This window comes from Rhodanobacter sp. LX-99, from assembly GCF_018599185.1.
Lineage (GTDB): Bacteria > Pseudomonadota > Gammaproteobacteria > Xanthomonadales > Rhodanobacteraceae > Rhodanobacter.
Genome location: NZ_JAHFVL010000001.1, coordinates 1,285,177 through 1,515,862, shown reverse-complemented (window position 1 = coordinate 1,515,862; position 230,686 = coordinate 1,285,177). Strand labels below are relative to the sequence as shown.

Sequence of the window (230,686 nt, the reverse complement as noted above, 5' to 3'; positions counted from 1 at the left end):
CCGCGACCATGTGCAGAGCCAGCCTGCGGGACCAGACCGTACCGCGGCGTCTTTCAGCCATGCCGGCCGGTTCTCTCGGTGGCGGAAGCCGCGCAGGACGGTGACGCCGCGATCGCCAGCGGGGACTGGTTCGCGGTCGAGGCAGGCTTCGGCAACATCTACAGGGGTACATCCGCCGACGGGCAAAGCCATGCGAGCGGCCTGGCCTGCGGCGATCTTGTTGCAGCAAAACACTTGGGGGGAATTTCATGAACAAGCGTCCCGGTCGGATCACTTCGACCTCGCTGGCTGCTGCGATACTGCTTGCACTCGCCCACACGGCGGCGGCGCAGAATGCGAGCCCGCCCGCGGCATCGGCCGATGCACCGGCCAAGACATCGGCCGAGGCACAGACCCGGGTGAAGAACCTGGGCCCGGTGGTGGTGACCGGTACGCGTGCCGGCAACCGCACGGAAAGTTCGTCGCTGACGCCGATCGACGTGATTTCCGCCGACGTGCTGAAACAGACCGGCACGATCGACCTGACCCAGGCGCTCGAACGCGCCATTCCCTCGCTGAACTTCCCGTTTGCGCCCGCGTCGGACACCTTCGCGTTCCAGCGCCCGTTCGAACTGCGCGGGCTGTCGCCGGACCAGGTGCTGGTGCTGGTGGACGGCAAGCGCTGGCATCCGGGCGCGCTGGTGCTGAGCCTGGGCCAGATCGGCCAGGGCTCGCAGGGCATCGACCTCAACACGATCCCGTTGTCGGCGATCGACCACATCGAAGTGCTGCGTGACGGCGCCTCCGCGCAGTACGGTTCCGATGCGCTTTCGGGCGTGGTCAACATCATCCTGAAAAAGGGCGCCAAGGGCGGCGACGTGCAGCTCAGCGGCGGCCAGTTCTCCGCCGGCGATGGCCGGCAATGGCAGGGTGCGGCGAACTTCGGCGTTCCGCTGGGCGGGGAAAGCGGCTGGCTGCGCATCACCGCGGAAAACAGCAACCAGAGCCCGAGCAACCGCGCCGGAGTCGACCGCCGTCCGGGCCTGGCCCAGCTCGGCGTGAAGTTCCACTTCGGCACCGTGTCGTTCAAGAACAAGAACCTGTTCCTCAACACGCAGTACGACATCAGCCCCGGCGTGCAGTTCTACGCGTTCGGCCACTACGGGCGACGCATCGGCGAGCCGCGCGGCTTCTACCGGTACGGCAGCAACACGCCTTATCCGAACAACCCGCTGATCGGCCTGGTCTACCCGGACGGCTTCCTGCCGCGCGAGCACGGCGATTCGACCGACACTTCGCTGGTCGCCGGACTGCGCGGCACATGGAACGGCTGGCGCTGGGACGTCAGCGGCAACTACGGCGGCAACCGTGTTTCCTACAGCACGCGCAACAGCACCAACTACGCGATGCTCAATGACTTCGGCAGCAGTCCGACCAGCTTCCACGACGGCATCCTGACCGCCAAGCAGCAGACCTTCGACATCGACGTCTCCAAGGAGGTTTCGTTCGGCTGGCTGCCCAATCCGCTGACGCTGTCCTTCGGCACGCAGTGGCTGCGGCAGAGCTACGACGTGACGGCGGGCGACCTCGGTTCGTACTACGTGGGTACGTCCGGCGTGCGCGGCGGTGCCCAGGGCTTTGCCGGCTGGGGTCCGCAGGACGCCATCTCGGTGGACCGGCACGACGTCGCCGAGTACCTGCAGCTGGAAGGCAACCTGACCGAGCGCTTCGGCTTCTCCGCCGCCCTGCGACACGAAGACTATTCGGACTTCGGCACCACCACGTCCGCCGCCTTGTCCGGCCGCTTCGACTTTACCGACTCGTTCGCCCTGCGCGGCAGTGCGTCGACCGGCTTCCGCGCGCCGGGACTGGGCCAGCAGCACTACTCGGAAACCACCTCGGCCGCCTACGGCACCGGCAATTCGCTGGGCCTGCCGCCGGGCATCTACCTGCGCGGCCTGGTGCCGGTGGACAACCCGCTGGCGCGGCTGCTCGGCAGCGAGCCGCTGAAGGCGGAGAAGTCGCGCAACTTCACCGCGGGCGTGGTGTGGAACCCGACCAACGACCTCAACATGTCGTTCGACGCCTACCAGATCACCGTCACCAACCGCATCGCGCTGTCCAGTTCCCTCTCGCTGTCGACGCCGGCGGTCAAGGACTACCTGGCGGCCAACGGCGTCACCAACCTGCAGTACAGCGGCCTGTCCTACTTCACCAACGCCGGCACCGTGCGCACGCAGGGTGCCGATGTGGTGGCCAGCTACCGCAGCGATTTCGGCGACAACGGCAACCTGCTTTCCACGCTCAGCTACGGCTACCACAAGAACAAGGTCACCGACGTCAAGCCGAACCCGGCCGTGCTGGATTCGCTGGGCGTGATCTTCCAGCGCCTCAACCGCAGCGCGATCAAGGGCCTGCTTGCCGACACCGCGCCGCGCAGCAAGCTGATCCTCAACGAGACCTACAGCATCGGCCCCTGGGCCTTCAACGGCACCTTGACCCGCTACGGCCGCATCACCTCGTACGGCTCGACCAGCTACCTCGACGACACCGTCTACCCGCACAAGTGGCTGCTCGATCTGGCGGTGAGCTATAGCCGCGACCGCTGGACGTTCACCGTGGGCGGCGACAACGTGCTCGACACCTATCCGAAGAAGGTGCCGGAGGGTGACGACCAGAACGGCGCCTTCCCGTACTCGTCCAGTTCGCCGTTCGGCTTCATGGGGGCGTTCGTGTACGGCAAGGTGCAGTACCACTGGTGAGCACGGGTACCGACACGACGAAAGTCCCGTTCCGTAGCGGGGCTTTCGTCGGCCGTGGCCTGCACCAGTCCCGCGTGCGCCGCAGGAAGCCGCGTGCCACAACCGCCAGCTATGCCATGCCATCGTCTTTTCATTGGTGGCGCGCGGCTGCCTGTAACTATGCTCGAACCCCATCGTGGAGGGTGATCCAATGACCGAACGAAACACGCCGCACGGCGATGCCGTGACCACCTGCCGCCCGCCGGCGCACGGCAGGCCGCGCTGGCATGGCGCGCTGCTGGCGCTGGTGGTCGGCAGCTTCGGCGTGCTGGCCCACGCGCAGGACACGGCGGCGACGAAGACCGCGGCGATCGCCAGCGCCAATGCGCTGGCTACCGAAGCCGGTTTCGAAGTCCTTGCGCGCGGCGGCAACGCAGTGGACGCGGCGATCGCGGTGGGCACGTCGCTGTCGGTAGTGCAACCGGAGGCTTCGGGCATGGGCGGCGGCTTCCTCGCCGTGATCCACGACGCGGCCACCGGCAAGGACACCTTCATCGACGCGCGCGAGATGGCGCCGCAGGCGGTCAGCGGGAAGGATTATCTGAAAGCGGACGGCACGCCCAACCGCGACACCTCGCTGAATGGCCCGCTGGCCGCCGGCATCCCCGGCTTTCCCGCGGGCGTGGCGTACATGGCGGGCAAGTACGGCAAGCTGCCGCTGGCCGAGTCACTGAGCCCGGCGATCCGGCTGGCCGAGCAGGGCTTCCATCCCAGCGGTGCGCTGGTGCGCTCGATCGGCTACAAGGCCGACGTGCTGCGCCGCTACCCGGCCTCGTCGGCCAAGTTCATGCCGGGCGGCAAGGCGCCGGTGGAAGGCGACATCTTCCGCGATCCGAACCAGGCGCGCACGCTGAAGGCGCTGGCGGAAAAGGGCGCGGACGGTTTCTACAAGGGCGCGGTGGCGAAGGAACTGGTGAAGTCGGTGCGTGCCGCCGGCGGTACCTGGACGCTGACCGACCTGGCCAGCTATCGGGCGAAAGAGCGCCAGCCGATCGAGCTGACCTACGGCGGCTACAAGATCGTCACCGCGCCACCGCCGTCTTCCGGCGGCGTGGCGCTCGCCGAAATGTTGAACATCCTTGCGCCGATCGATCTCAAGAGCATGGATGAGGCCCATCGCATCCATTACCTCGTCGAGGCGATGCGCCGCGCCTTCCGCGACCACAACGAATACCTGGGCGACCCCGACTTCGTGAAGATGCCGCTGGACATGCTGCTCTCGCCTTACTACGCCGACGGTCTGCGCCAGAGCATCCTGCCGGACCGGGCGACCAAGTCGGCGTGGCTGCCGTCGGTGCATGCGAAGAATCCGGGCATGCATACCACGCATTACTCGATCGTCGACAAGGACGGCAACATGGTCTCGATGACCGCCACGGTCAACACCACCCTGGGCTCCAGCTTCGTCGCCGGCAAGACCGGCGTGCTGTTGAACAACGAGATGGACGACTTCGCCCTGGTCTCCGGCCAGCCCAACGCGTTCGGCTTGATCGGCGGCTCGGCCAACGCGCCGGTGGGCGGCAAGCGGATGCTGTCGTCGATGACGCCCAGCATCGTGGTCGGCAAGGATCGCCTGGCGGTGATCGGCTCGCCCGGCGGCTCGACCATCATCACGCAGGTGTTCGAAGGCATCCTCGCCTTCATCGACGGCAGGAACGCCGGCGAGATCACCGCGCAAAAGCGCATCCACCATCAGTTCCTGCCCGACCGCATCGACATCGAAAAAGGCAGCGACATCGCGCCGGACGTGCTGGCGAAACTGAAGGCGATGGGCTACGAAATCAACGACAGCGAATCGTGGGGCAACATGAACGTCGTGGTCTGGGACAAGACGACCAACACCAAGACGGCAGCCAGCGACCCGCGCAATCCCAATGGCCTGGGCAAGGTCGAAACCATCCACTGAGCCTGCGCCGGCATTGCCGGGAATGAGAGCGGCGTGGCCGGGGCGAACCGAGGGATCGCCGGCCCGCCTCTCGCGCCTGCCCATCCGCGCAACCTGTCGCCACCGGCGGGAACGGTCGGCGCGGACGTCCTCATCCGGTCGACGGCGCGGCCGTCACGTGGAGCAAGTTTTTCATGCCAAACCATGGCGATGCGACCCCGCCTGCCGGCTGGGGTCCGCCTTACCTGCTGTACCTGGGCAACCCGGCCGACGATCTGGCCATCAAGACGGCCAGGGGCGTGGCTTACTGGCGCCCGGAATGGTGCGTGGGCCAGTACTGTCACCCCGACTGCAAGCTGACGCTGGGTCTGCCCGACATCGGCATGGCCGAAGCCCGGGCCAGCGGCGCGAACACCATGATGATCGGCACCGCGAACGCCGGTGGCGTGATGGGGCCGGAGATCGTTGCCGACGCCATCGCGGCGCTCGACGCCGGCCTCAACGTGGTCGCCGGCCTGCACCAGAAGCTGCGCGCGAACGCGGACATCGTGGCGGCCGCGCGGCGCAACGGCCGCGTGCTGTTCGACGCGCGCGACCCCGCGCCGGGCATTCCGGTCGGCACCGGTCGCCCGCGCGCCGGTCGACGGCTGCTGACGGTGGGCACGGACTGTTCGGTGGGCAAGATGTACACCACGCTCGCGCTGGAGCGCGCCATGCGCCAGCGCGGCTGCGCGGCGGATTTTCGCGCCACCGGCCAGACCGGCATCTTCGTCGCCGGCGCGGGCGTACCGGTCGATGCGGTGGTCGCCGATTTCATCTCGGGCGCCGTCGAATGGATTTCGCCGGCCCGCAGCGACGACGGCTGGGACCTGATCGAGGGCCAGGGCTCGCTGTTCCATCCTTCCTACGCCGGCGTGTCGCTCGGCCTGCTGCATGGCGCCCAGCCCGACGCGCTGGTGTTGTGCCACGAGCCGACCCGGCGTCACATGCGCGGCCTGCCCGGTTACCCGCTGCCCGAACTGCAACACTGTCTGGAAGCCAACCTCGCCGCCGCGCGCCTGACCAACCCGGCCGTCAAGGCGGTCGGCGTCGCGCTGAACACCTCCGGCATGCCGGCACCGGAAGCGCTGGCGGCCTGCCGGCGGATCAGTGACCTGCTCCAGCTGCCCTGCCAGGACCCGGTGAGCATGGGTGTCGAAGCCATCGTGGACAACCTGCTCGCATGCTTCGCGAACTGAGTATCACGCAGCACAGCTTCCCTCTGGTGGCGCCTTTCCGCATCGCGCGCGGGGTCAAGGTCGCCGCCGACGTGGTGACGGTCGAGTTGCGCCAGGCGGGCCGCATCGGGCGTGGCGAATCCGTTCCCTACGCGCGCTACGGCGAATCGGTGGCGTCGGTGGTCGACGCGATGGAGGCGTTGCGCGCCGAACTCGTCGCCGGCATGGGGCGGGACGAACTGCAGGCGCGGCTGCCGCCGGGCGCCGCGCGCAATGCCCTGGACGCGGCGATGTGGGATCTCGAATCGCAACTCAGCTCGGTGCCCGTGTGGGTGCAGCTGGCGCGCCCGCCACGGTCCACGCTGGTCAGCGCGATCACCGTCGGCATCGACACGCCGCAGCGGATGGGGGAGGCGGCATCCCGCATCGCCAATGCCGGGCTGATCAAGATCAAGGTCGACGCCGACGACCCGGCGGCGCGGATCGAGGCCGTGCGGCGGGCGGCGCCTTTCGCCCATCTCATCGTGGACCCCAACGAAAGCTGGGACATCGAGCTGCTGCGCGACATGCAGCCGGTGCTGGAGCGCGCGGGCGTCGACCTGCTGGAGCAGCCGCTGCCGGCGGACGCGGACGACGCCTTGCTGGGTTTCTCCAGCCGCATCCCGATCTGCGCCGACGAGGCCTGCAACGTGACGGCGGACCTGCCGCGCCTGCGCGACCGCTACCAGGCGGTCAACATCAAGCTGGACAAGACCGGCGGCTTGACCGAGGCTTGGCGCCTGCTGCGGGCCGCGCGCGTCGATGGTTTCAGGATCATGGTCGGTTGCATGGTGTGTTCCTCGCTCGGTATCACGCCGGCGCTGGAGATCGCGCGCGAAGCGGAGTTCATCGACCTGGACGGCCCGCTCTGGCTGCAGGACGACTACCCCGACGGCGTGAGTCTGCAGGGAGGCTTCCTGCTGCCGCCCATGCCGGCCTTCTGGGGCGGATGAAGGCGATTGCCGCTCGCGCACGTGCGGTCCCGCGGGCTGGCGCGGACCGGCGCACCGCCGCGGCTGAGCGCGCGCCCGCATGCTGACCCTCGACCCGGTCCAGACGGTGGCCTGTGGCGGCCTGTTCCTGATCGCCGGGTATGCGATCCGCGGGCGGGTGCCGCTGCTGTCGCGCTTCAGCATTCCGGCGCCGGTGATCGGCGGCCTGCTGGTGGCGCTGGCGCTGCTCGCCTGCCGCGAGTGGAACGTCACTCCGGTGCATTTCGATACGGCGTTTCAACAGCCGCTGATGATCGCGTTCTTCACCGCCATCGGCTTCAACGCGAGCACGTCCCTGCTCAAGGTCGGCGGTCGCCAGATCGTGCTGTTCCTCGGCCTCGCCAGCGGACTCGCCGTGGTGCAGAACCTGGTGGGCATCGGGCTGGCCGCGGCGTTCGGGTTGCCGCCGCTGTTCGGCGTGATCACCGGATCGGTCACCCTCGCCGGCGGCCCCGCCACCGGCCTGGCGTTCGCGCCGCTGTTCACCCAGGCCGGCGTGCAAGGCGCGCCGAGCGTGGCGCTGGCCAACGCGATGGCCGGCATCATTTGCGGCTCGGTGATCGGCGCGCCGCTGGCGACGATGCTGATCGAGCGCCTCAGGCTGCGCACGCCACAGTCATCGGGTGTGGCCGAGAGCGCGCCGGCGATGCCGCCACCGGCGCCCGTCGCTGCCGCGGCAAACGCCGTCAGCGCCGAAGAGCAGACCTATGCGGGGCTCAGGAGCTTCGTGCTGATCCTGCTGGCCATGGGTATCGGCGCCTGGATCAGCGGCGGGCTAGGCGCGCTCGGCCTGACCCTGCCCAGCTACATCGGCGCCATGCTCGTGGGCGCGCTGATCCGCAACCTCGACGACCACCTCGGCTGGTTCGGCCTGTCGCTGCGCAGCATCGACATCATCGGCAACGCCTCGCTCTCGCTGTTTCTCGTCGTCGCGCTGATGAACCTGCACCTGTGGGACCTGGCCGGGCTGGCCATGCCCCTGCTGGTCAACCTGGGCGTGCAGTCGATCGTGGTGGTGGCCTTCTGCTGCTGGCCGCTGTTGCGCTTGATGGGGCGCGACTACGAAGCCGCCGTGATGGCCGGCGGCTTCGTCGGCTTCATGCTGGGGACGACGGCCAACGCGATGGCGGTGATGAGTTCGCTGACCGAGCGCTTCGGCCCGGCGCCGCGCGCTTTCCTGGTGGCGCCCATCGTCGGCGCGTTCCTGATCGACTTCACCAACGCCATCGTCATCACGTTCTTCATCAACGGCTGGAAATGACGCGGGGACGTCGAAGGGCGAGCGTGTCGCTGGAAGCGGTGGCGGCGGGCGAAAAGCTCAACCGCCCGCCAGCATCGCCTTGATCCGCGCCATGTGCGACTCCGCGGTTTCGCGGGTCACTTCCTTGTCCGCTTCCGGGTCCTTGCCCTGCCAGTGCAGGTCGGCCTGCGGCAGCTCGTGCAGGAAGCGGCTGGGCTGGTTGCGGTGGACGTCGCCGTAGCGCTTGGTCTGCGCCGACCAGGACAGCGTCAGCAGTTCCTTGGCGCGGGTGATGCCGACGTACATCAGCCGGCGTTCCTCGTCGACGCGGCCTTCGTCAAGCGCGCCCTCGTGCGGCAGCGTGCCGTCCTCGCAGCCGACGATGAAGACGAAGCGGAACTCCAGGCCCTTGGCCGCGTGCAGGGTCATCATGCGCACGGCATTCCCCGGCTCGTCGCGGTCGGCGTGGCTGAGCAGGGCCAGCTGCGAGGTGAGGTCGCCGGCCGTGTTGCCGCCCTTCTGCATCGCGCGGAACCAGTCGGCCAGTTCCTTCAGGTTGCCCAGCTTGCGCTCGCGCGTACTGGCGTCGGGCGTGCCGGCGGCGATCTGCGCGGCGTAGCCGGTGCGCTTCAGGATCAGTTCGACCAGGTCGGCGGCGCTTTCATGCAGCGAGGCGCTGCGCAATTCGTCCAGCAGGTTCGCGAACGAAGCCAGCGCAGCGGCCGGGCGCGGGGTGAGCTGGCGCAGCACGCCGTCGCTGCGGGTGGCGTCGAGCAGGGACGAGTGGCGCGACTGCGCGATCTGGCCCAGCTTCTCCAGCGTGGTCGCGCCGATCTCGCGCTTCGGCACGTTGACCACGCGCAGGAACGCGGCGTCGTCGCTGGGGTTGGTCAGCAGGCGCAGATAGCACAGCACGTCCTTCACCTCGGCGCGGTCGAGGAAGCTCAAGGCGCCGGTGAGGTGGTAGGGAATGCGCGCCAGGCGCAGCGCCTTCTCCAGCGGCCGCGCCTGGAAATTGCCGCGGTACAGGATCGCCATGTCGTCCCAGCGCGCCTTGTGCTTCTCGGCCAGCGTGGTGGCGATCGCGGCGATGCGCTCGGCCTCGTGCTCGGCTTCCTTGCATTCGAGCACGCGGATCGGCGCGCCTTCCGGGTGCTCGCTCCACAGCTTCTTTTCGTGCAGGTGCGGGTTGTGCGCGATCAGCGCATTCGCCGCGCGCAGGATGCGCTTGCCGCAACGGTAGTTCTGCTCCAGCTTGATCACGCGCAGGCTCGGCCAGTCGCGGCCGAGCTGGTCGATGTTCTCCGGATTGGCGCCGCGCCAGGCGTAGATCGACTGGTCGTCGTCGCCCACGCAAGTGATCCCGCCGCGTTCGCCGGTCAGCACCTTGAGCAGGCGGTACTGCGCGTCGTTGGTGTCCTGGTACTCGTCCACCAACAGGTAGCGCAGGCGCTCGCGCCAGGCGTCGCGGCATTCGGCGTCGCTTTCCAGGATGCGCAGCGGCAGCCGGATCAGGTCGTCGAAATCCACCGCGTTGAACGCGGCGAGACGCTGCTGGTACAGGTCGTAGATGGTCGCCGCTTCGAGTTCGCGCGGGCTGCGCGCGGCGGCCAGCGCCTCCTGCGGCGACAGCCCGCCGTTCTTGGCGCGGCTCAGGAGGTTGCGGATGCCGAACAGCACGTCGTTCTTCGCGCCCTTGGGCGCCAGCTCCTTGACGATGCCGCCGCTGTCGTCCGCGTCCAGCACCGAGAAGCCGCGGCGCAGGCCGGCGCGGGCATGTTCGATCTGCAGGAATTTCAGCCCCAGCGCGTGGAACGTGCTTACCGTGAGCGCGGCCGCGTCCTCGCTGCTGACCAGCTTCGCCACGCGCTCGCGCATCTCGCGCGCGGCCTTGTTGGTGAACGTGATCGCGGCGATCTTCGACGGCGCCAGCTTGCGGCGCTGGATCAGGTACGCGATCTTCTGGGTGATCACGCTGGTCTTGCCGGAACCGGCACCGGCGAGCACCAGCAGCGGGTTGTCGCAGTGTTCGACGGCGGCCAGTTGTTGCGGATTGAGCATGGATCGGGAGACAGGACGAGGCGGTGGTCGATGGTAGCAGAGCACCACTGGCGCCCCGGCCCGCTTCGGCCATAATCGGCCGCACGACAGTCAGCGGGGAGCGGCATGGCGGAGCAGGAAGTCGAGCAGTGCGACGTGGCGGTGATCGGCGGCGGGCCCGGCGGCAGCACCGCGGCGGCGCTGCTGGCGCGCCGCGGCTACAAGGTCATCGCGCTGGAGAAGGCGCACCACCCGCGCTTCCATATCGGCGAATCGCTGCTGCCGATGAACCTGCCGGTGTTCGAGCGGCTCGGCGTGCTGGACAAGGTGCGCGAGCTCGGCGTGTTCAAGCCCGGCGCCGACTTCGAGGCCGACAACGCGCGCGGCTACAACACCTACGCGTTTGCCCGCGCGATCGGGCAGAGCCCGCCGCATGCCTACCAGGTATGGCGGCAGGATTTCGACCGGATGCTGTACGGGCATGCGCGCGAATCCGGCGCCGACGCGCGCGAAGGGCACGAGGTGGTACGCGTCGAGCAGCGCGGCCCGCGCGAGAGCTGGCTGGACGTGCGCACCGACGACGGCCGCGGCTACGCGATCCAGGCGCGCTATGTGGTCGACGCCAGCGGCCGCGACGCGCTGCTGGCGACGAAGCGCAAGCTGCGCCGGCGCAACGACCAACACCAGAGCGCGGCGATCTTCGGCCACTTCCGCGGCGCCGCGCGGCGCGAGGACGAGGACGCCGGCAACATCAGCATCTACAGCTTCGCGCACGGCTGGATGTGGATGATCCCGCTACCGGACGGGGTGATGAGCGTGGGCGCGGTGTGCCGACCGGATTACCTCAAGCAGCGCAAGGGCCGCACGGTCGAGTTCCTGTTCGACACGCTGAAGCTGAGCCCGGCGCTGTGGGCGCGCGTGCAGCACGCCGAACTGATCGACGACGAGGTGCGCGTCACCGGCAACTACTCCTACGACGCAAGCCGCATGGGCGGGGCGGGTTGGGTGCTGGTGGGCGATGCGTTCGCCTTCCTCGATCCGGTGTTTTCCTCCGGCGTGTACCTGGCGATGAGCGGCGCGGAGCAGGCCGCCGCGGTGGTCGACCAGGCCTTGCGCGAGCCGCAACGCGAGCCGGCCTTGCTGCGCCGGCTGGAGAAGCGCCAGCGCGCCGGCATGGCCCGTTTCTCGTTCTTCATCTACCGCTTCAACGGCCCGGTGATGCAGCAGATGTTCCGCCAGCCGCGCAACACCTGGCAGCTGGAGCAGGGCGTGATCTCGATGCTCGCCGGCGACCTGTTCGACACCCCGAAAGTGCTGTGGCGACTCAAGCTGTTCAAGCTGGTCTACGCCATCTGCTTCCTGCGCGACTGGCGCCGCAGCCGCGCCGAACACCGCTACCGCCTGGCCCAGGCGCGCGCGCAGTTCACCGGCGGCAACACGCCGCTGGACGAGGTTTGATCGAGGTCCCCCTGCGAATGCAGGGGAAGAGTCAGTCGGCTGTCGCGCTACCATGTGTGGTCGTCACCCGAACGCACGCTCATGGCCAAACTCTATTTCTATTACTCGGCGATGAACGCCGGCAAGACCACCACGCTGCTGCAGAGCGCGTACAACTACCACGAGCGCGGCATGCGCACGCTGATCCTCACGCCGGCGCTGGACAACCGCTTCGGCGATGGCGTGGTGGCCTCGCGGATCGGCTTGAAGGCGCGTGCGCGGCGCTTCCGCGGCGAGGAGAACCTGCTGGCGCTGGTGGAGGCCGACATCGCATCGCACGGCCCGCTGCACTGCGTGTTCGTCGACGAGGCGCAGTTCCTCAGCAAGGCGCAGGTGTGGCAGCTCAGCGACGTGGTCGACCAGCTCGGCATCCCGGTGCTGGCGTTCGGCCTGCGCACCGATTTCCGCGGCGAGCTGTTCGAGGGCAGCCGCTACCTGCTGGCCTGGGCCGACGAACTGCAGGAGATCAAGACGATCTGCCACACCGGACGCAAGGCCACCATGGTGGTGCGCGTGGACGAGCACGGCCGTGCCGTCACCGACGGCCCGCAGGTTGAGATCGGCGGCAACGAACGCTATGTCTCGGTGAGCCGCGCGGAGTTCAAGAAGATCAGCGCGGGCAACGGCCGCATCGAGCTGCAGCAGACCGTGCTGCCGCTGGGTGAGCGCGAATGAACCGACCCATCAAGGAACCTGCATGAGCGAAGCCACCACCCCCGTCAGCTGGCCGCGGCCGTACTGGCAGCCTGGCGAAGAAGAGGCCGTGCTGCAGTTCTACGTGTTCGGCAAGTTCGAGCCGGAATTGTTGATTCCGTCGCCGCGCTACGGCAGCCCGGGCCTGCCCGCGGGTGTGGAGATCCAGCGCTTCCAGAACGCGGTGCTGCGCCAGTGGGAGGGTTACCCGTTGAATGGCGCGCTGGGCGGCCTCATCAGGGAAGACACGCCGGATGCGTACGAGCAGGCGCGCATCGCGCCGGAGGTGCTGGTGGTGCGCGGCGTGCTCAAGGACGGCGCCAGCCTCGACTACCTGCGCGACACGCTCGGCGTGCTGGCCGGCATGCTCGACGTGGGCGGTACCTCGATTCTCGATCCGCAGATCCTCACCCTGTTCGATGCCGCACACTGGCGTCGCCACTACCTGGTCAAGGACGGCGCGCCGCCACGTCACCACGTGCTGATCCTGCGCAGCGGCGAAGATGCCGCCGATCGCTCGTGGATCCACACCCGCGGCATGCGCAAGTTCGGCCGCCCCGACCTCAGCCTGCACAACGTGCCCGACCGCGATGTCGACCGCGCCGGCGTGTTGTGCGAGCGGCTGGTCGAACTGCTGTCGCTGGGCGCGCACTTCAGCGCCGGCCAGCAGTTGGAGGTCGACGGCCTGCCGGGCGGCCTGGTGGCGCAGCCGGGCGGCAGCCTCGACGACCCCGAGTTCAACAACACCCACGTCGCGTTCCGCTGGCCGGAGTGACGCGCCGGTTCAGCGCTGGCAGCGCGGGCACCAGAACGTCGAGCGCTGCCCCAGCGTGACCTGCCGGATCGGCGTGCCGCAGACGTGGCATGGTTCGCCCGCGCGCCCGTAGACCATCAGTTCGCGGAAGAAGTAGCCGGGCGCGCCGTCGGGGTTGAGGAAGTCGCGCAAGGTGGTGCCTCCGCGTTCGATCGCCCAGGCCAGCAGGCGCTTCACTTCGGCGGCCAGTCGCGCGTAGCGCGCCCGCGAAACGCTGCCGGCGGCGCGGCGCGGGTCGATGCCGGCGCGGAACAGCGCCTCGCTGGCGTAGATGTTGCCCACGCCGACGACGACCGCGCTGTCCATCAGGAACAGCTTCACCGCCGCCGTGCGGCCGCGCGAGAGATGCCACAGCAGGTCGCCGTCGAACGCGTCGGTCAGCGGCTCCGGACCCAGCTTCGCCAGCAGCTCGTGTGTCTCACCCAGGGGTTGCCACAGCAGGCAGCCGAAGCGGCGCGGGTCGGTGAAGCGCAGGATGCGCGGCGCCTGCGCCGGCGTGCGTTCCAGCGCGATGTCGACATGGTCGTGCCTGCCCACCGGCGCGTCCGGCGGCAGCACGCGCAGCACGCCGGACATGCCCAGGTGCAGCAGTGCGCTGCCGATCCCGGTGCGCAGCAGCAGGTATTTCGCGCGGCGCTCCACTGCCTCGATGCGCTGGCCGGGCAGCAGCTCGCTGATCTCCGGCGGAATCGGCCAGCGCAGGTCGGGCCGGCGCAGGATCACGCCGGTGACGCGGCGGCCGACCACGTGGGGCGCGATGCCGCGGCGGGTGGTTTCGACTTCGGGCAGTTCAGGCAAGTGGTTGTCCCGCGGCTCAGTGCAGCTCGGTGGTCGCCGTCGCCGGCGAACGCGGCACGTAACGCGACGATACCAGCGCGATGCGCTGGCCCACACGCACGTAATGCTGCGGCCCGGTGACCGAGCTTTCGCCGAATTCCAGCACCTGCCCATCCAGCACCAACACCGCCCGCGGCGGCGCCAATCCGATCTTTGCCGGCTCGAAATCGCTGGCCGGGCGCCAGCTGAGCACGTGCGCCGCGGCGGTATCGGCCAGGTCGCTGAGCCGCGCGTCGATGGCGCGCACCGGCGTGCCGTCGGTACGCCACCAGTGGCCGTCGCGTTTTTCGTAGTGCAGGGTCGGCGCGCCGGGCAAGGTCAGCGCGATGCGGCTGATGCCGGCCGGGTCGAGCGCAGTGAGGTTGCCGGGCTCGTTGCGCGCGTCACGCTGCCATTGCCAACCGGCCAGTAGAGACAGGGCCACTACGGCGAGCAGCAGGAACACGCGCTGTCGGGTATTGCGTTTCATCGTTCAGCGGCGTCGCCGGCGCCACACGATCAGGCCGCCGATCAGCAGCAGCAGCAGCGGCAGTGCGACCAGGAAGCCGAAGCTCAGCGCGTTCAGTTCGGTTTGCGAAATCTGCAGCAGCCGGTCCGGCGCGCCGCGCGGCGGCAGCTCGACCAGCTTGTCGTCGCCGAGCAGCCAGTCGAACACGCGCTCGCCCAGCGCGCGGTTGCCGCCGTTGCCGAGGAAGGTATTGGACAGGAAATCGCCGTCGCCGATCACCACCGCGCGCTGCTCGCTCTTGTCCGGGCTGGGCGACAGCCGGCTCAGCGCGAAGCCGAAATCCAGCGGCCCCTTCAGTTCGCCGGCGTCGGCGTCGAAGCGGATGTCCGAGGGCTTGCTGTTGTCGATCGGCTGGAACTCGGTCCAGCTCTGTGCGCCGGAGCGCAGGAACGGCGCGACTGCCCAGTCGCCTTGCGTCACCTTGGCCAGCGCGGAGGCTTGCGGGAACAGCGTGGTCAGGGTGAAGCCGTGGGTGATCGCCTGCGGCGGGTAGTCGCCCAGCGCGATCAGGCGCGGGTCGTGCAGGCCCAGCGCGGTGCCGGAGCCGTCGACCAGCACGCCGGGCAACACGCGCACGCCGAGCGCGTCGGCCAGCGGCTTGAGGCCGAGGTCGTCGTTCGCCGGTTCGCTCAGCCACAGCAGGTTGCCGCCGTTGCTCACGTAGCCGACCAGCGCCTGCACCGCGCCGGGCGGCAACGCCAAGGTCGGGCTGGCCAGCACCACCAGGTCGGTGTGCTCGGGCACCGCGGTCACTTGCGCGAAGTTCAGCGGTACCGCGCGCATGCCGCGCGCTTCCAGCTGCGCCATGAAGGTGCCGAGATCGGCGTTGGCCTGTCCGTCCGCGCGGCGTTCGCCGTCGCCGGTGACGAAGGCCACGATGCGGTCGCTGCCGCGCAGCAGGCGTTCCAGCGCATTGGTGAGGCTGCGTTCGGACAACTCGTCCAGGCGTTGCTCGCGATCCTTGTAATGCAGGATCAGCGCGCCGTCGACGGTGATGCCCAACTCGCGCATCTTCGCCGGGTCCAGTTGCGGGTCGACGAAGCGCAGGCTGAGGTCGCTCTTCACCGCCTGGTAGCGCTGCAGGAAACCGGCCACGGTCTGGCGCAGGCCGCCCTGCGGGTTCGCGTAGCTGACGATTTCCACCGGGCCGTCGAACCGGGCCAGCACCGCGCGGCTTTCCGCCGACAGGCTGGTGCGGCCGTTCGCGGTCCAATCGGCCTGGTGCGCGTAGCGCGTGCTGAGGTAGCCGATCGCCGCAGCCGCCAGCACCAGCAGCAGCGCGAACAACCAGCCGTCCAGACGTCTGAACAGCGCGCCCATCAGTTGCGCTCCTTGTCGGCCGCCAGCCGGCGCGTGGCCAGGGCCAGCGCCAGCGCGATCAGCAGCGCGAACCACACGATGTCGGCGCTGGAGACCAGTCCGCGCAGCAGCGGCTGCAGGTGCGTGCTCATTGCCAGCCAGTTGATCGCGCCGCCGTTGATGCCGGCCATCTGCGCGCCCAGGTTCACGCTCCACAGCGCCAGCGCGATCACCAGCGCGGCGGCGGCGGCGAGCGCCGGGTGCGAGGCGAAGCTGGAGCAGGCCACGCCGATCGCGGCCAGCGCGGCCAGCATCAGCGCCAGGCCCAGCGTGGCGGCGGCCAGCTTGCCCCAGTCGAAGTGCGTGGCGTGCATCAGCGCCAGCGGCATCGCCAGGGTCAGCACCAGCCACAGCAGCAACCAGCCCAGCACGGCCAGGTACTTGCCCAGCACGATGCGCGAGGCCGGCACGCCGGCGGCGAACAACAGGGGCAGGGTGCCGTTGCGGCGTTCGCCGGCGATCGCCGACATGCACAGCAGCGGCACCACCAGGAACGCCAGCTGGGCCAGCTGGCCCAGCAGCGGCACGCCGACCAGGTCGGTGAAGCCGGGCCCGTCCGGCAACGCGGCGCGCTGGATCTGCCCGGCCAGGAAACCGCCCAGCAGCAGGGTGAAGTTCCATGCCAGCCAGGCCAGGGTCAGCGCCGCCAGCACCCAGGCCAGTGGGCGTACCAGCAGCCGGCGCCATTCCAGTCGCGTCACGGCGACGGTGCCCATGAAAGCGCGGTTCATGCGGCGCGCGCCGATTCGGTGCTGCCGTTCATCGCGATCCCGAAAAAGGTTTTCTCCAGCGCGGCATGGTCGTCGGCGCGCACCGCACCGTCGTGACGCAGCGTGCCTTCGTGCAGGATCGCCACGCGATCGCAGACCGCGGTCACCTCGGCGAGCAGGTGGGTGGACAGGATCACCGCGGTGCCGCCGGCGGCCTGTTCGCGGATCAACGCGCGCAGCGCGGCGACTTGCACCGGGTCGAGCGCGTTGGCCGGCTCGTCCAGCACCAGCAGGGCGGGGCGATGCAGCAGCGCGCAGGCCAGGCCCAGCCGCTGGCGCTGGCCTTGCGACAGCACGCCGGCCAGGCGCCGGGCCAGCGGCTGCAGTTCCAGCCGCTCGATGATGGCGGTGCGCGCCTGGCGCAGCGCGGCGCCGGCCAGTCCGCGCAGGCGGCCGTATGCATCGAGATGCTCCTCGACGCTGAGCTCGGCCCACACCGGCGCGCGTTCCGGCAGCCAGCCGATCTGCGTGCGGGCCAGTTCCGGGTGTTCCAGGAAATCCTCGCCGTTCAGCTCGATGCCGCCGCTGTCGGGGCGCAGCGCACCGGCGATCATCGACAAGGTGGTCGACTTGCCGGCGCCGTTCACGCCCAGCAAGCCCATCACCTGGCCGCTTTGCAGGCTCAGGCTCAGGTCCTGTACCGCAGCGCGGCCGGCGCGGCGGCGACTGAGCCGGTCCAGTTGCAGGATGGTCCTGGGTGAATCGGGGGCGTTCGGAGTCATTGCGTGATTGTCACGGCGCCCCCATGGTTAAACAACAGGCACGGGCGGCGGACGCGAATAACGTCACCTTAGCTCCCCACCCTTGACCGACTGCTATGATTCGTGGTCAACACCATGCTGGCGGGTACGGAAACCCCCGATTTACACTGACTTGTCCCTCACCCGGTGCTATCCATGCTGAACGCGGTACTCAATTTCCTCAACGATGGTCTCACCGGCGCAAGCTGGGGCCAGATGCTGGTGTATCTGCTGATCATGACCCAGCTCACCATCTTCACGGTGACGCTGTACCTGCATCGCAGCCAGACCCATCGCGGCGTGGATTTCCACCCGGCGCTGGCGCACTTCTTCCGTTTCTGGGGCTGGCTCACCACCGGCATGGTCACCCGCGAGTGGGTGGCGGTGCATCGCAAGCACCACGCCAAGGTCGAGACCGAGGAAGATCCGCACAGCCCGATGATCTACGGCATCAAGAAGGTGTTCTGGGACGGCGTCTCGCTGTACCGCGACGCCTGCGAGTCGAAGCAGGACATGGAACAGTACGGTCGCGGCACCCCGGACGACTGGGTCGAGCACAACGTCTATGGCGCGCATCCGTACTGGGGCCCGACCCTGATGCTGCTGATCAGCATCGCGCTGTTCGGCGTGATCGGCGCGGCGCTGTGGGCGGTGCAGATGATCTGGATCCCGTTCTGGGCCGCCGGTTTCGTCAACGGCATCGGCCACTGGGCCGGCTACCGCAATTTCGAGAGCGCCGACACCGCGCGCAACCTGATCCCGTGGGGTTTCTGGATCGGCGGCGAAGAGCTGCACAACAATCATCACGCGTTCCCCAGCTCGGCCAAGTTCGCGCTGCGCAAGTGGGAATTCGACATCGGCTGGGCGGCGATCTGCGGCCTGCGCGCGGTGGGCCTGGCCAAGGTGCTGCGCGTGGCGCCGTCGCTGGATGTGCGTCCGAACGTGCGTCTGCCCGATGCCGAGACGCTGAAAGCCGTGCTCACCCACCGCTTCCAGGCGATGACCGACTACTACCGCGGCGTGATCCTGCCGACCATCAGCGACGAGGCACAGCACGCCGGCGAGAGCATCAAGTCGATGCCCCGCCGCATGCGCCTGGCGCTGGCCGACGGCGGCCGCTGGCTCGACAACGAAGGCCGCGACCGCATGCAGGCGGTGCTGGCCAGGCGCCCGACACTGAAGACCGTGTGCGATTTCCGCAGCCGCCTCGCAGCCCTGATGGAGCAGCGCGGCGCCGAGCAGGCGCTGAAGGGCCTGCAGCAGTGGATCCATGAGGCCGAAGAGAGCGGTATCCGCTCGTTGCAGGAATTCGCGCAGCGGCTCAAAGGCTACAGCGTCGCGACTGCCTGACGTCGCCGCGAAAGCACATGCACCAGCAAAACCCGCCCGATGGCGGGTTTTGCTTTTGAGAGACTTCGACGGCTGGGGAAGCGGATGGGCCTGCGCGTATTGCTGATCGGTGCCGGCGGCGTATTCGGTTCGCGCATTGCCCGCCAACTGGCCGGCGATCCGCGCTTTCGCCTGACGCTTGCCGGCCGGCAGCTGGCCAGCCTGGCGGCGTTGCGCGAAAACCTGGGTGATCCGTCAGTGCAGTTGGCCGCACTCGACGTGGACACGGTCGGGCTGGCCGAGGCGTTGACGGCGCTGCGGCCGCAACTGGTGATCCACGCCGCCGGTCCGTTTCAGGCGCAGGACTATCGGGTGGCCGAGGCCTGCCTGGCCTGCGGCAGCGACTATGTCGATCTCGCCGACGGCCGTGATTTCGTCAGCGGAATCGGACGTCTGGACGGCCAGGCGAAAGCGGCCGGCTGCCTGCTGGTCAGCGGCGCATCCACGGTCCCGGCGTTCAGCAGTGCGGTGGTGGATGCGTTGCTGCCGCGGTTCCGTTCGCTGGAAACCATCGAGCACGCGATCAGCCCGGGCAACCGCACCCCGCGCGGCGACGCCACGGTGGCGGCGATCCTCGGCTATGGCGGTCGGCCGCTGCGCGTGTGGCGTGACGGCCGCTGGCAGCGTGGCCATGGCTGGATGTCGACGCGTCGGCAGACGTTTCCGTTCGGCCGGCGCTGGGTCGGCCTGTGCGACGTGCCGGATCTGGAATTGTTCCCGGCGCGCTACCCCGGCGTGCGCGGGGTGGCGTTCCGCGCCGGGCTGGAACTGCGCCGCTTGCACTTCGGTACGCTGGCCGCGGCGTGGCTGGTGCGGCTGAGCCTTATCCGCGACCTGGCGCGGCATGCGCCGAGGCTGCGCCGGATCAGCGAGTGGTTCCTCGACGCCGGCAGCGACGTGGGCGGCATGGTGGTGGAGCTGGTCGGCCGCGATAGCCTGGGCAAACCGCTGCGCTTGCGCTGGTCGCTGAGTGCGGCAGCGGGCGATGGCCCGCAGATTCCCGCGATGCCGGCGGTGGTGCTGGCGCGCAAGCTTGCCGAGGGCGCGTTGTCCACGCGAGGCGCGATGCCGTGCATGGGCCTGTTCACGCTGGACGAGGCCCTGGCTGCGCTCGAGGGCTTCGCGATCGACACGCAGCTGGACGTGCTTACGGCATGAAGCGTGCGCGCTGCTCCGGCGCGGGCAGGAAACAGGTGCGGCTTTGCCCGAAGATGCGGTAGCGATGGCGGGCGACGAAGCGGTACATCGGGTCGCGCAACCAGCGCGGCACCAGCCGCATCGCGCGGCCCAGCCAGCGCCAGCGGCGCGCGCCCAGGCCGCGCAGCACTTGGGCGATCGCGTCGCTGTCGGTGTAGCCGCGGCCGCCTTCCACCAGCAGGAAGGACAGCGGCGATTCCGGGTCCAGCCCGTGCGCGAGCAGCAGGGCGCGGCCGCTGTGAGATTGCATCGAGGCGAAGCGGTAGCGTGCCGCGCGATCGTGCTTCAGCAGGAAACGCACCCAGCGGCTGCACAGCAGGCAGACGCCGTCGAACACGATCACCGGCGCGGTGGACTCAGCGGCCATCCGGCACCGGCTCCAGCCAGCCCCGGTAGCCGATCAGCTGGCCCAGCATCGGCAGCCGCACGTCCACGCTGAAGTGGTAGCGGCCGTCGCGGAAGCCGCTGCGCGAAAGCACCTGACCGTGCAACGCGCGCGGCAATGGCAGGCCAAGCACATGCAGGCTGCGCAGCTGCCAGTCGATCGCGTCGCCATCGCGGCGCAGGGCGAAGCCCAGCGTGGCCGGCCCCAGACGCTCGTAGAGCAAGGGCGAACCGGGGCGGCGCCGCAGAGTCGAGCGCATGCATCGGTTGGCGAAGCGGCGGGTCCATACCTCGCGTGTGCCGTGGCGTTCGATCGTCAGCGCCAGTGGCTGCTGCGGTCCCGGCGGCGGCAGGCCGAGCAGACGGCGCAGGCAGCGTGCGGGAAAATGGCTGGCGCCAGCGACGTCGGCTTGGCCGTTCGCATGCAGGGTCGGGGCGGGTCCGTGCATCGCCTGCACGGCGATGGGCAACGAGCGCCAGTCGGCGTCGCCGAGCAGGTCGAGGAACAGGGCGGTGGAGGTCATCCGGGCATGATGCGGGATGGCCGGGCTTCGGGCAAAAGAAAACCCGCCGGGTGGCGGGTTTTCCTGGAGGAATCAAGATCGCTGTTGCGGGTGCTGATGTGGTGGCAGGAGCAAGAGCGATCCCTGCCTTCGCAGGGATGACGTTCTGACAGAGCCACTCGCGCAAAGCGCGAGTGGGTCAGAACGTCACTTGATCTTGCCTTCCTTGTAGATCACGTGCTTGCGCACGACCGGGTCGTACTTCTTGAACTCGAACTTTTCCGGCGTGTTCTTCTTGTTCTTCTGCGTGGTGTAGAAGTGGCCGGTGCCGGCCGAGGAGATCATGCGGATCTTGTCTTGCGATTTGTTAGCCATGGCTCAATCCTCAGACCTTGTCGCCGCGGGCGCGCATCTCGGCAATCACGGCCTCGATGCCATTCTTGTCGATCGTGCGCAGGGCGTTGTTGGAAACGCGCAGCTTGATCCAGCGGTTCTCGCTGGGAACCCAGAAACGACGCTCATGCAGGTTCGGCAACCAGCGGCGACGGGTGCGGTTGTTGGCGTGCGAGACGTTGTTGCCGCTCTGCACACCTTTACCGGTGACTTGACATACACGGGCCATGACTTGCCTCCGTAATTCTTGATTGACACCCGTTGGCCAGGGTGAGATCGGCCCAGCGGCGCCATGCGCCACGCGATGCTGGAGTTGTCGCAACGCATGATCGTGAGGTCCGTACCGCGTGGCGGACCGCCCGGAAGCACCGGGTCGACAGAGGCGAGCCGCGTATTCTCGCAGAAAAACAAGGCCATGCGCAATCTTCCCGGGTTCCGCAGGCGTCCCGCGGCGTGCGCGCCGCGGGGATGTATGGAACAATCGGTCTCTTTTATACACACGACCCAGACCCGAGGAACTCCCGATGGCACAAGAGATCACCAACGACCAGGCCAACGGCCAGGCCAGTCAGCCGCAGCTGGTGATGCAGAAGATCTACGTGAAGGACGTGTCCTTCGAGGCGCCGAATGCGCCGCAGATCTTCCAGGAGATCGACGAGAAGGACCAGCCGCAGGTGCAGTTGAACCTGGGCCAGAAGGCTACCGACCTCGGCAACAACCTGTACGAAGTGGTGCTCAGCCTCACCCTGACCTGCACGATCGGCCAGCGCACCGCCTACCTGGCGGAAGTGGAGCAGGCCGGCCTGTTCGGCATCGCCGGTTTCAACGAGATGGACCACGCCGGCATCATCGGCAGCTACTGCCCGAACCTGCTGTTCCCGTATGCCCGCCAGGTGATCTCCTCGCTGGTGCTGGAAGGCGGCTTCCCGCCGTTCCTGCTGCAGCCGATCAATTTCGACGCGCTGTTCGCCGAGCAGCAGCGCCGCATGATGGGTGGCGACGACGCCCCGGCCACGCTCAACAGCTGAGCCGTGTCCATGCCTGAAAACCCGAAGCTGACCGTCCTCGGGGCCGGCTCCTGGGGTACGGCGCTGGCGGCGTTGACCGCGCGCAACGGCGTGCCGACCACGTTGTGGGGGCGCGACCGCGAGGTGCTGGCGGCGCTGGCGGCGAGCCGCTGCAACCAGCGCTACCTGCCCGACATCGAGCTGCCGGCAACGCTGGTCTACGAGAGCGACCTGGCCCGCGCCGTGCGCGGCGCCGGCATCGTGCTGATCGTGGTGCCCAGCCATGCGTTTGCCGCGATGCTGGCCGAACTGGCGCCGCTGCTCGACGCGGGTACCGCGATCGCCTGGGCGACCAAGGGCTTCGAACCGGGCACCGGCCGCTTCCTGCACGAGCTGGTGGCCGAACGGCTGCCCGGCCGTGCCGCGGCGGTGGTCACCGGCCCGTCGTTCGCCAAGGAAGTCGCCGCCGGCCTGCCCAGCGCGGTCACCGTGCACTCGGACGACGCGGCGTTCGCGCAGCAGCTGGCCGGCTTGCTGCACGCGCCGAACCTGCGCGCGTACTCCGGCGGCGACGTGCTCGGCGCCGAACTCGGTGGCGCGATGAAGAACGTGCTGGCGGTGGCCACCGGCATCGCCGACGGCATGCAGCTGGGCTTGAACGCCCGCGCCGGCCTGATCACCCGCGGCATGAACGAGATGCTGCGCCTGGGCATGGCACTGGGCGCACGGCCGGAAACGCTGATCGGCCTGTCCGGCCTCGGCGACCTGGTGCTCACCTGCACCGGCGACCTTTCGCGCAACCGCCGGCTCGGCTTGGCGCTGGGCCAGGGTGTGGCGATCGACGAGGCGGTGCGCCGGATCGGCCAGGTGGTGGAAAGCATCCTCACCGCCGACGAGGTGGCGCGGCTGGCCGACAAGCATGGCCTGGACCTGCCGATCAGTGCCGGCGTGCGCGCCGTGCTGCACGGCGAGGTCACGCCCGTGGAAGGGCTCAAGGCGCTGATGGCGCGCGAACAGAAGCCGGAATATCCGCAGGGTCTGTTCGGTACCGCCTGAGCCATTCGTCGCGCACCCGGGTCGCTGCGATCCGGCTGCGATTTCGACGGTCGCATCCTGCCCCTGCGCTGCTAAGCTCAATGTTTTGGTCGTCGCAACGGACCGCATGCGCATGCAGCAACCGGACGAGAAACAGCAAGCCGCCACCGCGCCCCCCGGCGAGGACGAAGCCCTGCCGCAGGCATGGCGGCGGCTGCTGGCCGCGCCGAAGCCGGCCGTGGCCGACGATCACGGCGTGCTCGGTTTCTTTCTGGAAGTGATGCCGGAAGAAGGCGCCGCGTTCGCCCGGCTGGACGTGGCGCCCGTGCTGCTGGCCGTGGTCGAGCATGGCCGCTACGCGCGGCCGGCGCCGCTGGACAGCCGGCATCTGGCGCAGTCGTCGCTGCAGCCGCACGAGCAGCGCCTGGCCGCGACCATGCTGGGATTGCCGCAGAGCGTGCGCAAAGGCCGCAGCTACGCGCGCCTCGGCGGCCACGTCGGCGATACCCTGCTGGCCGAGATCCTGGACACCGCGCCGTGCTTCCTCGGCGGCCTGGCCGGCCTGCGGCTGTCGCGCGGCAAGTCGCACCAGCTCAACTGGCATTGGCAGATGGAAGCGGACGGCAGCCAGCGCCTGTTGCCGGTACTGCCGCACAGCCAGCGCCTGCTGCGCATCGACGGGCTGTGGTACCTCGATGCCGAGCGCGCCACCGTGGGCCGTTTCGACGCCGCGACCGAGGAAACCCGCTGGCTGGAGCTGCCGCCGCTGAAGCACGAGCACGGCCGCCGCCTGCGCAACCGCCTGGCGGGCAGCCGGCTGGCCACGCGGGTGCCGTTGCCGCTGGTGTTCGGCGAGGTGCGCCGTTCGGAACTGGCGCCGAAGCCGGTGCTGACCCTGCATGCGCTGACCCGGCACGCCCGGCTGGCTGCCGGCACGCCCCCGCTCGGCTACGCGCGGCTGGCCTTCGACTACGCCGGCGAACGCCTGCCCGGCCGCGGCGGCGAGCCGCTGGTGCGGCGCGTGCGCAACGGCCAGCTGGTCGAGATCATCCGCCGCCGCGCCGAGGAACTCAGCGCGATGGAGCAGCTCGAACGTGCCGGACTCACCCCGGGCGTGGATACCGAAGGCCTGCCGTGGGACGTGGCCGAAACCCTGCCCGACGACGCCTGGCTGTTTCCCGGCACCGGTTACGCAGGCGCGCTGGAGGTCAACACGCCGGCGCGCTGGCTGGCGTTGCGGCCCAAGCTCGAGGCGGAAAACTTCCAGGTCGAGTACGCGCCGAGCTTTCCGTTCGAAGTGCTGGAAGGCCCGGTGCACTGGTACGGCCAGGCCGTGGAAGACGCCGACGACCACGCGTTCGACCTGGAAATCGGCATCGAACTGGACGGCCAGCGGCACAACCTGCTGCCCGCGGTTGCGCAGGCGCTGGCCGAGCACCAGTTGAACCTCAGCCCGGCGCCGAACGAGCCGGAAGACGCGGTGTGGTACGCGCCGGTCGATGCGCGCCGGCGCGTGCCGGTGCGCCTGAAGGAACTGCGCGGGCTGCTGGCGCCGCTGGCCGAATACCTGGAGAAGCCGCGCAAGAAACTGCATCTGCCGCGGGTCCAGGCCGGCCGGCTGGAAGAACTCGTCGCGGCGATGCCCGGCGGCAGCACGCTGGAGGCGGCCGAACCGCTGCTCGGCTTCGCCGCGCGCCTGCGCGACGCCGCCGAGCGCGCCAGCGACGCGGTGCCCGACGGGCTCACCGTCGAACTGCGGCCGTACCAGCGCGAAGGCCTGCGCTGGCTGAACGCGCTGGCCGAAGCCGGCGTCGGCGGCGTGCTGGCCGACGACATGGGCCTGGGCAAGACGCTGCAGTTGATCACCCATCTGCTGTCGCTGAAACAGGGCGGCGCGCTGACCCAGCCCGCACTGGTCGTGGTGCCGACCAGCCTGATCCCGAACTGGCAATCGGAGATCGAGCGCTTCGCGCCGATGCTGCAGGTGCTGACCCTGCACGGCCCGCAACGCGCCGAGGAATTCGCCCAGCTCGGCGCGCAGGACATCGTGCTGACCAGCTACGCGCTGCTGCCGCGCGACGTGGTCACCTTGAGAAAGCAACCGTTCGCGCTGATCGTGCTGGACGAGGCGCAGCAGGTGAAGAACCCGCGCACGCAGGCACGCCGTGCGCTGCTCAGCCTGCGTACGCCGCGCTACGTCTGCCTCACCGGCACGCCGCTGGAAAACCACCTGGGCGAGCTGTGGTCGCAGATCGATTTGGCGGTGCCCGGCCTGCTCGGCGACGAGGGCGCGTTCCGCCGCTACTACCGCGTGCCGATCGAGAAACAGCGCGACGAGGAATGCCAGCAGCGGCTGAACCTGCGCCTGGCGCCGTTCATCCTGCGCCGGACCAAGGCGCAGGTGGCGAAGGAATTGCCGCCGAAGACCGAGATCACCCGTCGCGTGGTGCTGGAGGGGCGCCAGCGCGAACTCTACGAAGGCCTGCGCCTGTCGCTGGCCGAGGAACTGCGCGAGGTGATCGCGCAGCGCGGCATCGCGCATTCCGGCATCGTGGTGCTGGACGCGCTGCTGAAATTGCGCCAGGTCTGCTGCGACCCGCGGCTGGTAAAATTGGAAGCCGCGCGCGGCGTGCACGAGTCGGCCAAGTTCGAACTGCTGATGGACATGCTGCCGGCGCTGCTCGACGAAGGGCGCAAGGTGCTGCTGTTCTCGCAGTTCACCGGCATGCTGAAATTGATCGCGGCCGAGCTGGACCGCCGGCGCATCCGCTATGTCACCTTGACCGGCGACACGCGCGACCGCGCCGAGCCGGTGCAGCGTTTCCAGAACGGCGAGGTGCCGCTGTTCCTGCTCTCGCTGAAGGCCGGTGGCGTCGGCCTGAACCTCACCGCAGCCGACACCGTGATCCACTACGACCCGTGGTGGAACCCCGCCGCCGAGGCGCAGGCCAGCGATCGCGCGCACCGCATCGGCCAGGACAAGCCGGTGTTCGTGTTCCGCCTGATCACCTCGGGCACGGTGGAAGAGCGCATCGAGGAGCTGAAGGAGCGCAAGGCCGAACTGGCCGCGGCGGTGCTCGAAGGCGGCGGCAGCCGCGAGAAGCTCAGCTTCGACGAAGGCGACCTGGACGCGCTGCTGGCGCCGGGCTGACTTCCGCCGACGTGACCGCGACGCGCGGATGCGCGTCGGCGCTTCGGCGATCAGCGCGTATCGTCCTCGCGCCGCGACTGTCGCAGCAGGCTCCAGGCCATGCCGGCCACGGCCAGCGCGCCGCCGACCAGCACCAGCCACAGCAGCAGGCGGGTCCAGTCGAACGGCGCCTTGGGCGCGAGCAGGGCGGCCGCGCCACCGGCGTCGCTGACCGCGCCCAGCGTGGCCAGCGGCGGTTGCCAGTCGGCGCCGGCGTCGCGCGGACGCAGTCGCTCCAGCGCCGCCTCCAGCGGATAGTCGCCGCGGCGTGCGGCATGGCTGCCGACGAGCAGGCTGTACGGGCCGCTGCCTTCGGCCAGGAACACGAACACATCCGGCCGCCATGCCACCTGCAGCGACGGCGGCTGGGACAGCGGCGTGTCGGTGTGCAGGCGCAGATGCTGCACGCGCGTCGTCGCGAATGCGGTAGCCGGGTCTTCACCCGCGCCTGTGCCGATGCGCACCGCGGTAATCGTGGCCAGCATCCGCCCGTTGTTTTCGTCGTGGTCGAGCAGGCTGAACCGCGCCGCCGTATTGTCGCCGCCGAGCACGACCCGCACCGCCTCCACCGGCAAGGCAGCGGGCAGGGCGTAGTCGTAATCGGCGCCACCGCTGGCGACGGGCGCCACCGGCGCGGCCGGCAAGGTCAGCCAGTGGCGTGCCGCCATGCGTTCGGCGAGCGGGTCGGCATAGCTGCCGCGAAGTTCCACCTGCGGCGTCTGCGCGCTGTCCCATGGCGCGACATCGTTCTGGCGAAGGCTCAGTCGGTAGTAGCGCGCCGGGGTGTCGCCGCGCAGCGCGATCGCGTGCTGTTCCACCGCGTCCCCGCCGCGTTTCACGCTGACGATTTCGGTGTCCTGGCTGCGCTCGCTCCATGCCTGCAGGTCGTTGCTGGCCTGCACCGAGAGATGGAAGCGCGAGTCGACCGGCAGGGCGGCCGGGTCGATCTCGATGCGGTCCAGGCTCACCTGGCGCCGGGCGTCGACCAGCCATTGGCCTGGCCGGGTCGATGCCGATGGCATGTCCGGCTGCTCGATCACGATGTCGCCGTTGCTGTTGCGTTGCACGCGCACGCCGGTGCCGTTACCCGTACTGCCTGGCGGCAGCGGCAGCAGGGCCGCGCGCAGCGCAAACGGATGCGACCGCGGCGGCGCCGCGGGCAGGGGCGCAAACGGCACCTCCTGCCCCTGCGCATTGACCACCACCAGATCGCGCAGGTTGGCTGCGGGCGTGGATGAGGCGTACACCGCCGGCGTCAGCTCGATTCGCCACGCCGCGCTGCTGCCCACGGTATCCAGCGTGTAGCGATAGGCGTAGTCGGCTGGCGTGCCGGCGCCGGCCGTGAGCGGCAGCAGCAGGCACAGCAGCCACGCGCGCCGCTTCGGCAACAAGGCATCAAGGCGCATCGGCGGCCTCCCCGGTGGACGTCGATGGCAGGCGCGGCGGCGCCGGTGCCAGATAGCCGATGACCGTGCACAGCAGGCCGTAGGCAATGAACGAGGCAATTCCGAACAGGTTGCCCAGATGACTGCGATCGATCAGCAGCAACTTGGCCAGCACCACGCCCATGGTCACCGCGCCGGCCAGCCAGAGCAGCCGCTGGCCGCGCCGCGAACCCCATACCCAGGCCAGCAGGCCGAACACGCTCCAGACCACGGTGAGCGACATCTGCGCCAGGCTCGAATCGAACAGGGCGGCGTTCCACGGTACGTGACCGAGCTGGTGCACGGCGCGCAGCGTGGCACTGGTGACCACGGCCATGCCGAGAACGCCCAGCACCATCGGCCGGCCCTGGCGCAGTGCTGCCACCGTCGCGCTATCGCCCAGCCAGCGTGCGATCAGCAAGGCGATGAGGATCAGCAGCAACTCCAGCGGATTGAGCAGCGGCAGGTACGTCATCGGCGCGGTGTCACCGGCCATGAACAACCCGGCCAGCCAGTACAGGCCCAGCACGAAAAGAACCGAGCCGAGCAAGGGCGGGCGCAGCTTCGGCAGCAGTTCGACCAGCGGCGGCGCGATCCAGTGCGGCCGGGCCAGCGCCAGCGCCGCCAGCGCGCACAGCGGCAGCAGGACCAGCAGCAGCATCCAGGCGCCGGATATCCCCGGCGTGCCCTGCAACAACAGCGCCTTGATCGTGGCGCTGGCCACCAGCGCCCAGCGCCACAGCCAGCCGAGCTGGGTCAGCATGGCCGGTCGCGGCCAGCTGCGCAGGCATTGCAGCGTGCGCCAGCCCAGCGCTGCCGCGGCCAGGGTCGTCAGCAGGTTCCAGCCCCACAACGGCGGCTGTCCATCCAGCAGCTGCCGCAGCACCAGCGGCAGGATCGCGGCGAGCAGGATCGGCGCCGTCCACGCCACCACGGTACCCAGCTCGAAGCGCGGTCGTCGCCGCGCCGCTTCGGCGGCAGCCCAACCGGTAAGCGCGAGCAGGCCCATCGCTGCCGCGGCTTCGCCCGATGTGCCGACGTGGCGGTCGATTTCATTCCAACTGGCGCCGAGCCACCAGCACAGCCCCCACCCGTACAGCAGCACCGCGGTCCAGCGCTGCAGCACCGCGTCCGTGCCCAGCCGCGCGTAGAACGACGCGCTGGCGAACGCCGCGGCCACCAGGATCAGGGCGCCGATGAAGTCACGATCGAGCCACGCCGTGGCGAGCATCGGCGCGCTGTCGCTGCGCCCGATCACCAGCGCGAACGCCGCCGCCAGCTGCAAGGCCACGCCGCTCCAGCGCGCCAGCCGGCGCTGCTGGCGCAAGCCGAGCCAGATCAGGCCGGCGCCTTCCAGCGCGAAGACGCTGCCGGTCAGGCTGGCGCTGAGTGCCAGCGGCACCGCCAGGGTGGCGAACGCGATCGCCAGCACGGCCCAGGCGTCGCGCAGGATGCCGAAGTGGTCGCGTCCGCGGATGCTCCATGCCACCGCCACGTAGATGACCGCCGCCGCCAGCGCGGAAAACGCCAGCGGCTGTCCGCGCCATTGCAGCAGGGCCGCCTGCAGCAGCAGGCTGATCAGCGGATTGCCGAACAGCAGGCAGCCGTCGATCAGCTTGCGTTGATCCGGCGCGGCGCGGTGCAGGTACAGCAGCGGGATCGCCAGGTAGAACAGGAAATTCAGGATCAGGAAGGGTTCGGTGCTGGCGAACAGTTCCGGCCGGTACTGCAGCACGCCCCAGGCGCTGCCGATGCCGAACGTGGCCACGAAACCGAGCAGGTTGAGCACCCGCCACGAACGCTTCCACGCGATGCCGAGAATGGCCAGGTTGAGCACGGCGTAGTAACTGAACAGCGCGACGTGACTGCCGTGGCCGGTCGAGGTGAGGATCGGCGCGAGGAAGCCGGCGAGCAGGCCGAGCACCGCCAGCGCGAGCGCTTCCTGCAACACCGCCAGCAAGCCGACGCCGGCCACCAGCACCATCAGCAGCACGAACGCCGCCGGCGGCGGCAGCAACGCGTACAGGCGGAATGCGGCGAACACGGTGATCAGCAACACGCCGATCGCGCCACCCTGCAGCGACAGCGCGAACACCCGCCGCTCGTCGCGCTGACGCCAGCCCACCAGCAGCGCGATGATCGCCGCCAGCGCCACCAGGCTCAGGCGCAGGCCGATCGGCACGCGCAGCATCCCGGCGTCCGAGGCGTATTTCAACAAGGCCGCCACGCCGGCGAACAACACCAGCATGCCGATCTTCACCGGCACGTTGCCCTCGGTGAACCAGCTCTTGATGCGCGCTATCGCCGCGGTCGCCAGGTCCGGCTGCGTGTTGTCCGGATGCGCCGGGGTGGCGGCGCGCGGTTGCGGCGTGGCGCTTGGAATGGGCTGCGTCAGCGGTGGCGGCACGGCGGGCGCCGGCGCGTCGGAATACGCGGCGTCGTAGCGGGTTTCCTGCAGCGTCGCTGCCGGCGTGGCAGCCGGCGGTTGTTCGGAAGGCCGCGCCGGCGTCGGCGTCGCGACGCGCTGCGCCAGCGCCCGGTCGAGCAACGCGCGGGTCTTGTCCAGTTCGCCGCGCAGATTTTTCTGGCGCGCCCAGATCAGGCCTAGCAGCACGCCGGTCAGCATGCCGTACAGATGGCTGCCGGAACCCGAGCCGTCGATCGTGCCGACGACCATGAACACCACCAGTCCCGCCAGTGCCCAACCGATATACATGAGCTCCCCCCGAGCCACGCCGCCTCACGTCAGGGCCGGCTCGAACAGTCTGGCATGGAACGTCAATCGGTCGGTAGGCAGGACGGTCGCCGCAGGTGGGCGACTTTTTTCACGGGCGCTCAGGTCGACGGCGGCAGGCGCGTGCGCAGCAGCGCGTCCACCGACTGCTGCCATTCCGGCGAACCGGGTTTCGACTGCGGCGCTTCCTGGCCCAGCTTGTTCTGCACCGCGCGGTTCCATTCGTCCGAACCGCGATCCGGGCCGTGGCCGTCGTCGCTGATGTTCAGCGATCGATCGACCCACGCATACCATTCCGGGGAACCGAGTGCGGCATTCGCCGGTGCAGGCTGGCTGGTGCCGGATTGCGGTGGCGCAGGCGAGGGCGAGCACGCGGCGAGCAGCAGGGCGAGCGGCAGGCTGGCGACGAGGCGGCGCATGGAAGGCTCCGTGGGCGGTTGGTCATGAGCCTACTGCGGGCACGCGCACGGGTGATTAATTTTTCATGATGCGCGGCGGCGCGGTTCAGCGAGAGTGGCCAGCGGCTCAGTCGCGCGCGGTCACCTCGTCAAGGTGCCACAGCAGGTCGGCCGGGTCATCGTACACGCGGAACGCGCCGGACTGCTGCAGCTCGGCGTGGCCGTAGCCGCCCGAGAGCAGGCCCACGCCAAGCGCGCGGGCGCGCTGCGCGGCGAGCATGTCCCATACGCTGTCGCCGATCACCAGCGACTGCTGGATGTCCACGCCCAGCCGCGCGGCGGCGGCGAGGAACAGGTCGGGGTCGGGCTTGGCGTGGCGTACCTGGTCGCGCGTCACCACCGGCACCTTCGATGGGTCGACGCCGAGCGCCTCCAGGTTGGGCGCGGCGGTTTCCATCCGCCCGCTGGTGGCGATCGCCCATGGAATCCGCCGCTCGGTGAGGTAGTCCAGCAGTTCGCGCGCGCCGGGCAGCGGCCGCACCGAGCCCTGCGCGTGCTGCCGGTTGAACGCCTCGGCATGCCATCGGCGCAGGCGGTCGAGGCGGTCCGCGGTGATCGCCAGCCCGGTCTCGCGCAGCAGGATGTTGGCGAACAGCCCGCCGCTCATGCCGATCTTGCGGTGGATGCGCCACACCGACAGTTCCACGCCTTCCCGGTCCAACGCCTCCTTCCACGCCAGTACGTGCTGGTAGACGCTGTCGATCAGGGTGCCGTCGAGGTCGAACAGGAAGGCGGTGTCGTGGCGGGGCATGGGGGCTCTCCTTCGTCGGCCCGGCGACGGAGAACCGTCATCAGGTGGTGATGATGCCGCATCGGACGGAGGATGTTGCTGGACACAACCCGCCGATCTCGTGCAGGTATCGATGCGCCGCGACGGATTTTACCGTTCGCCCTGAGCTCGGCGAAGAGCCCAGCCCGAGCGGCATGGGAAGAGGGAAACCCAGCGAGACGTCCGGGACTGCCTCAACGTCGTGGCAGCAACGACCGCCCCGACTCCAGCACCGCCAGTGCCGCCGCGCCGAGCAGGCCCGGCTCGGGATTCATGATCGCCTGGGTCGGCACTTTTTCCATGATGTCGCGGAAGCGGCCCTTGGCTTCGAAGCGTTCGCGGAAGCGGCCGCGCTCCAGCCACGGCAGCAGGATCGGGATCAGGCCGCCGGTGAGATAGACGCCGTTCCAGGCGCCGAGCGTGAGCACGAGGTCGCCGGCGACGCTGCCGAAGATGCCGGCGAAGGTTTCCACCGTGCGCGTGCACAGCGGGCAACTGTCGTCCTTGGCGCGGGCGGTGATGTCCTCGGGCTTGAGGTCCTCGGGCCGGGCGCCGACCATGTGGCAGATCGCGTCGTAGAGGTTTACCAGGCCCTGGCCGCAAATCAGCCGCTCGTTGGAGACGCGGCCGTACTTGTGGTTGAGGTAGTCGAGGATGGCGATGTCCTCCGGCGAATGGGCGGCGAAGCCGGCGTGGCCGCCCTCGGTCTGCAGCACGCTGCAGTGGCCGCCGCGCACCAGCAGGCCGCCGACGCCCAGGCCGGTGCCCGGCCCGACGATGGCGAAAGTCTGCTCGGCCTCGGCGCCGATGACCGGCCGCGCCAGCTTGCCGACGTCGACCAGGTCATCGCCTTGCAGCAGGGTCACCGCCATGCTCTGCGCCGCGAAATCGTTCACCAGATGCACGTATTCCAGGTCGAGTGCCGCGGCGGTCTGGTGCGCCGAGATCGCCCAGGGATTGTTGGTGACCTTGACCGTCTCGCCGTCGACGATGCGCCCGGCGGCGGCCACGATGGCGCGGCGGACTTCCAGGCCGGTGTCGGCGAGATACTGCCTCGCGGTGGCGACCAGCGAGTCGTGCTCGGCCACGCGGTAGCGCCGGATGCTGTCGGCGAGCAGCGGTTTGTCGCGCGCCGGATCGGCCACCCCGAAGCGGACGTTGGTGCCGCCGAGATCGACGAGCAAGGTGGGGGCGCTGCTGGGCTGGCTCATGTAACTTCCTGACGGCGTGAAGCGCCAAGCCTGCCGACGTAACGGCGGTTAGTCCAGTGTTTTGCCGACCGTACGGCGCGGAATGTGCCGCGGCATCTGCCAGGTGGCCGGCCGCCAAACCGTGGCAAAGTGTCCGGCAGCGACGGGTGCGGCACGCCGCGGCGTAAAATGTCCCGATATCGCCCCACGAGATTCCGCCATGAGCTTCCCCGCCACCCGCATGCGCCGCATGCGCCGCGACGCCTTCTCCCGCGCTCTGATGCGCGAGCACACCTTGCTGCCGAGCGACCTGATCATGGTCGCGTTCGTGATCGAGGGCGAAGGCCGGCGCGAGCCGGTGCCGTCGATGCCGGGCGTGGACCGGCTGTCGGTCGACGAACTGCTGAAGCTGGCCGGCGAATGCGTGCGCCTGGGCATTCCGGCGCTGGCGCTGTTCCCGTCGCCCGGTGCCGAGGTGAAGTCGCTCGATGCCGTCGAGGCGTGGAATCCCGACAACCTGATGCACCGGGCCACCCGCGCGCTGAAGGCGAAGCATCCCGGGCTGGGCCTGATCGGCGACGTGGCGCTGGACCCGTACACCACCCACGGCCAGGACGGCCTGATCGACGAACACGGCTACGTGATGAACGAGCCCACCGTCGAAGCGCTGATCAGGATGTCGCTGGCCCAGGCCGAAGCCGGCATGGATTTCGTGGCGCCGTCGGACATGATGGACGGCCGCATCGGTGCCATCCGCGACGCGCTGGAGGAAGCCGGCCACATCCACACGCGCATCCTCGCCTATTCCGCAAAGTACGCCTCCGCGTTCTACGGCCCGTTCCGCGACGCGGTGGGTTCGTCGGCGAACCTCGGCAAGGGCAACAAGCACACCTACCAGATGGACGTGGGCAACAGCGACGAGGCGCTGCGCGAAGTCGAGCTCGACATCCACGAGGGCGCCGACGCGGTGATGGTGAAACCTGGCATGCCCTACCTCGACGTGCTGCGCCGGGTGAAGGACAGCTTCGGCGTGCCGACCTTCGTCTACCAGGTCTCGGGCGAGTACGCGATGCTGAAAGCCGCCTCGCAAAACGGTTGGCTGGACGAGAAGGCGGTGGTGCTGGAATCGCTTACCGCGTTCAAGCGCGCCGGTGCCGATGCCATCCTCACCTACTACGCGATCGATGCGGCGCGCTGGCTGCGCGGGGAATAGCCGCTCAGTCGGTCACGCTCGCCGCCACCGGCGCCTGGCTCGTCGCGACTTTCGCGGCGTTGGCGGGCGCGACCAGCATGGAGCCCAGGGCCAGCACGCAGATCAGCAGGCAGGCGGTGAAGAGGCTCTGCAGCATCAGGGTTTCGAATTTCATGGCGGTTCTCCTTGAGTGGGAATGAAGCTTTCAAGAGAGGTATGGCAAGCTGCGTGCCAACGCCTGTCGCGCCTGGAAAGCGGCATTCCTGCGCCATTCCCGCGCCTGCCGCCGGCGCCGGCCGAGTGTCCGCGGACGCTGCCGGCGGCGTCCGGACACGGGGCGGACAGCAGACAGGGCATGCCGGCCGAAACCGGGCACCCGCTCACACGTATTGCGCGATCCCGTTGCCGAAGGACCAGTTCTCCTTCGACGTCTCCAGCAGATTGATGAATACGTCCCCGGGCCGCACGCCGGGATCGGCGGCCAGCGTCTCCGCCACGCGCCGGTAGAAGGCCTGCTTCTGCGCGACGCTGCGCGTGTTGTTGCAGGCGATCTGCACGATCACCAGGTCGTCGCTGCGGGGGATGCCGAGATAGTTCGGGTCGTAGTCGAACTCGTCGGCATCGTGCTGGCTGACCAGGATGAAGCGGTCGTTCTCGGGCACGTCGAAGGTGTCGCGCATGGCCCGGTAGATGCCCTGGCGCAGGGCGGCGAGATAGGCGGACGACTTGCCGCGGCGAAGGGCGATCCGGACGAGGGGCATGGGGGGCTCTCCGAAGGTGGTGGATGCTGGGAGCGCCTTCAGTCGCGACGCTCCTGGCGATGTCGGTCAAGCGGGCCAGGTGGATAGGCGGGCCGGCCGATGCGGGCTTGCTTGCCGAAGCATCAATGCGCGGCACCGGGTTGCGAGACATGGCCGATCCGGTAGAGCTGTCGGCTCGTGCCGGCGAGCCCGTCGGGCGCGATGGGCCACAAGCGGAAGCGCAGCAGCGTCCAGCCGGTCGGATCGAAGGCGCTGACCGCGGCGAGCGCGCCGGCGGCGCGGTCGGCGCTTCCGGCGTCGAGTTCGGCATCGTGCAGGGCGGCGAGTGCCGTGTGCCCGGGTATGGTCGCGATCTCGCGGGTGGCCCAGGCCGCAGTGCGGAGATCGGCGGCCAGGTCGGCCTGCCACACCGACCAGGTGCGCACCGATGGCCAGCCGAACGAACGGGTGAGGGCGGCAAAGCCGGCGCCGCCCAGGAACGCGTTCATCCCTTCGTTGTCGTGCCATAGGTAGAACGGCGCATAGAGATTCTCGCTGCCGGGCAGCTGCGCATCGTCGCGTTCGGCGTACAGATAGGCCTTGAAGCGCAGCCGCGGGAAATCGTCCAGCAGATGGCCTTTCTCGGCGATGCGGCGGCGGATGATCGCCATGTCGTAGTCGGCCGGCAGGGTGAAGCCGTACTGCATCGCGATCATGGCGTGGCGGCCTCGGCCAGTTCGTCGCGGCTGATGCCGTTGTCCCGGGCGCGGCGCAGGTGGAACGGCGACTGCTTGCCGCGGTTCAGCGCCACCAGCGCCGCCACGGTGGCGAGGCTGCGTTCGCGCGGCGACAACTGCGGCCGCTGCCAGATGTCGGCGAACAGCGCCTGGTCGGTGAGTTCGGCCAGTTTCGGGGCGATGTCGCCCATGCTTTGGTGGCCGATGCCGGGGGTGGTGTTCATGCGTTGCTCCGTGCTGGAAGGCATTGACGGGAGCTACGGTAGCGCGCCAGTCTCGTACTGAAAATCGGGAAATATCGAACTCATATTCCCGAAAAACAGGATGATTTGCATGCGCCGCATCAGCTTCGATCTCGACGTCCTGCGCAGCTTCGTGACCGGTGTCGAGCTGGGCAGCTTCGCCCGCGCGGCCGGCCGGCTCGACCGTTCGACGTCGGCGGTCAGCGCACAGCTGAAGAAGCTGGAAGAACAGGCCGGCACGCCGCTGCTGCGCAGGGCCGGCCGCGGCATGGCCCTGACCGATGCCGGCGAGGTGATGCTGGGCTATGCGAGGCGCCTGCTGGAACTCAACGACGAGGCCGCCACGGCGCTGCGCGGTGGCGAACTGGAGGGCGGCATCCGGCTCGGCCTGCAGGAGGATTTCGGCGAGACCTTGCTGCCCGAAGTGCTCGGGCGTTTCGTTCGCGCCCACCCGAAGGTGCGCATCGAGGCGCACATCGCACGCAATGCGGAGCTGCTGGAGCGAATCGGTGCGGGCCGGCTCGACCTGGCGCTGGCCTGGGAGGCCGGCGTGCATTCGGCGCACGCCGAACACGTCGGCACCGTGCCGATGTGCTGGATCGGCGCGGCGCAGGATCGCCTGCGCTGGCCGCATGCCGGCGGCGAACCGTTGCCGCTGGTGATGCTGGAGCCGCCCTGCCTGCTGCGCAGCGCGGCCATCGCTGCGCTGGATCGCGCCGGCATCTCCTGGCGGATGGCGTTCACCAGCGCGAGCCTGGCCGGTGTCTGGGCGGCCGTGGCCGCCGGCCTCGGCGTCACCTTGCGCACACCACTCGGCCTGCCGGCGAGCGTACGGCGGCTGGATGCCGCAACGGCGACCTTGCCGGTGCCGGGTTCGCTGGGCCTGGCGCTGCACCGCGCCGAGTCGGAGCCGGCGCCGGCGGTGATGCGGCTGGCTTCCATCGTGCGAAACGACCTGCGGGAACGGCTGGCCGCGGCGGCGATCCGCCCCGCGCCGGACGCCAGGCGTCGCGGCCGCGGAAAATAGCCGGCGGAAACGAGCGCGGGGACTTCGGGCGCGATGCCCCGTGCGGTCACGCGATACCATGTGCAATCAGCGCCGCTGTCGCCACGAACCGTGCATTTGCCGCGGGCACGTCCGTCGCCCGGCCACCGTCATCCCTATCTGCCCGACCGAGTCTGCCAGCCATGACACCCACGCGCCTTGAAATCACCCGCCCCGATGACTGGCACCTGCATCTTCGGGATGGCGACGCGCTGGCCTCGGTGATTGCCCATACCGCGCAGCGGTTCGCGCGCGCCATCGTGATGCCGAACCTCAAGCCGCCGGTGACCACGGTGGCGCAGGCGGAGGACTATCGCCGGCGCATCCTCGCGAGCCTGCCGGCGGGCTCGCGCTTCCAGCCGCTGATGACGCTGTACCTCACCGAGGATACGCCCGCCGAAGAAATCGCCCGCGCGAAAAGCAGCGACAGCGTGTTTGCCGTGAAGTACTACCCCGCTGGCGCCACCACCAATTCGCAGTCCGGCGTGCGCGAGCTGTCGCGGGTGTATCGAGTGATCGAGGCGATGGAGCGGCACGAACTGCCGCTGCTGCTGCACGGCGAGGTCACCGATCCGGACATCGACATCTTCGATCGCGAACGCGTTTTCATCGAACGCCACCTGCTGCCGCTGCAGGCCCGGTTTCCGGCCTTGCGCATGGTGCTGGAACACATCACCACGCGCGATGCGGTCGAGTTCGTCCGCGGCGCGCCGGCCAACGTGGCGGCCACCATTACCGCGCACCACCTGCTGCTCAACCGCAACGCGTTGTTCGAGGGCGGCATCCGCCCGCACAACTACTGCGCCCCGATCCTCAAGCGGGAGACGCACCGCACCGCCCTGCTGCAGGCGGCCACCAGCGGCGATGCGCACTTTTTCCTCGGCACGGACAGTGCGCCGCATCCGCGCGAAGCGAAGGAATCGGCCTGCGGGTGTGCGGGGCTGTACACGGCCCACGCGGCGCTGGAGCTGTATGCCGAGGCGTTCGAGCAGGCGGGCCGACTGGATCGGCTGGAAGCGTTTGCCAGCTTCCATGGCGCCGATTTCTACCGGCTGCCGCGCAACCAGGATCGCACCGTGCTCGAACGCACGCCGTGGATTGTGCCGGGCGAATATCCGCTGGCCGGGTCCACCTGCAAACCGATGCGCGCCGGCGAGTCGGTAGCGTGGTCGTTGCTGGAAACGACCACGCCCTGACCGCCCTCAGTACGCGAACTCGCGGAACACCGGGTCGACGCTGCCGTTCCACGCGCCGTGGAACAGCTCCAGCTTGCGTTCGGCCGGGGTCTGGTTGGCCTGCACGATCTCGACCATCGGTTCCAGGAAGATGCTCTCGTCGGCGCCGTTCCGGTTGAGGCGGGCGCGACGCTTGAGGCCGTGGCCGGCGATCTTCAGTGCTTCCTCGGCGAGGTCGCGCACGGTGCCGCTGCGGAACGGCAACTTCAGCGCGTGCTTCGGCACGCCGTCGCGCAGCGCGTGGCGTTCCTCGCGGGTGAAGTCCTTGACCAGGTCCCACGCGGCGTCCAGTGCCTGCTGGTCATACAGCAGGCCGACCCAGAACGCGGGCAGCGCGCACAGCCGGTTCCACGGGCCGCCGTCGGCGCCGCGCATCTCCAGGTACTGCTTCAGGCGCACCTCGGGGAAGGCGGTGGTGAGGTGGTCGGCGAAGTCCTTCATCGTCGCGTGGACGCCCGGCAACGTGGGCAGTTCGCCGGCGAGGAAGCGCTTGAAGTCCTGCCCGGCCAGGTCGATGTAGCGGCCGTCCTGGAAGCTGAAGTACATCGGCACGTCGAGGATGTAGTCGACGTAACGCTCGTAGCCGAAGCCGTCGGCGAACACGAAGTCGAGCATGCCGGTGCGGTCCGGGTCGGTGTCGGTCCAGATGTGCGAACGGTACGACAGATAGCCGTTTGGACGTCCTTCGGTGAATGGCGAATCGGCGAACAGCGCGGTGGCGATCGGCTGCAGCGCGAGGCCGACGCGGAACTTCTTGATCATGTCCGCTTCGGACGAGAAATCCAGGTTCACCTGTACCGTGCAGGTGCGCGTCATCATGTCCAGGCCGAGCGAACCGACCTTGGGCATGTACTCGCGCATGATCTTGTAGCGGCCCTTCGGCATCCACGGCATCTCGTCGCGGCGCCACTTCGGCTGAAAGCCCATGCCGAGGAAGCCCAGCCCCATGCCGTCGGCGACCGAACGCACTTCTTCCAGGTGCGAGTTCACCTCGCAGCAGGTCTGGTGGATGGTTTCCAGCGGTGCGCCGGACAACTCCAGCTGGCCGGCCGGTTCCAGCGTGATCGAGGCCTTGTCGCGCGACAGCGCCACCGGGTTCTCGCCTTCGCGGGCCACGTCCCAGCCGTAACGGGTGGCGATGGTTTCCAGCAGCAGCTTGATGCCGCGCTCGCCCTCGAAGGTCGGCGGGCGCAGGTTGTCGGCAAGGAAGCCGAACTTCTCGTGCTCGGTGCCGATACGCCAGGCCTCGCGCGGCTTCTCGCCGGCGGCGAGGTAGTCGGCAAGCTGCTGGCGGCCCTGGATCGGGGTGCTCTTGACGGCACTGGGTATGGACACGGGCGAAGCCTCGCTGGGTGAGGCTCTGACTATGGAGGCGCCACGGAGCCACGAAAAGGGGTTGACGAGAAATAATTGTACGTGGCGGTGCAGATTCGCCCGACTGACAAGAAAACGGGGCCCGTAGGCCCCGTTTTGACGCAAATCGGCGGGCCGATCTCAGCGCTTCATCGAATTGAAGAACTCGTCGTTGGACTTGGTGTTCTTCATCTTGTCGAGCATGAACTCCATCGCGGCCAGCTCGTCCATCGGGTGCAGCAGTTTGCGCAGGATCCAGATCTTGGCCAGCATGTCCGGGTCGATCAAGAGATCCTCGCGGCGGGTGCCGGAGCGGTTGATGTCGATGGCCGGGTAGACGCGCTTCTCGGAGATGCGACGGGACAGGTGCACTTCCATGTTGCCGGTGCCCTTGAACTCCTCGTAGATCACCTCGTCCATCTTGCTGCCGGTGTCGGTCAGCGCGGTGGCGATGATGGTGAGGCTGCCGCCTTCCTCCACATTGCGTGCGGCGCCGAAGAAACGCTTCGGGCGCTGCAGCGCGTTGGCGTCCACGCCGCCGGTGAGCACCTTGCCGGATGAGGGCACCACGGTGTTGTAGGCGCGGGCGAGGCGGGTGATCGAGTCGAGCAGGATCACCACGTCCTTCTTGTGCTCGACCAGGCGCTTGGCGCGCTCGATCACCATCTCGGCGACCTGCACGTGGCGCACGGCCGGCTCGTCGAAGGTCGAGGAAATCACCTCGGCGCGCACGGTGCGGGCGATCTCGGTCACTTCTTCCGGGCGCTCGTCGATCAGCAGCATGATCAGGTGCGATTCGGGATGGTTGTACTGGATCGCCTGGGCGATGTTCTGCAGCATCATCGTCTTGCCGGATTTCGGCTGGGAGACGATCAGGCCGCGCTGGCCCTTGCCGATCGGCGCGATGAGATCGAGGATGCGGCCGGTGATGTCCTCGCTCGACCCGTTGCCGCGCTCCAGCTTGTACGCCTTGCGCGGGAACAGCGGGGTGAGGTTCTCGAACAGCATCTTGTTCTTCGACGCCTCCGGCGGATCGCCGTTGATGTCGTCGACGCGCAGCATCGCGAAGTAGCGCTCGCCTTCCTTCGGGTGGCGCACGCGGCCGGTGATGTAGTCGCCGGTGCGCAGGTTGAAGCGGCGGATCTGGCTGGGCGACACGTAGATGTCGTCGGGACCGGCCAGGTACGACTCGTCGGCCGAACGCAGGAAGCCGAAGCCGTCCTGCAGGATTTCCAGCACGCCTTCGGCCCAGATGCCGCCGCCGGAGCGGGCATGCGCCTTGAGCACGTTGAAGATCACGTCCTGCTTGCGCGCACGGGCGACGCCTTCGTGCACGCCCAGCGACTCGGCGAATTCCAGCAGCTGGATCGCGTTCTTGCGCTTGAGCTCGGTGAGGTTGATCACCCGGTCGTTGCTGCCCGGGTCGGCGTTGTCGTCATCCACCGGCAGGCCGTTCGGGTTGGGCCGCGGATGGCCGCCGCCCTGCGGGCGCCCCTGCTGTTGCTGGTTCGGGTTGCCGCCGCGCTCGTTGCGACGCCGGCGGCCACGGCCTTCGCGACCTTCGCGGCCGGCGTTGTTGTTCGGGTTCTGGCCCTGGTTCGGGTTCTGCGCCTGCGGCTGACCCTGACCTTGGCCCTGATCCTGGTTCTGGTTCTGGCCTGGCTGGGAGGCGGATTCGCGCGGCTCCTGCGCGGCACGCGGTGCGGGCGAATCGCTGGCCGGTGCGGGAGTTACCGGCAGGCTGGCCTGTACCGGTGCGGGCGCCGGCGGCATGGCACGTTCGGTTGCCGCCGGGGCAGCCGCCGGTGCCGCGGAAGCGGGGATGGCCGGTTTCTCGGCGCTTGCCGCCGCGATCGCTGCGGCCGTGCGGCGCGGCGCGCGGGGGCGCGGCTCGGGCTTGCCTTCGGCAACAGGCTTGGTATCGGCGCTCTTGGCGTCGTTCGAAATGGTGTTATCGGTATCGGACACGGGCAATCCTCGCAGGGCGCCGTTGAATTACAGGAGGGAGGGTGTGCGTCGCGCGGAAGGCGCAAGGGGACAGGACTGTCCCGACGGACGCGCTGAATCTAGCACCCGCTGCGCATCGGCGTAAAGCCTCGTGAGCCGGCCGTACTCAGCCGAGCCGGCTCCGTGCTGCGGGTTTGCAGCGGGTGGATCAGATGGCCTTGTCGATCATCTGGGTCAGCTGGCCCTTGCTGACGGCGCCGATCTGGGTCGCCTCGACCTTGCCGTTCTTGAACACCATCAGGGTCGGGATGCCGCGCACGCCATAGGCTCGCGGGGTCTGCTGGTTCTGGTCGATGTTGACCTTGACGATGCGCAGCTTGCCTTCGTACTGCTGGGCGATCTCGTCCAGCATCGGCGCGATGGCCTTGCACGGGCCGCACCATTCCGCCCAGAAATCCAGCAGCACCGGGGTTTCGGATTTGAGCACCTGCTCGTCGAAGGCGTCGTCGTTCACATGGGTAATCAGGTCGCTCACCGGGGATCTCCGTGGCTGGGGGCGCAAAACTGGCAGGTGCAGAACAATGGGGTGACCGGGGTGGAAAAACAAGGAGTGAGGACGGGCGGGGCCGTCATCGGCTACACTCAGGCGCCCACGAAGCGCGGGTTGGGCAGGAGGAGGGCGGCAAGCCTTCATTCCAGCGCAACTCCGGGCACGATTCAAGGGCGGCTTGCACAGCCGCCCGTCAGACCGCCGGCAACTACGGCGTCGCCAGCCGCGGCGCGACCTTGTTGACCCTGACATTGAGCCGCTTCGCCGCGCATCGCGCACCCGTCCTGCACCGCTTTCGCGCCGACATCCGGCGCCTGGAGCCAAGTGCAGCGCATCACGCCGCCGTCAGGCAAGGTCAACCATCCGCATATGTCACAAACCGTACTCACCGATACCTTCTTCACCAACTTCGATCTTCATCCGCTGCTGCAGCAGGGCCTGGACGACAGCGGCTTCACCCGCTGCACGCCGATCCAGGAAATGACCCTGCCGCTGGCGCTGGCCGGGCGCGACGTCGCCGGCCAGGCGCAGACCGGCACCGGCAAGACCTGTGCGTTCCTGGTCGCGCTGATGAATCGCCTGCTGACCACGCCGGCGGTGGCCGAGCGCAAGGACAGCGACCCGCGCGCGCTGGTGATCGCGCCCACCCGCGAGCTGGCGATCCAGATCGAGAAGGACGCCAAGGCGATCGGCCGCCACACCGGCCTGCGCAGCGCACTGATCTACGGCGGCGTCGACTACGACAAGCAGCGCCAGCAATTGAAAGACGGCTGCGACATCATCATCGCCACCCCCGGCCGCCTGCTCGACTACCACAAGCAGGGCGTGTTCAGCCTCAACAGCGTCGAAGTGATGGTGATCGACGAGGCCGACCGGATGTTCGACCTCGGCTTCATCAAGGACGTGCGCTTCATCTTCCGCAAGCTGCCGCCGCGCGAACAGCGCCAGGTGCTGCTGTTCTCCGCCACCCTGAGCCATCGCGTGCTGGAGCTGGCCTACGAGCACATGCACGAGGCCGAGAAGCTGGTGGTGGAGAGCGACAACGTCACCGCCGACAAGGTGCGCCAGCTGGTCTACTTCCCGGCCAAGGAAGAGAAGATGCCGCTGCTGCTGAACCTGATCGACCGGCACCAGCCCAGCCGCAGCATCATCTTCGTCAACACCAAGGCCGCCGCCGAGCGCATCACCGAGCGCGTGAAGCGCCACGGCTGCCGCGTCGGCGCGATCTCCGGCGACGTGCCGCAGCTGAAGCGGCAGAAACTGCTGCAGCGTTTCCAGGACGGCCAACTGGACATCCTGGTGGCCACCGACGTGGCCGCACGCGGCCTGCACATCCCGGCGGTCAGCCACGTCTTCAACTACGACCTGCCGCACGAGGCCGAGGATTACGTGCACCGCATCGGCCGCACCGCGCGGCTCGGCGCCGAGGGCGACGCGATCAGCTTCGCCTGCGACCTGTACGCGATGTCGCTGCCGGACATCGAGACCTATATCGGCCAGAGCATCCCGGTCGCATCGATGGATCCGGAGCTGCTGGTGATGCCGAAGCCGCGCGCGGTCGACCCCGAGTTCGCCGCGAACGCCGCCGCCGACAGCGCCGCGTTCGGCGACGTGGTACCGCCGCGTCCGGGCGAGAAGCCGCGGCGTGGTGGTCCCGGCCGCAGTGGCGAGCACGGCGGCGGCAGCCGCGGCGCTTCGCGTCCGCCGCGCGAGCGCCGGCCGGCCGTGGCCGACGGCAGTGCCGCCGCCGCAGCGGGACAGCCGGTCGCCGTGGCCGTGCACAAGACCGACGCACCGGCGGCCGGCGGCAGCGTAGCCGCCGAAGGCACGCGCAAGCCGCGTCGTCGCCGCGGCGGTCGCAATCGCCGCCGCGAAGGTGCGCCCACCGATGGCGTCGAGGCGACCGGCCACCAGGCAGCGGTGGCCGAGGGCAATCGCGCGCCGCGGGGCGAGCGTCGCCCGCCGCGCGAGCGCAATGCGGCCGAGTCCGGCGGCGCGGTGCACAGCCGGCCGTCGCGGCAGGTCGCGGTGACCTCGGGCAAGGCCGTCGAACACGCTCATCCGAAAAAGCCGGGCCTGTTCCGCCGCTTGACCCGCCTGTTCACCGGCCGCTGAACGCCATGATCGCCGCGGGCTGAACCGCGGCGATCAGAGAAGTCCGCATCTTGCGGCCGGCTTCCCTTATCCTTGCCGTCGATATGACGACACGCAGGCTCGGGGACGCTCGGTGATCCATTTCGATCAAGTCAGCAAGCGCTACGAGGGCGGCCATGAGGCGCTCTCGCAGCTTTCGTTCGAGGTGCCGACGGGCGAGATGGCCTTCGTCACCGGGCATTCCGGCGCCGGCAAGAGCACCCTGCTCAAGCTGCTGGGACTGATCGAGCGGCCCTCGCACGGCGTGATCAGCGTGGACGGCAGGAGCCTGGCGAAGATTCGCCACAGCGGCATCCCGAAGTGGCGCAGGCATGTCGGCATGGTGTTCCAGGATCATCGCCTGCTGCTGGATCGCAGCGTGTTCGCCAACGTCGAGCTGCCGCTGGCGATCGGCGGCATCGCCCGCGCCGAACGCGCCCGGCGGGTGCGCGCGGCGCTGGAGAAGGTCGGCCTGCTCGCCTACGAGCGGCAGCTGCCGGCGACGTTGTCCACCGGCGAGCAACAGCGCGTGGGCATCGCCCGCGCGATCGTGGCGCGTCCCGCGCTGCTGATCGCCGACGAGCCCACCGGCAACCTCGACCCGCAACTGGCGGTGGAGATCATGGGCCTGTTCGGCGAGTTCCAGCAGGTCGGCACCACCGTGCTGATCGCCAGCCACGACCTGCCGCTGATCAAGCGCATGAAGAAGCGCGTGATCGTGCTGGACCATGGCCGCCTGGTGGCCGACCTGGCCGCGCAGGAGGTGCTGTGAACACGGTGCCGGAAACCCTGCACGTGTCCGCGGATGCGCCGCAGCGCAATGTCCACAGCCGCGGCAACCGTTTCGCCAGCTGGCAGGAACATCATCGCTGGAGCGCGGCGTCGAGCCTGCGCCGGCTCGCCTCGCGTCCATTCGGCAGTCTGCTCACCATCGCGGTGATGGGCCTGGCGCTGGCCTTGCCGCTGGCGTTCTACCTGCTGCTGGGCAATGTGCAGCAGCTCGGCCGTGCGCTGGGCCAGAGCCAGGCGATCAGCGTGTTCCTGCAGCCCGGCCAGACCGCGTCGCAGGCGCAACTGCTCGCCCAGCAGCTGGGCGACCGCCCCGAGGTGGCCGCGGTGGTGGTGAAGACGCCGCAGCAGGGCATGGATGAGCTGGCGCAGATGCAGGGCTTCTCCGGTGCCCTGCAGACGCTGGACGACAACCCGCTGCCGTACGTGCTGCAGTTGCAGCCGCGTGCGGGAGTGAGCGCGCATGCGCTGGAGCAGATGGTGGCGGACGTGCGTACGCTGCGCAGCGTCGACCTGGTGCAGGACAGCGGCAGCTGGCGGCAGCGGCTGGATGCCTTGCTCGGCGTGGGCAATCGCGTGGTGCTGGTGCTGGCTTCGCTGCTGGCGCTGGCGGCGCTGCTGGTGGTCGGCAATACGATCCGGGTGGACATCGCCAGCCGCAACGAGGAGATCGGCGTGCTGCTGCTGGTCGGCGCCAGCGGCGCGTTCGTGCGCCGGCCTTATCTGTATGCCGGGATCTGGTATGGCCTGTTCAGCGGCATCCTGGCGGCGTTGCTGGCGGTGCTGATCGAGCTGGCGCTGGCCACGCCGGTGGCGCAGTTGAGCCAGGCTTATGATGGCAAGCTGCAGGTCGGCGGCTTGCCGCCATGGCTGCTGCTGGCGGTGCCGCTGGTCGCCGCGGCGCTGGGTTGGCTCGGCGCGCGGCTGGTCAGCGCGTGGCAGTTGCGCAAGGCGGTATGACGGTCTTGCGCCGGGGTGACGTGAATCGCACCGCCGGTGCCGCATCCGGTGCACTATCCCCAGTTGCGGCGGGTGCAGGGGGTGCGCCCGCAGGTTCATCGGCGAAGGACGGCCACGAGTCGGGTGGGTGAGTTAAGGCATGAGTACGAATATCAGCAGCCGTCTGCTGACTGACGCACCGCGGGTGCTGGTGGTCGACGGTTCGCGCGTGGTGCGCCAGTTGATCACCCGCGTGCTGCAGGCCGAACTGCCCGGCGTCGAGGTGGTCGGCTGCGGCAGCGGCGCCGAGGCGCAGCAGGTGCTCGGCGATGGCGTGTTCGACTTCATCACCATAGCGCTGCGCCTGCCCGACATGGACGGGCTGGAGCTGGCGCGCTTCGTGCGCGAGTCGGCGCCGCAGGCTTACGTGCCGATCGTGGTGGTCTCCGGCGACGTGGATGACCGGCTGCACCGCCGCTCGCTGGGCGAACACGTCACCGACTACTTCGACAAGGCGCTGGGCTTCCAGGCGCTGGCCGAGTTCATCCGCGGCTACGTGCGGCCGGACGCCGCCGCCGATGGCGTGGTGCTGTACGTCGAGGACAGCCGCGTGGTGGCGCTGGCGACCCGCCGCATGCTGGAGAAGATCGGCCTCACCGTGCGCCATGTGGTCAGCGTGGAGGACGCCCTGGCCCTGCTGGAAACCTCGAAGGCGCAGGGCGAGGTGGGCGCCGACGTGGTGCTCACCGACGTCAGCCTGAAGGGCGAGCTCACCGGCGGCGACCTGCTCGAACATATCCGCGGCGCGTTCGGCTACGGCAAGGGCCGGCTGCCCGTGCTGGTGATGACCGGCGACGAGAACCCGGCCAACCAGGCCGCGCTGATCAGGGCCGGCGCCAACGACCTGGTCGAGAAGCCGGTCGAGGAAAAACTGCTGGTCACCAAGCTGCTGTTCCAGCTGCGCGTGGCGAAGCACGTGCGCGGGCACACGGCCGAGGCATGAGCGACGCGGCGCAGATCAAGCTGGAACCGTCGTGGAAGGCGCGCATCGGCGACTACCTGCTGCGTCCCGAGATGCAGGCGCTGGCGGCGTTCCTGCGTGCGGAGAAGCGGGCCGGCAAACGGATCTACCCGCCCGGTCCGGAGATCTTCGCGGCATTCGAACACACCCCGTTCGATGCGGTGCGGGTAGTGATCCTGGGCCAGGACCCGTACCACGGCCCCGGCCAGGCGCACGGCCTGTGCTTCTCGGTGCGTCCCGGCGTGCGGGTGCCGCCGTCGCTGGAGAACATCTTCAAGGAGATCCAGCGCGACCTCGGCATCCCGCGGCCCGACCACGGCTGCCTCACGCCCTGGGCCGATCGCGGCGTGCTGCTGCTCAACAGCGTGCTGACGGTGGAAGAAGGTCGCGCCGGCTCGCACCAGGGCAAGGGTTGGGAGGGCTTCACCGATGCGGCGATCGACGCACTGAACCGCGAGCGCGAAGGGCTGGTGTTCCTGCTGTGGGGCTCGTACGCCCAGCGCAAGGGCCAGCTCATCGACACCCGCCGGCACTGCGTTTTGAGCTCGGTGCACCCGTCGCCGCTGTCGGCCCACCGCGGCTTCCTCGGCTGCGGCCACTTCTCCGCCGCCAACCGCTACCTGGAGGCCCACGGACAGCCGCCGATCGACTGGTCGTTGCCGCCGAAAGTCGCATTGCAGAGCGGTTTCGTGCCTGCTTGAATGCGGTTTTGCCAGCCTCATATCGGACTGAATGAGACGCTGGACAAGGGCGATCAATATCTATACCATTTAGTTCATTAAAGCGCGGAACCATTCCCGCGCCTTAGCACTCCAACTACCCGAGTGCTAAACTTTGACGTCGTTTCAGGAGGTTCCACCCATGTCTCAAGCCTTGGTGACCGCCAACTTCCCGCTGCCGAGCGTCGTCGGCAGTCTGGATGCGTACATTTCCGCGGTCCATCGGATCCCGGTGCTGAGTTCGGAAGAAGAGCAGGCGCTGTCGCGCGACTACCTCGAAGAGGCCAACCTGGCCGCGGCGAAGAAGCTGGTGCTGTCGCACCTGCGTTTCGTGGTGCACGTGGCGCGTGGCTATTCGGGCTACGGCCTGCAGCTGGCCGACCTGATCCAGGAAGGCAACATCGGCCTGATGAAGGCGGTCAAGCGTTTCGACCCGGACCAGGGCGTGCGCCTGGTCAGTTTCGCGGTGCACTGGATCCGTGCCGAGATGCACGAGTTCATCCTGAAGAACTGGCGCATCGTGAAGGTCGCCACCACCAAGGCGCAGCGCAAGCTGTTCTTCAACCTGCGCAAGAGCAAGAAGCGCCTGGGCTGGATGAACGCGGCCGAGGTGAGCACCGTGGCGAAGGACCTGGGCGTGCCCGAGGCGACCGTGCGCGAGATGGAATCGCGCCTGTCCGGCCGCGACATCGGCTTCGAGGCTCCGGCCGACGCCGACGACGACGCCAAGCCGGCGCCGGCGGCGTTCCTGATCGACGACGGCGCGGACCCGTACGAGAACGTGTCCGACGAGGATTACGCCGACAACCAGATGCAGACGCTGACCGATGCGCTGGACCATCTGGATCCGCGTTCGCGCGACATCATCCAGCGTCGCTGGCTGGACGACAGCAACAAGGCCACGCTGCAGGACCTGGCCGACGAGTACGGCGTTTCCGCCGAACGCATCCGCCAGATCGAGGCGAATGCGATGAAGAAGATGCGTGGCCTGTTCGCCACGGCAGCCTGAGCCGCCGCGCCGCAACCAAGTGAGTTGCTCATGCAAACGGCCCCGCGAGGGGCCGTTTGTGTTTGTGCCGTCGTGGCGTCAGCGCCGGACGGCGGCGGGCTGGCGCAGCGCCATGCCCTTGAGCACGTTCAGTGCCTGCGACAGCGCGTAGTCGCTGGTGGCCAGCTTGGCATCGGCGGCGCTGCCGTCGTCGTTGATGTCGATGCCGGCTTGAGCCTTCTCGTTGGCCAGGTGGTTCGGCAGGTCGGCTTCCGAACTGATCAGCACCGGTCCGCGGTCGGATGGGTTCACGGTGAGGTCGGCCAGCGCGATGTCGGGCTTGATGCCCTCGGCCTGGATCGAGGTGCCGTTCGGCGTGTAGTAGCGCGCCGTGGTGATCTTCACCGCATGCTCGGCATCCAGCGGCAGCACGGTCTGCACCACGCCCTTGCCGAACGTGCGCTGGCCCATGATCAGCGCGCGGCGGTTGTCCTTCAGCGCGCCGGAGACGATCTCGGCGGCCGAGGCGGTGCCGTTGTTGGTCAGCACGATCATCGGTGCGCCGCCGAGCTGGTCGCCCGGGTGCGCGTTGAAACTCATGTTCGCGTCCTGCAGACGGCCGCGGGTGGTGACGATGGTACCGGCGTCGAGAAAGTCGTCGCTGACGCCCACGGCCGCGGTAAGCAGGCCGCCCGGGTTGTTGCGCAGGTCGAGCACGGCGCCTTTCGGCGCGCCGTTCTTTGCGATCAGCTGCCCCAGCTTCTGCTCCAGGTCGCCGGCGGTGTCGTCCTGGAACTGGCTGATCCGCATGTAGACGTAGCCCGGCTCCAGCTCGCGCACCTTGACGCTGCTGATCGAGATGTTCTGGCGCACGAGGTGCAGGTCGATCAGCTTGTCGCTGTTCTGGTGCACGATGGTCAGGTCGATCTTGCTGCCCGGCTTGCCGCGCAGTTGCTTGAACATCTCGTCCACGTTCTGTGCGTCGATCAGGGCGCCGTTGATCTTGACGATGCTGTCGCCCGGCTTGATGCCGGCGCGCGCGGCGGGGGTGTCGTCGATCGGCGAGACGATGCGCAGGCCGCCGTCGACCTGCAGCACCTCGATGCCGAGGCCGCTGTACTCGCCGGTGGTGTCCTCGCTGAGCTGGGTCAGGCCGTCCTTGTCCAGGTATTCGCTGTGCGGGTCGAGGCCGCTGAGCATGCCGGTGATGGCGGCCTTCATCAGGGTCTTGTTGTCGACCTTCTCCACGTACGCCTGGCGCACCACTTCGTAGACGCGGCTGAAGTTGCGGATATCGTCCAGGTCCACCTGGCCGGCGGAGCTGGTGCCGGCCGGTGCGTCGGCGCTGCTGCTGGTGGCCGGCAGGTCGACCGGCGGCGCCGCCACGCTGGCGGCAGCGGCCGGCGCGTTCTGCGCGCGGGCATCCGGCGCGGCCAGCAGGAACGGAACGGCCAGCAGCAGGACCGCCATGCCGATCGTCGGACTAGAAGGGGAAAGGCGCATGCGTGTGACTCCGTACAGCAGACAGCGCCGCGCCGGAGCGCGACGGAAAATGTGGGCAGGCATGAGACAACCAGATGCCGGGGTAATTCAGCGTTAACTCGTTCCTAGCCTGCGATGCGGCGGCGGGCGCGTCAACGGCGCTGGCTCAGCCAGCTGCGCGGATCGACCGGCTGGTTGTTCCGGCGCAGCTCGAAATAGACGCCGGTGTTGGCGCCGGTGGGCGGGCTGGCGGTGCCGATCGCCTGGCCTGCCTCGACCTGGTCGCCGACGTCGTGCAGCAGGGTTTCGTTGTTGCCGTACATGCTCATCCAGCCGTTGCCGTGGTTGAGGATCAGCAGCATGCCGTAGCCGCGCAGGAAGCCGGCGTAGATCACCCGGCCGCGCGCCACCGCGTGGATCTCGCTGCCGCCGCTGGCCTTGATCAGCACGCCGTTGCCGTAGCTGTTGACCACGCCGCTGGCCGGCCACGGCAGGTTGCCGCGGATGTTGGCGCTGGCGCCGCCGACCTCGATCGGCGGTGGCGGCTTGCGCCCGGGGTGCTTCCTGATGGCCGCGGCACGTTCGGCGGCGGCGCGGGTGGCGGCTTCGTCGATCGCCTTCTGCAGCTTGGCGAGCAGGTTGTTGAGCGATTGCGCGTTCTGCTTCAGCGCGGCCAGCCGCTGCGCCTGGTCCTTGTACCGGGCGTCGGTCTCGGCGGCCAGCTTCTGCTGCGCGGCGCGCTGTTTGGCCAGCGCGGCCGCCTGCTGCTCGCGCTGGGTCCGGGTCGCCTGCAGAGCCTGCTGTTCGGCGGTGATCGCATCTTCCAGTTCCTGCAGTTTGGCCAGGTCGGCCATCAATCGCTGCACGCGCTGCACGCGGTCCTGCTGGAAGTACTTCGAGTAGACCAGCGCGCGCGCGATGCGCGCCACGTCCTCGTCGCCCAGCAGCAGGCGCAGGTCCGAGCCGTGGCCGAGCGCATAGGTGGCGCGCAGCAGGTCGGCGATCGCGGCGCGCTGGCTGTCCAGCGTCTGCTTCAGCGCGGTGCGCTGTTGCTGCAGTTGATCCAGCTGCTGCTGCTTGGCAGCCAGCTCGGCATCGGTCTGGCGTACCGCACGCGCCGCACCGGCCAGCGCATTGGCCTGCTTGGCCAGTTCGGCGTTGACGCTGTCGCGCCGGGCCGCGGTGTCGGCCTGCTCCTTTGCGAGCGCCTCCATCTTGTGGCGCAGTTCGGCCAGCTTCTGCTTCGCCTCGGCCTGTTCGCTCTTGCTGTCCTGGCGTGCCTGCAGCGGCGTGATGGCCAGACAGCCCAGCAGTGCGGCGAATATCAGGCAGCGGACGGGGCGGGCGGCGAAGCGGGCGGGTTTGGGCATGCGGCCGATTATCCCCGAGCGGAGCGGGCACGGCGAGACAGCTGCTGCTCCCGTCTTGCCGGATAGCCGGGAAAACACGACGCGGCATCTGGGCGAGTGTGAGCCTTGGTCCGGAATATGCATGAAATACAGCGTGAAATTAGGCACTTGAGCGTGAATTAGCGAAGTGTTAAACCGCGTTTGCGAAGGCCTTCCCCCGCTCGTGGCCTTTCGCCGGTTGCAGAAGCTGGCTTCCCCCCACCCCAACTGCCTGCTTCTCCATTGCCCGATCGATCCGAGCGACTCGCGATTGCTCCGCAAGTGGAGCAAGTGGAGGTTATGTCCATGAAACGCACGCTTGTCATTTCGCTGGCGGGCCTGGCCCTGTCCCCGATAGCTGCCGCCCTCGCGCAAAGCGCACCACCCGCCGACGCCCCGCAGACCCGGACCGCTGCGCAGAACTCGCAGGCTACGCAAAACCCGCCTGCGCCCACCGGCCAGAACGTGCAGGAATTGCAGTCCGTCACGGTGACCGGCTCGGCGATCCCGCGAGTCGACCTGGAGACGCCCTCGCCGGTCACCGTGATCACCGCCGCCCAGATCGAGCGCAGCGGCCTGAAGACCGTCAACGACGTGGTGCGCGCGATTTCCGCGGACAACAGCGGTTCGATTCCCACCGCCTTCACCGCCGGATTCGCCGCGGGTTCCGCCGGTGTCGCGCTGCGCGGCCTGACGGTGAACTCGACCCTGGTGCTGATCGATGGCCGCCGCTCGGCCAATTACCCGCTGGCGGACGACGGCCAGCGCACCTTCGTCGACCTCAACACGATCCCGGTGAACGCGATCGAGCGCATCGACGTGCTGAAAGACGGCGCCTCCTCGCTGTACGGCGCCGACGCGATCGCCGGCGTCGTCAACATCATCCTCAAGCACGACTTCAAGGGGCTGCAGGCCACCGCCGACGTCGGCACGTCGCAGAAGGGCGGCGGCACCACGCGCCGCGCCACCCTGCTGTTCGGCGGCGGCGATCTCGCGAAGGACGGCTGGAATGCCTATGGCAGCATCGAGGCGCAGAACGACGACCGCATCTGGGCGCGCGACCGCGGCTTTCCGTACAACTCCACCGATCTCAGCCGGATCGGCGGCAGCGACGCCACCAACGGCCAGCCCGGTTTCAACGCCGGCTCGATCTACGGCATGGTGCGGCCGGCCGTGCCCGGTCCGAACGGACCGGGCGGCATGCTGACCGGCACCGCGGTCGACGGCTCGCTGTGGCAGCCGCTGCGGCCCTGCGGTCCGGACACGACACCGGTGACCAATGACCTCGGCAGCGGTTGCGAGCAGAACTTCGTCAGCCAGTACACCGACCTGCAGCCGAAAGAGAAACGCCTCGGCGCCTACGGCCGCCTGACCATCAAGGTGGGCGACACCAGCGAGGCCTACGTGGGCGCCAGCGTGTACAGCAACAAGACCGACGTCGCCGGCGGTCCGCCGCAGATCCGCGCGGGCACGCCGGTCAATACGCGCTCGCTCGTGCTGCCGGCGACCTTGCCGGACGGCTCGGACAATCCGAACAATCCCTTCGACCAGCCGGCGCTGATCACCTATGCGTTCGGCGGCATCAAGGGCGGCGCGAAGCAGGACAACGACAATACGCGTCTGGTCGGCGGCATCCACGGCACCATGGGCGAGTGGAACTACGACAGCGCGCTGGTGTTCAACCACAACTCGCTTACCGTCGACAACTACGGCTTCCTCAACTACAACAAGCTGATCCAGGTCGTGAACGACGGCAGCTACAACTTCCTCGACCCGTCGCAGAACTCGCCGCAGCTGCTCGCCGAGCTGGCGCCGGTGCTGCACAAGAAATCGACCACCGACCTGCAGTCGATCGACTTCCACGTCTCGCGTCCCCTGATGGACCTGCCCGGCGGCTCGCTGGGCTTTGCCACCGGCGTCGACGTGCGCCACGAGGAGCAGCACGATCCTGATCTGAACCCGGGGCTGCAGGCCCAGGGCCTCGGCGTGGCGCATACCTTCGGCAAGCGCACCGTGTCCGGTGCCTACGCCGAGCTGGACGCGCCGTTCCTGGAATCGCTGGAAGTCGACGCCTCCGGCCGCTTCGACCACTACTCCGACTTCGGCAACAACTTCTCGCCGAAGATCGGCTTCAAGTGGAAGCCGATCGAATCGCTGGCGGTTCGCGGCACCTGGTCCAAGGGCTTCCGCGCGCCGAGCTTCGCCGAGAACGGCTCCAGCGAATCGGAGGGCTTCGCCACCTACACCGTGCCGGACGATTACGCCGCGGCGCACGGCAACAACGCCTATGTGCGGCCCTACGGGCTCGCCTACGACACCATCGGCAACCCGAACATCAAGCCGGAACGTTCGAAGAGCTGGACCTTCGGCGTGGTCTACCAGCCGATCGAGCAGCTCAGCGCCTCGCTGGACTACTACGACATCAAGAAGACCGGCGTGATCGGCCAGCAGGATACGCAGGCCGTTCTCGACGCCTACTTCGCCGGCCAGCCGCTGCCGCCGAACTCGGCCGTCATCGCCGACGTCCCCGATCCGGAGCATCCGGACCTGCTGCCGAAGCCGGTCGTGGTGATGGCGCCGTACGTCAACCAGAACTCGCTGCAGACCAAGGGCGTCGACCTTGACCTGATCGGCAATTTCGATCTCGGCGCAGGCACGAAGCTGCGCAGCGAGTTCAGCGCCACGCGCATCTTCGAGTGGAACCTGACCCTGCAGGACGGCACGGTGCAACGCTTCGTCGGCACGCACGGGCCGTACGCGCTGTCCTCGGGCGCGGGCACGCCGCGCGACCGCGCTTCCTGGTCGAACAGCCTCAGCTTCGGCCATGCCACGGTCACCGGCACGCTCTACTACACCAGCGGCATCTCGATGACCGCGCCGGACAATGGCGAGGGCTGCATCTCGGTGGACGACAACGGCGACCCGTTCCCGCCGAGCTGCCATGTGGCGTCGTTCACCACGTTCGACCTGACCGGAAGCTACGACTTCAACGACCACTTCGCGCTGACCGCATCGATCCTGAATGCCTTCAATCGCGAGGCGCCGTTCGACCCGAGCAACTACGCAGGCAACAACTACAACCCGACCTGGGCGCAGGCCGGCATGGTCGGCCGGTTCTACACGGTGGGCGTGAAGTACAAGATGTAAACCCGACCGGCCGAGCGGAAGCTTCGGCCGGCGAGGCACGCGCGCCGGCACCGGCGCGCGTGCCTCGCGCAATGGCCGCGTGGCGCGGTCTGCCGGCTGCCACGAACGTTAAGAAGTTTAGACGTCCATACCCGCTCTTTGACGCGGCGCAACAATTGTGTTTTAGTCGGAGCCGTTCCTGCGCAAAACGATTGGTGCCCTCGGCATCGCGGCGACCTGCGCAGCCCGGAGGGGTAGATGGCGGCACGCGGCTCGGCGACGTTGTACGACCCGGCTTTCGAACACGACAGCTGCGGCTTCGGCCTGGTTGCGCAGATCGACGGGCGCGCCAGTGCCACGCTGGTCGACACCGCGTTTGCCGCGCTGGCGAAACTCTCCCATCGCGGCGGCGTGAATGCCGACGGCATCAGCGGCGACGGTTGCGGCGTGCTGATCCATCGCCCGGCGGACTGGCTGCGCGCGCTGGCGGCAGCGGACGGCATCGTGCCGGGCGAGCGTTTCGCGGCGGGGCTGGTGTTCCTCGACCCGGCCGGTGGCGAGGCGGCCGTGATCGAGTTCGAGCGGCATCTGGCCGAGGCTGGTCTGGCCTTGGCCGGCTGGCGCGACGTGGCGATCGATACCGGGGCTTGCGGCCCGCTCGCCAGCGCCACCTGTCCGCGCGTGCGCCAGGTATTCGTGAATGCCGCGGCCGGGATGGACGATGGCGCGTTCGAGCGCGCGCTGTTCCGTGCGCGCCGGCGCGCCGAAACCGCGCTGGCCGCCGATCGGCAATTCTACGTGGTGAGCCTGTCCGCCCAGGTGATCGGCTACAAGGCGATGGCCGCGCCGGGCCGGCTGCGCGAGGTGTTCGCCGATCTGCGGCATCCGGCGCTGGCCAGCGACGCGGTGGTTTTCCACCAGCGCTTCTCCACCAACACCACGCCGCAGTGGCGGCTGGCGCAGCCGTTCAGGCTGCTGGCGCACAACGGCGAGATCAACACCATCCGCGGCAACCGGCGCTGGATGCAGGCGCGCGAGGCGGTACTGCGTTCGCCGCGGGTCGACCTTACCGACATCGGCGCGCTGGTGCGCCAGGACGGTTCGGATTCGGAAAGCCTCGACAACGCGCTGGAAGTGCTGCTGGCCGGCGGCCTCGACATGCTCACCGCGATGCGCGTGCTGGTGCCGCCGGCGTACGCGGCGCGCGAGGATCTGGACGAGGACCTCACCGGCTTCTACGAGTACTACGCGCTGCATAGCGAGCCGTGGGACGGGCCGGCCGGTCTGGTGATGTGCGACGGTCACTACGCGGCGTGCACGCTCGACCGCAACGGCCTGCGCCCGGCGCGCTGGGCGCTGTCGGACGACAACCACCTGATCGTCGCCTCCGAGGCCGGCCTGTGGGACGTGCCGCCATCGCGCGTGGTGGCGAAGGGCCGGCTCGGGCCCGGCCAGATGCTGGCGGTGGATTTCGCCAATCATCGCCTGCTGCACGACGCCGACATCGACGCGATCAACAAGAGCCGCGCACCGTTCCGCGACTGGCTGCGCGCCGGCGTCAGCTACCTCGAGTCGGACCTGATCGATCCCAGCCTCGCCGCCGAGCCGCTGCCGGCCACGGTGCTGCGCCGCTACCAGAAGCTGTATGGCTTGAGCCGCGAGGAACGCGAGAGCGTGCTGAAAGTGCTCGCCGAAACCGAGGCCGAAGCCACAGGCGCGATGGGCGACGACACCCCGATGGCGGCGATGTCGCGCCAGGTGCGGCCGCTGTTCGACCGCTTCCGCGAAGGCTTCGCCCAGGTCACCAACCCGCCGATCGACCCGCTGCGCGAGCGGCTGGTGATGTCGCTGGTCACCCAGTTCGGCCGCGAAGGCAACCTGTTCGAGCTGTCGGCGGACAACGCGAAGCAGATTCTGCTGAACTCGCCGATCTGCTCGCAACGCAAGCTGCGCCAGCTGCTGGCGTTGCCGCAGTTCGTCAATGCCACCGTGCAGATCGACCTGTGCTACCCGCCCGAGGAAGGGCTGGAAGCGGCGCTGCGCCGGTTCTGCCGCGAGGCGGAGCAGGGCGTGCGCCACGGCGCCGGCATGGTCTTCATCACCGACCGTTATCCGAACCGGGACACGCTGCCGGCGCACGCGCTGCTGGCGGTGGGCGCGATTCACGCGCACCTGATCGAGACCGGCCTGCGCTGCCAGTGCAACCTGCTGGTGGAAACCGCCACCGCGCGCGACGCGCACCAGTTCGCCTGCCTGATCGGCTTCGGCGCCACCGCCATCTATCCGTGGCTGGCGTACCAGAGCCTGTTCGAGCTGGGCCGCGACGGTCACATCAAGCGTGGCGACGGCACCCCGCGCGAGATCGGCCGCAGCTACCGCCGCGGCATCCGCAAGGGCCTGCTGAAGATCCTGTCGAAGATGGGCATCTCCACCATCGCCGGCTATCGCGGTGCGCAGCTGTTCGAGATCGTGGGCCTGGCGCCCGAAGTGGTGGCGCTGTGCTTCGCCGGCACGCCGTCGCGGATCGGCGGCGCCGGCTTTGCCGAACTCGAGCACGACGCGCGCCTGCTCGCCGCCGAGGCCTGGAACGAGGCGCAGCCGCTGCGCGCCGGCGGCATCTACAAGTTCGTCCACGGCGGCGAGTACCACATGTACAACCCCGACGTGATCGACACGCTGCAGGCCGCCGTGCGCAGCGGCGCGATGGACGACTACCGGCGTTACGCGCAGCACGTCGATACGCGGCCACCATCCGCGCTGCGCGATCTGTTGCTGCCGCAGGCGGTCGGTGCCGCCATTCCGCTCGGCGAGGTCGAACCGGTCGAGGCCATCCTGAAGCGCTTCGATTCGGCCGGCATGTCGCTGGGCGCACTGTCGCCTGAAGCGCACGAAGCGCTGGCGATCGCGATGAACCGGCTCGGCGGCCGCAGCAACTCCGGCGAAGGAGGCGAAGACCCGGCGCGCTACGGCACCGAGAGGACCTCGAAGATCAAGCAGGTCTCGTCCGGCCGCTTCGGCGTCACCGCCGAATACCTGATCAACGCCGAGGTGCTGCAGATCAAGATCGCGCAGGGTGCGAAACCCGGCGAAGGCGGCCAGCTGCCCGGCCACAAGGTCGACGCCACCATCGCGCGGCTGCGCTACGCCAAGCCCGGCATCGGCCTGATCTCGCCGCCGCCGCACCACGACATCTACTCGATCGAGGACCTGGCGCAGCTGATCCACGACCTGAAGGAAGTGAACCCCACCGCGCTGATCTCGGTGAAGCTGGTCTCGCACGCCGGCGTGGGCACGGTCGCCGCCGGCGTGGTCAAGGCCGGTGCCGACCTGATCACCATCTCCGGCCACGACGGCGGCACCGGCGCCAGCCCGCTCACCTCGATCAAGTACGCCGGCACGCCGTGGGAACTGGGCGTGGCCGAGGCGCAGCAGACCCTGCGCCGCAACGGCCTGCGCGGCCGCGTGCGGCTGCAGGCCGACGGCGGCCTGAAGACCGGCCTCGACGTGATCAAGGCGGCGCTGCTCGGCGCCGAGAGTTTCGGTTTCGGCACCGGCCCGATGGTGGCGCTGGGCTGCAAGTACCTGCGCATCTGCCACCTCAACAACTGCGCCACCGGCATCGCCACGCAGAACGAGACGCTGCGCCAGGACCACTTCATCGGCCTGCCCGAGATGGTGATGAACTACTTCCGCTTCGTCGCCGAGGACGTGCGCGAACACCTGGCCAGGCTCGGCGTGCGCAGCCTCGGCGAACTGGTCGGCCGCAGCGACCTGTTGACCCAGGCCGAAGGCAGCACGCCGGTGCAGCGGCAGCTCGACCTGTCGCGGCTGATCGCCAGCGACGGTCTGAGTGTCGAGGTGGACAGCGCCTGCACGCTGCCGCGCAACCCGATGCGCGACGAGGCGGCGCTGGCCACGCGCATCGCCCACGATGCCGCGCCGCTGGTCGAGTTGGGCAGCGGCGGCACGTTCCGCTATGCGATCGCGAATACCGACCGCGCGATCGGCGCGCGCCTGTCCGGCGACGTGGCGCGACGCTGGGGCGACCACGGCATGCCCGAACCGATCACCCTGCAGCTGGAAGGCAGCGCCGGGCAGAGCCTCGGCGCGTGGAACGCCGGCGGCGTGCAGATCGAACTCACCGGCGAGGCGAACGACGGCGTCGGCAAGGGCATGGCCGGCGGGCGCATCGTCGTGCGGCCGTCGCCGGAATCGCCGTTCGCCAGCCAGGACGCCTCCATCCTCGGCAACACCTGCCTGTACGGCGCCACCGGCGGCGAGCTGTTCGCCGCGGGCCGGGCGGGCGAGCGCTTCGGCGTGCGCAACTCCGGCGCGCTGGCGGTGATCGAGGGCGCCGGCGACCACTGCTGCGAGTACATGACCGGCGGCGTGGTTGCCGTGCTCGGCGCGTGCGGCCTCAATTTCGGCGCGGGCATGACCGGCGGCTTCGCCTACGTGCTCGACCTCGAACGCAACTTCGTCGATTGCTACAACCACGAACTGGTCGACATCGTGCGCGTCACGCCCGAAGGCATGGAACACCACATGCAGCACCTGCGCGGACTGATCGCGCGCCACGCCGAACTCACCGGCAGCACCTGGGCGCGCCATCTGCTCGGCGATTTTCGCGGGTTGCTGCAGCGCTTCTGGCTGGTCAAGCCGAAGGCCGCGAGCCTCGCCGCGCTGGCCGACGAATTGCGGAGGGCGGCATGAGCGACAAGCTGTTCCAGTTCCTCAACCTTCCCCGCCAGCCGCCGAAAGCAGTGCCGGTAGCGATCCGCGTGCTCGGCTACGGCGAGATCAGCGGCGACTTCACGCCGCCTGCGGCCGTGGGCCAGGCCGAGCGCTGCCTCGACTGCGGCAACCCGTATTGCGAGCACGCCTGCCCGGTGCACAACTACATTCCGGACTGGCTGAAGCTGGTGCAGGACGGACGCCTGTTCGAAGCCGCCACGCTGATGCACGAGACCAACCCGCTGCCGGAAATCTGCGGCCGCGTGTGCCCGCAGGATCGCCTGTGCGAAGGCGCCTGCACGCTGGAGCAGGGCGGCTTCGGCGCGGTGACGATCGGCAGCATCGAGCGCTCGATCACCGACGAGGCGTTCCGCCAGGGCTGGCGGCCGGACTTGTCCGGCGTGGTGGAAACCGGCCGCCGCGTGGCGGTGGTCGGCGCCGGCCCGGCCGGCCTGTCGTGTGCGGACCGGCTGCGCCGTGCCGGCATCGCGGTGGACGTGTTCGACCGCCAGCGCGAGATCGGCGGCCTGCTCACCTTCGGCATCCCGCCGTTCAAGCTGGACAAGACGGTGATCCACACCCGCCGCGAGGTACTCGAAGGCATGGGCGTGCGCTTCCGTCTCAACGTGGAGATCGGCCGCGACATCGCGTTCGAGCAACTGCTGGCCGACTACGACGCGGTGTTCATGGGCACCGGCGCCTACACCTTCGTCGACGGCGAACTGCCCGGGCGCGAACTCGACGGCGTGCACGACGCGCTGCCGTTCCTGGTCGCGAACGCGAACCGCCTGCTCGACGACCAGCCGGTGCCGCCCGCGCTCGACCTCAACGGCAAGCATGTCGTCGTACTCGGCGGCGGCGACACCGGCATGGATTGCAACCGCACCTCGGTGCGCCTCGGCGCCGCCTCGGTCACCTGCGTGTACCGGCGCGACGAGGCCAGCATGCCGGGCTCGCGGCGCGAGGTCGGCTACAGCCGCGAGGAAGGCGTGAACTTCCTGTTCCATCGCCAGCCGTTGGCCCTGCTCGGCGAGCAGAGCAGGGTGCGCGGCGTGCGCCTTATCAACACCGAGGTGGGTATCGACACGCATGGCCGCGCGCGGCTGCAGCACGTCGAGGGCAGCGAAACCGAGCTGCGTGCCGACGTGGTGATCCAGGCGTTCGGCTTCCGCCCCAGTCCGCCGGCATGGTGCGCCGACCACGGCATCGAACGGGATGCCAGTGGCCGCATCCGTGCGGGGGGCGCGAACCGGCTGCCGTTCCAGACCGGCCATCCGAAGATCTTCGCCGGCGGCGACAACATGCGCGGAGCCGACCTGGTGGTGCGCGCGGTACACGACGGGCGCGAAGCGGCGGCCTCGATCGTGCGGATGCTCAGCGAACTTCCTCTGGCAGCGATGGCCTGTGTGGCGTAAGTTTCGCGCATGTGCCTGATCGCGTTTGCCTGGAACACACATCCGCGCTGGCGCCTGCTGCTGGCCGGCAATCGTGATGAATTCCATGCGCGGCCCAGTGCGGCGCTGGCGCGCTGGGACGACGCGCCGATCGTCGGCGGGCGCGACCTCGAGGCCGGCGGCACCTGGCTGGGCGTTGCCGACGGCGGGCGCTGCTGCGTGGTGACCAACGTGCGCGACCCGCGCGATCCGCAGCTCGGCACCTCGCGCGGCCTGCTCGCCACCGACTATCTTCGTGGCGATGTCGATGCCGCCACGCACGCGCGGCAACTGCTGCGCACGGCCGCCGACTATCGCCCGTTCAACCTGCTTACCTTCGATGTGCGCGAGGCGTTCTATTTGGGCAACCGACCCGAACCCCGCGCGCAGGCGGTGATCCCCGGCGTACACGGCCTGTCGAACGCCGACTTCAACACGCCGTGGCCGAAGACCCGCGCGCTGATGCAGCGGCTGCAGCAGTGGATCGATGCTGGCGGCGACGCGGATTTCGCGCCGCTGTTCGAGGCGCTCGCCGACGAGCGGCAGGCGCCGGAGGCACAGCTGCCGGATACCGGTGTGGGGCTGGAGCGCGAGCGCTGGCTGTCGTCGGCATTCATCCGCGGCGAGCAGTACGGCACCCGCGCCAGCACCGTGGTGGCGATCGGCCACGATGGCCATGGCGTGATCGCAGAGCGGCGCTTCGGGCCGAACGGCCGCTTCCACGGCGAGACGATGCTGCGCTTCGGCGAGCTGGCGCTGCAGCGCTAGCCCGGCGCCTACGCATGCGATCGGCATCGGCGGCTGCCTGCGCCGATGACCGCTGGCTAGCCTGTCGCCAGGTCCACGGAACGGAGCGGGCACATGCACAGGGGATGGTTTTCGCTGGTCGTCGGGATGCTGCTGTCTGGCGCCAATGCGGCGCATGCGGCCGCTTGTCCGGACTGGTCGCCGGCGCGGGCGCGGCAGGAGCTTGCCGCGCTGCATGACCGGCTGGATGGCTGGAATCATGCGTACCGCGTCGAGGGCCAATCGCCGGTGAGTGACGCGGTCTACGACCAGGCCATGCAGCGCCTCGCCGCATGGCAGCGCTGTTTCCCCGCACAAGCGCCGGCGCCGCTGGCGCATCTCGCCGACGCCGGCGGCCGGGTACGTTCGCCGGTGGCGCAGACCGGCCTGGCCAAGTTGCCGGATGCCGCCGCGATCGGCGCATGGATGCACGCGCACGGCGACCGCGATCTGTGGGTACAGCCGAAGGCGGACGGCGTGGCGGTGACCTTGCTGTATGTGGACGGCCAATTACATCAGGCGAGCAGCCGCGGTGATGGCCTGCACGGCTCGGACTGGACGCGGCTGGCGCAGGCGATCGCGGCGATTCCCAAGCACCTGCCGAATGCACCCGCGCGCGTAGTGCTGCAGGGCGAGCTGTACTGGCGCCTGCCCGGCCACGCGCAGGCCGACGACGGCGGCGCCAATGCGCGTTCGACGGTGGCCGGCGCGCTGGCGCGCGATGCGCTGGATGCCGACAGCGCCGCGCAGATCGGCCTGTTCGTGTGGGACTGGCCCAGCGGTCCGGCCGACATGCCGTCGCGGCTGGCTGGCCTGGCGGCGATGGGGCTGGCCGACAGCGTGACGTATACGCGCCCGGTCGCCACGCTGGATGAAGTGAGGCAGTGGCGCGAACGGTGGTATCGCCACGCGATGCCGTTCGCCGCCGACGGCACGGTGCTGCGCCAGGGCCATCGGCCGCCGGCCGCGAGCTGGCAGGCGGCGCCACCGGACTGGGCGGTGGCGTGGAAGTACCCGGCCGCGTCGGCGCTGGCCGAGGTGCGCGCGGTGGACTTCACGGTCGGCCGCAGCGGCCGCATCACGCCGGTGCTGGAACTGGAGCCGGTGCAGTTGGACGACCACCGCGTGCAGCGGGTCAGCGTGGGTTCGCTCAAGCGCTGGCAACAACTCGACATCCGCCCCGGCGACCAGGTCGAGGTGATGCTCGCCGGACTGACCATCCCGCGCCTGCAATCGGTGGCGTGGCGCACGCAGCAGCGCGTGCCGGTGGCGCCGCCCGATCCGCGGGCGCACGGCCCGCTGAACTGCTGGCAGGCCACGCCCGGCTGCGAGCGGCAGTTTCGCGCGCGGCTGGTGTGGCTGGGCGGCCGGCAGGGGCTGCAGCTGGAGGGTCTTGGTGCGGATACCTGGCAGGCCTTGATCGATGCCGGACTGGTCCATCACCTGCTCGACTGGATGAGCCTCACGCCTGAACAACTGGCGACCGTGCCCGGCCTGGGCGCCGGCCGTGCTGCGGCGCTGGCGCGCAGCTTTGCCGGTGCCCGCGATCGCCCGTTCGCGCGCTGGCTGCAGGCGCTCGGCGCGCCGGCCAGCGTTGCTGCCGGACTGTCCCACTGGGCCGCACTGAGCGCGCGCGAAGCGAACGACTGGCAGGCGCTCGCCGGCATCGGCGCCGGTCACGCGAACCAGCTGGTGGCGTTTTTCGGCTGTCCCGAAGTTCGCACGCTGGCCGCACGCCTGCATGCGGCCGGCGTGCAGGGTTTCTGAGCGTCAGCTTTTCAACTCGCCGTCGTGGTAGTACCAGCGGCCGTCTGCGCGCACGAAGCGGCTGGTCTCGTGCTGGCGCTGTGCGCGGCCGCCGCCGAGGCGGTAGCGGGCGACGAACTCCACGATGGCGTGGTCGTCGTCGACGCGTTGCTGGCGGCGCACTTCCAGCCCCAGCCAGGTCGGCGGCGGCTGCTGCGCGGACAACCGCAGCGAGGCCGGCCGCGTGTCGGGATGCCAGCTGGCGAGCAGGTAATCCTCGCGCTTGAGCACGTAGGCGCTGTAGCGCGAACGCATCAGTTGTTCGGCCGTGGCGGCGATGGCGCCGTCGTGCAACGGCCCGCAGCATTGGCTGTAACCGGCCGGGTTGCCGCAGGGGCAGGGAGTCAGCGTGTCGATCGACTTCATGCCGCCTTTGTACCCGGTTCGGCGCGATCGTGCAGGCGCGGGTATTCAGCCGCGCATGCGCCGCCACACGCGGCAGCGGTTGTTGGCCGGCATCGCGATGTCGGCGAGCAGGCGGAAGCCGGCGGCGTCGGCCAAGGCGTCGACGGCTCCGGCATCGCGGATTGCCATATGTGCACCGCGCGCCTTGAGCCACTGGTCGAACGCGGCATTGCTTTCGCTGCTGTAGCGATCCTGCTCGTTGAACGGGCCGTAGACGATCAGGACCGCGTCGTCGGTGGCGACCGCGGGCAATTGCGCGAACAGCCGCTGCACCTCGGGCCAGGCCATGATGTGCAAGGTGTTGGCGCTGAACACGGCGTCGAACGGCCCCGCCGGCCAGCTGCCGTTGACGTCGAACTCCAGCGGTGCCGGCGTGTTCGGCAGTGCCGCTTCATCCAGCCAGGCGCGGATGCCGGGCAGGTTCTCCGCGCGATCGGAGCTTTGCCAGGTCAGCCAGGGCAGTGCCGCCGCGAAGTGCACCGCGTGCTGGCCGGTGCCGCTGCCGATCTCCAGCGCCTTCCGGCGATCGGAAAAATACTCGCGCAGCACGCCGAGGATCGGTTCGCGATTGCGCTCGCAGGCGGGCGAGTACGGTTTGATGGCCATGGTCAGAGCAGCGGGAGTTGATCGCCTTCTGCATCGCGTGCGACTTCAGCTCGACGAATCATCTGCCGAACCGCGGGAACCGCATGCATCGGAACCAGGGTCACATCGGGGTGGTCGTGCGCAAAGACGCGGAACACTTCATCCGCAAAGGCCTGGCCGATGCTGGCGACCGCTTCGAAGTCGAGTACCACGGTGCGGAACCGCTCTACCCGTTGCATCAGGCGCTTGGCTTGCGAGCGCGAGATCAGGTTCTCGTCACCAGCCTTGGCCAGCCTGACCGGAACGACTGTCTTGGCGAAGGTGTAATCGTCCGGTCCGCTGGAGAATTGGTCGAAAATTTCCTTGGCCGTCCTGGTGGTGTCGGCCCTGATTTCCATGAGCACCGCCGTGCCATGGCCGACATGGCGCATGTCAATGTCGAAAAGCAGGTCGTCGCCCGCTCCATCGTCGTGGTCGAAGACCAGATCGCCGGAAGCGATCTGGAAACGGTCGAACATGCGCGAAGTGAAAAACACGCCTTCGCCGGAATGGCGCCTTGGATCGGTGGTCAACTTTCCCTTTGAAAGCTCAAGCAGTGCCAGCCGCTCGTCGGGAAGATCCAGCGCGCGAGTGATCTTGCGGAAAATGCCGACTCCATCGTCCGCCACCATCATGGCGATCTGGCGGTCGTTGCGATCCAGGAGAACCCTGAGGTGTTTCCCTTCGGAGTGATCGATGGCGTTGTTGACCATTTCGGTCAGGCCGTGGTGGCTAATGTCGACGATGTTCGCCGGCAGGCCTTTCAGCAGTGGCGCGATATCACTTGCCCATACGCGATCCTCGGCGAGACCGTGCAGCAGATGACGAAAAGTGGCGCGACGGGAGGTGCCGGGACGGTAGGTTGGTCGCGTTGTTCCGACCTTGGCCAGATAGCCTTCACCGATCAGCGCGCGCGCGCGCGTGGCTACGGCGGCGCGGCTGAGCCCCAATGCGTCGGCGACGACGCGCACCAGGTCGTTGGGATGGCTCTGGACCTGGGCCAACAACATGGCATCAATTTCCGCGGAACGGCTGGGTCGGGCCATGGGAGCACCATAAAGTATGCGGTGCTTATTGGATAGTTATCTGGCTCCATTGTAAAGTTATGAAGGGCTTTGGTTCCTTCAAACCAGCGAGATGCCGGCGTAAAGGACGGAGCCGGTGTCAGACCGGGTGGCCGCGCAATACGCGCGCCGGCAGCATCAGCAAGGCGCCGAGGAAGGCGAACACGGCGCTCACGGTGATGCCGACCAGGCGCAGCGGCAGCAACAGCAGCCACACGATCGGGTACAGCACCAGCGCCAGCAGCGCGAGCGGCCAGCAGAACACCAGCAGCAACAGCCAGAGCAGGAAACCGGTCATGCGTCGTTCCTCGCGGGTGGGGACAGCGCAGACTCTAGCGCAGGTCGAGGCCCGCGCGCAGGTGACTCCCGGCACCCCTCACGGCATCGGGTTCACTCCGATCAGCCGCAGGTGCAGCCACAGCGCGAAGGCCGCCCAGGCCGCGACGCCGATCACCACGGCCAGCACGTCGCCTTGCAGCCTGCCCGCCGGGTAGACGGTGCCGGCCAGCCGATCGCGCCGGCGCGACGCGATGAACAGCACCACCGCCCACAGCAGGAAGGCGCCGAACAACAGCGCGTCGTGCAGCATGCCGGTGGCCAGCAGGTGGCCGAACGCCCACACCTTCACGCCGAGCAGCATCGGGTGGCCGAATTTCGCCTTGAGATGGTTGCGCGGGACATAGGCGGCAGCCACCAGCACGAACGCGACCAGGGTGAACAGCGCGTTGGCGTGGCGCAGGGCCAGCGGCGGCACGTACAGCAGCACCGCATGCTGGCGCGCCAGGCCGAAGCCCCAGCAGATCAGCGCAAAGCCGATCAGCGATACCAGCGTGTACAGGCCTTTCCAGCGCAGCTCGCCCAGCCGCGCCACCTGCCGGTTGCGCCAGCCGTCGGCAAACAGGCGCAGCGAATGCACGCCGAGAAAGATCAGCAGGCCGAGGATCAGGATGGACATGAAGTTCGCCTTAGCTCAGGTGGGTGGGGCCCGAGTATAGGCGAGCGCGGCGGCCGATCAGGGGGCGCAGGACTCGATCCGGACGACCAGCGCCAGCGCGCCGTCGCGCAGCGTGACCGGATCGACCGAGTGCGGCAGTGGGCGCCATGCGTCGCCGGCATGCAGCCGGCCGCCGGCGGTGTCGATCACGCCACGGGCGCAGAACACCAGCACCGTCGCCGGGTCGGTCTTGCGCGTCGTCGGTCGGCTCCACACCTGCACTTCGCCGCGCGCCTGCGCGCGCCGCACCATCAGGTTGAAGTCGCGGCTGGGGCCGCCGGCGAGCACCACGTCCACTTTCGCCTCGCCGGCAAACGCGAACGGTGCGAACGGCGTGGTCAGCGCGTGCACGCGGCCGTCGTCCAGCGTCATCGTGAAGCCGGCGCCATCGAGCAGCGCGATCTGCCGGTCGATGCCGGGAAACGCGGAGAACGGCGCGGCGCTGTCGACCTCGGCCACGCTCACCCGCCACAGGAAACCGTCGCCGCCGTCCACGGACGGCTGGACGGCTATTTCTCGGGTACGGCCCAGGCCGTTCTTCCACGGCTGCGAAGGGCGGTCGGCCAGGCGGATGATCATGCGGTCCTCTCGATGACGCGCTGGAACGGCGGCAGCGCCTTCAGCATGCCGCTGCCGTAGCGCTTGGTGACCACGCGGCGGTCCAGCAGCACGATGCGGCCGCGGTCGGTCTCGTTGCGGATCAGGCGGCCGCAGTACTGGGTGAGCAGGCGCGTGGCCTCGGGGATGCTGACCTCGATGAACGGGTTGCGCCCGCGCGATTCCAGCCACTCGGCATAGGTGGCGCCGACCGGGTCGGTAGGCACGGCGAACGGCAGCTGGGTGATCACCACTGTCTCGCACAGCTTGCCGGGCAGGTCCAGGCCTTCGCCGAACGAGGCCAGCCCGAACAGCGTGCTGCCCTTGCCGGCTTCGATGTCGGCGCAGTGTTCGGCGACCAGCTGCGACTTGCCCAGCGAGCCCTGCGCGCGCACCTTGCGCACCTGCGCGATCGGCAGCTTCTGCAATACGCGGTCGAGCTTCACGCGCGAGGTGAACAGCACCAGGTTGCCGGCGTCCCAGTCGAGGTTCTCGGCCAGCCATTCGCTGATCTCCTCGGCGTGCGCCTCGCGCGCATCGGGCAGGGTGCGCATCGCCGGCACTTCGAGTCGTGCTTGTGAAGCGAGGTCGAACGGCGAGGGCAGGCTCAGGGTCACCGCGTCGTCGGGCAGGCCCACGGCGTCGGCGAAGCCGCGGAAGTTGCCGCCCGCGCTCAGCGTGGCCGAGGTCATCAGCACGCCGCTGGCGTTGCCCCACAGCACGCTGCGCAGCAGGCCGGCGGCGGATACCGCCGAGGCGTGGCAGACCAGTTGCTGATCGGCACCCAGGGTGACCCAGCGCGCCAGCGGCGGCGCGTCGTCGGGATCGTCGCTGGACCACGCGCGCCAACAGGCCGCCTGCTTGCCGATGCGCTCCAGCGCGATGCCCAGTTCGCGCGACAGCGCTTCCTGGGTCGGGCCGCCGTCGGTCATCTCGACCACCGCGCGGCGCACCGCGCCGAGCCAGCGCTGCACTTCGCCGGTACTCAGGCTGAGCCCACGCGCATGTTCCATCCACGATTCGGGAAGTTGGCCCAGCGAGCCGCGGTACATCGGTTCGGTCTCGGCCGGATCGGGCAGCCAGCCGAGGCGGATTTCCTTTTCCAGTTCCTCCAGCGCGTCGCCGAGTTCCTGCAGCTTCGCGTCGCCGGCATCCAGCGTGAGCTTCCCCAGCGTTTCCTTGTCGGTGAGCGAGTAGGCCGCGTGCACCTGCCGGCCGAGCCGGCTCAGCTGGCGCACGGTGGCGGTCATGTAGACCTCGGCCGCGCCGCGGTCGATCGCCTTGCCCGGCACGTGGTGGCCTTCGTCGAAGATGTACAGCGTCTCGTCCGGCCGCGGCAGGATCACCCCGCCCCATGCCTGAACACCGCCGCCCTCGTCCTCGCCCGGCATGGTGAGGTCGGCCAGCACCAGGTCCTGGTTCGCCACGATGATCTCGGCGTCGTCCACCGCGCGGCGCGCGGCGAAGAACGGGCAGATCATGAACTGGCCGCACTTGCGGTTGGTGCAGCCGCCGGCGCTGGTGGTGATCATCGGCCGCAGCAAGTCGCTGACCGGCTCCGGCGCGCTGTCCATGTCGCCGTCCCACTCGTTGCGGTCGAACGCAACGCGCAGTTTCGCCAGCGCCTGCTTGTCGCGCGCCTGCGGCGGTTTGGTCCACAGCACCAGATCCGCGTCGAAGCCGGCCAGGCCCATCTGTGCGGTGTCGTTGATGCTGTTCGCCGCCGTCATCAGGTTGCGCGGGCACAGGTAGCGGCCGCGGCCTTTCGCCAGCGCCACCTTCGCCTCGATGCCGTTGAGCTGCAGATACAGCGGGATGTCGCGTCGCACCAGCTGCTCCTGCAACGCCACGGTGGCGGTGGCGATCAGCAGCTTCTTCTTCTGGAAGCGCGCCACCGCGACGCCGGCAATCAGGTAGGCCATCGACTTGCCGGTGCCGGTGGGCGCTTCGATCACCGCCACCCCGCCGCTGCGGCCGAAAGCCTTGGCCACCTCGGCGATCATCCGCCCCTGCGAGGCGCGCGCGCGGAAGCCCGGCAAGCCGTCCTTCAGGCGTGCATAGGCGGCGCGGATGGCGTCTTTGGTGGTGTCGGCGAGCATGGACGGATCGGGAACCTGTGCTGCGGGTGGCGCATGAAGCCGCGTAAAGCATGGCGGCGGCCGACGGCGCCGGGCCGGTCGGTGCAGTCGGGCAGTTTATCGGTATTGCGCGTTCGCCCGCATGGGGGCAGGCTCAGCGAAGCCCGACGCCAGCGTGGCGCGCCCTTTTGAGGGGTGCTGGCCCATCGGCGTTGGCGGGCCCGCGCCTGGGGGGAGCTCCATCGATGAAGCATGCCGATGCTGTTGAGCCGATGCCGCACGACGGATCGTTGCAGCTGAGCTGGCTGGCCCGGCTGATCGTTGCGCATACGCCGGAGGAGGTGGCCGAGGCGATCGCTGCGCTGGCCCAGGCCAGGCCGGGCTGCGTCGCGGCCAGCGTGCGGTGGGGACTGGATGGTATGGCGGCCGCGCCCGGCCTGGCGACGGCGCCGTTCGCGGCGGCGGACGGACCCTGGCTGGCCACCGCCAGCCAGGGGGGCGGCCCGCATTGGCATCCGGACCGCCAGCGCGTGGCGATCCGCTTGTGCGCGAAGCCCGAGCCGGCCGTGCTGCTGTTGCAACTGCAATCCGCGCATGCCGATGCGGATTTCTTCGCGGAGCTGGAGGTGCCGCTGCAACTGGCCGGCCAGCACCTGCGGCGGGCGCTGGAGTGGGCCGAACTGCAGGATTCGCACGAGCAGCTTGAGCGTTCGGAGAACCTGCAACGCGCGCTGTTCGCGATCTCCGACCTTGCCGGCTCCGAGCGTGACATGCCGGACATGTTGCGCGGCATCCACGCGATCGTCAGTACGCTGATGTACGCCGAAAATTTCTTCATCGTGCTGCACGACGCGGCGCGCAGCACGATCCGCTTCCTGTATTTCGTCGATGTCGAATCGCCACCCCCGTTCGAGGTTGGCAGCGACCTGCCGTTGAGCGTGATCGAGCACTCGCTGACCTGGTACGTGATCAGCGACGGCAAGGCACGCATGGGCGATGCCGAGGAGCTGCGCAAGCAGGTGACCGGGCCGGTGACGCTGATCGGCCCGGACAGCTACGACTGGCTGGGCGTGCCGATGCTGCGCGACGCTCAGCCGTGTGGCGCGCTGGTGGTGCAGAGCTACCGGCCGGACGTCGGTTTCAGCGAAGAGGACCTGACTCTTCTGGAGTTCGTCGGCAGCCACATTCTCACCGCGCTGGAGCGCAAGCAGGGCAAGGAGGACCTGGAACACCGCGTGCAGTTGCGCACCCAGCAACTGGCCGAAGCGAACCGCGGCCTGCAACTGGAGATCCTGGAACGGCAACGCGCCGAGCACCTGCAGGCCGCGCTGTTCCAGATCGCCGAGCTGGCCACGGCGGACATCGACCAGGACGCGTTCTATCGGCGCGTGCACGCGGTGGTCGGCGAGTTGCTGAATGCGGAAAACTTCTTCATCGCCTTGCTTTCCGACGATCGCCTCCGGCTGACGTTTCCCTACTCGGTGGACGCGGTGCTGGCGCCGCCGGCCGAGCGTCCATTGGGCCGCGGCCTGAGCGAGTACGTGCTGCGCCTGGGGCGGGCGCTGCGCGTCGACAATGCCGATATCGAGGAACTCGACCGGCGCGGCGAGATCGCGCCGGGGCGGATGGGCTCGCCGGCGATGTGCTGGCTGGGCGTGCCGCTGATCGTGGCCGACGAGGTGATCGGCCTGGTCACCGTGCAGAGCTACCGGCCCGACGTGGTGTACGGTCCGGCCGACCAGGAACTGCTCAGCTTCGTCGCCTCGCAGGTCGCCAACAGCCTGACCCGGCGCCGTTCCGCCGAATCGCTGAAGCGCGCCTACGAGCAGCTCGAACACCGTGTGGAGGAACGCACGCTGGCCTTGCGCAAGGAAATCATCGAACGCGAGCGCATGCAGGACCAGCTGCGCCACCAGGTCATGCACGACTCGCTGACCGGCCTGCCGAACCGCAGCTACCTGCGCGACCGCATCGATCGCGTGCTGGCCACCATGCGGCGCGAGCCGCAGCAGCGTTGCGCGCTGCTGTACCTGGACGTCGACCGCTTCAAGATCATCAATGACAGCCTCGGCCACCTGGCCGGCGACGACGTGCTGAAAGAGGTGGCGACCCGCATGGCCAGTTGCGTGCGCCATCCCGATCTGGTGGCGCGCTTGTCCGGCGACGAGTTTGCTATCCTGCTGGAACAGGACGACCTGCCGCAGGCGGCCACGACCGTGGCGCAGCGCGTGCTGGACGCACTGGGTGCGCCGATGCTGGTCGCCGGCAAGGAACTGCAGGTGACCGCCAGCGTGGGCATCGCGATCGGCGACGACCACTACGCGGCGGCCGACGAGGTGCTGCGCGACGCCGACATCGCGCTGTACCGGGCCAAGGAACTGGGGCGCAAGCGCTTCGAGCTGTTCGACGAGACGCTGGCCAAGAACGTGGTCGACGTGCTGGCGCTCGAGGGCGAACTGCGCCAGGCGCTGCTGCACGACCAGTTCGAGCCGTATTTCCAGCCGATCTGCGGACTCGATGGCGGCAACCGGGTGCTCGGCTACGAGGCGCTGATCCGCTGGAACCATCCGCAGCGCGGCGTGCTGCGGCCCGGCGATTTCCTGAAGATCGCCGAGGACAGCGGGCTGATCGAGTCGATCGACTGGCGCATGTTCGAACTCAGTTGCCGGCTGCTGTTGCAACACGCTCGCACCGATACCTTCCTGACGGTGAACGTCTCGGCGCTGCACCTGCGCCATGCGGATTTCGACCGGCGCCTGATCCATCTGCTGGAACGCACCGGCCTGCCGCCGTCGCGGCTGGTGGTCGAGGTCACCGAAGGCGCGCTGCTGGACAATCCGGAGCGCGTGCGCGCCACGCTGGAACGCCTGCGCGCGATCGGCGTCGGCGCGGCGCTGGACGATTTCGGCACCGGCTACTCCTCGCTCAGCTACCTGCACTCGCTGCCGCTGCGCATCCTGAAGATCGACCGCGCATTCGTGCAGGAGCTGGACAAGGACGCCAACACATCCAGCACCACGGTGGTGGCGGCGATCCTGGCGCTGGCGCGCGCGCTGAACATCCAGGTGATCGCCGAGGGCATCGAAACCGCGATCCAGCACGGCGCGCTGATGGCGATGAGCTGCGAGATGGGCCAGGGTTACCTGCTCGGCCATCCGGCGCCGATCGCACACTGGCTGGAGCCGCGTGCCGTCGACGCGTGAGCGCGGGGCTACGCGCTGGCGACGATCTGCCGCAACGCCTGCTCGAACGCTTCCGGCGGCTGCCCGCCGGAAATCAGGTGCTGGCCGTTGACGATGGTCGCCGGCACCGAGTGGATGCCGCGGCTCTGGAAGAACTGCTCCTGCGCGCGCACCTCGTCGGCAAACTCGTCGCCGGCGAGAATCTGCCGTGCGCGATCGGCATCCAGGCCCGCTTCGGCAGCCAGCCGCAGCAGCGTGTCGTGCGCGCCCACGTCCTCGCCGTCGGTGAAATAGGCGCGAAACAGAATCTGCTTCAGCGCGAGCTGGCGACCCTCCAGCTCGGCCCAGTGCAGCAGCCGGTGCGCGTCGAAGGTGTTGTAGACGCGGCTGCGCCGGTCCATGTTGAACGTGAAACCCAGCGCCGCACCGCGGGCGCGGATCGCCTCCCGGTTCGCCATGACCTGCTCGACCGAACTGCCGTACTTGCGTGCCACGTGCTCGGTGGAATCCTCGCCTTCGGGCGCCATCCGCGGGTTCAGCTCGAACGGCTGGAAATGGATCTCCGCGGCGACCTCGCCCTGCAGCTTCGCCAGCGCCTGCTGCAGCGAAGCCAGGCCAATCGCGCACCACGGGCAGGAAACGTCCGAGACGAAGTCGATGCGTAACGGCGTGGCAGTATTCATGGCGGAACCTTGGGGCAGGGGATGGTGATCGGGTTCGCCCGAGATGGAGGCGATCGCCGTTCTACACAAGCGCCGTGGGGTCAGTTGCCCTTCGGATAGCCGCGCTTGAACTTCAGCTCTATCTCGGCATCCAGATCATCGCGGTCGTCCTTCGCTTCCCAGTGGCCGTACGGCATGCGCAGCGCGTGCGGCAGCGCGCCGTCGACGTAGCGACGCTCCTTCGCGGGCGATTCGATTTCGTACTCGGGAACGAGCACCAACTCGTGCTGGCGCGCCCAGCCCCTTGAGCAGATCCTTAGAACGCCTCGCGCACCACGCTTTCGCGATGGGTGCCGCCGACCTGGCGCAAGGTGGCCAGGTCGTTGAGGTAGTGCTGGATGAGGGTGCGTGACATGGGGTATGCCTGGTACGCGAGGGCGCGGCCTACGGGTTGGCCGGTGGCTGGACAAGCCGGCTCAATTTTTCGCGCGCGCTGTCTGCCAGCAACGAGGGCAACTGATCGAGGATCGGGTGGGTGAGGCCTTCGCGCTGCATGCTGCGGGCGAGTTCGTCGGCATGGTCAGGCAGGGCTGCAGCCATGCCGGCGATGCGCGCCAGCGCGGCGTCAGCATTCACCCGAAGATCGCGCAGCAGGGTTTCCCAGTGGTGCCGGCGGATGTCGCGCAGGCGGTAGGTGTTGCCGATCTTCATCGCCATCGCCAGCTTGTCCTGACGTAGCGCCGGGTACGGCAAGGCACTGCCGAGGTCGTACAGCGGCGCCAGACGGATGCGGCCGCCGCTGCCGAACAGCAGGGCGTAGTTCTTCGCGTGCGCATTGGTGCCGGCGATCAGCCAGTTGAAGGCCAGTGCGTCGATGAAGGTGTCCACGTCGCGGCTCGGCGCGCTGGAATGGGTGCGCAGCACCTCGGCAATCGCGACCGGGCCGGGACCGCCATCGCTCTGGTACTTGCGCGTGGGCGGCACGGCGAGTGCCTGGCACAGGTCTTCCTGATGCACGCGCAGCAGCTGGCCCTGCTGTTCGATGCGGTCGAAACGGGCGACCACGATGGCGGGTTCGCCATCGAATTGCCGCACTTCGGAATGCGCCACCGGCAGGCCGAGCCGGCGCGCCAGGGCGAGGCAGAAGTGTTCGTTTTCGGCGTGGCCGTCAAACGCGCCGGTGGGTGGCTTCAGGATATGCGTGGTCGGTGTGCGGCCGGCCGGCACGCCCCAGCGGCCATCGCGCAGCAGCAGCGCCGTCTTTGGTTGCGCGCCAGCGAGGCTGAACTGGCCATGGTCGGTGGCGCGCCGGGTGGCCGAGGGGTCCTGGCGCAAGGCACGAAGTCGCTCTCCGATCTCGGCTTCGTCCAGCCAGCCGATGTCATCGACAACCGGATTCTGCAGTGCACCCAGGCGATCCGCCGGCACGAATTGCACCGCACCGGCGCAATCTTCTCCGATGTGCGCCAGCAGGCCGTACGCATTGCGCGCGGAGACGCGGAGACGGCTGGCCCAGCGCGCCAAGGTCTGCTCGTTGTCCGGCAGCAGACCCCACAGGAAGGCGTCGACGACGGCGTGCGGGTGTCCGGCACGCACCAGCGGCATCGACAACGACAATGGAATCGCATCCGGACGCTGGCGCCAGTCGTCGGCGTAATCAAAACGCAGACGACCGGTGCGCTCGCGGGTGATCGTGCCGATGACCGCGCCGTTCATCACGGCGATCAGCGGGTGGGTCGTCATCACGGCAGCCGGGCCGAGTCGACGATGGCGTCGATGTCGATGTCCGGCGCGTCGGCAATGCCGCCGAAGGATGGGGTCAAACCGACCTGCAGTGGCGTATCGAGTGCATTGAGTGCGCGCAATACCAGGCCGATTTCCGCGCGCGGCTTGCCGCGCTCGACTTCCACCACCCATTGCCGGCTGACACCGATGCGTCGGGCCAGTTCGGCCTGATCAAGCCCGGCCTTCTGGCGATGCTCGCGCAGCAATGCACCAATATCCTGCGGGGTCCGGATGAACATGATGGCCTCGAAGTCGCCGTACGACGACATATGGCAATGTCAGCGAACGTCGACATACTAGCATTGTCGCCGTTCGCTGACAACGGCTGGCTTATCCAGCCCGAAACACTCTTTGGGCCTCAGCCTTCCATCATGCTCAGCGCCACCGCCTCGGCGATCTCGATGCCGTCCACTGCGGCCGAAAGGATGCCGCCGGCGTAGCCGGCGCCTTCGCCGGCGGGGTACAGGCCGCGGGTGTTGAGGCTTTGCAGGCTGTCGTCGCGCTTGATGCGCACCGGCGATGAGGTGCGCGTCTCCACACCGGTAAGGATCGCGTCGTGCATCGCGTAGCCCCTGATCTGCCGCTCGAACGCGGGCAGCGCCTCGCGGATGGCGGCGATCGCGTAGTCGGGCAGGGCGCTGTCGAGGCTGCCCAGCGTGACGCCGGGCTTGTAGGAAGGCTGCACGTCGCCGAATTCGCGCGAGGCGCGGCCAGCCAGGAAATCGCCGACCAGTTGCGCGGGGGCGCTGTAGTTTTCGCCGCCGAGCACGTAGGCGTGGCTTTCCAGCGCGCGCTGCAGCGCGATGCCGGCGAGCGGGCTGCCGCTGGCGTCGTACGGCGCGAAATCAGGCGGGTCGATGCCGACCACCACCGCGGCGTTCGCATTGCGCTCGTTGCGCGAGTACTGGCTCATGCCGTTGGTGACCACGCGGCCGGGCTCGCTGGCGGCGGCGACCACGGTGCCGCCGGGGCACATGCAGAAGCTGTACACCGAGCGCCCGCGTCCGCCCTGATTTCCTTTGCCGTGATGCACCAGCTTGTAGTCGGCCGCACCGAGGATCGGGTGGCCGGCCTGCGGACCGAAGCGGGCGCGGTCGATCACCGATTGCGGGTGTTCGATGCGGAAGCCGATCGAGAATGGCTTGGCTTCCAGGTACACGCCGCGCGCGTGCAGCATCTCGAAGGTGTCGCGCGCGCTGTGGCCGAGCGCGAGCACCACATGATCGGCACGGATCTGCTCGCCGCTGGCCAGGGTCACGCCGCGGATCTGCCGCTGGCCATCCGCGCACGGTTCCAGCAACAGATCATCGACGCGCTGGCTGAAGCGGATCTCGCCGCCCAGCGACTCGATCGTGGCGCGCATGTTCTCCACCATCGTCACCAGCCGGAACGTGCCGATGTGCGGCTTGCTGACGTAGAGGATTTCCTCCGGCGCGCCGGCCTTGACGAACTCGGTCAGCACCTTGCGGCCATGATGCAGCGGGTCGCGGATCTGGCTGTGCAGCTTGCCGTCGGAAAACGTGCCGGCGCCGCCCTCGCCGAACTGCACGTTCGACTCGGGATGCAGCTGGCGCTTGCGCCACAGGTCCCAGGTGTCCTTCGTGCGCTCGCGCACTTGCTTGCCGCGGTCGAGGATGATCGGGCGGAAGCCCATCTGCGCCAGGATCAACCCGGCGAACAGCCCGCACGGGCCGAAGCCGATCACCAGCGGCCGGTGTTCCATGCGTGGCGGGGCCTTGGCCACGAAGTGGTAGCCGGTGTCCGGCGTGGGTTGCACGTGCGGATCGTCGGCGAAGCGTCGCAGCAGTTCCGCTTCGCGCGGGGTGTCGATGTCCAGTGCGTAGATCAGCACGATCGCGCCGCGCTTGCGCGCGTCGTAGCCGCGCCGGGCGATGCTGTAGCCGGTGAGCGCGGCGGCTTCGATGTCCAGCCGCTTGAGGATCGCGGCGGTGAGCGCGGCCTCGCCGTGATCGAGCGGCAGCTTGAGGTCGGTCAGTCGCAGCATGGGGGTCCGGGGCGGTCGATCGGCGTGGAGGGGCGTTGGCCCGGCCAGCTATTGTCGACGCGATGCTGCTTGCCGGACAAGGCGCGGGTCAGCCCGCCGGATCGTCTGTCGCGCTTCCGATGCGCGCCAGTGGCCGCACACCCGCATTCGCGGGGTGACCCGGTGGGTCAGTTCAGGCCGCCAGCATGGTCAGGATCTGTTCGCCCGTGGCACGTGGATGCAGCAGCAGATAGCGCGTGCCCATGCCTTCGTCATGCCGGCGGGCGGCCGCAATGCACGGTTCGCCGTCGACGGCGGTTATGCACAACGGCGCCGGGCGGCGCCGGTCCCACAGGCGCCGGAGGACCAGGCCGTGTTGCGGGCCGCCGACGATGATGCATTTGATCTGTTCCATGATGCTTGCTCGGAAGATGGGGGAAGTCATCTCCCTGCAAGCAGGAGGCAGGCCACGGCCCAATGGTGAAGTGTGGTGTGCATCACACTTTGGCCATTTGACGGCAACGGCCCTTCCGGGCCGTTGCCGTGCCGGGGGTTTTTCAGGCCTGGCCGATGAAGTCGGACTTGCCGATGTCGGTGCCGGCCTCGCGCAGGATGTCGTAGGCGGTGGTGCAGTGGAAGAACAGGTTCGGCAGGGTGAAGTGCAGCAGGTAGGCCTGGCCTTCGAAGTTCATTTCGCCGTTGCGCATCTTCAGGTGGATCGCGCGGGTTTCGCTGCCGTCGATCTGCTCCGGCTTGAAGCTCTTGATGTACTCGATCGAGCGCTCGATGCGGCTGTAGGCCTGCTCCAGCGTGGTCTCGTTGTCCTCGAAGCTCTGCGGCTCCACGCCGGCCAGGCGGGCGGTGCCGCGGGTGGCCATGTCGCAGGCGATCTGGATCTGCTTGATCAGCGGCAGCATGTCGGGGATCAGCCGGGTCTGCAGCAGCACTTCGTCGCTGACGTTCTTCGACTTTGCATGTTCCTCGCCCTTTTTCAGCACGTGGGCGAGGTTGCCCAGCGCGCGGACGAAAACGGGAACGGCGACCTGGTACATCGAGATGGTCATGGGTGATCTTCCTGTGGTGGATGAAGGGGTTCGGATCGATGGGCGGTGGCGAGCGGGGGCAGGTCGCCGGGGAACACGGCGGGGCCGGCCTCGATGGGCTGGGGCCGGGCGGTGGCCGGCAGGTTGCGGGTGACCCGGGCCGCGATCAGCATGCCGACCAGCATCAACGCCGCGGAAAGCACGAAGGCTACACCGGGCAGGTGGATGGGCGAAGACGGCGCGATCGACAGGGCGAAGACCTGGGCGAACAGGTACGGGCCGAAGATGCCGGCGAAACTGCCGAGGCTGCCGATCGCACCCTGCAGCCGGCCTTGCTCGGACGGGTCGACCTGCTGCGTCATGATCGACTGGATCGGCGGCATCGCCAGCCCCCACAGCGCCAGCAGCGGGATGCCGAACAGGAACGCCCAGCCGACGTCGGCGACGCCCATCACCAGGAACGCGCCGACGCCGAACAGCATGCCGGCCAGCAGCACGCGACGCTCGCCGAAGCGCGGCGCCAGCTTGCCGGTGAGCACCGCCTGCACGAAACCGTCGCAGGCGCCGACCAGCATCAGCACGTAGCCGACCGCCTGCGGGCCCCAGTGGTAGCGGTAATCCGCGTACAGCACGAATACCGTCTGCAGTACGTAGTGCGCCAGGTAGACCAGGAACAGCACCACCGCCAGGCCGAGCACCTGCGGGTAGCGGCGCAGCAGCTTCAGCGAGCCGAACGGATGTGCGCTGTGCAGTTCGAGCCGGCTGGTGCGGCGTTCCTTCGGCAGCGACTCGGGCAGGATGAAACAGCCGTACAGGAAGTTGCACAGCGCCAGGCCGGCGGCCACCCAGAACGGCAGCCGCAGCGCGATGCCGCCGAGGAAACCGCCGAGGCCGGGCCCGATGATGAAGCCGAGGCCGAACGCACTGCCGAGGATGCCGAACGCGGCGGCGCGCTTCTCCTTCGGGGTGATGTCGGCGATATAGGCATTGGCGGTGCTGAAGCTGGCCGCGGTCATGCCGAGCAGGATGCGCGCCACGAACAGCAGCCACAGCGTGGGCGCCAGCGCCAGCACCACGAAGTCCACCGCCAGGCCCAGGTTGGAGATCAGGATCACCGGGCGCCGGCCATAGCGGTCCGACAGCGCGCCCTGCACCGGCGAGAACACGAACTGCACGATCGCGAACACCGTACTGAAGATGCCTACCCACCACGCCGCCTTCGCGATGCCGCCGCCGGCCAGCTGCTCGATCAGGTGCGGCAGCACCGGGATGATGATGCCGAACGCCAGCATGTCCAGCAGCACGGTGACATAGATGAAGGCCAGCGCGGCACGGTGGCGTGGTGCGGCGGGAGTCGACGACGGGTCCATGGGCATGGCGAAGCGATGGGTGAGGCACGATAGCCGAACGACGACGGTGCGGCATGTGCATCTGGTCAGGCATGGCGCGGCCGCCGGCGCCGCGGCATGGCGACGTGCCGCACACGACCCGCTGCGCGGGGCGCCGGCGTGTTGCATGGCGCGATACCATGGGCAATCCCCTCGTCAAGGAATTGCCATGGTCCGACGTCTGCTTCCCGTATGCCTGCTGCTGGCGCTGGCCGCCTGCTCCTCCAGCCACGACGCTCCCGCCACGGCACCGGTGTCGAAGGAGGAACTTGCCCCGGCGCCCACCGGCAGCGCGGCCGTGGCGCCGGCGGCGTCGACCGACGCCAGCGCCAGCGCGGCGGTGCGGAAGCACCTGGCCGACTACGCCACGGTGAAGCTCAGCGCCGACCTGTCGAAGTTCGACGCGAGGCAGAAGAAGATGATCGCGCTGCTGGTCGAGGCGGCCGACAGCATGAACGCGCTGTACTGGCAGCAGGCGTGGGGCGACCGGGATGCCCTGCTGCAGAAGATCAGCGACCCGGCCGTGCGCGAATTCGCCGAGATCAACTACGGCCCGTGGAACCGGCTGGACAACGACCGCCCGTTCGTCGACGGCATCGGTCCGCGCCCGGCCGGCGCGCAGTTCTACCCGGCCGACATGGGCAAGGCCGAGTTCGAGAAATCCACGCTGAAGGACAAGACCGCGCTGTACACCCTGCTGCGCCGCGACGCACAGGGCCAGTTGATCAGCGTGCCGTACCACGAAGCGTACAAGGCCGAGCTGGAGAGGGCCGCCGGCCTGCTGCACCAGGCGGCGAAACTGGCGAAGGATCCAGGCTTCAGGAAGTACCTCACGCTGCGCGCGGACGCGCTGCTGAGCGACGACTACCAGGCCAGCGATTTCGCCTGGATGGACATGAAGAAGAACCCGGTCGACATCGTGATCGGCCCGATCGAGACCTACGAAGACCAGCTGTACGGCTACAAGGCCAGCTACGAATCGTACGTGCTGATCAAGGACCAGGCCTGGAGCGCGAAGCTTGCGCGCTTCGCCAAATACCTGCCCGAGCTGCAGCGCGGCCTGCCGGTGGCCGACAAGTACAAGGCGGAAAAGCCCGGCTCCGATGCCGACCTCAACGCCTACTTCGCGATCTACTACGGCGGCGACGCCAATGTCGGCGCCAAGACCATCGCGATCAACCTGCCCAACGACGAGCAGGTGCAGCTGAAGAAGGGCACGCGCCGGCTGCAGCTGGAAAACGTGATGCAGGCGAAGTTCGACCGGATCATGCTGCCGATCGCGAAGGAGCTGATCGCCGAGGACCAGCAGGGCAACCTCAGCTTCGACGCGTTCTTCCAGAACACCATGTTCCACGAAGTGGCGCACGGGCTGGGCATCAAGAACACGCTGGACGGCAAGGGCACCGTGCGCAAGGCGCTGAAGGACCAGGCCTCCAGCTTCGAGGAAGGCAAGGCCGACATCCTCGGCCTGTACATGGTCGGCAAGCTGGCCGAGAAAGGCGAGCTGGACAAGTCGAAGCTGATGGACAACTACGTCACCTTCCTCGCCGGCATCCTGCGCTCGGTGCGCTTCGGCGCCAGCGACGCGCACGCCAAGGCGAACATGGTGCGCTTCAACTTCTTCAAGCAGCAGGGCGCGTTCAGCCGCGACGAAAACACCGGCCGCTACCGCGTCGACTTCGACAAGATGACCGCGGCGATGAACGCGCTGTCGGCCAAGCTGCTGACCATCCAGGGCGACGGCGACTACGAAGCCGCCAAGCAGCTCACCGACCAGATGGGCGCGGTCGACGCCGAACTGGCCGGCGACCTGAAGCGGCTCGACCAGGCGCATATCCCGGTCGACATCCGCTTCGAGCAGGGGCTCGACGTGCTGGGGTTGAAGAAGCCCTGAGGCGCTTGCGTCACGTCGCCGCGTCGATCCACGCGGCGACGTCGGCCGGGTGTTCCAGGTGCAGGTGATGGCCGCCGCCGAGATGGCTGACGGCGATGTTCGCCACGCACCCGGCGCGCGCCTGCATCGGTGCGCCGGGCAGGTAAGAGGTGGCCGGTTGCGCCAGCAGCAGGGCGGTGGGCGCGGCGATGCCGCGCAGCAGCGCGTGCACCTGCGTTTCGGCCAGGCGCACGGCGCTGGGGCGGGTCAGCCGCGGGTCGCTGCGCCAGCGCCAGCCGCCATCGGTTTCGACCAGGCCGCGCTCGACGATCGGCCGCGCCAGTTCGGCGGGCAGGCCGCTGGCCATGCTGCGTGCGGCGACCGCCTGGGCGACGTCGCGGAATATCCGCAACGGCTTGCCGTTGTCGCCACGCGGCGCCAGCGCATCGCGGAAGCGCTGCAGCGTGTGCGAGCCGTCGTCGCCGAGCGGGCCAAGGCCTTCGATCAGCAGCAGCCGTTCGATCCGCTCGGGCGCGGCGGCGGCGACCAGTGCGGCGATGCCTGCGCCCAGCGAGTGGCCGAGCAGGCTGTAGCGATCCAGCCGCAGCGCGTCGGCCGCGGCCAGCACGGCCTGCACGTAGTCGAGATAGTGATAGCTGGCGCCGACGGCCAGATGACCGGAGTGGCCGTGACCGGGCAGGTCCAGTGCGATCACCCGGTAGCGTGCAGCCAGCCGCGGCGCCAGCCGGGCGAAGCTGCCGGCATTGTCGAGCCAGCCGTGCAAAGCCACCAGCGGCGGCAGTGTTTCGTCGCCCCAGACCTGCGCGGCCAGTTCCAGGTGCGGCAGCGCGATGCGGCACTCGACGGGTGTCGTCACGCCGCGGCTTCCGGCCAGCCGCCCAGGTGCCGGCGCACCAGCGCGGCGAGGCTGTCCACCTGTTCGGCGCTGTCGTTCAGCGCGGGGATGTAGCGCAGCGACTCGCCGCCGGCGGCGGTGAAGAAGTCGCGGTTCTGCATCGCGATTTCCTCCAGCGTCTCCAGGCAGTCCACCGCGAAGCCGGGGCAGGCGACGTCGAGTTTGCGCACGCCATCGGCGGCCAGCTGGCGCACGGTGGCGTCGGTGTACGGGTGCAGCCAGCGCTCGCGGCCCACCCGCGACTGGAAGCTGACGATCATCTCGCCCTCGCCCAATCGCAGCCGTTCGCGCAGCAGCTTCGCGGTGCGTCGGCATTGTTCCGCGTAGGGATCGCCGAGCCGCACGTAACGCTCGGGAATGCCGTGGAACGACAGCAGCAGTTTTTCGCCGCGGCCGTTCGCCGTCCACCAGCGCTCGATGCCGGTCGCCAGCGCGTCGATGTGGCCGGGGTCGTCGTGGTAGTCGTTGACGATGCGCAGCTCCGGCGGCCAGCGCAGCGCCTTGAAGGCGTCGGCGACCGCGTCGATCACCGAGCCGGTGGAGGTGGCCGAATACTGCGGATACAGCGGCAACACCAGCAGCCGGCGCACGCCTTCGCGCTGCAGCTGCCCGATCGCATGCGCCACCGACGGTTCGCCGTAGCGCATCGCCAGCGCCACCCGTAGCGTGCCGGGCCGCTGCCGGCCCAGCTCGGCCTGCAGGCCGGCCGCCAGTGCCTCGCTGCCGTAGCGCAGCGGCGAGCCGCGTTCGTTCCAGATCCGTGCGTAGGCATGCGCCGAGCGTCGCGGCCGCACGCGCAGGATCACTCCGTGCAGGATCAGCCACCACAGCCAGCGCGGGTAGTCGATCACCCGCGAATCGCCCAGGAATTCAGCCAGATACGGCCGCACGGCGCCGGCGGTGGGGGCGGTCGGCGTACCCAGGTTGACCAGCAGCACGGCTGCCTGAACGGACTGAACGGACGGCGCGTCGGAATGGTCGGCAACGCCGGTATAGTTGCTGCTGTGTGGCATCGTGACAGTCGTGGCCATATCAGCCGTGGAGTCTGCCACAAGCCCGGCGTACTGCGCCGCGCCCTTCCCCGAACCCGTGTGGAGCTGCCCATGTTGAAGACATCCGTGCAACGTCTGCTGCTGACCGGCCTGGCCCTGCTGTTGCCGGCGATGGCCGCACACGCCGAGGATCCGCCGCTGGTACGCGCCACCAACGCCGTGCGCGTGATGAACGACATCATGCAGGCGCCGGACAAGGCGATCCCGAAGGATTTGCTGCAGAACGCCAGGGCGATCGCGGTGATCCCGGACATGATCAAGGCCGGCTTCATCTTCGGCGGCCGCCGCGGCGAAGGCCTGATCTCGGTGAAAGGCGCCGACGGCACCTGGTCCAATCCCAGCTTCATCACCATGACCGGCGGCAGCGTGGGTTTCCAGGCCGGCGTGTCGTCGACCGACGTGATCCTGGTGTTCCGCACCCAGCGCGGCGTGGACTCGATCGTCAACGGCAAGTTCACCCTCGGCGCCGACGCGTCGGCCGCGGCCGGCCCGGTCGGGCGTACCGCCACCGCCGCCACCGACGCGCAGTTGAAGGCCGAGATCTATTCCTACTCGCGCACCCGCGGCCTGTTCGCCGGGGTGGCGCTGGACGGTTCGGCGCTGCGTATCGACTATGATGCGAACGCGGCGGTGTATGGCGCGGGCATCACGCCGCGGCGCATCTTCGAGGGCGGCGTCAGCAACGTGCCGGCGCCCGTGGTCGACTTTCGCGACCGGCTCGAAGAGTACACTTCACGCTGATACGGAAAGGCCGGCGCGCGCTGCGCGATGGGTTTCCGGCTCCATCCGTTTTCGAGGTAATACATGAGCATCTGGCATCTGGTAATCCTGCTGGTCGTGGTGGTGGTGATCTTCGGCACCGGCAAGCTGCGCAACATCGGCTCCGACCTGGGCAATGCCATGCGCGATTTCAAGAAAGGCCTCAGCGGCGACGAGGACGAGGCCAAGCGCAAGGAAGAAGCCGACCGGCTGCGCGCCGATCCGCCGGCTAGTCCTGCTGACAAGGCGACGCAGAGTCAGCGCGACTCCAGCGACTCGAAGTAAGCCGCGGCGACGGGCGGGTTGCGGCGATGATCGAGATCAGCTTCGGCAAGCTGGTTCTGCTCGCGCTCATCGCGCTGATCGTGCTCGGCCCGGAGAAACTGCCGGGCGTGGCGCGTACCGCCGGCGCCCTGCTGCGGCGCATGCGCAGCGGCTGGGACGACGTGCGCGCCGAGGTGGAGCGCGAATTGCAGATCGAGGAAATCAAGCGCAACGCCCGCGAGGTCGCGGCGCGGGCGGAGGCGGCGCAGACGGAACTGGACGCCACGCTGCAGCAGGTGCGCGACATGCGGAACGCCGCGCCCGCGCGCGATGAAGCGGTGGCGGGCGAGGTGGCGCCCGCCACCGAAGCCACGGCCGCGGACGAGCCGGATAACGCCACCGGCGACCTGTTCGCCGGCATGGGCGGCCCGGCCACGACGGCACCGAAGGAACCGCCGCATGGCCACGCCTGATCCCGGGATCGACCTGCAGCAGGGGCTGTTCTCGCACCTGCTGGAACTGCGCACGCGCCTGCTCAAGGCCAGCGCCACCGTGCTGGTGGTGTTGCTGGCGCTGGTGCCGTTCGCCAACCGCCTGTACACGGAACTGGCCGCGCCGCTGGTGGCGCGGCTGCCCGAGGGCGCGCACCTGATCGCCACCGAGGTCGCCAGCCCGTTCGTCACCCCGCTGAAGCTGGCGTTCTACGCGGCGCTGTTCATCAGCATGCCGATGATCCTGTACCAGCTGTGGGCGTTCGTCAGTCCCGGCCTGTACAAGCACGAGAAACGCCTCGCCCGCCCGCTGCTCGCCGCGGCGCTGGTGCTGTTCTACATCGGCTGCGCGTTCGCGTATTTCCTGGTGCTGCCGGCGGCGTTCCGCTTCCTCACCGCGATCACGCCGCAGGGGGTGGAGATGATGACCGACATCACCCACTACCTCGATTTCGTGACGCTGATGTTCTTCGCGTTCGGGCTGTGCTTCGAGGTGCCGGTGGCGGTGGTGATCCTCGCCGCGATGGGCATCGTCGACGTGGACAAGCTGCGCAGCAGCCGGCGCTACGCCATCGTCGGCGCGTTCGCGATCGCCGCCTTCATCACCCCGCCCGACATCACCTCGATGATCATGCTGGCGGTGCCGATGTGCCTGCTCTACGAGCTGGGCGTGCTGGCGGTGCGCTGGCTGGTGAAGCCGGGTTCGCTGAAACCGGACGCGAACTGAGCACGCTCAATACAGGTCGATCGGATCGACGTCCAGCGACCAGCGCACCTTGCGCACCGACGGCAGCGCGATCAGCGCCAGCTGCCATGAGCGCAGCATGCCGTGCAGCGTGCGACGGCTGCTGGCTTCCAGCAGCAGCTGGCCGCGATGCCGGCCTGCGCGCAGCGGCATCGGCGCGGGCATCGGCCCGGCGATCTGCAACTGCGCGTTGACCGGCAGCGCGGCGCGCGCCGCGGCGAGGAACGCATCGACCTGCTCGCGCTGCGGCGCCTCGGCACGCAACAGCACTTGGTGGCTGTACGGCGGCAGCTGGATCAGCCGGCGCTCGGCCAGCAGCTCGCGCGCCGCGGCGGCGTAGCCCTGCGCCAGCAGGCTGCGCAGCAGCGGGTGTTCCGGCTGGTGCGTCTGCAGCACCACGCGACCGGGCTTGCGCGCGCGCCCGGCGCGACCGGCCACCTGCACCACCAGCTGCGCCAGCCGCTCGCCGGCGCGGAAGTCGATGCTGTGCAGGCCTTCGTCCACGCCCACGATCGCGACCAGGGTGAGGTTCGGCAGGTCGTGGCCCTTGGCCAGCATCTGGGTGCCGACCAGGATCGCCGGCTGGTCGTCCTTGAGCGTGGCCAGCAATTGCTCGAACGCGTCGCGGCGGCGGGTGGTCTCGCGATCGACGCGCAGCACCGGCACCTGCGGGAACTGCGCGACCAGCGCTTCCTCCAGCCGCTCGGTGCCCTGGCCCTGCGGCTTCAGGTCGCCGGCGCCGCAGGTCGGGCAGACGGCGGGCAGGCGCTGGCGATAGTCGCAATGGTGGCAGATCAGCTGGCGCCGGCCCGCGTGCAGGGTCAGCGGCCGGTCGCAGCGCGGACAGCCGGCGTGCCAGCCGCAGGCGTGGCACAACAGCACCGGCGCGTAGCCGCGGCGGTTGCGGAATACCAGCGCCTGTTCGCCGCGCGCCACCGTCTCGGCCACGGCGCCGAGCAGCGCCGGCGACATGCCGTGCTCCAGCCGCTGCGCGCGCATGTCGATGATCTGCACCTGCGGCGGCCGGATCGCGCCAGGGCGCGCGCGCAGGTGCAGGGTGCGGTAGCGGCCGGCCTCGGCATTCGCCAGCGATTCCAGCGACGGCGTGCCCGAGCCCAGCAGCACCGGCACGCCGAGCGCGCGGGCGCGCACCAGGGCCAGGTCGCGGGCGTGGTAGCGGAAGCCTTCCTGCTGCTTGTAGGCGCTGTCGTGTTCCTCGTCGACGATGATCAGGCCAGCTTGCGGCAGCGGCGTGAACACCGCCGAGCGGGTGCCCAGGATCACCCGTGCGCTGCCGGCGCGAGCGCGCAACCAGGCGCGCGCGCGATCGCCTTCGGACAGGTTCGAGTGCAGCACCTCGACGATCACGCCGAGCCGCTCGCGCAGGCGCCGCACGGTCTGCGGGGCGAGGCCGATCTCCGGTACCAGCAGCAGTGCCTGCTTGCCCTGTGCCAGCACCTGTTCGATCAGCGCCAGGTAGACCTCGGTCTTGCCGCTGCCGGTGACGCCGTCGAGCAGGAACGGCTGGTACTGGCCGAGGCTGGCGCCGACCGCGGCCACCGCCTGCTGCTGTTCGTCGCTGAGTTGCGGCGCCAGCGAGGGTGGCAGCGGACGATCGAGCGGCGGCCGTTCGCTGCGTTCGAGCAGGCAGGCCGCGGCCAGCCGGCGCGCCGCTTCGCGCCAGCCGGGCTGGCGTTCGCTCAGCTCCTGTGCGCTTAATCCGCCGGCAGCCAGCAGGGCCAGCAAGGCCTTGCTGCCGCCACGGCGGCTGCCGGCATCGTGCGCGCTGCGGCCGGCGCCGGTGAGCGACCAGTATTCGTCGCCGATCGGCGGCAGCGGCTTCGCCTCGCGCAGGGCCAGCGGCAAGGCATTGGCGTAGGCCTCGCCCGGCGCGCCGAGCCAGTAATCGGCGGCCCAGGCCAGCGTCTGCATCAGTTCGGCATCGAGCAGCGCGTCGTCGTCGAGCAAGCGCAGCACCTGCTTCAGCCGGCTGCTGCCGACCGCCGCCTCGGCGCCGATGGCCACCACCACGCCGACCAGTTTGTGGCGGCCGAACGGCACCAGTACGCGACTGCCCACGCAAGCCTCGCCCGCCTCGGGCGGCAGATAGTCGAACAGGGTTGGCAGGGGTACCGGCAGGGCGACGCGAAGGACGGCGGGCATGGACTACCTCGTGGCGGGCCAGTGTAACTGGGGCGTATACGAGGCCTCACGTTTCGATGGCTGCGGTGGCAGGTGAATCACGTCGGGCGAGTTGCGCGAACTTGCTGCCCGGCTATCGAGGAGTCGCGGGTAAGTAGCTATCCCCGGGAGGTTTTTGCGCTTATCCACAACAGCTGTGGATAAGTCTGTGGATGCAGCGGGGAGGGGGTGCCTCAAAGCGCGTCGTGGCGCCTTTCAGGACAGCCTGACGAGGTTTTGGTCACGTAAAAAAAGCCTTTTTCTTCAATAGCCTGCAAATGGCGTCCAGCCGCAGTTCACACAATTGACAAGCGGGTACCGGTCGCCTTGACAGGCTCATGACGCTGTGCAAAACCCGCCGCGCCGCCGGCCGGAAAGCGGCCTCAGTGGGCCAAGCCCAAGGCCGCTGCGACCGTCAGCGCGAGCATCAGCAGCCAGAAGTAACACCAGCCGATGAACCAGAATTTCAACAGGGTCATCGGCCAACCCTGGTGGTAGATCCGCTTCTGCATGATCAGCAGGTAGGTCGGGATCCACAGCATGAGCACGGCCTGTATCCAGCCCAGTGCGTAGCCGGCCCAGGCGGCATGAGGCCGTAGCCAGGTCGACAGCATGCCGGTCACGGTGATCAGCATCACGCCGAGGAACATGAAGGCGTGACTGTGCAGGGCCACGGTCAGGTGTTCCATGTACAGCCGCCGGCGGAATACGTAGAACAGCTTGAGCAGGCCGGCGAAGACCGGAATCAGCACGAACATGGTGGCCGGCAGTGCGCCGAACACGCCATTGATCATCCGCTGTTTTGCTTCGGCGCGGGTGGACGGGTCGCCGTCCTTGAACGCCCGCCAGTTGTGTTGGATCTGCTGGCCCAGCCGGGTCAGCCTGGCGTTGGCCGCCTCCGGCAGCCAGCTGATGTGGACCGGCTGGGGCTCGTGGTCCGGAGCCTCGCTGGCCCGGACGGCGACCTCGAGATTCGCGGCGACGGAGGCGGCCGGTATCGGGGCGGCGCCAAGTTCGATCAGGCGCTTGTTCGCCTGTTGCTGCATGTTCTCGGCAGCCAGTTGGAGCTGCTGTTGCGGCAGCACGCCATACGCGGCGATGTGCGGCAGGGTCTTGAGCTGACTCTTCAGTACCTTGCGCACTTCCTTCGGGGTGTCGGCATCGCTGAAGGCCTCGCCGGTCACGGTCACCGTGGGGCCCTGGCGCGCCGCCACCTTGGCGGATATCTGGTCGATCGCCAGGTGAACCACGAAGAACGACAGCAGGCACAGCACGAACATCAGCCGGAACGGCGCGATGTAGCGCACCCGCCGGCCGGCGAAGTATTCCAGGGTGAGGAAGCCGGGTTTGAGCAGCAGCGGCGGCAGCGTGTGCACGATGCGGCCGTCGATGTGCAGCACCGTCTCGACGGTTTCCTCGAGCATGTGGTGCATCGGCTTCAGCACGCTGTGGATCGATTGCCCGCATTCGTGGCAGAACTCGCCCCGCATCGCGGCGCCGCAGTTGGCGCAGTGCAATCCTTCGTAGCTGGTCAGCTGCTTCATTGAGGTTCCCGTTCGCTGCAGCGGAGGATCTTCGCACAGGACGGTGGCCCGGCGGTCGTGACGAATGGCTCAGGTAGAATGTGCGGCCCTGGAGTCTGCTGTGCCCATGAAACCCTTTCGTCCCGAGCGTGCTCACTTGTTCCACGAGGTGCGCGCCACCGTGCGTCTCGCGTTGCCGCTGATCGCCGCGCAGTTGGCCGCGGTCGGCAGCAACGTGATCGACGCGGTGCTGGCCGGGCACGTCAGCGCGCACGTGCTCGGTGCGGTGGCGGTGGGCGCCAGCATCTGGTCGCTGGCGATCGTCAGCGGCATCGGCATGATGATGGCGGTGCCGCCGTCGGTGGCCCAGCTCGACGGCGCCGGCCGGCGCCACGAGGTCGGCGCGGTATTCCGCCAGGCGCTGTGGCTGGCGCTTGGCATGGGCGTGCTGCTGTGGTTCGCGGTGCGGCATGCGGAGCCGCTGATCGAGTTGATCGGGGTGACGGCGAGCCTGCGCCACGACGTGCAGCGCTTCCTGCTGGCGATCAGCTGGGGTGCGCCGGCGCTGACCACCTACTTCGCGCTGCGCGGCCTGTCCGAAGGGCTGTCGCTGACCCGGCCGTCGATGTACTTCAGCCTCGGCGGGCTGGTGCTGCTGGTGCCGCTGGGCTATGTGCTGATGTTCGGCAAGCTCGGCATTCCGCCGCAGGGCGCGCACGGCTGCGGCGTGGCCACGGCGATCGTGCTGTGGCTGGAGATGCTGGCGTTCGGCGTCTATGTGATCTTCCGGCGCAATTACCACGGGCTGGGCCTGTTCGATCGTTTCGAGTGGCCGGACCTGCGCCGGATCGGCACGCTGGTGCACATCGGCCTGCCGATGGCGGTGACCCTGCTGGCCGAGGCCGGGTTGTTCGTGGCCACCGCGCTGATCATCGCCACGCTGGGCGAGGACGTGATCGCCAGCCACCAGGTGGCGATCAACATCGCCTCGCTGTTCTTCATGATCCCGCTCGGCCTGGCGATGGCGATCACCGTGCGCGTGGGCAACGCGGTGGGCCGTGGCGACGAGCGCGGCGTGCGCTACGCCGGCTTGTGCGGGATCGGCCTGACCCTGGTCACCCAGCTGTTCTCGGCCGGCCTGATGCTGGGCCTGCCGCACTTCATCGCCACGCTGTACACACACGAGCCGAAGGTGATCGCGCTGGCCGCGCAACTGATCATGCTGGCCGGGCTGTTCCAGTTCTCCGACGGCATCCAGGTGGCCGCCAACGGCGCGCTGCGCGGGCTCAAGGACACCCGCGTGCCGATGGCGATCACCTTGTTCGCGTACTGGATGATCGGCATGCCGGTGGGCTGGTGGCTGGCCTTCCATCACGGCATGGGCGCACGCGGGATGTGGATCGGCCTGATCGCCGGCCTGTCCGTGGCTGCCGTGATGCTGTTCACCCGCTTCTGGCGCAGCGCGTGGAAACAGCGCTGGCGCCGTCACATGCCAATGACCGCGCCGGCCTGACCGGCTACGCTTGCCCCGACGATTCCGGATACCCACATGACGCTTCCACCACCGCCACCGCCCCGCCGCAACGGTTTCTGGGCCTTTCTGCGCGCGCTCGGGCGCGGCATCAACATGCTGCGGCTGGTGATCATCAACCTGGTGTTCTTCGGCGTGCTGTTCGTGCTGCTGTTGCTGCTGACCGCAGGCATCGCCGGCAGCCGGATGGAGCGCGCGGTGCAGAACGACAGCGTGCTGGTGATCAAGCCGCAGGGGCAGCTGGTCGAGCAGTACAGCATCGATCCTCTGCAGCGTGCGCTGGCCGGCCTGTCCGGCGAGCAGCCGAAGCAGGTGCAGCTGCGCGACCTGGTCGGCGCGATCGACGCGGCGGCGAAGGACAAGCGGATCAGCCGCATCCTGCTGCTGCCGGACGAGCTGCAGGGCGGCGGCTTTGCCGCGTTGCGCGAGGTCGGCGCGGCGCTGGACCGCTTCCGCGCGGCGGGCAAGCCGGTGGTCGCGTGGGCGGTGAACCTGGACCAGGGCCAGTACTACCTGGCCGCGCATGCCGATCGCCTGCTGGTCGATCCGCAGGGCGGCGTGCTGATCACCGGATTGGCCAACTACCGCCTGTTCTACAAGGACCTGCTGGACAAGCTTGGCGTCGACGTGCACCTGTTCCGCGTGGGCGAGTTCAAGAGTGCGGCCGAGCCGTACATCCTCGATCACGCCTCGGCCGAGGCGAAACAGGCCGACAGCTACTGGATGGGCGGCCTGTGGGACGGCTACCTCGCCGAAGTGGCGCAGCTGCGCAAGCTGGACCCGGCGGTACTGCGCGACGACATCGACGACCTGCCGCAGCATATCGCCAGCACCCAGGGCAACCTGGCCCAGCTGGCGCTGAACCAGCACCTGGTCGACGGCCTGGCCACCCGCAGCGAACTGATCGCGATGATGCGCAAGGAAGGCGTGCCGGCCGACCGGAAAGGCCACAGCTTCCGCCAGGTCGAGTTTGCCCGCTACGCGGCCGGCGTGCCGCGCGACGGCGACCTGTTCGCGCCGGGCGTGGCGATCGTGGTGGCCGAGGGCGAGATCGCCGGCGGCAAGCGCGCGGCCGGTTCGATCGGCGGCGAATCCACCGCGGCGCTGATCCGCAGCGCGCGCGAGGACCGCAAGACCAAGGCGCTGGTGCTGCGGGTCAACTCGCCCGGCGGCGAGGTGTACGCAGCCGAGCAGATCCGTCGCGAGGTCGAGCTGACCCGCAGCGCGGGCATCCCGGTGGTGGTGTCGATGGGCGACGTGGCGGCCAGCGGCGGCTACTGGATCGCGATGAACGCGAATCGCATCTTCGCCGAGCCGAACACCATCACCGGTTCGATCGGCATCTTCGGCATGTACTACACGGTGCCGAACACGCTGGCCAAGCTCGGTATCCGCAGCGACGGCGTCGGCACCGGGCCGATGGCCGGCGCGTTCGACATCAGCCGTCCGCTCGATCCGAAGGTCGGCACGGTGATCCAGGCGATCATCGACAAGGGCTACCGCGACTTCGTCGGCAACGTGGCGAAGGCACGCGGCAAGAGCTACGACGCGGTCGACGCGGTCGCGCAGGGCCGCGTGTGGACCGGTCAGCAGGCGCTCGAGCGCGGCCTGGTCGACCGGCTCGGCGGGCTGCAGGCCGCCGTCGCCGATGCGGCCAGCCTGGCCAAGCTGGGCAAGGGCTACCCGGTGCGCTACGTGGAGGCGCCGCTGGGCGGCTTCGAGCGTTTCCTGATCGGCCTCAACCAGAACGCCAGCATGCACGTGCTGCGCTCGTGGGGCGTGCGCCTGCCGAACTGGTTCGCCCAGCTGCCCGCGCTGGCGCCGGAACTGCAGCTGTTGCGCAACGCGAAGGCCGGCACGCCGAACATCTACGCGGACTGCCTGTGCAGCCCGCGTTGAAGCGGGTCAGTCACTGAGCGGAGGCGGACCTTACTGCTCCTGCGCCTCGATCTGCTTGCGCTGCTCCTCGGCCTGCTTGTCGACGACCTTCTGCACGTCCTTGGCGCGTTGCTCGTCCGCCTTCAGCGCGTCGAACGGCGTGGCGGTGTCGGCCGCCGCCGGCTTGGCCTGGGGCTCCGGCGGCTTGCCGGAGCAGGCGCCGAGGGCAAGGACGCAGAGCAGGAGCGGCAGCGGCTTCATGGCGGTTCTCGCGCGTGGTCGAAGTGCCGAGTGTCCCGCCATGCACGTTCGCAGGCAAGGACACGGGGCGCATCACTAGGCGCGGCCGGAACGACGTTTTAAGCTGCGCCCATGAACAGCCGTCCCGACGCCTGGCAACTGCAAGGCCACACCGCCCTGATCACCGGCGCCAGCAAGGGCATCGGCTACGCCACCGCGCGTGAACTGGCCAGCCTCGGCGCCGACCTGCTGCTGGTGGCGCGCGACGAGGATTACCTCGAGCAGGTGCGGGTGGAACTGGCCGACGAATTCGCCGACGTCGAAGTGCTGGCGTTCGGCGCGGACCTGGCCGAGGCGGAGGAGCGCCTGGCGGTGTTCGACTGGATCGCCGACCTGGCCGCGCCGGTATCGCTGCTGATCAACAACGCCGGCGGCAACCAGCCCATGGCCACGCTGGACTATCGCGAAGAGGAATACCGCGCGGTCTTCGAACAGAACCTGTTCTCCGCGTTCGAGATGTGCCGGCTGGCGCATCCGCAACTCGTGCAGCACGCGAACGCGGCGATCGTCAACGTGGGTTCGGTCTCGGCGATGACGCACGTGCGCACCGGCTCGCCCTATGGCATGAGCAAGGCGGCGCTGCACCAGCTCACCCGCAACCTCGCCGCGGAGTGGGCAGTGGACGGCATCCGCGTCAACGCGGTGGCGCCGTGGTACATCCGCACCCAGCGCACCGACCCCGCGCTGGCCGACGCCGATTACCTGGACGAGGTGCTCGAGCGCACGCCCTTGAAGCGGATCGGCGAGCCGGAGGAAGTGGCTGCCGCGATCGCGTTCCTGTGCCTGCCGGCGGCCAGCTACATCACCGGCCAGGTGCTGGCGGTGGACGGCGGGTTCACGAGCTACGGTTTCTGAGCGGTTTCAGCAGTGGGTCAACTGCGCCTGCAGCTCGTCGTCGCGGCGTTGCAGCGGCGGCCGATCGCTCTTGAACGCATGCTGCAGCTTGCGCGTGTTCTGCTCCTGCTCGTCGCGCAACTCGCCGCAGATCTCCGACACGCTCAGCGGCCTGCACTGGTCCTGCACCCACACGTAATGGTTGGCGACCAGCCCGGCACCGACCCGGCCGCGGTTCGCCTCCGGCGCCGAGATGCCGGCGTGGTTCGGTGATCCGTAGACCTCGCCCAGCGGCGTCGACAACGCGCTCAGCATGCCCAGCGGTGCGCGGAACGGTGGCGGCCTGCCGTTGCGGCTGACGTAGAGGCTGCCGTCGACGGCGTGCCTGCACTGGTACAGCTGGACCAGTGGCACGCCCGGCGTGGGTGGCGGGGCGGGCGCCGCCACGGGCGGCGGCTTGTCGGGCCTGGTGGCTGCGCTGGCCGGCGGCGACGGCGCGGTCGTGTCGTCGGGCAACTGCAGGGTCTGCTGCCGCTGCGCCTTCGCGCAGGGTGTGTCCTGGTAGATCACCCGGCCGTCCGTGCCGCTGCACTTGTATACCGTACCGGCGGCGGCCGGTGTGCCGGTCACGGCGAGCAGGAGCAGCAGGGCGCTCGGGTGCGGCATGCGGCGGGCATCCTCAGAACTCGGCGACGTGTTCCTCGGCGGCGAAGCCGATCGTCACCGCGCCTTCGCCCACGTTGACCATGCCGGTGATGCTCATCGGCGCCTCCATCAGCTCGACGCCGCACTCCTCGCAGGCCTGGCGCAACCCGGCGTAGCCGGGCAGGTGCGACAGCACGGCGAGGTCGCCGCCGTAGCTGGCGCACACCAGCGGCACCAGCAGGCCGGCACGCACCCGCTGCGCGGCGTAGCCGAACAGCGCTTCCGCGCCCTGCTCGAAGCCGCGCACCTTGCCGACCGGGCCGGTCTCGCCGCGGAAGCAGCGCAGGATCGGCTTGATGTCCAGCGCCGAGCCCAGCATCGCGCTGACCAGGCCGACGCTGCGGTCGTTCTTCTTCTTGGCGCGGGCGCGCAGGTAGTACAGGTCGCGCGGCAGCATGTAGCCGTAGGTATGGTTCGCGAGATGGGTAAGCCGTTCGCGGATCGTGGCCGGTGGCTCGTCGGCGGCGATCAGCCGGGCCGCCTCATAGATCACCGGCGCGGCCCCGGCGAAGATGTTGCGCGTGTCGATCACGCGCATCATGAACGGGCCGGGCACGCCGGCCTGCTCGCGCACCTGGCGATAATTCTTCAGGATGCCGAAGCTGGCCTTGTTGACGTGTTCGTTGATCGGGCTGCGGGTGGCGGTGATGGTCAGGCAGAACACGCAGTCCTGTTCCAGCACCAGCTTCTCCAGGAACAGCTTCTGCACCTCTTCCACCGGGCAGGGTTCGGTTTCCGCCGAATGGCTGCGGCTGCCCAGGCGACGATCGATGAAGCGCTGGATTTCGGCCGGCTTGCGGTCGTCCATGAAGACTTCGCTGTCCACACGCACGGTGATCGGCATCACCGCAATGTCGTGCTTCTGCAGGAACGCCTGCGAAAGATCGCAGGCCGCATCGATTGCCAGACCCATCCGCATCATGTGATCCCCCGGTCATGAATGGCAGCCGAAACATAGCATGGGGCCGTGGTGGCGGTGTTTGCCGGCTGGCCGCACGGCGGTGCCGGAAGCTGGCGGGCACGGGGGCGGCCACCTAAGATGGCGCGACCTCATCTGGCATCTCGCCGGCGTGGCGTCGCGGGTAACGCAATCGGGTACCGCTCCATCATGAAGAACAAGCAGGAAATCGTCTCCAACTGGCTGCCGCGCTATACCGGCACGCCACTCGAACAATTCGGCGAACACATCCTCCTGACCAACTTCGGCCACTACGTGGAACTGTTCGCGCAGTGGCACGGAGTGGAAGTGCAGGGCCGCGACCGGCCGATGCCGAACGCCACCGCCGACGGCATCACCCTGATCAACTTCGGCATGGGCAGCCCGAACGCGGCCACCGTGATGGACCTGCTCGGTGCGATCGAGCCGCGCGCCGCGCTGTTCCTGGGCAAGTGCGGCGGGGTCAAGAAGAAGAACCAGCTCGGCGACCTGGTGCTGCCGATCGCCGCGATCCGCGGCGAAGGCACCAGCAACGACTACCTGCCGCCGGAGGTGCCGGCGCTGCCGGCGTTCCAGCTGCAGCGCGCGGTCTCCACCATGATCCGCGACCTCGGCCACGACTACTGGACCGGCACGGTGTACACCACCAACCGCCGCGTGTGGGAACACGACGACACCTTCAAGGACTACCTGCGGCGCACCCGCTGCATGGCGGTGGACATGGAAACAGCGACCATCTTCGCCGCCGGCTTCGCCAACCGGATCCCCTGCGGCGCGCTGCTGCTGGTGTCCGACCAGCCCATGATCCCGGAAGGGGTAAAGACCGAGGCCAGCGACCGCAACATCACCTCGCAGTTCGTCGAGGCGCACATCAAGATCGGCGTCGAGGCCCTCAAATTGGTGCGCCGCAACGGGCGCAGCGTGAAACACCTGCGCTTCGAAGCGGACGGAGAGGTGGAATAGCCGCGATCCGGCGGCAGGAGCGGCTTTTTGGAGGCCGGGTCTCCCTTCGGGTGTCTGGAAGCGGCCTGCCAAAACACTGAATCAATCCCCAAGCGCAAGTTTTTACAGTACAAAATTTGTTGACAGTATGTAAATGAGGCGTAATAAGTACGCATCAGAGCGGGCCGGCTGCATCAAGTTCAATGACAGGATTGGCTCTGCGCCGCGGTATCCGGGACAGGCAGTGGCGGTCAGTCATAGGGACAGGCAGGTATGCTGCGTGTTAAAACTGCGTTGTTGCCTGTTACGGTATCGACACCAGACCGGGAATTCCGTGAGTCTGAGGTTCATTGGTTTGGGGAGGCCGAGGTTGGGGTTTTGGGCTAGGGATCTCCAGTCCAAGGCAGTAGCCATCGGAGGGTGTCAATTAATCGGGAGGGTGCTTTCATGAAACTTGGGGTCAAGAAACTTTCTTCGGCAGTCCGTCTGGCGCTTTCGCTGGGTGCTGTCATCGCGGTAGGCGCTTCGGGCACGGCGTTTGCCCAAGACCAAGATACGGGCAGCCAGAATGCGACCAATCAATCCGGCCAAGAAAACGCAAAAACACTGCAGACCGTCGTGGTCACCGGCTCGCACATCCGCCGCGTGGACCTGGAAACGTCCAACCCGGTCGTGACCATTGATGCCGCGCAGATCAAGGCCACCGGCAAGCTCACGCTGGGCGACATCGTGCAGCAGCTGCCGGCGGTGACCGGTGGCAACATCAACCCGCAGGTCAACAACAGCGGCGGCACCGGCGGCAGCTCGATCGGCTTGCGCGGCCTCGGTTCCCAGCGCACCCTGCTGCTGATCAACGGCAAGCGCATCATCAATCAGGATCCGAACTCGATCCCGGCGGACATGATCGAGCGCGTCGAGGTGCTGACCGACGGCGCGTCTTCGGTCTATGGCTCCGACGCGATCGGCGGCGTGGTCAACTTCATCCTGAAGAAGGATTATCAGGGCGCCCAAGTTTCGGTGAACTATGGTGAGTCCGACCACAACGATGGCACCTCGCGTGGCGCCACGTTTACGTTCGGCCAGACTTCGGACAAGGGCAGCATCGTTGCCGGCATCGACTACAACAAGTCGGATGCGATCCTCGCCAGCAGTCGCAAGTTCTCCGAGAACGCGGTGTCGCTCTATGGCACCAAGAGCACCCCGATCGCCAGCTACATCGGTGGTTCGACCTTCAACGCCCACGGTCGCGTCCAGCTGCCGGCCGCTCTGCAGGCAACCCTGGGCTGCAAGTACGGTGTGGCGAATGCCGGCGCTAGCGGTCAGAACCCGGCGACCGATTACCACTGCTTCACCAATGCCGACAAATACAACTACGCCAGCGTCAACCTGATCCAGACCCCGCAGGAACGCACCAGCTTGTTCGTCAACGGCACCTACAATCTGGGTGAACACGTGACGGCCTACATGGATGCCTATCACAACAAGACGACGTCGGGCTTCCAGCTGGCGCCGGCCTTGTACGGCACCGCCTACGGCGCGATGATCTCGAAGGACAGCTATTACAACCCGTTTGGCCAAGACTTCGTACCGGGCGGCAACGATTTCCGCGTGCGCCTGGTTTCCGCCGGCAACCGCAGCGCCAACTATGGCACCTCGACCGATCAGGTTCATGCCGGACTGAAGGGTGACTTCACCATCCTCGACCAGAGTTGGAACTGGGACGCCGGGATGAGCTATGGCCATTTCTCGCAGGATCTGATTACCCGTGGCCTGCCGAACACAGACAAGATCAATGCCGATCTGGGGCCGTCCCATCTCGACCCTGCTACTGGCAAGGTGGTCTGCGATTCGGGCGCTGCCGGCTGCGTTCCGTTCAATCCGTTCAACATGTTTGACCCGCAGTCAGTCGCTGCCTTGCAGGCCGCTGCCGTTCCCGCGATCAGCAACGCTCACCGGATCGAGAAGGTCTACTCCATTGACGTCAACGGTGGCTTGTTCGATCTGCCGGCCGGTACCGTGCAACTGGCGGCTGGCGCTGGCTATCGCAAGGAGTACACCAACAGCACGGTCGACCCGTTGCTGTTGATTGATCCAACAACCTTGAACTGCACGCTGGGCAGTCAGTGCGCTTCGCCGCTGCAGGGTGGCTACAACTCGAAGGAAGTCTACGCCGAAGTGTTCGTGCCGATACTGAAGGATCTGCCGGGTGTGCAGAACTTGAACGTCACGATCGGCGACCGTTATTCCAAGTTCAACCTGTTCGGCACCAACAACAGCAAGAAGTTCGCGGTGGAATATCGCCCGATCAACGACCTCCTGTTGCGTGCCACCGTGTCGGACGTGTTCCGCGCTCCGACCGTCCTCGACAAGTTCGGTGCAGCGGCGAGCGACGCGCCGAAGCTCAGCAACGACCCCTGCAACGGCATTACTACCCCCGGCAACCCCGCTTGCGTGGGCGTGCCCACTGACGGCAGCTTCACCAACTCCGATGTGGCGGCGGGTCAGCAGATCAAGGGCGTGGCGGCCGGTGCCCAGTACGCGGGCATCCCGATCGGGCCGGAGAAGGGCAAGTCCTTCGACTGGGGCATCGTTTACTCGCCGAGCTACGTCCCGGGCCTGTCGGCCAGCGTGGACATCTGGAAGATCTACCTGAACGACACCATCACCACCATTGGTGCGCAGACGGTGCTCAACCTGTGCTACGCCGGTGAAACCACGTACTGCCCGCTGATCAAGCGTTTCCCGGCTGGCAACGTTAACGCTGGGCAGATCGACAACATCATCGAGCCGACCGGCAACCTCGGCCGTACCGATGCGGGCGGCGTGGACATGTCGCTGCGCTACAAGCTGCCGCAGTTCTCTTTCGGCACCTTCACGATCGGTCTGGATGCAACCTACCTGTCGCGTTGGGATCAGCAGACGGCGCCGGGTAGCGATGCCAATGCGATCTATCATGATGCCGGCCACTTCATGCCGTTCGGCTCGGCGCAAGCTGCAGCCTGCCCCAGTGGCGGTGGCGTCTGCCTGTTCCCGCGCTGGCGTGGGCAGGGTTACCTGAACTGGAATCTGGGCAACTGGGATGCGTCCTGGCGCATGCGTTACATCGGCAGCTTCCAGAACGGTTCGAAGAGCCCGAGCCAGGATACGTTCCCGGGTGGCGTGTGCTACTACGAGGGCAAGCCGCAAGGTAATCACTGCAACGCAACCGGCGTGGTGCTTAAGTACGGCGCTACGATCTACAACGACGTTTCGGTGGGTTACAACATCGAGCCGTTCAACACCCGTGTCGATTTCGGTGTGAACAATCTGTTCGACAAGCAGCCGCCGTTCCTCTATGCGAACAACACGCTGAACGCAAACACCGATCCGAGCGACTTCGACCTGATCGGTCGCTACTTCTGGGCTCGCGTGACGGTCAAGTTCTGATCGAGTAACTTCCTGTAAAAGTTGTATGTTGAAGAGCCGCGCGAACCATCGCGCGGCTCTTTTTTTCAGGACTGCCATGACGACACAAGCGAAACAGGGAATTCTCGCCGCGTTCCAGAGCGGCCAACTTGCCGAGGCGGAACAGCTCGCCCGGTCTCAGCTGGAACGGCATGGGGGGGATGAAGAGCTGCTTTTCTTACTGGCTCTGAGTCTGCAACAGCAGCAGAAATTCCAGGAAGCCCTGCCGGTATATGCGGAGCTGGCACGGCTGTTTCCGGAAAACAGTCTGCATGTGGGCAACCATGCCACCGCATTGCGAGATGCCGGTGCCCTGGATGAGGCTGAAGAGACGTACCGTGCTTCACTGCGGTTGGACCCAAAGAATACCGAGCAGATGCTCAATCTGGGCATGCTGCAGTTGCAACAGCGTCATTTCGTCGAGGCGCGAGACACCTTGCTGGATGCGTTTGCAATTGAGCCAGATGCTCCGTCAGTCCGGATCCATGCGGCGCGTGCCTGCGCCGCCTGCAGGGATGATCAACGGGTGGACGAACTGCTCAAGCCATGGCGTGGCTGGTTGTCCCTGGAGCCGGAGGAGCAGTTCGAGCTGGCCATGCTGCAACTGATGCTGGGCGACGCCAACTCGGTGCAGGCGTTACTCGAGGAGCTGCTGGCGCGGGAGCCGTTGCACCTGCAGGCGCAACTGCTGCTGGCGAGCGTCTATGAAAGGGTCAACCAGTTGGATCTGGCCGAAGCCAAGTTGCGGGAGGTCGAAGCCGGGCAGCATGCATCCGAGGACATGGTGCGCCTCGAAATCGCGCATCAGCGTGCCTCGCTCGCGGCGCGCAGGGGCGCCCTCGCTGCCGCAAGAAGCATGCTTGAGCTCGCCGGGCCGCGCACCACCGACGACTACACTCACTACTTCATGCTGGCGGGTGTGTGCGACAAGCTCGGTGATATCGCCGGAGCACTTCAGGCGCTGGAGTCGGCACATGCACTGCAGACAGAGGAAATGCGTGCGGTTGTGCCGGATCGTTTCGCACCGGACGCGCCCATCATTCCGACCGCGATAGGCCGGGTGACGGCACAGGACTACCGCACATGGCCGACACTCAGCGCTCCCGATGCAGCGCACTCCCCCGTCTTTATCGTCGGGTTCCCGCGTTCCGGGACAACCTTGCTTGAACAGATGCTGGATGCGCATCCAAAACTGCAGTCAATGGACGAACGGCCGTTCTTCAACGTTCTTGCCGATCGACTGGACAACCATGAATTCCAGTTTCCACGGGACATGTACAAGCTCGACCAGCGCAATTGTGACGAGCTGCGCAAAGCCTACGTAAGCATGGTGTGTACCAAGGTTCCACGTCGATGGGACACACAACTGGTGGACAAGAATCCGCTCAACATGTTGTGGTTACCAATGATTCATCGTCTCTTTCCGGAGGCAAAAATCATATTGGCGCTGCGTCACCCATGTGACGTGTTGCTGAGCAACTACATGCAGAACTTCCGTTCGACCGTACTGGCGATGGCTTGTGAATCGCTGCCTCAGCTGGCCAAGGCCTACGTCGCCGCGATGGAATGCTGGCTTGATCATGTCGAGGTGTTCAAGCCCAACGTCTTCGTTTCGCGGTACGAGGAATTGGTTGCCGATACGGTGGGGCAGACCCGCAAGATCGCCGAGTTCATAGGCCTTGAAGATGCCTCTGCGATGCTGAACTTCGATCAGCGCGCGCGCGACAAGGGGTATATCGCCACACCAAGTTACACTCAAGTGATCGTGCCGGTGAACCGCAAGGGGCTCGACCGATGGGTACGCTATCGAGAGGCGCTGGTGCCCGTCCTGCCTATTCTGCAGCCCATGCTGGATCACTGGGGCTATGCGGTGGATGCGCCCGTTTGACGCCTGCAGGGCCCGCTCAGTTGTCCGGAAGCTGGAGCAACTCGGGCACGTACGCGGCGTAATTTTCCCACCGGTGAAGCGACCGCGTGTTGATCGGTTGTCGAGCCTGCCACAGGCTTGCGGTGCTGATGATGGAGTTGCCACCGGTATCGCTGGAGAGCAGATCATGCGGCGGCAGTTCAAGCCAGTCCATTACGCTGCGCAGCACGCTTGCGGGCGCCGAGACCAGGTGTTCGTATTCGACTGCGCGGATGGCATCAGGATAGCGTGTCAACCAGTGTTTCATCAGTCGGCGGGAGCCTTGGATAATAGCGCCGATGTCGGTGAAGTCATAGGCATAATCCTGCGTTCCAGCCTGAAACGACTGCATCCACAATGAAAGCGCGTTGTCACGTGCATGGCGCTTGCAATAGAGGAAGCGGGCATTCGGAAACAGCGCTAGGATCAAATCGACATGCATGAAGTTGTGCGGCTGCTTATCGAGCATCCAGTGTGCGCCTGAATCATCCTGGCGCAGTTGGGCTGCATAGGTCGTCGCTGCTCGTTGAAGGCGCTCGCGATATCCACCGTCGCCTGTGACGACCTGTTCGGCCAGTATGGGAAGCCAGGGCAGCTCGCCGCGCTGGCAGATATCGGGATGTCGGGCCAGTCGTTCGGCCAGCAGGGTAGTGCCGGAGCGGGGCAGGCCGATAATGAACAGAGGCGTCCAGTCCGTGAATGCAGCAAGCTTTTGGGGCGGCAGGGTGCGGTCGATTCTTGCCCCGATGCTTCGCCGCCAGCGTTTTCGTGGCCAGCGCTTGACGTTGTGGACGATGGCATTTGCTTGGCGCAGGTAGGTGCTGGCCAAGGCGTACTCACCAATGTCATCGTGTGCCTTGCCCAGCCCGAACAGCACGGAGGCACGCGCCTGTTCGCTGAGATCGGGTAGCAAAAGATACTGGCGTAATCGGGCGAAGTCGGGATGACTGCCGTCCGTGTAGCGCTGCAGCCCGGTGAGGCCCAGGGGGACATGCCATTCCAGTCCGGCTGGGTCGTGATCGAGTACATATTCCTGTCGAGTGCGGGCGAGCTCGAACTGACCTAGCTGGGTCAGCAGCATGCCCGCATAGGCATGCAGGCGGGTGTCGCGGGACCCCGCGGCGATTTCCCGTTCGCATAACGCTGCCGCTTCACGCTTGCGGCCGCAGTCGTCGAGCATTTCGACACCACGGATCACCAGCTCGGCATCATGCCGCTCATGGCGGAACCCGGCGCAAATCACCGACGCAACGGCATGCATCCGTCCTTGCTCCTTCAGCAGCCGCGCCAGTTGGAAGGTTGCTGCGACGCAGTCCGAGTCATCATCGAGTATGCTGCGTAGCAGTGATTCCGCGCGTTCGCTTGCTCCCTGTTGAAACGCGATGCCAGCCAGCGCCAGCCGTACTTCGCTGGATGCGGGGAACTGCGCCAATGCAGCGTCCAGAACGGCCAGCGTCGCCTCGGCGTCACCACGCAGAATCAGCGTTCGGGCGCATTCCAGCCACGCCGGCTCCGGTGCACCGGTGAGAGCATCAGTCAACGCGTCGTGAGCGTGGGCGGAGCATTGACGATCGTATGCGGCCAAGGCTAGGTCAGCGTGGCTGAGGTGGCCGGAAGCGCTTTCGGTAGAATGATTCATTGCAAAGCGACCTTACGATGCGCGGGCTCGAGCATCGAACGCGGCAGGGATGCACTTCGACGCAGTCACCCCAGATCCTGTCAGTTGCTCCATACAGGCAAACCCAACGCGGTACGCAACGGGTCGAGCAGGGCGCCGTAACGATCCGTTCTGGCAGTGTTCGCCGTCAATGGCTGGCGCACCTGGGTTGCGCTGGGTGAACGCACTTCGCGCGTGTTCTCGTGGAATCGCAGGCAGGCTTCCTCGAACGGCAGATTGCAGAATTCCAGCAACTCGCGAATGCGGGCAGTCGGTTCTGCCAGCATGGCCTCGTAATCATGGATCAGTACCTTCGACGGGTGCAGGTTGTGCCAGTGCCGCAAACTGCGCTCGCAGTCCCGCCAGAAGCTTGCGAGATCGTCGAAGTTTCGCGTGTATTCATTGTTATCCAGGCGCTGGCGATAGCAAGAGAAACAGGTCTCCAGAGGGTCGCGTTGGCAGCCGATGATGTGCGCACCGGGAAGCATCGCGCGAATCGCACCGAGGTAGATCCAGTTGCCTGGCAGTTTGTCCGTGGAGCGCTGCCGCGTCTTTCGCCAATACGCAGTACGTTCGAGATAGCGCTGGCCCAGCCGCTCCCAGTCGGCTGGCCGCATGGCATTGACCCAGCGCGGAAAGTGCTGACCGCGACGTCGTGACTCTTCGGCCAATACCTGGGGTAGGTCGGGCAGCTCGCCGGCACCGTTCACCATTGAATGTGACGCCAGTATCTGCTCGACCAGGGTCGAGCCGGAGCGCGGCAGGCCGACGATGAAGACAACCTCTTCACCTAGTCCCCGCGGCGCGCCCGCAGGGGGCGGCGTAAAGGCCGCATTGAGCGAAGAAATCGCCGTCGAGTAGCCCCGTCGATCCCAGGTCCGGCGACGATGTGCAATGGCGTTGGCGGAGGCGAGCGCCTCAAGTGATTCCGCATATTGCCCTGCTTCGTCATACGCCCTGGCCAGGGCGAAGCCGATCGCCATAAGGTCGTCGTCGCTGGCCCGTGGTTCGCGCAGTGCCTGCTGCATTTTCTGAATATCGCTCTCGACAAGACACTGCGTCCGGAGGTCAGCCAGTCCCCACCACGCCATGCCTGCCCAAGACTGCTCCGCGATTACCCGCCGATACTCCGTCTCGGCCTGCCCGGTTTCACCGCGCATGCGCAACATGTCGGCCAACAGCGCTCGTGCCGACATGTGATGGGGGTCGAGCGCTACAGCTTGTTGCAGTGCGTATAACGCCTCTTCATTGCGCACCGAGCGCACCAGCATCACGCCGAGGTTGTACCAGGCGATGGCCATGTCCGGCTGCAGCTCGCAGGTGTGTCGCAGCGCCGTGATGGCGGCATCGTATTCGCCGGCCTGGCCAAGCAGGGTGCCTAGGGTGTTGTGATAAGCGGGATCGCCAGGTCGCTGTGCCAGCGCGCGGCGCATCGTGCGGACCGACTCCTGGTGTTGACCTTGCATACCCTGGATGCCGGCCAACATGCGCAGCACTTCCGGGTGATCGGGATGTGCCGCCGTGACGCTGGCCAGATAGCGGCTGGCCTGGTCGATGCGGCCTGCGTCCAGTGCTTGTCCTGCAGCCACCACCTGTTGCACGGCAGTCACTGTCAGCCCATCGAGGCGGGTCGTCATTCTTCACTCCGGGTTGCCGGTGGCGGCGCCATGGGAGCTGTTCCGATGTGTTGTACGCCTACCAGACGCGGTATGACTCGTGGCTGGCTTCGACACGCCGACGGTGGCGCCGCGTGAACGCGTATTATACCTTTGTGATCGGCCCGTAGACGCGGCAAGGTGTCGGTACCAGCCAACGCGAGAATGAAGCCGGAGCGATGAACGACTTGCAGCAAGCAACCCCCGAGACATACCGGTTGATGGCGCTGGAACATCTGCGTCGCGGCGAGGCTGAACTGGCCGAAAAGTGCTTTGCCCGTCTTCACGGAGTTGCGCCGGATGACGTGCAGGCGTTGCAGTTTCTCGCTGATCGTCATCTTGCCCGCAATGATCACGCCCAGGCAATCAAACTCTTGCGAGACGCCGATCGGGTCAAACCGGAGGACCCCGCCGTTCTGAGCCAGCTGGGTTCGGCCCAGCTCGCAGCGGGCGATTTCAGCGCCGCCGCGGTCAGCCTCGAAACCGCCTTGGCGCGGACACCGCAAGCCTTCGTTGCGCGTCTGCAGCTGGGTATCGCGCTGGAGCAGTTGGGGCGTGCGCATGAGGCGCTTCTGGCCTACTTCACCGCGATACGAACAGCGCAACTGAAGGGGCGCTGGCTTGATGATGGCACCACGGCGCCAGCGCTGCGTGTCGTGGTCAAGTACGCCATGAACTATGCCAATGAGGGGCGCCAGCGGTTGTTCAGCGAGGTACTGGCTCCGCTACAGCAACGCTACGGCAGGTCCGAACTGGTACGGGTGGAACATTGCCTAGCCATCTATCTGGGCGAGCAGCCTAAGAACGTCCCGGATCAGCGCCAGAAGCCGACATTCCTGTACTTTCCCGACATCCCGAGCCAGCCGTTCTATCCGCGCGAGCGCTTCCCCTGGCTGGAGGAGCTGGAGGCGACAACCGACGCTGTCAATGAGGAGTTGCGCGCGGTGCTGTCGAAGGATCGTCAGCTGGAGCCATTCCTCGGTGTGCAGTCTCCCGAGAAAGCCGGGGAAATGCTCAGCTCCTCCAGTGACCGGCCCGCCGCGTGGGACGCATACTTTTTCTACCGTCATGGCAAGCGCTACGACGCAAATTGCATGGCGTGTCCGCAAACCGCGAGCCTGCTCGACACCTTGCCACTGGTGCGAATTCGTGATCACGCGCCTGAAACGCTTTTCTCTGTGCTGAGTCCGGGTGCCCATATCCTGCCGCACACTGGCGTCACCAACACGCGTCTGGTAACTCATCTTCCGCTCATGGTTCCGTCCGATTGCGCGCTTCGCGTGGGTGGCGAAGACCACATCTGGAGGGAAGGTCACTGCGTCTCCTTCGACGACACCTTTGTGCACGAGGCATGGAACCGCAGTGACGAAACCCGGGTCGTGCTCATTCTGGATTGCTGGAATCCGGATCTCAGCGAGGCCGAACGCCTCGCGGTGACGGACTTGGTGGAGGCTATCGGCGATTTCAACCAGGCGACCGGACTTGCCTAGCTGCGCCAGGGACGCTCAGATCAATTAAAGTCCAGATGGCCGTTCTGGCTGTCGCGCCAAAACATCGGCATGGTTGCGCCGAAATGATGATTATCGGTTGATTTTTGACGCTGTTTCCCAGCGGCGCTCCGTCGCCTGCTTTCATTGATGCACTTCCCCTGTAGTCGCCAACCAGACTCGTCAGTTCGATGACGCAAACAGCCTTGGTGCAACTCACGCTCAGCAGGATCAGGTGACATCTCTCAGGCTCGCTGCTTGCTGAAAGAGGCACGAGCTGGCGCGTCGAAGTTCAATCTGAGAGCATGATGACCAAATCGATGACGAGCACGGATGCGTTTGCATGCCGTTCGGGCCATTGACCAACTTACTGCTGCTTCACCCTGATCCATGACCGCAATCGCCGGCGCAATTCAAGATGTCTGATGCAACAACAGCCAAGTACTGGGGGCGAGCCCAGCGCTATCTGCTCAGTGGCCAGACAATGGCAGCACGCATTGCTCTGGAGTCGCTGATCCAGCGAAATCCCACGCATGTTCCTTCGATGTTGGCTCTTCACGCAATTGCGCTGGAAGATGGACGGGTGCAAGCGGCGACCGCGCTGGCATTGACCGCCGTGAGCCATCTGTCGGACGACCCGGAGTTGATCGTCGATGTCGTGGATGCGTTGCTACAGGTGGGTGAAACGGTGGTGGCGCGGGACACCTTGAACCATGCCGCCGTTGCGCGAATCAGTGACGCGCCGAGGCTTGCCCGAATGGCAAAGCTGCGCCGCATTCTTGGCGATCATGAGGGGTCATTGGCCTTGCTGAATCGCGCTGAGGCTGCAGGCATGAACAGCCCCGAGTTCAGATTCGATCGTGCGCATGCGTTGATCTTCAACGGGCATCTGCAGGAGGGCGAGGCCGAACTGGAGGCGAGCCTTTGTCTGAGACCGCTGGACGGCATGACGACACTCTCGCTTTCCAGAGTGCGCAAGCAGACCGCCGAGCGCAATCACCTGGACCGACTGAGACAGCAGTTGCGGCAGGTGACACCGGGGAGCGACGACGAAGCGATCATCCTGTTCGCCCTCTACAAGGAGCTGGAGGATCTTGGCCGCTATGACGAGGCGTGGGGCGCACTGGAGCGCGCCAATGCAACCATGTATGCGCGCCAGAACCATGATCCCGATTATGCGTGGCGCCTGTTCAATGGCCTGATCGAGCGCTGCACCCCAGAATTTCTTCAACCTGGGGATGTGGTCCACGAAGGGCCGCAACCCATTTTCATCATCGGCATGCCCCGGTCCGGGACAACGCTGATGGAGCGCGTGATCAGCAACCACTCCCAGGTGACGTCCGCAGGCGAACTCTATGATTTCGGGATGCAGCTTCGTTGGGCGGCGAACAACCAGAGCATCCTGGACGAAGGTGTCGTGGAGCGATTGCCCGGGCTGGATTATACGGAAATCGGGCGGCGGTACCTGGAGCGGACGCAATGGCGCGCCCGGGATACGGGGTTTTTCGTCGACAAGATGCCGCGCAACTGGATGCTTGCCGGAATGATCCATCGGGCGCTGCCCCAGGCGCGAATACTTAACATGGTTCGCGATCCCATGGATGTGTGCTTTTCCAATTTCCGTACCTGGGTCATGGGTGAATCATTTCCGTGGAACTATGACCTGCAGGCTCTCGCTGCGCACTATCTGCAATACCGGAAGGTGCTGGCCCATTGGCATGCGGCGATGCCGGGGGTCATTCATGACGTGTCGTACAGTGAACTCGTCAGGGACCCGGAAACAACCACCCGCAAGGCGCTTGCATTCTGTGGCCTGGAGTGGGAGCCGGGCTGCGTCGATATAACGAGCAACAAGGCGGTGGTCGCAACCCTCAGCGCGGCCCAGGTCCGTGAGCCGATTCACCAACGGTTTTTCCAGGAGTGGCGGCACTACGAAGAACACCTGCTGTCCTTACGCCAGGCGATCACCATATAGTGTGCTGAGGCAAACGCGTGGGGTCATTCCATTGATGAGTGGTTAAAGAGTATGTTCCCTTCTTTACTATGAAGTAGTCAACTCCCATGGGAGCTGAAGCAGCTCATTCAGTTCCACTGTCGGGACACAGTTCAATCCATCTAAGTGAATATAATCAGTGAAACTGCCGGTCCCATTTATCCAGTTGCCGTTACGGTTCGATGCCGAGGTACTCGCGCGGGAGATCGCGATGTTTGGCGAAGACGCCTGGCACGAACACCCGCAGAAGTATCCCGGCAATTTGTGGTTACCGTTGATTGCGGTCGATGGCAATCCTGACAATGAGTCTTTCTCGGGTGCGATGCGGCCCACGCCCTATCTTCTGCAAAGTCCCTATTTGATGCAGGTGCTGTCGCGAATTGGCGCCGTATGGGGACGGACCCGCCTGATGAAACTTACCGGTCACGCCGAGGTCACTCCGCACTTCGACGTCAACTACTACTGGCGCGCACGCGCACGTGTGCACGTGCCCATCGTGACCAAGCCGACCGTACGATTCATATGCGGGGAAGTTGAAGTGAATATGGGGCCGGGTGAGTGTTGGATATTCGATACTTGGCGCCAGCATCAAGTGATCAATGGCTCCGACGACGAGCGGATTCATCTGGTGGCAGATACCGTCGGTAGCGACGGGTTCGGGGAACTGGTGAGAGACGGCCAGATGCCGGGCAACTACGTGCCTGAGGGCTGGCGTGCCGAGCTTGTTGCGCCGACTGACGAACTCCACCCTGCCTTACGCTATGAATCGGTCAACCTGCCTGCCGTGATGACGCCCTGGGAGATGCGAGAGCACATCACCTTTCTCCTGCATGAGGTGCGTCCGCATTCGCAACTGGAGCCAGTGAAGCATGTGACAGCGCGCTTTCTTGCCGCCTGGCAGGCGCTGTGGTCGGAATATGGTACCGATCCGGCCGGTTTGCCTGCCTATCGCAAAGCGCTGAATTCCTACCAGCAGTGGCTGCAGAATTCCGCATCGCAATTGCAATTGGTCAATGACTCGTCGTTGGTGGTCGCATTGCGACTCATGGTCCTGTCAGTGGCGATTGGTGACAACAATCGTGCCTGTAGTGGCGATGAATTGCGCCAGAGTACGATCTCCACCATTCCAGGGCCGCGTGCGGATGGAATTGACCGCGACCCGATCTACGATCGTCCGGTATTCATTATTTCGCCCCCCCGCTCCGGTTCTACCCTGCTTTTTGAGACCTTGGCGAAGGCACCAGGGCTTTACACGATTGGCCGCGAAAGTCATTCGCTGATCGAAGGCACCCCTGGCTTGAGCGCAAGTGAGTTTGGTTATGACTCCAACCGTCTTGATGCAATTGCAGCGTCACCGGAACTGATCGAGGCATTGCGGCGCCGTTTTCTCGCCGAGCTGCGCGACCGGAGTGGCAGGTCGCCGGAACAGCGACCGCTTCGGCTGCTCGAGAAAACACCCAAGAACGCATTGCGCATACCGTTCCTGGCGAAAGTTTTTCCGGAAGCACAGTTCATCTATCTGCACCGCGATCCGCGCGAGATCCTGAGCAGCATGATCGAGGCTTGGCAGTCCGGCAGATTCCGTACTTATCCGAACCTTCCTGGTTGGACTGGCCTGCCTTGGTCATTGTTGCTGGTGCCGGGTTGGCGTAACCTCATCGGGCGACCGTTGGTTGAGATCGTGGCAGCGCAGTGGGACACCACCACACGCATCCTGCTCGATGATCTTGATTCGCTGCCGCTTGGTCGTTGCCATATTGCACGCTATGACGTGCTCCTTACGAACCCTGCGGCAGAGGTGGCGCGGCTGTGCGCCGAGCTTGGGTTTGACTGGGATTGCTCATTCGACGGTGCTTTGCCGCTTTCACGTTACACCGTGACCGAGCCCGCTCCGGGCAAGTGGCACCGGCATGCGGACCTGATCAAACGGGTTCTCCCTGATTTGCAGCCTACCCTTGATCGTGCTGAACGACGCGCTCGCGTTAAATGACCACCGCGTTGGCGCCGGTTGAAAACCGATCACCTCTGCAGATTGAAAATTGACTAGGGCAACGAGGCCGAGGGGATGTCCCCCCCCTCGGCCGTGGATAAGTATAGGTGGCCGACGCTCAAAACGGATCGATGGCCCCCTTTGGTTTGGATGGGGTCGACACTGCCATAGCCCCGCTTGCGTGCCCGCTCGCGTGAGGTGATTTTCGCCTTGTTCGCCTGGGCGGTAGCGATGCTCATGCTTGGATGGTTCGGGTGAGACGCGGCGGCCCATGCCCGGGGCAGCGTACGGTCAGCCAAGCATTGAGCTCGGCGAATGAGCCCCAACGCTCGTTCTCTGCCTCCTGCCAGAGGCCACGGTGGTTATCCTGCGCGTCCTTCTCGACGCGCCCCTTCTCCTAACCGGCGACGACGTTGCAGAAGTCCGCATCGATCAGATAGTGCGAGCAGATCACCGCGAAACGGGCGTTGACGATGTGCTCCTTGCCCTTGCCCACCCTGTCCACAGCCGCCCTCATGTTGTCTAGATGCCACGCCTCCCAGGCCGGTCAGGCACTGCGCGTGGGCATCGAACAGCATCTCGTGTCCTTCGCCCGAATACGCAGCCAGCCAGAAGGCCCGGCTCGCGCAGCCATCTTGTTTCACCGTGAAAAGCACCTTCATCACGGCGCTTTTCTTTCAGCAAGAATGTGCTGCTCAGTAGCGCGGCACGCCGGAATCTACCTCGCTGGCCCACGCGTCCATGCCGCCTTCCACGTTATAGATGTTGCTGAAGCCGTGTGCGGCGAAGCGTTCGGCCATGGCGCGGCTGGACATGCCGTGGTGGCAGATGAAGGCCAGCGCGGTGTCTTTCGGCAGGTTGGCCAGGCTCTCGTAGCCTTCCTCTTCGAGTACCCGGGCCTGTGCCAGCGGCGCGGCCTGGGCGCGGCCGGCGGCGGGGCGCACGTCGATCAGGGTGATGTCGTTGGCGGCCAGCCGCTGCTTCAGCTGCTGCACGCTGAGCGGCTTGATCTCGGTGGCGCCGGGGAATTTCAGGCTCAGGCCCTCGCCCTGCACGGTGGACACCCAGTCGATCACGATGCCCTTGGCGCGCTGTGCGCTGGCCGGGTCGAAGTGCACTTCGAGGCCGTTCGCGTGGGCCACGATGTCGTGTTCGCCGGCCGGCGCCAGTTGGAAGCCGGCGCTGTGGTCGGGGCCGATCTCCAGGTGCAGCGCCACGCCTTGCGCGTTCGCGGTGCCCTGGCGGATCGCCTCGGCGGCGGCATCGGTAATGGTGATTTCCGGCGGGGTGCGGTCCGGCGCGGCGATGCCGAACAGCTGGTGCAGCTCGCCGCTGCCGTACATCTGGCGGATGATGTCGGCGCCGCCGACCAGTTCGCCTTCCACGTACAGCTGCGGGATGGTGGGCCAGTCGCCGTAGGCCTTGATGCCCTCGCGGATCTCCGGGTCGTCCAGCACGTTGACCGTGTGGTACTCGGGCAGCAGCTCGTTCAGCGTGTTGGTGGCTGCGGCGGAGAAGCCGCACATCGGCTGCTGGCGGTTGCCCTTCATGAACAGCACCACGCGGTGGTCCTTGAGCAGGGTTTCGATACGTTCGCGGGTGGCGGCGTCGAGGGACATGGGGAACTCCGGCAAAGAAGGCTTCAATGATACGCCGTCCGATATGCGGGGGACTTGCCGGCCTTCAAGGCTGCCCCCGCTCAGGCGGCCCGGTGCAGCTCGCCGAGGTGGCGCCGGCGGGCGCCCAGCGGCGCCAGCGCCAGCACCGCGGCGGGCGAGGGCCAGACCAGCTCGCGGCTGGCGCGACCCAGCGCGGTGGACTGCTCGCTCCAGTGGATCAGTTCCATCGCACCGGTGTGGTCTTCGACCAGCGCGGTGCAGTGCTCGACCCAGTCGCCGTCGTTGAGATAGAGCACGCCGGCCAGCTCGCGCACGTGGCCGAAATGGATGTGCCCGCAGATGTGGCCGTCGAAGCCGCGTTCGCGCGCGTCCGCGGCGACGCGTTGCTCGTACGCGCGGATGTACGCCAGCGCCCTGCCGATGTGCGACTTGAGGACGATCGACAGCGGCAGGTACGGCAGCTGCAGCCGTCGCCGCATCGCATGCAGCCGGCGGTTGCTCCAGCAGATGAGTCGATGCATCGCCTCGCCGAACTGCAGCATCCAGCGGCGGCCGATCCGCTCGGGGTCGAACTCGTCGCCGTGGCTGACCCGGTAGCGGCGGCCATCGGCGCCGACGTGCACCGCATCCAGTGCGATCCGCACGCCGCCGAAGTTCTGTCCGTGCAGGCCGCGCATGGGCGCGTCGTGGTTGCCGGGGATGTAGACGACGTCGACGCCGCGGCGCGCCAGTTGCAGTATCTCGGCGATCACCGCGCTGTGTTCGGCATGCCACCAGCGGCGCCGGGACAGCGCCTCCAGGTCGACGATGTCGCCGACCAGGTAGAGCTTCTCGCAGCGCAGCTGGCGCAGGAAGTCGAGCAGGTAGGCGGCCTTGCAGTCCGGCGTGCCCAGATGCACGTCGGAGATGAAGGCGCTGCGGCAGTGCAGGCTGGTCATGGCCGGTCCCCGGTGGTTGCCCGGGGCGCCAGTGTGAAAGCACCACGTCACCGTGCGATGGCGGACAGGTTGCAGCGCGGTTGCGATCAGCAGCGAAGCGCCGCGCGCACCGCCGGTTCGATCGCCTCCACCCACAAGGCGTACTGCGCCGCGGAAGGGTGCAGGCCGTCGTCGGCGAGCAGCTCCGGATGCTGGCGCGAGATGCCGGTGATGTCGACGAAGCGGGCGCCGGCGCGTTCGCTTTCAGCGCGGGCCAGCGCGTTGTAGGCGTCCAGCTCGGCGGCGATGCGTGCGCGGTCGCGGCCCTGTTCGCTGGCGAAGCGGGTGACGCCCCAGTCCGGGATCGACGCCACCACCACGCGCGCGGCGCGGTCGCCGGCCAGCGCGATCGCGCGCTCCAGCAGGCCGGCGAACTGTGCGCGGTAGTCGTCGGCCGGGCGGCCGCGGTACTGGTTGTTCACGCCGATCTGCAGCGTCACCAGGTCGTAGGGCGGCAGCAGCACCGCGGCGTCCATGCCTTGCGCCAGTTCGTCGGTGGCCCAGCCGGTGACGGCAACGATCTGCGGCTCGTCGATCGACGTGCCGCTGTGGCGCAGGCGCTGCGCCAGCACGGCCGGCCAGCGTTCGTGCACCGCCACCGCCTCGCCGATGGTGTAGGAGTCGCCGAGGGCGAGACAGGTCGGCACGGCGCGGCTCAGGCCACCGCGGCGGCGGATGGCGACTGCTCGCGCGCCATGCCCGCCAGCACCCGCTCGATCCGCACGAACACTTCGCGCAATTGCGGGGGCGGCGGCAGCAGGGTCAGCCGGAAGTGGCGGCTGCGCGGCACGTTGAAGCTGCTGCCGGGCACCACCAGCACCGATTCCTCTTCCAGCAGGCGCAGCGCGAAGGCCTCGTCGTCGAAGCCGGCGAGGCGGTCGGCGCGCACCTGCGGGAACGCGTACAGGGCGCCTTCCGGAGCCACCAGTTCCAGGTAGTCGCTGGCGGCGACGCCTTCCAGCACGACCCGGCGCGCCTCGTGCAGGCGGCCGCCGGGAGCGGTCAGCGTGCCGATCGTCGGCGCATCCTGCAGCGCAGGCAGCACCGCCCATTGCGCGGTGACGTTTGCGCACAGGCGCAGTGCGGCCAGCAGCTGCAACGCATCGCGATAGGCCGCGCTGCGCGCGGGATCGCCGGACAGGCTCATCCAGCCGACCCGGTAGCCGCAGGCGCGATGCACCTTGGACAAGCCGCCGAAGCTGAGGCAGGGCCACTCGTCGGCCACTTCGGCCAGCGGCTGGAAGGTGGCGCCGTCGTACAGGATCTCGTCGTAGATCTCGTCGGACAGCAGCAGCAGGCGATGCCGCGCCGCGATCGCCACCAGTCGTTCCAGCAGCGCGCGCGGATAGACCGCGCCGGTCGGGTTGTTCGGGTTGATCAGCACCAGGGCCCGGGTACGCGGCGTGATCAGCGCCTCGATCTCGTCCGGATCGGGCAGGTGGCCGTGGCGGGCGAGGCAGCGGTAGTAGCGCGGCTGGCCGCCGTTGAGGATGGTGGCGGCGCTCCACAGCGGGTAGTCCGGGCTCGGCAGCAACACCTCGTCGCCGGCCTGCAGCAGGGCGCGCAGCGACAGGTCGATCAGCTCGCTGACGCCGTTGCCGATGAAGATGCGCTCGGGTTCGACGCCCTGGCCGCCACGTGCGCGCTGCTGCGCGGCAATCGCCTCGCGGGCGAGTTCCAGGCCTTGTTCGTGGCCGTAGGCCTCGCTCTCGTGCAGGTGGCCGGCGATCGCCTCGCGCAGGTGCGCCGGCGCCGCGAAGCCGTAGCGGCCGGGGTTGCCGATGTTGAGCTTGATGATGTCGAGGCCGGCAGCCTCCAGTTCGCGCGCGCGCCGGGTCAGTGCACCGCGGATTTCGTAGCGCACGTCCGCCAGGTGCGCACTGGGTGTGATCGAGGCCAACGCCGGTGTCCTTGTGCAGGTTGAGGTCGACAGGCGGGCGTGCCGCCGGCGGCTTGATGCTAGCAGCGTGGTGCAGTGCAGCGCGAGCATCTTTTGGGCCGGATTCCGGTTCATCGTCGGGCAATCTTCAGGCAAGGCATAATCACCGGACCGAGCCGACTGAACTTCCCCATGAGCGATGCCGAAACGATCGAACGCCTGCGCCGCATCGGCTGGCGCGGTGATGCGCTGCCGGCCGCCGGTTTGCGCCTGGCGCGGGTCGTGGCCCAGCATCGCGCCGGCTATGAGCTGCACGACGGCGGGACCCTGTTCGGCGCGCAGCCGGACGGGCGTTTCCTCAAGCGCGGCATCGACCCGGCCGAGCGGCCGGTGGTCGGCGACTTCGTCGAGGTCGAGGCGGGCAAGCCGCCGCACATCGTCAACGTGCTGGCGCGGCGCACGGTGCTGTCGCGCGCGGCGGCCGGCGAGCGCTACGAGCGGCAGCTGATCGCCACCAACATCGACTACGTGCTGGTACTGACCGGACTGGATGGCGACTTCAACCCGGCGCGGATCGAACGCTACCTGTCGTTGACCGAAGATTCCGGTGCGCAGCCGGTGGTGCTGCTGAGCAAGCTGGACACGCGCGAGGACGCCGCGGCGCAGATCGCGGCGTTGCGTGCGCGGCTGCCCGCCGCGACGCCGATCCATGCACTGAACGGCAAGGACCCGGCCAGCGTGGCGCAGCTGGCGGCGTACCTGCAGCCGGGCGACAGCGCGGTGCTGGTCGGCTCCTCCGGCGCCGGCAAGTCGACCCTGACCAATACCCTGCTCGGCACGGCACGCATGGCCACCGCCGAAGTGCGCAGCCACGACAGCCGCGGCCGCCACACCACCACCCATCGCGCCCTGCTGCAGTTGCCCAGCGGTGGCTGCCTGATCGACACGCCGGGGATGCGCGAGCTGAAGCTCACCGGCGAGGAAAACCTCGACCTGTTCGCCGACATCGAGGCGCTGGCCGAGCAATGCCGTTTCGCCGATTGCGGCCACGGCAGCGAGCCGGGCTGCGCGATACAGGTGGCGCTCGACAGTGGCGAACTGGCGCCCGGGCGCTGGCGCAACTTCCTCAAGCTGCACGACGAGCGCGAGGAGCAGGCGGCGACGCTGGAAGCGCGCCTGCGCCGCCAGCGTGGCGGCCGGCCGATCGAGCGGCCGCACGGCCATCGCGGGCAGCGCGAGCGGGACTGAGCCGGCGCGCTCGGCTTGCGCACGAGGCGCGCCAAAGCATCTAGTATCGCGGCATCGTCGTAGCGGAGCGCAGGCATGCGTCGGTTGTCGTCGTCATATTCCGAGCCGGGAGGTCGTACCGGCTCGTCATGCAGGGCCGCGCGATGAACGCATCGGACGGTACCGTCGCGCCCGGGCTGCAGCGCTACGCCGCGCTCGACCAGCGCCTGCTGGCGGCGGTGCGCGGCATCCACATCCTGCCCACGGTGGCGTGGCCGGCGTCGCTGGAAGGCCGCATGATCGAGGCCTACGACAAGGGTCGCTTCGCCTTGCCGGACGTGAGCTACACGCGGCCGGACCTGTCCGCGGCGCGCGCCGAGCTGGCGGCGATCGAGGCGGCGGCGGCCGAGGGTGCGGAGATCGACCCGCTGGGCGACTACCTGCGCCGCACCGCCGAATCCTGGCGCATTGCCGCCGAGATGCTGGAATCGGTCGGCACGGCCGGCGTCACCGCGCCGTCGATCGCGCTGTATGGACGTCCAGACGACATGATCCCCGGCAGCCGGCGCAGCAACCTCGATGCGGCGCGCTACTTCGTCGAATTGTCCGACGAGCTGGGCGCGGACCTGCTGGCCGACGACAGCTGCGTGAACGTGCCGGCCGACGTGCTGCGCGGCGACCTGGCCGCCACCCTGGACGAGTTCTTCGGCGCCGGCACGATCAACGTCGAGGTCGATCCCGAGCTGACCGCCAAGGCGGCCGCCGGCGCCACCCGCATCCGCCTGCGCGGCGGCGCCAGCTTCAGCGAATACGATCGCCACCAGCTGCTGGCGCACGAGGCGTTCGTGCATTCGCTGACCGCGTTGAACGGCCGCCGGCAGCCGCTGCTGGCCTCGCTGGCGCGCACCTCGCCGCGGGTCACCGCGACCCAGGAAGGCCTGGCGGTGTTCGCCGAGCTGATGTCCGGCGCGATCGACATCACCCGGCTCAAGCGCATCAGCCTGCGCATCCTGGCGATCGACATGGCGCTCGGCGGCGCCGACTTCGTCGAGGTCTACAAGTACTTCAGCGCCTGCGGGCAGAGCGCGGCGGACAGCTTCCATTCGGCCCAGCGCGTGTTCCGCGGCGTGCCGCTGGGCGGCGGCGCGGCGTTCGCCAAGGACAACGTCTACCTGTCCGGCCTGCTCACCGTGCACACGTTCTTCCGCCTGGCGTTGAAGCAGCGGCGGATGGATCTGCTGCGCCACCTGTTCGCTGGCAAGCTGACCCTGCATGACGTGGTCGCGTTGCAGCCGCACTTCGAATCCGGCGCGATCCTGCCGCCGCGCTGGCTGCCGCCGTGGATGCAGCACGTGCATGGACTGGCCGGCAAGCTGGCGTTCTCGGTCTTCATCAACGGCATCCAGTTGAACCGGGTACATGGCGACGAACTGCTGCAGAGCGTCTAGGAGCGCGGCGTAGCGCCGCAAGAACGGGCCGGCGCAGGCCGCCCCGGTGCTAACATCACGGAAAGTCATCCGCCGCGGCGGATGGACTTCCCTTCACCGACAAAACGTATCCAATGAGCCTCCCCGAAGAACTGCGCCTTGCTGCCCTCGAATACCACCGCCTGCCGCGCCCCGGCAAGATCAAGGTCACCCCAACCACCTCGCTGCTGACCCAGCGCGACCTGTCGCTGGCCTATTCGCCCGGCGTGGCCGCGGCCTGCGATGCGATCGTGGAGGACCCGACCACGGCGGCGGAGTACACCGCGCGCTCCAACCTGGTCGCCGTGATCACCAACGGCACCGCGGTGCTGGGCCTGGGCAACATCGGGCCGCTGGCGAGCAAGCCGGTGATGGAGGGCAAGGGCGTGCTGTTCCAGAAGTTCGCCGGCATCGACGTGTTCGACATCGAGATCGACGAGAACGACCCGGACAAGCTGGTCGAGATCATCGCCAGCCTCGAACCGACCTTCGGCGGCATCAACCTGGAAGACATCAAGGCACCGGAGTGCTTCATCGTCGAGCGCAAGCTGCGCGAGCGGATGAAGATCCCGGTGTTCCACGACGACCAGCACGGCACGTCGATCATCGTCGGCGCGGCGCTGATCAACGCGCTGGTGGTGGTCGGCAAGAAGATCGAGGACATCCGCGTGGCCACCACCGGCGCCGGCGCCGCGGGGATCTCCTGCCTCGACATGCTGGTGGCGCTGGGCGTGAAGCCCGAGCACATCCTGGCGTTCGACCGCCACGGCGTGCTGCACAACGAGCGCACCGACCTCGACCCGGACAAGCAGCGCTACGCGCGCGACACCAAGGCGCGCACGCTGGCCGAAATCGTCGAGGGCGCGGACGTGTTCCTTGGCCTGTCCGCCGGCGGCATCCTGAAGCCGGAGATGGTCGCCACGATGGCCGCGCGGCCGATCATCTTCGCGCTGGCCAACCCGAACCCGGAAATCACCCCGGAAGAGGCGAAAGCGGTGCGGCCGGACTGCATCATGGCCACCGGCCGTTCGGACTACCCGAACCAGGTCAACAACGCGCTGTGCTTCCCCTACCTGTTCCGCGGCGCGCTGGACGTGGGCGCCACGGTGATCAACGAGCCGATGAAGATCGCCTGCGTCAAGGCGATCGCCGCGCTGGCGCGGCGCGAGTCGTCCGACGTCAGCGCGCGCGCCTACGGCGGCAAGCCGCCCAGCTTCGGCCCGGACTACCTGATCCCGCAGCCGTTCGATCCGCGTCTGCTACTGCAGCTGCCGCCGGCGGTGGCGCAGGCGGCGATGGACTCGGGCGTGGCCACGCGGCCGATGGCCGACTTCGCCGAGTACATTGATCGCCTCACCAGTTTCGTGTTCCGCACCGGCCTGCTGATGAAGCCGGTGTTCGAGCGGGCCAAGTCCGAACCGTGCCGCCTGGTCTACGCCGAGGGCGAGGAGGAGACCGTGCTGCGCGCGGTGCAGGTGGTGGTCGACGAAGGCCTGGCCAAACCCATCCTGATCGGCCGTCCGGAAGTGATCGAGAAGCGCATCAAGCGCGCCGGCCTGCGCATCCAGCCGGGCGTGGACATCGAGATCTGCAACATCAACAGCGACCCGCGCTTCGACGCCTACTGGCAGCACTATCACCGGCTGATGGAACGCCGCGGGGTGACCCCGTCGATGGCCAAGGCGGTGGTCCGCTCGCGGCCCACCGCGATCGCCGCGCTGATGGTCGAGCGCGGCGAAGCCGACGCGATGATCTGCGGCCTGGTCGGCCAGTACCAGGGCAAGCTGCGCTACATCCGCGACATCATCGGCCTGGACGCCGGCGTGGTCGAACCGTCGGCGATGGCCGCGGTGGCCACCGACAAGGGCACGTTCTTCTACCTCGATACGCATGTGCAGGACGATCCCTGCCCCGAGCAGGTCGCCGAGGCCACGCTGCAGGCATCGATCCGGCTGAAGCTGTTCGGCATCACGCCGAAGATCGCGCTGCTGTCCGGCGGCAACTTCGGCAGCCGCGACACCTGCGGCGCGAAGAAGATGCGCAAGGCGCTGGAGTTGATCCGCGCCCGCGCGCCGCGGCTGGAAGTGGAGGGCGAGATGCAGGCCGACGTGGCGCTGACCCCGGCGCTGCGCGAGAAGCTGTTCCCGAACTCGCGGCTGGAAGGCAAAGCGAACGTGTTCGTGTTCCCGAACCTGGACGCGGCGAACATCGCCTACAACATGACCCGCATGCTCAGCGATGGCGTGGTGATCGGGCCGATCCTGATGGGCGTGGCCAAGCCGGCGCACATCCTGATGCCGCAATCGACCGTGCGCCGGGTGGTGAACATGAGCGCGGTGGCCTGCGTCGAGGCGCAGATCCGCGCGGCGAACCGCCCGCAAGGCTGACCGCCCGCCTGGCGCCGGTGGCCCCGCCGCCGTGCGCCGCCGCATGGAATCTGCATTGGCGACCCTCGGGCCCAACGGCTAGACTTGGACGTTGATCCCGCCGCAATCCCCCGGCGGCGGGTACCCCCTCAAGCATGAGCGCTGCAACGGCGCCGCGGAGAATCTTCATGGATCAGCTCGACGACATCCTCAACCAGGACATCGACCCCACCGAAACCCGGGAGTGGATCGACTCGCTCGACGCGGTGATCCATCACGACGGCACCGAACGCGCGCATTTCCTGCTGGAGAAGATGGTCGACACCACCCGCCGTTCGGGTGGCTACCTGCCGTTCAACCCGACCACCGAATACGTCAACACGATCGCGCCCAGCCAGGAAGCGAAGAGCCCCGGTGATGCCGCGATGGAATGGCGCATCCGCTCGCTGATCCGCTGGAACGCGATGGCGATGGTGGTGCGCGCAAACCGCAAGCCGGGCGAGCTGGGCGGGCACATCGCCAGCTTCGCTTCCAGCGCGACGCTGTACGACGTCGGCTTCAACCATTTCTGGCGCGCGCCGAGCGCCGATCACCCGGGCGACCTGGTGCTGCACCAGGGCCATTCCAGCCCGGGCATCTACGCGCGCTCGTTCCTCGAAGGCCGCCTGGCCGAGGACCAGCTCGACCTGTTCCGCATGGAAGTGGCCGGCCATGGCCGCGCGCTGTCGTCGTACCCGCACCCGTGGCTGATGCCGGACTACTGGCAGGTGCCGACGGTGTCGATGGGGCTGGGCCCGATCCAGGCGATCTACCAGGCGCAGTTCTTCAAGTACCTCGAACACCGCGGGCTGGTGCCGAAGAGCGACCGCAAGGTCTGGTGCTTCATGGGCGACGGCGAATGCGACGAGCCGGAGTCGCTCGGCGCGATCTCGCTGGCCGGCCGCGAGGGCCTGGACAACCTGATCTTCGTGATCAACTGCAACCTGCAGCGGCTGGACGGCCCGGTGCGCGGCAACGGCAAGATCATCCAGGAACTGGAAGGCGTGTTCCGCGGCGCCGGTTGGAACGCGCTCAAGGTGGTCTGGGGCAGCTACTGGGATCCGCTTCTGGCGCGCGACAGCAAGGGCGTGCTGCGCAAGCTGATGATGGAAACCGTCGACGGCGAGTATCAGGCGTGCAAGGCGTTCGGCGGCGCGTATACGCGCGAGCACTTCTTCGGCAAATACCCGGAGACGCGCGAGATGGTCGCCAACCTCAGCGACGACGACATCTGGCGGCTGAACCGCGGCGGCCATGATCCGCACAAGGTCTACGCGGCCTATCACACGGCGGTGAACACCCAGGGCATGCCCACGGTGATCCTGGCCAAGACGGTCAAGGGCTACGGCATGGGCGCGGCCGGCGAGTCGCAGAACCCCACCCACCAGCAGAAGAAGCTGGACGACGAGTCGGTGCGGCATTTCCGCGACCGCTTCCAGATTCCGATTCCCGACGACAAGCTGCACGACGTGCCGTACTACCACCCGGGCAAGGACTCGCCGGAAGTGCAGTACATGCTGGAGCGCCGCCAGGCGCTCGGCGGCGCGTTGCCGCAGCGCCGGCGCAAGGCCGACGCCAAGCTGAAGGCGCCGGAGCTGGCCGCGTTCGAGCAGATCACCAAGGGCACCGGCGAGCGCGAGATCTCCACCACGATGGCGCTGGTGCGCGGCATCAACCTGCTGCTGCGCGACAAGCAGCTGGGCGAGCGGATCGTGCCGATCGTGGCCGACGAGGCGCGCACGTTCGGCATGGAAGGCATGTTCCGCCAGATCGGCATCTACGCGCCGTTCGGCCAGAAGTACAAGCCGCAGGATTCCGACCAGCTGCTGTATTACCGCGAGGACCAGAAGGGCCAGGTGCTGCAGCAGGGCATCAGCGAGGCCGGCGGCATGGCGTCGTGGATGGCGGCGGCGACCAGCTACTCGGTCAGCAACCAGGCGATGCTGCCGTTCTTCATCTACTACTCGATGTTCGGCTTCCAGCGCATCGGCGACCTGTGCTGGGCCGCGGGCGACATGCGCTCGCGCGGCTTCCTGGTCGGCGGCACTTCGGGCCGCACCACGCTGAACGGCGAGGGCCTGCAGCACGAGGACGGCCACTCGCACCTGATGGCCGGCGCGATCCCGAACGTGAAGTCGTACGACCCGACCTTCTCGTACGAAGTGGCGGTGATCCTGCAGGACGGCGTGCGCCGGATGATGCAGGAGCAGGAGGACATCTACTACTACGTCACCGTGATGAACGAGAACTACAGCCACCCCGACCTGCCCAAGGGCAGCGAGGAAGGCATCATCAAGGGCATGTACCTGTTCCGGGATTCGGGAATCGGGAATGGGGAATCGGGCAAAGCCAAGGGCAAGAGCAAGGCGCCGTGCGTCCAGCTGCTCGGCTCGGGCACGATCCTGCGCGAAGTCATCGCGGCTGCCGACCTTTTGAAGAACGACTTCGGTGTCGAGTCCGACATCTGGTCGTGCCCCAGCTTCATCGAATTGCGCCGCGACGGCTTCGACGCCGAGCGCTGGAACCGCCTGCATCCGGAAGCGGAGCAGCGCGTGCCGTACGTCACCGGCCTGCTCGACGGGCGCTCCGGCCCGGCGATCGCCGCCACCGACTACGTGCGCGAGTACGCCGACCAGATCCGCGCGTTCCTGCCCGACGGCATGCGCTACACCGTGCTGGGCACCGACGGCTTCGGCCGCTCGGACACCCGCGCGCACCTGCGCGAGTTCTTCGAGGTCGATCGCTACTGGATCGCGCACGCGGCGCTGGCCGCGCTGGCGAAGGACGGCAAGGTGAACGCGAAGGACGTCAGCCGCGCGATCAAGGAATACAAGCTCGACCAGGACAAGCCGAATCCGCTGACGGTGTGACGCCGCCGACCCCGCCGTGTCGCCGCGGTGGGGTCACGACGGCCGGGACAGCGCGTCCTGGATCGCTTCCAGTCCGTGGCCGCGCGTCTCGATGCCGCTGCGCGCGAGCATCCAGCCGGCCACTGCCATCGGCAGCGCGATCAGCAGCGCCGACAGCATGAAGTGCTCGAACAGGCCGGCCACGCCGATCACCGCGCCGAGGATGCCGCCGAACTTCGAGCCCCCGGCGATCAGCCCCGCGCCGGTGCTGCGCAGGTGCACCGGGTAGATCTCCGCCGCATACGGGATCAGCGTGGCGATCACCCCGCTGATGCTGAGCAGCAGCGCCACCGTGCCGACGATGGTCAGCGTCGTCGAGTGCAGGTTGGCCAGCGCGATCGCGAAGAAGAACAGCAGGGACAGCGCGGTCAGTCCGATGAACAGCACCAGGGTGCGGATGCTGCTCCAGCGCTGGTAGAACCACACCACCACGCCGATGCCGGGCAGCGCCAGGATCGCCGAGCGCGCCAGCAGCGCGGCGCTGGCCTGCGCATCGATGCCCAGCTTGACCAGGTTCGCCGGCAGCCACAGCAGGAAGCCGAAGTTCGCCAGCCCCCAGGCCACCGCGCACATCATCAGCCCCCAGCTGATCGCCGCATGCCTTCCGCGCAGCAGCTGGCGCATGCCGATGCGGGCGGAGGCATGCGGGTCGGGCCGGGCCGCTTCGCCCGTGGGGTGGACAGGCGCAGCCGTCGGTGCCGCCGTGCCCGAGAACCGCTGCAGCACCGCGCGCGCCTGATCCTCCAGTCCGGCCAGCGCGAGGAAGCGCGGCGACTCGGGAATGTAGCGGTTGAGGAACACGATCAGCGCGCCGGTGGGCAAGTTGAGCAGCCATAGCGCACGCCAGCTGTAGGTCGGTTCGAACAGCGTGGCCGCGCCCGAGGCGAGCAGGTAGCCGGCCGAGGTGCCGACGCCACCCAGGGCCACCAGCAGCCAGCCGCGGTGCCGGGTCGGGATGGTCTCGGCCATCAGGGTGAAGGTGATCGGCAGCATGCCGCCGGCGGCCGCGCCCATCATGAAGCACATCACCAGGTTCCAGCCGAACGCCGGCATCGCGCCGCAGATTGCGGTACCCATGAACATCAGCGCCGAGAGCAGGATGGTGGCGCGACGACCGAACAGATCGCCGAGCCGGCCCCACACGATCGAGCCGACCACGGTGCCGGTCAGCGCCGACAGTGCCAGCCATCCGGCGGTCGAGCCGCTGATGCCGTATTCGGCCGACATGCCCGGCATCGCAAAACCAATGGTGGCCGGCTTCATCACGTCTACCGCCAGCGCGACGGTCAGCACGGTCACCAGCTTCCAGTGCTCGCGATTGAGCGGTACGTGGTCGGCGGCGTGGAATGGCAGCGGGCTGCGATCAGGATGCAGGGTGCGCCGCATCTGCTCCATCCGCGGCATCAGGCCATAGCCGGCCAGCAGCACGCCGAGCGGCACCAGTGCCATGCCGACCAGCATCGCGTTGTCCATCGGCATGCCGGCGAGTTGGTAATGCATCGGCGCGGCCATCGCCAGCATCGGCAGGTGCGCCAGTACGCCCGCGACCACCGCCGCGCAGCCCAGCCAGAACGCCACGGGGTGATGGAAGGTAATGTCTCTTTGGCGCATGGGCGACCGTCGTGGCACGAGGCGGCCAGCTTAGCAGCGGCGAGGCCACGTCGGTGGCGGCGGCGGGCCGGCCGACGAACCGCCCAGGGCGGGTTTTCGTCGGTGCGAGAGCGCTGGAGTCAGACGGGTGTCAGGCGTTCATTCGTCGTCGCTGCGAAACGCGCGGCGCAGCAGCAGGAAGGCGCCGATGGTGCCGGCGACGATCGCCGCCGTGGCAGCCGGGTGGCGACTCACCTGCCGACGCAGGCGACGGTAGTGGTAGTTCGCCTCGTCGGCGAAATCCTCGGCCGCATGCGCCAGCCGGCGGCTGTAGGAATCGCCGTGCTGGCCGAAACGTGCGCGCAGTTCGCGGCTGCGGTCGTACAGATGATGCGCGCGTTCGACCGCGCCATCGGCGTAGTGTCGCACGCGTTCGCCGGCACGCTCGCCGGCGTCCTGGAATTGGCGCTGGATCTCATCACGGTTGCGCATGACTGTTCTCCTCAGGCTGGCATCACAGGCTGCCAGCGCCGCCGTGAGCGGGGCGTGGACAGCGGCGCGCGGCCGCGTCGCCCATTCAGCCGAGGACGTATTCGCCACCCTGTCGCAGCGCGCGTTGCCAGGCCGGCCGTGCGTGGATGCGGCACGTGCGGCCGGCGCCTGCGCAGGATCAGGGGTTCAGCACGGCCGTCCGCGACAGGGTGGACACGCCATGCTCGTCGAAGGCCTCCACCGCCACAACGTATTTCACGCCCTTGTTCAACGAGCGCAGGGTCAACCGCGTCGGCTGGTCGGCGAAGCGCTGGTAGGTCTCGTGCAGCCGGTCGGCGGCAAGTCCCCAGCGCACGTTGTAGCCCACCGCGCCGGGCACCGGCTTCCACACGATCTCGGCATCGCGGGTGTCGGCCAGGCGATGCGCGGAGACCAGCACCGGCGCGGGCGGCGGCGGGCCGTCGGCGTTGCCGAACACGCGCAGGTCGGAGATCGCCAGCGTATGCGCGCCGACGTGACCGTGTACGTAGCGCACGTAGCGGATGCGCGCCGGATGGTCGAGTTCGAGATAGGCGTTCGGCCGGTCGCGCGTCTCGTGCGAGAGGTCGGCCAGCGTGCTCCACTGCCGACCGTCGACAGAGCCCTCGAGGCGGAACCGGGTGACGATGTCGGGCGCGTCGCCGTAGCGGCCGGACTGGTAGTCGGCGTAGTTCACCTGCACCGCGCGCACCGTGCGCAGGCCGCCGAGGTCGAGCGTGAGCGTCTGCCCGGCGGTGTTGTTCGCGGCGACCCAGAACGTGCGCGGATTCTCGTCGGTCACTTCGGAGGGCGGATGCTCCGGCCGTTGCGACGAAGCCTGCGCGGCCTTGCGGTACGACAGCAGCATCCAGCCGGTGAACGTGCTCTCGCCTTCATGCAGCGGGTGATCGGGCATGCGCTGCGGGAAGTCGCCGAAACGGGTGTCGACCCACATCTGGCCGTCCGCGTGGAAGCCGGCGGGGAACAAGTCGATGCGCCGCTCGAACCTCCAGTTCAGGCCCACCCACATGGTGCCGCTGTTCCACCAGTTGCCATGCGCGTCCTGGAACGTGGAACCGTGACCGGCGCCGACGACGAAGCCGCCGGGCTTGTAGCCGACCGGGTTGTACGGCGCATAGGTGAACGGTCCGAGCGGCTTGCTGCCGACGTATACGCCGGTGGCATACACGTTGTATTCGGTGCCGGGCGCGCCGTACTGCAGGTAGTAGCGGTCGCCATGCCGGTTCATCCAGGCACCCTCGACGTAGGGCTGGATGCTGGTGTCGGTATGGTCCTGGCCGAAGCGCTCCCAGCCGTGCGCGGCCGGATCGGCCTTGAGCAGGGCGACCGGCTTCGTGACGAAGCGCATCCGCTTGCCTTCGCCTTCGCCGGCGTGGTCGAGCGCCAGGTCGATCTGCGCGCCGTACAACGGAAAGACGTTGGAGGAATCCCAGTACAGATAGGTCTTGCCGTCCTCGTCGCGGAACAGGCCCGGATCCCATGGTCCCGGCGGCAGGTCGCCCGGTTTCATCGCGCTCTCGTGGCCGCCCCACACCGCGCCCGGTACCGCCGGCAGCAGGCGCGTCCAGAACTGCCAGTGGCCATGCGCGGGATCGGTCGAGTACAGCAGCGGCTTCGGCTCCATCGCCGCCTGCATCAGGAACAGCTTGCCGTCCGCGACCAGGGTGGCCGGCGCCACCGGGCCGTCGAACGGCCAGCGATCCGGCTGCACGAACTGCCAGTGCACCAGGTCGTTCGAATGCCAGTAGCCGTCGGCCAGCGTAAGGAACAGGTAATAGCCATCGCCGTAGCGCACGATCGCGGGATCCGCACCGGTGCGGTACGAGATGCCCTCGTTCATCTGCTCGTAGTTATAGCGATAGTCGAGATCGACCGGGTTGGCCCAGGTGCGCCCGCCCGCAGGCGTGGCGGCCATCGCGCCCGGGCCGAACAGGCCGGCGGCAAGCGCGACCAGGCAGAGCGTCTGCGGGCGTGGTGTCGATGGCTGGAAAATCGACGGCATCCACGGAGAATGCACCGCGATGGCCACCGGCGCAACGGCGTGGCAGCGGTTTCAGTAAATCTCGCCCACGCAGCAGCGCAGGCTGCCGCCGGCCTTCTCGATTTCGCCCAGCCCCACCGCGCCGATCGCGAATCCGTACCCGGCCAGCGCCTCGCACTGTTCGTCGGTGAGCGCGGCGGCGGCGCAGGCGCTCATCCACACGCGGTCGTCGGACAAGGTGATCGCGTTGCCGGCGAAGGCCCGCTTCTGCGCCGGGGCGAGCCAGATCGCGCGGTCGCCGTAGGCGTGGGCGATCGCCTGCGCGGCGGCCGGATCGCGGAAACCGTCGGCGGCGATGATCACGGCGCGGCTGGCCAGCAGGGCCAGCACCACGTTGGTGTGGTATTCGGTTTCGGCCAGCTCGAAGCAGTACGTCAGGCGCAGGTCGAACGCCTTGTGCATCGCCTGCGCGCCGGCCATGTCGCAGCGCTCGCTGAGGCCGCAGTAGCCGACGCCGCGGGCACGGTCGATGACCAGCGAGCCGGTCAGCTCGGCGACCAGGTCGTCGCAGCCGGACAGGTCGATCTCGTCATAGCCCAGCAGCTCGCCGAAGAACGCGCGGATGTCGCTGCGCTCGGCCTCGCGCTGGCGCACGGGGTGGCGCATGCGGCCCACGATCAGTCGGCCCGGCGCCGTGGCGAACACGTTGTTCGGAAACACCGCGTCGGGTGTCGCCGGGTTGCCGGGAAAGGTGATCACCGGCACGTCCGCGCGCAACGCCTGCGCCAGCGCGGTGTGCTGGGCCAGGGCCTTGAGCGGATTGACCGCGAGGTTCATGTCCATGTAGCGGTTGTCGCGTGCCGATTCCTCCGCCAGGGCGAATTCGGCAGGCGCGACCAGGAACGCCGCCCGCGCGGTCGCCGCGGCTTCCGGCAGCGGCGCCAGCGCGGCGTAGGCTTCGAGGAATTCGGCGGGCGAGGTGGCGATCATGGGACGGTTCCGTGTGTCGGCTGACCTTCGCAGGATATCCGCTGCCGGTTCTTCCCGTGCAGCGGCTTCCGCATGCAACCGATGGCGTCCAGCGCCGTCGCACCGGCAGGAGTGCCGCCGACACCCGCTGCAAGTGCCGACAAGTACCTCGACTGTTCAGCTGCCAGACGGGCGAATTGACAGGTTTTTTCCGTTTTGGCGACTAGCGTGAACAAACACGCTAGTCATGCGAGGCGAATCCCATGGGCAGACAGGCGAATCGCGTCTATACCGATCAGGGCAGCATCCGAAAGCTCGAGTCGCTGGTCGATCAACTGCCGGCCAACGGCCATGTGGTGCTGTTGCTGAAGGATGGCAGCAGCTGCGACGGCGTGATCACCACGCGGCCGAACGTGCAGTTGTTCCGCGATGCCGACGAGCGCGAAGGCGTCAACGCCACCGTACAACTGGAACGGCCCGACGTGCCGGAGTGGAGCCGGCAGGTCTGGCTCGATCAAATCCTGCGGGTCGAACACCTGGACTCGTGCATGGCCAGCGAAACCTGAAGTTCAGGCCAGATCGTCGGCCGGTTGCGGCATCTTGGCGGCGGTCCGCGGGGTGCGCGAAGGCGCCGCGTCGAGTCCGAACAGCGGCCGCAGCCAGCGCACGCGGCGGATCACGCACTCGTGCAGCAGCGCGCAGCCGCCCACCGTGGCCAGCACGATCAGCACCGGCTCGACGACCGGCCCCAGCCCCAGCGGCATCAGCCGCCAGGCGAACAGCAACAGCAGGCTCTGGTGCAGCACGTACCACGGATACACCGCCTCGCGTGCATACGGCAGCCAGCGGAACGGGCGGTCGAGGTAGGCATGGCCCCAGCCCAGCACGGCGCAGATGGCCGTCCACAGATACGCGTAGCGCAGCGCATGCACGATCCACCACACGGCGGTCGGCGCCGCGTCGGGCAGCAGCCGGATGCCGGCCAGGTACAGCGCGAAACAGGCCAGCGCCGACGACAGCGAGATCCGGCGCAGCCGCGCCAGCTCCGCCCACAGGCCAGTGTCGGTGCCGAGCAGATAGCCGTACAGGAACATGCTGAAGTAGAGCGCATGGGCATACCAGTCGCCCCAGAGGGCGCCGGTGAACGGGTAGCGGCCGGCCAGCAGGCGATCCCAGGCGAACAGCGGGATCGCCGGCAGCAACAGCAGGGCCGGGCCGCGCAGCCGCAGCACGACGGCGCGCAGGCGCTGGCCCAGCCGCGATTCCAGCGCGGGCATCGCGCCCAGCAGCAGCATCGTGTACACCCACAGATACGGCAGGTACCACAGGTGATTCCAGGTGAAGCCGTACTGCCAGCCGGTGAACGCGCCGGCCGGCCATGGGCCGCCGCTCCAGTAGCGCAGCAGAAAGTGGCCGAAGCCCGGCTCGACCAGGTGGTTCGACAGGCCCTGCACGTAGGGCTGGATCGGCACCACCACCAGCACGCCGAAAACCAGCGGCAGCAGCAGGCGCAGGCTGCGCTTGCCGACCAGCCGGCCGAGGCTGCCGCGCCGGCGCATGAAGTTCACCGCCAGCCCGGAAACCAGGAACAGCAGTTCCATCCGCCAGCGGTTGAGGAACAGCATCGGGTACTGCAGCCATTCGGTGGTGTGGCTGCTCTTGAGATGGAAATCCCAGCCTTCGCCGGCCACGTACAGCATGGCGGCGTGGTACAGGATCAGCAGGCCGAAGGCGAGGACGCGCAGCGCGTCGATATCGTGGCGGCGGTTCATGGCGGCACTCCCGTGCGTGAAAGTGGCTCCAGCCTGGGTTGCCGTGCAGGGCTTGTCCTGCCCGAAGTGACCGTCCGCCGGGCTGCTGTGACGAATCGCGGCGTGCAGGGACGAATGGCGGGACGAGTTGGGTAAACTCCGGCGGATGGGCACGACTCCCGGTTTCGACATCTACCAGCGCTGGCGGCGGCCCTTCGAGGTCGGCGCCTGGGTGACGTTCTTCGTGCTGAACGGGATCTTCAACAGCATCAACTCGCGCCTCGACCATGCCGGCGCGGCGGCATGGGAACCCTGGTTGTGGGAGTGGAGCAGCCTGCTGGTGCTGCTGGCCCTGCTGCCTGGGGTGATTGCGCTCGAACGGCGCTGGCCGATCCGCTTCGACAACTGGCGCCGCAACCTGCCGCTGCACCTGTTGTTCAGCGTCCCGTTCAGCCTGATCCACGTGAGCGCGATGCATCTGCTGCGGAGGCTCGGCTACTTCATTGCCGGCGAGCATTACGACGCTTTCGGCGCGTCGTGGTGGGTCAATTTCGGCTACGAGTACCTCAAGGACGTGCGCACCTATTTCGTGATCGTCGGCACGCTGGTGCTGTACCGGCTGTGGCTGCTGCGCCAGCAGGGCGAGGCGCGCCTGCTGGCCGAGCCGGACGAAGGCGCGCCGGTGGAACCGGTCGACCGGCCGGAGCGCTTCCTGGTGCGCAAGCTGGGCAAGGAGTTCCTGCTCAACGCCAGCGAGATCGAATGGCTGCAGGCGTCCGGCAATTACGTGAACCTGCACGTGCGCGGGCGCGACTATCCGCTGCGCGCCACCATGGCCGGAATCGAGGAGCGGCTGGACCCGGCGCGGTTCGTACGGGTGCACCGCAGCCATTTCGTCAACCTCGATTACCTCGCCGAGATCGAGCCGCTCGAAAGCGGCGACGCACGCCTGCAGATGCGCGACGGCGCGAAGATCCCCTGCAGCCGGCGTTACCGTGCCGCGTTGCGCGAGCGTTTCGGCCAGCCGGATTGAGCCGGCGCGGTTGCATGGCGACCGCGGATCGTTCCAAGCTAGCGGCCTGTTCCCGCCAGGTAGGCCGCCGATGAATCGCGCTTTTCCCCGTTACGCAGTGATGGCTTTCTGCGCCGCCTGGATGCTTGCCGGCTGTTCGCAACAGGGAGGCGCGCCGACGGCCGAACAGCAGCAAGTCCAGGCGCAGGCGGCCGATGCGGCGCGCAACCTCGACACTTATCGCCAGCTGCTGCGCATCGGCAACGACGAGATGGCGGTGTCGATGGGCAAGGACATCGTCAAGCGGTTTCCCGACAGCGACGCCGCGAAGGAAGTGCAGAAGACCTTGCCGGCGATCGAGAAGCGCTACACCGAGACCAGCGAGAAGAGCCGGCTGGCCAGGCTGTGGCTGTACCAGGTGGCGCCGATGGCCGGCGGCACGCAGTCCACCGCCACCATCGAGAACAGCCAGCCCGCCGGCGGCGACCGCGTGCGGCTGGTGCTGCGCCGGCACACCAGCTGGGGCCAGAGCGCGTTCCTGTACGGCAGCAAGCCCGGTTTCGTCTGCCGCGGCAATTGCACCATCGCCGCCACGGTCGACGGCAAGCCGGTGCGGATCAAGGCGTTCGCGCCGTCCACCGGCGAGCCGGCGCTGATGATCCGCGACGACAAGGCCTTCATCGCCATGCTGGGCAAGGCGAAGAAGATCGGCATGGACGTCACCCTGGTCGACGGCGAGAAGAAACAGACCCTGGTCTACGAGGTGGGCGGTTTCGACCCGGCGAAGTGGGCCGCCGTGGGCAAGGGCGGCAAGAAGTAGCTTGTCCGCGCCTGGCGGCGTCAACCGAAACGGCGCCCATGCGTCTGGACAAGAAGAGTCTCCACCGAGGACCGCCTCATGTCCAAGTCACCCCTGATCCCTGCCGGCGCGTTGATGCTTGGCCTGTTGTGCGCCGGCTGCTCCAGCGTGCCTTATGCGCAGCGCATGAGCGAGCGTCAGGCCGCCTATGCGGCGGCGGCCGGCGCGCCGGTGCGCAGCTTCAACTTCTTCAGCCTGTACTCGTGGGAGCCGCTGAGCGATACCGAACTGGCCGTCTACACGCAGCCGAACAAGGCGTGGCTGCTGGATCTCGGCGGCTGCCAGGACCTGCTCTTCGTCAACAGCATCGGGCTCACCTCCAACATCAACCAGGTGATGGTGGGGTTCGACAAGGTGCTCACCGGACGCCACAACTTCCCCTGCACCATCACGCAGATCCGCCCGATCGACGTGAAAAGCCTGAAGCTCGCGCAGCAGAAGCAGCGGCAGATCGAGAGCGCGGCGCGCAGCGCGGACAAGCCGGCAGCCGCACAGTGAGCGTCAGTGCAGGAACAGCTTCTCGGTGATCTTCGCCAGCGGCTTTTCCAGCGCACCCTGCAGGCGGGGCGGCAGGTCCAGCGGCTTGAGCAGCATCTTCACCGTCATGCCGGCCGGGATGTGCCGGCGCAGCAGGCCCTGGGCGCGGTTGCTGATGCGGCGGAACTCCGCCTCGTTGCCCAGGTGCTGCGGGTAGCACTGGTTGAACACGTGGCGCAGCGCGATGTCGCTGTCCTCGCTCTTGATCTCGTTGACCCGGCGCAGGATTGCGCGGAACACCTTGTAGCGGCCGAAGCCCTCGCGCTCGCGATACAGCTGGTAGTGCTGGTAGAAGTGCTTGTAGTGGCGCACCTCGTCGCTCTTGATGTGGTTGGTCAGCTGTTTCAGCACCGGTTCGTCGGTGATCTCGTTGAGCGCGCGGTACAGGCTGGCGGTGCCGGTCTCCACCACGCAGCGCGCGGCCAGCTCCAGTCCGCGGTCGGGTTCGAGCTGCTCGGCCGTGCACACCGCGCCGTACTCGCTCCAGAACGTCTGGAAACCCTTGTCCCAGTCGAACTCCGGCCAGACCTTGCGCACGTAGGCGGCCAGCGCGCGGCCGTGCTGCAGTTCCTCGTGTTGCCAGTGCTGGCTGAGCCAGCCCTGCAAATCCTCATCATCGGCGAAATGGTCGATCAGGTTCTGCGTGTACAGGTCCGAGCCGCTCTCGACGAACGACGAACTGCACAGCAGGAAGAACAGGTCCTCGTCGTGGCGCACGCGGGCGACCTCGATGCGGTCGAGGTCGATGTTCTCCAGGGTCCAGGGCAGGGCGGTGGAATAATTCAAGCGGGTTCCCGGTGCGGCGATGGCCCCGTCGACTGACGGCCCGTCTTCAGGTGACAAGAAGATGACACAGGATACGGCCTGATCGCGGCAGCGGATTAACGCCGGCCGACTTGCCGGTCAGTGCCTCAGCGCACCACCGTCACCGGCACGTGCGCACGCGCCAGCACGTTGCCGGACACCGAGCCGAGCAGCCAGCGGGCGAGCGCGCCGCGTTCGGTATGGCCGATCACGATGTGGTCGACGCCGTGCTGCTCGATCTGGCTCAGCAGCACGTCGCCGGGGCTGCCGAGGGTCAGTTCGACGTCGATCAGATCGGCCGCATCCGGCACGATCGCGGTCAGTTCCTGCAGCAGCTCCTGTACACGCTCGGTGCCGGTGTCGGCGATCATCAAGGCGCATGCGTCGGCGCCGCCCTCGGTGACCTGCAGCACCGACACCACGCGCACGCGGCCGTGGCTGCAGCGGGCCAGTTCGACCGCGAACTGGAACGCGCGGCGGGAGGCCTCCGAGCCGTCATAACCGACCAGTGAATACTTGACCATGGTGCTCCTTTGCGTTGCTCCGGCATGGGCCGTGTCGAGTTCTGTGCGGAATGGCCCGCCGCGCCACGACCACCAGGCGCGTCTTGCGCGCCGTTGGCAGTCTGCACGGCATTTTGTTACCGCGGCATCAACGGCGAGAACCTGAACGGACGGTCGTGCTCCTGCACGCGCTTGTCACGCTGCCCTGCACAACCTGCCATCTGCGCACCGCGGCTTGCCGGTTCCTGCCGTGCATCCGCGATGCACGAACACCCACCCGCAGTAAGAAGGTTGAAGGAGACGACGATGATCAAGCGAACGTTTGGAATGGCTGCCCTGGTAATGGCTTGCGCGGGCGCAGCGACCGTGTTGCCGGTCGGCGGCGCGCAGGCCGCCGAGGCCTCGGTGAAATGCGATCTCGCCTACAACCTGTCCGGTTGGTCGCTGATCTACAAGCATGCCGAAGGCAGCGGCACGATCACCTGCGACAATGGCCAGCGTGCGAACGTGAAGATCGGCGTGGTCGGCGGCGGCCTCACCGCCGGCAAGTACCACATCGACAACGGCAAGGGCGAGATCAGCAAGGTGCACGACATCTCCGACGTGTACGGCGACTACGTGCAGGCTGGCGCCGAGGCCGGCGTGGTGAAGAGCTCCTCCGCGCAGGTGCTGACCAAGGGCACCACCTCGCTGGCGCTGGCCGGTACCGGCCAAGGCGTCAACCTGGGCATCTCGGTGGGCAAGTTCACCATCAGCAAGCCTTGATGCTGGCGCAGGCGTGATCGGGAAGGGCGCCGGATGGCGCCCTTCCTTCATGGGTACGCGTAAACTGTGGCGGTTGTTCCCAGGCATCCCCACTGGAGATCCCGTCATGCGTCGCCTTTCCTGCTTGCTCGTGTTGACCCTGCTGTGTGCCCTGATCGTCCCGGCGTTTGCCGCCACCCCGCAAGTGGGCGAGACCGCCCCGAACTTCCGCCTGCAGGACCAGAACGGCCACTGGCGCACACCGGCCGATTTCCACGGCCACTGGCTGGTGCTGTATTTCTACCCGAAGGATTTCACCCCCGGCTGCACCACCGAGGTCTGCACGTTCCGCGACGACATCGCGAAGCTGCGCAAGGCCGGTGCCGAGGTGGTCGGGGTGAGCCTGGACGACGTCAAGTCGCACGCCGAATTCGCCGAAAAATACCGTGTGCCGTTCCCGCTGCTGGCCGACTCGGAGCGCAGCGTCGCGACCAGCTATGGCGTGCTGACCTCGCGCATGGGCATGCACTACGCCAAGCGCACCACCTTCCTGATCGACCCGCAGGGTAAGGTCGCGAAGGTCTACGTGGACGTCGATCCGGAAAAGAACTCGGCCCAGGTGCTGAGCGATCTCGCCACGTTGAAGGCGGCGCCCTGATGCCGCTGGCGGTGCGCACCGACCCCGCGCCGGCGCGGCGCTTCTCGGCGTGGGCGGTCGGCCCGTGGGTGCTGCTGCTGTTCGCCGCGATGGGTTTCGTGCAGTACCTGCGGCATGCCGAGTACGTGTACCTGGCTGCTGCCTTGCTGGTCATCGTGGCGTGCGCCGGTTGCATCCTGCGCCAGGCGTGGGCACGGCCGGCGATGCAGCTGCTGGCGGTGCTGCTGGCCGTGTGGGCTTTGGCCAGCGGCGTGCTGATGCTGCAGCAATGGGGCGACTTCGATACCGCCAGGCAGCATGCACTGGCGCAGCCGCAGCTGGGCGAGGTCGCGCTGTGGATGATCGCGCGGGCCGAACGCACCTGGCAGGTCGGCCTGGCGCTCAAGGCCGCCGCGATCCCGTTGCTGCTGTGGCTGGCCTGGCAGCTCGGCCGGCCGGCGGTGCGCGCGCAGTTCCGTCCGCGCCCTCGCTGAGCGGGCAGTTCAGCGGCGGTTGCGGCAACGTCGGCTATCGCTGGGCGAGTCCATCTTCCGGGAATCTCCATGCTCCTGCCGCGATTGCTGCTCCTGTTCGTCCTGCCACTCGCCGCGCCGTGGCTGCACGCCCAGGATCTGGCGACGACCTGCCACGCCAGCAGCAGCTATGACGTCACCCTGAAACCCGGCAGCCTGCTGTTCGATCGGCCGGCGCCCGCGCCATTCCACGTCGAGCTGCAGCAGGGCGCGCTGCGCACCGACGGCGTCGCGGTGAAGTTGAATGCGGAAGACGAGGACCGGCTGGCCCTGTTCGAACGCGACCTGCGCGCGCTGGCGCCGCGGGTGCGCACGGTGGCACGCAACGGCGTGGACATCGCCGCGCAGGCGCTGCGCGAGGAGGCCGGCGGCATGGGCTTGGGTGCCGATACCCGTGCCGAATTCAACCGTCGGCTGGACGCGCATGCGGCCGAGCTGAAGCGGCGCATCTCGGTCAGCCAGAGCACGCACGACTGGCAGGGCGACGCCGCCAACCAGGCGATGAACCAGATCGCCGGCGACCTGCTGCCGCTGCTGGCGGCCGACCTCGGCCAGCAGGCGATCAATGCGGCACTGGCCGGCGACCTGCAGGCTGCCGCCAGCCTGCGCGACCGTGCCGCCGACCTCGCCACCGCATTGCAGCCACGCCTGCAGTTGCGCCTGCAGGCCTTGCGTCCGCAGATCGAGGCGCTGTGCCCGTCGATCCAGCAACTCGCCGCGTTGCAGCAGGGCGTGCGCGGCAGCAACGGGCAGCCGCTGAACCTGCTGCAGGTTGGGCAGTGAACGAGACTGGCCGCCAGCTGACTGCCGGATGGCGCCTCGCGCGGGGTTAATCTCCCGCTAAGTGGGGCAGGGCGAGGATGGCGCACCGATCGACCCGCCCGGAGGCGGCCATGCCGCGGCACCTGCCCGTATCCACCTGCAACGCCCTGATCCGGCGCAGCATCGACCTGCGCCAGCTCTATCGTCATGCCGCGACGGCGTGCGAACCGGGCTTGCGCATGGTGCTGAACGACAACGTGCATACGCTGGACCTGCTGATCGCCGAGCTGCAGGCGCAGCTGCGCGACCGCGGCGGCGAGCCGTGCGAACACGGCAGCTGGCGCGGCACCGTGCATCGGCATCTCACCGGCTGGCTGATACGTACCGTCGCGCGCCGCGACCATGCGTGGATCCGCGCGCTGGCGCATGGCGAGAGCGCGTTGCTGCATCGCTTCGAGCAGGCCATTGCCACGGCCCCCGCCGAGTCGGCGTTAGTGCTGCGCCGGCAATTGCCGCGTTTGCGCGGCATCCACCTGGACATGCATAGTCTGGCCGGTACCGCGCGCTATTGAACGGAGTGGTGATGCCCGCGAGCGCACAGGACGTCCTCGATTTCTGGTTTGCCGAAGCAGGCGCCGCCCACTGGTTCGCCGCTGATGCCGCGTTCGATGCGCAGATTCGCGAGCGCTTCGGCGCAGCCGTCGAGGCGGCTGCCGAGGGCCGGCTGGACGATTGGGCGGGTACGCCGCCGGGTTGGCTCGCGTTGTTGATCGTGCTCGACCAGTTTCCGCGCAACCTGTACCGCAACGATCCGCGCGCCTGGGCCGCGGACGCCCGCGCGCAACGCGTGGCCTTGTCGGGTCTGGCCCGTGGTGATGACCGGCAACTTCCCGCCGTGCAGCGCGTGTTCGCCTACCTGCCGCTGGAACACGCCGAGGACGGCGCGCTGCAGCGGCGTTCGGTGGAATTGTTCGAGGCGCTGTGCGCGCAAGTGCCGATGGAACAGCGCAAACAGTTCGAGGAATTTCTGGACTATGCTCGCCGCCACCGTGAGGTGATCGCGCGCTTCGGCCGCTTCCCTCATCGCAACGCCACGCTCGGTCGTCCCAGTACGCCGGAAGAGACGCTTTACCTGGCCCAGCCGGGTGCCGGTTTCTGAAGCGCGGGATGACTGGCGGGGTTCGGAATTTCAACCAGACCATTCCAACCAGATCATTCCAACCAGACCAGGGAGCAGGTCATGCACATTCGTCTCGCCATCGCATTGTTCGCGTTCAGTGCCGCCGTGCAGGCGTCCAGCACCTTGCGCGTCGGCAGCCAGGTACTCACCGCCGGCGACAGCCGCGAGCGGGTGGTCGAGCTGCTGGGCAAGCCCACCTCGAAATCGCACGCGCACAAGTCGCGCAGCCACGGCAATCGCCGCGGTGGCGTTCGCGTGGTGGACAACCACCAGGGTGGCGAGCAATGGCGCTACCGCCGCGGCGATCACGTCACCGTGGTGACGATCGTCGACGGCCGGGTCAGCGAGATCGAGGACCGCCGGCTGTGAATCGCCCGCGTGGCGGCGTCCGGGTCATCGTGCGATAAAGGCCGGACATTGCCGGAGGCCGTCTCGTGAGCACTTCCCCGTCCGCCGATCCCGCTCGCCCGGCGCGACGCAGCCTGCTGCGTTCGCGGACGGCCGGCGCTGTCAAGGTCACCAATATCGAACTGTTCTTCGATCTGGTGTTCGTCTACGCGGTGACCCAGCTGTCGCACACGCTGCTGCACGGGCTGAACGTCGTCGGCGCGCTGCAGGTGCTGTTGCTGTTCCTGGCGGTGTGGTGGGTATGGGTATTTACCAGTTGGGTCACCAACTGGCTGGATCCGGAACGCCCGCTGGTACGCCTGCTGTTGTTGGCGCTGATGCTGGCCGGATTGCTGCTGTCGATGGCGCTGCCCGAGGCGTTCGGCGAACGCGGGTTGCTGTTTGCCGGCGCGTACGTATTCATGCAGGTGGGGCGCACGCTGTTCGTGCTGTGGGCGCTGGGCGACGACGCGCCGGCGAATACCCGCAATTTCCAGCGCATCGCAGTGTGGCTGGCGGTTTCCGGTGCGCTGTGGCTGCTCGGCGGGTGGCTGGACGGAAAGGAACGCGTGCTGCTGTGGGTTGCTGCACTGGCGCTGGAATACATCGGCCCGGCGCTGGCCTTCGCGGTGCCCGGCCTGGGCCGGTCGAGCACGGCGGACTGGGATATCGACGGCGGCCATCTGGCCGAACGCTGCAGCCTGTTCGTGATCATCGCACTGGGCGAGTCGGTGCTGGTCACCGGGTCGAGTTTTGCCGCCACCGCTTGGCAGCCGCAGGCCGTGCTGGCGTTTGTCAGCGCCTTTGTCGGCAGCGTGGCGATGTGGTGGATCTACTTCGATCTCGGTGCCGAGCGCGGCAGCCGCGCGATCCGGCATGCGGCCGATCCGGGCCGCACCGCGCGGGCCGCCTATACCTACCTGCACCTGCTGATTGTCGCCGGCATCATCGTCGGCGCGGTGGCCGACGAACTGACCCTGCGCGATGCGCAGCAGCGCGTCGGCGCGATCAGCGGCGCGGTGCTGCTGGGCGGCCCGATGCTGTACCTGACCGGCAATGCGTGGTTCAAGAAGACCGTGAACGACACCCACCTGCCGCTGTCGCACCTGGTCGGCCTGGGCCTGCTGGCGGTGCTTGCCGCTGTCCTCGTCCAGCAGCCGCCGAGTGTGTTTGTGCTCGGACTGGCCAGCAGTTCGATGCTGGTACTGGTGGCGGCCTGGGAGACCGTCTCGCTACGGCATCTGCGTCGGCGGCTGCACGAATCCTCGCTCCGTGACTGATGGCGGGCGGGCCCAGGCCGTCGATGCGCGCCCCAGGGACAAGGTCGCCGCTTTCTGAATCCGTTGAACGTGCGACGGTGAACTCTTGCCGTCCACGCTGTTAGGCTGGCCCTCGATTTTTCTTCGTGAGGCGAAGCCATGCTCGACCATTCCGGCAGGCCGGCGGCGGTGGCCGCAGTCGATGTTTCCGCCTATACCGATCAGGCCGTGCAGGTCGGGCTGCATCTGATCGGCGCCCTGCTGGTGCTGCTGGTCGGCATGTGGGTGGCGCGCCGCCTGGCCAATTTCGCGCAGGCCGCGCTGGGCCGGGCCAATTTCGATTCCACGCTCAGCGGCTTCCTGCGCAACCTGATCTATGGCGTGCTGATCGCCCTGCTGGTGGTCACCGCGCTGGGCGTGCTGGGCGTGCCGTCGGCGCCCATGGTCGCCGCGCTCGGCACCGCCGGGCTGGCGATCGGCCTGGCCCTGCAGGGCTCGCTCAGCAACCTGGCGTGGGGCGTGCTGCTGGTGGTGTTCCGTCCGTTCCGCGTCGGCGACTACGTCAACGCCGGCGGCACCGAGGGCACCGTGCAGAGCCTCAACCTGATGCACACCCAGCTGATCCTGCCGGACAACCGCGAGGCGATCCTGCCGAACGCGAAGATCGGCAGCGATGCCATCATCAACTTCAACCGGCTGGGCACGCGGCGCTTCGAGCTGAAGCTCGGCATCGCCTACCGCGACGATGCCGATCAGGTGATGGCCACGATCATGCAATTGATGGCGTCGGACCCGCGCATCCTGAAAGAACCGGTCCCCGGCGTGTGGATCGAAGGCCTGGCCGGGCAGACGGTCAACCTGGTGCTGCGCGGCTGGACCCGCAGCGGCGACACCTGGGGTGCGCAGACCGACCTGCTGCGCGCGATCAAGCAGAAGATCGACGCGCAGCAGATCAGCGTCCCCGTGGTGCCGCACGAAGTCACCCTGGTGCAGTGCGTACCGAAAGCCGACTGAGCCTACGGCATCGTCACCGTGCGGCGGTTGTCGCTGGACACCTTGTCGATCAGCTCGTTGTAGGGATCGATGCCGGCCAGTGCGGGCTTGCCGTCGACGGTCACGGTGATCGTACTGTCGCCGTCGGGCAGCAGGCGCTTTTCCAGGTACAGCGGCTTGCCGTCCTCGCCGTTGCCCGGCGGAGCGGCGAACACGCCGACTTCGATCGGGATGTCCGGCTTCGCCGCGGTTTCCTTGCCGGTGCCGTCGACGTGAACCTTGCCGGCGTGCACCTGCAGGGTCACTTCGTACTTGCCGTTCGGCAGCTTCTTCGCGGTGGCATCGGTGAGGCGGTTGTCGAACAGGGTGATCTTCCAGAAGAAATCGTCCAGCAACGGCTGCCACTTCGGGTCGAGCGCCTTGCCCAGCGCGCCCATGAATTCCCGCGAGGTGGTGTACGGCGGCTGCTGGAAACCCTTGTCGATCAGGAACTGCTTCAGCACCGCGTCCAGCACGCCTTCGCCGACGTAGTCCTGCAGCGCGTAGAACACCAGCGAACCTTTCTTGTAATGGATGTACTGCTGGTTCTCGACCTTCGCCAGCGGTTCCTCGGCCAGCTTCTCGGTGGCACGCCCCGCCAGATAGCCGTCCAGTTCGTACTTCAGGAACTTGTGCATCTGGTCGGCGCCATACTTCTGCTTCATCACCATCAGCGCGGAGTACTGCGCCAGCGATTCGCTGAGCATGGTCGAGCCCTGCATGTTCGCGCCGACCACCCGATGCGCCCACCACTGGTGCGCCACTTCGTGCGCGGTGACGTAGTAGGGATAGTCGATCCGGCTCTTGTCGCGCAGGTCGGCGATGAAGCCCAGCGCCTCGGAAAACGCGATGGTGTTGGGGAAGGACTGCGCGAAGCCGTAGTAGTTGGGCACTTCGGCGATGCGCAGCTGGCGGAACTGGTAGGGCGTGTAATGCGTGTCGTAGTACGCCAGCGCGTCCCGCGCGCCTTCGATCATGCGGTCCACGTTCCAGGCGTGGGCAGGGTTGTAGTACACGGCGATGGTGGTGCCGTGGTCGTCCACGCGTTTCACCGCCCAGCGCGCCGACATCCACGCAGCGAAATTCAGCATCGGGTGCTGTCCGCCGTCATGAAGCGTGGTGTAGTGGAAATAATGCCGACCGCCGGCGATCCACTCCTTCTGCAGCACGCCGGGCGCCAGCGCGATCTGGTCGGTGGCGGTGGAGACCGTGGTATCGAAGTCGATCCAGTCGGCGTCGTTGCTGATGTAGGTGTTGGCGCGCGCCTTCTGGTCGCCCAGCGGAGGCATGCGCGGCACGTCCAGCGGCAGGCCGTACTTGCGGCGGTCGTTGCGGTCGACGAGCTGGTTCTGCGGCTGGTAGCCGAACTGCGGCAGCACGCCGCTGTTGAAGAACGTGCCGTTGTGGGCGAGGAACTTGCCGTCGGGTTCGTTGGTGAAACCCTTCGGCGCATAGGCGATGTCGAAGTCGAACGGCATCGACGCGCCCGGCGCCAGCGGCGTCCGCAATTTGTAGATGGCGAAGCCGAGGCGCTTGTCGTCGCTCACCGTGTCGCGCGGCGCGAAGTCCAGCGAATTCACCGTGAAGTCGGTGTCGAAGTTCACGTACAGCGTGTCGATCGGCGCCATGGTCCTGTTGACCAGCTTGTAGTGGCCGCGGATCTCCAGCCGGCGCCGGTAGGGGTGGATGTCCACCTCGGTGCGTACCGAGGTGATGCGCGGCTGCGGTGCGTCGAGGTATTTCGCGTACCGCTTCTCGTAGTCGGCGCGCTCCCATTTTTCCGCGGTGCCGCTGCGATAGTGGTTGAGCACGTTGGTGTTGTAGTAGATCCAGAGGCCGCTGCCCGCGAAGGCCAGCAGCGCCAGCCCCAGCGCGATACGCGACGGTCCGCGGAACCGCGCGCGTGCCTCGCGCCACCGCTCGCGCCACGACTGCCCGGTGCCGCGCACCCAGAACAGCGCCGCCAGCACCAGCAGGGCGACGGCGCAGCTCGCCCAGTAGAAGTCGAACCACAGCGCGGCCTTGAGGAAATGGCCGAAGCCGTTGAGGTCCGAATACGGCGTGGAGGGCGCGGCGGCGTAGTTGTAGAGGTTGTGGTCCCAGTGCAGCAGCGGGAAGGCGATCTGGCAGACGAACCACAGCACGGTCAGCAGATAGCCGAGGAAGCGGTTGTTGGACATCACCTGCAGGAACAGCGCCAGCACCGCCAGCAGCGCGAACGGAATCGCCTGCAATGCCAACGTGCCCAGGTACAGGCCCGGCTCGATGTGCGTGTAGCCGTGGGCCAGCTGCCAGCCGATGCCGAACGCCGCGCCGCAGGCGAGGAACGCCACGATCACCGCCAGCAAGGCGCCCAGCTTCGCCGCCAGCGGCACCCAGTCCCGCAGCGGGAACGCGTCGCTGACCTCGGCGCTGCGCTGCATGCGTTCGCGCCAGACCAGTTCGCCGGCGTAGAACATCACGATGATGTACAGCAGCCACTGCAGGGCGCCCTGCGACATCTCCAGCACGCTGTGCGTCACCGGCCAGGTGGCGGTGCCGTAGATGCGCCCGGACAGCGCCAGGCTGAAGGCGAGGTTGACCAGGCCGAACACCAGCATCACCAGGAACGGCACGCCGCGCAGCACGCTCCAGGTGTCGAACACCAGCAGGTGGCGCAGCTGGACCCATTGCGCGCGCCCGTCGACCGCCAGCCGCGCCGCCGGCAGCGCCGGCGTGGCGGCGCCGACGGCGGGGCGCAGGATCGGCGGCTCTGCGCGCCGCGTGCGCCGGTGCCACTGCAGGCCCTCGCGGTCGGCGCGGAACAGCGCGAACGCGGCGCCGGCAAGCCCTACCGCGATGCCGGTCCACAGCAGCCGGTTGAACAGCAGCAGGCCGTCCAGCGCCGGCAACTGCCGGTTGAGCTGGTCCGCCGACCAGTAGCGAGTGACGATCTGCAGGGTGCGGTTGCCGAATGGGTCGAGGATCGCGGCCAGTGCGTGGTGGTTGACGTCCTGGGTCAGCAGCTTGGCCACCGAGAGCAACACGATGAAGGCGATCACGCCGATCAGCGTGGCCAGCAGCGAGCGGGTGGCGGTGGCGAGCAGGAACAGCAATGCCGCGATGAACAGCAGGTTCGGCAGCAGCATCACGCCGAACGCCCAGGCGTAGCCGCGCCAGTCCGGCGGCCCCAGCCGCGCCGCCTCGATCCACGGCATGCTGCCGCCCGCCGCCAGCCCCAGCGCGCACAGCAGCATGATCGCCACCATCACCAGGTAACCCGCCGCGAAGCGCCCGCCGAGATAGGCGCGCTTGCGCACCGGCGTGGCGAACATCAGTTCGGCGGTGCCATGGTCGAAGTCGCGCAGGGCCGCGCCGGCCACGAAGGCGGCCGCCAGCAGCAGGCACAGCGGCGCGAGGTTGTCGAGCAGCCGCACGATCACCAGCGGCGCGTTGCGCAGCACGTTGCCGCTGGCGCCGCCGACGATCACCGCGTCGGTGCTGGCGAACGCGAAGGCCAGCGCAGCGAACACCGCGGCGATGATCCAGAACAGCGGCGCCTTCAGTTGCTGGCGCAGTTCGAAGTGGAGGATTTCGGAAAACATCGGTCGTCCTTGCCGGCGCGGTCAGGCGGCTTGCACCGTCGCCTGCGCGCGCAGGCGGCCGAAGTAGACGTCTTCCAGGTCGGGCACGACGGGTTCGAAACCTTCTTCCGGCAGCGCGTCGGCCAGCACGTGCAGCAGGGTGCGGCCGCCGGCGAGGCGGGTGGACAGGATGTTCATGCGGGCGCGGTAGCCGTCCAGTGCAGCCTTGTCGATCGTGCGCCGCCACACGCGGCCATCCAGCGAACGGATCGCCTCGGCCGGTTCGCCGCTGAGCAGCACCTGGCCCTGGCCGATGATCGCCATGCGCGAACACAGGTCGGTGACGTCCTCCACGATGTGCGTGGACAGGATCACCACCACGCGCTCGCCGATTTCGGCCAGCAGGTTGAGGAAGCGGTTGCGCTCTTCCGGATCGAGACCCGCGGTGGGTTCGTCCACGATCACCAGGCGCGGGTCGCCGATCAGCGCCTGCGCGATGCCGAAGCGCTGGCGCATGCCGCCGGAGTAGGTGCCCAGCTTGCGCTTGCGCACGTCCCACAGGTTCACCTGGCGCAGCAGCGACTCGACCAGCTCGCGCCGTTCGCCCTTCAGGGTGACGCCCTTGAGCACGGCGAAGTGCTCCAGCATCGCCTCGGCCGAGACCTTCGGATACACGCCGAACTCCTGCGGCAGGTAGCCGAGCAGGCGGCGGGTGGCCTGCTTGTCGGCGAGCAGGTCCATCTCGTCCAGCTTGATCGTGCCTGCGTCCGGATCCTGCAGCGTGGCGATGGTGCGCATCAGCGACGACTTGCCCGCGCCGTTCGGGCCGAGCAGGCCGAACATGCCGTTGGGAATGTCCAGCGACACACCGCGCAGCGCTCGCACGCCGTTGGCGTAGGTTTTCGACAGGTCGCGTATCGTCAGCATGGGTGTCTTCCGGCGCCGCCCGCGCGGCCTGAGCCTGCGGATCAGCCTAAGGCATGGATCAGGGCTGCGCGTGCGCTCAAGGTCATGCATACGCTCGCGCATGGTGGCCGGGAAATCGGCGTAATCACCCGATCCGGGCATACGGATCGGGCGTGCCTTCGTTATGATTGAGGTCTTGTACGCGGCCGCCATCCCCGAGCGGCACGCCATCGCCAGCAGGAGTCATCATGGCCGACCTCAAAGAAGCCCGCGTTCCCGATATCGGCCACGCAGACGTTCCCGTCATCGAAGTGCTGGTCAAGGCCGGCGACCGGGTGGAGAAAGAGCAGAGCCTGATCACGCTGGAATCGGACAAGGCGACCATGGAAGTGCCCGCGCCGTTCGCCGGCACGGTGAAGGAAGTGAAGCTGAAAGTCGGCGACGAGGTTTCCGAAGGCGCGGTGATCGCCGTTATAGAAGCCGACGGCGCAGCCGTCTCCACGTCCCCCTCTCCCGCGGCGGGAGAGGGCAGGGGTGAGGGTGCGCCCGAAGCGGTGAAGCCAGCAGTTCCCGCCCCCGCCACATCCGTAGTCCCCGCACCCGCCGAGCCGAAGCCCATGCCGATCGCCGGCCAGGGCGTGCAGCCGGGCAACGCGCCCGAGGGCGACGTGCCGCCGCAGGTGCGTCCGCCGATGGATGCGCGCATCGTGATGCCCGGCGACGCGCCGTACGCGAGCCCGGCGGTGCGCGCCTTCGCGCGCGAGCTGGGCGTGGACATCCAGCAGGTCAAGGGCAGCGGCCGCGGCGGCCGCATCCAGCGCGAGGACGTCAGCGCCTACGTCAAGCACGCGCTCGCTTCCGGCGCCCGCCCGGTGGCCGGCGCGTCGGCCTCGGTCGGCGGGTTGAACCTGCTGCCGTGGCCGAAGGTCGACTTCGCCAAGTTCGGCGAGATCGAGGAAAAGCCGCTGTCGCGCATCCAGAAGATCTCCGGCGCGAACCTGGCGCGCAACTGGGCGATGATCCCGCACGTCACCCAGCACGAGGACGCCGACATCACCGAGATGGAGGCGTTCCGCAAGCAGCTCGGCGCCGAGAACAAGGACCTGAAGATCAGCCCACTGGTGTTCCAGATCAAGGCGGTGGTGGCCGCGCTGAAGCAGTTCCCGCAGTTCAACGCCTCGCTCGACGAGTCGGGCGAGAAGCTGATCCTGAAGAAGTACTTCCACATCGGCATCGCGGTGGACACGCCCGACGGCCTGGTGGTGCCGGTGATCCGCGACTGCGACAAGAAGGGCCTGCTCGACCTGGCGCGCGACCTGGCCGAAATCTCGAAGAAGGCGCGCGACAAGAAGCTCGGCCCGGCCGAGATGTCCGGCGGCTGCTTCTCGATCAGCTCGCTCGGCGGCATCGGCGGCACCTACTTCACGCCGATCGTCAACGCGCCGGAAGTGGCCATCCTCGGCGTCTCCAAGTCGGTGACCAAGCCGGTGTGGAACGGCAGGGAATTCGCGCCGCGGCTGGTGCTTCCCTTGTCGCTCAGCTATGACCACCGGGTAATCGACGGCGCGCTCGCCGCGCGCTTCGCCAGCTTCCTCGCCAACCAGCTCGGCGACATCCGCCGGCTGCTGCTCTGACGGAGGCGATGACGATGGCGAACACGATCGAGATCAAGGTTCCCGACATCGGCGGCCACGACAACGTGCCGGTGATCGAAGTGCTGGTGAAAGCCGGCGACACGGTGGCGAAGGAACAGAGCCTGATCACGCTGGAGTCGGACAAGGCGACCATGGAGATTCCCTCCAGCGCCGCCGGCGTGATCAAGGAATTGAAATTGAAAGTCGGCGACGAGGTTTCCGAAGGTGCGGTGATCGCCGTGCTGGAAGTGACTGGTGCTTCGCCCCCCTCTCCGATCGGCGACCGTCAGGAAGTCCCCTTGCAGGAGAGAGGGGCTGGGGGTGAGGGTACGGGCGAAGCGAGGTCTTCGGCTCCGACCGAACCCTCACCCGCCCCTTCGGGGCACCCTCTCCCGCAGGGAGAGGGGAAAGCGCCGCGAGCGGCGGCTGGCAGCGGCCGCAAGGCCGACATCGAATGCAAGCTGGTCGTGCTCGGCTCCGGTCCCGGCGGCTACACCGCCGCGTTCCGCGCCGCCGATCTCGGCGTCGACACCGTGCTGGTGGAACGCTACGCCAGTCTCGGCGGCGTCTGCCTCAACGTGGGCTGCATCCCGTCCAAGGCGCTGCTGCACGCCGCGGCGGTGATCGACGAAGCCGCGGCGATGGCCGCGCACGGCGTCAGTTTCGGCAAGCCTGCGATCGACATCGACAAGCTGCGCGGCTTCAAGGGCAAGGTGGTCGGCCAGCTCACCGGCGGCCTCGCCGGCATGGCCAGGCAGCGCAAGGTGCGCACGCTCGAAGGCACCGGCATGTTCGTGTCGCCCAACGAAATGGAAGTCCAGACGAAAGACGGCGCGAAGCTGATCCGCTTCGAGTACGCGATCATCGCCGCCGGCTCGCAGTCGGTGAAGCTGCCGTCGTTCCCGTGGGACGACGAGCGCATCATGGACTCCACCGGCGCGCTGGAAATGAAGGACGTGCCGAAGAAACTGCTGGTCGTCGGCGGCGGCATCATCGGCCTGGAAATGGCCACCGTGTATGCCGCGCTGGGCAGCGAAGTCACCGTGGTCGAGTTCATGGACCAGCTCATCCCCGGCGCCGACGCCGACCTGATCCGGCCGCTGGCCAAGCGACTGGGCGGCAGGCTCAAGGGCGTGCACCTGAAGACCAAGGTGGTCGAGGCGAAGGCGACGAAGAAAGGCATCGAGGTCAGCTACGAAGGCGACAGCATCCCCGCGACCACGCTGTTCGACCGCGTGCTGGTGTCGGTGGGCCGCTCGCCGAACGGCGGCAAGGTCGGCGCCGACAAGGCTGGCGTTGCCGTCACCGAGCGCGGCTTCATCAACGTCGACTCGCAGATGCGCACCAACGTGCCGCACATTTTCGCGATCGGCGACCTGGTCGGCCAGCCGATGCTGGCGCACAAGGCCACCCACGAGGCGCATGTGGCGGCCGAGGCGGTGGCTGGCCTGAAGAGCCATTTCGACGCGCGGGTGATTCCGTCGGTGGCGTTCACCAACCCGGAAGTGGCCTGGGTCGGCGTGAGCGAACGCGAGGCGAAGGAGAAAGGCCTGAAGGTCGGCGTGGGCAAGTTCCCGTGGGCCGCCAGCGGCCGCGCGATCGGCATCGACCGCACCGAAGGTTTCACCAAGCTGATCTTCGACGAGGAAACCCACCGCATCGTCGGCGCCGGCATCGTCGGGGTGAACGCCGGCGACCTGATCTCCGAGCTGGCACTGGCGATCGAGATGGGCAGCGAGGCAGCCGACATCGCACTCACCATCCACCCGCATCCGACCCTGGGCGAATCGGTCGGCATGGCGGCGGAAGTGTACGAAGGCACGATCACCGACCTGTACATGCCGAAGAAGAAGTAAGCGAGGCGGTCGCCATGGACAAAAGCCCGGAGCGATCCGGGCTTTTGTCCAGGCAAGCCCGGAAAGTATCGGTGAACGCCGTGGTTCAAACCGGGGCGCCAACTGCGACGAGGTGGATATGTCACTGAAGCTATGTCTTGCCGGTGCCACCGGTTGGGCCGGTTCCGAGCTGGCGCGCTGCATCGCCGCCGCCGCCGACCTCGCACTGGTCGCGGCTGTGGCGCGCCGGCATGCCGGACAGCAGCTGGGCGATGTGCTGGGCGAGCGGCGGCTGGCGGTGCCGATCTTCGCCAGCGCCGCCGAGGCACTGACGCTGCCCTGCGACGTGTTCGTCGAGTACACCCATCCCGACACCGCCAAGGCGAACATCCTCGCCGCGCTGGCGCATGGTGCGCACGTGGTGGTGGGCACGTCGGGCCTCACCGACGAGGATTACGCGCAGATCGACGCGGTCGCGCGCGAGCGCCAGCGCGGCGTGCTGGCCTGCGGCAACTTTGCATTGACCGCGGTGCTGCTGATCAAGTTCGCCGAGATGGCGGCGAAGCTCATCCCGCAATGGGAGATCATCGACTACGCCAGCGCGGGCAAGCCGGACGCGCCCAGCGGCACCGTGCGCGAGCTGGCCGGGCGCATGGGCCGGGTGCGCCAGCCGCAGTTGGAAGTGCCGCTGGAGCGGACCGTCGGCATGCGCGAGACGCGCGGCGGCACGCTGGCCGGCAGCCAGGTGCATGCGCTGCGCCTGCCCGGCTTCGTGATCGGCGCCGAGGCGGTCTTCGGCATGCCGGACCAGACGCTGAGCCTGCGCCACAACGCCGGCAGCAGCGCGAAGCCTTACGTGGATGGTGCGTTGCTGGCGATCCGCAAGGTGTCCGGCCTGGTCGGCCTGCATCGCGGGCTGGATTCGGTGCTGGAGTGGTAACCGCGGCCGCTCAGCCCTCTTGCGCACGCGCATGCCGCTGCCATAACCCCAGCAGCCACGACGCGCCGAGGCAGCTGGCCAGCGCCAGCAGCCAGCGGGTGGCCGGTGCGTGCGGGGTCGGCAGGAGCGTGGCGAACGACGGCAGCCACGCGTCGCCGTAGATCGCCACCACCATACCCGCGGCTACGGCCAGCACGGTTGCCAGCGCCAGCATCAGCGCGAATTCGAGACGCGTACCGGACGCCGCTCGCCGATCCGGGCGGGCGGCAACCTGCGCGGCCAGCTGTCGCGCGAAGTCCGCCGGCAACGCATCGGGCAACGGTTCGCGCAAAGCCCGTGCGAGCAGGCGGTAGCGCCGGCTGCGCGCGTCGTCGCCGGCGGGGTCGAGCTGCAGACGCTCGCGCCGCATGGCGTTCTCCTGCGCCAGCCATTCGCGCTCTTGCGCGGCATCGCCAAAAGGCGGGATGTGATCGTCGATGTGCTGGATGCTCATGCTGCAACTCCGGTTCGCGCCTCGAGTGCGCCGCGCAGGCGCAGACGTGAGCGGAACAAGTGGCTCTTGATGGTGCCGCTGGCCAGGCCGGTGATCCGCGCGATCTCCGGGATGGTCGTCTCTTCGAGGTAATACAACGTCAGCAGCGTGCGCTGCAACGGCGGCAACTGCTCGATCGCGGCGTGCGGGTGCCGCGCCGCTTCCTCATTCGCGCAGGCCGCCTCCAGATCGAAGCCGTCGCCGATGCTCTCCACCAGGGCGTAGTCATCGTCGGTGCCGCCGTTGTCGACCAGCGGGATGCGCTTGTGCTGCAGGTGGCGCAAGGCGATGGTGTACGCCACGCGCCCGATCCACGATTTCAGCGCGCTCTCGTGACGGTACTGGTGCAGGCACTGGTGCACGCGCAGGAAGGTGTCCTGGCACAGCTCGCGCGCGTCCTCCGGGTTGCGCACCATGCGCTGGATGATGTGCCAGCACAACCCCTGGTACTCGCGCACGAGGCGTTCGAACGCGCCCGGCCGGTTGGCCAGCACGGCGTCGACCAGCTCGCGGTCGGGGCTGCTGCGGGTGTCGTCCATGGCACCAGGGATACGCTCAGGCGGGAAACGGTTGCAAGCACTTTGTCGCAACCGTTCGCGGGCTGCCCGTATCCAAGGTCTCGAAGGTCCACCATCCCGTACCCGCCACAAGGAAAGCCGTCATGAATTTCGAAATCCTGATCCCGATCAGCCTGTTCGTCTGCATCGCCTACGCCATCAAGGTCGTGGTGGACGCGAGGGTGCGCCGCCAGATGGTCAACGCCGGCGGCTCGGAGGAACTGGTCAACTCCGTGCTGCGCGACGAGGAACTGCGCCGCCGCCATTCCTCGCTGCGCTGGGGCATCGTGCTGGTCTCGCTGGCGCTCGGCTTCGGCCTGATCCAGTGGTTCGGCTGGCAGGACGTCACGCCCGGTCTGGTCGCCGTGCTGGCCGGCGCCACCGGCCTGGGCAACCTGGCGTTCTTCGCGATCTCGCGCAAGCTGGGCTGAGGGCCTGTTCAATGCCTTCGCGCGGCGCGGGCCGTGTGGAGGTATTGAGCAGGCTCAAAAACTGGTTCAATGGCGGGCATCGCCGCATCGTCGGCATGCCCGCGAACGAACCGGCCGCATGAATGAGCAACTGCTGTTCAACCTGGTGGATCTGGCCGGCACGTTCGCTTTCGCGATCAGCGGCGCGACCGCGGCGCGGCGCTGCAACCTCGACCTGTTCGGCATCCTGGCGATCGCCTTCATCACTGCCTGCGGCGGCGGCATTGCGCGCGACCTGTGCATCGGCGCGATCCCGCCGGCGGGTCTGTCCGACTGGCGCTACCTGCTCACCGCGGTCGTCGCCGCGCTGCTCACCATCGGGGCCTATCCGTGGGTGGAGCGGCTGACTTATCCGGTGCGCCTGTTCGACGCGATGGGGCTGGGTCTGTTCGCGGTGTACGGCGCGCACAAGGCGCTGGCGTTCGGCCACAACGCGGAGGTGGCGATCCTGCTGGGCATGGTCACCGCGATCGGCGGCGGCATGGCGCGCGACGTGCTGCTGGCGCGCGTGTCGGTCGTGCTGCAGAAGGAGATCTATGCGCTGGCCGCGTTCGTCGGCGCCGTGCTGACGGTGATCGGCGAGCGCCTGCATTGGCCGGCCGCATGGGCAACCTGGCTGCCGATCCTGGCCTGCTTCGGGCTGCGCTTCCTGTCGCTGCGCTACCACTGGAACCTGCCGCGCTTCGGCCGCGACCGCCAGGCGTGACGCGCCACGCCGCGGTCAGTCGAACAGGTCCGTCTGCGCCTGGTAGCTGTCCTGGTCGACGAAGCCGGCCAGGCCCACGCCGACCAGGCGGTAGCGGCTGTCGGCGGGGCGCTCGACCCGTTCGCGCAGGGCGCAGGCGATCTCGGCCAGTTCGTTCGCCGACAGCGGCCGTTGCGGCGGGGTGAGGCTGCGCGTCAGCGTGTGGAAGTCCGCGGTCTTCAGTTTCAGCACGACGGTGCGTGCCACGCGCCCGTGCTCGCGCTGGTGGCCGGCCCAGGCCTTTTCGGCGAGCCGGCGGATGTGCGGCTCGAGTTCGTCGAGCCGCAGGTCGTGCTCGAACGTGTCCTCGGCGGAAACCTGCAGGGTGAGGCGCTCCGGCTGCACCGGATGTTCGTCGATGCCGTGCGCCAGTTCGTGCAGGCGCCGGCCCCAGCGGCCGAAGCGCTGCTCCAGTTCCGCCTGCGCGAACGCGCGCAGCTCGCCCACGGTGGCGATGCCGAGCGCGGCCAGCTTCGCCTCCATCACCTTGCCCACGCCGGGCAGGCGGCCGACCGGCAACGGGGTGAGGAACGCCTCGACCTGGTGCGGGCGCACCACGTACAGGCCGTCGGGCTTGCGGAAATCCGAGGCGATCTTGGCGAGGAACTTGTTCGGCGCCACGCCGGCCGACGCGGTGAGCTGCGTCTCCTCGCGGATCGCCGCACGGATCGCCTCGGCGGTGGCGGTGGCCGAGGGCAGGCCGGTTTTTGTTTCGGTGACGTCGAGGTAGGCCTCGTCCAGCGACAGCGGCTCGATCAGATCGGTATGCCGCGCGAAGATTTCGCGCACCTGCCGCGACACCGCCTTGTAGCGCGCGAAGTCCGGCGGCACGAAGATCAGCTGCGGGCACAGCCGCTCGGCGCGGATCGCCGGCATCGCCGAACGCACGCCGAACACGCGCGCCTCGTAGCTGGCCGCGCACACCACCGAACGCGCGCCGCGCCAGGCCACCGCCACCGGCTTGCCGCGCAGCGAGGGGTCGTCGCGCTGCTCCACCGACGCGTAGAACGCGTCCATGTCGACGTGGAGAATCTTGCGTGGAGCGGAGGACAAGCGCGTGGCCGGGCCAGTGGGGACCGGGCCATTCTAGCGAGCGGGATGCGCCGCGCCGAACCGGGCTCAGCGACGTCGGCGCCCGCGCCACTCGAACACCGCCAGCGCGGCGCTGGCCAGCACGAACGGCAGCGCGGTGTAGGTCAGCCGGTAGCACAGGATCGCGGCGAGCAGGTCGGCGCGCGCCGCAGGCGGAAACGACGCCAGCATGATCGTCTCGAACACGCCCAGCCCGCCCGGCGAATGGCTGACGATGCCAGCCAGCACGGCGCCCACGTAGATCGGCAGGAAATCCACGAACGGCGGCGCGGACGCCGCCGGCAGCAGCGTGTACAGCGCGCCGAGCGCGGCCAGCATCTCCACCCCGCCGACCAGCATCTGCGTGGCGGCGATGCGCGCGCTCGGCAGCGCCAGGGTCCAGCGCCCCAGCGCGAGCGTGCGCGGACGGGCGAGCCAGACCACCAGGGCGACCAGCAGCAGCAACAGCGCCATGCCGGGCCAGCGGCCCCAGCCCTGGGTGATCGCCGGCTGCCAGCACAGCGCGCCGGTGATCACCACGGTGAAACCCAGCCCCACACCGAACCCGGCCAGCGCCACGATGCGCGCGATGTCGCTGGCACCGAGTCCGGCCGTGGCGTAGATGCGATAGCGCAGCGCGGTGCCGGTGATCGCATGGAAGCCCAGCGTGTTCGAGATGCCCTGGGTGACCGCGCCGGCGAACGCGGCCAGCTTCGCCGGAATGCGCTCGCGCGCCACGGTGCGTGCCGCCAGCACGTCGAACATCGCCAGCATCGTCAGGCTGAGCAGCGCCGCGCCGGCCGAACCCGCGATACGCCAACCCGGCAACTGCGACCAAGCCGTGGCCACGTCGCGCCAGGCGAGATGGGTGACGTAGCGATGCAACAGCCACAGCGCCAGCCCGAACGCCGCCAGCGATCCGATCCACGACAGCAGGCGCAGCCAGCGCGCGGGCGACCCGGCGGGAGCGTGCGGGCTCGACGTGCTCAAGGGGCGTCCGTCAGCGCAGCCGGCAGCAGGCGGGCGGCCACGTCCCGCGCCAGTCGTTCGGCCGCGGCCGGGTGCGCGGCCAGGTGCAGGAACGGCTCGATCAGCTCCAGCTCCATCACCAGGAAATGCCCGCCGCTGACCACGCCGTCGACGCGCACGTAGGCGTGGTCGGCATGGCCGATCGCGGCCACCGCGGCCAGCGCACGGTCGGCCGCGGCCAGGGTGGCGGCGTCGGGTTGCGCCGGCTCGGCGCTGCCGCCGTACTCGCCCTGCACGCGGTAGTCGCCCGCGGCCGGGCGCTTGATCACCGCATGGCTGAATTCGCCGGCGAAATAAAGCAGCGACCATTCGCCGTCGCTGGCCACTTCCGGCACGAACGGCTGCACCAGGTAGTCGTACTCGCGCGGCAACTGCGCCACCGCGGCGGCGAACGCCGCGTCGCCGGCCGTGCCGCGCAGCGTGTGCCAGGCGCCGCCGCTGATGCTCGGCTTGATCACCACCGCTTGTCCCGTCATCGCCGCCAGCACGCCGGGCAGCGCGGCTGTACTGGCCAGCCGGGTGGGAATGACCGCCACGCCATGCTGCGCGAGTTCGAGCAGATAGCGCTTGTCGCTGTTCCAGCGCAGCAGCGCGCTGTCGTTGATGGTGGGAATGCCCAGCGCATCGAGCCGGTCCAGCCAGTCGAGGAACGCCGCGTGGTGCTTGAAGTAGTCCCAGATGGTGCGGATCAGCACGCCGTCGAACGCCGACCAGTCCACTGCCGGGTCGTTCCATACACAGACCACCGGCGGCAGGCCGAGGCGCTCCAGCGAAGCCGCCAGGTGCGCGTCGTCGGGCTGGATCGACGGATGGTCGGCGGACGTGGCGAGGGCGAGCCGGCGAGTGGCGGGGCGAATGGGCATGGCGACACCTCCAATAGCGGAAAGGGCGCCCTTGAACGGATTCGCGTACCGAGCGTGGCGGACGGCGTCCGCTGCAGCACCCCTCGGCAGCGATGGCGCCGCGCCATCGACGCGGCGTCATGAACCGGCAGCGCAGGTCGCGCCGCCGGCGACAGTCTTCCGGTGCGGCCGCGGCTTGTCAATTTGCCGGATGGCATGTCGCCAGGCGCAACCCCATGCCACGCGGGACTGGTAGAAACCGCATCGACAATGGCAAGGTAGCCGGCATGCTGACCGAACCCGCCAATGCCTATGCCCGTCGCCTGAACACCTGGGACGCCGCGATGATCGTCATCGGCGGCGTGATCGGGGCAGGCATCTTCCTCACCCCGGCCACGGTCGCGCGCAACACGTCGTCGGGTGCGGAGGTGCTGATCCTGTGGGCGATCGGCGGCCTGCTGACCCTGGCCGGCGTGCTGTGCTACGCCGAACTGGGCGCGCGGCGGCCGCAGGCGGGCGGCATCTACGTCTACCTGCGCGAGGCGTTCGGCCTGCTGCCGGCGTTTCTGTTCGGCTGGACCATGGCGCTGATCAACTACCCCGGCAGCGTGGCGGCGGTGGCGACGATGTTCGCCGAGTACCTGTGCGCCGCGCTCGGGCTGCCGCCGCTGCTGTACGTGAAGCCGGTGGCGGTGGGCGCGATCGTGTTCATCGTGGGCGTGAACCTGTTCGGCATCCGAGCCGGCGCGTGGATGCAGAACGTGTTCACCGTGCTGAAGCTGGCCGCGATCGCCTTGCTGGTGGTCGCCGGGCTGGTGCTGGCGCACGGCCAGCTGGGGCCGGTGCTGGTGGTGGACGCGGCACCGCCCGTGTCGCCGTGGTCGTTCGTCGGCGCGCTGCTGCCGGTGCTGTTCACCTACGGCGGCTTCCACTACCTCAACGATCTTGCCGGCGAAGTGCGCAACCCGCAGCGCACGTTGCCGCGCGCGCTGGGCATGGGCATGGCCGGTGTGCTGATCTGCTACCTGCTGGCCAATTTCGCCTACCTGGCCGGGCTCGGCCACGCCGGGCTCGCCGCCAGCCAGGCGCCGGCGGCGGACCTGATGCGCCGCCTGTTCGGCGAGCACGGCGCCACCGTGATCGCGGTGGGCATCGCCTGTTCCACCTTCGGCTACTGCAGTATCGCGATCGCCGGCGGCGCACGCGTGCTGCAGACGATGGGCGCGGACGGCGTGTTCTTCCGCGCCGCCGGCCGCGTCGACCTGCGCACGCGCGCGCCGCAGATCGCGCTGGCCCTGCTCGGCGTCTGGGCGGTGGTGCTGACCCTGTCCGGCAGCTTCAACCAGCTGCTCAACTACACCACGGTGGGCGAGTGGCTGGGCCACGTGTTCGGCATCGGCACGCTGTTCTGGTACCGCAAGCATTTCATCGACCAGCCGGCGCCGTACCAGGTGCCGTTCTACCCGCTGCTGCCGCTGATCTTCGTGATCACCGTGTTCGGCGTGATCATGGCCAGCGCGATCCACGCGCCGGGCGACGCCGGCATGAGCCTGCTGATCATCGCGCTGGGCGTGCCGGTGTATTACGGCTGGCGCTGGCTGGAAGGGCGCAGGACGGCCTGAACGGCGTCGTCCGGACATGTGTCGCCGCACATAGCCTGCGGTTGTGGAACCTGCACCCATTGGCAGTGGCATGTCACCGGCACAACCGATACGGTGGTCGGTGCGTTGCCCGATTTTTCACCCGTGCGGAATCACGACAGCCAGGGGACACACCATGCCCACCATGACTGCCCACCGACGACAGTTCGCGATCGATCTGCTGTCCAGCCGCTGCGACGATGCCGCTCCGTTGCCGCTGGCGGCCCGCCGGGCGGTGGCCGGCGATCGGCACTTCCGCGGCCATCACGCGATGAAGGAAATCGTCACATGATCCAGCTGGATGCCGTGGAGACCCTGGCCTTCGGCGGCGTGGTGCTGTTCGGCGGCTACGCCTTGTGCCGGCTGATCCCCGTGCTGGGCCGCTACAACGTTCCCGAGCCGGTGGTCGGTGGCCTGGTGATGGCCTTGATCGCGCTGGTGGCGTATCGCTTCGATACCATCCTGGTCGCCTTCGACACCAGTCTGCAGCAACCGCTGATGGTGGCGTTCTTCACCACCGTGGGCGTCAATGCCAGCCTGGCGCTGCTGCGCGTCAGCGGTCGCCAGGTGATGGTGTTCCTGGCGCTGGCCAGCGTGTTCGCGGTGCTGCAGAACCTGCTGGGCATCAGCGTCGCGACCGCGTTCGGCCTGCATCCGCTGTTCGGCGTGCTGGCCGGTTCCACCACGTTGACCGGCGGCCCGGCGACCGGGCTGGCGTTTGCGCCGCTGTTCGAGCAGGCTGGCGTGGCGGGTGCCGAGTCGATCGCGATCAGTTCGGCGATGGCCGGCATCATCTGCGGTGGCGTGATCGGCGGCCCGGTGATCACCTTGCTGATCCGGCGTTTCAACCTGCGCTCCTCTCGCGCCGCCGCGAGTGTGCCCGCCGCCGCTGCCGCCGCGTTGCTGGCCGAGGAACCGCAGGACGATGCCGGGCGCGAGTTCGCCGCGCTCAAGAGCATCGTGATCATCCTGATCGCGATGTGGGCCGGCTCCTGGGTCGGGCAGGGTTTCGCGGCGCTGGGGCTGACCCTGCCGGCGTACATAGGCGCGATGCTGGTGGGCGCGTTGATCCGCAATATCGACGACTACACCGGCTGGATCGGTTTGTCCGTGCGCAGCACCGACGTGATCGGCAATGTCGCCCTGGCGATGTTCCTTGCGGTGGCGCTGATGAACCTGCGCCTGTGGGAACTCGCGGGGCTGGCGCTTCCGCTGCTGGTCAACCTTGCCCTGCAGATCGTGCTGGTGGTGCTGTTCTGCATCCCGGTATTCCGCCTGATGGGCCGCGACTACGATGCGGCGGTGATGGGCGGCGGTTTCATCGGCTTCATGCTGGGCACCACCGCCAATGCGATGGCGGTGATGCGCACGCTGGTGGAGCGCTACGGCGCGGCGCCGCGCGCGTTCCTGGTGGCACCGCTGGTCGGCGCGTTCTTCATCGATTTCACCAATGCGCTGATCATCACCGGGTTCCTGAATTTCTGGGAATGAACGGCCGGCCATAACTGCAGGTTAATCCATGCCGACATAAAGCGATGTGGCAACGGAGGGCTTGCCCGCTAGGCTAGGCGCATGTCCGGTAACGCCCACATTCGCTGTCCATGCCGTGCGATTTGCCGGCCGGCGCCGATGCCGAAACGCGCTTGGATGGCTGCCGATCCGAGGCGCGAAGACAACGGGCGTTCGCCGGATCGACGGCCGTGCAAACGCCACTCGAACCGGCAGGACCTTCCATGACGACGACCGATCCACGGTCGGCGGCGTCCGCGCCCGGTGCGCAGGCGCCGGCCGACGAGGGCGCGGCGGACGTCACCGTGCTGGGCGCGGGCGTGGTCGGCATGGCCACCGCCTATGCGGCGGCGCGCCGTGGCCTGTCGGTACGCCTGGTCGATCGTGCGGCCGGCCCCGCGCTGGCCACCTCGTTCGCCAACGGTGCCCAGCTGAGCTATGTCTATACCGACGCGCTGGGCAGCCCGGCGCTGTGGAAACATCTGCCGCAGCTTCTGCTGGGTCTCGACCCGGTGTTCCGCATGCATTGGCTGTTCGATCCGGACTCGCTGAAATGGGGGCTGGCGTTTCTGCGCAACACGACGGCGTCGCGCTTTCGCGAGAACACCCTGGCCGTGCTCGAGCTGGCGATGGAATCGAAGTCGGCGATGGATGCGCTGCTGCAGAGGCATCGGATCGAATTCAGCCATTCGGCGCCCGGCAAGATGCACCTGTACCACGACGCCGGCGCGCTGCGCCGGGCAGAGGCGATCGCCGCCATCAAGCAGCGGCACGGCGTGGTGCAGCAGGTGCTGTCGCCGCGCGAGGCGGTGGCGGTCGAGCCGGCGCTGGAAGGTGTGGCGGGCCTGGTCGGCGTGCTGCATTCGCCGCAGGAGGAGGTGGGCGATCCGCATCGTTTCTGCGTCGAACTGCTGCACGTGCTGCGCGAGCAATACGGCGTGCAGGCGTGTTTCGAAACCGATGTCGACGATCTGCTGCGCGAGCCGGGTGCGGTCACGCTGACCACCCGCGACGGTCGCCGCCTGCGTTCGCGGCAACTGGTGGTGTGCGCGGGAGTGGAGTCGACGCGGCTGGCGCGCAAGCTCGGCATCCGCATGCCGCTGATGCCGATGAAGGGGTACTCCTTCACCACCCGCTGTGGCTTGCACACGCCGGTCGCCAGCATCACCGACACCACGCGCAAGCTGGTGTTCTGCCGCCTCGGCGATCACCTGCGGGTGGCCGGCCTGGCCGAACTGGGCGTGCGCGATACCGCGGTGGATCCCGGGCGCAGCGATCTGCTGGTGGCCCTGGCGCGCGCATCGCTGCCTGCCGCCGCGGACTATGACGCCATCGAAAGCCGCTGGGCCGGCTTGCGCCCGATGACGCCGTCGTCGATGCCGATCATGCGCCGGGTGCAGGACGGCATCGTGTTCAACGTCGGCCACGGCATGCTGGGCTGGACGCTCGCCATGGGCGCGGGCGAGCGGGCGGCCGCGTTGCTGGCGCACCGCTGACCACACGGCACCGCCGCGCGCGTTGCGGAAAATCGGTGGACGCTCGCGTACATGCATCGCGATGGCTGCGCTTCACCTTCGCGCGCCATACTCGGCCTTTCAACGAAGGTCACGGATCATGAAACGGATCGTCTTCGCCGGTTGCCTCAGTCTGCTGGTGTTGGGTGGCTGTCATGCGGATGCGTCGGTGGCGTCGATCGACCTGGCCGCGACGACGGCGCCTGTCACGCTGGACCACGTGCGCCGCGATGGCGCGCCGCAGCCGGTCGCGGGTTTCACCTTGCAGCGCTACACCTTCGAAGCGGCCGCCGCGCCGGCGCTGACAGTGACACCGGCGCGCACCTGGCCCGCTGGCGACGAGCTGCACGTGCAGGTGCAGAACGCGATGCCGTGGGCGGTCACGCTGACCGTCGACATCGACGGTGCGAGCCCGGATCAGCACCTGCACGCGCAAGTCGGCCTGCCTGCCGGACCGGCGCAGACGCTGGTGATCCCCCTGCACGCGGCGAGTCCGCGCGCCATGGGCATGCAGGCCGCGCCGCCGATGCCGTTCGACGACCACGGCCGGGCCATCCTGCTCGCCACCACGGTGGAAGGCACGCTCGATCCGCGTGCAGTGCGCGCGCTGCGGTTCGGCGTGCCGGCGCCGCAGGCTGCGCAGACCTTGCTGCTGGGACGCGTCGAGGCAGTGTCGGGCCAGGACCTGCAACGGGCTGCCTACAGCGGCATCGTCGACCGTTACGGCCAGGCCAGCCGCGCCCGCTGGTCGGAGAAAATCGATTCCGATGCGGCCTTGCGCGCCGCGCACGTGCGCGAACAAGCCGCGCTCAAGCAGGCGAAGCCAGCATCGGTGGGGCAGGACGCATACGGCGGGCGTCTGGACGTCCAAAGCCTCGCCAAAACCGGCTGGTTCCATACGCAGAAGCAGGGTGGCCGCTGGCATCTGGTGACACCCGACGGCCACGCGTTCTTCTCGCTCGGCGTCAACGCCGTGACGGCCGACGGCGGGCGCAGCTATGTCGAAGGCCGCGAGTTCATGTTCAAGGACCTGCCGCCGGACAGCGGCGAGTGGGCCGCGTTTTATGGCAGTGGCGACAATCGCAACAGGGACCAGGGCGCCAGCCAGGGCATCGGCCACAACCACGGCCGCTGGTTCGATTTCTACGCGGCGAACCTGTATCGCGTCGATGGCAAGAACTGGCTGGCCGCGTGGCGCACGCGCACGCTGGATCGGCTGCAGGCGTGGGGCTTCAACACCGTCGGCAACTGGAGCGACGATGCGCTGGGCCAGGCACGCCGGCTGCCGTACACGCGCTCGATCAACATTGCCGGCGACTACGCCAACGTCGCCAGCGGCTACGACTACTGGGGCCGCATGCCCGATCCGTTCGACCCGCGTTTCGTGCAGGCCGCCGAGCGGGCAGTGATCAGGGCGAGCGCCGGCGTGCGCAACGATCCCTGGCTGCTCGGCTACTTCGCCGACAACGAACTGGCCTGGGCCGGCAGCGGCCCGCAAGGCCGCTGGGGCCTTGCGCTCGGCACGCTGGCCGGCGACGCGAAGAGCCCGGCCAAGCAGGCTTTCATCGCGATGCTGCGCCAGCAGTACACGGCGCCGGAAACGCTGGCCGCGGCATGGGGCATCGCGCTCACTTCATGGGACGCGCTCGACGCCGCCGGCTTCGCCGCACCCGCGCCGAACGAAGCGCATCCGGCGATCGCACGCGACTACAGCGCCTGGCTGCGCCGCTACGCCGACACCTATTTCCGCACGGTGGCGGAAGCCATCCACCGGTACGACCCGCAGCACCTGTTCCTCGGCGGCCGCTTCGCCGTGAACACGCACGAAGCCGTCACCGCCTGCGCCCAGTACTGCGACGTGGTCAGCTTCAACGTCTACGCCGACCTGCCGCAGCATGGTTTCGACGCGACTGCGATGCATGCATTGGACAAGCCGGCGCTGATCAGCGAATTCCACTTTGGCTCCGATGATCGCGGCCCGTTCGGCAAGGGCGTGGTGCCGGTATGGAGCGAACAGCAGCGCGGCGAGGCGTATGCGCGCTTCGTCGCCGCTGCTGCCGCCAACCCCGATATCGTCGGCGCACACTGGTTCCAGTACACCGACCAACCCGTGACCGGCCGCCTGCTCGACGGCGAGAACAGCCATATCGGGCTGGTGGGGACCACCGATATTCCGTTTGGCGGGTTTGTCGACGCCGTGCGGGGGGCGAATGTAAGGGCTGCGCATCCGCGTGAATGAGGAAGTGCGGTGTGCTTCGGGATTGAATTCACCCGGCCTATTTCGGCAATGTCTCGAAATTCGCCTCAAAAGCGATGTCTTTCACGAACTCGCTCTTTTTCAACGCGTCCCCGTAAGACGGAATCAAGAACACATTTTTTGAGAATCGCTCGAAGAACTCAGAGGCCTCGTTCTGAGGAGCATCGTAGAAGTCAACTGAAACGATGATCTTCTTCCCTTTGGCTTCAGGAAATTGCTCGGTTAGCTGGCCGTCAATCGCTGCATCGATGCATCCGTACATCCGCTGCTGGAGAAGTCGCAGACGGTCATCAATGTCTGACCAATCTCCCTCCTCGACAAGAACCATTTTCATGACGTCCGGGGAGTCGCCCTTGACGACGAAATCCACTACGAAAGTGTGTGACTTGTTCACGTCGCAAACCTAGCAGCGGTCAATAGTGCATGACTTGAGGACAGTAGATTTCCCTGACTCAAGTCCTGCATCCGTCGCGTTTTTACCAACCGGGGTGACCTCTCGGCCTGCATTGATGTCATCAAACAACTTTGCCTGACCCTTACTCAAGTCGGCACCACCCGTTTTCGTTTCAATGACTCCTCGATCTTTGGTGACGAAGTCGGTCCTTGTTCTGGTGCCATCGGAAGTTTTGATGGTCACCTGTTCACCAGCAATATGATCACCATACTTTGCTCGGGTTAAAGCCTCTCCGGCTTTTCCCTGTGCCACATTTTTCTGCAATGTAGTAGGAGGTGTGGGAGATTCCGACAACACCTTGTCGACCATTATGGCGGTTTTCACATAAACGACCGCTGCACCCGCACCGGAAGCTGTCGCCATCACCCCGACCCCGGCTACGGCATAGGGAACCAGCGGTTTCGTTGCCTCCGGATGCTGTGCGAAGGACCGGGCCATCGCACCGCAACTAAAGTCGGCATCGACACATCGCCCATCCGGATCGGTGTTGTTGACCGGATTGTTGTTGGCGTAGCCGTACCGGTTGAAGTTGTACAGGTTACCCGTTACAGGGTTGATCGGATCGGCGCTGAGGAAGCGTCCCGTGGTCGGATCGTAATAGCGCGCCTGCATATACACGAGTCCGGTATCCGGATCGTTCACATGCCCGGTATATCCCGGCCCGTTCGGTGCCGGGCTCATGCTTGCCACCGCGGTGCCGTACGGTGTGTAGTCGTATCTTGCCGTGATGTTGCCGTTCGCGTCGGCTTCCGCCAGCACCGTGCCCTGCGGGTCAGTGTAGACGTAAGTCACTGTGCCAGCGTGCAGCAAGCCAGAGAAAAGCAGAACAAGCAAACCACCGATCCGCTGGCAGTTGAACCATCTCCCTGAACGATCGCCCATGTTCCCTCCCCTTGGCGTTACTCCAATATCGTCGAAACAGCCTACATCAAAGCCTGATCTCCTTGGCAAGAGTTGGCCACAGTGGGCCACAGTGGCTATTTCCTGGCGTAACGCTCCCGTCGCCGATGCTTGCTCTCGGCCATCGCCTTGAACCGATTCATCGTCTGCAGCCAGAGCGGATCGTGGCTGGCCTCGTTCTCGCTGTCGGCATCGGGCACGCGGTTGAACGGGATGCGCATCGGCGCGGCGTCGTGTTCGAGCGCCAGCTGCATGCTGCCGAAGTAGAGTTTGTTGTAGCCGAACTTCGCGTTGATGCGGTCGACCAGCGCGTCGACTCGGCCGGTGTCTTCGGTTGCTGCGAACAGCGAGCCGCTGCTTTGCGTGCGTGGCACCAGGCGCATCAGAGTGACGCTGACCGACAGCGGGATGGCGTTGGTCGGGCCAGGCAATAATCGACGGCGCTGGCTGCTATCGAGCATGCCGTTCAGCAGGCGCAGCAGTTCGCGGCTGTCGTCGGTGGGGTCGAACGCGAGGTCGCGTTCCCAGCGCTGGTCGTGGCCGATGAAGCGGATGCGCACGGCCATGGCGCCGCTGAGCATTTCCTCGCGGCGCATGCGCATCGCCGCCTTCACCAGCAGTTTCTTCAGCACCGCGCGGGCGCCGGCGGGCGTGCGCAGTTCCGGGCCCAGCACGTGCGAGTGGCCGATCGAGCCGCGTTCGGTGGGTGCGGTCGGCAGCCAGGCGCCGCGCAGCAGGCCCCACATGCGCTCGCCTTCGATGCCGCCCCAGGCGCGGCGCAGCACCGGCTTCGAGGCGGCGGTGAGCTGGGCCACGCTGGTGATGCCGGCTTCGTGCAGGCGCGCTTCCATCGACGGACCGATGCCGCACAGGTCGCGCAATGCCAGCCCATGCAGTGCGTGCGGCAGATCGGCCAGTTCGATCACGGTGAGGCCGTCGGGCTTCTTCATGTCCGAGGCGGTCTTGGCCAGGAAGTCGTTCGGCGCGATGCCGATCGAGCAGCGGATCGCGCCGCCGGGCGCGGCCAGCGCGATCTCGTCTTTCACCTGTTGCGCGATCTGCTCGGCAATCTCGCGCCGGCGCTGGCGGCCGACCAGTTCGCAGGCCACCTCGTCGATCGAGCCGACCCGGCCCACCGGGATCGCGTGGTCGATCGCTTCCATCAGCCGGTGATGCCAGGCCACGTAGCGTTCCGGCCGCGCCACGCGAATCTGGATGCCGGGGCAGCGCCGCCGCGCCTCGCGCACCATGGTGCCGGTGCCCACGCCGAACGCCTTGGCCTCGTAGCTGGCGGCGATCAGGCTGGTGGTTTCGGCGGCCACCGGCGCCACGCCCACCGGGCAGCCGCGCAGGCTCGGGTCCTCGTGCTGCTCGACCGAGGCGAAGTAACTGTTGAAGTCGACGAACAGGCTGCGCAGAGTCATGGCACATCTCTCAAGCGGGTCGATGATATAGCGCGGGTGGATCTCGCCGCGGGAGACGCCGGCGCGGCCATCGGCTAGGCTGGCGCCACCGCCGGGGAGAGCGGACGGCATGGGGATGCCGCCGGGCGGTTTTTCCTTCCACTGACTAGGGGGTTGTATGGGTACTTCGACGTTGGCCGCGCTGGCCGGCATGGGGCTGTTCGCGATCCTGGTGATGATCGTCGTGGGCGTACTGCTTGCGGCGCTGGTGCTGAGCGTGGCGTTCCGGCTGGTGGTCGGCTACATGCCGTCCTACCTGCGCGCGCTGGGCGCGGTGGTGCTGACCTGGATCGCGGCAGCCGTGGCGATGGTGGTCGTGGGCATGGTCTCGCACGGCAGCGCGGGCGGATTGCTGTCGTTGCTGGTGCAATTCCTGGTGGGCGCCGCGGTGGTGAACTACCTGCTGCTGGCGCAGAACGGCAGCCAGATCGGCTACGGCAAGGCGTGTGTGGTGCAACTGGTGTATCTGGTGATCGGCATCGTGCTTGGCGTGATCATCGGCGGCATCATGATGGTGTTCTTCGGCAGCATGCTGGCGCACATGTGACCGCGGCGGAGGGGCGGGGCAGCCCGCTCCTCCGCCGGGCGTTCAGGCCAGGCTGGTGGCGACGCCGAAGCTGATCGCCATGATCACCGCCACCGCCATGCACGCACTGCCGGGGCGGATGCGGCGGGCGTCGATGCGCGGCACCAGCCGCCACAGCAGGATGCTGCCGATCAGCATGTCCAGCACCAGCGTCCAGCGCAGCAGGCCGGAGCTCAGCAGTGCGCCGTAGGGCGGGTGCAGGTGGCCTTCGTAGGCGGCCACGCCGACCACCAGCAGCAGGCCGAGCATGGTCCACAGCAGGCAGGCCAGGTAGATGCGGTTGAACACCACCGCGCAGCGCTCGGCCCAGCGCAATACGGACCAGCCGATCAGGGCGAATGCCAGCGCGGCCATGCTGCTGTACAGCACCCACCAGAGCAGGCTGCTGATCACGGTAAGCAGGGTGGTCATGTGACTTGCTTGAACCCCAGTTTGCGCAGCAGCTTGGCCATCAGCCACGCCGGACCGATCAGCAGGTAGGAAAGGTCGGTGAGGAAGCTCGGCTTGCGTCCCTCGAACTTGTGCCCGATGAACTGGCCGATCCAGGCGACCACGAACACGCCGACCGCCAGGTAGCAGAGCTGTGCGACGCCGAGTCGCCAGTACAGGTAGTTGGTGAGCAGGCCGAGCAGGGCGAACACGATCAGCAGGCCGACCGCCAGGCGGTGCGAACGCCGCCAGTACCAGTAGAACGCCAGCACCATCACCAGCACCGCCCAGGCGCCGGGGCGCAACTGGCTGACGGGTACCGGGATGGCCCACAGCAGCGCGATCACCGACCACACGATCGGCGGCACGCAGAACCAGTGGAACACCTGGTTGGTCGGGTTCTGATGGTCGCCGCTGTAGCTGTCGAGCCAGTCCTGCATGGTGCGCATGGCATTTCCCCCCATGGAAGCTTCAGTCGAGCCGGATACCGGCCAGCCGCTGCAGGGCCTCGGCGTATTTGGCGGCGGTGCGGGCGATCACCTCGTCCGGAATCACCGGGCCGGGCGCGGTCTTGTTCCAGTCCTGCGTCTCCAGCCAGTCGCGCACGAACTGCTTGTCGTAGCTGGGCGGGCTGATCCCGACGCGGTATTCGTCGGCCGGCCAGAAGCGCGAGGAATCCGGCGTCAGCATCTCGTCCATCACGTACAGCTTGCCGCTGGCGTCGGTGCCGAACTCGAACTTGGTGTCGGCGATGATGATGCCGCGCTCGGCCGCATAGGCAGCGGCCCAGCGGTAGATCGCCAGGGTGGCGTCGCGCACCTGGTTGGCCAGGTCGGCGCCCACCGCGTCCACCACGGCGTCGAAGCTGACGTTCTGGTCGTGGTCGCCCACCGCGGCCTTGGTCGACGGCGTGAAGATCGGCGCGGGCAGCTGCTGCGCCTGCTTGAGGCCAGCCGGCAGCGCGATGCCGCACAGCGAGCCGGTCGCCTGGTAATCCTTCCAGCCGGAACCGATCAGGTAGCCGCGCGCGATCGCTTCCACCGGCACCGGCTTCAACCGCCGCGTCACCACCGCGCGCTTCTCGTACAGCTTGAGGTCGGTGCCGGGCGGCAGCACCTCGGCCAGCGGCACGTCGAGCAGGTGGTTCGGCACCAGGTGCGCGGTCTTGCCGAACCAGAAGTTGGAGATCTGGGTGAGCATCTCGCCCTTGCCGGGGATCGGGTTCGGCATCACCACGTCGAACGCCGAAAGCCGGTCGGTGGCCACCATCAGCAGCCGATCGTCGGACAACGCGTAGACATCGCGCACCTTGCCGCGATGGATCAGCTCAAGGCCGGGCAGGTTCGATTGCGGCAGGGTGGTGGGCACGGCAGCGGGTTCCACGTGGCGGGAAAGCGCCCATTCTAGCCGCTGCGGCCGCGGTGCCGGAAACGCGCCCTCGGGGAATCCGGGCGCGCTGCTAGAATTGGCGATCCCTGGCCCCATGTGTTGCCGATGCGAATTCCATTGACCGCGGCGCTCTGCCTGCTCGCCGCCCTCCCCATCTGCGCGCAAACGCCGGCGCCGCCCGCGCGGCTGGGTCTGTGCGCCGCCTGCCACGGCGCCAGCGGCCATGCCGGCATGCCGGGCGTGCCGCACCTGGCCGGGCAGCGGCTGGACTACCTGCGCGACGCGCTGAAGCAGTACCGCGACGGCCGCCGCAACGTGCCGGTGATGCGCGCCGCGATCGGCCCGGTCAGCGACGTCGAACTCGACGCGCTGGCGCGCTGGTACAGCGCGCAGTCGCCGCAGCCGCAGGGACAGCCATGAGTTTTACCTACACGTTGTGGTTCGCGTTCTTCGGTCTGCTCATCGGCCACATGCCCGGCGCCATCACCGGCGCGGTGCTGGGCTTCATCTTCGACAACATGCGCTACAGCCAGCGCAAGCGCGCCACCCCGGAGGCCGGCGGCTTCGTCGGCCCGCTGTTCACCCTGCTCGGCGCGGTGGCGAAGTCCGATGGCCGCGTGTCGGAGCAGGAGATCGCGATCGCCGAACGCCTGATGACGCGGATGAACCTCGACGCCGAACAGCGCAAGCAGGCGGTGGCCAGCTTCAACGTCGGCAAGCAGCCGGAATTCGACGTCACCCAGACCATCACCGCATTGCGCAACTGGGTCGGCCTGCGCCGCGACCACGGGTTCCCGGTGCTCGACGTGGTGATCGAGACCGTGCTGGCCGAGGGCAACCCGCCGCCGGAGAAGATGGCGATCCTGCGCCAGCTGGCGTTCGCGCTGCGGATCAGCGACATGGAGCTGATGGCGCTGATGGCGATGAAGGGCTACGCGTGGAACGCTGCTGCCGGCGGGTCGCGCGGCTACGGCCACGCCTACGGCACCGGCGGCGGCTATGTGCCGCCGCAGCGCGCGCCGCAGGGACCGGACCCGTACGCGGTGCTCGGCATCGACCGCAACGCGGACGACCGCGCGGTGAAACGCGCCTACCGCAAGCTGATCTCCGAACACCACCCCGACCGCCTCGGCGACCTGCCCGAAGACATGCGCAAGCGCGCCGAGTCGCGCGCCAGCGATATCAATGCCGCGTACGACCGGATCAAGGAAATGCGCGGCTTCAAGTGATTTGGGTCGGGAATGGGGAATACGGAAAAGCCGCACGCCGAGGCGTGGCGGTGGGTGACGCCATCGCCGGGTCTGCCGCGGGGGAGCCCGCTTTCCTCTATTCTCTATTCCCTCGATTCCTGTTCCCTGCAGCGTAGCGCCATGCCCAAGCAAGCCCCGATCATCGCCCCATCCATCCTTGCCGCCGATTTCGCGCGGCTCGGCGAAGACACCGCCGCGGCGCTGGCCGCCGGCGCCGACTGGGTGCACTTCGACGTGATGGACAACCATTACGTGCCGAACCTCACGATCGGGCCGATGGTGCTGCAGTCGCTGCGCAAGTACGGCATCACCGCGCCGGTCGACGTGCACCTGATGGTGAAGCCGGTCGACCGCATCGTGCCGGACTTCGCCAAGGCCGGCGCCAGCCTGATCAGCTTCCATCCGGAGGCGAGCGAGCATATCGACCGCACCTTGGGCCTGATCAAGGAATCGGGCTGCCAGGCCGGGCTGGTGTTCAACCCGGCCACGCCGCTGGACTACCTCGACTACGTGATGGACAAGCTCGACCTGATCCTGATCATGTCGGTGAACCCGGGCTTCGGCGGGCAGAAGTTCATCCCCGGCGCGCTGGAGAAACTGCGCCAGGCGCGAGCGCGCATCGACGCGAGCGGCCGTGCGATCCGGCTGGAGATCGACGGCGGCGTCACCGCGCAGAACATCGGTGCGATCGCCGCCGCCGGCGCCGACACCTTCGTGGCCGGCTCGGCGATCTTCCACGCAGCGGATTACGCCACCGAGATCGCCGCCATGCGCAAGGCGATCGGCTGAGCAGCGGCCTTCGGCGGCGTTCGCCGCAAAACACCCACGCATAAAAGTCCCGACGCAGTGAACGGCTGCGCCGGGACAAACGTCGTCGGAGACGTGTGAGGAAACACCATTGATTGGTGTGCCGGCACGGCCATTTGACAGGGGGAGATCGACTGCCGTGCCGGCACGTTCCACGGCAAGAGGAACGGTACCAATCAGTAATACTGACCGGGGTGGTCCGGTTTGGTTCCCGGCAGAATTATGAACGGGCGGAAGCCGCAGTCCTGTCAGGTTCATGGCCGAAAAAATCCCCTCGCAAGGAGGGGAAAGCAATCACCATGCGGGACGGAGTGCGGATAGTGGAGCGGCTACAGGGGCTGCCAGTCGGGATCGGTCTGCTCTTGCCCCGCCTCCGGCACGATTCCTTTCGTGCCGGAGGCACGGTTGCCTTCCACGGCGAATGGATTGAACGAGGACGGGTCGAAACAGGATTTGTACATGGCGTCCACCTCAAAGGCTGAGCAGCAGTCCGAGCAGAAGCGCGCCGATCGCCAGCGCGGCGCGCAGCGGCTCGAAACCGTGCAGTTCGGCGTTGGGATCGCGTTCGGGCGATTCGATGGGCGGCATGGTGAACTTCCCGGTTGATGGCCTGATTCACATCAAACCGCCACCGCGGGCGCTGGCGCCGGCGGAATCGGGCCGGCCGGCTGCCGGCATGTGGCGAAACGCAGGCAGGCGCGCTGCATGGCTTGCGTACGCGCGGCCCGCATAGCACGCTGCGCGCACCACTACAGGGAGCGCGCCATGGGCCGCAGCATAGCCATCGTCGAAGACGAACCGTTGATCCGTGCCAATTACGTCGAGGCGCTGAACCGCTTCGGCTACGACGCGCGCGGCTACGGTTCGCGCCAGGAAGCATCCAGCGCGTTCGCGATGCGCCTGCCCGAACTGGTGATCATCGACATCGGCCTGGGCGACGAGCCGGAGGGCGGCTTCGACCTGTGCCGCGAGCTGCGCGCGAAGTCGGCGACGCTGCCGATCATCTTCCTCACCGCGCGCGACTCGGATTTCGACGTGATCTCCGGCCTGCGCCTGGGTGCCGACGACTACCTCAGCAAGGACACCAGCCTGCACCAGCTGGCCGCGCGCATCGCCGCGCTGTTCCGCCGCATCGAGTCGCTGAAGGTGCCGGTGTCCAGCGAAACGGTGATCGAGCACGGGCCGCTGAAGCTGGAGTCCGAGCGCATGCGGATCACCTGGAACGGCGAGGAGATCCCGCTCACCGTCACCGAGTTCTGGATGGTGCACACGCTGATCCGCTTCCCCGGCCACGTGAAGAACCGCGACCAACTGATGCGCGAGGCGGAACTCGTCGTGGACGACGCCACCATCACCTCGCACATCAAGCGCATCCGCAAGAAGTTCATCGCGGTGGCGCCGGAGTTCGACGCGATCGAGACCGTGCACGGCGTCGGCTACCGGTGGAAACCGTGAGCCGGCGCATCGGGCTGGCGTTGGTGCTGTGCGCGTTCGCGGCGCTGGCGCAGGCGGCCGGCGAGGGCGACGACGTGCTGGCGCGCGGCGCCCGCGACGGCAACGCACCGGCCTGGGCGATCCGTGTCGCCACGCCGGCCGGCTGGACGCGCGACTGCTGCACCTATGCGCGCGCGATCGGCGTCAATGCCGTGCTGTACCAGGGCGAATGGAGCGGCAAGCCGCAGCGGGTGATGGTGCTCAATGTATGGCCGCGCCAATTGCCCACCCTGGCCGGCGAGGTGCAGGCCGACCGCAAGCGCTACCTGCAGCACGACCCGGCCGGCAAGGTGTCCGGCTTCGCCGTGCGGCACCCGGCCATGCCGTGCGAGGCCTCGGTCTACCAGGGCAGCGACCGCATCGACGACGTGCTGGTGTTCTGCGATCCGGGCGCGGCCAGCGGCGTGCGGCTGAGCTGGTCGATGGCGTTCGACGACGCCGACCCGTCGCGCCGCGCGTTGCTCGACGACTTCATGCGCGTGGTGGTGGCCTCGCGCTGGGCGAAGGACGCGGCGCCCGCGCATGGCCGCTGACCCTCGGTTCCGATGACCCTGCGCCGCAAGCTGCTGCTGGTCGCGCTGTGCACGCTGGCGCTGCCGATCGCCGGCTGGCTGTACGTGCGCCAGATGGAAACGCTGCTGCGCGAAGGCCAGGCGCAGGCGCTGCTGGCGTCGGCGAATGCGGTGGCGCGCAGCCTGGTGGTGACCGGCGCGATGGCGCCGGCGTCGGGCCGGGGCTGGTACGTGCAGCAGGCGCCGAATCCGATCACCGTCGATGGCTATGGCGACGACTGGGCGCCGCTGACGCCGTGGAGCCAGCCGCTGGGCGCGCGCGGCAAGCTGCTGCTGGCCGCGGACGACGACGGGCTGTACCTGTACGCTGACGTGCGCGCCACCCGGCGCACGCGCGCCGACGCCGACGACGCGAACGCGCTGGCCGCCGACCACCTGATCCTCTCGCTGGGCAACGCGAACGGCCGGCGCCGCTACCTGCTGGCCAGCGCGGCGCCGGGGCCGCTCACGGCGCGGCCGCTGGATCCACCGGTCGACGGCCTGCCCGAGCTGATCACCGCGCAATGGCAGGAGGACGGCAGCGGCTATCGGGTCGAACTGCGCCTGCCGCGTGGTCTGCAATTGCACACGCTCGGCGTCGGCGTGTACGACGCGGCGGCCGGCGGCGACCGGCTGGCCGCCGATACGCGGCCCTTGCTCAGTTACTCGGACAAGCTTTCCGGCGAGCTGGTGCAGCTGGTGCCCGATCGCGTGCAGGCACGCGTGCTGGCGCCGCAGGGCTGGCTGCTGGCGCGCAGTGGCCGCCTGAACACGATGCCCGGCAGCGATGGCCAGCCGGGCTGGTTCGCCGCGCTGGTCTATCGCTCGCTGCTGGCGACCCGGCTGGAAGATGCGAGCCTGTGGGCGCAGGACGTGCCGCGGCTGGATACCCGCGAAGTCGCCGCGGCGGGCATCGGCAAACCGGTGTCGGTCTGGCGCAGCGGCGAGGAGCGCGGCAGCGTGGTGCTGGCCGCTGCGGTGCCGATCGAGCGTGCCGGCCAGGTCGATGGCGTGCTGCTGCTGGAGCAGGCCAGCCGCACGGTGCCGCTGCTGGCCAACCGCGCGCTGTTCGGCCTGCTGCTGACCAGCTTCGGCGTGCTGCTGGTGGCCGGCGGCATCCTGTTGCTGTTCGCCACCCGGCTCAGCCTGCGGCTGGGCCGCCTGCGCAACGCGGCCGAGCGCGCGCAGCTCAACGATGGACGTCTGGACGGCTTGTTCGAGCGGGGAAAATTCCCGATGACCGACGCGCCGGACGAGATCGGCGACCTGGCGCGCAGCTTCGAGCGGCTGTTCGAGGTGGTCGGCAACTACACCGACTACCTGCGCACGCTGGCCTCGAAACTCTCGCACGAACTCAACACGCCGCTGGCGATCGTGAAGTCGTCGCTGGACAACCTCGAGCATGCGCTGCAGGAACGGGCCGCGCTGCCGGCCGAGGCGCAGCCGTACCTGGCTCGCGCCCGCGACGGCGTGGCCCGGCTCGGTGCGCTGGTGCGCGCGATGAGCGAGTCGAGCCGGATGGAGCGTGCGATCGCCGCGGCCGAACCCGAGGACGTCGACCTGCGCGAAGTGGTACGCGGCTGCGCCGATGCCTACCGCCCGCTGATCGGCGCGCGCCGGCTCGACTGCATGCTGCCCGACGCGCCATTGCGCCTGCACTGCGCGCCCGAGCTGGTCGCGCAGGCGCTGGACAAGCTGCTCGACAACGCGCTGTCGTTCACCCCGCCCGACGGCTGGCTGCGGCTCACCCTGCGCGGCGCGCCGGACGGCGCCGAGATCGAGCTGGCCAACCAGGGCCCGCCGTTGCCCGCGGCGATGCAGGGCCGGCTGTTCGATTCGCTGGTCAGCCTGCGCGACAAGGCCACCCCCGGCGACGCCCCGCACCTGGGCCTGGGCCTCTATGTCGTGCGCCTGGTCGCCGAGCGCCACGGTGGCGTCGCCAGTGCACGCAACCTCGACGACGGCGGCGGCGTGGCGTTCTCGCTGCGCCTGCACGGCATGCCGCGCCAGCGGCTGAGTGGCTGAGGCCACGCTTCGCCTACAATGGCCGCTTCCTCGTTTGGCCATCCGGATCTCCCCACGTGATCTCCCCAGATAAAATCAGCCGAGCCGAATTCGACGCGCTGGTGGCCCAAGGGCATACGCGCATTCCGCTGGTGCGCGAGGTGTTTTCCGACCTCGACACGCCGCTGTCGGTGTACCTGAAACTGGCCGACGGCCCGTACACCTTCCTGTTTGAATCGGTCGATGGCGGCGCCACCTGGGGACGCTATTCGATCATCGGGCTGCCGGCGAAGCGGGTGTTCCGCCTGCGCGGGCACGAACTCGAAGTGGAGGATTCGGGCGAGATCACCGAGCGTCGGCATCTGGACGATCCGCTCGCGGAAATCGAAAAGCTGCGCCAGCAGTACGACGTGCCGCGGCTGCCGCAGCTGCCGGCGTTCAGCGGCGGCCTGGTCGGCTACTTCGGTTTCGAGACGATCGGCTACATCGAGCCGCGGCTGGCGCAGTGGGATCGCGCCGACGAGCTGGGCACGCCCGACGTGCTGCTGATGCTTGCCGAGGAGGTCGCGGTATTCGACAACCTCAAGGGCCGGCTGTACCTGATCGTGCACGCCGACCCGGCGCAGCCGCAGGCTTACGCCGAGGCGCAGCGCCGGCTCGACGCGCTGGTCTACCGGCTGCGCCAGGGCGGCGCCTCGTACCCGCAGCTCACGCAGTCGATCGCGCTGGACGAGGGCGACTTCAAATCCTCGTTCACCAAGCCCGAATTCGAGGCGATGGTCGAGCGCGCGAAGGAATACATCCGCGCCGGCGACATCTTCCAGGTAGTGCCGTCGCAGCGTTTGAGCGTGCGCTTCAACGCGCGGCCGGTCGACGTGTACCGCGCGCTGCGCGCGCTGAACCCGTCGCCGTACATGTACTTCGTCGACCTCGGCGAGACCCAGATCGTCGGCTCCTCGCCGGAAATCCTGGCGCGGCTGAAGGACGGCAAGGTGGTGGTGCGCCCGCTCGCCGGCACGCGCAAGCGCGGTGCCACGGAAGAAGAAGATCGGGCGCTGGAAGCCGAACTGCTGGCCGATCCGAAGGAGCGCGCCGAGCACGTGATGCTGATCGACCTGGGCCGCAACGACCTGGGCCGGATCAGCGAGACCGGCAGCGTGGAAGTGAGCGACTCGTTCGCGATCGAACGCTACTCGCACGTGATGCACATCGTCTCGCAGGTGCAGGGCACCGTGCGCGCCGGCCTGTCCTACATGGACGTGTTGAAGGCCACGTTTCCGGCCGGCACGCTCAGCGGCGCGCCGAAGGTGCGCGCGCTGGAGATCATCCAGGAACTGGAGCCGTACAAGCGCAACATCTATGGCGGCGCGATCGGCTGGATCGGCTGGTGGGGCGACGCCGACACCGCCATCGCGATCCGCACCGCGGTGATCCACGGCGGCCGCCTGCACGTGCAGGCCGGCGCCGGCATCGTGTTCGATTCCGACCCCGCCGCCGAGTGGGAGGAGACGATGAACAAGGGCCGTGCGCTGTTCCGCGCGGTGGCGCAGGCGGCGAAGGGGTTGTGACGGCGCGGCTTAGTCCGGGGGGGTGAACTTGAAGCGGCACACGTTGCCGCCCCTGGCCATGCATTCCTGGTGGTCCACCTTGCTGCCGGTGAAGTTCGACAACAGGGCCAGGTCGAACTGGCAGATGTCGGGATCCTTCATCGCCAGGTTGTGGAAAATGCAGTTGTCGGCCTCGATGACCAGCGGATCGCCTTCGGTTTCCGACGGCCGGGTGTCGTAGCCGAGTTCCTCCATGATCTCCGACAGCTCGTGGACGCGCTGCTTGGGGTCGAGTTGTGCGGGGTGCTGCCGGCGGAATTTCTCCGCGATCCTGGCGCCCATGGCCTTGAGGCGCTCGCGGAGCTTCTCGGCGCCTGACTCCTGCTTGATGGATTCGATCACCAGCTCGGCGAACCAGGAATACTGGCGGGGGAACAGCTCCCGGCCTGCGTCGGAAAGTACATAGAGCTGTTCCGGGCGCCCGCCGGAAGGGCGGCTTGCGCCAAGCGCGACCAGTCCGCTGTTTTCCAGCGACACCAGATGCTGGCGAACGGCCGTCCGCGTGATTTCGAGCTTTCCCGAGAGCCGCTCGATGGTCATGCCGCTCTTCTTGCGCAAGAGCAGCTTGAGCAATTCCTGCTGTCGGGCACCAAGAACTTCGAGCATCTGCTTCCTCCTCAGGCCTGGGAACCGTCGCCGTGGATGGGCGGATAGTGTGCGCCGATTTGCTGCAAAACAACATAAAGTCCTGTCAAATCATTTATGACATAAAAAACTTGCATAAATGCTCTATATGCCTTAGCGTCGGGCCTCCATTCGGAGTGGCGAGGGGATACAGACATGATCAGGTTGCAGCTAGACAAGGCGCCGGGAGGGGCTGCACGCCGGTCCCGGAAAGACGGGCCAGGTGGGTCGGGCTCAAGCGCGGCAAGGCATGTCGGGTTGTCGGCGTTGCTGCTGACAGCCGGGCTGCTGGCCGGATGCGGCGGGGGCGGCAAGGACAAGACCGTCAGCACTCCCCCCACCGTCACTTCCACGGTGCCGGCCAGCGGAAGCACGAGCGCGCTCAATACGGCGGCCGTCTCGGCGACCTTCGACCGGGCCATGGACGCCGCTTCGCTCACTGCCGGAACCTTCACCCTGGCATGTCCCGCGGGAACCCCCGTGGAAGGGGCTGTCGCCTACGACGCGGCCAGCCGGAAGGCGACGCTGACCCCGACCGCCATGTTGCCGGCCGATACGTCCTGCACCGCCACGCTCAGCACCGGCGTCAAGGACAGCATGGGCGTTGCCCTGGCCAGCGCCTTCACCTGGTCGTTCAGCACCACCGTGGACCCGGCCGTGGTCGCCTCGGGCATGCAGATCTTCCGCTACGACACCTTCGGCGACGAAACGCAGTGGACCGATGCGCTGCACATGAACGACGTGATCTCGGCCGCGGTGGACCCGACGACGGCGCTGGCGGTAGGCCTGAAGGTCGATGCCGAAGCGCTGCCGGCCTCCGTGGTGGCGGGCATCCAGGACGGCAGCATCAGCCTGACCAGCACCGACACCACGATCGCCCTGCTGAAGCTCGATGCCGTGGTGGGCGTCAAGGGCACGGTCGAAACCGTGAACGGCAAGGACACGCTGACCCGCGTCGGCATCACCTGCGCGCTGTGCCATTCGACCGTGGACAACTCGTTTGCGCCGGGCATCGGCAAGCGCCTGGACGGTTGGCCCAATCGCGACCTGAATCCGGGCCTGATCATCTCGCTGTCGCCGGCCCTCACGGCCGCGCAGAAAGCGGTCTACAGCTCGTGGGGCAAGGGCATGTACGACCCGCGCTACAACTTCGACGGCATCAACGGCCCGCAGGTGATCTCGCCGGCGTTTGGCCTGGCCGGCATCCACAGCATCACCGCGACCGGCGACGGCAGCGACATCGCCTACTGGAACCGCTACGTGGGCGTGACCCAGATGGGTGGCCACGGCACGTTCACCGAACCGCGCACCGGCGTCAACGTCACCAACGGCACCGACGACCTGATCAGCAGCAAGCTGCCGGCCCTGCAGGCCTATCAGCTGACGCTGGCCGCGCCGGCGGCACCCGCGGGCAGTTTCGATGCGGCCGCCGCCCAGCGCGGCGCGGCATTGTTCAACGGCGCGGCCGGCTGTGTCACCTGTCACAGCGGTCCGGAATTCACCGATGCCAACACGCGCTTGCATGCACCCAGCGAAGTGGCCAGCGAACCGGAGCCCAACGGCGTACCCAGCTATGCCTCGCGCACGGCGACCAAGCAGTACCGCACCGCGCCGCTGAAGGGCGTCTGGCAGCACCCGCCGTATTTCCACAACGGCTCGGCCGCCACGCTGAAGGACGTGGTGATCGCCTACAACACGAAGAAGTCGCTGGGGCTGTCCGCCGGGGACGTCGACGACCTCGCGGAATACCTCAAGTCCTTGTAGTTGCAGCCTGAGTGCGGCATCGGCGAGCACCGATGCCGCACCGGCCAGTTCATGGGCGGTCGCGCCGGCAATCCGTCCCGCGCGTCTGCCGTCGCCCAGCGGGGTGTGAGGCATGCCGTCCCTGACCGATCGCCTGTATCGCCTGTCGCGCTCGCCGATCGCTGCCAACTGGGTGGCCCGGATCGGCGGCGCCGTGGCGGTGGTTGCGTTGGCGCAGTTGTGCCTGCTGATCGCCGCCGGTCCGCAGCTTCCGTTTGCGCCGGCGCATGCGGCCACGCCAGGCGCGGTCGATAGCGGCCCGCTGGCGAAGTGGCATCTGTTCGGCATCCCGAACGCGGGTGTCGTGTTGAAGGCGACGACCCTGGCGCTGGTGCTGCGCGGCACGGTGGCGACGGATCGGCAGGACCGCGCGGTGGCGATCATGGCGGAAAAGGGCCGTCCGGATGCGGGCTACCACGTCGGCGAGCGTCTCCCCGGCGGCGGCGTGTTGCAGGCGGTGCATGCGGACCACGTGGTCATTGCCAACGGCGGAACGCAGGAGCGGCTTGCGCTGATCGACCCGGCCACGCGTCCGCAGCCTGCGTCGACGCGATCGTCCGTTGCCGTCGCGGCAGCGGGCCTGGCACCGCCGACAGGCATGCCGTCCTCCGTTGGCGCCCTGAGCGTCCTGCCGGTGGTTGAAAACGGGCGGGTGGTGGGTGCGCGGCTGGCCACGCCGGACGTGGCGCGGGTCGAACGCCTGGGGCTGCGGCGGGACGACGTCATCGTCTCGATCGACGGCACCGCGGTCGCCGATCCGGCCATCAATCGAACCCTCGAAAAGGGACTGCTGGCGGGCAGCGCCATGACCCTGGTCGTCCGCCGCGACGGCCGCGAACAGACCGTCCGTGTCGCTCCCTGAGAACGCAATGAACAACCGCCTGCGCACCGTGCTCTTCGTCTTCGCCCTTGCCTGGGCCGCCGCCGGCCTGGCGCAGGCTCCCGCCGACGCGGGCAAGGCCGAGCTCAACCTGAAGGGCGTGGACATCTCGGTGCTGATCCAGACGGTCAGCGAGGTGACCGGGCGCAGCTTCATCGTCGATCCGAAGGTGACCGGCAACGTCACCGTCATCTCCAGCACGCCGATGACCACCGACGAGATCTGGACCCTGTTCACGTCCGTGCTGAGCGTGCACGGCTACGCGGTGACGCCCGCGGGCAAGGCGTGGAAGGTGCTGCCGGAAGCGGCGGCGGTGCTGGACGGCCAGGGCGCGGCGGCGGACGGCCCGGACGCGATCGTCACGCGCGTGGTCGAGCTGCGCAACGTGCCGGCCGGCGAGCTGTCCGCGCTGCTGCAGCGGCTGATCTCGCCGAACGGCAGGATCTCCGCGCAGGGCAGCCGGCTGATCGTCACCGAGCGCGCGGCGAACGTGGCCCGGCTGATGCGCATCATCGCCCGCATCGACACCACGTTCGGCAGCGAAGTGGAGGTGATCGCGCTCGACCACGCCAACGCGGCGGAGGTGGTGCGCACGCTGCAGCAGCTGGAGGGCACCGTGGCGGCGGGTTCGGTGGGCAACGTGTCGCACATGGTCGCCGACGCGCGCAGCAATTCGATCCTGCTGTCGGGCAGCCCCGGCCAGCGCCTGCGCATCCGCACCCTGGTGGCGCAGCTGGACACGCCGCTCACCGACGGCGACTACACCCAGGTGATCTACCTGCACAACGCCAAGGCGTCCGAACTGGCGCCGGTGCTGGAGGCGGTGGCCGCGACCCTGACCGGCGGCGACGCCAAGCAGGGCGGCGGCAAGGTCGCCACGATCGGCTTCCACGCCGGCACCAACGCGCTGGTGATCACCGCGCCGCCGGCGGTCTTTCGCGGGCTCGCCTCGGTGGTCAGGCAACTGGACGTGCGCCGGGCGCAGGTGATGGTCGAGGCGGTGATCGCGGAAGTCTCCGACGACCTCGCCGACGAACTGGGCGTACAGTGGCAGGCCACCTCGGCGGACGGCGCGCCGGGCCACGGCCTCATCGGCGGCACCAACTTCCCGGGGCGCGGCGGCGTCGGCGGCATCCTCGGCGTGATGGCCAACCCGGGCAGCGTGGGCCCGGGGCTCAACCTCGGCTACGCGCGAGGCATGCTGCGGATTCCCGGGCCCAACGGCACCTCGATCGACGTGCTGCAGATCGGCGCGCTGGTGCGCGCCCTGCGCGGCGACGGCCGCGCCAACATCCTGTCGCGGCCGAGCATCATCACGCTCGACAACCAGGTCGCGGAATTCAAGGTGGCGCAGGAGGTGCCGTTCCTCACCGGGTCGTACACCTCGGCCACCGGCGCGAACGCGGGCAATGGGTTTTCCAGCCCGTTCCAGACGATCGAGCGCAAGGACGTCGGCCTGATCCTGAAGGTGACTCCGCACGTCAACGCCGGCGACAGCGTGCGGCTGGAGATCGTGCAGGAAGTCTCCTCGCTGGCGCCGACGCAGTCGGTCGGCGCGGTCGACCTGATCACCAACAAGCGCGAGATCCGCACCACCGTGCAGGTCGGCGACGGCGCGCTGCTGGTGCTCGGCGGGTTGTCGTCCGAAGAAGTGAGCGAATCGGTGCAAGGCGTGCCGGGGCTGTCGCGCATCCCGCTGTTCGGCGGCTTGTTCAAGTCGCGCCAGGCCACGCGCACCAAGCGCAACCTGATGATCTTCCTGCGCCCGGTGATCCTGCGCGACGACATGGCCGGCGAGCTGCTGTCGAACGACAAGTACAACTTCCTGCGCATGGAGCAGCTGCAGAGCGCCGAGCGCTATGACCGTCCGGTCCGCGGCGGCGGCCCGCTGGTGCTGCCGGAGAACCCGCCGGGCAGCCCGCCGCCGGTGCCGGCCGCCGTACCCGAGGCCAGGCCATGAGCGCGGCGCCGCCGGAGCGGCCGTCGTATGCGTTCGCCGCGCGCCACGGCGCCACCCTGATGGGCGTGGAGAGCGGCGCGGCGGTCATCGCGCATCGTCCGGACGTGGCCATCGCGGCGCTGGCCGAGTTGCGTCGGCATTGCGCGATGCCGGTCAAGCTGATGGGCCACGGCCGCGACGACTACGAAGCGCTGCTGCAGGATCTTTACGCCGACGGCGACGCGGCGCGGACGATCGCCATCGACATCGACGAGGCGGGCCTCGCCGGCGTCGTCGATGCGCTGCCGGAGCCGCGCGACCTGCTGGAGAGCGACGACGACGCCCCGATCATCCGGCTGTTGAACGCGCTGTTCACCGAGGCCATCAACCGCGAGGCCTCGGACATCCACATCGAGCCGTTCGAGTCGCGCCTGGTGGTCCGCTTCCGGGTCGACGGCCTGCTGGTCGAAGTGCTGTCGCCGCAGAAGGGCATCGCCGCGGCGCTGGTCTCGCGCATCAAGGTGATGGCCAGGCTGGACATCGCCGAGCGGCGCCTGCCGCAGGACGGCCGCATCTCGCTGCGCGTCGCCGGCCGGCCGGTGGACGTGCGGGTCAGCACGATTCCGGTGGGCAGCGGCGCGGAGCGCGTGGTGCTGCGCCTGCTGGACAAGCAGGCGGGCCGGCTGGATTTCGACCGGCTCGGGCTGTCCGCCGGGCTGCGCGCGCGGCTGGAGGACCTGATCCACCGGCCGCACGGGATCTTCCTGGTGACCGGTCCCACCGGCTCGGGCAAGACCACCACGCTGTACGCGGCGCTGCAGTGCCTCAACGTCGGCAGCCGCAACATCCTCACCATCGAGGATCCGATCGAGTACTACCTGGACGGGATCGGCCAGACCCAGGTCAACCCGCGCGTGGACATGAGTTTCGCGCGCGGCCTGCGCGCGATCCTGCGGCAGGATCCGGACGTGGTGATGATCGGCGAGATCCGCGACCTGGAGACCGCGCAGATAGCGATCCAGTCGTCGCTGACCGGCCACCTGGTGCTGTCGACCCTGCACACCAACTCGGCGGTCGGCGCGGTGACCCGGCTGCGCGACATGGGCGTGGAGCCGTACCTGGTTTCCGCCTCGCTGATCGGCGTGCTGTCGCAGCGGCTGGTGCGCGTGCTGGACCCGGAGCTGTCCGAGGCATACGCGCCCGAGCCGGCCGAATGCGCGCTGTTCGGCATGCCGTGGAACGCCGCACTGCGCTTCCGCCGGCCGCGTTCCGGATTGCAGCGCAACGAGGGCTATCGCGGCCGTACCGGGTTGTACGAGCTGGTGGTCATGGACGAGGCGCTGCGCCGGCGCATCCATGACGGGGCGAGCGAGGAAGACCTTTCCGGCCAGGCGCGCACGCGCACCAGCGGGCTGATCGCGGACGGCTGGGAAAAGGTCTGCGCCGGCATCACCTCGGTGCAGGAGGTGCTTCGCGTGACCCGCGAGGCGTAGCGCCATGCCCGCCTACCAGTTCGAGGCATTGGATGCGCACGGCCGTTCCCACGCGGGAACGGTCCAGGCCGATTCGCCGCGCGGTGTGCGCGCGCAGCTGCGCGAACGCGGCCTGACGTCGCTGGGCGTGGTCGAGGTGGGGGCGGCTTCGTCGCGTGGCGGCGGGCCGCACCTGGGCATCGCCGCGCAGGCCTTGATGACGCGGCAGCTGGCCACGCTGGTGCACGCCGGGCTGCCGCTGGAAGAAGCGCTGGCGGCACTGGCCGAAGGCTCCGAGCCGAAGACCGGCGCGCTGGTGTCGGCGTTGCGGGCGCGCGTGATGGAAGGCGCCACGCTGGCCGCGGCGCTGGGCGAATTCCCGCGCATGTTCGATCAGCTCTATTGCGCCTCGGTCGCCGCGGGCGAGCACTCGGGTCGGCTCGACGAAGTGTTGTCGCGGCTCACCGCATACCTGGAGGGCCGCGATGCGATGCGCCGCCGCCTGATCGGCGCGCTGGCCTATCCGGCCCTGCTGTGCCTGGTGGCGCTGCTGGTCGTCGGCGGCCTGATGCTTTACGTCGTGCCCGAGGTGACTGCGGTGTTCACCCGCACCGGCCAGGCGCTGCCGTGGCCGACGCGGGTGCTGCTGGCGATCAGCGGCGGCCTGCGCGCCAACATCGGCTGGCTGCTGGCGCTGTCCGCTGCGCTGTCGCTGGGCCTGGCGTTCGCGTGGCGGCGGCCGGGCTTCCGCCGCTGGCGGCATGCGACGGTGCTCAAGCTGCCGCTGCTCGGACGGCTGGTCACGGCGGTCGACATCGCGCGCTTCGCGCGCACGCTGGCGATGCTGGGCCTGAGCGCGGTGCCGCTGCTGGAAGCCTTGCAGCTTGCTTCCGAGGCGGTGCAGAACCGGCTGATCCGCGAGGCGCTCGACGCCGCGGCGGTGCAGGTGCGCGCCGGCGCGCCGCTGTCGCGGGCGCTGGCGCGGGACACGCGTTTTCCGCCGATCGCCGCGCGGCTGATCGCCAACGGCGAACGCGCCGGGCGCCTGGACAGCATGCTCGACGAAGCCGCCGACCAGCTCGAACGCGAGCTGGACACGGTCGCGTCGGTGGCGATGGCCGGACTCGGGCCGGTCGTCATCCTGCTGGTCGGCGGCCTGGTGCTGTTCATCGTGCTCGCCATCCTGCTGCCGATCTTCGCCATGAACCAGCTGATCACCTGAGGTACGAACCATGCACACCGTCATCCGTCATCGAACCGTCAGCCGCGGCTTCACCCTGGTCGAGGTGCTGGTCGTCGTCGTCATCCTGGGCGTGCTCGCCGCGGTGATCGTGCCGCGGGTGATGGATCGCCCGGACGAGGCGCGCAAGGTGCGCGCGGCGCAGGACGTCGCCGCGATCGTCTCGGCGCTGAACATGTACCGGCTCGACAACTACAGCTACCCGAGTTCCGAACAGGGCCTGCGCGCGCTGGCGGAGAAGCCGCCCGGCGTCGACAACTGGCGCGACGGCGGCTACCTGTCGCGGGTGCCGAAGGACCCGTGGAACCGCGAATACCTGTACCAGAACCCGGGGCAGCACGGCGAGATCGACGTGTGGACCTACGGCGCGGACGGCCAGCCGGGCGGGGAGCGCGCCAATGGCGACGTCGGCAATTGGCAGCCGTAGGCCGGCCGGGATGACCCTGATCGAAGTGCTGGTCGGGATGGTCATCGTGTCCGTGCTGCTGGGCGCCGCGATGATGGCGTTCCCGCGCACCGGCGAGCGCCGCACCGACCTGGCCGCCGAAAAGGCGGCGGCGCTGATCGGGTTGCTGTGCGAACGCGCGGAACTCACCGGCCGCGACGTGGGCATGGGCGTGCAGGGCAGCCGGCTGGTGTTCGCCAGCCTGCGCGCGGAGGGGTGGCAGCCGTTCGCCGATTCGCCCCAGGAGGCGTTGCGGCCGCGCGTGCTGGCGGAGCACCTGGCGCTGGAGTTGCGCGTGGACGACGCGCTGTCGTTGACGGGTACGTCGGACCCGACCGGCTTCCCGGTCGCGTGCCTGGCCAGCGGGGAAATGACGCCGTTCACGCTCGCCATCGAAGGCCCCACGCAGCGGCGCTGGCTGATCCGTGGCGATGCGACGGGCCAGCTGAGCCGGACGCGCAGCGATGTCTCCGCGCCGTAACGGCTTCTCGCTGCTGGAGGTGCTGGTCGCGCTGGCCGTGCTGGCATTGGCGATGACCGCCCTGGTGCGCACCGCCGCGCTGCAGACGCGTGGCTTGATCGATGCGCGCGAGCTCAGCTACGCGCAATGGGTGGCCGCGAACGTGCTGGCCGATGCCCGGCTGTCCCGCGCGGCGGATCGCCTGGACAGCGGCCAGGGCGAGATGGAACTGGGCCAGGTGCGCTGGCGCTGGACGATGGACGTGGCGCGTTCGCCGCTGGCCGGGGTCAGTCGCGTCGACGTCAGCGTGAGCACGCCGAACGGGCGGCGCGTGCTGGTGCTGACCGGTTTCGCGCAGACGCCATGAGCCACGCGCACGCCACCGCCGTTCGCCGCATGACAGCCGGCTTCACCCTGCTGGAGTTGCTGGTCGCCTTGGCGATTTTCGCGGTGGTGGCGGCGCTGGCCTGGGGCGGGCTGGATGCGGTGGCACGCACGCAGCGTGGCCTCGAACGCGCCGGGTCCGCATTGGCGCAATTGCAGCAAGCCATCGGCCACTTCGAGCGCGATGTGCGCCAGGCCGTGCCGCGACCGATCCGCACCGAGTCCGGCGAGGTCGAGCCGGCCCTGATCGGCAGCGCCGACCGGCTCGACCTGAGCCTGTGGCGCGCCGCGGCGAGCGAGTTGCACGCCACCGCCGGCGTGCAGCGCGCGTCCTGGCGCTGCCGCGACGGGCAGCTGCAGCGCAGCCAGTGGGGCGCACTCGATCGCACCGGCGCGACGCCGCTGCGCGAGGCGGTGGAGCTCACGAAGTTGACCCATTGCCAGTTCCGCTACGTGGCAACGGACGGCACCCGCAGCGATCGCTGGCCCGTGCCGGGTCCGTCGCCGCAGTCGCTGCCCGGCGGCGTGGAGTTGAGTTTCGGGATCGCCGGGCAGGGCGAATTCCGGCGCCTGGTCGAGCTGGCGCAGAACGCGGAGCCGCGGCCATGAGGCGGCAGCGCGGCATCGCCCTGGTGGTGGCCTTGCTGGCGGTCGCGCTGGCGATGCTGCTGGTGCTGTCGCTGCTCGATCGCGGCGAGCTGATCTCGGCGCGGGCGCGCAACGCGTGGCGCGCGGAGCAGGCCGGGCAGTTGATGAACGGTCTGGAGATCGCGGTGCAGCGGCGGTTGCTGCTCGACCAGCGCGACACCGGCTCGGTCGACAGCCTGGGCGAGGAGTGGGCCAGGCCGATCGCGTCGACCGGCTTGCCCGGCGCCGTGGTGCAGGCGCGCGTGACCGACCTGGGCGGCTGCTTCAACGTCAATGCGCTGGCGCCGGACGGCATCACCGATCCGCAGGCGGTGCGGCGTTTCGTGCGGCTGTTGAACGCGTTGCACCTGCCGCGCGAACTGGCGGCGCAGGCGGCCGACTTCGTCGATGCGGACGAGGCGGCCCAGCCCGGCGGCGGCGAGGACGCCGTCTATGCCGTCTGGCCGTCCATGGGGCGAGCCGCCAATGCGCCGATCGTCGACATCAGTGCCTTGCAGCGGCTTCCCGCGATGAGCGGCGAGGCGTGGCGCACGCTGATGCCGTACCTGTGCGCGGTGGCGCCGGATCAGCCGATCAATCTCAATACCGCGCCGGCGCTGCTGTGGCTGACCCTGGACGACGCGATCAGCCTGCCGGTGGCGCAGCAGCTGGCGCGCGGCACCGATGCCGCGTATCCGGATCTGCTCGCGGTGCGTACCGCGTTGAAGCGGCAGGGGCTGCCGCCGATCGAGCTGACCGGCTACGGCGTGGGCAGCAGCTACTTCCGGATCGAGGCGGACATCGCGCTGGACGGCATCGACTTTTCCTATACGAGCGTATTGCGCCGCCTGCCGGACGAGGTGCGGGTGATGGCCCGCACGCGCGGCCGCAGCCGGTCCTGAGCGGAGATGCCCGTGACCCGACGAATCACCTTGCGCCTGCTGGCCGACGATCGCGTCGAGTGGATCGATGCACAGGCCATCGTGCACGACGGCTGGCCGCCGTCCGGCCCGGACACCCAGCTCACCGTGCTGGTGCCCGGCGAAACGGTGACGCTGCTCGACCTGCCCCGCGTGGCCGGCACCGATCGCCAGCTGACCCAGGCGTTGCCGGCATTGGTGGAGGAACAACTGGTGGCGCCGGTCGAGTCGCAGCACCTCGCCTGGTGGCCGGCAGGCGACGGCGGCCGCCTGTGCGTGGCGGCGGTGCTGCGCGCGGATATGGACGGCTGGCTGGCCCGCTTGCGTGCCGCCGGTCTGGAGCCCGACGTGCTGGTGCCCGATACGCTGGCGTTGCCGTGGCAGGACGCTCGCCCGCTCTTGCTGATCGACGCGGAGCGTTTCGTGCTGCGGCTGGGCGAGGCCTGCGCGCTGGCCGGTTCACCCGCCGAGCTGCCCGGTTTCGTCGCGGCGGCAGGATTGGCCGATCCGGACGCCGGGCTTGAAACCTGGGCCGTGGCGGAGGTGGCGGTGTCCTGGCCGGCGCGGCGGATAGTCGAGCATGCGTTGCACGCGTTTGCCATCGGCGAGCCAGCGTCGTCCGTGAATCTTCTGCAGGGCGACTATTCGCCGCGGCGGCGGGCCCGTCGGCTCGATACGACGTGGCGCTGGGCTATCGGCGCGGTGGCGCTGGCCCTGCTCACGTTGCTGGTCACGCCGCTGGTCGAGCGGCAGCTGCTCGCCGGCGCGGTGGCGCAGCAGTGTGCGGAGATGCAGGCGCTGGCCCGGCGCGTCGTGCCGCCGGGCCGGCCGATCACCGATCCCGTGCGGCAACTGCAAGCGGCGCTGGGTGCGCATGGCCTGGGCCAGGGCGACGGCGCGCTCGACCTGCTCACCCGGGCGGCGCCGGCGATTGCCGCCGATCCGCATCTGGCCGCGGATTCTTTCAGCTATCGGCGCCCGCGCCTGGAGCTGGTGGTGCAGGCCGACGGCATGGCCGCGCTCGATGCGCTGCGCGGACGGCTGGCCCGTGCGGGGTTGACCGCCGAGATCGTCAGCAGCACACCCGGCACCCAGGGCGTGCAGGGGCGGCTGCGCATCGGAGACGTGCCATGAAATACCGGCTGGATCGATTGTCGACGCGCGATCGGCGCGTGCTGGTGGTGGGCGCGATCGTCGTGGCGGTGGCGCTGTTCGTCTCGCTGGTGCAGTTGCCGCTGCTGGATTCGCGAGCCGCGTTGCGTGCGGAGATGGCCGCGAACACGCAGGCGCTGGCGTGGATGCGCCCGGCGGTGGCGCGGCTGGCTGCGGCCGGCGGTCGCCCGGCGGCGCCGGCGGATGGCCGTCCATTGCTGGTGCGCGTCGATGCGTCGGTGCGCTCGGCCGGGCTGGGCGCCAGCGTGGGCGGGATCGAGCCGGTCGACCGCCAGCGCATCCGCGTGCAGTTCAGCGGCGCCGACTTCGACGTGCTCAGCCAGTGGCTGGTGCAGAGTTCGATCGACGGCGTGCAGATCGAGGAGTTGTCCGTGCAGCGCGCTTCCGGCGCCGGCCGCGTCGATGCGCGCGTGAGCCTGCTCGAGGCCGGCCCGTGAAAGCGTTCGGGTGGTTCCTGCTTGCGCTGGCGCTGTTCGTGGCGACGCTCGTCGCCGGCTTTCCGGCGTCGCTGGCCTGGCAGTGGTGGCGTCCCATGGATGTGCCGCTGGCGCTGGTCGATGTGCGCGGATCGATCTGGCACGGCGGCGCGGCGCAGGTGCACTGGCGCGATCGCGACCTCGGTTCCCTGACGTGGACGGTCAGGCCGTCGGCCCTGCTGACCGGGCGGCTCGATGCCGCGCTGCGCCTGAGCGGACGGGCCGTGCTGACGGGACGGCTGTCGCAAGGCATCGATACCTCGGAGTTCACCGATGTGCGCCTCGACGTGCCCCCGCCGTGGCTGACGGATGCGCTGATGAGCCAGGGGTTCTCCGCCGGCGGACGGGTGTCGGTCACCCTTGCGCGGGCGGTCGTGAGGTCGGGCCGGATCACCGCGTTGTCCGGGGCCTTGCACTGGGACGATGCCGTGGTCAACGTGGGCACGGCCGTGTCATTGGGACGGCTGAGCGCGCCGTTTTCACTGACGGATACGCAGCGTGTCCAGGGCACCATCCAGGATGGCGGCGGGCCGTTCTCGATCCGGGGAACGTTTGAAGCGGACCCGTCGCACTACCGCATCCGGCTGACGCTGGCGGCCCGCGATCCGGGCGTTCGCCCCCTCCTCGATGCGCTCGGCGAGCCGCTGCCGGATGGGCAACGATTGTTGGTCATCGAGCAGCATGTCGAGCCAGGAAGCTTCTGAGCGCGCGGCCGATCCGTCATTCGAAATCGCCGGGCACGTGCACCGGATGGTGCGCGAGCATGGCCGCATAGAGTGCGGCGCCGTAGTGAGGCACGTGCCGCGGAGGCCGCATGTCGAAATGCGGGCTGGCGGCGAAAAGCGCATCGCGCAGCGGCGCCAGCAGCAGTTCGCCGGCGTTGAACGCGCCGCCGGACCAGGAAACCGGCACGGGTTCGTCCGCTTCGAAGCGCAGCGCCAGGCGCAGCGTGGCGCAGATGAGAGCCAGCTCCCGGCCGGCGTCGCGAAAAATGTTCGCGGCGACGGCATCTCCGGCTCGCGCGGCCTCGGCCACCTGGCACGACAGTTGGGCCAGTTCGCCGCGGGCGTAGGCCTTGCCGCCGTAAACGTGGGCGCAGATGTCCAGGTCGTTGTCGAGCTGGAAGTGCGCGTTGAAGACGGCATGCAGCGGACCCTTGGGCAGGCGCCCGTCGCTCATCCGCGAGTAGGCATTGAGGCCGCGCATGGCGATCCAGTAGGCCGAGCCTTCGTCGGAGAACGCTTCGCCCCAGCCGCCGGCGCGCGCCGCGGCGCCGCGGCGCTGGCCATAGCCGATCGAGCCGGTGCCGGCCACGATGTTGATGCCGTCGGTACAGGCCAGCGAGCCGGCCCAGCCGCAGACCATGTCGTTGCCGCAGGCGTAGCGATGGTGGCCCAGGACCGCCGCGGGACATGCCTGCAGTCGTGCCGTGGCGCGGCTGTCCTCGCCGTAGGCGGGCAGTCCGAAGAAGGCGTAACCGATGTCGGCCAGCGTCAGGCCGGCTGCGCCGAGCACGTTGGCCACGCCTTCGGCCAGGACGGCATGCACGCCATCCAGGCCGACATGGGGATGGTAAGTCGTGCCGAGCTCCGCCTCGCCAAGCAGGCGGCCGTCGCCGTCGATCAGGGCGAAGCGCGTCTTCGTTCCGCCGCCGTCCACGCCAAGGTAGGCTACCGGATTCATGCGTTCGCCACGTACAGGCGTACGCCCTGGACGACGCGGTTCACCACGCCCGCGGGGTTGGGATTGTCGGGGGCCACGCCCATGGCGCGCGCGCGGAGGAAGGCGTGGATCTGCGCGATGGCGACGCAGGGCCACAGCAGGTCCAGGTCGGCGGCGTCGGCCATCGCGGGCACCGTGATGCCGTCGGCGCCCGACGCCGCGCGCGGCTGTGCGCTCACCTCGACGATGCGCGTCGCGCACCCGTCGTGCCGCAGTTCGTCGACCAGATCCAGATCGTAGCGGCGGGTAAGTTCGTCGTTGGACACGAAAACCATCACCAGGGTGCGCCCGGTGATGAAGGTCTTGGGGCCGTGGCGGAAGCCCAGCGGCGAGTCGAAGCAGGTCGCCACCGCGCCGTTGGTCAACTCGCCCAGTTTCAGCGATGCCTCGCGGGCCAGGCCCTGCAATACGCCGCTGCCCAGATAGACGACACGGTCGTACCGGCCGAGCGCCAGTTCGTGCAGCAGCGGCAGTGATTCCCCGATGACCCGTTCGGTGGCGCCGGCGATGGCGCCGATGCGGCCATCCATGGTGCCGGCCGGCAGCAGCGCGGCCACGACGGCGTACATCATGCAGCTGAAGCTGGAGGTCATGGCGAAGCCGGTGTCGTGGGTCTCGGCCGGCAGCAGCAGGGTCATGGCGTTGGCCGCTGGCACTTTGCCCAGCGCACCGTCGGCGTTGCAGACGATCAGCAGGTGGCGCACCTCGCGCACCAGCGATTCGGCGAGCTCCACCGCCGCCAGGCTTTCGGGACTGTTGCCGGAACGGCCGAAGGAGACCAGCAGCAGCGGCTGCTCCGGGTCCAGGTACAACGACGGGGCACACACGATGTCGGTGGTCGGCACCGCGTCCACGCGCGCGGCCAGCATGCGGTTCAGCAGCGGCGCCACGCACTGGCCGATATAGGAGGAACTGCCGGCGCCGGTCAGGATCACCCGTGCGGCGGGGTTGTCGATCAGGGGAGCGGCAAAGGCGCGGATCTTCGCGTGCAGCGCGGTGACCAGGGCATGGGTCCGCTGCAGCATCTGCGGTTGCTGCTCGATTTCGCGCGCGGTCCAGATCGCGCCGGTGGCGATCAGGTCGGGCTCGGTCAGGCCCAGGTACTCAGTGGGTGTCATGGTCATGGCATGCATGGTGGTAGTCGTCGAGTGCGGCACTGACGTGTGCCATGGTCAGGGACAGCGGGTCGCGCGTCGCGCTGCCGCTGCGCAGGGCGTGCAGCGCATGCGGCAGGAACTGGCTGATCAGCGGTATCGGCGGCGGGTTCGCGCGCAGGTTGTCGAACAGGCGCTGGCAGGCCTGCTCGATCGCCGGGTCGGGCCAGTAGTAGCGAATGCGGTCGCTGAGGCTGTACTGCAGGTCCACGGTCAGCGCATGGTCCCGGCTGTGGTAGTAGCGCTGCCAGTAACCGGGCTGCTCGCGCATGCGCGCCAGCACCACCTCGCGCAGGCGCGCGCGGCGGGCGTCCTCGATCCACGCCTGCTCGATCGCATCCAGTGCCCAGAATGCCTCGCGCAAGGCGAAGGTCAGGCCGGGCCCGACCTTGAGGATGGCGAAGTGGTCGCGCACCAGCGATCCCAAGGCATCGCGGGTCTGGTAGTCGGTCGAATGCGCCTCGAACACCATGCCCGGTACGCCGGTGATGGCTTCGCTCAGCTCACGCGCTTTCTGCGGCTGGTAGTCCACCACGTCGTGGTGGTCGAACTCCACGCCGGGTTGCACCACCGAGGCAATCACCCGCTGCCAGGCCGACTCCAGTCCCGCGGCGACGAAAGCCTGGCGATGCGCCTCGATCGTGGCCAGCGCGGCCTGCGGCGTGGTCACGGCCAGGCCGTCGATGGACTCGGTCGCGCCGCCCGGCACCGGCACCTCGGTGCCGATCACGTACACCGGCGCCTCGTCGCCGGCCCCGGCGTGGGCGGCTTCGGCGGCCCGGCACAGGCGCACCGCGCGGCGCACGATCTCGGCTTCCGGCAGCGGCTCGGGATCGCCGCGGCAGGCCATCGAGCAGTCCAGGTGGATCTTGCGAAAACCGGCGGCCACATAGGCGGCCACCATCACCTCGGCCTTGTCCATCGCTGCCGCGGCGTCCAGCGACGTCCACGGGTTGGGCCCCAGGTGGTCGCCGCCCAGCGCGATGCGCGCGTGGTCGAAGCCGACCCGATCGGCGATGGCGTGGACGAAGGCGACGAAGTCGGCCGGCGTCATGCCGGTGTAGCCGCCATCCTGGTTGACCTGGTTGCAGGTCGCCTCGAACAGCACGAACGCCTGCCCGCTGCGTTGCGCGTGGCGCAGGCTGGCTTCGATGACGATGGGATGCGCCGAGCATATCGAGGTCACGCCGTTGGCGTGTCCCTCTTTGTGTCGCGCGATGAGGTCGAGCAGAACATGCATGGAAACAGCGTCCGGTCAGGAAAGGGGATCGGTTGGATCGCGCGGAGGTTGAGCCTCGGGCTCGGGCTCGGGTTCGAGCACCAGCAGCAGCGAGGCAATCAGGGCCAGCACCAGGCCAACCATTTTCAGCGGGCCCGGCACGACGCTGGCGAACAGCAATGCCAGCACGGCAGTCACCAGCGGGGCGCCGGCATTGGTCAGTGGCGCGATCACGATCGCCTTGCCGTAGCGGAAGGCGTAAACCAGGGTCAGCGCGCCGACGGCGTTGAGCAGCTGGATCGCCGCGGTCATCCACGGCCCGTCCAGGCCCATGTTGACCGGCTGCGTCCAGTCGGTCATGGCCAGCGCCACCGGCGCCAGCAGCAGTGCGCCCAGCGTCATGTAAAAGAAGATGCTCTCGGCGCGCACGGTGTTGTTGGCCAGGCGCATGAAGTAGGCCTGCAGGCCCCAGGCCAGCATGATCAGCAGCGATTGCAGAAACCAGCCCAGTCCTCCGCTCGTGCCGCCGCCGAACGACAGGTCCATCATCGGCAGCGCCAGCAGCGCCAGCGCGATGCCCAGCGTGCCCGTCCAGCCGGTGCGCTCGCGCAGCAGGAGGAATGACAAGGCGATGGTGACCACCGGCGACAACGCGATGATCGGGAACACGAAGTAGGCCGGCCCGATGGTCAGGGTGTGGAACAGCAACATCTGTCCGCCGGCACCCAGCAGGCCGATGGTCAGTCCGTAGATCACCGCGCGCGGCGAACGCTCCAGCGCCCAGCCGCTGCGCCAGAGGATGTAAAGCGCCGGCGGGATCATGGTCAGCGCCCACACGCAGTACACCAGCGTGTCGGGGAAGCCGTGCTGCGACGACAGCGGCGACAACGCACCCCACACGCCCCACAGTGCGACGGTCGCCAGGGCAAAAGCCAGCCACGGACGGCGGCTTGGCGCGGCGGCGGCATCGATTACCGAAGTGCTCATGCGTGAGCCGCCAGCGGCGTGGCCCGCAGCAGCACGAAGCGCTTGAACGCTACCCGCAGCGTCGCATCGGACGCCGCCACTTCGCCCAGGTCGACCTCGTTGAACAGATCGCGCACGCGGTAGCGGCCGGAGCCGAGGCCGCGCAGTTGCACCGGTCCATTGAAGCTCTCGGCGTAGAAGGCGTAGTACATCGCTCCGTCCTTGGCGATGGCGTGCGCCTCGGGCTTGTCGAAGCCGATGTCGTACAGCGTGCCCAGGTACTCGCCCTTGGGCAGCATGTGCTGCTGGTACAGGGCCACCCACTTGCGCCAGAGCGCCTCCTTCCCGGTGGTGAGCTTGTAGCCGCCCGGTGGCAGTGGCTCGGCGGGATGCTCGGTGTCCTTCGGCCAGGTGAACTTGGAGGAGACCACCGCACCGATGCCGACGGTGGATGCGAAGTCGTCGCCACCGTCGGACAGTTCCACGTGGTCGCCGGCATAACTGCTGCGGGAGCCCATCAGCGCCTTCATGGTCTTGCCCTTGCTGCGCACCTGCCACGAGGACAACGGATCGGACGCGGGGTACTGGTCGGTGGCCGGCAGGTTGTGGAAGGCGAAGACGGTGCCGCAGGGGCACAGCTCGACCACCGCCTGCGGGTTGGCCTCGTGCGCGGCCCGGTGGATGGCGCTCCAGAACGCGGCCAGGCCTTCGACCGAATCCGTGGGATGGGCATGCTTGTGTGCGGGGTTGTAGCAGGGCGCCACGGCATTGAGGTGCTGGCCATCGAACTTGATGCCCTCGAAGCCCCAATCGCCGATCACCTTCTTCACCAGCGCCACGTAGTAATCGATGGTGGGCTGGTAAGCCGGGCACTGGGTCAGCGCATTCCACCAGGTGATGGTCTGGTAAGCGCCGTTCTTGTCCAGCAGCATCATGTCGACGTGGTCGTGCAGCACGTCGCTGCCCGGGTCGGCGGCCAGCGGCGCTATCCACAGGCGTGGATGCATGCCCTGGCTGCGCACCTTCGCGGTGAAGTCACGCATGTCGGCGTCGCCGCGGGGAAACTTGCGCGTGTCGATGCGCCAGTCGCCCTCGTTGGTCTGCCAGCCATCGTCCAGCACCACCCAGCCGAAGCCCAGTTCGCGGGCCTTGGGCACGGTGTCCATGATCTGCTTGATGTTGAAGTCGCGCCCGTAGCCCCACGTGCACCAGACCGGCGCGAAGGCCGACTCCGGCGCCCGCGGCGCGACGAGGCCCTCGGCCTGCATGTACTGCCGGTACTGCTGCAGCGGCGCGAAATAGTCGCCGGTATGGACGGCCAAAAAAGTGCGTTCGGTGACCAGCGTCTGGCCCGGGGCCAGGGTGGAGGCCTGCGGCGACTCGACCGCGATGTGCGCGCCGTCGGCGGTCCTGCGCACCGGCAGGTCCAGCGCACGCGCCACCGGTTCCACGTGGCCGACGGCCAGGCCGACGTCGCGGCGCCAGATATCGGCCATCGGGATGCCGCCGCCGTAGTCGGACGAATCCATGCCCAGCGTGTTGCGCTGGTCGAACCCGGCGGCAAGCGGGCGTACCCAGTCGCGGCGGTCGGTGTGGGTCGCGCCGGCGAAGGTCCAGAACCCGCCGGGCGCGTCGTCCAGTTCATGGGCGGCGTTGCGCCAGCCGGCGACCTGCAAGGCGGCGGTGCCGTGGTTGCGGTAGCGGGTCTGCAGCACGGCCATGCCGGGCAGGTTGTCGAAGAACGTCACCGCCACCTCCTTCTCGAGGTTGCGGCTGGAGCGTCCGGTCGTGGTCGACTGGCGGCCGCGGCCGTGGTGCGCGTCCGTGATCGGCTGTTCCCTGTGGCCGGTGATGGCGAAGTCCTCGACCGAGCCGTCGGCCAGCAACAGGCTTTCGCTGGGCTGGTAGGGCGTCAACGGCTTGCCGTGGGCCACGAGACTGGTGTGCAGCTTGCGGTCGAAGGCAATCGCCAGAACCGCGTCGCGAACCACGACACCCTCGCCGTCATCACCGCTGGCGTGCTTGCTGCCGCGCGGCGGAGCTGCCAGCGCCATCGGCAGGGAGGCCCAGGCCACGCCACCCGCCACGCTGCCGGCTAAGAGCTTCAATACGGTGCGTCGTCCAATCGGGGGCATGATGGGCTCCAGTCGAGGTGTTGTTCCGATTCTGCGTCAGTTTCAGGTATTGCTGCAAGCGTTTCGTTTCGCTATGGTGCGAAATAGTTTCGTTATATTACGGGTGATAAGATGAGCATGGTGCTCCGCCGCATGATGATGGGCCTGGTCGCGGTAGCGATCTCACTTTCCGTTGCCGCCACTTCGCCTCCGCCGAAAACGGCGCACACCGCCGCCGTTGCGCACAGCTATTCCATGGCGGACTTCACCCACGTGCGCAAATACGACGCCCACGTCCACGCCAACAACCCGAACACGGCGTTCCTCGAGCAGGCTCGCGCGGACGGCTTCGAATTGCTGTCGATCAACGTCGACTATCCGGACTTCCCCAGCCTGGAACGGCAGCACGCCATCGCCCTGACCCTTGCAGCGAAGGATCCGCAGCATTTCCATTGGGCCACCACGTTTTCCATGAAGGGCTTCGGTACGCCGGGCTGGACCGAGCGGGTCAACGCGAGCCTGGCCCGGGATGTGGCCAAGGGCGCGCTCGCGGTGAAGATATGGAAGAACGTGGGACTGGTGGAGAAGAACGTCGACGGCAAGCTGATCATGCTCGACGATCCGGGCCTGGCGCCCGTGGCCGAGCAGGTCCGCGCGCTCGGCGTGGCCCTGATCGACCACCAAGGGGAGCCGCGCAACTGCTGGCTGCCGCTCGACCAGATGACCACCGACAACGACCGCGAGTACTTCAGCAAGCATCCGCAGTACTACATGTACCTGCACCCGGATCAGCCGAGCTACGAAGAGCTGATGCGCGAGCGCGACCGCTTCGTCGCCGCGCATCCGAAGCTGCGCTTCGTCGGCGCGCACCTGGCCAGCCTGGAGTACGACGTCGACCGGATCGCCGCGTTCCTCGACCGCTTCCCCAACGCCACCGTCGACATGGCCGCACGCATGAGCCAGGTGCAATACCAGTCGGTGCGCGATCGCGAGAAGGTGCGGAATTTCTTCATCCGCTACCAGGACCGGGTGCTGTACGGCACCGACCTGACCTTTGCCGCGGACGCCGATCCCGCGGAATTCAGGCGCGAGGCGCATCGGGTATGGAGCTCCGACTGGCGCTATCTGGCGACCGGCGAAACCCAGCGGGTGGACATGATCGACGCCGATGTGCCGGGTCTTGCGTTGCCGCGCGCGGTGGTGGACAAGATCTACTACGCCAACGCCGTGCGCGTCTTTGCTGCGCCCAGGCCGGTCGACTGAAGGGCTTACGCCAGTTTCAGCTCGAAACCGAGTTGCTGGCTGGCCTGGATGATTTCCTCCGGCGCGCCGGTGTCCGTGATCAGCATGTTCAACGCGGTAACGGGGATGATGCGATGCAGGCAGATCTTGCCGAACTTCGAGCTGTCCGTGATGGCAATGACCAGGCGGGCGGTCTCCACCATCTTGCGGTTGAGCAGCGCCTCGGGCTCGTAATGGGTGGTGATGCCGCGCTCCAGGTCGAAGCCATCCACGCCGAGGAACAGCTTGTCTACATGCAGCGCGTCCAGCGCTTCGACAGTCAGCCCTCCATAGAACGCCATGTTGCGGCGTCGCAGCTCCCCGCCGAGCATGACGATGGTGATGTTGTTCTTGGGGGCAAGCGCAGTCAGCACACCGTAATCGTTGGTGACCACGGTGATGTCGATGTCCTGAACCGCTTCGGCCAATTGGATGGCCGTGGTACCCGAGTCGATGACGACCGTGTCTCCGGGCTTGATCAGTGCCGCGGCGCAAGCGCCTATGCGACGTTTCTCATCCAGGTGGGTGGTGCATTTCGCTTCGTAGTTGGGCTCGGCCGAGGCGCCATTCATCACGCCACTGTCGATCGCTCCGCCATAGGCCCGCGCCATGACTCCGCGTTCGGCCAGATAACGAAGATCTTTGCGCACGGTCTGCGCGCTCACACCGAAGCGGTGAGCAAGGCTGGTGACCTGGACGCTGCCATGCTGGCGGACGAGTTCGCTGATCTGGAGGCGTCGTTGGCTGGTGTCGCGGGTGGCGGTCATGGGGGATTCCTGCGGGTGTCCAAATTATGCCGCATTTCGTTGTATTTCGCTATTGATGTATAACGAAACATGATATAGGCTCGGTTTCGTTGTTTAGTCAGCAGGTCCGTCGCCTAGCCCCTGGAGGAGAGCCAGTGAATACCGCGCCCCTACACCGAAACACACTGTTTTATGGAGTTGCGTTCGCCCTGCTGATGCCTGCGACAGCCCTGTCTCAAGCCACGCCAGGCAGCGCGCCCGCAACGCAAGAGTCGCAGGCAACGCAAGAGTCGCAGACGTCACCGCCGGATAAAACGGCGCAGACGCGCGACAACGTGGCCGATCTGGAGGCGGTGGTGGTCACCGGCGTACGCGCCAGCCTGGCGCGCTCGACCGAACTCAAGCGCGACGCCAGCACCGTGCAGGATTCGATCAGCGCGCTCGAGCTGGGCAAATTCCCCGACGACAACGTGGCCGATTCGCTCAGCCACATCACCGGCGTAGCCATTTCACGTACCGCCGGCGGCGAAGGGCAGAGGGTCAGCGTACGTGGCCTGGGCCCGGAGTTCACGCTGACCACCTTCAACGGACGCATCCTGGCCACCGACGGCGCCGGCCGCGATTTTGCCTTCGATGTATTGCCGGCCGACGTGATCAGTGGCGCCGACGTGATCAAAGGCGCCCAGGCCTCACTGACCGAAGGGGCCATCGGCGGCCTGGTCAACCTGCGTTCGGCCAGTCCGTTCGACCAGAAGGGCCAGCACGGCATCGTGCGCCTGGAAGGCGATCGCAACCTGATGTCCGAACTCAACGGAAGCAAGCTCTCGGCCACCTACAGCAACACCTTCGCCAACGACACCATGGGCGTGTTGCTGGGCGTGGTCTACGCCCATCGCAAGGATCGCACCGACATTGCCGGCAACGATGGCGGCTGGACCCGGAACCCGGATCCCAATGACCCCAACTGGTGGGGCAACGCCTGGGGCGGCAACATCGACCCCAACGGCAACGGTCAACTGGATCCGGACGAATACGGCCTGATCGCCCCAGGCCAGTTCCGGGTCGGCTCGATCATGGAGGACAAGAAGCGCAGCGCCTTCTCCGGCAAGTTCGAATGGCATCCGAGCGACAACGTGCGCATCGTGCTGGACGGCCTGAAAACGCGCCTCGATTCGCCGCACGTGGCCTATCAGCAATCCTACTATCCGCTGTTCTCGCCGGGTCGCTGGTCCGACATCACCGTGCAGAACGGCATCGTCACCGGCTTCACCATGAACAACCCGGATCCGGAACTGCGGCTCAATCCGGAACTGCTGAACCAGACCGAATACCGCGTGGTCGACACCGACCTCTACGGCCTCAACGGCGAGTGGAAGGTCACCCCCGACCTGACCCTGACCGGCGACCTGTACCGCTCCACCTCGAAGCGCCACTCCGGTGGCCAGGACACCTACGCCGTCCTGCGCATGAACCAGCCCAACACCGCCCGCATCACCCTGGGCCCGAATGCGGTGCCCAATGTCGATGTCCAGTTCGACGACGGCCGCGACCTTGCCAACGGCCTCGCCAACGGCCAGTTCACCGAGTCGGACTTCAACACGCATTACATGGAGCTGCGCGGCGACAACATCGAGGACAAGATCACCGGTGGCACGGTGGCCGGCAACCTGTTCGTCGGTAGTTGGGGCGTGGACCGCCTGCGCTTCGGCGTGACCCGCACCGACCGCAGGAAGTCGCGCGACCTGATCAACAACACCCTCAACGGCGGCGCCGACTACTACTCCGGAAACAATGCCATCAACGTGGCCGACCTGGGCGACGGAGTGATCTCGCACAGCTTCCACCTGCCGCACTTCATGGATGACGTGAACAGCAGTTTCCCGCGCAGCTTCGTGGCCTTCGACGTGCCCAACTACCTGGCCCGGCTGCAGGCCTACAACGGCCACCTGCGCCCGGACGGCTCGGCATACGACTATGCCCTGGCCGGCCCGCAGTGGAACCCGCTGCAAAGCTACCGGGTCCGCGAGAAGACCAACGCCTTCTACGTGCAGGCTGACATGTCGGGCGACCATTGGGATGGCGACGTCGGCGTGCGACTGGTGAAGACGAACACCAGCGCCCAGGCCTGGGACGCCAAGATCCTGAACATCACCAAGAACGGTGCGTTCAACTATACGGCGACGTACGCCGCCCCCACTCCGGTCGTCCAGGACGCCGACTACACCTTCCTGCTGCCTTCGGCGAATTTCACCTGGCACTTCACCGACCAGTTGCAATTGCGCCTGGGCGCGGCCAAGACCATGGCCCGCCCGCCGGTCGACCAACTGGCGCCGACCAACACCACCGCGAGCGTGTCGTGGGGCGAGTTCACCCAGGTCTACGGCGGCAACGCGAACCTGAAGCCCTATAGCGCGGCGCAGGGAGACATGTCGCTGGAGTGGTACTTCGCCGACCATTCCATCGCCAACGTGGCCGTGTTCTACAAGCGCATCAAGAACCAGATCACCACCAGCTGGGAGCCTGGCCAGGACATCGGCGTGCCGGGTTACCTGTTCAACGTCACGCGTCCGATCAACGGCGATTACGCCAAGGTCAAGGGCCTCGAGGCCGGCCTGCAGCACTTCTGGGAAAGCGGGTTCGGCGTGAGTGCTCAGTACACCCGCAACTGGTCGCGCAGTTGGGTGAACGGCGAGGAGCGCCCGCTCGAGGGCATCGCTCCGGCGACCTATTCACTGGGCGTGATGTACGAGAAGGGCAAATGGTCGCTGGGCGCCAACGCGGTCCGCACCGATGGCTTCGTCACGGCGGTCAACGTGATCGGCACCGGCTACAACACCCAGGCCGACGCGCTCACCTGGTTGACCGCGCACGTGACCTACGAGATCAACGACATGTTCAGCATCAGCCTCCAGGGACAGAACCTGCTGGACGATGCGGAGACCTACAGCATCAACGGCAACCCGCTGCTGTCGCAGGGCTATAACCGATATGGCCGGTCTATCAATCTGGGAGCGAGCCTCCGGTTCTAGACGGGGTTTGTACCGCGTCCCGACCAGGCACGCCGGTCCGGTTTGACCGGCGTGTCGCGCCAGCCGCCGGGCGCAAGTTTTTGCAGGGTTTCGCTGCGACTTGGTACGTTATATCGTTGCGCCACCGATCTTTTCGCCAAGACGTGTCCGCATGAACAACACCGGGTTCGAGTGCTTGCAGAGACCGTCGAACCGATGGTTGTGATGACCCGGCGAGTGCCGTCGGGGTCGCGCGCGACGGGGTCATCCCTGCGGCATCTGCTTGCTGCCGTCGCCGCATTGTCGATCGCCGGTTGCGCGGTGGGTCCGGATTTTCATAAGCCGGCCGCACCGGACGTCGGCAGCCTGAGCGCCGGTTCGCCGCCGGCCACGACAGGCGTTGCGAACATCGCGGGCGGAGAAGCCCAGCAGTTCGTCGCCGGCGGCGATATTCCGGCCGACTGGTGGACGCTGTTTCATTCGCCGGCGCTGAATGCGCTGATCGAACAGTCGCTGGCCCACAACCCCGACCTCAAGGCAGCGCAGGCTGCGCTGGCGGTGGCAAGGGAAAGCACGAAAGCTGGACGCGGCGCCTATTACCCCAGCGTCACGGTCGGCATGTCGGTCAGCCGCGAGCAGGATCCGCCCGGCGCGCTGGCGCCGGTGCCCAGCAACAACGCCTTTTTGTACAACCTGTTCACGCCGCAGGTCAGCATTTCGTATGTGCCCGATGTGTTCGGCCTGAACCGGCGCACGGTGGAGTCGCTCAAGGCGCAGCAGCAGGCGGTGCGCTTCCAGATGATCGCCGCCCGCATCACGCTGAGCAGCAACGTGGTGGCCGCGGCGGTGCAGCAGGCCTCGTTGCGGGCGCAGATCGAGGCGACCCGCGAACTGGTCGGCATCAACACCAACATGGTGGAGATCCTCAAGTACCAGTTGGACAAGGGCTATGCCGGCCGACTCGATCTGGCGGCGCAGGAATCGCAGCTGGCCCAGGTCAAGGCCGCGCTGCCGCCCTTGCTCACCCAACTCGCGCAACAGGACCATCTGCTGGCGGTGCTGGCTGGCCGCTTTCCCGGCGAGGCGCCGACAGAGAAGTTCGATCTTGCCAGCCTGCATTTGCCGCAGCAGCTTCCGCTGAGCCTGCCATCGGCGCTGGTGGCGCAGCGTCCCGACGTGCGCCAGGCCGAAGCGAACATGCATGCGGCCAGTGCGCAGGTCGGCGTGGCGATCGCCAACCGGCTGCCGAACATTTCATTGACCGCGAACGCGGGCAGCACCGCGCTGGCGATCAATCAGCTGTTCAAGTCCGGCACGGGTTTCTGGAGCCTGGGCGCGGATCTGGCCGCGCCGATCTTCCAGGGCGGCAGCCTGTTGCATCAGGAGCGCGCCGCCAGGGCGGCCTATGTCGAGGCGAGCGAACAATATCGCAGCACGGTGCTGACCGCGTTCCAGAACGTGGCCGACACCCTGGCCGCGCTGCAGCACGATGCGGAGGGGCTGCAGGCCGCCGCCACCGCCGCGGATGCGGCGAAGCTCACCCTGGACCTGTCGCAGCGCCAGTACAAGGACGGCTATGCCGGCTACCTGTCGCTGCTCGGCGCGGAACAGGGCTATCAGCAGGCGCGCATCGCCCTGGTGCAGGCGCAGGCAAGTCGCTACGCCGACACCGCGGCGCTGTTCCAGGCGCTGGGTGGCGGCTGGTGGCACGACGCGAACGATGGGCCGGCCGATGCCGCGCCGCCGCCGCCGCGGCTCTCCGATTCGGATCACGCCAGGACAAACCGGGACAGCGATGAAAAGTAGATCATCTTCTGCAACGCGCTTTGTGCCGCGACGTCGTGCGGCGTTCGTGCTCGCACTGAGCGCGCTGCTTGGCGTGGCCGGCTGTTCCTCGAAAGCGGAGCCGCAGCAAGCGGCTGCCGACGCGCCGCAGAACGTGACGATGACGCCGGCCCAGCGCCAGCACATCCATCTGCTCACGCTTGCGCCGGCCAGCTTTCATCGCGCGATCGAAACCATCGGCGTGGTGGATTTCGACAACGACCAGGCGACCAGCGTGCTGGCGCCATTCTCCGGGCCGGTGGCGCGACTGCTGGTGGCGCCGGGTGACAAGGTGCATCAGGGGCAGCCGCTGGCGCTGGTGGATTCGGCGGATTTCTCCACCGCGATCGGTGCGTACCGCAAGGCTTTGATCAGCGCGCAGAACGCACGCCGGCTGGCTGATGCGGACAAGGATCTGGTGCAGCACGACGGCGTGTCGCGGCGCGAGGCCGAGCAGGCGCAGACCGATGCCGCCAGCGCCGAGGCCGATCGGGATGCCGCGCTGCAGGCGCTGGTGGCGCTGGATGTCGATGCCGGCACGATCAAGGCGATCCAGGCGGGCCGCACGGTAGCGCGCGCGCAGGGCATCATTCGTGCGCCGATCGCCGGCACCGTGGTGGAAAAGCTGATCACGCCGGGGCAGCTCCTGCAGGCGGGCACCACGCCGTGTTTCACCGTGGCGGATCTGTCGAAAGTGTGGGTGATGGCGCAGGTGTCGGCCGCCGAGCTGGCGACGATCCGCGTGGGTGATCCGGCGCAGGTCGACAGCGGCATGCCGGGCGTCGAGTTGCCGGGCACGGTGGACCATATCGCCGCGGTGGTGAACCCGGATACCCGCGCGGTTGCCGCGCGCATCGTGGTGCCGAATCCCGATGACGTGCTGCGCAAGCAGATGTACGTGCGCGTGAGGATCCAGTCGCGCCAGGCCGACCAGGGTCTGCTGATGCCGGTGTCGGCGATGCTGCGCGACGACGAGAACCTGCCGTTCGCGTATGTCGTCCAGCACGATGGCAGCTTCGCGCGGCGGCACGTGACGCTGGGTCCGCGCAATGGCGACCAGTACGAAGTCAGGGACGGGCTCAAGCCCGGCGACCGGATCGTGGTCGATGGTGGTCTCTTCGTGCAGTTCATGCAGAACCAATGAGCGACCATCTGCCGCCCATGCCGCAGCGCGCGGCGTCGCTGATGAACCGGCTCGTCGGTGCCTCGCTGGCGCAGCGCTTTCTGGTCGCGCTGTTGGTGCTGGTGCTGGTCGGCGCCGGCGTGCATGCGCTGCGCCACCTGCCGGTGGACGCCTATCCGGACCTGTCGCCGCCCAGCGTCGAGATCGTCACGCAGTGGCCCGGGCACACCGCCGAGGAAGTGGAGCGGCTGATCACCGTGCCGGCCGAGCAGGGCATGACCGGCATTCCGAAAACCGACAACACCCGCTCGATCTCGCTGTACGGGCTGTCGGTGGTGACGCTCACGTTCGACAACGGCACCGACAACTATTTCGCACGCCAGCAGGTGTTCAACCGCCTCGGCGACCTCGACCTTCCCGACGGGGTGAAACCGTCGGTGTCGCCGCTGTCGTCGCCGTCGGGGCTGATCTATCGCTACGTGCTGCAAAGCTCCGATCGCTCGCCGATGGAGCTGAAGACGTTCGAGGACTGGGTGGTCGAGCCGCAATACCGCACCGTGGCCGGCGTGGCCGACGACTCCGGTTTCGGTGGCGGCAGCATGCAGTACCAGGTGCTGCTCGATCCGGCGAAGATCGCCGGAGTCGGGCTCACCGCGCAGCAGGTGCAGGCCGCGTTGGCCGCCAACAACGGCAATGCCGGCGGCGGCTTCTACTCGCAGGGCGGGCAGTTCTATTACGTGCGCGGCGTCGGCCGCCTGCAGACGCTGGAGGACATCGGCAACGTGGTGCTGGCGGTGCACGACGGCAACCCGGTGCTGGTCAAGGATGTCGGTCGCGTGGTGATCGGCATCGCGCCGCGGCTGGGCCAGTTCGGCTTCGAGAAGCAGGACGACGCGGTGGAGGGCGTGATCTCGCTGCGCACCGGCGAGAAGACCCAGGACGTGCTGAAGCGGGTCGAGGCGAAGACGAAGGAACTCAACGAGCGGATCCTGCCGAAGGACATCAAGGTCCACCCGTTCTACGACCGCAGCGACCTCGTCGCGGTGACCACCCAGGTGGTCAGGGACAACCTGCTGCGCGGCATGCTGCTGGTGGTAGTGGTGCTGATCTTCTTCCTGTACGACGTGCGCGCCGGGCTGATCGTCGCGGTCACCATCCCGCTGTCGCTGCTGGTCGCCTTCGTCGGCCTGGATCTGCAGGGCGCGTCGGCCAACCTGCTGTCGATCGGCGCGGTCGACTTCGGCATCCTGGTCGATGCGGCGGTGGTGATGGTGGAGAACATTTACCGCCAGCTCGCCGATCGCGAGGGCACGAAGTTCAACCTCATCGAGGTGATCCGCGATGCGGCCGCGGAAGTCGACCGTCCGCTGTTCTATGCGGTGGCGGTGATCGTGGTCAGCTTCCTGCCGATCTACGTGCTGTCGGGCCCGTCCGGTACGCTGTTCAAGCCGATGGCGGACACCATGGTGTTCGCGCTGGTCGGTTCGCTGGTGATCACCCTGACCCTGTTGCCGGTGCTGTGCTCGTGGTTCATGCGCAAGGGCGTGCGCGAGCGGCGCAACCGCGCGTTCGAGGCGATCAAGTCGGTCTACATCAAGGGCCTGGATTTCTGCCTGGCCCGCGTGTGGGCGACCACGATCGCCTCGGCACTGCTGCTGGTGCTGTCGCTGCTGCTGGTCCCGCGCATCGGCGCGGAGTTCATGCCGCACCTGGACGAAGGCGCGTTGTGGGTGCGCGCGACCATGCCGTACACCATCTCGTTCGACGAATCGGCGAAGATCGCCCCGCAGATCCGCGACATCCTGCGCGCGTTCCCCGAGGTCACCACGGTGGCCTCGGAGCTGGGCCGGCCCGACGACGGCACCGACTCGACCGGTTTCTTCAATGTCGAGTTCTATGTCGGCCTGAAACCGTATTCGCAGTGGACCGGCGCATACCGCACCAAGGCCGGGCTGATCGCGGCGATCAACCGGAAGCTGCAGACGTTTCCCGGCATCACCTTCAACTACACCCAGCCGGCCGAGGACGCGGTGGACGAGGCGGAGACCGGGCTGAAGAGCGCGCTGGCGGTGAAAGTGTTCGGTGCGGACCTGGACACGCTGCAGCAGAAGGGCAAGGCGATCAAGCACGTGCTGGAGCAGGTGCGCGGCATCCATGACGTGACCCTGGTGCAGGAGCTCGGCCAGCCCAGCCTGAGCATCACGATCGATCGCGCGGCGATCGCACGTTACGGCTTGAACGTGGACGACATCAACGGCCTGATCCAGACCGCGATCGGCGGCGACGTGGCGACCGAAGTGATCCAGGGCGAGAAGCAGTTCGACCTGGTCGTGCGGCTGGACCACCAGTACCGCGACAACCCCCAGGAAATCGGCAACATCCTGGTGGCGACGCCAGACGGCCAGCAATTGCCGTTGAAGGAGTTCGCCGATATCCGGGTGACCAACGGCGCCTCCTTCATCTACCGGCAGGACAACTCGCGCTACATCGGCGTGCAGTTCTCGGTGGAAGGGCGCGACCTCGCCGGCGCGGTGGAGGACGCGATCGGGCAGGTCAACGCGAAGGTGAAGCTGGCGCGGGGCTACCGGCTGGACTGGGGCGGCGAATACAAGGAATACACCGCCTCGCGCGCGCAATTGAATTTCATCGTGCCGCTGACGGTGGGGCTGATCTTCCTGCTGCTGTTCACCCTGTACAGCAATTTCAAGTTTCCCTTCATCACCGTGCTCGGCGTGGTGCTGTCGGCGCCGGCCGGCGGCATCGTCGCGCTGTGGCTGACCGGCACGCCGTTCTCGGTGTCGTCGGGCATCGGCTTCCTGGCGCTGTTCGGCGTCTCGGTGCAGACCGCGGTGGTGTACATCTCCTACGTCAACGAGTTGCGCCGCAGCGGTGTCGGCGTGGCCGAGGCGATCCGCGAAGGCGCGATCCTGCGCCTGCGCCCGATCATGATGACCGCGCTGGTGGCGGCGCTCGGCCTGCTGCCGGCGGCTCTGGCCACCGGCGTGGGCACCGACACCCAGCGGCCGTTCGCGCTGGTCATCGTCAGCGGCCTGTTCACCCGCCTGCTGATCAGCGTCTTCCTGATGCCGGCGTTGTATGCGCTGGTCGCGCGGCCGGACGACCGGCTGGAAGTGTGACCCTGGTGAAGCCGTGCCAGGGCACGCCGCGCTAACGCCAGAATCGCGACGACCACAGCACGATGGCGGTCAGTGCCAGCACGGTTGCCCATACCTTCTCGCGGCGATGGGTGGCCGTCGCCAACAGCGCCAGCTGGCTGGCGACGATGGCAGCCAGCAACAACAGCGCAAAGATCGCGCGGTCGCCGGAAGCGTCGTCGGGCGGCAGCGCCATCGACGGGTCCATCTGCTGCATCCATGCATACTTGTTGTCCGGCAGCGCGATGAAGACGAATACGCCCCAGCCAAACAGCGCCCAGGCGGCCAGCTTCGCGACGAAGCGGAACTTGCCCGCCTTCATCGCAGCAACGCGCTGAAACGGGGCCAGAACTTCACGATGAAGTTGCCGTAGCTCATGTTCTTCCTGATCTGCTCCAGCGAAAGCCCGATGCCGCGGTTGTACCTTGCGCCCGCGATACGAACCTGGTCCATGCCCAGGGCGGGCGGGTTCGTCTGCAAGCCGTCGTGATCGATCAGCATGCGCAGGTGGCGGGCGACGATCGCGATGTTGAAGACATCCTTCTGCAGGCAGTCAGCCAGGCTGCGCAGCTGGGCTGTCGACATGCCGGCCGGGTTCATGCCCATGGTCTGCGCGGCGGTGCGCAGCTGCATGCTGACCGCCCCGAACGATGTTCTGGCTGGATGATGGGTGACGGTCAGGTGCTGATCGACCCAGTTGGGTCCGCTCCAGTCGAATGAGCGGACATCGAAAGCGATGCCGTCGATCGAACTGGGGTCGCCGCCGACCTCGATCCAGCAGACCCCGGCGAGCAGTTCCGCCGGCATCGCATACTTCGCCGCGTTCGACTCGATCAGGGTCTTGTTGTGCCGAACCCATGCATCCTTGAATCGCTGTATGTAGGGGATGCCCCCGCCGGCACGTTCCGGCAGGAGCTTCCAGACAAACAGGTCCACCCATCCCCAGGCGGGTGAGTCATTCGATGCGGGGCACGAAAGATCCGTCATCTCGTGGTGCGTCCATCATGGCGTCATGCGCGGGAGCTGCACCGAGGGGTGGCAGCGATCGCAGCAGAATAGGCAGGTTGATCCGGCCTGACAACCGTGCCGGCCATTGCCTGCTCCGGTCGCACCGGCGATCCATGCGTGGGCCACCCGCGATGCCGACGGGAAGGGGCGATGGGACGTCGATTCCCGTTGGCGATCCAGCGAACGCTTTCAGTCCGCGGGCGTCTGGCCGCGTTCGATCGCCTGTGCCAGGTTGTACAGGATGCGCAGGTCCTGCGCGTCGAGCGCATCGCCTTCGCTGCCGCGGAAGTGATGGTGGAACGCACGCACCGCAGCGGCACGGTCTTCCAGCGGGTAGCCGACCAGGCCCAGCGCCATCCATGGGTCGAAACCGGCGGGGGGATCGACCAGTTCGCCCTGCGGCCACAAACCGAAGCCGGCGGCGGCCAGTTGCTGCCACGGGAACAGCGGGCCGGGATCGTCCTTGCGCGTGGGCGCGAAATCCTCGTGGCCGACGATCTGCGTGCGCGGGATGTGCAGGCGGTCGGTGAGGTCGGCGAGCAGGCGCAGCAGGCTGTCGATCTGCGGTTGCGCGAACGGCGTGGTGCCGTCGTTGTCCAGTTCGATGCCGATCGAGGCGGAATTGATGTCGGTGATCGTGCCCCAGTGTCCGGGGCCACCATGCCACGCGCGCAACTGGTCGGATACCAGCTGGTAGATGTGACCGTCGGCGCCGATCAGGTAATGCGAGCTCACCGGGCCGCCGCTGTTCTTCGTGCGCAGCGTGTCCAGGCTTTGCTGCACCGAGTGCTGGTTGGTGAAGTGCAGCACGATCAGCACCGGCCGGCGGATGTCGTGGTTCGGCGACGGCACCCAGGTCGCCAGCGGGTTGCGCGGCGGCAGCGGTGCGCAGGCGGCGAGCAGCGCGAGCAGCACGAGCAAGGACGCGCGGCGCGACAGGCGGATCGGCGCAAGCGGCTTTCCCATCGGGATCACTGCAGGTAGGGCTGGGCGATCGCCAGCGCGGTGCGGTACGGTTCCGGATCGTTGCGGTTGCTGAGCAGGATCACGGTGAGGTGCTGCTTCGGCCAGCGCACGATCACGTTGCGGAAGCCGATGCTCTCGCCGGAGTGCCACACGGTGTCGCCGGTGATGCGCCAGCCGTAGCCGTAGCTGGCCTCGTACGGCTCGCCGGTGACCTTCACGTGCGGGCCGAAGGCGAGCTTGCGCGAGGCGGCGCCGAGCAGGCGGTCGTCGTACAGCGCGGCATCCCACTTCGCCATGTCGTCCACCGAGGAATAGATGCCGCCGTCGCCGCGGGTGGCGCTGGTGACGCTCTGGTCGGTGCGCGTCCAGCCGCCGTTTTCTTCGCTGTAGCCGTAGGCGCGATTTTCCACCTCGGGTCCGCCGCGCACGTACATCAAGGTGTGGTCCATGTGCAGCGGCTGGAAGATGTGCTGCCTGAGGTACAGCGGCAGGCTGATGCCGGAGGCACGCTCCACCACCAGGCCCAGCAGCACGTAGCCGGAGTTGCTGTAGCGGTAGGCCGTGCCGGGCGCGAAATAAGTCTTCGGCGTGGCAGACAGCATCCGCAGCACGTCGTCGTCGCTGACCTGGTCGGTGGTGCCGGGCGGGATCAGGTCTTCGTAGTCGACCAGGCCGCCGGTGTGCGTGAGCAGCTGGCGCAGGGTGACGGTCGAGGTGCTTTCCGGCAGCGTGGGCAGCCAGCGGCGCACCGGGTCGTCGAGCTTGAGCCGGCCGCTTTCGGCCAGCAGCAGGATCGCTGCGGCGGTGAACTGCTTGGTCACCGAGGCCAGGCGATAGTTGGTGGCCGGCGTAGTCTTGTCGTCGTCCTCGAGATTGGCCAGGCCGTAGCTACGGCGGACGATCGGCTTGCCGTCCTTGAGCACCAGCAGCGAGGCGCCGGGGACGTCGCCGGTGTAGCGCTGCATCAGTGCGTCGGTCGGGTCGACCGGCTTGGTGCCGGAGGCGCAGCCGCCGAGCAGCAAGGTCAGTGCGAGGCCGGCAAGCAGTTTTGACATGGCGGAATTCCCCCTGTTCGTGGTGCGGTCATTGCACCGGCACGTCGTAGATCGTGTGCGGCGTCGGCTCCGGCGAGAGGGTGTAGTGCCACCACTCCATCGGATAGTTGCGGAAGCCTTCGCGCTGCATCGCGTCGCGCAGCAGCAGGCGGTTGGCGTGTTGCTGCGCGGTGACGTCGGGCGTGTCGGTGTGCGCGCGCACGTCGAAGAAGTCGAAATCCGTGCCCATGTCCAGCGGCTGGCAGTGGCTGCCGTCGGCGGCGCATTGCTGCAGGGTGAGGTCGATGGTGGCGCCGCGGCTGTGGCCGGAGCTTTCCGCGATGTAGCCGTGCAGGAGTTCCGACTTGTCCAGCCTGGGGTAGTGCTGCGGCTTGGTGCGCTGGTCGGCGAGGTCGTGCGCCCAGCGCACGAAGTGCGCCACCGCGCGGGCAGGGCGGTAGCAGTCCCAGATCTTCAGGCGCCGGTGCTGCGCGCGCAGCTCGTGTTCGACCTTCGCCAGCGCCTCGGCGACCGGGCGCAGCAGCAGGCAGGCCGGCGCGCGATAGCCGTCCGCCGGCGTGCCCATGAAGTTGTCGCTGCCGGCGTACTTGATGTCCTCGGCCATGTCCGGCACCAGGCTGCGGATGTCGACCAGGTTGGCCGCGGCGGCGGTCGTCGCCGGCGACAGGGTGGGCGGTTGCTCCTCGGCATGGGCGCGGCCGGTGGCGCCGAGGGCGACGAGCAAGCCGAGCAGAAGCAGGGGACGGCGGGTCGAAGTAGTCATCGGTGGCAACCCCCACGGCGCTGGAAAGCCAGGTCTTCGTAGTCGGAGCTGAAGTCGCCCTGCGGGTCGAGCTTGGCCATGCGCAAGGTGATCGGCTGGCTGGCGGTGGCCGCGTGGAAATCCAACCATGCATCCAGCTCTCCATCGTCCCAGTGCACCAGGTAGCGGTCGCCCAGGCGCATCACCGTGCCGGTCAGCGTGGGCGACTTCGCGGCGGCGAAACGCAGCTTGCCGTCGCGCGGGCACAACGAGACGTCGCCGAACCACGGGTCGCGGTATTCGCCGGTCCAGGCGGCCAGCTCCGCCGTGGTGGCCGGCCGTTGTGCGGAGGTATCCGGGGCGGTCGAGCCGGCGGGGCGCTGCGCGGCCTGCTGTTCCAGCGCGTCGGCATACCAGGCCACGTCGCGCGGTTCGTCGGGTGCGGTGAAGTGCTTGGTCAGCATCTCGCCGAGCACGGTGCGCGCGTCGTCCGCCTCGCCGTTGATCATGAACACGAAGCCGCTCTTGCGATCGGGCAGCAGCGCCAGCATCGAATACATGCCGTTCAAGGTGCCGGTGTGCCAGACCAGCCACTGGCCGTCGACGTCGGCCATGCGCCAGCCGTAGCCGTAGGCCATCACGTGGGTGTCGTCCCATGCACGGCGCTGTGCGGATACCGGGATCAGCATGTGCGGCGCCTGCAGCACGCCGCGCTGTACCGGCGACAGCCACTTCAGCTGCGCCGTGGTCGGCACCAGCCAGTTGCGCGCCCAGGCCAGCATGTCGGTGAGGTCGCAGCGGATGCCGCCGGCGGCGGCCGAGGTGATTGCGGGAATCGCGGCGTCTTCGGGTATCGCCACGTTGCGGCCGCCGTCGCGGCGATGCGGCGTGGCCACGTCGCCCACCGTGTCGCGGTTCCACGCGCCGACCTGGCAGCGGTCCAGGTGCAGCGGCGCGAACACTTCGCGGCGCATCAGCGTTTCGTACGGTGCACCGCCCGCGGCGGCGGCGACTTCGCCGGCCACCACGTAGAGCAGGTTGTCGTACTGGTATTGCGAGCGGAAGCCGTAGCCGGGCTTGATGAAGGCGAGGCCGTGGATGATGTCGGCGCGGGTGAACGCGTTCGGTTCCGGCCACAGCATCAGGTCGCCGCCGCCTTCGGGCAGGCCGCTGGAATGGGTGAGCAGGTCGGCCACGCGCATGTTCGCGGTGACCCACGGATCGTTCATGCGGAACTGCGGCAGGTACTTCGTCACCGGATCGTCCCAGCGCAGCTTGCCTTGATCGACGAGGCGGCCGAGCAGGGCGGTGGTCATTGCCTTGCTGTTGGAGGCGATCTTGAACAACGTGCGCGGGGTGATCTTCCGGCCCGAGCCGGCGACGGTTTCGCCCGCGGTGCGCGTGTAGACGACCTGCCCGTTCTCGATCACGCCCACCGCGATGCCGGGCAGGTGGTAGCGGGCGACGGTGGCGTCGACGATCTTGTCGAAGGCGGCGGTTTCCGCCCTTGGCGTGGCCGCGTGGACGAGCGTGCAGCCCAGCCCGAGTGCCGCGGCCAGCAGCAGGCGCGGCTTAATGGCGATCGGCATGGCGCTCGACCTCGCCCCACACGCGCAGCAGGTTGCCGCCCCACAGCTTGGCGATGTCGGCGTCGCTGAAACCGGCGCGGCGCAGCGCGGCGGTGACGTTGCGGGTTTCGCCGGCGTCCTTCCAGCCGGTGATGCCGCCGCCGCCGTCGAAGTCGGAGGCGATGCCGACGTGGTCGATGCCGGCGACCTTCACCATGTGCCGGATCTGCTTCACGTAGTCGTCCAGGGTGGCCAGCGGATATTTCTTCTGGATCTCGGCCATGCCGGCTTCCATCTCCGGCCGGTAGTCGTCGCTGTCGCTGTCGTATTCCTTCTCGCCGGCCTGCTTGGCGATGGCGTTCTGCAGTTCCTTCTCCGCGGCCTCGCGGCCCGGGTCCTTCTTCAGGAATTCCTTGTAGGCCACGGCGTCGATCACGCCGCCCCTGGCGGCGATCGCGCGCAGCAGGTCGTCGGGCAGGTTGCGCGGGTGGTCGAGCACGGCGCGCGCGCCGGAGTGCGAGGCGATGATCGGCGTGCTGGACACCTTCAGCGCATCGCGCACGCAGTTGTCCGAGGCGTGGGAGATGTCGACCATCATGCCGAGCTGGTTGGCGCGCTTCACCACGGCGCGGCCGAAGTCGCTCATGCCCTTGTCGCCGGCGCTGTTCATCGCCGGCTCGCCGTGCTCGGTGTCGGGCAGCGAGCTGGTGCACAAGTCGTTGTTGCCGACGTGAACCAGGCCGACCGAGCGCGCGCCGCGGTCGAACGCGGCGTCGAGGCGGCGGATGTCGTGGCCGAGCGAGTAGGCGTTCTCGATCTCGATCGTGGCCGAGAGCAGGCCGGCCTTGTGGTTGGCGAGCAACTGTTCGGGCGTGGTGGCCAGGCGGATGCGGTCCGGATACATCATCAGCATGCGCCCGATGCCGTCGTATTTCTGGCTGGCCTGTTTCACCGCCTTGGCGTAGCCGGCGGCGTCGAGCTTGTGCTGCGGCACCCAGACCACGAAGAACGCCGCGTTCAGGCCGCCGCGTTCCATCTTGCCCAGGTCGACCAGCAGGCGGGTGTCGTGCCCGACGTCGAAACGCGGCTCGCCCATGTAGTTGAAGGGGATATCGACGTGGGTGTCGATGGTGATCGGCGGATCCTGCTGCGCTTGCGCGGGCAGTGCACCGGCGAAGCTCAAGGCGGCGAGGAGGGCGAGGCGGACAGTCGTGTTCATGGCGTTTCCCAGTTCCGGGCCGGCTGTTCGCCGGCGATCATTTCCTCGAAGTGCTGGCGCCGCCGCACCACGGCGTAGCGGCCCCGCTGCAGCAGTACCTCGGCAGCCAGCGGCCGCGAGTTGTAGGTGGAGGCCATCGACGTACCGTACGCGCCGGTGGCCTTGATCAGCAACAGGTCGCCGGCCGCGCATTCGGGCAGTTCGCGTGCGCGGGCGAAGGTATCGCCGGTCTCGCACACCGGGCCGACGATGTCGTAGGTGGCCATGGGGCGCGGCTCGTCCGATACCGGCACGATGTCGTGCCAGGCGTCGTACAGGCTGGGCCGCTGCAGGTCGTTCATGGCCGCGTCCAGCACCAGGAACGTGCGTTCGACGCCGGGCTTGATGCGGATCACCCGGGTCAGCAGCACGCCCGCTTCGGCGACCAGGTAACGGCCCGGCTCCAGCAGCAGGCGGCCGCGGAAGCCCGCCAGCGCCTCGCGGATCACGCCTGCGTAATCGGCGGCGGCCACCGGCCGGTCCACGCCGGCGCGATAGCGCACGCCCAGCCCGCCGCCGACGTCGATGCTGTTGACCGGGTGGCCGGCCCGTTCGAGTTCGCGCCAGAACGCGGCGACCCGCTGCAGCGCGAGCCGGAACGGTTCGACGCTGAGGATCTGCGAGCCGATGTGCACGTGCAGGCCGTCGAGCTGCACGTGGGTGAGCCGGCTGCGTTCGGCGAACCAGCGGCGCGCCTCGTCGATGCCGACGCCGAACTTGTTCTCCGACTTGCCGGTGGAGATCTTCGCGTGGGTCTGTGCGTCCACGTCGGGGTTGATGCGCACGGCGGCGCGCGCGGTCACTTCCTGCGCGCGGGCCACGCGCTGCAGGGTGTGCAGCTCGTCCAGCGATTCGACGTTGAAGCGCATGATGCCGACGTTCAGCGCGCCGGCGATCTCGTCGGCGCTCTTGCCGACGCCGGAGAACACGATGCGCTCGGCCGGGATGCCGGCGTTGAGCGCACGGCGCAGTTCGCCGACCGAGACGATGTCGGCGCCGACGCCGGCATTGGCCATCAGCTGCAGGATGGCGAGGTTCGGGTTGGCCTTGACCGCGAAGCAGATGGTGGCATCGAGCCCGGCCAGCGCGGCCTGCAGCTCGTCGATGCGCTGCCTGATCGCGCTCGCGGAATAGGCATGGAATGGGGTGGGAATGCGTTCGGCCAGCTGTCGCAGGTCGACGCCGTCGAACATGCCATGGGCACTATCCGTTTCCCGGGTGATTTCCTGCGTTGCCGGGCGGCTCGTCGTCTGCGTGGACATGGGCTCGTTGTCAGTGGTTTGTTGTAGTGGTACCGGAAAAAAGAGCGGCCCGCCACTCGGGCGGGCCGCGATCGGGGAGGACGATCAGAAGTTGATGGACATGGTCAGCTGGGTGAAGCGCGGCGACTGGAAGCCCAGCGGCTGGCGGAACGTCGGATTGAGCTGGCCGACGCCGGTATCGTTTCCTTGGTCGTCAATCACGTCGCCGATGTCGGTCTGCAGGTCCTGGTCCACTCGGGTGGTGCGCTTCTGGTTGAGCAGGTTGTAGACCGCCAGCTTGACCCGGAACTCGCCGCCGTTGAACGGCCGGATGTAGCTGATGCCGGTATTAAGCGTGAAGGTCCACGGCAGGCGGCCGTACTTGCCGCGCGGCGAGCGCTCGTAGACGCGATCCTGGAACGCCGGCGCATTGCAGTTCTGCACGCAGATGTAATAGCTGTGATAGGGCTCGTTGCCTTCGAATGGATTGCCCACGCCGAAGCCGGTGATCGGTCCGCCGGAAGCCGCATTCACATCGGCGCCGAATTGCCAGTGCGGGGTGAGCGCATAGGTGCCGCGCAGCTTGAACTGGTGGCGGCGGTCGTTCGGCAGGTAGCCATTGCCGCCCAGGTTCACGAACGGATCGTCGAAGTTCTCGGTGCGGCCGGTGTCGTCGAAATTGGTGTCGGAATTGACCGGACCTTCCGCGTTGCCGCGGTTCCACGACATTGTGTACGAGGCGTTCATCGACCACTTCTCGTCCCACGCGCGGTTCAGCTGCAGCTCGACGGCGGCATAGGTGCGTTTCGGCTTCACCCAGCCGCGTTGGCCCAGGTAGTTGCCGTCGGAGTCGTACATCGCCCAGCCTTCCTTCGAAGTATCTACAGTGAGGTAGCCATCGGCGGTACCGTCGCAATTGGTGTCGCCCCACACGGTGACCTTCTTGCCCGGGTTGGCCATCACCCAGCCGATGTAGCCGTTCTCGCCGCACTGCGAGGTGGCGCTGATCTCCATGTCGTCGATAGCATTGTGCAGGCGCCGGTAGGTGGCGCTGGCGCCCCACGACCACTGCGAAGTGATCAGCTGCTGGAAGCCGAGAATCGCCTCGTCCTGGTAGACCGGATCCATGTTCTTGTCGACCTCGGAGCGCAGGTCGCCCACGGTGCCGTCACCTTGCGAGTCGTCGACCGCGCCGATCTGCGGCCCGAGCTTCGGGATGGCGTACTCGACGCCGTTGAGGGTCTGGTAGTCCCAGCCGTCGAACGCGTAGTAGGTGCGCTCGTCGAGCAGGCCGCCGGCCTGCTTGATGTTGATCACGTTGGCCACCGGCAGGTAGTAGCGGCCGAGATTGCCGAACACCTTGGTGCTGCCGTCGCCCTTCATGTCCCAGGAGAAGCCTAGTCGCGGCGCGATCTGCCTGCTCATCTTGATATAGCTGCGGCCTGCGGCATCCTGGTTGTCAAAGCTGTCGTTGCGCACGCCGGCGTTGAGCACGAGGTTCGGCGTGACTTGCCAATTGTCCTCGATGTAATAGGCGGCGTTCTTGGTCGTGAACGTGCCGGAGATCTCGTAGCGGCGCGCGCGCACGTACGCGTCGTAGCCCGCCGGCACCACGCCGCCGTTGGAGATGGTGGAGCCGGCGCTGGCGGCATACAGGTTGTAGTAGTACGCGCCCGGCCCGGCGTAGTGGCGGTTGTAGTCGGAGGTATCGTTCTCGTGGTCGTAGCCGAAACGCAGCAGGTGGTCGCCCAGCGTCCATTCGAAGTCGGCGCGCGCCTGCTTGCGGGTGTCGTTGCGTTCGTACACGGTCGAGCTGCTGGTGCAGCCCAGCTGCACGCCCGGGTCGTGGATCTGCATGAACGCGTTGTTTGCCGAGACGTAGTTGCAGTCGATGTCCAGCTGCGAGCGGGTGAAGGCCTCGCGCTCGTTGCGGCCGTACATCAGCTTCATCGACAGGTCGTTGGTGAGGTAGCTGGTCCAGGTCAGCGCCCAGTTCTTGCCGCCGGTATCGCTGAACACCTTGTTGGTCTTGGTGCCGATGGTGTTGGTGTCGTAGTCGTAGCTGTAGACGTCGCCGGTGTTCTTGTTCTTGTCGGAGAACGCCATCAGCTGCAGCGCGTTGCTGTCGGTGATGTTCCAGTCGATCGTGGTGCCCCAGAAGCCGGTATCCGAGTTGTTGGAGGTCAGCGAGTTACCGGCGTTGTTGGTGTTGCGCGGGCTGCTGCCACGGGCTTCGTACATGGCGAAGATGAACAGCTTGTCCTTGACGATCGGGCCGGACGCCCAGACGTTCGTTTTCACCAGCGAGTCCTGGTCGCGGCTGGCCGTGAGGTAGCGTTTGCCGTCGGCGTCGTAGTGGTCGTCGGCACGTGAGTGCCAGTTGCCCGGCTCCAGGGTGATCTCCATGCCGCCCTTGAATTCGTTCGTGCCCGAGCGCGCCACGGCGTTGACCACGCCGCCGGTGGTGCGGCCGAACTCGACCGAGTAGCCGCCGGTCTTGACCTGGAACTGGTCGTAGAACGCGAACGGCGCCTCGGAGAAGCCGTTGCGGTTGTAGAAGTCGGTGACGTTGAGGCCGTTGACGTAGAACGCGTTCTCGGCGATCGACGAACCGCCGAAGGAAATGCCGCCGAAGCCGGCATTGCCCTTGACCACGCCCGGCGCGAGCAGCGCCACCGAGGTGACGTTCTGGTCGACCGGCAGGCGCACCAGGTCGGCGCGCGAGACGATGGTGGCCGATTCGGTGGAGCTCACGTCGATCACCGGCAGCACCGAGCCGGTAACGTTGATCGTGGCCAGGCTGGTCGCGCCCTCCGCCCCCAGGTCCACCGTGGTGGTGGTGCCCAGCGCCACCGTGACGCTACGCGTCGGGCCCACCTGCTGGCCGCTGCTGCTTGCGCTGATGGTGTATTGGCCCACCGGCAGGAACGGGAAGCGGTAGTTGCCGTTGTTGTCGGCCGTGATCGTGCGGGTCAGGCCGGTGGCCGGATTGGTCACGACCACGGTGGCGCCAGCCTGGGTGTGGCCGGCCACCGAGCCGTCGTTGTTGGCCGCGTATGCCTGTGGTCCGCCGAAGGCGGCAAGCGCCAGTCCGAGCGCCGTGCCAAGTACGGTCCTGCGCAATGTCCGGGTGTTGCTCATTTCCCCATCTCCCCATCGACGCCGTCGATGCCATGTTTATGAAAAGCTGCCAGTAGTTATTTGCCGCTGCGTCCGTGCGTCGCTGGCAGGACCTGCCAGTCGAAGTCGTAACCCAATTGGTCGAAATAGATGTTGCCGCCGCGCCACTCGGCCTCGCCGCGTTGCGAGTCCACGTCGTCGGAGCGGAAGTGCCGCTTGGACGGCTGGAAGCGGCGGCCGTAGTCGTCGTTGAAGGCGATGCGGTAGTTGTCGAGCCCGCCCAGGTAGAACCATTCCAGCGACTTGTCGTCGCCCGGGCCGGGCTGCAGGCGGCCGGTGGTGACGTCCATCGGCACCCAGCCGTACGGCGCCAGGTAGAGATAGCCCCAGTCGTGGATGTTGCTGTAGCCGCTGCCGTCGTCGGAATACACCATGCCCGACTGCCAGCGCGTGGGGATGCCGTTGAGGCGCAGCAGGGTCATCAGCAGCAGGGTCTGCTGGCCGCAGTCGGCGTGGCCGGCGTGCAGCGCGTAGTCGCTGATGTTGGAGATCGTCGAGTACTCGCGCGCGCCGGCCCACGGAATCTTGTCGACTGCGGCGAACAGCTTCTGCGCGATGCGGTAGGGATTTTTCTCGTCGCCGACCGCGTCGTGCGAGAACTTGCGCATCGCGTCGGTGAACACGATGTGCGGCGCGCGCTCGGCCACGAACGGGGCCAGTTCCGGCGTGATGGTTTCCGCCTGCACCCGGTCCGGGTCGATCGCGTGGTACTGCGCGGACAGGGTCAGCTCGTAGGTGACCGAGAACACCGTCTTCTGGCCGGCCACCGCGGGTTTTTCCAGGTACACCGTGCGCTGCATGGCCGACTCGGGCGCGATTCGGTGTTGCGCCGGCACGCTGGCGACGTAGCGGATGTCTTCCTGCTGGCCCGGCACCGCGCGCGGGTATGGAATCCACGCACGCACGGTCTCGCCGGCGGGCACGGCGTCGGCGTCCACGGTCAGCGTCTGCGTCATGCGCAGGCGGCGCGGCAGCACGCTGCTGCGGTGTTCGGCCAGTGCGGTCTTGTAGATCGCGCGCTGGTGGTCGTTCAGCGCTTCCATCGGGCCGTCGCCGATCGGCGTCTGCACGGCGCGCCGCGCGACCGCTTCGGGGCTGAGCCGGAACAGGTTGCCGGGCGAACGCTTGAAGTACAGCGTCCTGCCGTCGATGACCTGGTGCTCGAACAGGCCGGCCGCGTTCCACTTCGCGAACTCGGCGTCGCCGAGGTCGGGAATCTGCTTGCGCACGCGCGCCTTGACCTCGTCGGCGCTCAGGGTGAAGTCGAGCAGGATGCGGCGCATGCGTTCGCGCTGGAACGCGAGCGCGTTGCGCGTGTCGGCGGACAGGCCGGGCTGCGCCAGGGCGCCGGTGATCGCCGCGTCGGCCGCCTTGAAGTGGCCGGCGTCGATCTGGGCGATGATGGGGGCGACCGCCTTGCCGTCGGCGCCGTTGCCGGCGAACGCGAGCGGTGCGGCGAGCAGCAGGGCGAGCAGGGACGCGACGACGCGCAAGCCACGTGCATGGCGGCGTACTTTGGGTGCGACAGGTAGCAACGTATCCATCGACAAACGTCCCCGCAACGAATCCCCTGAAACCGCTGTGTAACACGCTTGCAAATGCCGGTCAATAATTTATGCTTCAATCGAAGTCGATAAGAATCAGCTATTCCTTGATGCTGGAAACCAGCCAGCCTGCGAATGCCCGCGAACGATCCACGAGGGGATGCATGTGATCCATACGGTCTGGCCCTACCTGGCGCTGATGTTGCTGGTCGCCGGTTTGTTTCCGGCAATGGAGCGCCGCTTCGGCTGGAAGGTGTTTTCGGTGCTGCCGCCGATCGTGCTGACTTACCTGCTGGTCACCGCGCTGGCGGTTTCCGGGCTGTGGCAGGTCAACGCGGAGATCAAGGCGGCGCAGTCGATGCTGGTCTCGCACATGGTGCCGGCGCTGCTGTTCCTGCTGATGATCAACTGCGACCTGCGCGCGATCTGGCGGCTCGGCCCGCGGGTTCTCGGCGTGTTCGCCTGCACCTCGCTGAGCCTGTTCGCGGCCTTCATCGGCACCTACCTGATCTATCGCCACTGGCTGCCCGGCAACGACTGGCAGCCGCTGGCCGCGCTCTCCGGCAGCTGGGTCGGCGGCACCGCGAACATGATCGCGGTGAAGCAGGCGATCGGCATGTCCGACACCTACCTGGCGATGTCGCTGCTGACCGATGCGCTGGGTTACTCGATGTGGGTGGTGGTGCTGTTCTCGGTGGCGCGGCTGGCGCCGGCGTTCAACCGCTGGACCCGGGCGAAATCCAGCGGCGACATCCCGCTGGCGCCGGTGAAGGCCAAGGCGCCGACCACCTACGACAGCGTGCTGCTGTGGCTGGGCATGGCGCTGGCGGTGGCGGCGCTGTCGGGCTGGCTGGCCGGCTGGCTGCCGGTGTCCGGCATGATCAGCGCGACCACCTGGACGATCCTGCTGGCCACCGGCTTGGGCCTGGTGGTGGCGCACACGCCGCTGGCGGAGTTCCCCGGCGCCGGCACGATCTCCAGCGCGATGCTGATCAGCGTGGTGGCGGTGCTCGCCTCGCAGAGCAACTTCCAGGGCATCGCCGCGGCGCCGCTGTATCTGCTGTGCGGCCTCACCATCATCGCGATCCACGCGGTGCTGCTGGTCGGCTTCGCCAAGCTGTTCCGCTTCGACCTGTACCTGTGCGGGATCTCCTCGCTGGCGCATATTGGCGGCGTGGCGGCCACGCCGATCCTGGCGGCCAGCTATTCGGCCGCGCTGGTGCCGGTGGGTATCCTGCTGGCCCTGCTCGGCTACATCCTGGGCACCGGCTTCGGCCTGCTGGTGGCGACGATCCTGTCCACGCTGGCGGGTGGGTGATGCGGTTTCAACATAGGACCAAGACGATGCGATTTCCCCTGCTTGCCGCCACCGCGCTTGCGCTCGCCTTCGCCGGCGCCCCGCTGCAGGCGCACGAGGCGAACGATGCGTTGACCGTGCCGCCGTCCGGCGTGCTCGGCGTCGGCGAGGCGCAGCTCACGCCCGCGTTCTGGATCGGCCGGCAGGCCGAGCCCGACCGGGTGATCCTCGATCGCGCCGCGATCGAGGCGCAGAACGCGAAGTTGCTGCAGATCGATCCGTCGATGCACGATCTGCGCGCCTTGCCGAAAACCTTGAGCCGCGAGCAGGTCGCCGGCTGGATCGAGGCGCTGTCCGAGCGGCCGGACCGCCCGCTGTTCGACGTCGACGGCCAGCCGGTGCCGGCCGCCACGCTGGACGCCGTGGTCGGCAACCTCGCGCTCGATGCGATTCCCGCGCAGCAGAAGACGCGCTACGGCCTGGTGGTGCGCCGCGCCGCGCTGCGCACGTTCCCCACCACGCTGCGCGTGTTCAGCACGAAGGGCGACACCGACATCGACCGCTTCCAGGAAACCGCCGAGTTTCCCGGCACGCCGGTGGCGATCGTGCACGCCAGCGCCGACGGCAAGTGGCTGTTCGTGGTCAGTCCGCGCTACGCCGCCTGGACCGAGAAAGAGAACGTGGCCGAAGGCAGCGCGGCCGAAGTGTTCGGCTACGCCGACAAGGCGCCGTACCGGGTGATCACCGGCGCGGTCGAGCGCACCGTGTTCACCCGCGAGCAGCCGGCGGTATCGCAGCTGCAGCTGGACATGGGTACGCGCGTGCCGGTGCTGACGAACCTGCCGCCGGATCAGCCGGTCAACGGCCAGACGCCGTACGCCGCGCACGTGATCGAGCTGCCGCTGCGCAAGGCCGACGGCTCGCTGGGATTCAGCCCGGCGCTGCTGCAGAAGAACACCGACACCGCCGCCGACTACCTGCCGCTGACCCGCGCCAACATCGTCCGCCAGGCGTTCAAGTTCCTCGGCGAGCGCTACGGCTGGGGCCACGCCTACGACGGCCGCGACTGCAGCGGCTTCGTCTCCGACGTGTACCGCAGCATGGGCGTGCAGATGCCGCGCAATACAAGCAAGCAGGCGATCAGCCCGGCGCTGGAACACCGCGCGTTCACCGCGAAGGACAGCCGCGAAGAACGCATCAAGGCGGTGCACGCGCTGCAGGTGGGCGACCTGGTCTACATCCCCGGCCACGTGATGATGGTGATCGGCCAGCTGTACGGCCAGCCCTACGTGATCCACGACGTGGGCGGCATGAGTTACCGCAAGGCGGACGGCAGCAAGGCGCACGTCAAGCTCAACGCGGTCTCGGTGACCCCGCTGCTGCCGATGCTGTTCAACGACAAGCAGACCTTTGTCGACCGCATGACCAGCATCGTGCGCATCCGCCACTGAGCGCGCCTGCACCAAGAAGAAAAAGGACACAGATTCCATGAAGGCTTGCCCATGAAAATCACCGATATCCAGTTCGGCATGCTGCGGGTGCCGCTGAAGACCCCGTTCAAGACGGCGCTGCGCACGGTCAACACGGTGGAGGACATCGTGGTGATGGTGCATACCGACTCGGGCCAGGTCGGTTACGGCGAGGCGCCGGCCACCGCGGTGATCACCGGCGATACCCACGGCTCGATCATCGACGCGATCCGCCACTACATCTCCCCAAGGCTGATCGGCCAGGACATCGCCAGCCTCAACCACCTCACCCAGCTGATCCAGTCCTCGATGGAGAAGAACACCAGCGCCAAGGCGGCGGTGGAGATCGCGGTGTACGACCTGTGGGGCCAGCTCTACAACGCGCCGCTGTACAAGCTGCTCGGCGGCGGCGACCCGGTGATCACCACCGACATCACCATCAGCGTCGACTACATCGACAAGATGGTGGCCGATTCGGTCTCCGCGGTGGAACGCGGCTTCGAGTCGCTGAAGATCAAGGTGGGCAAGGACATCGGCGTCGACATCGAGCGGGTCAAGGCGATCTACGCGGCGGTGGAGGGGCGCGCGCTGCTGCGGCTGGACGCGAACCAGGGCTGGACCGCCAAGCAGGCGGTGTACGCGCTGCAGACGCTGGAGGACGCCGGCATCAAGCTGGAGCTGATCGAGCAGCCGGTGAAGGCGCGCGACCTGGCCGGCATGCGCTACGTCACCGAGCGCGTGCACACGCCGGTCATGGCCGACGAGAGCGTGTTCGGCCCGATGGAGGTGATCGAGCTGATCCGCCTGCGCGCCGCCGACATCATCAACATCAAGCTGATGAAGACCGGCGGCATCTCCAACGCGATCCGTATCGCCGACATCGCCGGCATGCACGGCATCGAGTGCATGATCGGCTGCATGCTGGAAACCAGCATCAGCGTGGCCGCGGCGGTGCACGTGGCGGTGGCGAAGTCCAACGTGATCACCAAGATCGACCTGGACGGCCCGTCGCTGTGCCAGTTCAATCCGGTCGACGGTGGGGTAATCTTCAACGAGTCGGAAATCTCGGTGACGGACGCCCCCGGACTGGGCATCCGCGAGATCCGCGGATTGGAGAGGATCGAAGCCTGATGTCGCCGCTGGTCAAAATCCGTTCGGAACGCGACCAGATGTCGGCAGTGGAGCGGCGCATCGCCGACTTCATCCTGGAGAACGCGCAGCTGCTGCGCGACTACTCCTCGCAGCAACTGGCCAATGCGCTGGGGATCAGCCAGTCCAGCGTGGTCAAGTTCACCCAGAAGCTGGGCTTCAAGGGCTATCCGGACCTGAAGTATTCGGTCGGCGAGGCGATCGCGCGCGCCGACAACGGCGACACGCCGCAGGTCGCGGCGGCGAGCGGCGGCGAAGGCGGCGGCTCGTCCGCCGGCAACCTGTGGCGGCGCAAGTCCGAGGCGGAAGAGGCGACCCGGCTGATCAATCCGCCGGAAACCCTGCAGGCCGTGGCCGACGCGATCGAGCAGGCCGGCCGCGCCGGCAAGGTATTCATCATCGGGCTGGGCGAGGACGACATCCACGCGCGCGGCTTTGCGCTGAAGCTGTCGCTGCTGGGCATCCTCACCGTGCACAACTTCGACACCGCACGGATGACCGCGAACGTCTCCGCGGCCAGCGCCGGCGACGTGCTGCTGGTGTTCTCCGAGCACGGCAACCATCCGGCGCTGTGCAAGATCGCCCGCTATTTCCGCGAGCGCCGCGGCCAGGTGATCACGGTGACGCGGCACACCGCGAACCCGCTGCGCGCGCTGGCCGACCTTTCCCTGGTGGTGTCGGCGCACGACGAGCTGCCGTACGTCCAGCCGCTGCTGTACCAGTCGGCGCTGCAGCATCTGCTCGACGGCGTGTTCGTGCAATTGTGCGAAGGCCACGACGATCGCCACGCGCAACTGCTGGCCAACCTCGACCGTATCCAGCTGATGCTGGAGCCGTAACTGCGGGAATCGGGAATCGAGGCAGGAGCAACACTCCTGGCGGACTCCCACACTTGTTGCGTGACGCTCAACTACTGGATGGAAAGCTGATGACTGTTCGCCGCCGCACCCTTGCCCTGCTGACGTTTGCCATCACGCTTGCCGGCGCCGCGCATGCCGGCACGGCGGCCGCGCCCTGGCACGACGCCCGCCAGCTGGTGCTGGTCACCACCGCCGGCTGGAACGCGGACCATGGCACCCTGCGCACGTTCGCGCGCGACGGCGATGGTTGGCATGAAGTGCGCGCCGCCACGCCGGTGACCATCGGCAAGAACGGCGCCGGCTGGGGTCTGGGCCTGAACGCGCCGCAGCACGACGGGCCGCTCAAGCGCGAAGGCGACAACCGCAGCCCGGCCGGCGTGTTCCGCATCGGCGAGGCGTTCGGCTACGCCACCCACGCGGCCACCGCCCTGCCGTACCGCGCGCTCACTGCGACCGATTACTGCATGGATGTCAGCGGCGCGGCGCAGTACAACCGCATCGTCGACGCCAATGTGGTCGGCGCCGACGCGGTGAAGGGGTCCAGCGAGCCGATGCGGCGCGACCTGCATGCGAACGGCGACCAGCGCTACCGGCTCGGCTTCGTGATCGAGCACAACGCGCAGGCGGCGCCGCAGGGCGGCAGCTGCATCTTCGCGCACCTGTGGAAGTCGCCCACCGACGCCACCGCCGGCTGCACCGCGATGACGCCGGCGCTGATGGAATCGCTGCTGGCCTGGCTGAAACCGCAACAGCATCCGGTCTTCGTGCTGCTGCCGCAGGCCGAGTACGAGCGCCTGCGCGCCGAGTGGCAACTGCCGGTGCTGGCCGGCACGGAAGCCGCGCAGTGAGTGCGACCACCCGGGTCCTGGTGGGGCTGGCCGCCGGCGCGCTGATCGGCCTGCTGCTGGCCGGCTGGAACGAAACCGTGGCGTTGCAGGTGGCGAACGTGGCGCAGCCGGTCGGCAAGCTGTGGCTGAACGCGCTGCAGATGACCGTGGTGCCGCTGGTGCTGGCGCTGGTGGTGGTGGGCGTCAACACCGCCACCGACGCGGCCGCCTCGGGCCGCATCGCGCGACGCGCGATCGTGGTGTTCATCGTGGTGCTGACCGGCGGCGCGCTGTTCGCGGCGCTGGCCGCGCCGCTGGTGTTCTCGCTGTTCCCGCACAATCCGGCGCTGGTCACGGCGCTCGACCACGCCAGCGTGCCCGCGGCCGCGCAGGCGGCGCCGAACTGGATCGACACGCTGGTGGCGATCGTGCCGAACAATGCGATCATGGCCGCGGCGCAGAGCGCGATGCTGCCGCTGGTGGTGTTCGCGCTGTTCCTCGGCTTCGCGCTGACCCGGCTCGCGCCGGCGCGGCGCGCGCTGCTGATGGAATTCTTCCAGGCGATCGCCGACGCGATGATCGTGATCGTGCGCTGGGTGCTGTGGATCGCGCCGCTGGGCGTGTTCGCGCTGATCCTTTCGGTGTGCGCGCGCTCGGGCCTGGGGATGCTCAGCGCGCTCGGCGTGTACGTGCTGGTCGAGTGCCTGCTGTACCTGGCGGTCACCGTGATGATGCTGCCGCTGGCGGTGGTCTTCGGCGGGGAGCGGCTGCGCCGTTTCGCGCTGGCGCTGGTGCCGGCGCAGGTGGTGGCGGTCAGCACGCAGTCGTCGCTGGCTTCGCTGCCGGCGATGCTGGAAAGCGCCGATCGCCGGCTCGGCTACCCGAAGCAGGTGGCCGCGCTGGTGCTGCCGATGGCGGTGAGCCTGTTCCGCCTGACCAGCCCGGTGCAGTACGTGACCTCGGCGGTGTTCATCGCCTGGGCCTACGGCATCGACCTGTCCACCGCGCAGCTGCTCGCCGGCGCGCTGCTGGCGGTGGTGATCAGCCTGGGCTCGGTCGGCCTGCCGGGCCAGGTCACCTTCATCGCCACCAACCTGCCGGTGGCGCAGGCGATGGGCCTGCCGCTCAGCCCGCTGGGCCTGATGCTGGCGGTCGACACCATCCCCGACGCGCTGGCCACGCTGGGCAACGTCACCGGCGACCTCACCGCCACCAGCATGGTGGCGCGGCAGTCGCGGCGCGACACCGCCTGAGCGCGGACCGACAGTCGCGCCTGGCGCGGGTGGCGGAACCGGAGTGGGCGGCACGGCTATAATGCCGTGCCCGGCGCGCTGCGCCGCCATGTCCCGCAAGGCGCGCCATGCTCCTGATGATCGACAACTACGACAGCTTCACCTACAACCTCGTGCAGTACCTGGGCGAGTTGGGGCAGGCGGTCAAGGTGGTGCGCAACGATGCGCTGGACGTGGCCGGCATCCGCGCGCTGAAGCCCTCGCACATCATGATTTCGCCGGGGCCGGGCACGCCGGACGATTCGGGCGTGTCGCTGGACGTGCTGCGCGAACTGGCCGGCGAGATCCCGGTGTTCGGCGTGTGCCTGGGCCACCAGGCGATCGGCCAGGTATTCGGCGGCAAGGTGATCCGCGCCAGGCAGATCATGCATGGCAAGACCTCGCCGGTGATCCACCGCGGGCAGGGCGTGTTTGCCGGCCTGCCGAATCCGTTCGAGGCGACGCGCTACCACTCGCTGGTGGTCGAGCAGTCGTCGCTGCCCGATTGCCTGGAAGTCACCGCATGGACGGAAAACCCGGACGGCTCGATCGACGAGATCATGGGCCTGCGCCACAAGACGCTGGCGGTCGAGGGCGTACAGTTCCATCCCGAGTCGATCCTGACCCAGCATGGCCACGACCTGCTGCGCAATTTCCTGGGCCAGCCGCTGAAGGCGGCGGCATGAACGGTCAGGTTCGCGCGATCACCATCACGCCGCAGGAAGCCCTGCAGCGCACGATCGAGCATCGCGAGATATTCCACGACGAGATGATCGCGCTGATGCGCCAGATCATGAACGGCGAGGTGAGCCCGCTGATGACCGCGGCGATCATCACCGGCCTGCGCGTGAAGAAGGAAACCGTGGGCGAGATCACCGGCGCGGCGCGGGTGATGCGCGAGCTGTCGGCGAAGGTGGACGCGCCGCCGCACGCGCACTTCGTCGACATCGTCGGCACCGGCGGCGACGGTTCGTCCAGCTTCAACATCTCCACCACGGCGATGTTCGTGGCGGCGGCGGCCGGCGCGCGCATCGCCAAGCACGGCGGGCGCAGCGTGTCGTCGAAATCCGGCAGCGCCGACGTGCTGGAGGCGCTGGGCGCGGCGATCGAGCTGTCGCCGGCGCAGGTGGCCGCGTGCATGGCCGAGACCGACATCGGCTTCATGTTCGCGCCGAACCACCATCCGGCGATGAAGGTGGTGGCGCCGGTGCGCAGGGAAATGGGCGTGCGCACGCTGTTCAACATCCTCGGCCCGCTGACCAACCCGGCCGGTGCGCCGAACATCCTGATGGGCGTGTTCCATCCCGACCTGGTCGGCATCCAGGTGCGCGCGCTGCAGCAGCTCGGCGCGCGGCACGCGCTGGTGGTGTGGGGCCGCGACGGGCTGGACGAGATTTCCTTGGGCGCGGCGACCCTGGTCGGCGAGCTGCGCGACGGCGTGGTGCGCGAGTACGAGGTGGAACCGGAGGATTTCGGCCTGGCGATGGCGTCCAGCCGCAACCTGCGCGTGGAGAATGCGGACGAGTCGAAGACGATGCTGCTGGAGGTGCTGCAGGGGCGCCACGGCGTGGCGCACGACATCGTCTGCCTGAACGCCGGCGCGGCGCTGTACACGGCGGACGTGGCCGCTTCGATCGGCGAAGGCATCGATCTCGCCCGTGCCACGATTGCCAGCGGCGCCGCACATGCGAAAATGCAGGCCTTCGTGGCAGCCACCCGACGGCTTGCCAATCCGCAGTAAGGCGTACATGGTGCGCGAAGCTGCCGCAGCCCGGTGCGCCGGTGCCCCTGTCGCGCATGGGATGCGCTCCCACACCACAGCGAGATGCCATGACTGACATTCTCAATCGCATTCTTGCCCGCAAGGCGGAAGAGGTCGCCGAACGCCGGGCCCGGCTGCCGGAAGCCGAGCTGATCGCGCGCATCGCGGACCTGCCCGGCACCCGCGGTTTCGCTGCGGCGATCGAGGCGAAGATCGACGCCGGCCTGCCGGCGGTGATCGCCGAGGTGAAGAAGGCCAGCCCGAGCAAGGGGCTGATCCGCACGGATTTCGACCCGGCCGCGATCGCGAAGAGCTACGCGGCCGCCGGCGCGGCCTGCCTGTCGGTGCTGACCGACAGCGATTTCTTCCAGGGCAGCGAGGCGTTCCTGCAGCAGGCGCGCGAGGCGTGCTCGCTGCCGGTGCTGCGCAAGGACTTCATCATCGACGCATACCAGGTGTACGAGGCGCGCGCGATCGGCGCCGACTGCGTGCTGCTGATCGTCTCGGCGCTGGACGACGACGTGCTGCTGCAGCTGTCGCTGCTGGCCGCGGAGCTCGACCTGGACGTGCTGTGCGAGGTGCACGACGAGGAGGAACTGGAGCGCGCGATGGCGTTGCCGGTGCCGCTGATCGGCGTGAACAACCGCAACCTGCGCACGTTCGAGACCTCGCTGGAGACTTCACTGACGCTGCAGGCGATGATCGAGTACGACCGCGTGCTGGTGGCCGAATCCGGCATCCATACGCCGGAAGACGTGGCGCGCCTGCGCGAGGGCGGCATCCAGGCGTTCCTGGTCGGCGAGGCGTTCATGCGTGCCGAAGACCCGGGCGCCGAATTGCGGCGGCTGTTCTCGATCCCGTGACCGTGATGCCGGAACAGGAAGCGCTGGCGCCGGCGGACGCGGCATTGCCGCGCGTGGTGCTGTTCGATTTCGACGGCGTGCTGATCCGCGGCGATGCGTTCTACCTGTTCATGCGCGAGCGCTACCGCCGCTCGTGGGGGCGTCGCCTGCTGGCGTTGCTGAGCACGCCGCTGCTGCTGTTGCAGCTGCCGTTCTCGCGTCGCCTGCCGATGCGCCTGCTGGTGCGCATCGCGCTGCTGGGGCTGGGCGAGCAGGGTTACCGGGTGGCCGCGAATGCATTCGCGGCCACCCTGGCGCGGCGGCCGAAGCAGTTCTGCCGCGACGGCCTGCAGGCGTTGCGCCGGCACCAGGCACAGGGCGACCGGGTGATCGTGGTGACCGGCTGCGAGCACACCCTGGTCAGCGGGGTCCTGCAGCAGCTGGGCCTGACCAATCTGGAAATCGTCGCCTCGCAGCTGCGCCCCGGCTGGCTCGGCATGCGGCCGCGGTGGCACAACGTGGGCCGGCGCAAGGTGCAGTCGCTGGCCCGGCACGGACTCAGCGAGTGGCATGTGGCGTACGGCGACTCCATGTACGACGCGGCGATGCTGAAGCTGGCGGCCGAGGCGGTGCTGGTCAACGGCACGCCTGCGCTGTGCAAGAAAGTCGAGAAGGCGCTGGGCCGCGCGGTCACCCGCGTCGAGTGGTTCTGAGCGCGATCGCGTGATCGGCGCGCGGCGCGCTCCTACAGCAGCGTCTGCACCAGCTGGCCCAGGCTGATCAGCACGATCAGGCCGCCCACGGCGGCCATCACGACGTGCTCGGGCAGGTGGCGCACCAGCCATGCGGCGAACGGCGCGGCGATCACGCCGCCGGTAAGCAGGCCGAGCACGATCGGCCAGTGGCCGGCACCGACATGCCAGACCAGGGTGGCCGAGACACAGACCGTCACCACGAACTCGGCCGCGTTGACCGAGCCGATCGTGCTGCGCACGCCGCCGCCGCGCGCGATCAGGGTGCTGGTGGCCAGCGGGCCCCAGCCGCCGCCGCCGATCGCGTCGAGCAGCCCGGCGAAGAAACCCAGCACGCCGCTGTGCTGTACCTGGTGGCGGGTCAAGCGCCTGCCGAAGGCGCGCAACAGCACCATCGTGCCGAGGATCAGCAGGTAGGCATTGACCCATGGCCGGATCGCCTCACCCGGCACGCTGGCCAGGAAGGTCGCGCCGAGGATGCCGCCGATCGCGCCGGGAATGGCCAGTTGCCAGAACAGTTTCCAGCGTACGTTGCCGAACCAGGCGTGCGATGCGCCGGAAACGCCGGTGGTGAGCACCTCGGCGGTATGCACGGTGGCGCTGGCCACCGCCGGCGGCAGGCCCAGCGCCAGCAGGATCGAGTTGGAGACCAGTCCGTAGGCCATGCCCAGCGCGCCATCGACCAGTTGGGCGAGCAAGCCGACACCGACAAAGATGAAGAACTGTCCGTAATCCAAGCGTCGTCTCGCAACCGATGGCGAAGCGCCATCCTTGACCAGTCTTCGTAAAAAGACGGTTCAGGCGGAAGAGGGCGAACCTCCGCGCGGGATCAGCGCGTGCCGCGCACCACGATGGTCTTGCCGGAGACGTCGATCATGCGCTGCTCCTCCAGCTGCTTCAGCACGCGGCCGACCATTTCGCGCGAGCAGCCCACGATGCGGCTCACCTCCTGGCGCGAGATGCGGATCTGGGTGCCGTCCGGGTGGGTCATCGAATCCGGCTCCTGGCACAGGTCGAGCAAGGTGCGCGAGATGCGGTTGGTGACGTCCATGAAAGCCATGCGGCTGACCTGGCGCGAGGTGCGCAGCAGGCGGTTGGTCAGCTGCGAGCCGATCGCGAACAGGATCTTCGGGCATTCCTCGCGCAGCGGGCCTTCCATCAGCTGGAACAGGCGCTCGTAGCTGACTTCGGCCATCTCGCACGGGGTGCGCGTGCGCACCATCGACTCGCGCTGGGCCTGCTCCACGAACAGGCCCATCTCGCCGATGAACTGGCCGCGGCTGATGTAGGCAAGGATCAGTTCGCGCCCCTGCTCGTCCTCGGTGCATACCGCCAGCGAGCCCTCGACCACGTAATACAAGGTGTTGGCCGGGTCGCCGGGTCGGATGATCGCCGTCTTGCCCGGGTAGCGCCGGCGGTGGCACAGCGCCAGGAAACGTTCCATCGCGGCGGGGTCGGGTGCGAAGCCGAGCGGGGCCTGCGAGCGTTCAAAAGCCTGTTGGAGCTGGTACTTGAGTTGCGCCACGATCATCCCCTACAGAATGGTTGTCATTACAGCGGCAGTCGTTGCCACGCGCCATGCGTGTCGCTGAACCATCCTTGCAAGCTTGGCATTATGGCAAACCTGGGCGCTTGTGGCAGGTTCAATTTCTTTTCTTTTTGCCGCATACTTCGCGGTCTTCCGGATGCGGCAAGTTTGCCACATGCGGTTCACAAGGGTCGCGCAGGCTGTGCGCCTGTGCTTCACACCATCCGCGGGGACCCTTGTCGCTAACCCGCCTCTACTGCTGGCCGAACACCGGCCATGGAGAGCCGCCCGTGGTCAAACCACTTCCCCGTCTGCGCCTGCAGGGCTTCAACAACCTGACCAAGGCGTTGAGCTTCAACATCTACGACATCTGCTACGCGGTGTCCGAGGACCAGCGCCGGCGCTACATCGAGTACATCGATGAGCAGTACGACGCCGACCGCCTGACCCAGATCCTCACCGACGTGGCCGAGATCATCGGCGCGAACATCCTCAACATCGCACGCCAGGACTACGACCCGCAGGGCGCCTCGGTGACCATGCTGATCTCCGAGGAGCCGGTGGTGGAGAAGCTCGGCCGCGACTCGATCGCGGGCGCCGTGGTCGCGCACATGGACAAGAGCCACATCACCGTCCACACCTACCCGGAAACGCATCCGCACAACGGCATCGCCACGTTCCGCGCGGACATCGACGTGGCCACCTGCGGCGTGATCTCGCCGCTGAAGGCGTTGAACTACCTGATCGACAGCTTCGAATCGGACATCGTGGTGTGCGACTACCGCGTGCGCGGCTTCACCCGCGACGTGAAGGGCAAGAAGCACTTCATCGACCACAAGATCAATTCGGTGCAGGACTACCTGGCCAAGCACATCCGCCAGAAGTACGAGATGTTCGACGTCAACGTGTACCAGGAAAACATGTTCCACACGAAGATGCACATCAAGGACTTCGACCTCGACACCTACCTGTTCGAGTCGCACGCCGACGACCTCTCGTTCAAGGAGCGCCAGCGCATCGAGTCGCTGCTGCGCCGCGAGATCGAGGAACTGTTCCACGGCCGCAACCTGATGTGACGAAAAACCCGCCGAGAGGCGGGTTTTTTCCGGACTTCTCTGCGGGGACGGTTCCGGCCACGCGCATGGCCCAGCAATCACGGCATTCGTTCGCCGGTGCGCGTCCGGGCTTCGGTGCCGTCGGGCGAGTGCCCGTTGGAGGGCCGCTCGGGCGCCGGCTATCCTCATGCCGGTGCTGGAGGCGCTTACCCGGCGAGCTTTTCCTTGAGAGCGAGACTGGGCCTCCGCGGGGCGTGACGGTCATGGGCGCACGCTGTTCGGCCGCCCGGTGGCAGGGAGCAGCTGCCATCGCTGTCCTGCGCAGTGATCAGGCGCCGCCGAACAGCTGCTCGGCGCGCTGGAACAGCACCCAGCTCGTCGCGATGACCTTGTCGCCGCCCTGAGGGCGGTTGCCGCGGTGCGTATGCGTGAACGAAGCCGGCGCCAGCAGCAGCGTGCCGGTGCGCGGCACGATCTTGCGCTGCTGGTAGAGAAACTCGGTCTCGCCCTCGGCAAAGCCGTCATTGAGGTAGATCGTCCACAGCAGGTGGCGGTGCAGCGTGTCGGCGCGCGGGTCGCGCGGGTACAGCTCGCAATGCCAGTAAGGATAGCCGCCGCGTCCCGCGCTGTAGCGTTGCAGGTTGATTGCCCCTGGCCGGAATACCGTCTCAACCAGTGACGACAGCGC

At 68.0% G+C, this 230,686-nt stretch carries 200 protein-coding genes, 1 pseudogene and 1 riboswitch (1 of these 202 cut by a window edge); of the genes and pseudogenes, 107 read left to right on the top strand and 94 right to left on the bottom strand.

What is annotated here, in order from left to right:
- Positions 1–78 precede the first annotated feature (78 nt).
- From KK131_RS07130 to gltS (KK131_RS07105), 6 genes are all read left to right on the top strand, one after another.
- Positions 79–252 carry a hypothetical protein gene (locus KK131_RS07130; RefSeq protein WP_214555973.1) on the top strand — a complete coding sequence of 58 codons (174 nt, stop codon included), beginning with the start codon at positions 79–81 and terminating at the stop codon, positions 250–252.
- Positions 249–2,741, top strand: a complete 2,493-nt coding sequence (locus KK131_RS07125) for a TonB-dependent receptor (protein ID WP_214555972.1) — start codon at positions 249–251, stop codon at positions 2,739–2,741. Before KK131_RS07130 ends, KK131_RS07125 begins: the two co-directional genes overlap by 4 nt.
- Before the next feature lie 190 nt (positions 2,742–2,931).
- Entirely contained in the window at positions 2,932–4,686 is a 1,755-nt protein-coding gene (gene ggt, locus KK131_RS07120) for a gamma-glutamyltransferase (RefSeq protein ID WP_250887035.1), read from the top strand.
- Between the two features lie 173 nt (positions 4,687–4,859).
- Positions 4,860–5,903 (top strand): N-acetyltransferase DgcN, encoded by a 1,044-nt coding sequence (dgcN, locus tag KK131_RS07115; RefSeq protein ID WP_214555971.1) that lies wholly within the window; start codon positions 4,860–4,862, stop codon positions 5,901–5,903.
- A 26-nt stretch (positions 5,904–5,929) separates the two neighbouring features.
- Complete coding sequence (gene dgcA, locus KK131_RS07110; RefSeq protein ID WP_345777204.1) at positions 5,930–6,874, top strand: N-acetyl-D-Glu racemase DgcA; 945 nt, start codon at positions 5,930–5,932, stop codon at positions 6,872–6,874.
- Between the two features lie 79 nt (positions 6,875–6,953).
- Positions 6,954–8,174 carry a sodium/glutamate symporter gene (gene gltS / locus KK131_RS07105; protein ID WP_214555969.1) on the top strand — a complete coding sequence of 407 codons (1,221 nt, stop codon included), beginning with the start codon at positions 6,954–6,956 and terminating at the stop codon, positions 8,172–8,174.
- 57 nt (positions 8,175–8,231) lie between these two features.
- Here gltS (KK131_RS07105) and KK131_RS07100 read toward each other — a convergent pair whose 3' ends face one another.
- Positions 8,232–10,214, bottom strand: coding sequence for a UvrD-helicase domain-containing protein (locus KK131_RS07100; protein ID WP_214555968.1), 1,983 nt, complete (start codon positions 10,212–10,214; stop codon positions 8,232–8,234).
- Positions 10,215–10,319: 105 nt separating this feature from the next.
- Between KK131_RS07100 and KK131_RS07095 the strand changes: the two genes are divergently transcribed.
- The 3 genes from KK131_RS07095 (at position 10,320) to KK131_RS07085 (ending at position 13,158) form a co-directional block, all read left to right on the top strand.
- Entirely contained in the window at positions 10,320–11,651 is a 1,332-nt protein-coding gene (locus tag KK131_RS07095) for an NAD(P)/FAD-dependent oxidoreductase (protein ID WP_214555967.1), read from the top strand.
- Between the two features lie 81 nt (positions 11,652–11,732).
- Complete coding sequence (locus KK131_RS07090; RefSeq protein WP_214555966.1) at positions 11,733–12,365, top strand: thymidine kinase; 633 nt, start codon at positions 11,733–11,735, stop codon at positions 12,363–12,365.
- Between the two features lie 22 nt (positions 12,366–12,387).
- Positions 12,388–13,158 carry a hypothetical protein gene (locus KK131_RS07085; protein WP_214555965.1) on the top strand — a complete coding sequence of 257 codons (771 nt, stop codon included), beginning with the start codon at positions 12,388–12,390 and terminating at the stop codon, positions 13,156–13,158.
- A 9-nt stretch (positions 13,159–13,167) separates the two neighbouring features.
- Here the strand turns inward: KK131_RS07085 and mutM are convergent, their stop codons facing one another.
- From mutM to KK131_RS07060, 5 genes are read right to left on the bottom strand one after another with little or no spacing between them, the layout of a single operon-like run.
- Positions 13,168–13,995 (bottom strand): bifunctional DNA-formamidopyrimidine glycosylase/DNA-(apurinic or apyrimidinic site) lyase, encoded by an 828-nt coding sequence (gene mutM / locus KK131_RS07080; RefSeq protein ID WP_214555964.1) that lies wholly within the window; start codon positions 13,993–13,995, stop codon positions 13,168–13,170.
- A 16-nt stretch (positions 13,996–14,011) separates the two neighbouring features.
- A complete protein-coding gene (locus tag KK131_RS07075) occupies positions 14,012–14,503 on the bottom strand; it encodes a hypothetical protein (protein ID WP_214555963.1) in 492 nt (163 codons plus the stop codon).
- Positions 14,504–14,506: 3 nt separating this feature from the next.
- Positions 14,507–15,862: a GldG family protein gene (locus KK131_RS07070; protein WP_214555962.1), complete on the bottom strand. Its 1,356-nt coding sequence runs from the start codon at positions 15,860–15,862 to the stop codon at positions 14,507–14,509.
- Positions 15,862–16,632: an ABC transporter permease gene (locus tag KK131_RS07065; protein ID WP_214555961.1), complete on the bottom strand. Its 771-nt coding sequence runs from the start codon at positions 16,630–16,632 to the stop codon at positions 15,862–15,864. The genes KK131_RS07070 and KK131_RS07065 overlap by 1 nt, the downstream gene beginning before the upstream one ends.
- A complete protein-coding gene (locus tag KK131_RS07060) occupies positions 16,629–17,393 on the bottom strand; it encodes an ABC transporter ATP-binding protein (RefSeq protein WP_214555960.1) in 765 nt (254 codons plus the stop codon). Before KK131_RS07060 ends, KK131_RS07065 begins: the two co-directional genes overlap by 4 nt.
- 174 nt (positions 17,394–17,567) lie before the next feature.
- Here KK131_RS07060 and KK131_RS07055 point away from each other — a divergent pair, with 174 nt between their 5' ends.
- Together KK131_RS07055 and KK131_RS07050 are read left to right on the top strand one after the other, a co-directional pair.
- Positions 17,568–18,761, top strand: coding sequence for a fatty acid desaturase (locus KK131_RS07055; RefSeq protein ID WP_214555959.1), 1,194 nt, complete (start codon positions 17,568–17,570; stop codon positions 18,759–18,761).
- Between the two features lie 84 nt (positions 18,762–18,845).
- Positions 18,846–19,958, top strand: coding sequence for a saccharopine dehydrogenase NADP-binding domain-containing protein (locus tag KK131_RS07050; RefSeq protein ID WP_214555958.1), 1,113 nt, complete (start codon positions 18,846–18,848; stop codon positions 19,956–19,958).
- Here the strand turns inward: KK131_RS07050 and KK131_RS07045 are convergent.
- The 4 genes from KK131_RS07045 to rpmB all read right to left on the bottom strand — a co-directional run bounded on the left by KK131_RS07045 (position 19,948) and on the right by rpmB (position 21,506).
- Positions 19,948–20,364 (bottom strand): thiol-disulfide oxidoreductase DCC family protein, encoded by a 417-nt coding sequence (locus KK131_RS07045; RefSeq protein WP_214555957.1) that lies wholly within the window; start codon positions 20,362–20,364, stop codon positions 19,948–19,950. The genes KK131_RS07050 and KK131_RS07045 overlap by 11 nt on opposite strands.
- On the bottom strand, positions 20,354–20,905 hold the full coding sequence (locus tag KK131_RS07040) for a DUF4166 domain-containing protein (RefSeq protein ID WP_214555956.1): 552 nt from the start codon (positions 20,903–20,905) through the stop codon (positions 20,354–20,356). The genes KK131_RS07045 and KK131_RS07040 overlap by 11 nt, the downstream gene beginning before the upstream one ends.
- A 186-nt stretch (positions 20,906–21,091) precedes the next feature.
- Positions 21,092–21,259, bottom strand: a complete 168-nt coding sequence (gene rpmG, locus KK131_RS07035; protein WP_007513765.1) for a 50S ribosomal protein L33 — start codon at positions 21,257–21,259, stop codon at positions 21,092–21,094.
- A 10-nt stretch (positions 21,260–21,269) separates the two neighbouring features.
- Positions 21,270–21,506 (bottom strand): 50S ribosomal protein L28, encoded by a 237-nt coding sequence (rpmB, locus tag KK131_RS07030; RefSeq protein ID WP_056388163.1) that lies wholly within the window; start codon positions 21,504–21,506, stop codon positions 21,270–21,272.
- A gap of 295 nt (positions 21,507–21,801) precedes the next feature.
- Between rpmB and secB the strand changes: the two genes are divergently transcribed.
- The 3 genes from secB (at position 21,802) to KK131_RS07015 (ending at position 26,470) form a co-directional block, all read left to right on the top strand.
- Positions 21,802–22,305 (top strand): protein-export chaperone SecB, encoded by a 504-nt coding sequence (gene secB, locus KK131_RS07025; protein ID WP_214555955.1) that lies wholly within the window; start codon positions 21,802–21,804, stop codon positions 22,303–22,305.
- Between the two features lie 9 nt (positions 22,306–22,314).
- Entirely contained in the window at positions 22,315–23,340 is a 1,026-nt protein-coding gene (locus KK131_RS07020; RefSeq protein ID WP_214555954.1) for an NAD(P)H-dependent glycerol-3-phosphate dehydrogenase, read from the top strand.
- A gap of 112 nt (positions 23,341–23,452) precedes the next feature.
- A complete protein-coding gene (locus KK131_RS07015) occupies positions 23,453–26,470 on the top strand; it encodes a DEAD/DEAH box helicase (RefSeq protein WP_214556675.1) in 3,018 nt (1,005 codons plus the stop codon).
- A 50-nt stretch (positions 26,471–26,520) separates the two neighbouring features.
- On the opposite strand, the gene KK131_RS07010 is transcribed toward KK131_RS07015, so the two are convergent.
- The 5 genes from KK131_RS07010 to glk all read right to left on the bottom strand — a co-directional run bounded on the left by KK131_RS07010 (position 26,521) and on the right by glk (position 33,105).
- Positions 26,521–27,915 carry a DUF3999 family protein gene (locus KK131_RS07010; protein WP_214555953.1) on the bottom strand — a complete coding sequence of 465 codons (1,395 nt, stop codon included), beginning with the start codon at positions 27,913–27,915 and terminating at the stop codon, positions 26,521–26,523.
- Positions 27,905–30,649 carry a DUF2339 domain-containing protein gene (locus KK131_RS07005; protein ID WP_250887036.1) on the bottom strand — a complete coding sequence of 915 codons (2,745 nt, stop codon included), beginning with the start codon at positions 30,647–30,649 and terminating at the stop codon, positions 27,905–27,907. Before KK131_RS07005 ends, KK131_RS07010 begins: the two co-directional genes overlap by 11 nt.
- A 119-nt stretch (positions 30,650–30,768) precedes the next feature.
- A complete protein-coding gene (locus KK131_RS07000; RefSeq protein WP_214555952.1) occupies positions 30,769–31,086 on the bottom strand; it encodes a hypothetical protein in 318 nt (105 codons plus the stop codon).
- Between the two features lie 106 nt (positions 31,087–31,192).
- The gene (locus KK131_RS06995; RefSeq protein ID WP_214555951.1) at positions 31,193–31,876 is read right to left on the bottom strand and encodes an HAD family hydrolase; all 684 of its coding nucleotides are present in this window, start codon (positions 31,874–31,876) and stop codon (positions 31,193–31,195) included.
- Positions 31,877–32,088: 212 nt separating this feature from the next.
- Positions 32,089–33,105 (bottom strand): glucokinase, encoded by a 1,017-nt coding sequence (glk, locus tag KK131_RS06990; protein WP_214555950.1) that lies wholly within the window; start codon positions 33,103–33,105, stop codon positions 32,089–32,091.
- Positions 33,106–33,304: 199 nt separating this feature from the next.
- Here glk and hemB point away from each other — a divergent pair, with 199 nt between their 5' ends.
- Complete coding sequence (hemB, locus tag KK131_RS06985; RefSeq protein WP_214555949.1) at positions 33,305–34,297, top strand: porphobilinogen synthase; 993 nt, start codon at positions 33,305–33,307, stop codon at positions 34,295–34,297.
- A 4-nt stretch (positions 34,298–34,301) separates the two neighbouring features.
- Here hemB and KK131_RS06980 read toward each other — a convergent pair whose 3' ends face one another.
- From KK131_RS06980 to KK131_RS06965, 4 genes are all read right to left on the bottom strand, one after another.
- Positions 34,302–34,451, bottom strand: coding sequence for a hypothetical protein (locus KK131_RS06980; RefSeq protein WP_214555948.1), 150 nt, complete (start codon positions 34,449–34,451; stop codon positions 34,302–34,304).
- Positions 34,452–34,656: 205 nt separating this feature from the next.
- Positions 34,657–35,037 carry a tautomerase family protein gene (locus KK131_RS06975; RefSeq protein ID WP_214555947.1) on the bottom strand — a complete coding sequence of 127 codons (381 nt, stop codon included), beginning with the start codon at positions 35,035–35,037 and terminating at the stop codon, positions 34,657–34,659.
- 122 nt (positions 35,038–35,159) lie between these two features.
- Positions 35,160–35,732, bottom strand: a complete 573-nt coding sequence (locus tag KK131_RS06970) for a DUF4865 family protein (protein WP_214555946.1) — start codon at positions 35,730–35,732, stop codon at positions 35,160–35,162.
- On the bottom strand, positions 35,729–35,977 hold the full coding sequence (locus tag KK131_RS06965; protein WP_214555945.1) for a carboxymuconolactone decarboxylase family protein: 249 nt from the start codon (positions 35,975–35,977) through the stop codon (positions 35,729–35,731). The genes KK131_RS06970 and KK131_RS06965 overlap by 4 nt, the downstream gene beginning before the upstream one ends.
- A 109-nt stretch (positions 35,978–36,086) precedes the next feature.
- Between KK131_RS06965 and KK131_RS06960 the strand changes: the two genes are divergently transcribed.
- Positions 36,087–37,022 carry a LysR substrate-binding domain-containing protein gene (locus KK131_RS06960; RefSeq protein WP_214555944.1) on the top strand — a complete coding sequence of 312 codons (936 nt, stop codon included), beginning with the start codon at positions 36,087–36,089 and terminating at the stop codon, positions 37,020–37,022.
- Positions 37,023–37,183: 161 nt separating this feature from the next.
- Positions 37,184–38,236: a dihydroorotase gene (gene pyrC, locus KK131_RS06955; RefSeq protein ID WP_214555943.1), complete on the top strand. Its 1,053-nt coding sequence runs from the start codon at positions 37,184–37,186 to the stop codon at positions 38,234–38,236.
- 6 nt (positions 38,237–38,242) lie between these two features.
- On the opposite strand, the gene KK131_RS06950 is transcribed toward pyrC, so the two are convergent.
- The 3 genes from KK131_RS06950 to trxA all read right to left on the bottom strand — a co-directional run bounded on the left by KK131_RS06950 (position 38,243) and on the right by trxA (position 42,110).
- Positions 38,243–39,610: a glutamate--cysteine ligase gene (locus KK131_RS06950; RefSeq protein ID WP_214555942.1), complete on the bottom strand. Its 1,368-nt coding sequence runs from the start codon at positions 39,608–39,610 to the stop codon at positions 38,243–38,245.
- A 159-nt stretch (positions 39,611–39,769) separates the two neighbouring features.
- Positions 39,770–41,575, bottom strand: coding sequence for a transcription termination factor Rho (gene rho / locus KK131_RS06945; protein WP_214556673.1), 1,806 nt, complete (start codon positions 41,573–41,575; stop codon positions 39,770–39,772).
- A gap of 208 nt (positions 41,576–41,783) precedes the next feature.
- On the bottom strand, positions 41,784–42,110 hold the full coding sequence (trxA, locus tag KK131_RS06940; RefSeq protein WP_056388135.1) for a thioredoxin TrxA: 327 nt from the start codon (positions 42,108–42,110) through the stop codon (positions 41,784–41,786).
- Positions 42,111–42,494: 384 nt separating this feature from the next.
- Here trxA and KK131_RS06935 point away from each other — a divergent pair, with 384 nt between their 5' ends.
- From KK131_RS06935 to rpoH, 6 genes are all read left to right on the top strand, one after another.
- Complete coding sequence (locus KK131_RS06935) at positions 42,495–44,240, top strand: DEAD/DEAH box helicase (RefSeq protein ID WP_214555941.1); 1,746 nt, start codon at positions 42,495–42,497, stop codon at positions 44,238–44,240.
- Positions 44,241–44,352: 112 nt separating this feature from the next.
- Entirely contained in the window at positions 44,353–45,030 is a 678-nt protein-coding gene (gene ftsE, locus KK131_RS06930) for a cell division ATP-binding protein FtsE (RefSeq protein ID WP_214555940.1), read from the top strand.
- Complete coding sequence (gene ftsX, locus KK131_RS06925; RefSeq protein ID WP_214555939.1) at positions 45,027–46,007, top strand: permease-like cell division protein FtsX; 981 nt, start codon at positions 45,027–45,029, stop codon at positions 46,005–46,007. Before ftsE ends, ftsX begins: the two co-directional genes overlap by 4 nt.
- A 139-nt stretch (positions 46,008–46,146) precedes the next feature.
- Positions 46,147–46,989, top strand: coding sequence for a response regulator (locus tag KK131_RS06920; RefSeq protein ID WP_214555938.1), 843 nt, complete (start codon positions 46,147–46,149; stop codon positions 46,987–46,989).
- On the top strand, positions 46,986–47,708 hold the full coding sequence (ung, locus tag KK131_RS06915; RefSeq protein ID WP_214555937.1) for a uracil-DNA glycosylase: 723 nt from the start codon (positions 46,986–46,988) through the stop codon (positions 47,706–47,708). Before KK131_RS06920 ends, ung begins: the two co-directional genes overlap by 4 nt.
- A gap of 160 nt (positions 47,709–47,868) precedes the next feature.
- A complete protein-coding gene (rpoH, locus tag KK131_RS06910) occupies positions 47,869–48,735 on the top strand; it encodes an RNA polymerase sigma factor RpoH (RefSeq protein WP_214555936.1) in 867 nt (288 codons plus the stop codon).
- A gap of 78 nt (positions 48,736–48,813) precedes the next feature.
- Here rpoH and KK131_RS06905 read toward each other — a convergent pair whose 3' ends face one another.
- Positions 48,814–50,217: a S41 family peptidase gene (locus KK131_RS06905; RefSeq protein ID WP_214555935.1), complete on the bottom strand. Its 1,404-nt coding sequence runs from the start codon at positions 50,215–50,217 to the stop codon at positions 48,814–48,816.
- A 131-nt stretch (positions 50,218–50,348) separates the two neighbouring features.
- Entirely contained in the window at positions 50,349–51,566 is a 1,218-nt protein-coding gene (locus KK131_RS06900; protein WP_214555934.1) for a peptidoglycan DD-metalloendopeptidase family protein, read from the bottom strand.
- 324 nt (positions 51,567–51,890) lie between these two features.
- Between KK131_RS06900 and KK131_RS06895 the strand changes: the two genes are divergently transcribed.
- The 5 genes from KK131_RS06895 to ligB all read left to right on the top strand — a co-directional run bounded on the left by KK131_RS06895 (position 51,891) and on the right by ligB (position 63,430).
- On the top strand, positions 51,891–54,731 hold the full coding sequence (locus KK131_RS06895) for a TonB-dependent receptor (protein ID WP_214555933.1): 2,841 nt from the start codon (positions 51,891–51,893) through the stop codon (positions 54,729–54,731).
- Positions 54,732–54,968: 237 nt separating this feature from the next.
- Positions 54,969–59,423 carry a glutamate synthase large subunit gene (gene gltB, locus KK131_RS06890; protein WP_214555932.1) on the top strand — a complete coding sequence of 1,485 codons (4,455 nt, stop codon included), beginning with the start codon at positions 54,969–54,971 and terminating at the stop codon, positions 59,421–59,423.
- Positions 59,420–60,859, top strand: a complete 1,440-nt coding sequence (locus KK131_RS06885; RefSeq protein ID WP_214555931.1) for a glutamate synthase subunit beta — start codon at positions 59,420–59,422, stop codon at positions 60,857–60,859. The genes gltB and KK131_RS06885 overlap by 4 nt, the downstream gene beginning before the upstream one ends.
- A gap of 9 nt (positions 60,860–60,868) precedes the next feature.
- The gene (locus KK131_RS06880) at positions 60,869–61,645 is read left to right on the top strand and encodes an NRDE family protein (RefSeq protein ID WP_214555930.1); all 777 of its coding nucleotides are present in this window, start codon (positions 60,869–60,871) and stop codon (positions 61,643–61,645) included.
- Positions 61,646–61,738: 93 nt separating this feature from the next.
- Positions 61,739–63,430, top strand: a complete 1,692-nt coding sequence (gene ligB, locus KK131_RS06875; protein WP_214555929.1) for an NAD-dependent DNA ligase LigB — start codon at positions 61,739–61,741, stop codon at positions 63,428–63,430.
- 3 nt (positions 63,431–63,433) lie between these two features.
- Here ligB and KK131_RS06870 read toward each other — a convergent pair whose 3' ends face one another.
- The 7 genes from KK131_RS06870 to dinG form a co-directional block, all read right to left on the bottom strand.
- A complete protein-coding gene (locus tag KK131_RS06870) occupies positions 63,434–63,835 on the bottom strand; it encodes a YchJ family metal-binding protein (protein ID WP_214555928.1) in 402 nt (133 codons plus the stop codon).
- A 45-nt stretch (positions 63,836–63,880) separates the two neighbouring features.
- Positions 63,881–64,480 (bottom strand): DUF938 domain-containing protein, encoded by a 600-nt coding sequence (locus KK131_RS06865; RefSeq protein ID WP_214555927.1) that lies wholly within the window; start codon positions 64,478–64,480, stop codon positions 63,881–63,883.
- Between the two features lie 2 nt (positions 64,481–64,482).
- Positions 64,483–65,544, bottom strand: a complete 1,062-nt coding sequence (locus KK131_RS06860; protein WP_214555926.1) for a DUF4325 domain-containing protein — start codon at positions 65,542–65,544, stop codon at positions 64,483–64,485.
- A gap of 118 nt (positions 65,545–65,662) precedes the next feature.
- Positions 65,663–65,860: a hypothetical protein gene (locus KK131_RS06855; protein WP_056388106.1), complete on the bottom strand. Its 198-nt coding sequence runs from the start codon at positions 65,858–65,860 to the stop codon at positions 65,663–65,665.
- 78 nt (positions 65,861–65,938) lie between these two features.
- Positions 65,939–66,517 (bottom strand): NnrU family protein, encoded by a 579-nt coding sequence (locus tag KK131_RS06850; RefSeq protein ID WP_214555925.1) that lies wholly within the window; start codon positions 66,515–66,517, stop codon positions 65,939–65,941.
- Between the two features lie 57 nt (positions 66,518–66,574).
- Positions 66,575–67,135: a HutD family protein gene (locus tag KK131_RS06845; RefSeq protein ID WP_214555924.1), complete on the bottom strand. Its 561-nt coding sequence runs from the start codon at positions 67,133–67,135 to the stop codon at positions 66,575–66,577.
- Entirely contained in the window at positions 67,132–69,252 is a 2,121-nt protein-coding gene (gene dinG, locus KK131_RS06840) for an ATP-dependent DNA helicase DinG (protein WP_214555923.1), read from the bottom strand. Before dinG ends, KK131_RS06845 begins: the two co-directional genes overlap by 4 nt.
- Before the next feature lie 224 nt (positions 69,253–69,476).
- Between dinG and KK131_RS06835 the strand changes: the two genes are divergently transcribed.
- Positions 69,477–72,434 carry an EAL domain-containing protein gene (locus tag KK131_RS06835; RefSeq protein WP_214555922.1) on the top strand — a complete coding sequence of 986 codons (2,958 nt, stop codon included), beginning with the start codon at positions 69,477–69,479 and terminating at the stop codon, positions 72,432–72,434.
- Positions 72,435–72,442: 8 nt separating this feature from the next.
- On the opposite strand, the gene KK131_RS06830 is transcribed toward KK131_RS06835, so the two are convergent.
- From KK131_RS06830 to KK131_RS06795, 8 genes are all read right to left on the bottom strand, one after another.
- Positions 72,443–73,096 (bottom strand): DsbA family oxidoreductase, encoded by a 654-nt coding sequence (locus KK131_RS06830; RefSeq protein WP_214555921.1) that lies wholly within the window; start codon positions 73,094–73,096, stop codon positions 72,443–72,445.
- An 80-nt stretch (positions 73,097–73,176) separates the two neighbouring features.
- Positions 73,177–73,353, bottom strand: coding sequence for a hypothetical protein (locus KK131_RS06825; RefSeq protein WP_214555920.1), 177 nt, complete (start codon positions 73,351–73,353; stop codon positions 73,177–73,179).
- Positions 73,354–73,519: 166 nt separating this feature from the next.
- Positions 73,520–74,818 carry a type II toxin-antitoxin system HipA family toxin gene (locus KK131_RS06820; protein WP_214555919.1) on the bottom strand — a complete coding sequence of 433 codons (1,299 nt, stop codon included), beginning with the start codon at positions 74,816–74,818 and terminating at the stop codon, positions 73,520–73,522.
- Positions 74,818–75,129, bottom strand: coding sequence for a helix-turn-helix domain-containing protein (locus KK131_RS06815; RefSeq protein WP_214555918.1), 312 nt, complete (start codon positions 75,127–75,129; stop codon positions 74,818–74,820). The genes KK131_RS06820 and KK131_RS06815 overlap by 1 nt, the downstream gene beginning before the upstream one ends.
- Before the next feature lie 89 nt (positions 75,130–75,218).
- Positions 75,219–76,865 carry an NAD(P)/FAD-dependent oxidoreductase gene (locus KK131_RS06810; protein WP_214555917.1) on the bottom strand — a complete coding sequence of 549 codons (1,647 nt, stop codon included), beginning with the start codon at positions 76,863–76,865 and terminating at the stop codon, positions 75,219–75,221.
- 172 nt (positions 76,866–77,037) lie between these two features.
- Positions 77,038–77,259, bottom strand: a complete 222-nt coding sequence (locus tag KK131_RS06805) for a hypothetical protein (protein ID WP_214555916.1) — start codon at positions 77,257–77,259, stop codon at positions 77,038–77,040.
- Positions 77,260–77,401: 142 nt separating this feature from the next.
- Positions 77,402–77,908 (bottom strand): DUF1993 domain-containing protein, encoded by a 507-nt coding sequence (locus KK131_RS06800; protein ID WP_214555915.1) that lies wholly within the window; start codon positions 77,906–77,908, stop codon positions 77,402–77,404.
- Positions 77,905–79,257 (bottom strand): TCR/Tet family MFS transporter, encoded by a 1,353-nt coding sequence (locus KK131_RS06795; protein WP_214556672.1) that lies wholly within the window; start codon positions 79,255–79,257, stop codon positions 77,905–77,907. The genes KK131_RS06800 and KK131_RS06795 overlap by 4 nt, the downstream gene beginning before the upstream one ends.
- A 187-nt stretch (positions 79,258–79,444) precedes the next feature.
- On the opposite strand from KK131_RS06795, the gene KK131_RS06790 reads away from it, so the two are divergent.
- Positions 79,445–81,169, top strand: a complete 1,725-nt coding sequence (locus KK131_RS06790; protein ID WP_214555914.1) for a Zn-dependent hydrolase — start codon at positions 79,445–79,447, stop codon at positions 81,167–81,169.
- 10 nt (positions 81,170–81,179) lie between these two features.
- On the opposite strand, the gene KK131_RS06785 is transcribed toward KK131_RS06790, so the two are convergent.
- Both KK131_RS06785 and hemH read right to left on the bottom strand, forming a co-directional pair.
- A complete protein-coding gene (locus tag KK131_RS06785) occupies positions 81,180–82,025 on the bottom strand; it encodes an alpha/beta hydrolase (RefSeq protein ID WP_214555913.1) in 846 nt (281 codons plus the stop codon).
- Entirely contained in the window at positions 82,022–83,077 is a 1,056-nt protein-coding gene (hemH, locus tag KK131_RS06780; protein WP_214555912.1) for a ferrochelatase, read from the bottom strand. The genes KK131_RS06785 and hemH overlap by 4 nt, the downstream gene beginning before the upstream one ends.
- Before the next feature lie 90 nt (positions 83,078–83,167).
- On the opposite strand from hemH, the gene KK131_RS06775 reads away from it, so the two are divergent.
- The 4 genes from KK131_RS06775 (at position 83,168) to tatC (ending at position 85,357) form a co-directional block, all read left to right on the top strand.
- Positions 83,168–83,857 (top strand): lipid-binding SYLF domain-containing protein, encoded by a 690-nt coding sequence (locus KK131_RS06775; protein WP_214555911.1) that lies wholly within the window; start codon positions 83,168–83,170, stop codon positions 83,855–83,857.
- A gap of 63 nt (positions 83,858–83,920) precedes the next feature.
- The gene (tatA, locus tag KK131_RS06770; RefSeq protein ID WP_214555910.1) at positions 83,921–84,160 is read left to right on the top strand and encodes a twin-arginine translocase TatA/TatE family subunit; all 240 of its coding nucleotides are present in this window, start codon (positions 83,921–83,923) and stop codon (positions 84,158–84,160) included.
- A gap of 26 nt (positions 84,161–84,186) precedes the next feature.
- Positions 84,187–84,612, top strand: a complete 426-nt coding sequence (gene tatB, locus KK131_RS06765) for a Sec-independent protein translocase protein TatB (protein ID WP_214555909.1) — start codon at positions 84,187–84,189, stop codon at positions 84,610–84,612.
- Positions 84,599–85,357, top strand: coding sequence for a twin-arginine translocase subunit TatC (tatC, locus tag KK131_RS06760; RefSeq protein ID WP_214555908.1), 759 nt, complete (start codon positions 84,599–84,601; stop codon positions 85,355–85,357). The genes tatB and tatC overlap by 14 nt, the downstream gene beginning before the upstream one ends.
- Before the next feature lie 6 nt (positions 85,358–85,363).
- On the opposite strand, the gene KK131_RS06755 is transcribed toward tatC, so the two are convergent.
- Positions 85,364–87,538, bottom strand: a complete 2,175-nt coding sequence (locus KK131_RS06755) for a primosomal protein N' (RefSeq protein WP_214555907.1) — start codon at positions 87,536–87,538, stop codon at positions 85,364–85,366.
- Between the two features lie 401 nt (positions 87,539–87,939).
- Positions 87,940–89,100 (bottom strand): DUF3667 domain-containing protein, encoded by a 1,161-nt coding sequence (locus tag KK131_RS06750; protein ID WP_214555906.1) that lies wholly within the window; start codon positions 89,098–89,100, stop codon positions 87,940–87,942.
- 106 nt (positions 89,101–89,206) lie between these two features.
- Between KK131_RS06750 and KK131_RS06745 the strand changes: the two genes are divergently transcribed.
- Positions 89,207–90,592 carry an MATE family efflux transporter gene (locus tag KK131_RS06745; protein ID WP_214555905.1) on the top strand — a complete coding sequence of 462 codons (1,386 nt, stop codon included), beginning with the start codon at positions 89,207–89,209 and terminating at the stop codon, positions 90,590–90,592.
- A 36-nt stretch (positions 90,593–90,628) separates the two neighbouring features.
- Positions 90,629–92,509 carry a signal peptide peptidase SppA gene (gene sppA, locus KK131_RS06740; protein WP_214555904.1) on the top strand — a complete coding sequence of 627 codons (1,881 nt, stop codon included), beginning with the start codon at positions 90,629–90,631 and terminating at the stop codon, positions 92,507–92,509.
- A 30-nt stretch (positions 92,510–92,539) separates the two neighbouring features.
- On the opposite strand, the gene KK131_RS06735 is transcribed toward sppA, so the two are convergent.
- Positions 92,540–92,749 (bottom strand): hypothetical protein, encoded by a 210-nt coding sequence (locus KK131_RS06735; RefSeq protein WP_214555903.1) that lies wholly within the window; start codon positions 92,747–92,749, stop codon positions 92,540–92,542.
- A gap of 111 nt (positions 92,750–92,860) precedes the next feature.
- On the opposite strand from KK131_RS06735, the gene KK131_RS06730 reads away from it, so the two are divergent.
- Complete coding sequence (locus tag KK131_RS06730; RefSeq protein WP_214555902.1) at positions 92,861–93,643, top strand: SDR family oxidoreductase; 783 nt, start codon at positions 92,861–92,863, stop codon at positions 93,641–93,643.
- A gap of 6 nt (positions 93,644–93,649) precedes the next feature.
- Here the strand turns inward: KK131_RS06730 and KK131_RS06725 are convergent, their stop codons facing one another.
- Complete coding sequence (locus KK131_RS06725) at positions 93,650–94,288, bottom strand: DUF4124 domain-containing protein (RefSeq protein WP_214555901.1); 639 nt, start codon at positions 94,286–94,288, stop codon at positions 93,650–93,652.
- A 13-nt stretch (positions 94,289–94,301) separates the two neighbouring features.
- On the bottom strand, positions 94,302–95,246 hold the full coding sequence (locus KK131_RS06720; RefSeq protein ID WP_214556671.1) for a DegV family protein: 945 nt from the start codon (positions 95,244–95,246) through the stop codon (positions 94,302–94,304).
- 189 nt (positions 95,247–95,435) lie between these two features.
- On the opposite strand from KK131_RS06720, the gene KK131_RS06715 reads away from it, so the two are divergent.
- From KK131_RS06715 to KK131_RS06705, 3 genes are all read left to right on the top strand, one after another.
- Positions 95,436–96,227 carry an AMP nucleosidase gene (locus KK131_RS06715; RefSeq protein WP_214555900.1) on the top strand — a complete coding sequence of 264 codons (792 nt, stop codon included), beginning with the start codon at positions 95,436–95,438 and terminating at the stop codon, positions 96,225–96,227.
- Positions 96,228–96,653: 426 nt separating this feature from the next.
- Entirely contained in the window at positions 96,654–99,632 is a 2,979-nt protein-coding gene (locus tag KK131_RS06710) for a TonB-dependent receptor plug domain-containing protein (RefSeq protein WP_214555899.1), read from the top strand.
- Positions 99,633–99,708: 76 nt separating this feature from the next.
- Positions 99,709–101,538 carry a tetratricopeptide repeat-containing sulfotransferase family protein gene (locus KK131_RS06705; protein WP_214555898.1) on the top strand — a complete coding sequence of 610 codons (1,830 nt, stop codon included), beginning with the start codon at positions 99,709–99,711 and terminating at the stop codon, positions 101,536–101,538.
- Between the two features lie 16 nt (positions 101,539–101,554).
- Here the strand turns inward: KK131_RS06705 and KK131_RS06700 are convergent, their stop codons facing one another.
- Together KK131_RS06700 and KK131_RS06695 are read right to left on the bottom strand one after the other, a co-directional pair.
- Positions 101,555–103,195: a sulfotransferase gene (locus tag KK131_RS06700; RefSeq protein WP_214555897.1), complete on the bottom strand. Its 1,641-nt coding sequence runs from the start codon at positions 103,193–103,195 to the stop codon at positions 101,555–101,557.
- An 80-nt stretch (positions 103,196–103,275) separates the two neighbouring features.
- The gene (locus KK131_RS06695) at positions 103,276–104,850 is read right to left on the bottom strand and encodes a tetratricopeptide repeat-containing sulfotransferase family protein (RefSeq protein WP_214555896.1); all 1,575 of its coding nucleotides are present in this window, start codon (positions 104,848–104,850) and stop codon (positions 103,276–103,278) included.
- A 197-nt stretch (positions 104,851–105,047) separates the two neighbouring features.
- On the opposite strand from KK131_RS06695, the gene KK131_RS06690 reads away from it, so the two are divergent.
- The 3 genes from KK131_RS06690 to KK131_RS06680 all read left to right on the top strand — a co-directional run bounded on the left by KK131_RS06690 (position 105,048) and on the right by KK131_RS06680 (position 110,338).
- Entirely contained in the window at positions 105,048–106,358 is a 1,311-nt protein-coding gene (locus KK131_RS06690) for an aspartyl/asparaginyl beta-hydroxylase domain-containing protein (protein ID WP_250887038.1), read from the top strand.
- 415 nt (positions 106,359–106,773) lie between these two features.
- Complete coding sequence (locus KK131_RS06685; protein WP_214555895.1) at positions 106,774–108,330, top strand: sulfotransferase; 1,557 nt, start codon at positions 106,774–106,776, stop codon at positions 108,328–108,330.
- Positions 108,331–108,487: 157 nt separating this feature from the next.
- On the top strand, positions 108,488–110,338 hold the full coding sequence (locus KK131_RS06680; protein WP_214555894.1) for a sulfotransferase: 1,851 nt from the start codon (positions 108,488–108,490) through the stop codon (positions 110,336–110,338).
- Positions 110,339–110,618: 280 nt separating this feature from the next.
- Here KK131_RS06680 and KK131_RS17635 read toward each other — a convergent pair.
- The 5 genes and pseudogenes from KK131_RS17635 to KK131_RS06660 all read right to left on the bottom strand — a co-directional run.
- A pseudogene (locus KK131_RS17635) lies at positions 110,619–110,967 on the bottom strand (IS21 family transposase); the annotation flags it as partial.
- Between the two features lie 66 nt (positions 110,968–111,033).
- Complete coding sequence (gene grxD / locus KK131_RS06675; protein ID WP_214555893.1) at positions 111,034–111,957, bottom strand: Grx4 family monothiol glutaredoxin; 924 nt, start codon at positions 111,955–111,957, stop codon at positions 111,034–111,036.
- 80 nt (positions 111,958–112,037) lie between these two features.
- Positions 112,038–112,895 carry a UDP-2,3-diacylglucosamine diphosphatase gene (locus tag KK131_RS06670; RefSeq protein ID WP_214555892.1) on the bottom strand — a complete coding sequence of 286 codons (858 nt, stop codon included), beginning with the start codon at positions 112,893–112,895 and terminating at the stop codon, positions 112,038–112,040.
- Positions 112,896–112,981: 86 nt separating this feature from the next.
- Complete coding sequence (locus tag KK131_RS06665) at positions 112,982–113,581, bottom strand: SGNH/GDSL hydrolase family protein (protein WP_214555891.1); 600 nt, start codon at positions 113,579–113,581, stop codon at positions 112,982–112,984.
- A gap of 8 nt (positions 113,582–113,589) precedes the next feature.
- The gene (locus tag KK131_RS06660) at positions 113,590–114,834 is read right to left on the bottom strand and encodes an aminotransferase class I/II-fold pyridoxal phosphate-dependent enzyme (protein WP_214555890.1); all 1,245 of its coding nucleotides are present in this window, start codon (positions 114,832–114,834) and stop codon (positions 113,590–113,592) included.
- A gap of 171 nt (positions 114,835–115,005) precedes the next feature.
- Here KK131_RS06660 and rsgA point away from each other — a divergent pair, with 171 nt between their 5' ends.
- The 4 genes from rsgA to aceE all read left to right on the top strand — a co-directional run bounded on the left by rsgA (position 115,006) and on the right by aceE (position 122,781).
- The gene (gene rsgA / locus KK131_RS06655) at positions 115,006–116,061 is read left to right on the top strand and encodes a ribosome small subunit-dependent GTPase A (RefSeq protein ID WP_214555889.1); all 1,056 of its coding nucleotides are present in this window, start codon (positions 115,006–115,008) and stop codon (positions 116,059–116,061) included.
- A 143-nt stretch (positions 116,062–116,204) separates the two neighbouring features.
- Complete coding sequence (locus KK131_RS06650) at positions 116,205–117,488, top strand: flavohemoglobin expression-modulating QEGLA motif protein (RefSeq protein WP_214555888.1); 1,284 nt, start codon at positions 116,205–116,207, stop codon at positions 117,486–117,488.
- A gap of 113 nt (positions 117,489–117,601) precedes the next feature.
- Positions 117,602–119,893, top strand: a complete 2,292-nt coding sequence (locus KK131_RS06645) for an NADP-dependent malic enzyme (RefSeq protein ID WP_214555887.1) — start codon at positions 117,602–117,604, stop codon at positions 119,891–119,893.
- A 167-nt stretch (positions 119,894–120,060) separates the two neighbouring features.
- A complete protein-coding gene (aceE, locus tag KK131_RS06640; RefSeq protein ID WP_214555886.1) occupies positions 120,061–122,781 on the top strand; it encodes a pyruvate dehydrogenase (acetyl-transferring), homodimeric type in 2,721 nt (906 codons plus the stop codon).
- Positions 122,782–122,814: 33 nt separating this feature from the next.
- Here the strand turns inward: aceE and KK131_RS06635 are convergent, their stop codons facing one another.
- The 4 genes from KK131_RS06635 to KK131_RS06620 form a co-directional block, all read right to left on the bottom strand.
- Positions 122,815–124,431: an MFS transporter gene (locus tag KK131_RS06635; protein ID WP_214555885.1), complete on the bottom strand. Its 1,617-nt coding sequence runs from the start codon at positions 124,429–124,431 to the stop codon at positions 122,815–122,817.
- A 138-nt stretch (positions 124,432–124,569) separates the two neighbouring features.
- Positions 124,570–124,902 (bottom strand): hypothetical protein, encoded by a 333-nt coding sequence (locus KK131_RS06630; RefSeq protein WP_214555884.1) that lies wholly within the window; start codon positions 124,900–124,902, stop codon positions 124,570–124,572.
- A gap of 178 nt (positions 124,903–125,080) precedes the next feature.
- A complete protein-coding gene (locus tag KK131_RS06625) occupies positions 125,081–126,943 on the bottom strand; it encodes a family 43 glycosylhydrolase (protein WP_250887039.1) in 1,863 nt (620 codons plus the stop codon).
- Positions 126,944–126,994: 51 nt separating this feature from the next.
- Entirely contained in the window at positions 126,995–127,912 is a 918-nt protein-coding gene (locus KK131_RS06620) for an arginine deiminase-related protein (protein WP_214555883.1), read from the bottom strand.
- Between the two features lie 242 nt (positions 127,913–128,154).
- On the opposite strand from KK131_RS06620, the gene KK131_RS06615 reads away from it, so the two are divergent.
- Positions 128,155–128,457 carry a DUF3247 family protein gene (locus tag KK131_RS06615; RefSeq protein WP_214555882.1) on the top strand — a complete coding sequence of 101 codons (303 nt, stop codon included), beginning with the start codon at positions 128,155–128,157 and terminating at the stop codon, positions 128,455–128,457.
- 3 nt (positions 128,458–128,460) lie between these two features.
- On the opposite strand, the gene KK131_RS06610 is transcribed toward KK131_RS06615, so the two are convergent.
- Positions 128,461–129,663: an acyltransferase family protein gene (locus KK131_RS06610; RefSeq protein ID WP_214555881.1), complete on the bottom strand. Its 1,203-nt coding sequence runs from the start codon at positions 129,661–129,663 to the stop codon at positions 128,461–128,463.
- 145 nt (positions 129,664–129,808) lie between these two features.
- Between KK131_RS06610 and KK131_RS06605 the strand changes: the two genes are divergently transcribed.
- The 3 genes from KK131_RS06605 to KK131_RS06595 all read left to right on the top strand — a co-directional run bounded on the left by KK131_RS06605 (position 129,809) and on the right by KK131_RS06595 (position 132,011).
- Entirely contained in the window at positions 129,809–130,675 is an 867-nt protein-coding gene (locus tag KK131_RS06605; protein ID WP_214555880.1) for a LytTR family DNA-binding domain-containing protein, read from the top strand.
- 70 nt (positions 130,676–130,745) lie between these two features.
- Positions 130,746–131,474 (top strand): hypothetical protein, encoded by a 729-nt coding sequence (locus KK131_RS06600; RefSeq protein ID WP_214555879.1) that lies wholly within the window; start codon positions 130,746–130,748, stop codon positions 131,472–131,474.
- Between the two features lie 78 nt (positions 131,475–131,552).
- On the top strand, positions 131,553–132,011 hold the full coding sequence (locus KK131_RS06595; protein WP_214555878.1) for a DUF6491 family protein: 459 nt from the start codon (positions 131,553–131,555) through the stop codon (positions 132,009–132,011).
- Positions 132,012–132,014: 3 nt separating this feature from the next.
- Here the strand turns inward: KK131_RS06595 and KK131_RS06590 are convergent, their stop codons facing one another.
- Both KK131_RS06590 and KK131_RS06585 read right to left on the bottom strand, forming a co-directional pair.
- Positions 132,015–132,836, bottom strand: a complete 822-nt coding sequence (locus KK131_RS06590) for a ferritin-like domain-containing protein (protein ID WP_214555877.1) — start codon at positions 132,834–132,836, stop codon at positions 132,015–132,017.
- Between the two features lie 125 nt (positions 132,837–132,961).
- Entirely contained in the window at positions 132,962–133,378 is a 417-nt protein-coding gene (locus KK131_RS06585; protein WP_214555876.1) for a universal stress protein, read from the bottom strand.
- A 285-nt stretch (positions 133,379–133,663) separates the two neighbouring features.
- On the opposite strand from KK131_RS06585, the gene KK131_RS06580 reads away from it, so the two are divergent.
- From KK131_RS06580 to KK131_RS06540, 9 genes are all read left to right on the top strand, one after another.
- Positions 133,664–134,122, top strand: coding sequence for a hypothetical protein (locus KK131_RS06580; protein WP_214555875.1), 459 nt, complete (start codon positions 133,664–133,666; stop codon positions 134,120–134,122).
- 106 nt (positions 134,123–134,228) lie between these two features.
- The gene (locus KK131_RS06575; protein ID WP_214555874.1) at positions 134,229–134,759 is read left to right on the top strand and encodes a peroxiredoxin; all 531 of its coding nucleotides are present in this window, start codon (positions 134,229–134,231) and stop codon (positions 134,757–134,759) included.
- Complete coding sequence (locus KK131_RS06570; protein ID WP_214555873.1) at positions 134,759–135,232, top strand: hypothetical protein; 474 nt, start codon at positions 134,759–134,761, stop codon at positions 135,230–135,232. The genes KK131_RS06575 and KK131_RS06570 overlap by 1 nt, the downstream gene beginning before the upstream one ends.
- A gap of 69 nt (positions 135,233–135,301) precedes the next feature.
- On the top strand, positions 135,302–136,054 hold the full coding sequence (locus KK131_RS06565; RefSeq protein WP_214555872.1) for a DUF2884 family protein: 753 nt from the start codon (positions 135,302–135,304) through the stop codon (positions 136,052–136,054).
- 110 nt (positions 136,055–136,164) lie between these two features.
- Complete coding sequence (locus KK131_RS06560; RefSeq protein ID WP_214555871.1) at positions 136,165–136,605, top strand: DUF2383 domain-containing protein; 441 nt, start codon at positions 136,165–136,167, stop codon at positions 136,603–136,605.
- Between the two features lie 11 nt (positions 136,606–136,616).
- Positions 136,617–137,192 carry a DUF924 family protein gene (locus KK131_RS06555; RefSeq protein WP_214555870.1) on the top strand — a complete coding sequence of 192 codons (576 nt, stop codon included), beginning with the start codon at positions 136,617–136,619 and terminating at the stop codon, positions 137,190–137,192.
- A gap of 81 nt (positions 137,193–137,273) precedes the next feature.
- Entirely contained in the window at positions 137,274–137,582 is a 309-nt protein-coding gene (locus KK131_RS06550; protein WP_214555869.1) for a DUF2845 domain-containing protein, read from the top strand.
- Between the two features lie 65 nt (positions 137,583–137,647).
- Positions 137,648–138,880, top strand: a complete 1,233-nt coding sequence (locus KK131_RS06545) for a low temperature requirement protein A (protein WP_345777207.1) — start codon at positions 137,648–137,650, stop codon at positions 138,878–138,880.
- Positions 138,881–139,018: 138 nt separating this feature from the next.
- The gene (locus KK131_RS06540; protein ID WP_214555868.1) at positions 139,019–139,873 is read left to right on the top strand and encodes a mechanosensitive ion channel domain-containing protein; all 855 of its coding nucleotides are present in this window, start codon (positions 139,019–139,021) and stop codon (positions 139,871–139,873) included.
- A gap of 2 nt (positions 139,874–139,875) precedes the next feature.
- Here KK131_RS06540 and KK131_RS06535 read toward each other — a convergent pair whose 3' ends face one another.
- Together KK131_RS06535 and KK131_RS06530 are read right to left on the bottom strand one after the other, a co-directional pair.
- Entirely contained in the window at positions 139,876–143,475 is a 3,600-nt protein-coding gene (locus KK131_RS06535; RefSeq protein ID WP_214555867.1) for a M1 family aminopeptidase, read from the bottom strand.
- A 21-nt stretch (positions 143,476–143,496) separates the two neighbouring features.
- A complete protein-coding gene (locus tag KK131_RS06530; RefSeq protein ID WP_214555866.1) occupies positions 143,497–144,381 on the bottom strand; it encodes an ABC transporter ATP-binding protein in 885 nt (294 codons plus the stop codon).
- A gap of 167 nt (positions 144,382–144,548) precedes the next feature.
- On the opposite strand from KK131_RS06530, the gene aceF reads away from it, so the two are divergent.
- The 3 genes from aceF to dapB all read left to right on the top strand — a co-directional run bounded on the left by aceF (position 144,549) and on the right by dapB (position 148,769).
- Entirely contained in the window at positions 144,549–145,994 is a 1,446-nt protein-coding gene (gene aceF, locus KK131_RS06525; protein WP_284731446.1) for a dihydrolipoyllysine-residue acetyltransferase, read from the top strand.
- 14 nt (positions 145,995–146,008) lie between these two features.
- A complete protein-coding gene (lpdA, locus tag KK131_RS06520) occupies positions 146,009–147,850 on the top strand; it encodes a dihydrolipoyl dehydrogenase (protein WP_214555864.1) in 1,842 nt (613 codons plus the stop codon).
- Between the two features lie 118 nt (positions 147,851–147,968).
- On the top strand, positions 147,969–148,769 hold the full coding sequence (gene dapB / locus KK131_RS06515) for a 4-hydroxy-tetrahydrodipicolinate reductase (RefSeq protein WP_214555863.1): 801 nt from the start codon (positions 147,969–147,971) through the stop codon (positions 148,767–148,769).
- A 10-nt stretch (positions 148,770–148,779) separates the two neighbouring features.
- Here the strand turns inward: dapB and KK131_RS06510 are convergent, their stop codons facing one another.
- The gene (locus KK131_RS06510; RefSeq protein WP_214555862.1) at positions 148,780–149,262 is read right to left on the bottom strand and encodes a hypothetical protein; all 483 of its coding nucleotides are present in this window, start codon (positions 149,260–149,262) and stop codon (positions 148,780–148,782) included.
- Positions 149,259–149,840: a sigma-70 family RNA polymerase sigma factor gene (locus tag KK131_RS06505; RefSeq protein ID WP_214555861.1), complete on the bottom strand. Its 582-nt coding sequence runs from the start codon at positions 149,838–149,840 to the stop codon at positions 149,259–149,261. The genes KK131_RS06510 and KK131_RS06505 overlap by 4 nt, the downstream gene beginning before the upstream one ends.
- A 122-nt stretch (positions 149,841–149,962) precedes the next feature.
- On the opposite strand from KK131_RS06505, the gene KK131_RS06500 reads away from it, so the two are divergent.
- The gene (locus tag KK131_RS06500; RefSeq protein ID WP_214555860.1) at positions 149,963–150,289 is read left to right on the top strand and encodes a DUF6249 domain-containing protein; all 327 of its coding nucleotides are present in this window, start codon (positions 149,963–149,965) and stop codon (positions 150,287–150,289) included.
- 118 nt (positions 150,290–150,407) lie between these two features.
- A complete protein-coding gene (locus KK131_RS06495) occupies positions 150,408–151,034 on the top strand; it encodes a trimeric intracellular cation channel family protein (protein ID WP_214555859.1) in 627 nt (208 codons plus the stop codon).
- A gap of 15 nt (positions 151,035–151,049) precedes the next feature.
- On the opposite strand, the gene dinB is transcribed toward KK131_RS06495, so the two are convergent.
- From dinB to KK131_RS06480, 3 genes are all read right to left on the bottom strand, one after another.
- Complete coding sequence (gene dinB / locus KK131_RS06490) at positions 151,050–152,126, bottom strand: DNA polymerase IV (protein WP_214555858.1); 1,077 nt, start codon at positions 152,124–152,126, stop codon at positions 151,050–151,052.
- A 66-nt stretch (positions 152,127–152,192) separates the two neighbouring features.
- The gene (locus KK131_RS06485) at positions 152,193–153,134 is read right to left on the bottom strand and encodes a YbhN family protein (RefSeq protein ID WP_214555857.1); all 942 of its coding nucleotides are present in this window, start codon (positions 153,132–153,134) and stop codon (positions 152,193–152,195) included.
- The gene (locus KK131_RS06480; protein WP_214555856.1) at positions 153,131–154,036 is read right to left on the bottom strand and encodes a hypothetical protein; all 906 of its coding nucleotides are present in this window, start codon (positions 154,034–154,036) and stop codon (positions 153,131–153,133) included. Before KK131_RS06480 ends, KK131_RS06485 begins: the two co-directional genes overlap by 4 nt.
- A 16-nt stretch (positions 154,037–154,052) precedes the next feature.
- Positions 154,053–154,127: riboswitch (S-adenosyl-L-homocysteine riboswitch) on the bottom strand.
- A gap of 175 nt (positions 154,128–154,302) precedes the next feature.
- Between KK131_RS06480 and KK131_RS06475 the strand changes: the two genes are divergently transcribed.
- The 5 genes from KK131_RS06475 to KK131_RS06455 all read left to right on the top strand — a co-directional run bounded on the left by KK131_RS06475 (position 154,303) and on the right by KK131_RS06455 (position 160,917).
- Positions 154,303–155,637, top strand: coding sequence for an amino acid permease (locus KK131_RS06475; protein WP_214555855.1), 1,335 nt, complete (start codon positions 154,303–154,305; stop codon positions 155,635–155,637).
- 154 nt (positions 155,638–155,791) lie between these two features.
- Entirely contained in the window at positions 155,792–155,947 is a 156-nt protein-coding gene (locus tag KK131_RS06470; protein ID WP_214555854.1) for a hypothetical protein, read from the top strand.
- Positions 155,944–157,146 carry a sodium/glutamate symporter gene (gltS, locus tag KK131_RS06465; protein WP_214555853.1) on the top strand — a complete coding sequence of 401 codons (1,203 nt, stop codon included), beginning with the start codon at positions 155,944–155,946 and terminating at the stop codon, positions 157,144–157,146. The genes KK131_RS06470 and gltS (KK131_RS06465) overlap by 4 nt, the downstream gene beginning before the upstream one ends.
- Before the next feature lie 242 nt (positions 157,147–157,388).
- A complete protein-coding gene (locus KK131_RS06460) occupies positions 157,389–158,660 on the top strand; it encodes an FAD-dependent oxidoreductase (RefSeq protein ID WP_214555852.1) in 1,272 nt (423 codons plus the stop codon).
- 118 nt (positions 158,661–158,778) lie between these two features.
- Positions 158,779–160,917 carry a beta-agarase gene (locus tag KK131_RS06455; RefSeq protein ID WP_214555851.1) on the top strand — a complete coding sequence of 713 codons (2,139 nt, stop codon included), beginning with the start codon at positions 158,779–158,781 and terminating at the stop codon, positions 160,915–160,917.
- Positions 160,918–160,954: 37 nt separating this feature from the next.
- Here KK131_RS06455 and KK131_RS06450 read toward each other — a convergent pair whose 3' ends face one another.
- The 3 genes from KK131_RS06450 to KK131_RS06440 form a co-directional block, all read right to left on the bottom strand.
- Positions 160,955–161,329 (bottom strand): DUF6572 domain-containing protein, encoded by a 375-nt coding sequence (locus KK131_RS06450; RefSeq protein ID WP_214555850.1) that lies wholly within the window; start codon positions 161,327–161,329, stop codon positions 160,955–160,957.
- A 9-nt stretch (positions 161,330–161,338) separates the two neighbouring features.
- Entirely contained in the window at positions 161,339–162,271 is a 933-nt protein-coding gene (locus tag KK131_RS06445) for an RHS repeat-associated core domain-containing protein (RefSeq protein WP_214555849.1), read from the bottom strand.
- A gap of 95 nt (positions 162,272–162,366) precedes the next feature.
- Positions 162,367–163,713 carry a hypothetical protein gene (locus KK131_RS06440; RefSeq protein ID WP_214555848.1) on the bottom strand — a complete coding sequence of 449 codons (1,347 nt, stop codon included), beginning with the start codon at positions 163,711–163,713 and terminating at the stop codon, positions 162,367–162,369.
- Positions 163,714–163,870: 157 nt separating this feature from the next.
- On the opposite strand from KK131_RS06440, the gene KK131_RS06435 reads away from it, so the two are divergent.
- Entirely contained in the window at positions 163,871–164,299 is a 429-nt protein-coding gene (locus KK131_RS06435) for a hypothetical protein (RefSeq protein ID WP_214555847.1), read from the top strand.
- A 42-nt stretch (positions 164,300–164,341) separates the two neighbouring features.
- Here KK131_RS06435 and KK131_RS06430 read toward each other — a convergent pair whose 3' ends face one another.
- From KK131_RS06430 to KK131_RS06420, 3 genes are read right to left on the bottom strand one after another with little or no spacing between them, the layout of a single operon-like run.
- Positions 164,342–164,749 carry a hypothetical protein gene (locus tag KK131_RS06430; protein WP_214555846.1) on the bottom strand — a complete coding sequence of 136 codons (408 nt, stop codon included), beginning with the start codon at positions 164,747–164,749 and terminating at the stop codon, positions 164,342–164,344.
- A complete protein-coding gene (locus KK131_RS06425) occupies positions 164,746–165,216 on the bottom strand; it encodes an Mpo1-like protein (RefSeq protein WP_214555845.1) in 471 nt (156 codons plus the stop codon). Before KK131_RS06425 ends, KK131_RS06430 begins: the two co-directional genes overlap by 4 nt.
- A gap of 22 nt (positions 165,217–165,238) precedes the next feature.
- Positions 165,239–166,135 carry a phosphoribosylaminoimidazolesuccinocarboxamide synthase gene (locus KK131_RS06420; protein ID WP_214555844.1) on the bottom strand — a complete coding sequence of 299 codons (897 nt, stop codon included), beginning with the start codon at positions 166,133–166,135 and terminating at the stop codon, positions 165,239–165,241.
- A 126-nt stretch (positions 166,136–166,261) separates the two neighbouring features.
- Here KK131_RS06420 and KK131_RS06415 point away from each other — a divergent pair, with 126 nt between their 5' ends.
- The 3 genes from KK131_RS06415 (at position 166,262) to rpe (ending at position 168,195) form a co-directional block, all read left to right on the top strand.
- Positions 166,262–166,576, top strand: coding sequence for a c-type cytochrome (locus tag KK131_RS06415; protein ID WP_214555843.1), 315 nt, complete (start codon positions 166,262–166,264; stop codon positions 166,574–166,576).
- The gene (gene djlA, locus KK131_RS06410; RefSeq protein WP_214555842.1) at positions 166,573–167,385 is read left to right on the top strand and encodes a co-chaperone DjlA; all 813 of its coding nucleotides are present in this window, start codon (positions 166,573–166,575) and stop codon (positions 167,383–167,385) included. Before KK131_RS06415 ends, djlA begins: the two co-directional genes overlap by 4 nt.
- A gap of 141 nt (positions 167,386–167,526) precedes the next feature.
- Complete coding sequence (gene rpe, locus KK131_RS06405; RefSeq protein WP_214555841.1) at positions 167,527–168,195, top strand: ribulose-phosphate 3-epimerase; 669 nt, start codon at positions 167,527–167,529, stop codon at positions 168,193–168,195.
- 347 nt (positions 168,196–168,542) lie between these two features.
- Here the strand turns inward: rpe and KK131_RS17725 are convergent, their stop codons facing one another.
- Positions 168,543–168,674 carry a hypothetical protein gene (locus KK131_RS17725; RefSeq protein ID WP_284731445.1) on the bottom strand — a complete coding sequence of 44 codons (132 nt, stop codon included), beginning with the start codon at positions 168,672–168,674 and terminating at the stop codon, positions 168,543–168,545.
- A gap of 304 nt (positions 168,675–168,978) precedes the next feature.
- On the opposite strand from KK131_RS17725, the gene pdsR reads away from it, so the two are divergent.
- The 4 genes from pdsR to trpE all read left to right on the top strand — a co-directional run bounded on the left by pdsR (position 168,979) and on the right by trpE (position 173,830).
- Complete coding sequence (pdsR, locus tag KK131_RS06400) at positions 168,979–169,668, top strand: proteobacterial dedicated sortase system response regulator (RefSeq protein WP_214555840.1); 690 nt, start codon at positions 168,979–168,981, stop codon at positions 169,666–169,668.
- A complete protein-coding gene (locus KK131_RS06395; RefSeq protein WP_214555839.1) occupies positions 169,665–170,240 on the top strand; it encodes a hypothetical protein in 576 nt (191 codons plus the stop codon). The genes pdsR and KK131_RS06395 overlap by 4 nt, the downstream gene beginning before the upstream one ends.
- A 12-nt stretch (positions 170,241–170,252) precedes the next feature.
- A complete protein-coding gene (locus KK131_RS06390) occupies positions 170,253–172,283 on the top strand; it encodes an ATP-binding protein (protein ID WP_214555838.1) in 2,031 nt (676 codons plus the stop codon).
- A 74-nt stretch (positions 172,284–172,357) separates the two neighbouring features.
- Positions 172,358–173,830 (top strand): anthranilate synthase component I, encoded by a 1,473-nt coding sequence (trpE, locus tag KK131_RS06385; RefSeq protein ID WP_214556667.1) that lies wholly within the window; start codon positions 172,358–172,360, stop codon positions 173,828–173,830.
- Positions 173,831–173,839: 9 nt separating this feature from the next.
- On the opposite strand, the gene KK131_RS06380 is transcribed toward trpE, so the two are convergent.
- The gene (locus KK131_RS06380) at positions 173,840–174,475 is read right to left on the bottom strand and encodes an HTH domain-containing protein (RefSeq protein WP_214555837.1); all 636 of its coding nucleotides are present in this window, start codon (positions 174,473–174,475) and stop codon (positions 173,840–173,842) included.
- Positions 174,476–174,649: 174 nt separating this feature from the next.
- On the opposite strand from KK131_RS06380, the gene KK131_RS06375 reads away from it, so the two are divergent.
- The 13 genes from KK131_RS06375 (at position 174,650) to KK131_RS06315 (ending at position 187,016) form a co-directional block, all read left to right on the top strand.
- Complete coding sequence (locus tag KK131_RS06375) at positions 174,650–176,257, top strand: Ig-like domain-containing protein (protein ID WP_250887040.1); 1,608 nt, start codon at positions 174,650–174,652, stop codon at positions 176,255–176,257.
- Positions 176,258–176,369: 112 nt separating this feature from the next.
- The gene (locus KK131_RS06370; RefSeq protein ID WP_214555835.1) at positions 176,370–177,158 is read left to right on the top strand and encodes a type II secretion system protein N; all 789 of its coding nucleotides are present in this window, start codon (positions 176,370–176,372) and stop codon (positions 177,156–177,158) included.
- Between the two features lie 7 nt (positions 177,159–177,165).
- Positions 177,166–179,136: a type II secretion system secretin GspD gene (gene gspD, locus KK131_RS06365; RefSeq protein ID WP_214555834.1), complete on the top strand. Its 1,971-nt coding sequence runs from the start codon at positions 177,166–177,168 to the stop codon at positions 179,134–179,136.
- Positions 179,133–180,608 (top strand): ATPase, T2SS/T4P/T4SS family, encoded by a 1,476-nt coding sequence (locus KK131_RS06360; RefSeq protein ID WP_214555833.1) that lies wholly within the window; start codon positions 179,133–179,135, stop codon positions 180,606–180,608. The genes gspD and KK131_RS06360 overlap by 4 nt, the downstream gene beginning before the upstream one ends.
- Before the next feature lie 4 nt (positions 180,609–180,612).
- Positions 180,613–181,809, top strand: a complete 1,197-nt coding sequence (locus KK131_RS06355; protein ID WP_214555832.1) for a type II secretion system F family protein — start codon at positions 180,613–180,615, stop codon at positions 181,807–181,809.
- Positions 181,810–181,819: 10 nt separating this feature from the next.
- A complete protein-coding gene (gspG, locus tag KK131_RS06350) occupies positions 181,820–182,254 on the top strand; it encodes a type II secretion system major pseudopilin GspG (RefSeq protein ID WP_214555831.1) in 435 nt (144 codons plus the stop codon).
- Between the two features lie 10 nt (positions 182,255–182,264).
- Entirely contained in the window at positions 182,265–182,753 is a 489-nt protein-coding gene (locus tag KK131_RS06345; RefSeq protein WP_214555830.1) for a type II secretion system protein, read from the top strand.
- The gene (gene gspI / locus KK131_RS06340) at positions 182,737–183,099 is read left to right on the top strand and encodes a type II secretion system minor pseudopilin GspI (protein ID WP_214555829.1); all 363 of its coding nucleotides are present in this window, start codon (positions 182,737–182,739) and stop codon (positions 183,097–183,099) included. Before KK131_RS06345 ends, gspI begins: the two co-directional genes overlap by 17 nt.
- Positions 183,096–183,725 (top strand): type II secretion system minor pseudopilin GspJ, encoded by a 630-nt coding sequence (gene gspJ, locus KK131_RS06335; RefSeq protein WP_214555828.1) that lies wholly within the window; start codon positions 183,096–183,098, stop codon positions 183,723–183,725. The genes gspI and gspJ overlap by 4 nt, the downstream gene beginning before the upstream one ends.
- Positions 183,722–184,645 carry a type II secretion system minor pseudopilin GspK gene (gene gspK / locus KK131_RS06330; RefSeq protein WP_214555827.1) on the top strand — a complete coding sequence of 308 codons (924 nt, stop codon included), beginning with the start codon at positions 183,722–183,724 and terminating at the stop codon, positions 184,643–184,645. The genes gspJ and gspK overlap by 4 nt, the downstream gene beginning before the upstream one ends.
- 12 nt (positions 184,646–184,657) lie before the next feature.
- A complete protein-coding gene (gene gspL / locus KK131_RS06325; protein ID WP_214555826.1) occupies positions 184,658–185,797 on the top strand; it encodes a type II secretion system protein GspL in 1,140 nt (379 codons plus the stop codon).
- Positions 185,794–186,273, top strand: a complete 480-nt coding sequence (gene gspM, locus KK131_RS06320) for a type II secretion system protein GspM (protein WP_214555825.1) — start codon at positions 185,794–185,796, stop codon at positions 186,271–186,273. The genes gspL and gspM overlap by 4 nt, the downstream gene beginning before the upstream one ends.
- Entirely contained in the window at positions 186,270–187,016 is a 747-nt protein-coding gene (locus KK131_RS06315) for a type II secretion system protein N (protein WP_214555824.1), read from the top strand. The genes gspM and KK131_RS06315 overlap by 4 nt, the downstream gene beginning before the upstream one ends.
- A 16-nt stretch (positions 187,017–187,032) precedes the next feature.
- Here KK131_RS06315 and KK131_RS06310 read toward each other — a convergent pair whose 3' ends face one another.
- Genes KK131_RS06310 through KK131_RS06290 form a run of 5 tightly spaced genes read right to left on the bottom strand, consistent with a single transcriptional unit; the run spans position 187,033 to position 193,508 of the window.
- A complete protein-coding gene (locus KK131_RS06310) occupies positions 187,033–187,995 on the bottom strand; it encodes a BadF/BadG/BcrA/BcrD ATPase family protein (RefSeq protein ID WP_214555823.1) in 963 nt (320 codons plus the stop codon).
- Positions 187,992–189,152 (bottom strand): SIS domain-containing protein, encoded by a 1,161-nt coding sequence (locus KK131_RS06305; protein WP_214555822.1) that lies wholly within the window; start codon positions 189,150–189,152, stop codon positions 187,992–187,994. Before KK131_RS06305 ends, KK131_RS06310 begins: the two co-directional genes overlap by 4 nt.
- Entirely contained in the window at positions 189,139–190,428 is a 1,290-nt protein-coding gene (locus KK131_RS06300) for a D-tagatose-bisphosphate aldolase, class II, non-catalytic subunit (RefSeq protein ID WP_214555821.1), read from the bottom strand. The genes KK131_RS06305 and KK131_RS06300 overlap by 14 nt, the downstream gene beginning before the upstream one ends.
- Positions 190,429–190,443: 15 nt before the next feature.
- The gene (locus tag KK131_RS06295; protein ID WP_214555820.1) at positions 190,444–191,394 is read right to left on the bottom strand and encodes a DMT family transporter; all 951 of its coding nucleotides are present in this window, start codon (positions 191,392–191,394) and stop codon (positions 190,444–190,446) included.
- Entirely contained in the window at positions 191,391–193,508 is a 2,118-nt protein-coding gene (locus KK131_RS06290; protein ID WP_214555819.1) for a glycoside hydrolase family 36 protein, read from the bottom strand. The genes KK131_RS06295 and KK131_RS06290 overlap by 4 nt, the downstream gene beginning before the upstream one ends.
- Before the next feature lie 111 nt (positions 193,509–193,619).
- On the opposite strand from KK131_RS06290, the gene KK131_RS06285 reads away from it, so the two are divergent.
- Positions 193,620–194,750 (top strand): amidohydrolase family protein, encoded by a 1,131-nt coding sequence (locus tag KK131_RS06285; protein WP_214555818.1) that lies wholly within the window; start codon positions 193,620–193,622, stop codon positions 194,748–194,750.
- 5 nt (positions 194,751–194,755) lie between these two features.
- Here the strand turns inward: KK131_RS06285 and agaR are convergent, their stop codons facing one another.
- Positions 194,756–195,535, bottom strand: coding sequence for a transcriptional repressor AgaR (gene agaR, locus KK131_RS06280; protein WP_214555817.1), 780 nt, complete (start codon positions 195,533–195,535; stop codon positions 194,756–194,758).
- A 314-nt stretch (positions 195,536–195,849) separates the two neighbouring features.
- Between agaR and KK131_RS06275 the strand changes: the two genes are divergently transcribed.
- From KK131_RS06275 to KK131_RS06260, 4 genes are all read left to right on the top strand, one after another.
- On the top strand, positions 195,850–198,543 hold the full coding sequence (locus KK131_RS06275) for a TonB-dependent receptor (protein ID WP_345777208.1): 2,694 nt from the start codon (positions 195,850–195,852) through the stop codon (positions 198,541–198,543).
- A gap of 204 nt (positions 198,544–198,747) precedes the next feature.
- Positions 198,748–200,328: an efflux transporter outer membrane subunit gene (locus KK131_RS06270; RefSeq protein WP_345777209.1), complete on the top strand. Its 1,581-nt coding sequence runs from the start codon at positions 198,748–198,750 to the stop codon at positions 200,326–200,328.
- Between the two features lie 22 nt (positions 200,329–200,350).
- A complete protein-coding gene (locus KK131_RS06265; protein ID WP_345777210.1) occupies positions 200,351–201,490 on the top strand; it encodes an efflux RND transporter periplasmic adaptor subunit in 1,140 nt (379 codons plus the stop codon).
- Positions 201,487–204,606: a CusA/CzcA family heavy metal efflux RND transporter gene (locus tag KK131_RS06260; protein ID WP_250887043.1), complete on the top strand. Its 3,120-nt coding sequence runs from the start codon at positions 201,487–201,489 to the stop codon at positions 204,604–204,606. Before KK131_RS06265 ends, KK131_RS06260 begins: the two co-directional genes overlap by 4 nt.
- Positions 204,607–204,637: 31 nt before the next feature.
- Here KK131_RS06260 and KK131_RS06255 read toward each other — a convergent pair whose 3' ends face one another.
- The 10 genes from KK131_RS06255 to KK131_RS06210 form a co-directional block, all read right to left on the bottom strand.
- Positions 204,638–204,946 carry a hypothetical protein gene (locus KK131_RS06255; protein ID WP_214555814.1) on the bottom strand — a complete coding sequence of 103 codons (309 nt, stop codon included), beginning with the start codon at positions 204,944–204,946 and terminating at the stop codon, positions 204,638–204,640.
- Positions 204,943–205,611 carry a hypothetical protein gene (locus KK131_RS06250; protein WP_214555813.1) on the bottom strand — a complete coding sequence of 223 codons (669 nt, stop codon included), beginning with the start codon at positions 205,609–205,611 and terminating at the stop codon, positions 204,943–204,945. The genes KK131_RS06255 and KK131_RS06250 overlap by 4 nt, the downstream gene beginning before the upstream one ends.
- 210 nt (positions 205,612–205,821) lie before the next feature.
- Positions 205,822–206,598, bottom strand: a complete 777-nt coding sequence (locus KK131_RS06245) for an N-acetylmuramoyl-L-alanine amidase (RefSeq protein WP_214555812.1) — start codon at positions 206,596–206,598, stop codon at positions 205,822–205,824.
- Positions 206,599–206,603: 5 nt separating this feature from the next.
- Positions 206,604–207,653, bottom strand: a complete 1,050-nt coding sequence (locus KK131_RS06240; RefSeq protein WP_214555811.1) for a serine hydrolase domain-containing protein — start codon at positions 207,651–207,653, stop codon at positions 206,604–206,606.
- A 28-nt stretch (positions 207,654–207,681) separates the two neighbouring features.
- Positions 207,682–208,416 carry a M15 family metallopeptidase gene (locus KK131_RS06235; RefSeq protein ID WP_214555810.1) on the bottom strand — a complete coding sequence of 245 codons (735 nt, stop codon included), beginning with the start codon at positions 208,414–208,416 and terminating at the stop codon, positions 207,682–207,684.
- Positions 208,413–209,984 (bottom strand): serine hydrolase, encoded by a 1,572-nt coding sequence (locus KK131_RS06230; protein ID WP_250887044.1) that lies wholly within the window; start codon positions 209,982–209,984, stop codon positions 208,413–208,415. The genes KK131_RS06235 and KK131_RS06230 overlap by 4 nt, the downstream gene beginning before the upstream one ends.
- A complete protein-coding gene (locus KK131_RS06225; protein WP_214555809.1) occupies positions 209,968–211,182 on the bottom strand; it encodes a dipeptidase in 1,215 nt (404 codons plus the stop codon). The genes KK131_RS06230 and KK131_RS06225 overlap by 17 nt, the downstream gene beginning before the upstream one ends.
- Positions 211,179–212,483, bottom strand: coding sequence for a diaminopimelate decarboxylase (gene lysA / locus KK131_RS06220; protein ID WP_214555808.1), 1,305 nt, complete (start codon positions 212,481–212,483; stop codon positions 211,179–211,181). The genes KK131_RS06225 and lysA overlap by 4 nt, the downstream gene beginning before the upstream one ends.
- Positions 212,484–212,567: 84 nt before the next feature.
- Positions 212,568–215,603, bottom strand: coding sequence for a carboxypeptidase regulatory-like domain-containing protein (locus tag KK131_RS06215; protein WP_214555807.1), 3,036 nt, complete (start codon positions 215,601–215,603; stop codon positions 212,568–212,570).
- Between the two features lie 56 nt (positions 215,604–215,659).
- Complete coding sequence (locus tag KK131_RS06210) at positions 215,660–217,186, bottom strand: transglutaminase domain-containing protein (RefSeq protein ID WP_214555806.1); 1,527 nt, start codon at positions 217,184–217,186, stop codon at positions 215,660–215,662.
- 160 nt (positions 217,187–217,346) lie between these two features.
- On the opposite strand from KK131_RS06210, the gene KK131_RS06205 reads away from it, so the two are divergent.
- The 10 genes from KK131_RS06205 to KK131_RS06160 all read left to right on the top strand — a co-directional run bounded on the left by KK131_RS06205 (position 217,347) and on the right by KK131_RS06160 (position 227,376).
- Positions 217,347–218,504 (top strand): DUF819 family protein, encoded by a 1,158-nt coding sequence (locus KK131_RS06205; RefSeq protein WP_214555805.1) that lies wholly within the window; start codon positions 217,347–217,349, stop codon positions 218,502–218,504.
- A gap of 26 nt (positions 218,505–218,530) precedes the next feature.
- Positions 218,531–219,934 (top strand): SH3 domain-containing protein, encoded by a 1,404-nt coding sequence (locus tag KK131_RS06200; RefSeq protein ID WP_214555804.1) that lies wholly within the window; start codon positions 218,531–218,533, stop codon positions 219,932–219,934.
- A 51-nt stretch (positions 219,935–219,985) separates the two neighbouring features.
- A complete protein-coding gene (locus tag KK131_RS06195) occupies positions 219,986–221,083 on the top strand; it encodes a dipeptide epimerase (RefSeq protein ID WP_214555803.1) in 1,098 nt (365 codons plus the stop codon).
- A complete protein-coding gene (locus tag KK131_RS06190; protein WP_214555802.1) occupies positions 221,083–221,940 on the top strand; it encodes a MurR/RpiR family transcriptional regulator in 858 nt (285 codons plus the stop codon). Before KK131_RS06195 ends, KK131_RS06190 begins: the two co-directional genes overlap by 1 nt.
- An 89-nt stretch (positions 221,941–222,029) precedes the next feature.
- Complete coding sequence (locus KK131_RS06185) at positions 222,030–222,809, top strand: L,D-transpeptidase family protein (protein WP_214555801.1); 780 nt, start codon at positions 222,030–222,032, stop codon at positions 222,807–222,809.
- Positions 222,806–224,041, top strand: a complete 1,236-nt coding sequence (locus tag KK131_RS06180; RefSeq protein WP_214555800.1) for a dicarboxylate/amino acid:cation symporter — start codon at positions 222,806–222,808, stop codon at positions 224,039–224,041. The genes KK131_RS06185 and KK131_RS06180 overlap by 4 nt, the downstream gene beginning before the upstream one ends.
- Before the next feature lie 107 nt (positions 224,042–224,148).
- Positions 224,149–224,745 carry an aminodeoxychorismate/anthranilate synthase component II gene (locus KK131_RS06175; RefSeq protein WP_056387887.1) on the top strand — a complete coding sequence of 199 codons (597 nt, stop codon included), beginning with the start codon at positions 224,149–224,151 and terminating at the stop codon, positions 224,743–224,745.
- A complete protein-coding gene (gene trpD, locus KK131_RS06170; RefSeq protein WP_214555799.1) occupies positions 224,742–225,800 on the top strand; it encodes an anthranilate phosphoribosyltransferase in 1,059 nt (352 codons plus the stop codon). The genes KK131_RS06175 and trpD overlap by 4 nt, the downstream gene beginning before the upstream one ends.
- A gap of 89 nt (positions 225,801–225,889) precedes the next feature.
- The gene (gene trpC, locus KK131_RS06165; protein ID WP_214555798.1) at positions 225,890–226,684 is read left to right on the top strand and encodes an indole-3-glycerol phosphate synthase TrpC; all 795 of its coding nucleotides are present in this window, start codon (positions 225,890–225,892) and stop codon (positions 226,682–226,684) included.
- Positions 226,685–226,689: 5 nt separating this feature from the next.
- Positions 226,690–227,376: an HAD family hydrolase gene (locus KK131_RS06160; protein ID WP_214556663.1), complete on the top strand. Its 687-nt coding sequence runs from the start codon at positions 226,690–226,692 to the stop codon at positions 227,374–227,376.
- A 32-nt stretch (positions 227,377–227,408) separates the two neighbouring features.
- Here the strand turns inward: KK131_RS06160 and KK131_RS06155 are convergent, their stop codons facing one another.
- Together KK131_RS06155 and crp are read right to left on the bottom strand one after the other, a co-directional pair.
- On the bottom strand, positions 227,409–228,152 hold the full coding sequence (locus KK131_RS06155) for a sulfite exporter TauE/SafE family protein (protein WP_214555797.1): 744 nt from the start codon (positions 228,150–228,152) through the stop codon (positions 227,409–227,411).
- 92 nt (positions 228,153–228,244) lie between these two features.
- Complete coding sequence (gene crp / locus KK131_RS06150; RefSeq protein WP_056387876.1) at positions 228,245–228,946, bottom strand: cAMP-activated global transcriptional regulator CRP; 702 nt, start codon at positions 228,944–228,946, stop codon at positions 228,245–228,247.
- A gap of 287 nt (positions 228,947–229,233) precedes the next feature.
- Between crp and speD the strand changes: the two genes are divergently transcribed.
- Positions 229,234–230,019, top strand: a complete 786-nt coding sequence (speD, locus tag KK131_RS06145; RefSeq protein WP_056387873.1) for an adenosylmethionine decarboxylase — start codon at positions 229,234–229,236, stop codon at positions 230,017–230,019.
- A 307-nt stretch (positions 230,020–230,326) separates the two neighbouring features.
- On the opposite strand, the gene KK131_RS06140 is transcribed toward speD, so the two are convergent.
- Positions 230,327–230,686, bottom strand: the 3' portion of a protein-coding gene (locus KK131_RS06140) for a 2OG-Fe(II) oxygenase (RefSeq protein ID WP_214555796.1). The gene runs 363 nt beyond the window's last position; 360 of the gene's 723 nt are visible here — the last part of the coding sequence; its start codon lies off the right edge, out of view; its stop codon occupies positions 230,327–230,329.

Coding starts and splice junctions, on each gene's coding strand:
- KK131_RS07125 (WP_214555972.1), top strand. CDS start 249: ATGAACAAGCGTCCCGGTCGGATCACTTCGACCTCGCTGGCTGCTGCG.
- ggt (WP_250887035.1), top strand. CDS start 2,932: ATGACCGAACGAAACACGCCGCACGGCGATGCCGTGACCACCTGCCGC.
- dgcN (WP_214555971.1), top strand. CDS start 4,860: ATGCCAAACCATGGCGATGCGACCCCGCCTGCCGGCTGGGGTCCGCCT.
- gltS (WP_214555969.1), top strand. CDS start 6,954: ATGCTGACCCTCGACCCGGTCCAGACGGTGGCCTGTGGCGGCCTGTTC.
- KK131_RS07100 (WP_214555968.1), bottom strand. CDS start 10,214: ATGCTCAATCCGCAACAACTGGCCGCCGTCGAACACTGCGACAACCCG.
- KK131_RS07095 (WP_214555967.1), top strand. CDS start 10,320: ATGGCGGAGCAGGAAGTCGAGCAGTGCGACGTGGCGGTGATCGGCGGC.
- KK131_RS07090 (WP_214555966.1), top strand. CDS start 11,733: ATGGCCAAACTCTATTTCTATTACTCGGCGATGAACGCCGGCAAGACC.
- KK131_RS07085 (WP_214555965.1), top strand. CDS start 12,388: ATGAGCGAAGCCACCACCCCCGTCAGCTGGCCGCGGCCGTACTGGCAG.
- KK131_RS07075 (WP_214555963.1), bottom strand. CDS start 14,503: ATGAAACGCAATACCCGACAGCGCGTGTTCCTGCTGCTCGCCGTAGTG.
- KK131_RS07070 (WP_214555962.1), bottom strand. CDS start 15,862: ATGGGCGCGCTGTTCAGACGTCTGGACGGCTGGTTGTTCGCGCTGCTG.
- KK131_RS07065 (WP_214555961.1), bottom strand. CDS start 16,632: ATGAACCGCGCTTTCATGGGCACCGTCGCCGTGACGCGACTGGAATGG.
- KK131_RS07060 (WP_214555960.1), bottom strand. CDS start 17,393: ATGACTCCGAACGCCCCCGATTCACCCAGGACCATCCTGCAACTGGAC.
- KK131_RS07055 (WP_214555959.1), top strand. CDS start 17,568: ATGCTGAACGCGGTACTCAATTTCCTCAACGATGGTCTCACCGGCGCA.
- KK131_RS07050 (WP_214555958.1), top strand. CDS start 18,846: ATGGGCCTGCGCGTATTGCTGATCGGTGCCGGCGGCGTATTCGGTTCG.
- KK131_RS07045 (WP_214555957.1), bottom strand. CDS start 20,364: ATGGCCGCTGAGTCCACCGCGCCGGTGATCGTGTTCGACGGCGTCTGC.
- KK131_RS07040 (WP_214555956.1), bottom strand. CDS start 20,905: ATGACCTCCACCGCCCTGTTCCTCGACCTGCTCGGCGACGCCGACTGG.
- rpmG (WP_007513765.1), bottom strand. CDS start 21,259: ATGGCTAACAAATCGCAAGACAAGATCCGCATGATCTCCTCGGCCGGC.
- rpmB (WP_056388163.1), bottom strand. CDS start 21,506: ATGGCCCGTGTATGTCAAGTCACCGGTAAAGGTGTGCAGAGCGGCAAC.
- secB (WP_214555955.1), top strand. CDS start 21,802: ATGGCACAAGAGATCACCAACGACCAGGCCAACGGCCAGGCCAGTCAG.
- KK131_RS07020 (WP_214555954.1), top strand. CDS start 22,315: ATGCCTGAAAACCCGAAGCTGACCGTCCTCGGGGCCGGCTCCTGGGGT.
- KK131_RS07015 (WP_214556675.1), top strand. CDS start 23,453: ATGCAGCAACCGGACGAGAAACAGCAAGCCGCCACCGCGCCCCCCGGC.
- KK131_RS07010 (WP_214555953.1), bottom strand. CDS start 27,915: ATGCGCCTTGATGCCTTGTTGCCGAAGCGGCGCGCGTGGCTGCTGTGC.
- KK131_RS07005 (WP_250887036.1), bottom strand. CDS start 30,649: ATGTATATCGGTTGGGCACTGGCGGGACTGGTGGTGTTCATGGTCGTC.
- KK131_RS07000 (WP_214555952.1), bottom strand. CDS start 31,086: ATGCGCCGCCTCGTCGCCAGCCTGCCGCTCGCCCTGCTGCTCGCCGCG.
- KK131_RS06995 (WP_214555951.1), bottom strand. CDS start 31,876: ATGCCCCGCCACGACACCGCCTTCCTGTTCGACCTCGACGGCACCCTG.
- glk (WP_214555950.1), bottom strand. CDS start 33,105: ATGAGCCAGCCCAGCAGCGCCCCCACCTTGCTCGTCGATCTCGGCGGC.
- hemB (WP_214555949.1), top strand. CDS start 33,305: ATGAGCTTCCCCGCCACCCGCATGCGCCGCATGCGCCGCGACGCCTTC.
- KK131_RS06980 (WP_214555948.1), bottom strand. CDS start 34,451: ATGAAATTCGAAACCCTGATGCTGCAGAGCCTCTTCACCGCCTGCCTG.
- KK131_RS06975 (WP_214555947.1), bottom strand. CDS start 35,037: ATGCCCCTCGTCCGGATCGCCCTTCGCCGCGGCAAGTCGTCCGCCTAT.
- KK131_RS06970 (WP_214555946.1), bottom strand. CDS start 35,732: ATGATCGCGATGCAGTACGGCTTCACCCTGCCGGCCGACTACGACATG.
- KK131_RS06965 (WP_214555945.1), bottom strand. CDS start 35,977: ATGAACACCACCCCCGGCATCGGCCACCAAAGCATGGGCGACATCGCC.
- KK131_RS06960 (WP_214555944.1), top strand. CDS start 36,087: ATGCGCCGCATCAGCTTCGATCTCGACGTCCTGCGCAGCTTCGTGACC.
- pyrC (WP_214555943.1), top strand. CDS start 37,184: ATGACACCCACGCGCCTTGAAATCACCCGCCCCGATGACTGGCACCTG.
- KK131_RS06935 (WP_214555941.1), top strand. CDS start 42,495: ATGTCACAAACCGTACTCACCGATACCTTCTTCACCAACTTCGATCTT.
- KK131_RS06920 (WP_214555938.1), top strand. CDS start 46,147: ATGAGTACGAATATCAGCAGCCGTCTGCTGACTGACGCACCGCGGGTG.
- ung (WP_214555937.1), top strand. CDS start 46,986: ATGAGCGACGCGGCGCAGATCAAGCTGGAACCGTCGTGGAAGGCGCGC.
- rpoH (WP_214555936.1), top strand. CDS start 47,869: ATGTCTCAAGCCTTGGTGACCGCCAACTTCCCGCTGCCGAGCGTCGTC.
- KK131_RS06905 (WP_214555935.1), bottom strand. CDS start 50,217: ATGCGCCTTTCCCCTTCTAGTCCGACGATCGGCATGGCGGTCCTGCTG.
- KK131_RS06900 (WP_214555934.1), bottom strand. CDS start 51,566: ATGCCCAAACCCGCCCGCTTCGCCGCCCGCCCCGTCCGCTGCCTGATA.
- KK131_RS06895 (WP_214555933.1), top strand. CDS start 51,891: ATGAAACGCACGCTTGTCATTTCGCTGGCGGGCCTGGCCCTGTCCCCG.
- gltB (WP_214555932.1), top strand. CDS start 54,969: ATGGCGGCACGCGGCTCGGCGACGTTGTACGACCCGGCTTTCGAACAC.
- KK131_RS06885 (WP_214555931.1), top strand. CDS start 59,420: ATGAGCGACAAGCTGTTCCAGTTCCTCAACCTTCCCCGCCAGCCGCCG.
- KK131_RS06880 (WP_214555930.1), top strand. CDS start 60,869: ATGTGCCTGATCGCGTTTGCCTGGAACACACATCCGCGCTGGCGCCTG.
- ligB (WP_214555929.1), top strand. CDS start 61,739: ATGCACAGGGGATGGTTTTCGCTGGTCGTCGGGATGCTGCTGTCTGGC.
- KK131_RS06870 (WP_214555928.1), bottom strand. CDS start 63,835: ATGAAGTCGATCGACACGCTGACTCCCTGCCCCTGCGGCAACCCGGCC.
- KK131_RS06865 (WP_214555927.1), bottom strand. CDS start 64,480: ATGGCCATCAAACCGTACTCGCCCGCCTGCGAGCGCAATCGCGAACCG.
- KK131_RS06860 (WP_214555926.1), bottom strand. CDS start 65,544: ATGGCCCGACCCAGCCGTTCCGCGGAAATTGATGCCATGTTGTTGGCC.
- KK131_RS06855 (WP_056388106.1), bottom strand. CDS start 65,860: ATGACCGGTTTCCTGCTCTGGCTGTTGCTGCTGGTGTTCTGCTGGCCG.
- KK131_RS06850 (WP_214555925.1), bottom strand. CDS start 66,517: ATGTCCATCCTGATCCTCGGCCTGCTGATCTTTCTCGGCGTGCATTCG.
- KK131_RS06845 (WP_214555924.1), bottom strand. CDS start 67,135: ATGATCATCCGCCTGGCCGACCGCCCTTCGCAGCCGTGGAAGAACGGC.
- dinG (WP_214555923.1), bottom strand. CDS start 69,252: ATGCTCGCCGACACCACCAAAGACGCCATCCGCGCCGCCTATGCACGC.
- KK131_RS06835 (WP_214555922.1), top strand. CDS start 69,477: ATGAAGCATGCCGATGCTGTTGAGCCGATGCCGCACGACGGATCGTTG.
- KK131_RS06830 (WP_214555921.1), bottom strand. CDS start 73,096: ATGAATACTGCCACGCCGTTACGCATCGACTTCGTCTCGGACGTTTCC.
- KK131_RS06820 (WP_214555919.1), bottom strand. CDS start 74,818: ATGACGACCCACCCGCTGATCGCCGTGATGAACGGCGCGGTCATCGGC.
- KK131_RS06815 (WP_214555918.1), bottom strand. CDS start 75,129: ATGTCGTCGTACGGCGACTTCGAGGCCATCATGTTCATCCGGACCCCG.
- KK131_RS06810 (WP_214555917.1), bottom strand. CDS start 76,865: ATGCTGCGACTGACCGACCTCAAGCTGCCGCTCGATCACGGCGAGGCC.
- KK131_RS06805 (WP_214555916.1), bottom strand. CDS start 77,259: ATGGAACAGATCAAATGCATCATCGTCGGCGGCCCGCAACACGGCCTG.
- KK131_RS06800 (WP_214555915.1), bottom strand. CDS start 77,908: ATGACCATCTCGATGTACCAGGTCGCCGTTCCCGTTTTCGTCCGCGCG.
- KK131_RS06795 (WP_214556672.1), bottom strand. CDS start 79,257: ATGGACCCGTCGTCGACTCCCGCCGCACCACGCCACCGTGCCGCGCTG.
- KK131_RS06790 (WP_214555914.1), top strand. CDS start 79,445: ATGGTCCGACGTCTGCTTCCCGTATGCCTGCTGCTGGCGCTGGCCGCC.
- hemH (WP_214555912.1), bottom strand. CDS start 83,077: ATGCCACACAGCAGCAACTATACCGGCGTTGCCGACCATTCCGACGCG.
- KK131_RS06775 (WP_214555911.1), top strand. CDS start 83,168: ATGTTGAAGACATCCGTGCAACGTCTGCTGCTGACCGGCCTGGCCCTG.
- tatA (WP_214555910.1), top strand. CDS start 83,921: ATGAGCATCTGGCATCTGGTAATCCTGCTGGTCGTGGTGGTGGTGATC.
- tatB (WP_214555909.1), top strand. CDS start 84,187: ATGATCGAGATCAGCTTCGGCAAGCTGGTTCTGCTCGCGCTCATCGCG.
- tatC (WP_214555908.1), top strand. CDS start 84,599: ATGGCCACGCCTGATCCCGGGATCGACCTGCAGCAGGGGCTGTTCTCG.
- KK131_RS06755 (WP_214555907.1), bottom strand. CDS start 87,538: ATGCCCGCCGTCCTTCGCGTCGCCCTGCCGGTACCCCTGCCAACCCTG.
- KK131_RS06750 (WP_214555906.1), bottom strand. CDS start 89,100: ATGAAGCAGCTGACCAGCTACGAAGGATTGCACTGCGCCAACTGCGGC.
- KK131_RS06745 (WP_214555905.1), top strand. CDS start 89,207: ATGAAACCCTTTCGTCCCGAGCGTGCTCACTTGTTCCACGAGGTGCGC.
- sppA (WP_214555904.1), top strand. CDS start 90,629: ATGACGCTTCCACCACCGCCACCGCCCCGCCGCAACGGTTTCTGGGCC.
- KK131_RS06735 (WP_214555903.1), bottom strand. CDS start 92,749: ATGAAGCCGCTGCCGCTCCTGCTCTGCGTCCTTGCCCTCGGCGCCTGC.
- KK131_RS06730 (WP_214555902.1), top strand. CDS start 92,861: ATGAACAGCCGTCCCGACGCCTGGCAACTGCAAGGCCACACCGCCCTG.
- KK131_RS06725 (WP_214555901.1), bottom strand. CDS start 94,288: ATGCCGCACCCGAGCGCCCTGCTGCTCCTGCTCGCCGTGACCGGCACA.
- KK131_RS06720 (WP_214556671.1), bottom strand. CDS start 95,246: ATGCGGATGGGTCTGGCAATCGATGCGGCCTGCGATCTTTCGCAGGCG.
- KK131_RS06715 (WP_214555900.1), top strand. CDS start 95,436: ATGAAGAACAAGCAGGAAATCGTCTCCAACTGGCTGCCGCGCTATACC.
- KK131_RS06710 (WP_214555899.1), top strand. CDS start 96,654: ATGAAACTTGGGGTCAAGAAACTTTCTTCGGCAGTCCGTCTGGCGCTT.
- KK131_RS06705 (WP_214555898.1), top strand. CDS start 99,709: ATGACGACACAAGCGAAACAGGGAATTCTCGCCGCGTTCCAGAGCGGC.
- KK131_RS06700 (WP_214555897.1), bottom strand. CDS start 103,195: ATGAATCATTCTACCGAAAGCGCTTCCGGCCACCTCAGCCACGCTGAC.
- KK131_RS06695 (WP_214555896.1), bottom strand. CDS start 104,850: ATGACGACCCGCCTCGATGGGCTGACAGTGACTGCCGTGCAACAGGTG.
- KK131_RS06690 (WP_250887038.1), top strand. CDS start 105,048: ATGAACGACTTGCAGCAAGCAACCCCCGAGACATACCGGTTGATGGCG.
- KK131_RS06685 (WP_214555895.1), top strand. CDS start 106,774: ATGTCTGATGCAACAACAGCCAAGTACTGGGGGCGAGCCCAGCGCTAT.
- grxD (WP_214555893.1), bottom strand. CDS start 111,957: ATGTCCCTCGACGCCGCCACCCGCGAACGTATCGAAACCCTGCTCAAG.
- KK131_RS06670 (WP_214555892.1), bottom strand. CDS start 112,895: ATGACCAGCCTGCACTGCCGCAGCGCCTTCATCTCCGACGTGCATCTG.
- rsgA (WP_214555889.1), top strand. CDS start 115,006: ATGAGCGATGCCGAAACGATCGAACGCCTGCGCCGCATCGGCTGGCGC.
- KK131_RS06650 (WP_214555888.1), top strand. CDS start 116,205: ATGAACGCATCGGACGGTACCGTCGCGCCCGGGCTGCAGCGCTACGCC.
- KK131_RS06645 (WP_214555887.1), top strand. CDS start 117,602: ATGAGCCTCCCCGAAGAACTGCGCCTTGCTGCCCTCGAATACCACCGC.
- aceE (WP_214555886.1), top strand. CDS start 120,061: ATGGATCAGCTCGACGACATCCTCAACCAGGACATCGACCCCACCGAA.
- KK131_RS06635 (WP_214555885.1), bottom strand. CDS start 124,431: ATGCGCCAAAGAGACATTACCTTCCATCACCCCGTGGCGTTCTGGCTG.
- KK131_RS06630 (WP_214555884.1), bottom strand. CDS start 124,902: ATGCGCAACCGTGATGAGATCCAGCGCCAATTCCAGGACGCCGGCGAG.
- KK131_RS06625 (WP_250887039.1), bottom strand. CDS start 126,943: ATGCCGTCGATTTTCCAGCCATCGACACCACGCCCGCAGACGCTCTGC.
- KK131_RS06620 (WP_214555883.1), bottom strand. CDS start 127,912: ATGATCGCCACCTCGCCCGCCGAATTCCTCGAAGCCTACGCCGCGCTG.
- KK131_RS06615 (WP_214555882.1), top strand. CDS start 128,155: ATGGGCAGACAGGCGAATCGCGTCTATACCGATCAGGGCAGCATCCGA.
- KK131_RS06610 (WP_214555881.1), bottom strand. CDS start 129,663: ATGAACCGCCGCCACGATATCGACGCGCTGCGCGTCCTCGCCTTCGGC.
- KK131_RS06605 (WP_214555880.1), top strand. CDS start 129,809: ATGGGCACGACTCCCGGTTTCGACATCTACCAGCGCTGGCGGCGGCCC.
- KK131_RS06600 (WP_214555879.1), top strand. CDS start 130,746: ATGAATCGCGCTTTTCCCCGTTACGCAGTGATGGCTTTCTGCGCCGCC.
- KK131_RS06595 (WP_214555878.1), top strand. CDS start 131,553: ATGTCCAAGTCACCCCTGATCCCTGCCGGCGCGTTGATGCTTGGCCTG.
- KK131_RS06585 (WP_214555876.1), bottom strand. CDS start 133,378: ATGGTCAAGTATTCACTGGTCGGTTATGACGGCTCGGAGGCCTCCCGC.
- KK131_RS06580 (WP_214555875.1), top strand. CDS start 133,664: ATGATCAAGCGAACGTTTGGAATGGCTGCCCTGGTAATGGCTTGCGCG.
- KK131_RS06575 (WP_214555874.1), top strand. CDS start 134,229: ATGCGTCGCCTTTCCTGCTTGCTCGTGTTGACCCTGCTGTGTGCCCTG.
- KK131_RS06570 (WP_214555873.1), top strand. CDS start 134,759: ATGCCGCTGGCGGTGCGCACCGACCCCGCGCCGGCGCGGCGCTTCTCG.
- KK131_RS06565 (WP_214555872.1), top strand. CDS start 135,302: ATGCTCCTGCCGCGATTGCTGCTCCTGTTCGTCCTGCCACTCGCCGCG.
- KK131_RS06560 (WP_214555871.1), top strand. CDS start 136,165: ATGCCGCGGCACCTGCCCGTATCCACCTGCAACGCCCTGATCCGGCGC.
- KK131_RS06555 (WP_214555870.1), top strand. CDS start 136,617: ATGCCCGCGAGCGCACAGGACGTCCTCGATTTCTGGTTTGCCGAAGCA.
- KK131_RS06550 (WP_214555869.1), top strand. CDS start 137,274: ATGCACATTCGTCTCGCCATCGCATTGTTCGCGTTCAGTGCCGCCGTG.
- KK131_RS06540 (WP_214555868.1), top strand. CDS start 139,019: ATGCTCGACCATTCCGGCAGGCCGGCGGCGGTGGCCGCAGTCGATGTT.
- KK131_RS06535 (WP_214555867.1), bottom strand. CDS start 143,475: ATGTTTTCCGAAATCCTCCACTTCGAACTGCGCCAGCAACTGAAGGCG.
- KK131_RS06530 (WP_214555866.1), bottom strand. CDS start 144,381: ATGCTGACGATACGCGACCTGTCGAAAACCTACGCCAACGGCGTGCGA.
- lpdA (WP_214555864.1), top strand. CDS start 146,009: ATGGCGAACACGATCGAGATCAAGGTTCCCGACATCGGCGGCCACGAC.
- dapB (WP_214555863.1), top strand. CDS start 147,969: ATGTCACTGAAGCTATGTCTTGCCGGTGCCACCGGTTGGGCCGGTTCC.
- KK131_RS06510 (WP_214555862.1), bottom strand. CDS start 149,262: ATGAGCATCCAGCACATCGACGATCACATCCCGCCTTTTGGCGATGCC.
- KK131_RS06505 (WP_214555861.1), bottom strand. CDS start 149,840: ATGGACGACACCCGCAGCAGCCCCGACCGCGAGCTGGTCGACGCCGTG.
- KK131_RS06500 (WP_214555860.1), top strand. CDS start 149,963: ATGAATTTCGAAATCCTGATCCCGATCAGCCTGTTCGTCTGCATCGCC.
- KK131_RS06495 (WP_214555859.1), top strand. CDS start 150,408: ATGAATGAGCAACTGCTGTTCAACCTGGTGGATCTGGCCGGCACGTTC.
- KK131_RS06480 (WP_214555856.1), bottom strand. CDS start 154,036: ATGCCCATTCGCCCCGCCACTCGCCGGCTCGCCCTCGCCACGTCCGCC.
- KK131_RS06475 (WP_214555855.1), top strand. CDS start 154,303: ATGCTGACCGAACCCGCCAATGCCTATGCCCGTCGCCTGAACACCTGG.
- KK131_RS06470 (WP_214555854.1), top strand. CDS start 155,792: ATGCCCACCATGACTGCCCACCGACGACAGTTCGCGATCGATCTGCTG.
- gltS (WP_214555853.1), top strand. CDS start 155,944: ATGATCCAGCTGGATGCCGTGGAGACCCTGGCCTTCGGCGGCGTGGTG.
- KK131_RS06460 (WP_214555852.1), top strand. CDS start 157,389: ATGACGACGACCGATCCACGGTCGGCGGCGTCCGCGCCCGGTGCGCAG.
- KK131_RS06455 (WP_214555851.1), top strand. CDS start 158,779: ATGAAACGGATCGTCTTCGCCGGTTGCCTCAGTCTGCTGGTGTTGGGT.
- KK131_RS06445 (WP_214555849.1), bottom strand. CDS start 162,271: ATGGGCGATCGTTCAGGGAGATGGTTCAACTGCCAGCGGATCGGTGGT.
- KK131_RS06440 (WP_214555848.1), bottom strand. CDS start 163,713: ATGACTCTGCGCAGCCTGTTCGTCGACTTCAACAGTTACTTCGCCTCG.
- KK131_RS06435 (WP_214555847.1), top strand. CDS start 163,871: ATGGGTACTTCGACGTTGGCCGCGCTGGCCGGCATGGGGCTGTTCGCG.
- KK131_RS06430 (WP_214555846.1), bottom strand. CDS start 164,749: ATGACCACCCTGCTTACCGTGATCAGCAGCCTGCTCTGGTGGGTGCTG.
- KK131_RS06425 (WP_214555845.1), bottom strand. CDS start 165,216: ATGCGCACCATGCAGGACTGGCTCGACAGCTACAGCGGCGACCATCAG.
- KK131_RS06415 (WP_214555843.1), top strand. CDS start 166,262: ATGCGAATTCCATTGACCGCGGCGCTCTGCCTGCTCGCCGCCCTCCCC.
- djlA (WP_214555842.1), top strand. CDS start 166,573: ATGAGTTTTACCTACACGTTGTGGTTCGCGTTCTTCGGTCTGCTCATC.
- rpe (WP_214555841.1), top strand. CDS start 167,527: ATGCCCAAGCAAGCCCCGATCATCGCCCCATCCATCCTTGCCGCCGAT.
- KK131_RS17725 (WP_284731445.1), bottom strand. CDS start 168,674: ATGTACAAATCCTGTTTCGACCCGTCCTCGTTCAATCCATTCGCCGTG.
- pdsR (WP_214555840.1), top strand. CDS start 168,979: ATGGGCCGCAGCATAGCCATCGTCGAAGACGAACCGTTGATCCGTGCC.
- KK131_RS06390 (WP_214555838.1), top strand. CDS start 170,253: ATGACCCTGCGCCGCAAGCTGCTGCTGGTCGCGCTGTGCACGCTGGCG.
- KK131_RS06380 (WP_214555837.1), bottom strand. CDS start 174,475: ATGCTCGAAGTTCTTGGTGCCCGACAGCAGGAATTGCTCAAGCTGCTC.
- KK131_RS06375 (WP_250887040.1), top strand. CDS start 174,650: ATGATCAGGTTGCAGCTAGACAAGGCGCCGGGAGGGGCTGCACGCCGG.
- KK131_RS06370 (WP_214555835.1), top strand. CDS start 176,370: ATGCCGTCCCTGACCGATCGCCTGTATCGCCTGTCGCGCTCGCCGATC.
- gspD (WP_214555834.1), top strand. CDS start 177,166: ATGAACAACCGCCTGCGCACCGTGCTCTTCGTCTTCGCCCTTGCCTGG.
- KK131_RS06360 (WP_214555833.1), top strand. CDS start 179,133: ATGAGCGCGGCGCCGCCGGAGCGGCCGTCGTATGCGTTCGCCGCGCGC.
- KK131_RS06355 (WP_214555832.1), top strand. CDS start 180,613: ATGCCCGCCTACCAGTTCGAGGCATTGGATGCGCACGGCCGTTCCCAC.
- gspG (WP_214555831.1), top strand. CDS start 181,820: ATGCACACCGTCATCCGTCATCGAACCGTCAGCCGCGGCTTCACCCTG.
- KK131_RS06345 (WP_214555830.1), top strand. CDS start 182,265: ATGACCCTGATCGAAGTGCTGGTCGGGATGGTCATCGTGTCCGTGCTG.
- gspI (WP_214555829.1), top strand. CDS start 182,737: ATGTCTCCGCGCCGTAACGGCTTCTCGCTGCTGGAGGTGCTGGTCGCG.
- gspJ (WP_214555828.1), top strand. CDS start 183,096: ATGAGCCACGCGCACGCCACCGCCGTTCGCCGCATGACAGCCGGCTTC.
- gspK (WP_214555827.1), top strand. CDS start 183,722: ATGAGGCGGCAGCGCGGCATCGCCCTGGTGGTGGCCTTGCTGGCGGTC.
- gspM (WP_214555825.1), top strand. CDS start 185,794: ATGAAATACCGGCTGGATCGATTGTCGACGCGCGATCGGCGCGTGCTG.
- KK131_RS06310 (WP_214555823.1), bottom strand. CDS start 187,995: ATGAATCCGGTAGCCTACCTTGGCGTGGACGGCGGCGGAACGAAGACG.
- KK131_RS06305 (WP_214555822.1), bottom strand. CDS start 189,152: ATGACACCCACTGAGTACCTGGGCCTGACCGAGCCCGACCTGATCGCC.
- KK131_RS06300 (WP_214555821.1), bottom strand. CDS start 190,428: ATGCATGTTCTGCTCGACCTCATCGCGCGACACAAAGAGGGACACGCC.
- KK131_RS06295 (WP_214555820.1), bottom strand. CDS start 191,394: ATGAGCACTTCGGTAATCGATGCCGCCGCCGCGCCAAGCCGCCGTCCG.
- KK131_RS06290 (WP_214555819.1), bottom strand. CDS start 193,508: ATGCCCCCGATTGGACGACGCACCGTATTGAAGCTCTTAGCCGGCAGC.
- KK131_RS06285 (WP_214555818.1), top strand. CDS start 193,620: ATGAGCATGGTGCTCCGCCGCATGATGATGGGCCTGGTCGCGGTAGCG.
- agaR (WP_214555817.1), bottom strand. CDS start 195,535: ATGACCGCCACCCGCGACACCAGCCAACGACGCCTCCAGATCAGCGAA.
- KK131_RS06270 (WP_345777209.1), top strand. CDS start 198,748: ATGACCCGGCGAGTGCCGTCGGGGTCGCGCGCGACGGGGTCATCCCTG.
- KK131_RS06260 (WP_250887043.1), top strand. CDS start 201,487: ATGAGCGACCATCTGCCGCCCATGCCGCAGCGCGCGGCGTCGCTGATG.
- KK131_RS06255 (WP_214555814.1), bottom strand. CDS start 204,946: ATGAAGGCGGGCAAGTTCCGCTTCGTCGCGAAGCTGGCCGCCTGGGCG.
- KK131_RS06250 (WP_214555813.1), bottom strand. CDS start 205,611: ATGACGGATCTTTCGTGCCCCGCATCGAATGACTCACCCGCCTGGGGA.
- KK131_RS06245 (WP_214555812.1), bottom strand. CDS start 206,598: ATGGGAAAGCCGCTTGCGCCGATCCGCCTGTCGCGCCGCGCGTCCTTG.
- KK131_RS06240 (WP_214555811.1), bottom strand. CDS start 207,653: ATGTCAAAACTGCTTGCCGGCCTCGCACTGACCTTGCTGCTCGGCGGC.
- KK131_RS06235 (WP_214555810.1), bottom strand. CDS start 208,416: ATGACTACTTCGACCCGCCGTCCCCTGCTTCTGCTCGGCTTGCTCGTC.
- KK131_RS06230 (WP_250887044.1), bottom strand. CDS start 209,984: ATGCCGATCGCCATTAAGCCGCGCCTGCTGCTGGCCGCGGCACTCGGG.
- KK131_RS06225 (WP_214555809.1), bottom strand. CDS start 211,182: ATGAACACGACTGTCCGCCTCGCCCTCCTCGCCGCCTTGAGCTTCGCC.
- lysA (WP_214555808.1), bottom strand. CDS start 212,483: ATGTCCACGCAGACGACGAGCCGCCCGGCAACGCAGGAAATCACCCGG.
- KK131_RS06215 (WP_214555807.1), bottom strand. CDS start 215,603: ATGAGCAACACCCGGACATTGCGCAGGACCGTACTTGGCACGGCGCTC.
- KK131_RS06210 (WP_214555806.1), bottom strand. CDS start 217,186: ATGGATACGTTGCTACCTGTCGCACCCAAAGTACGCCGCCATGCACGT.
- KK131_RS06205 (WP_214555805.1), top strand. CDS start 217,347: ATGCATGTGATCCATACGGTCTGGCCCTACCTGGCGCTGATGTTGCTG.
- KK131_RS06200 (WP_214555804.1), top strand. CDS start 218,531: ATGCGATTTCCCCTGCTTGCCGCCACCGCGCTTGCGCTCGCCTTCGCC.
- KK131_RS06195 (WP_214555803.1), top strand. CDS start 219,986: ATGAAAATCACCGATATCCAGTTCGGCATGCTGCGGGTGCCGCTGAAG.
- KK131_RS06190 (WP_214555802.1), top strand. CDS start 221,083: ATGTCGCCGCTGGTCAAAATCCGTTCGGAACGCGACCAGATGTCGGCA.
- KK131_RS06185 (WP_214555801.1), top strand. CDS start 222,030: ATGACTGTTCGCCGCCGCACCCTTGCCCTGCTGACGTTTGCCATCACG.
- KK131_RS06175 (WP_056387887.1), top strand. CDS start 224,149: ATGCTCCTGATGATCGACAACTACGACAGCTTCACCTACAACCTCGTG.
- trpD (WP_214555799.1), top strand. CDS start 224,742: ATGAACGGTCAGGTTCGCGCGATCACCATCACGCCGCAGGAAGCCCTG.
- trpC (WP_214555798.1), top strand. CDS start 225,890: ATGACTGACATTCTCAATCGCATTCTTGCCCGCAAGGCGGAAGAGGTC.
- KK131_RS06160 (WP_214556663.1), top strand. CDS start 226,690: ATGCCGGAACAGGAAGCGCTGGCGCCGGCGGACGCGGCATTGCCGCGC.
- crp (WP_056387876.1), bottom strand. CDS start 228,946: ATGATCGTGGCGCAACTCAAGTACCAGCTCCAACAGGCTTTTGAACGC.